General features: G+C 62.2%; 196 protein-coding genes, 3 tRNA genes and 5 pseudogenes (2 of these 204 cut by a window edge). 83 read left to right on the forward strand and 121 right to left on the reverse strand.

Annotated features, from left to right (window positions below; genetic code table 11):
- Positions 1-812: the 5' portion of an L-aspartate oxidase gene (gene nadB / locus Q7P63_10775; GenBank protein ID MDP0500572.1), read on the reverse strand. The gene continues 802 nt to the left of window position 1, outside the view; the window shows 812 of its 1,614 coding nt (coding positions 1-812); its start codon is at positions 810-812; the stop codon falls past the left edge of the window.
- A 142-nt stretch (positions 813-954) separates the two neighbouring features.
- On the opposite strand from nadB, the gene Q7P63_10780 reads away from it, so the two are divergent.
- On the forward strand, positions 955-1,452 hold the full coding sequence (locus Q7P63_10780; GenBank protein ID MDP0500573.1) for a hypothetical protein: 498 nt from the start codon (positions 955-957) through the stop codon (positions 1,450-1,452).
- A gap of 17 nt (positions 1,453-1,469) precedes the next feature.
- Here the strand turns inward: Q7P63_10780 and Q7P63_10785 are convergent, their stop codons facing one another.
- The 7 genes from Q7P63_10785 to Q7P63_10815 all read right to left on the reverse strand — a co-directional run bounded on the left by Q7P63_10785 (position 1,470) and on the right by Q7P63_10815 (position 10,875).
- On the reverse strand, positions 1,470-3,107 hold the full coding sequence (locus Q7P63_10785; GenBank protein MDP0500574.1) for an AarF/UbiB family protein: 1,638 nt from the start codon (positions 3,105-3,107) through the stop codon (positions 1,470-1,472).
- Between the two features lie 66 nt (positions 3,108-3,173).
- Positions 3,174-3,653 (reverse strand): PA2169 family four-helix-bundle protein, encoded by a 480-nt coding sequence (locus tag Q7P63_10790; GenBank protein MDP0500575.1) that lies wholly within the window; start codon positions 3,651-3,653, stop codon positions 3,174-3,176.
- 176 nt (positions 3,654-3,829) lie between these two features.
- The gene (locus Q7P63_10795) at positions 3,830-4,468 is read right to left on the reverse strand and encodes a hypothetical protein (protein ID MDP0500576.1); all 639 of its coding nucleotides are present in this window, start codon (positions 4,466-4,468) and stop codon (positions 3,830-3,832) included.
- A complete protein-coding gene (locus Q7P63_10800) occupies positions 4,465-6,804 on the reverse strand; it encodes an endonuclease/exonuclease/phosphatase family protein (GenBank protein MDP0500577.1) in 2,340 nt (779 codons plus the stop codon). Before Q7P63_10800 ends, Q7P63_10795 begins: the two co-directional genes overlap by 4 nt.
- Positions 6,805-6,921: 117 nt before the next feature.
- Positions 6,922-8,769: an ATP-binding protein gene (locus Q7P63_10805; protein ID MDP0500578.1), complete on the reverse strand. Its 1,848-nt coding sequence runs from the start codon at positions 8,767-8,769 to the stop codon at positions 6,922-6,924.
- On the reverse strand, positions 8,766-10,106 hold the full coding sequence (locus tag Q7P63_10810; GenBank protein MDP0500579.1) for a sigma-54 dependent transcriptional regulator: 1,341 nt from the start codon (positions 10,104-10,106) through the stop codon (positions 8,766-8,768). The genes Q7P63_10805 and Q7P63_10810 overlap by 4 nt, the downstream gene beginning before the upstream one ends.
- Before the next feature lie 226 nt (positions 10,107-10,332).
- Entirely contained in the window at positions 10,333-10,875 is a 543-nt protein-coding gene (locus tag Q7P63_10815) for a ferritin-like domain-containing protein (GenBank protein MDP0500580.1), read from the reverse strand.
- Positions 10,876-11,209: 334 nt separating this feature from the next.
- Here Q7P63_10815 and Q7P63_10820 point away from each other — a divergent pair, with 334 nt between their 5' ends.
- Positions 11,210-11,452: a hypothetical protein gene (locus Q7P63_10820; protein MDP0500581.1), complete on the forward strand. Its 243-nt coding sequence runs from the start codon at positions 11,210-11,212 to the stop codon at positions 11,450-11,452.
- 370 nt (positions 11,453-11,822) lie between these two features.
- Here the strand turns inward: Q7P63_10820 and Q7P63_10825 are convergent, their stop codons facing one another.
- Positions 11,823-12,059 (reverse strand): dodecin family protein, encoded by a 237-nt coding sequence (locus tag Q7P63_10825; GenBank protein MDP0500582.1) that lies wholly within the window; start codon positions 12,057-12,059, stop codon positions 11,823-11,825.
- Positions 12,052-12,411 (reverse strand): hypothetical protein, encoded by a 360-nt coding sequence (locus Q7P63_10830; GenBank protein MDP0500583.1) that lies wholly within the window; start codon positions 12,409-12,411, stop codon positions 12,052-12,054. The genes Q7P63_10825 and Q7P63_10830 overlap by 8 nt, the downstream gene beginning before the upstream one ends.
- 308 nt (positions 12,412-12,719) lie before the next feature.
- Here Q7P63_10830 and Q7P63_10835 point away from each other — a divergent pair, with 308 nt between their 5' ends.
- Positions 12,720-12,977 carry a hypothetical protein gene (locus Q7P63_10835; protein MDP0500584.1) on the forward strand — a complete coding sequence of 86 codons (258 nt, stop codon included), beginning with the start codon at positions 12,720-12,722 and terminating at the stop codon, positions 12,975-12,977.
- A 73-nt stretch (positions 12,978-13,050) separates the two neighbouring features.
- On the opposite strand, the gene Q7P63_10840 is transcribed toward Q7P63_10835, so the two are convergent.
- From Q7P63_10840 to Q7P63_10855, 4 genes are all read right to left on the reverse strand, one after another.
- Positions 13,051-13,686 carry a PRC-barrel domain-containing protein gene (locus tag Q7P63_10840; GenBank protein MDP0500585.1) on the reverse strand — a complete coding sequence of 212 codons (636 nt, stop codon included), beginning with the start codon at positions 13,684-13,686 and terminating at the stop codon, positions 13,051-13,053.
- Positions 13,687-13,690: 4 nt separating this feature from the next.
- Entirely contained in the window at positions 13,691-14,254 is a 564-nt protein-coding gene (locus Q7P63_10845) for a type 1 glutamine amidotransferase domain-containing protein (protein ID MDP0500586.1), read from the reverse strand.
- 224 nt (positions 14,255-14,478) lie between these two features.
- Positions 14,479-17,325, reverse strand: a complete 2,847-nt coding sequence (locus Q7P63_10850) for a hypothetical protein (GenBank protein MDP0500587.1) — start codon at positions 17,323-17,325, stop codon at positions 14,479-14,481.
- 289 nt (positions 17,326-17,614) lie between these two features.
- Positions 17,615-19,915, reverse strand: a complete 2,301-nt coding sequence (locus Q7P63_10855; GenBank protein MDP0500588.1) for an RNB domain-containing ribonuclease — start codon at positions 19,913-19,915, stop codon at positions 17,615-17,617.
- 115 nt (positions 19,916-20,030) lie between these two features.
- Between Q7P63_10855 and Q7P63_10860 the strand changes: the two genes are divergently transcribed.
- Positions 20,031-21,191 (forward strand): glycosyltransferase family 4 protein, encoded by a 1,161-nt coding sequence (locus Q7P63_10860; GenBank protein ID MDP0500589.1) that lies wholly within the window; start codon positions 20,031-20,033, stop codon positions 21,189-21,191.
- Between the two features lie 3 nt (positions 21,192-21,194).
- Here the strand turns inward: Q7P63_10860 and Q7P63_10865 are convergent, their stop codons facing one another.
- Positions 21,195-22,187 (reverse strand): Gfo/Idh/MocA family oxidoreductase, encoded by a 993-nt coding sequence (locus tag Q7P63_10865; GenBank protein ID MDP0500590.1) that lies wholly within the window; start codon positions 22,185-22,187, stop codon positions 21,195-21,197.
- A gap of 46 nt (positions 22,188-22,233) precedes the next feature.
- Positions 22,234-22,590, reverse strand: a complete 357-nt coding sequence (locus Q7P63_10870; GenBank protein MDP0500591.1) for a DMT family protein — start codon at positions 22,588-22,590, stop codon at positions 22,234-22,236.
- 862 nt (positions 22,591-23,452) lie between these two features.
- On the opposite strand from Q7P63_10870, the gene Q7P63_10875 reads away from it, so the two are divergent.
- The 3 genes and pseudogenes from Q7P63_10875 (at position 23,453) to Q7P63_10885 (ending at position 26,343) form a co-directional block, all read left to right on the forward strand.
- Entirely contained in the window at positions 23,453-24,508 is a 1,056-nt protein-coding gene (locus Q7P63_10875) for a LamG-like jellyroll fold domain-containing protein (protein ID MDP0500592.1), read from the forward strand.
- Positions 24,509-24,753: 245 nt separating this feature from the next.
- Positions 24,754-25,383 (forward strand): annotated as a pseudogene (locus Q7P63_10880) (alpha/beta hydrolase).
- Positions 25,384-25,404: 21 nt separating this feature from the next.
- A complete protein-coding gene (locus Q7P63_10885; protein ID MDP0500593.1) occupies positions 25,405-26,343 on the forward strand; it encodes an NAD(P)-dependent oxidoreductase in 939 nt (312 codons plus the stop codon).
- A 335-nt stretch (positions 26,344-26,678) separates the two neighbouring features.
- Here Q7P63_10885 and Q7P63_10890 read toward each other — a convergent pair whose 3' ends face one another.
- Entirely contained in the window at positions 26,679-27,140 is a 462-nt protein-coding gene (locus Q7P63_10890; GenBank protein MDP0500594.1) for a carboxymuconolactone decarboxylase family protein, read from the reverse strand.
- A 66-nt stretch (positions 27,141-27,206) separates the two neighbouring features.
- Between Q7P63_10890 and Q7P63_10895 the strand changes: the two genes are divergently transcribed.
- From Q7P63_10895 to Q7P63_10920, 6 genes are all read left to right on the forward strand, one after another.
- Positions 27,207-28,664, forward strand: coding sequence for a PLP-dependent aminotransferase family protein (locus Q7P63_10895; protein ID MDP0500595.1), 1,458 nt, complete (start codon positions 27,207-27,209; stop codon positions 28,662-28,664).
- Positions 28,665-28,732: 68 nt separating this feature from the next.
- Complete coding sequence (locus Q7P63_10900) at positions 28,733-29,128, forward strand: DUF1428 domain-containing protein (protein ID MDP0500596.1); 396 nt, start codon at positions 28,733-28,735, stop codon at positions 29,126-29,128.
- 133 nt (positions 29,129-29,261) lie between these two features.
- Entirely contained in the window at positions 29,262-29,651 is a 390-nt protein-coding gene (locus Q7P63_10905) for a hypothetical protein (protein MDP0500597.1), read from the forward strand.
- Between the two features lie 83 nt (positions 29,652-29,734).
- Positions 29,735-30,148 carry a YciI family protein gene (locus tag Q7P63_10910; GenBank protein MDP0500598.1) on the forward strand — a complete coding sequence of 138 codons (414 nt, stop codon included), beginning with the start codon at positions 29,735-29,737 and terminating at the stop codon, positions 30,146-30,148.
- Positions 30,149-30,169: 21 nt separating this feature from the next.
- Entirely contained in the window at positions 30,170-30,595 is a 426-nt protein-coding gene (locus Q7P63_10915) for a YciI family protein (GenBank protein ID MDP0500599.1), read from the forward strand.
- Between the two features lie 13 nt (positions 30,596-30,608).
- The gene (locus Q7P63_10920; protein MDP0500600.1) at positions 30,609-31,910 is read left to right on the forward strand and encodes a sigma-70 family RNA polymerase sigma factor; all 1,302 of its coding nucleotides are present in this window, start codon (positions 30,609-30,611) and stop codon (positions 31,908-31,910) included.
- Positions 31,911-32,047: 137 nt separating this feature from the next.
- On the opposite strand, the gene Q7P63_10925 is transcribed toward Q7P63_10920, so the two are convergent.
- On the reverse strand, positions 32,048-32,911 hold the full coding sequence (locus Q7P63_10925) for a LysR family transcriptional regulator (GenBank protein ID MDP0500601.1): 864 nt from the start codon (positions 32,909-32,911) through the stop codon (positions 32,048-32,050).
- A gap of 90 nt (positions 32,912-33,001) precedes the next feature.
- On the opposite strand from Q7P63_10925, the gene Q7P63_10930 reads away from it, so the two are divergent.
- The 7 genes from Q7P63_10930 to Q7P63_10960 all read left to right on the forward strand — a co-directional run bounded on the left by Q7P63_10930 (position 33,002) and on the right by Q7P63_10960 (position 40,191).
- Positions 33,002-34,030, forward strand: a complete 1,029-nt coding sequence (locus Q7P63_10930) for a YeiH family protein (GenBank protein MDP0500602.1) — start codon at positions 33,002-33,004, stop codon at positions 34,028-34,030.
- 409 nt (positions 34,031-34,439) lie between these two features.
- The gene (locus tag Q7P63_10935) at positions 34,440-34,832 is read left to right on the forward strand and encodes a helix-turn-helix domain-containing protein (protein MDP0500603.1); all 393 of its coding nucleotides are present in this window, start codon (positions 34,440-34,442) and stop codon (positions 34,830-34,832) included.
- A gap of 60 nt (positions 34,833-34,892) precedes the next feature.
- Entirely contained in the window at positions 34,893-35,531 is a 639-nt protein-coding gene (locus Q7P63_10940) for an NAD(P)H-dependent oxidoreductase (GenBank protein ID MDP0500604.1), read from the forward strand.
- A gap of 126 nt (positions 35,532-35,657) precedes the next feature.
- Positions 35,658-36,164, forward strand: coding sequence for a hypothetical protein (locus Q7P63_10945; protein MDP0500605.1), 507 nt, complete (start codon positions 35,658-35,660; stop codon positions 36,162-36,164).
- A 19-nt stretch (positions 36,165-36,183) separates the two neighbouring features.
- Positions 36,184-36,924 carry an NRDE family protein gene (locus Q7P63_10950; GenBank protein ID MDP0500606.1) on the forward strand — a complete coding sequence of 247 codons (741 nt, stop codon included), beginning with the start codon at positions 36,184-36,186 and terminating at the stop codon, positions 36,922-36,924.
- Positions 36,924-39,524: an alpha/beta fold hydrolase gene (locus Q7P63_10955; GenBank protein MDP0500607.1), complete on the forward strand. Its 2,601-nt coding sequence runs from the start codon at positions 36,924-36,926 to the stop codon at positions 39,522-39,524. The genes Q7P63_10950 and Q7P63_10955 overlap by 1 nt, the downstream gene beginning before the upstream one ends.
- A 58-nt stretch (positions 39,525-39,582) precedes the next feature.
- Positions 39,583-40,191 (forward strand): thioredoxin family protein, encoded by a 609-nt coding sequence (locus Q7P63_10960; protein MDP0500608.1) that lies wholly within the window; start codon positions 39,583-39,585, stop codon positions 40,189-40,191.
- Positions 40,192-40,223: 32 nt separating this feature from the next.
- On the opposite strand, the gene Q7P63_10965 is transcribed toward Q7P63_10960, so the two are convergent.
- The 12 genes from Q7P63_10965 to Q7P63_11020 all read right to left on the reverse strand — a co-directional run bounded on the left by Q7P63_10965 (position 40,224) and on the right by Q7P63_11020 (position 54,351).
- A complete protein-coding gene (locus Q7P63_10965) occupies positions 40,224-41,495 on the reverse strand; it encodes a response regulator (GenBank protein MDP0500609.1) in 1,272 nt (423 codons plus the stop codon).
- Positions 41,492-42,784 (reverse strand): response regulator, encoded by a 1,293-nt coding sequence (locus Q7P63_10970; GenBank protein MDP0500610.1) that lies wholly within the window; start codon positions 42,782-42,784, stop codon positions 41,492-41,494. The genes Q7P63_10965 and Q7P63_10970 overlap by 4 nt, the downstream gene beginning before the upstream one ends.
- Entirely contained in the window at positions 42,781-43,803 is a 1,023-nt protein-coding gene (gene obgE / locus Q7P63_10975; GenBank protein MDP0500611.1) for a GTPase ObgE, read from the reverse strand. The genes Q7P63_10970 and obgE overlap by 4 nt, the downstream gene beginning before the upstream one ends.
- Positions 43,804-43,913: 110 nt before the next feature.
- The gene (locus tag Q7P63_10980) at positions 43,914-45,065 is read right to left on the reverse strand and encodes a PEP-CTERM sorting domain-containing protein (protein ID MDP0500612.1); all 1,152 of its coding nucleotides are present in this window, start codon (positions 45,063-45,065) and stop codon (positions 43,914-43,916) included.
- Between the two features lie 172 nt (positions 45,066-45,237).
- Positions 45,238-46,881 (reverse strand): PEP-CTERM sorting domain-containing protein, encoded by a 1,644-nt coding sequence (locus Q7P63_10985; GenBank protein ID MDP0500613.1) that lies wholly within the window; start codon positions 46,879-46,881, stop codon positions 45,238-45,240.
- A gap of 185 nt (positions 46,882-47,066) precedes the next feature.
- The gene (locus tag Q7P63_10990) at positions 47,067-47,699 is read right to left on the reverse strand and encodes a pseudouridine synthase (protein MDP0500614.1); all 633 of its coding nucleotides are present in this window, start codon (positions 47,697-47,699) and stop codon (positions 47,067-47,069) included.
- 14 nt (positions 47,700-47,713) lie between these two features.
- Entirely contained in the window at positions 47,714-48,133 is a 420-nt protein-coding gene (locus Q7P63_10995; GenBank protein ID MDP0500615.1) for a hypothetical protein, read from the reverse strand.
- 134 nt (positions 48,134-48,267) lie between these two features.
- Positions 48,268-48,648 carry a hypothetical protein gene (locus Q7P63_11000; protein MDP0500616.1) on the reverse strand — a complete coding sequence of 127 codons (381 nt, stop codon included), beginning with the start codon at positions 48,646-48,648 and terminating at the stop codon, positions 48,268-48,270.
- 94 nt (positions 48,649-48,742) lie between these two features.
- Complete coding sequence (gene ilvD / locus Q7P63_11005) at positions 48,743-50,458, reverse strand: dihydroxy-acid dehydratase (GenBank protein MDP0500617.1); 1,716 nt, start codon at positions 50,456-50,458, stop codon at positions 48,743-48,745.
- 352 nt (positions 50,459-50,810) lie between these two features.
- On the reverse strand, positions 50,811-52,226 hold the full coding sequence (locus Q7P63_11010; GenBank protein MDP0500618.1) for a hypothetical protein: 1,416 nt from the start codon (positions 52,224-52,226) through the stop codon (positions 50,811-50,813).
- A gap of 30 nt (positions 52,227-52,256) precedes the next feature.
- On the reverse strand, positions 52,257-52,841 hold the full coding sequence (locus Q7P63_11015) for a Maf family protein (GenBank protein MDP0500619.1): 585 nt from the start codon (positions 52,839-52,841) through the stop codon (positions 52,257-52,259).
- Positions 52,842-53,058: 217 nt separating this feature from the next.
- Positions 53,059-54,351, reverse strand: coding sequence for a TolC family protein (locus Q7P63_11020; protein MDP0500620.1), 1,293 nt, complete (start codon positions 54,349-54,351; stop codon positions 53,059-53,061).
- A 128-nt stretch (positions 54,352-54,479) separates the two neighbouring features.
- Here Q7P63_11020 and Q7P63_11025 point away from each other — a divergent pair, with 128 nt between their 5' ends.
- Positions 54,480-56,120: an NAD+ synthase gene (locus tag Q7P63_11025; protein MDP0500621.1), complete on the forward strand. Its 1,641-nt coding sequence runs from the start codon at positions 54,480-54,482 to the stop codon at positions 56,118-56,120.
- A 166-nt stretch (positions 56,121-56,286) separates the two neighbouring features.
- On the opposite strand, the gene Q7P63_11030 is transcribed toward Q7P63_11025, so the two are convergent.
- On the reverse strand, positions 56,287-56,922 hold the full coding sequence (locus Q7P63_11030) for a class I SAM-dependent methyltransferase (protein MDP0500622.1): 636 nt from the start codon (positions 56,920-56,922) through the stop codon (positions 56,287-56,289).
- 20 nt (positions 56,923-56,942) lie between these two features.
- Here Q7P63_11030 and Q7P63_11035 point away from each other — a divergent pair, with 20 nt between their 5' ends.
- Positions 56,943-57,380, forward strand: coding sequence for a hypothetical protein (locus tag Q7P63_11035; protein MDP0500623.1), 438 nt, complete (start codon positions 56,943-56,945; stop codon positions 57,378-57,380).
- 102 nt (positions 57,381-57,482) lie between these two features.
- Here Q7P63_11035 and Q7P63_11040 read toward each other — a convergent pair whose 3' ends face one another.
- Both Q7P63_11040 and Q7P63_11045 read right to left on the reverse strand, forming a co-directional pair.
- Positions 57,483-58,985: a GspE/PulE family protein gene (locus tag Q7P63_11040; GenBank protein ID MDP0500624.1), complete on the reverse strand. Its 1,503-nt coding sequence runs from the start codon at positions 58,983-58,985 to the stop codon at positions 57,483-57,485.
- Position 58,986: 1 nt separating this feature from the next.
- Positions 58,987-59,883, reverse strand: coding sequence for a hypothetical protein (locus Q7P63_11045; GenBank protein ID MDP0500625.1), 897 nt, complete (start codon positions 59,881-59,883; stop codon positions 58,987-58,989).
- 109 nt (positions 59,884-59,992) lie between these two features.
- Here Q7P63_11045 and coaE point away from each other — a divergent pair, with 109 nt between their 5' ends.
- The 3 genes and pseudogenes from coaE to rho all read left to right on the forward strand — a co-directional run bounded on the left by coaE (position 59,993) and on the right by rho (position 63,239).
- Positions 59,993-60,595: a dephospho-CoA kinase gene (coaE, locus tag Q7P63_11050; GenBank protein ID MDP0500626.1), complete on the forward strand. Its 603-nt coding sequence runs from the start codon at positions 59,993-59,995 to the stop codon at positions 60,593-60,595.
- A 1,132-nt stretch (positions 60,596-61,727) separates the two neighbouring features.
- Positions 61,728-62,078: pseudogene (locus Q7P63_11055) on the forward strand (transcription termination factor Rho).
- A 219-nt stretch (positions 62,079-62,297) separates the two neighbouring features.
- Positions 62,298-63,239, forward strand: a pseudogene (rho, locus tag Q7P63_11060) (transcription termination factor Rho).
- Positions 63,240-63,807: 568 nt separating this feature from the next.
- Here the strand turns inward: rho and Q7P63_11065 are convergent.
- From Q7P63_11065 to Q7P63_11080, 4 genes are all read right to left on the reverse strand, one after another.
- The gene (locus Q7P63_11065) at positions 63,808-66,615 is read right to left on the reverse strand and encodes a metallophosphoesterase (protein MDP0500627.1); all 2,808 of its coding nucleotides are present in this window, start codon (positions 66,613-66,615) and stop codon (positions 63,808-63,810) included.
- A 143-nt stretch (positions 66,616-66,758) separates the two neighbouring features.
- Positions 66,759-67,679: a PEP-CTERM sorting domain-containing protein gene (locus Q7P63_11070; GenBank protein MDP0500628.1), complete on the reverse strand. Its 921-nt coding sequence runs from the start codon at positions 67,677-67,679 to the stop codon at positions 66,759-66,761.
- A 70-nt stretch (positions 67,680-67,749) separates the two neighbouring features.
- A complete protein-coding gene (locus Q7P63_11075) occupies positions 67,750-68,640 on the reverse strand; it encodes a hypothetical protein (protein MDP0500629.1) in 891 nt (296 codons plus the stop codon).
- A 50-nt stretch (positions 68,641-68,690) separates the two neighbouring features.
- The gene (locus Q7P63_11080; protein ID MDP0500630.1) at positions 68,691-69,617 is read right to left on the reverse strand and encodes a PEP-CTERM sorting domain-containing protein; all 927 of its coding nucleotides are present in this window, start codon (positions 69,615-69,617) and stop codon (positions 68,691-68,693) included.
- Positions 69,618-69,818: 201 nt separating this feature from the next.
- On the opposite strand from Q7P63_11080, the gene Q7P63_11085 reads away from it, so the two are divergent.
- Positions 69,819-71,768 (forward strand): ABC-F family ATP-binding cassette domain-containing protein, encoded by a 1,950-nt coding sequence (locus Q7P63_11085; GenBank protein MDP0500631.1) that lies wholly within the window; start codon positions 69,819-69,821, stop codon positions 71,766-71,768.
- A gap of 131 nt (positions 71,769-71,899) precedes the next feature.
- On the opposite strand, the gene Q7P63_11090 is transcribed toward Q7P63_11085, so the two are convergent.
- The 4 genes from Q7P63_11090 to gyrB all read right to left on the reverse strand — a co-directional run bounded on the left by Q7P63_11090 (position 71,900) and on the right by gyrB (position 78,752).
- A complete protein-coding gene (locus Q7P63_11090) occupies positions 71,900-73,162 on the reverse strand; it encodes a DUF2254 domain-containing protein (GenBank protein MDP0500632.1) in 1,263 nt (420 codons plus the stop codon).
- A gap of 140 nt (positions 73,163-73,302) precedes the next feature.
- A complete protein-coding gene (gene gyrA / locus Q7P63_11095) occupies positions 73,303-75,735 on the reverse strand; it encodes a DNA gyrase subunit A (GenBank protein MDP0500633.1) in 2,433 nt (810 codons plus the stop codon).
- A 51-nt stretch (positions 75,736-75,786) separates the two neighbouring features.
- Complete coding sequence (locus Q7P63_11100; protein ID MDP0500634.1) at positions 75,787-76,194, reverse strand: GxxExxY protein; 408 nt, start codon at positions 76,192-76,194, stop codon at positions 75,787-75,789.
- A gap of 47 nt (positions 76,195-76,241) precedes the next feature.
- Complete coding sequence (gyrB, locus tag Q7P63_11105; GenBank protein MDP0500635.1) at positions 76,242-78,752, reverse strand: DNA topoisomerase (ATP-hydrolyzing) subunit B; 2,511 nt, start codon at positions 78,750-78,752, stop codon at positions 76,242-76,244.
- A gap of 288 nt (positions 78,753-79,040) precedes the next feature.
- Here gyrB and Q7P63_11110 point away from each other — a divergent pair, with 288 nt between their 5' ends.
- Entirely contained in the window at positions 79,041-79,487 is a 447-nt protein-coding gene (locus Q7P63_11110; protein MDP0500636.1) for a hypothetical protein, read from the forward strand.
- Between the two features lie 42 nt (positions 79,488-79,529).
- Here Q7P63_11110 and Q7P63_11115 read toward each other — a convergent pair whose 3' ends face one another.
- The 8 genes from Q7P63_11115 to Q7P63_11150 all read right to left on the reverse strand — a co-directional run bounded on the left by Q7P63_11115 (position 79,530) and on the right by Q7P63_11150 (position 87,153).
- Entirely contained in the window at positions 79,530-80,459 is a 930-nt protein-coding gene (locus Q7P63_11115) for a hypothetical protein (GenBank protein ID MDP0500637.1), read from the reverse strand.
- A gap of 79 nt (positions 80,460-80,538) precedes the next feature.
- Positions 80,539-81,162: a recombination protein O N-terminal domain-containing protein gene (locus tag Q7P63_11120; GenBank protein MDP0500638.1), complete on the reverse strand. Its 624-nt coding sequence runs from the start codon at positions 81,160-81,162 to the stop codon at positions 80,539-80,541.
- A gap of 4 nt (positions 81,163-81,166) precedes the next feature.
- On the reverse strand, positions 81,167-81,862 hold the full coding sequence (locus tag Q7P63_11125) for a DUF502 domain-containing protein (protein ID MDP0500639.1): 696 nt from the start codon (positions 81,860-81,862) through the stop codon (positions 81,167-81,169).
- Positions 81,863-81,959: 97 nt separating this feature from the next.
- Complete coding sequence (gene ybeY / locus Q7P63_11130) at positions 81,960-82,418, reverse strand: rRNA maturation RNase YbeY (GenBank protein MDP0500640.1); 459 nt, start codon at positions 82,416-82,418, stop codon at positions 81,960-81,962.
- A gap of 3 nt (positions 82,419-82,421) precedes the next feature.
- Positions 82,422-84,986: an HDIG domain-containing protein gene (locus tag Q7P63_11135; protein MDP0500641.1), complete on the reverse strand. Its 2,565-nt coding sequence runs from the start codon at positions 84,984-84,986 to the stop codon at positions 82,422-82,424.
- Positions 84,983-86,044, reverse strand: coding sequence for a PhoH family protein (locus tag Q7P63_11140; GenBank protein ID MDP0500642.1), 1,062 nt, complete (start codon positions 86,042-86,044; stop codon positions 84,983-84,985). The genes Q7P63_11135 and Q7P63_11140 overlap by 4 nt, the downstream gene beginning before the upstream one ends.
- Positions 86,044-86,526: an HIT domain-containing protein gene (locus tag Q7P63_11145; GenBank protein MDP0500643.1), complete on the reverse strand. Its 483-nt coding sequence runs from the start codon at positions 86,524-86,526 to the stop codon at positions 86,044-86,046. Before Q7P63_11145 ends, Q7P63_11140 begins: the two co-directional genes overlap by 1 nt.
- Before the next feature lie 237 nt (positions 86,527-86,763).
- Positions 86,764-87,153, reverse strand: a complete 390-nt coding sequence (locus tag Q7P63_11150) for a hypothetical protein (GenBank protein ID MDP0500644.1) — start codon at positions 87,151-87,153, stop codon at positions 86,764-86,766.
- 403 nt (positions 87,154-87,556) lie between these two features.
- On the opposite strand from Q7P63_11150, the gene Q7P63_11155 reads away from it, so the two are divergent.
- Together Q7P63_11155 and Q7P63_11160 are read left to right on the forward strand one after the other, a co-directional pair.
- Positions 87,557-89,803, forward strand: a complete 2,247-nt coding sequence (locus Q7P63_11155; protein MDP0500645.1) for a hypothetical protein — start codon at positions 87,557-87,559, stop codon at positions 89,801-89,803.
- Between the two features lie 8 nt (positions 89,804-89,811).
- Positions 89,812-91,080, forward strand: coding sequence for a glycosyltransferase (locus Q7P63_11160; protein ID MDP0500646.1), 1,269 nt, complete (start codon positions 89,812-89,814; stop codon positions 91,078-91,080).
- A 92-nt stretch (positions 91,081-91,172) separates the two neighbouring features.
- On the opposite strand, the gene Q7P63_11165 is transcribed toward Q7P63_11160, so the two are convergent.
- A complete protein-coding gene (locus tag Q7P63_11165) occupies positions 91,173-92,720 on the reverse strand; it encodes a cryptochrome/photolyase family protein (GenBank protein MDP0500647.1) in 1,548 nt (515 codons plus the stop codon).
- A gap of 273 nt (positions 92,721-92,993) precedes the next feature.
- Between Q7P63_11165 and Q7P63_11170 the strand changes: the two genes are divergently transcribed.
- Genes Q7P63_11170 through mdoH form a run of 3 tightly spaced genes read left to right on the forward strand, consistent with a single transcriptional unit; the run spans position 92,994 to position 97,288 of the window.
- Positions 92,994-94,541 (forward strand): glucan biosynthesis protein G, encoded by a 1,548-nt coding sequence (locus Q7P63_11170; GenBank protein MDP0500648.1) that lies wholly within the window; start codon positions 92,994-92,996, stop codon positions 94,539-94,541.
- Positions 94,517-95,122 (forward strand): hypothetical protein, encoded by a 606-nt coding sequence (locus Q7P63_11175; GenBank protein ID MDP0500649.1) that lies wholly within the window; start codon positions 94,517-94,519, stop codon positions 95,120-95,122. The genes Q7P63_11170 and Q7P63_11175 overlap by 25 nt, the downstream gene beginning before the upstream one ends.
- 6 nt (positions 95,123-95,128) lie before the next feature.
- Entirely contained in the window at positions 95,129-97,288 is a 2,160-nt protein-coding gene (mdoH, locus tag Q7P63_11180; protein ID MDP0500650.1) for a glucans biosynthesis glucosyltransferase MdoH, read from the forward strand.
- Positions 97,289-97,364: 76 nt separating this feature from the next.
- Here mdoH and Q7P63_11185 read toward each other — a convergent pair whose 3' ends face one another.
- Together Q7P63_11185 and Q7P63_11190 are read right to left on the reverse strand one after the other, a co-directional pair.
- Positions 97,365-98,951 (reverse strand): glycosyltransferase family 39 protein, encoded by a 1,587-nt coding sequence (locus Q7P63_11185; GenBank protein ID MDP0500651.1) that lies wholly within the window; start codon positions 98,949-98,951, stop codon positions 97,365-97,367.
- Between the two features lie 170 nt (positions 98,952-99,121).
- Positions 99,122-99,406: an HNH endonuclease gene (locus Q7P63_11190; GenBank protein ID MDP0500652.1), complete on the reverse strand. Its 285-nt coding sequence runs from the start codon at positions 99,404-99,406 to the stop codon at positions 99,122-99,124.
- A 117-nt stretch (positions 99,407-99,523) separates the two neighbouring features.
- Between Q7P63_11190 and Q7P63_11195 the strand changes: the two genes are divergently transcribed.
- From Q7P63_11195 to Q7P63_11205, 3 genes are read left to right on the forward strand one after another with little or no spacing between them, the layout of a single operon-like run.
- On the forward strand, positions 99,524-101,794 hold the full coding sequence (locus Q7P63_11195) for an ATP-binding protein (protein ID MDP0500653.1): 2,271 nt from the start codon (positions 99,524-99,526) through the stop codon (positions 101,792-101,794).
- Entirely contained in the window at positions 101,791-102,240 is a 450-nt protein-coding gene (locus Q7P63_11200) for a response regulator (protein MDP0500654.1), read from the forward strand. The genes Q7P63_11195 and Q7P63_11200 overlap by 4 nt, the downstream gene beginning before the upstream one ends.
- Positions 102,241-102,247: 7 nt before the next feature.
- Positions 102,248-103,822 carry a response regulator gene (locus Q7P63_11205; protein MDP0500655.1) on the forward strand — a complete coding sequence of 525 codons (1,575 nt, stop codon included), beginning with the start codon at positions 102,248-102,250 and terminating at the stop codon, positions 103,820-103,822.
- A gap of 125 nt (positions 103,823-103,947) precedes the next feature.
- On the opposite strand, the gene Q7P63_11210 is transcribed toward Q7P63_11205, so the two are convergent.
- From Q7P63_11210 to pyrH, 10 genes are all read right to left on the reverse strand, one after another.
- Positions 103,948-104,928 carry an NAD(P)-dependent oxidoreductase gene (locus Q7P63_11210; GenBank protein ID MDP0500656.1) on the reverse strand — a complete coding sequence of 327 codons (981 nt, stop codon included), beginning with the start codon at positions 104,926-104,928 and terminating at the stop codon, positions 103,948-103,950.
- A complete protein-coding gene (locus Q7P63_11215) occupies positions 104,925-106,028 on the reverse strand; it encodes a glycosyltransferase (GenBank protein ID MDP0500657.1) in 1,104 nt (367 codons plus the stop codon). Before Q7P63_11215 ends, Q7P63_11210 begins: the two co-directional genes overlap by 4 nt.
- Positions 106,025-106,147 (reverse strand): hypothetical protein, encoded by a 123-nt coding sequence (locus Q7P63_11220; GenBank protein MDP0500658.1) that lies wholly within the window; start codon positions 106,145-106,147, stop codon positions 106,025-106,027. Before Q7P63_11220 ends, Q7P63_11215 begins: the two co-directional genes overlap by 4 nt.
- A 139-nt stretch (positions 106,148-106,286) precedes the next feature.
- Positions 106,287-108,530 carry an ATPase, T2SS/T4P/T4SS family gene (locus Q7P63_11225; GenBank protein ID MDP0500659.1) on the reverse strand — a complete coding sequence of 748 codons (2,244 nt, stop codon included), beginning with the start codon at positions 108,528-108,530 and terminating at the stop codon, positions 106,287-106,289.
- 106 nt (positions 108,531-108,636) lie between these two features.
- Positions 108,637-109,296, reverse strand: coding sequence for a ligase-associated DNA damage response endonuclease PdeM (gene pdeM / locus Q7P63_11230; GenBank protein ID MDP0500660.1), 660 nt, complete (start codon positions 109,294-109,296; stop codon positions 108,637-108,639).
- Between the two features lie 199 nt (positions 109,297-109,495).
- Entirely contained in the window at positions 109,496-111,949 is a 2,454-nt protein-coding gene (locus tag Q7P63_11235; GenBank protein MDP0500661.1) for a ligase-associated DNA damage response DEXH box helicase, read from the reverse strand.
- Between the two features lie 90 nt (positions 111,950-112,039).
- Complete coding sequence (locus tag Q7P63_11240) at positions 112,040-113,383, reverse strand: glycosyltransferase (GenBank protein ID MDP0500662.1); 1,344 nt, start codon at positions 113,381-113,383, stop codon at positions 112,040-112,042.
- Between the two features lie 135 nt (positions 113,384-113,518).
- Positions 113,519-116,110, reverse strand: coding sequence for a hypothetical protein (locus tag Q7P63_11245; protein ID MDP0500663.1), 2,592 nt, complete (start codon positions 116,108-116,110; stop codon positions 113,519-113,521).
- A gap of 326 nt (positions 116,111-116,436) precedes the next feature.
- Positions 116,437-117,003: a ribosome recycling factor gene (gene frr, locus Q7P63_11250; GenBank protein ID MDP0500664.1), complete on the reverse strand. Its 567-nt coding sequence runs from the start codon at positions 117,001-117,003 to the stop codon at positions 116,437-116,439.
- A gap of 75 nt (positions 117,004-117,078) precedes the next feature.
- Positions 117,079-117,819, reverse strand: coding sequence for a UMP kinase (gene pyrH / locus Q7P63_11255; protein ID MDP0500665.1), 741 nt, complete (start codon positions 117,817-117,819; stop codon positions 117,079-117,081).
- A 194-nt stretch (positions 117,820-118,013) separates the two neighbouring features.
- Between pyrH and Q7P63_11260 the strand changes: the two genes are divergently transcribed.
- Positions 118,014-118,088 (forward strand) — tRNA-Gln (locus Q7P63_11260).
- A gap of 322 nt (positions 118,089-118,410) precedes the next feature.
- Here Q7P63_11260 and Q7P63_11265 read toward each other — a convergent pair.
- Genes Q7P63_11265 through Q7P63_11275 form a run of 3 tightly spaced genes read right to left on the reverse strand, consistent with a single transcriptional unit; the run spans position 118,411 to position 120,361 of the window.
- Positions 118,411-119,337 (reverse strand): hypothetical protein, encoded by a 927-nt coding sequence (locus Q7P63_11265; protein ID MDP0500666.1) that lies wholly within the window; start codon positions 119,335-119,337, stop codon positions 118,411-118,413.
- A 5-nt stretch (positions 119,338-119,342) separates the two neighbouring features.
- Positions 119,343-119,558: a zinc ribbon domain-containing protein gene (locus Q7P63_11270; protein MDP0500667.1), complete on the reverse strand. Its 216-nt coding sequence runs from the start codon at positions 119,556-119,558 to the stop codon at positions 119,343-119,345.
- Positions 119,559-119,608: 50 nt separating this feature from the next.
- Complete coding sequence (locus Q7P63_11275; protein MDP0500668.1) at positions 119,609-120,361, reverse strand: SOS response-associated peptidase; 753 nt, start codon at positions 120,359-120,361, stop codon at positions 119,609-119,611.
- 255 nt (positions 120,362-120,616) lie between these two features.
- On the opposite strand from Q7P63_11275, the gene Q7P63_11280 reads away from it, so the two are divergent.
- A complete protein-coding gene (locus Q7P63_11280) occupies positions 120,617-121,105 on the forward strand; it encodes a hypothetical protein (protein ID MDP0500669.1) in 489 nt (162 codons plus the stop codon).
- 57 nt (positions 121,106-121,162) lie between these two features.
- Here Q7P63_11280 and Q7P63_11285 read toward each other — a convergent pair whose 3' ends face one another.
- Complete coding sequence (locus Q7P63_11285; protein MDP0500670.1) at positions 121,163-121,516, reverse strand: hypothetical protein; 354 nt, start codon at positions 121,514-121,516, stop codon at positions 121,163-121,165.
- A gap of 74 nt (positions 121,517-121,590) precedes the next feature.
- Between Q7P63_11285 and rmuC the strand changes: the two genes are divergently transcribed.
- A complete protein-coding gene (gene rmuC / locus Q7P63_11290; protein ID MDP0500671.1) occupies positions 121,591-122,991 on the forward strand; it encodes a DNA recombination protein RmuC in 1,401 nt (466 codons plus the stop codon).
- A 17-nt stretch (positions 122,992-123,008) separates the two neighbouring features.
- Here the strand turns inward: rmuC and Q7P63_11295 are convergent, their stop codons facing one another.
- Positions 123,009-124,232: an NAD(P)/FAD-dependent oxidoreductase gene (locus Q7P63_11295; protein MDP0500672.1), complete on the reverse strand. Its 1,224-nt coding sequence runs from the start codon at positions 124,230-124,232 to the stop codon at positions 123,009-123,011.
- A gap of 386 nt (positions 124,233-124,618) precedes the next feature.
- On the opposite strand from Q7P63_11295, the gene Q7P63_11300 reads away from it, so the two are divergent.
- Complete coding sequence (locus Q7P63_11300) at positions 124,619-124,804, forward strand: hypothetical protein (protein MDP0500673.1); 186 nt, start codon at positions 124,619-124,621, stop codon at positions 124,802-124,804.
- Here the strand turns inward: Q7P63_11300 and Q7P63_11305 are convergent.
- From Q7P63_11305 to xseB, 4 genes are all read right to left on the reverse strand, one after another.
- Entirely contained in the window at positions 124,778-127,195 is a 2,418-nt protein-coding gene (locus tag Q7P63_11305; GenBank protein ID MDP0500674.1) for a cation:proton antiporter, read from the reverse strand. The genes Q7P63_11300 and Q7P63_11305 overlap by 27 nt on opposite strands.
- Positions 127,196-127,407: 212 nt before the next feature.
- Positions 127,408-128,280: a phosphodiesterase YaeI gene (yaeI, locus tag Q7P63_11310; GenBank protein MDP0500675.1), complete on the reverse strand. Its 873-nt coding sequence runs from the start codon at positions 128,278-128,280 to the stop codon at positions 127,408-127,410.
- Positions 128,281-128,289: 9 nt separating this feature from the next.
- Entirely contained in the window at positions 128,290-130,203 is a 1,914-nt protein-coding gene (gene dxs, locus Q7P63_11315) for a 1-deoxy-D-xylulose-5-phosphate synthase (GenBank protein MDP0500676.1), read from the reverse strand.
- A 7-nt stretch (positions 130,204-130,210) separates the two neighbouring features.
- The gene (gene xseB / locus Q7P63_11320) at positions 130,211-130,477 is read right to left on the reverse strand and encodes an exodeoxyribonuclease VII small subunit (protein ID MDP0500677.1); all 267 of its coding nucleotides are present in this window, start codon (positions 130,475-130,477) and stop codon (positions 130,211-130,213) included.
- Positions 130,478-130,661: 184 nt separating this feature from the next.
- On the opposite strand from xseB, the gene Q7P63_11325 reads away from it, so the two are divergent.
- Together Q7P63_11325 and Q7P63_11330 are read left to right on the forward strand one after the other, a co-directional pair.
- Positions 130,662-132,806: a hypothetical protein gene (locus tag Q7P63_11325; protein ID MDP0500678.1), complete on the forward strand. Its 2,145-nt coding sequence runs from the start codon at positions 130,662-130,664 to the stop codon at positions 132,804-132,806.
- 15 nt (positions 132,807-132,821) lie between these two features.
- On the forward strand, positions 132,822-133,145 hold the full coding sequence (locus Q7P63_11330; protein MDP0500679.1) for a hypothetical protein: 324 nt from the start codon (positions 132,822-132,824) through the stop codon (positions 133,143-133,145).
- A gap of 11 nt (positions 133,146-133,156) precedes the next feature.
- Here the strand turns inward: Q7P63_11330 and Q7P63_11335 are convergent, their stop codons facing one another.
- From Q7P63_11335 to Q7P63_11365, 7 genes are all read right to left on the reverse strand, one after another.
- Positions 133,157-133,972, reverse strand: a complete 816-nt coding sequence (locus tag Q7P63_11335; GenBank protein MDP0500680.1) for a hypothetical protein — start codon at positions 133,970-133,972, stop codon at positions 133,157-133,159.
- Positions 133,973-134,000: 28 nt separating this feature from the next.
- Positions 134,001-134,918: a hypothetical protein gene (locus tag Q7P63_11340; GenBank protein ID MDP0500681.1), complete on the reverse strand. Its 918-nt coding sequence runs from the start codon at positions 134,916-134,918 to the stop codon at positions 134,001-134,003.
- A gap of 189 nt (positions 134,919-135,107) precedes the next feature.
- Positions 135,108-136,481 (reverse strand): sugar transferase, encoded by a 1,374-nt coding sequence (locus Q7P63_11345; protein ID MDP0500682.1) that lies wholly within the window; start codon positions 136,479-136,481, stop codon positions 135,108-135,110.
- Positions 136,482-136,692: 211 nt separating this feature from the next.
- Complete coding sequence (locus Q7P63_11350; protein MDP0500683.1) at positions 136,693-137,769, reverse strand: hypothetical protein; 1,077 nt, start codon at positions 137,767-137,769, stop codon at positions 136,693-136,695.
- Positions 137,770-137,772: 3 nt separating this feature from the next.
- Positions 137,773-138,480, reverse strand: coding sequence for a hypothetical protein (locus tag Q7P63_11355; protein ID MDP0500684.1), 708 nt, complete (start codon positions 138,478-138,480; stop codon positions 137,773-137,775).
- Entirely contained in the window at positions 138,449-139,168 is a 720-nt protein-coding gene (locus Q7P63_11360) for a hypothetical protein (protein MDP0500685.1), read from the reverse strand. Before Q7P63_11360 ends, Q7P63_11355 begins: the two co-directional genes overlap by 32 nt.
- Complete coding sequence (locus Q7P63_11365; GenBank protein MDP0500686.1) at positions 139,165-139,974, reverse strand: AAA family ATPase; 810 nt, start codon at positions 139,972-139,974, stop codon at positions 139,165-139,167. The genes Q7P63_11360 and Q7P63_11365 overlap by 4 nt, the downstream gene beginning before the upstream one ends.
- 183 nt (positions 139,975-140,157) lie before the next feature.
- Here Q7P63_11365 and Q7P63_11370 point away from each other — a divergent pair, with 183 nt between their 5' ends.
- Positions 140,158-140,697, forward strand: coding sequence for a DUF1697 domain-containing protein (locus Q7P63_11370; protein ID MDP0500687.1), 540 nt, complete (start codon positions 140,158-140,160; stop codon positions 140,695-140,697).
- Between the two features lie 268 nt (positions 140,698-140,965).
- Here Q7P63_11370 and Q7P63_11375 read toward each other — a convergent pair whose 3' ends face one another.
- The 4 genes from Q7P63_11375 to Q7P63_11390 all read right to left on the reverse strand — a co-directional run bounded on the left by Q7P63_11375 (position 140,966) and on the right by Q7P63_11390 (position 147,315).
- On the reverse strand, positions 140,966-141,655 hold the full coding sequence (locus tag Q7P63_11375; GenBank protein MDP0500688.1) for a 3'-5' exonuclease: 690 nt from the start codon (positions 141,653-141,655) through the stop codon (positions 140,966-140,968).
- Entirely contained in the window at positions 141,652-143,598 is a 1,947-nt protein-coding gene (locus tag Q7P63_11380) for a DUF294 nucleotidyltransferase-like domain-containing protein (protein ID MDP0500689.1), read from the reverse strand. The genes Q7P63_11375 and Q7P63_11380 overlap by 4 nt, the downstream gene beginning before the upstream one ends.
- Positions 143,599-143,687: 89 nt before the next feature.
- Positions 143,688-145,058: a PepSY domain-containing protein gene (locus Q7P63_11385; protein ID MDP0500690.1), complete on the reverse strand. Its 1,371-nt coding sequence runs from the start codon at positions 145,056-145,058 to the stop codon at positions 143,688-143,690.
- A 13-nt stretch (positions 145,059-145,071) separates the two neighbouring features.
- The gene (locus Q7P63_11390; protein ID MDP0500691.1) at positions 145,072-147,315 is read right to left on the reverse strand and encodes a TonB-dependent receptor; all 2,244 of its coding nucleotides are present in this window, start codon (positions 147,313-147,315) and stop codon (positions 145,072-145,074) included.
- 151 nt (positions 147,316-147,466) lie between these two features.
- Between Q7P63_11390 and Q7P63_11395 the strand changes: the two genes are divergently transcribed.
- Positions 147,467-148,357: a DMT family transporter gene (locus Q7P63_11395; GenBank protein MDP0500692.1), complete on the forward strand. Its 891-nt coding sequence runs from the start codon at positions 147,467-147,469 to the stop codon at positions 148,355-148,357.
- 3 nt (positions 148,358-148,360) lie between these two features.
- Positions 148,361-148,816, forward strand: a complete 456-nt coding sequence (gene dtd / locus Q7P63_11400) for a D-aminoacyl-tRNA deacylase (GenBank protein ID MDP0500693.1) — start codon at positions 148,361-148,363, stop codon at positions 148,814-148,816.
- A gap of 14 nt (positions 148,817-148,830) precedes the next feature.
- Here dtd and Q7P63_11405 read toward each other — a convergent pair whose 3' ends face one another.
- On the reverse strand, positions 148,831-149,847 hold the full coding sequence (locus Q7P63_11405) for a sulfotransferase (GenBank protein MDP0500694.1): 1,017 nt from the start codon (positions 149,845-149,847) through the stop codon (positions 148,831-148,833).
- A gap of 114 nt (positions 149,848-149,961) precedes the next feature.
- Here Q7P63_11405 and Q7P63_11410 point away from each other — a divergent pair, with 114 nt between their 5' ends.
- The gene (locus Q7P63_11410) at positions 149,962-150,486 is read left to right on the forward strand and encodes a plastocyanin/azurin family copper-binding protein (GenBank protein ID MDP0500695.1); all 525 of its coding nucleotides are present in this window, start codon (positions 149,962-149,964) and stop codon (positions 150,484-150,486) included.
- Between the two features lie 120 nt (positions 150,487-150,606).
- Here Q7P63_11410 and Q7P63_11415 read toward each other — a convergent pair whose 3' ends face one another.
- Positions 150,607-151,830, reverse strand: a complete 1,224-nt coding sequence (locus Q7P63_11415) for an NnrS family protein (protein ID MDP0500696.1) — start codon at positions 151,828-151,830, stop codon at positions 150,607-150,609.
- Between the two features lie 121 nt (positions 151,831-151,951).
- On the opposite strand from Q7P63_11415, the gene Q7P63_11420 reads away from it, so the two are divergent.
- The gene (locus Q7P63_11420; GenBank protein MDP0500697.1) at positions 151,952-152,656 is read left to right on the forward strand and encodes a DUF1353 domain-containing protein; all 705 of its coding nucleotides are present in this window, start codon (positions 151,952-151,954) and stop codon (positions 152,654-152,656) included.
- An 86-nt stretch (positions 152,657-152,742) separates the two neighbouring features.
- Here Q7P63_11420 and Q7P63_11425 read toward each other — a convergent pair.
- A tRNA-Asp gene (locus tag Q7P63_11425) sits at positions 152,743-152,819 on the reverse strand.
- Positions 152,820-152,964: 145 nt separating this feature from the next.
- Here Q7P63_11425 and Q7P63_11430 point away from each other — a divergent pair.
- Positions 152,965-153,939 (forward strand): hypothetical protein, encoded by a 975-nt coding sequence (locus Q7P63_11430; protein ID MDP0500698.1) that lies wholly within the window; start codon positions 152,965-152,967, stop codon positions 153,937-153,939.
- Here Q7P63_11430 and Q7P63_11435 read toward each other — a convergent pair.
- The 4 genes from Q7P63_11435 to Q7P63_11450 form a co-directional block, all read right to left on the reverse strand.
- Positions 153,845-154,369 carry a hypothetical protein gene (locus tag Q7P63_11435; GenBank protein ID MDP0500699.1) on the reverse strand — a complete coding sequence of 175 codons (525 nt, stop codon included), beginning with the start codon at positions 154,367-154,369 and terminating at the stop codon, positions 153,845-153,847. The genes Q7P63_11430 and Q7P63_11435 overlap by 95 nt on opposite strands.
- 150 nt (positions 154,370-154,519) lie before the next feature.
- Positions 154,520-154,828: a type II toxin-antitoxin system RelE/ParE family toxin gene (locus Q7P63_11440; protein MDP0500700.1), complete on the reverse strand. Its 309-nt coding sequence runs from the start codon at positions 154,826-154,828 to the stop codon at positions 154,520-154,522.
- Positions 154,816-155,073: a type II toxin-antitoxin system prevent-host-death family antitoxin gene (locus tag Q7P63_11445; protein ID MDP0500701.1), complete on the reverse strand. Its 258-nt coding sequence runs from the start codon at positions 155,071-155,073 to the stop codon at positions 154,816-154,818. The genes Q7P63_11440 and Q7P63_11445 overlap by 13 nt, the downstream gene beginning before the upstream one ends.
- Before the next feature lie 10 nt (positions 155,074-155,083).
- Entirely contained in the window at positions 155,084-156,538 is a 1,455-nt protein-coding gene (locus tag Q7P63_11450; protein ID MDP0500702.1) for a radical SAM protein, read from the reverse strand.
- Positions 156,539-156,668: 130 nt separating this feature from the next.
- Between Q7P63_11450 and Q7P63_11455 the strand changes: the two genes are divergently transcribed.
- Positions 156,669-157,373, forward strand: a complete 705-nt coding sequence (locus Q7P63_11455) for a DUF374 domain-containing protein (GenBank protein MDP0500703.1) — start codon at positions 156,669-156,671, stop codon at positions 157,371-157,373.
- Positions 157,374-157,475: 102 nt separating this feature from the next.
- Positions 157,476-159,581 carry an ATP-dependent DNA helicase RecQ gene (locus Q7P63_11460; GenBank protein ID MDP0500704.1) on the forward strand — a complete coding sequence of 702 codons (2,106 nt, stop codon included), beginning with the start codon at positions 157,476-157,478 and terminating at the stop codon, positions 159,579-159,581.
- Positions 159,582-159,815: 234 nt separating this feature from the next.
- Here Q7P63_11460 and lptE read toward each other — a convergent pair whose 3' ends face one another.
- The 6 genes from lptE to Q7P63_11490 all read right to left on the reverse strand — a co-directional run bounded on the left by lptE (position 159,816) and on the right by Q7P63_11490 (position 165,199).
- Positions 159,816-160,343, reverse strand: a complete 528-nt coding sequence (lptE, locus tag Q7P63_11465) for an LPS assembly lipoprotein LptE (protein ID MDP0500705.1) — start codon at positions 160,341-160,343, stop codon at positions 159,816-159,818.
- On the reverse strand, positions 160,340-161,434 hold the full coding sequence (bamD, locus tag Q7P63_11470; protein ID MDP0500706.1) for an outer membrane protein assembly factor BamD: 1,095 nt from the start codon (positions 161,432-161,434) through the stop codon (positions 160,340-160,342). Before bamD ends, lptE begins: the two co-directional genes overlap by 4 nt.
- A gap of 8 nt (positions 161,435-161,442) precedes the next feature.
- Complete coding sequence (locus tag Q7P63_11475; GenBank protein ID MDP0500707.1) at positions 161,443-162,444, reverse strand: beta-ketoacyl-ACP synthase III; 1,002 nt, start codon at positions 162,442-162,444, stop codon at positions 161,443-161,445.
- Positions 162,445-162,538: 94 nt separating this feature from the next.
- A complete protein-coding gene (gene plsX / locus Q7P63_11480; protein ID MDP0500708.1) occupies positions 162,539-163,606 on the reverse strand; it encodes a phosphate acyltransferase PlsX in 1,068 nt (355 codons plus the stop codon).
- 73 nt (positions 163,607-163,679) lie between these two features.
- Complete coding sequence (gene rpmF, locus Q7P63_11485; protein ID MDP0500709.1) at positions 163,680-163,862, reverse strand: 50S ribosomal protein L32; 183 nt, start codon at positions 163,860-163,862, stop codon at positions 163,680-163,682.
- Between the two features lie 278 nt (positions 163,863-164,140).
- Positions 164,141-165,199, reverse strand: coding sequence for an undecaprenyl-diphosphate phosphatase (locus Q7P63_11490; protein MDP0500710.1), 1,059 nt, complete (start codon positions 165,197-165,199; stop codon positions 164,141-164,143).
- 94 nt (positions 165,200-165,293) lie between these two features.
- On the opposite strand from Q7P63_11490, the gene trpD reads away from it, so the two are divergent.
- From trpD to Q7P63_11505, 3 genes are read left to right on the forward strand one after another with little or no spacing between them, the layout of a single operon-like run.
- Positions 165,294-166,346, forward strand: coding sequence for an anthranilate phosphoribosyltransferase (gene trpD, locus Q7P63_11495; protein MDP0500711.1), 1,053 nt, complete (start codon positions 165,294-165,296; stop codon positions 166,344-166,346).
- The gene (gene glmM, locus Q7P63_11500) at positions 166,343-167,683 is read left to right on the forward strand and encodes a phosphoglucosamine mutase (GenBank protein ID MDP0500712.1); all 1,341 of its coding nucleotides are present in this window, start codon (positions 166,343-166,345) and stop codon (positions 167,681-167,683) included. The genes trpD and glmM overlap by 4 nt, the downstream gene beginning before the upstream one ends.
- Positions 167,684-167,686: 3 nt before the next feature.
- Complete coding sequence (locus Q7P63_11505; GenBank protein ID MDP0500713.1) at positions 167,687-167,908, forward strand: DUF2905 domain-containing protein; 222 nt, start codon at positions 167,687-167,689, stop codon at positions 167,906-167,908.
- Between the two features lie 401 nt (positions 167,909-168,309).
- Here Q7P63_11505 and Q7P63_11510 read toward each other — a convergent pair whose 3' ends face one another.
- Positions 168,310-169,101, reverse strand: coding sequence for a PEP-CTERM sorting domain-containing protein (locus Q7P63_11510; protein ID MDP0500714.1), 792 nt, complete (start codon positions 169,099-169,101; stop codon positions 168,310-168,312).
- A gap of 316 nt (positions 169,102-169,417) precedes the next feature.
- Here Q7P63_11510 and Q7P63_11515 point away from each other — a divergent pair, with 316 nt between their 5' ends.
- The 3 genes from Q7P63_11515 (at position 169,418) to Q7P63_11525 (ending at position 170,721) form a co-directional block, all read left to right on the forward strand.
- Positions 169,418-169,654, forward strand: coding sequence for a DNA-directed RNA polymerase subunit omega (locus tag Q7P63_11515; GenBank protein ID MDP0500715.1), 237 nt, complete (start codon positions 169,418-169,420; stop codon positions 169,652-169,654).
- A gap of 95 nt (positions 169,655-169,749) precedes the next feature.
- Positions 169,750-170,232: an SsrA-binding protein SmpB gene (smpB, locus tag Q7P63_11520; protein MDP0500716.1), complete on the forward strand. Its 483-nt coding sequence runs from the start codon at positions 169,750-169,752 to the stop codon at positions 170,230-170,232.
- 6 nt (positions 170,233-170,238) lie between these two features.
- On the forward strand, positions 170,239-170,721 hold the full coding sequence (locus Q7P63_11525) for a tRNA (cytidine(34)-2'-O)-methyltransferase (protein ID MDP0500717.1): 483 nt from the start codon (positions 170,239-170,241) through the stop codon (positions 170,719-170,721).
- A 120-nt stretch (positions 170,722-170,841) separates the two neighbouring features.
- Here the strand turns inward: Q7P63_11525 and Q7P63_11530 are convergent, their stop codons facing one another.
- The 3 genes and pseudogenes from Q7P63_11530 to Q7P63_11540 all read right to left on the reverse strand — a co-directional run bounded on the left by Q7P63_11530 (position 170,842) and on the right by Q7P63_11540 (position 175,494).
- Complete coding sequence (locus Q7P63_11530; GenBank protein MDP0500718.1) at positions 170,842-171,498, reverse strand: biliverdin-producing heme oxygenase; 657 nt, start codon at positions 171,496-171,498, stop codon at positions 170,842-170,844.
- A 47-nt stretch (positions 171,499-171,545) separates the two neighbouring features.
- A pseudogene (gene metH / locus Q7P63_11535) lies at positions 171,546-174,281 on the reverse strand (methionine synthase).
- A gap of 148 nt (positions 174,282-174,429) precedes the next feature.
- Positions 174,430-175,494: pseudogene (locus Q7P63_11540) on the reverse strand (homocysteine S-methyltransferase family protein).
- Positions 175,495-175,780: 286 nt separating this feature from the next.
- On the opposite strand from Q7P63_11540, the gene Q7P63_11545 reads away from it, so the two are divergent.
- Positions 175,781-176,785, forward strand: a complete 1,005-nt coding sequence (locus Q7P63_11545; protein MDP0500719.1) for a PEP-CTERM sorting domain-containing protein — start codon at positions 175,781-175,783, stop codon at positions 176,783-176,785.
- A 75-nt stretch (positions 176,786-176,860) separates the two neighbouring features.
- Here the strand turns inward: Q7P63_11545 and Q7P63_11550 are convergent, their stop codons facing one another.
- The gene (locus Q7P63_11550) at positions 176,861-177,553 is read right to left on the reverse strand and encodes a hypothetical protein (protein ID MDP0500720.1); all 693 of its coding nucleotides are present in this window, start codon (positions 177,551-177,553) and stop codon (positions 176,861-176,863) included.
- 120 nt (positions 177,554-177,673) lie between these two features.
- Here Q7P63_11550 and Q7P63_11555 point away from each other — a divergent pair, with 120 nt between their 5' ends.
- Entirely contained in the window at positions 177,674-177,895 is a 222-nt protein-coding gene (locus Q7P63_11555) for a hypothetical protein (protein MDP0500721.1), read from the forward strand.
- Here the strand turns inward: Q7P63_11555 and Q7P63_11560 are convergent, their stop codons facing one another.
- A complete protein-coding gene (locus Q7P63_11560; GenBank protein MDP0500722.1) occupies positions 177,896-178,807 on the reverse strand; it encodes a hypothetical protein in 912 nt (303 codons plus the stop codon).
- A 13-nt stretch (positions 178,808-178,820) separates the two neighbouring features.
- A complete protein-coding gene (locus tag Q7P63_11565) occupies positions 178,821-179,654 on the reverse strand; it encodes an SCO family protein (GenBank protein ID MDP0500723.1) in 834 nt (277 codons plus the stop codon).
- A 474-nt stretch (positions 179,655-180,128) separates the two neighbouring features.
- On the opposite strand from Q7P63_11565, the gene Q7P63_11570 reads away from it, so the two are divergent.
- From Q7P63_11570 to Q7P63_11600, 7 genes are all read left to right on the forward strand, one after another.
- Positions 180,129-181,166 (forward strand): COX15/CtaA family protein, encoded by a 1,038-nt coding sequence (locus Q7P63_11570; protein MDP0500724.1) that lies wholly within the window; start codon positions 180,129-180,131, stop codon positions 181,164-181,166.
- Between the two features lie 13 nt (positions 181,167-181,179).
- Entirely contained in the window at positions 181,180-182,091 is a 912-nt protein-coding gene (cyoE, locus tag Q7P63_11575) for a heme o synthase (protein ID MDP0500725.1), read from the forward strand.
- A 21-nt stretch (positions 182,092-182,112) separates the two neighbouring features.
- On the forward strand, positions 182,113-183,297 hold the full coding sequence (coxB, locus tag Q7P63_11580; GenBank protein MDP0500726.1) for a cytochrome c oxidase subunit II: 1,185 nt from the start codon (positions 182,113-182,115) through the stop codon (positions 183,295-183,297).
- Between the two features lie 17 nt (positions 183,298-183,314).
- Positions 183,315-185,354: a cytochrome c oxidase subunit I gene (ctaD, locus tag Q7P63_11585; GenBank protein ID MDP0500727.1), complete on the forward strand. Its 2,040-nt coding sequence runs from the start codon at positions 183,315-183,317 to the stop codon at positions 185,352-185,354.
- Positions 185,355-185,385: 31 nt separating this feature from the next.
- A complete protein-coding gene (locus Q7P63_11590) occupies positions 185,386-186,003 on the forward strand; it encodes a heme-copper oxidase subunit III (protein ID MDP0500728.1) in 618 nt (205 codons plus the stop codon).
- A gap of 3 nt (positions 186,004-186,006) precedes the next feature.
- Positions 186,007-186,357, forward strand: a complete 351-nt coding sequence (locus Q7P63_11595; GenBank protein MDP0500729.1) for a cytochrome C oxidase subunit IV family protein — start codon at positions 186,007-186,009, stop codon at positions 186,355-186,357.
- 107 nt (positions 186,358-186,464) lie between these two features.
- Positions 186,465-187,301, forward strand: coding sequence for a cytochrome c oxidase assembly protein (locus tag Q7P63_11600; GenBank protein MDP0500730.1), 837 nt, complete (start codon positions 186,465-186,467; stop codon positions 187,299-187,301).
- Between the two features lie 59 nt (positions 187,302-187,360).
- Here Q7P63_11600 and Q7P63_11605 read toward each other — a convergent pair whose 3' ends face one another.
- Positions 187,361-188,065 carry a tail fiber protein gene (locus Q7P63_11605; protein MDP0500731.1) on the reverse strand — a complete coding sequence of 235 codons (705 nt, stop codon included), beginning with the start codon at positions 188,063-188,065 and terminating at the stop codon, positions 187,361-187,363.
- A 47-nt stretch (positions 188,066-188,112) separates the two neighbouring features.
- A complete protein-coding gene (locus Q7P63_11610) occupies positions 188,113-189,423 on the reverse strand; it encodes a hypothetical protein (GenBank protein MDP0500732.1) in 1,311 nt (436 codons plus the stop codon).
- A 236-nt stretch (positions 189,424-189,659) separates the two neighbouring features.
- Here Q7P63_11610 and Q7P63_11615 point away from each other — a divergent pair, with 236 nt between their 5' ends.
- Entirely contained in the window at positions 189,660-190,373 is a 714-nt protein-coding gene (locus tag Q7P63_11615) for an energy transducer TonB (GenBank protein MDP0500733.1), read from the forward strand.
- 6 nt (positions 190,374-190,379) lie between these two features.
- Here the strand turns inward: Q7P63_11615 and Q7P63_11620 are convergent, their stop codons facing one another.
- Both Q7P63_11620 and Q7P63_11625 read right to left on the reverse strand, forming a co-directional pair.
- The gene (locus tag Q7P63_11620; protein MDP0500734.1) at positions 190,380-191,231 is read right to left on the reverse strand and encodes a DUF115 domain-containing protein; all 852 of its coding nucleotides are present in this window, start codon (positions 191,229-191,231) and stop codon (positions 190,380-190,382) included.
- A 66-nt stretch (positions 191,232-191,297) separates the two neighbouring features.
- On the reverse strand, positions 191,298-192,107 hold the full coding sequence (locus Q7P63_11625; GenBank protein ID MDP0500735.1) for a DUF115 domain-containing protein: 810 nt from the start codon (positions 192,105-192,107) through the stop codon (positions 191,298-191,300).
- Between the two features lie 119 nt (positions 192,108-192,226).
- Between Q7P63_11625 and Q7P63_11630 the strand changes: the two genes are divergently transcribed.
- Positions 192,227-192,316 (forward strand) — tRNA-Ser (locus tag Q7P63_11630).
- A 165-nt stretch (positions 192,317-192,481) separates the two neighbouring features.
- On the opposite strand, the gene Q7P63_11635 is transcribed toward Q7P63_11630, so the two are convergent.
- The 13 genes from Q7P63_11635 to Q7P63_11695 all read right to left on the reverse strand — a co-directional run bounded on the left by Q7P63_11635 (position 192,482) and on the right by Q7P63_11695 (position 208,737).
- Complete coding sequence (locus tag Q7P63_11635) at positions 192,482-194,797, reverse strand: hypothetical protein (protein ID MDP0500736.1); 2,316 nt, start codon at positions 194,795-194,797, stop codon at positions 192,482-192,484.
- A 34-nt stretch (positions 194,798-194,831) separates the two neighbouring features.
- The gene (locus Q7P63_11640) at positions 194,832-197,429 is read right to left on the reverse strand and encodes a DEAD/DEAH box helicase family protein (protein MDP0500737.1); all 2,598 of its coding nucleotides are present in this window, start codon (positions 197,427-197,429) and stop codon (positions 194,832-194,834) included.
- A 5-nt stretch (positions 197,430-197,434) separates the two neighbouring features.
- On the reverse strand, positions 197,435-199,042 hold the full coding sequence (locus Q7P63_11645; protein ID MDP0500738.1) for a site-specific DNA-methyltransferase: 1,608 nt from the start codon (positions 199,040-199,042) through the stop codon (positions 197,435-197,437).
- A 59-nt stretch (positions 199,043-199,101) separates the two neighbouring features.
- A complete protein-coding gene (locus Q7P63_11650) occupies positions 199,102-200,484 on the reverse strand; it encodes a DUF3987 domain-containing protein (GenBank protein MDP0500739.1) in 1,383 nt (460 codons plus the stop codon).
- Positions 200,481-200,774, reverse strand: a complete 294-nt coding sequence (locus Q7P63_11655) for a hypothetical protein (GenBank protein ID MDP0500740.1) — start codon at positions 200,772-200,774, stop codon at positions 200,481-200,483. Before Q7P63_11655 ends, Q7P63_11650 begins: the two co-directional genes overlap by 4 nt.
- A 61-nt stretch (positions 200,775-200,835) precedes the next feature.
- Complete coding sequence (locus Q7P63_11660) at positions 200,836-201,663, reverse strand: hypothetical protein (GenBank protein MDP0500741.1); 828 nt, start codon at positions 201,661-201,663, stop codon at positions 200,836-200,838.
- On the reverse strand, positions 201,660-202,718 hold the full coding sequence (locus Q7P63_11665) for a tyrosine-type recombinase/integrase (GenBank protein MDP0500742.1): 1,059 nt from the start codon (positions 202,716-202,718) through the stop codon (positions 201,660-201,662). Before Q7P63_11665 ends, Q7P63_11660 begins: the two co-directional genes overlap by 4 nt.
- A 232-nt stretch (positions 202,719-202,950) precedes the next feature.
- Positions 202,951-203,640, reverse strand: coding sequence for a DUF4336 domain-containing protein (locus tag Q7P63_11670; protein MDP0500743.1), 690 nt, complete (start codon positions 203,638-203,640; stop codon positions 202,951-202,953).
- 59 nt (positions 203,641-203,699) lie between these two features.
- Positions 203,700-205,103, reverse strand: a complete 1,404-nt coding sequence (gene ccoG, locus Q7P63_11675; GenBank protein ID MDP0500744.1) for a cytochrome c oxidase accessory protein CcoG — start codon at positions 205,101-205,103, stop codon at positions 203,700-203,702.
- A gap of 86 nt (positions 205,104-205,189) precedes the next feature.
- Entirely contained in the window at positions 205,190-205,777 is a 588-nt protein-coding gene (locus tag Q7P63_11680) for a cbb3-type cytochrome c oxidase N-terminal domain-containing protein (GenBank protein MDP0500745.1), read from the reverse strand.
- 24 nt (positions 205,778-205,801) lie between these two features.
- Positions 205,802-205,984 carry a hypothetical protein gene (locus Q7P63_11685; protein MDP0500746.1) on the reverse strand — a complete coding sequence of 61 codons (183 nt, stop codon included), beginning with the start codon at positions 205,982-205,984 and terminating at the stop codon, positions 205,802-205,804.
- A gap of 162 nt (positions 205,985-206,146) precedes the next feature.
- Positions 206,147-208,513: a cytochrome-c oxidase, cbb3-type subunit I gene (gene ccoN, locus Q7P63_11690; protein ID MDP0500747.1), complete on the reverse strand. Its 2,367-nt coding sequence runs from the start codon at positions 208,511-208,513 to the stop codon at positions 206,147-206,149.
- A gap of 53 nt (positions 208,514-208,566) precedes the next feature.
- On the reverse strand, positions 208,567-208,737 hold the full coding sequence (locus Q7P63_11695) for a hypothetical protein (GenBank protein MDP0500748.1): 171 nt from the start codon (positions 208,735-208,737) through the stop codon (positions 208,567-208,569).
- Between the two features lie 510 nt (positions 208,738-209,247).
- Between Q7P63_11695 and Q7P63_11700 the strand changes: the two genes are divergently transcribed.
- The 5 genes from Q7P63_11700 to Q7P63_11720 all read left to right on the forward strand — a co-directional run bounded on the left by Q7P63_11700 (position 209,248) and on the right by Q7P63_11720 (position 212,901).
- Positions 209,248-209,802, forward strand: coding sequence for an NADPH-dependent FMN reductase (locus Q7P63_11700; protein MDP0500749.1), 555 nt, complete (start codon positions 209,248-209,250; stop codon positions 209,800-209,802).
- A gap of 158 nt (positions 209,803-209,960) precedes the next feature.
- Entirely contained in the window at positions 209,961-210,551 is a 591-nt protein-coding gene (locus Q7P63_11705; protein ID MDP0500750.1) for a glycine zipper domain-containing protein, read from the forward strand.
- 66 nt (positions 210,552-210,617) lie between these two features.
- Positions 210,618-211,331: a hypothetical protein gene (locus tag Q7P63_11710; GenBank protein ID MDP0500751.1), complete on the forward strand. Its 714-nt coding sequence runs from the start codon at positions 210,618-210,620 to the stop codon at positions 211,329-211,331.
- Positions 211,332-211,372: 41 nt separating this feature from the next.
- Entirely contained in the window at positions 211,373-211,891 is a 519-nt protein-coding gene (locus tag Q7P63_11715) for an NUDIX domain-containing protein (GenBank protein MDP0500752.1), read from the forward strand.
- Positions 211,888-212,901 carry an exostosin family protein gene (locus tag Q7P63_11720; GenBank protein MDP0500753.1) on the forward strand — a complete coding sequence of 338 codons (1,014 nt, stop codon included), beginning with the start codon at positions 211,888-211,890 and terminating at the stop codon, positions 212,899-212,901. Before Q7P63_11715 ends, Q7P63_11720 begins: the two co-directional genes overlap by 4 nt.
- A gap of 12 nt (positions 212,902-212,913) precedes the next feature.
- Here the strand turns inward: Q7P63_11720 and Q7P63_11725 are convergent, their stop codons facing one another.
- Positions 212,914-215,394 carry an FAD-dependent oxidoreductase gene (locus Q7P63_11725; protein MDP0500754.1) on the reverse strand — a complete coding sequence of 827 codons (2,481 nt, stop codon included), beginning with the start codon at positions 215,392-215,394 and terminating at the stop codon, positions 212,914-212,916.
- A gap of 40 nt (positions 215,395-215,434) precedes the next feature.
- Positions 215,435-215,779 (reverse strand): metalloregulator ArsR/SmtB family transcription factor, encoded by a 345-nt coding sequence (locus tag Q7P63_11730; GenBank protein ID MDP0500755.1) that lies wholly within the window; start codon positions 215,777-215,779, stop codon positions 215,435-215,437.
- A gap of 136 nt (positions 215,780-215,915) precedes the next feature.
- Between Q7P63_11730 and Q7P63_11735 the strand changes: the two genes are divergently transcribed.
- From Q7P63_11735 to kdsA, 12 genes are all read left to right on the forward strand, one after another.
- Complete coding sequence (locus tag Q7P63_11735) at positions 215,916-217,616, forward strand: hypothetical protein (GenBank protein MDP0500756.1); 1,701 nt, start codon at positions 215,916-215,918, stop codon at positions 217,614-217,616.
- 42 nt (positions 217,617-217,658) lie between these two features.
- Entirely contained in the window at positions 217,659-219,422 is a 1,764-nt protein-coding gene (gene polX, locus Q7P63_11740; protein MDP0500757.1) for a DNA polymerase/3'-5' exonuclease PolX, read from the forward strand.
- 160 nt (positions 219,423-219,582) lie between these two features.
- Complete coding sequence (locus Q7P63_11745; GenBank protein ID MDP0500758.1) at positions 219,583-220,989, forward strand: UDP-glucose 6-dehydrogenase; 1,407 nt, start codon at positions 219,583-219,585, stop codon at positions 220,987-220,989.
- Between the two features lie 21 nt (positions 220,990-221,010).
- Entirely contained in the window at positions 221,011-222,684 is a 1,674-nt protein-coding gene (locus tag Q7P63_11750) for a hypothetical protein (GenBank protein MDP0500759.1), read from the forward strand.
- 108 nt (positions 222,685-222,792) lie between these two features.
- On the forward strand, positions 222,793-223,263 hold the full coding sequence (locus tag Q7P63_11755; GenBank protein MDP0500760.1) for a hypothetical protein: 471 nt from the start codon (positions 222,793-222,795) through the stop codon (positions 223,261-223,263).
- Between the two features lie 135 nt (positions 223,264-223,398).
- Positions 223,399-224,001 (forward strand): adenylyl-sulfate kinase, encoded by a 603-nt coding sequence (cysC, locus tag Q7P63_11760; GenBank protein ID MDP0500761.1) that lies wholly within the window; start codon positions 223,399-223,401, stop codon positions 223,999-224,001.
- 40 nt (positions 224,002-224,041) lie between these two features.
- Complete coding sequence (gene cysD / locus Q7P63_11765) at positions 224,042-224,953, forward strand: sulfate adenylyltransferase subunit CysD (GenBank protein ID MDP0500762.1); 912 nt, start codon at positions 224,042-224,044, stop codon at positions 224,951-224,953.
- Between the two features lie 43 nt (positions 224,954-224,996).
- Complete coding sequence (gene cysN / locus Q7P63_11770; GenBank protein ID MDP0500763.1) at positions 224,997-226,262, forward strand: sulfate adenylyltransferase subunit CysN; 1,266 nt, start codon at positions 224,997-224,999, stop codon at positions 226,260-226,262.
- A 53-nt stretch (positions 226,263-226,315) separates the two neighbouring features.
- A complete protein-coding gene (locus tag Q7P63_11775) occupies positions 226,316-227,290 on the forward strand; it encodes a GDP-mannose 4,6-dehydratase (protein MDP0500764.1) in 975 nt (324 codons plus the stop codon).
- Positions 227,291-227,311: 21 nt separating this feature from the next.
- Positions 227,312-228,250 (forward strand): SDR family oxidoreductase, encoded by a 939-nt coding sequence (locus tag Q7P63_11780; protein MDP0500765.1) that lies wholly within the window; start codon positions 227,312-227,314, stop codon positions 228,248-228,250.
- Positions 228,251-228,260: 10 nt separating this feature from the next.
- Positions 228,261-229,157, forward strand: coding sequence for a UDP-N-acetylmuramate dehydrogenase (murB, locus tag Q7P63_11785; GenBank protein MDP0500766.1), 897 nt, complete (start codon positions 228,261-228,263; stop codon positions 229,155-229,157).
- Positions 229,154-229,555, forward strand: partial view of a 3-deoxy-8-phosphooctulonate synthase gene (gene kdsA, locus Q7P63_11790; GenBank protein ID MDP0500767.1) — the start only. It continues 417 nt past the right edge of the window; 402 of the gene's 819 nt are visible here — the first part of the coding sequence; its start codon is at positions 229,154-229,156; its stop codon lies off the right edge, out of view. The genes murB and kdsA overlap by 4 nt, the downstream gene beginning before the upstream one ends.

Here is a 229,555-nt window from a genome sequence, read left to right on the forward strand (position 1 = left end):
TTGCGCAGGATCGCGCCCTCGCCCCGCACGGCTTCGCTGACGAGGAAGCGCTCTTCGGTGTGCGTAAAGAGTGCGGTGGGGTGGAACTGGATAAACTCCATGTTGCGGATCTCCGCCCCGGCCCGGTAAGCCATGGCGATGCCGTCGCCCGTAGCGATGCTCGGGTTGGTGGAGTAGAGGTAGACCTGGCCCACGCCCCCTGTGCTCAACATCACCACCGGCGCTACGTAGGTGTGCACGCGGTGCTCCTTTACGTCGTAGGCGTAGAGGCCGACAATGCGGTTGAGCGTGTCGGGCACGCGGTAGCCGCTAAGGGCCAGCTTGCGACTGGTGATCAGGTCGACCGCCAGCATGTGCTCCAGCATCGTGATGTTGGGCGAATTCTCGATCGCATGCAGCAGGGCCTCTTCGATCGCCTTGCCCGTGATGTCCTGCACGTGGAGGATCCGGCGCTTGGAGTGGCCGCCCTCGCGGTGCAGGCTCACCCGCCCGTCGTCGAGCTGCGAAAACTCCACCCCGGTGCGGATCAGCTCCTGGATGCGCTCGGGTGCGTCGCCCACAATGGTGCGGACCACCGACTCGTCGCACATGCCGTCGCCGGCGTTCAGCGTGTCCTGCACGTGCAGCTCGAAGTCGTCCGTCGACGAGGTGACGGCGGCGATCCCGCCCTGTGCATAGTTGGTGTTGCTCTCCGCCCGGTCCTTTTTCGTGAGGATGCAGACTTTGCGGCCTGCGGCGGCCATCTTGAGGGCGAAGGTGAGGCCGGCAATGCCACTACCGACTACCAGGACGTCATACTGAAATTGTGACATGAATCTGAACGTGCAGTTCGCACCACTAAAGGCGTCAGCCCTTCACAACGCAAGAATCCTACAGGGATTTCTCACCGCAGGCCCGCCCCTAACGGGTATGGCATCGAAACTGCGTCGTAACATCTCCACCCCAAAACGACCTATGAAATACGGAAATGCCTTCTTTGCCGGCGTCGTCGGCGCCCTTGCCTTCACTCTCGTCGTGAGCCTGCTGCGGCTCATCGGCCTGCCCCTCAACCTCGGCCTGACCGTCGGCACGCTCTTCGGCTTCGAGCCAGAGGTCGCCTTCTGGCCGGGCTTCTGCATCCACCTCGTGGCGGGCGGGGTGTTTGGCCTCGTCTACGCCGCGATATTCGAATACGGCTCGCACCGCGCGGGCGTGGGCCCCGGGGCGCTGATCGGCGCCATCCACGGTGTGCTCAGCGGCCTGAGCATGCTCGCGATGCCCCTTATCCACCCGCAGATGCCCGACGTGCTTCCGGCGCCCGGCGCGTTCGCGATCAACTACGGCTTCTGGTCTGCCGTAGTGTATTTTGGGATGCACGTGGCATTCGGCGCAATCGTGGGACACCTATACCGCCCCGTGCTCCACACCCGCCTCTCAGGCCTGCGGCATTTGAACCCGAGCCAGAGCAGCTAAGGGCGGGTAGCCCGGCCCTATAGCTGTCGCTTGGATTTCTTGCGGTCGCGGACGAGGATCTCGACGATGAGCGAGAAGCCCCCGATGGCCGCGCCGAGGAAAAAGATGATCGCAAGGCCGGGGTAGCCGAAGAGGCTGAAGCTCGTCTCCACCCGCATCAGCAGGGCCGCCCCGATGATGACGGCAGCGAGGATGATCCCGATGGTGATGCGGTTGGCGATCTTCTGGAAACCCTCCATGAGGAAGTTTTCGTCGATCGCGTCCACCTTCAGGCCGATCCGGTTGTCGGAGAGGGTGTTGAGCAGGCGGTTGAGCCGGGAGGGCGTCTGCTCCAGCAAGTCTTTCCATTCCAGGCTGTTTTGCAGCACGCGGGGCACGGAGAGCGTTTCCTTGAGTTTGCTGCTTACGGCCTCGGTCGCGTATTTGCGCACCGCCTGGGCGGGCTGGAACTCCGGGTGCAGGCGCAGGGCCGCCAGGTCGAGATTCATCAGCGTCTTGCCCAGCAGGTTGATTTCGGCCGGCAGGCGCACGTAGTGCTCGGCGCAGGCCCGGATGAGCGCAAACACCGTCTCGCCCATCGACTGCATGGCCACGCTGGCCTCCCGCTGCGACAGGACGATGCGGCTGACATCGTGCTCGAAGCTGAAGCGGTCGAACGCCGGGCCGGCCTGCCCGATCTTGAGGGCCATCTGGCAGGTGTCCTTGCCCCGCCCCTCGGAGAGCGCGAGCAGGAACTGCAGCATGTTTTCCTGCAAGTCGGGGCTGAAGCGGGCGCAGAGCCCGAAGTCGAGGATGCAAAGCCGCCCCTGAGTGGTGAGCAACAGGTTGCCGGGGTGGGGGTCGGCATGGAAATAGCCGTGCATCAGCACTTGCCGCAGGTAGGCGTGGAAGAGGTCCTGGATCATCTCCTCGCCGGGCAGGCGCAGGCGGTCGCGCTCGTCGAGCTTGCTGACTTTCACGCCGTTGACGCGCTCCATCACCAGCACGCGCTCGGTGCAAAGCCGGTCGACGGTCCAGGGCACGTAGAGGTTGCGAAACTGGTTGATGCTCTCGCGCAGGTGCTTCTGGGCGCGGGCTTCGACGGAGAAATCCAACTCGACCTGCAAGTGGTGGCGGAACTCGCGGATCAGGTCGGCAAAGTGGTAGCGCTCGCCCCACGAGGTGTGGGCGTCGACTTGCTCCGCCACCAACTCCATGCCCGAGAGGTCGCGCAGGATCTGTTGACGGATGTTGGGCCGCTGGACCTTGACCACCACGTCTTCGCCACTCGGCAGGCGGGCGGCATGCACTTGCGCCAGCGAGCCGCTGCCGAGGGGCTCCTTGCAAAATTCGCTGAAGATGGCGCCGGGTGGCGAGCCCAGCTCGGCCTCGATCACCGATTCGACTTCCTCGATGCTGATCGGCTTCACCTTGTCCTGCAGGCGCGCCAAGGCTTCCCGATAGGCGGGGGCGAGCAGCTCCGGGCGGGTGGAGAGCAGTTGGCCCAGCTTGACGTAGGTCGGCCCAAGGTCTTCCAGATCGCGCGCAAATTTTTCGGGCGATTCAGGAGGCTCGTCAGTCACATGCTCACGCTTGAGCGGAGCACGGCCATGGCGGGCGAGAAGACGGAATAGCTGGAGATACTGCCGGAGGTAGGCCGGACGAAACGAGGTCATGCGAGAGAGGGAAGAGAGGGAGGGCGGGCGTGTTCCAGAGCAGTTCCGTTTTGCAGCGGAAGTGCTCTAAAGGCTCATCGAAGGGTAGAGCTGGCCGCCATCCTGCCGCACATACTTCAGCTCGTGCAGGCACATCTCGAAGTGGGCGCGATGTTCCAGCACCAGTTGCAGGGTGGTGGAGTCCATCACGTCTTGCAGGGCCTCGTCATAGGCGTCGAGGGCCTGCTGCTCACGTTCGATCAGGCTGTCGAGCAGGTGGTCGGGCTTGGGAGTGGCGATGGCGGCCCGCAACTCTTCCCAGCTGTGGCTGACGGATTCCATCAGTGAGCCGCCTTCCTCCACCTCGTGGCCGAGGCTGCGGATGCGTTGCGTCAACTGTTGGGCGCACTGGCGGCGCTGTTCCGTCATCTGGGCGAGGCGGTCGGCCAGCTCAGGATATTTGGATTTGAGGTGGTGAGAGGTAAATTCCAGCTTGTAGGCACTGTCACGGCATTCTTCGCGCAGCTGCCGCAAGCGGTCCACCAACATGTCGGCGAGGTCTTCCATGGTTGCGATAGGGGAGGCAATTTCGTTGATATAGTCCTTTTTAGCATTGCCCATCGCGTACCAATCCGGCGGAAAGAGGGAAGAAGCGGCCTAAAACAAGGCATTTACCGCAGGTGAAAAGGAGGATTTGGGACAATTTCCCATGCGTAACGCAAGTGGAGGGGTGGTTGTGCCGTTCAACTTGCATTTGCCATCGTCTGGTTGGACCACCGTTTCCGTGCCCAGTGCAATCCGAAGGCAAGGGCGACACCCAACGCGATGAAGAGGAAAATGCGGTCGGCCTGCACCTCGAAGGTGGCGCTGCCCAAGCCCACCAGCGGGACGCTGGTGATGACGAAGACGGGCCAGCCGATGCCATAATAGAGGCGCGCAGGGATGTGCGCGGCGGCGAGGCCGTAGATCTTGCCGATGTAGGGCGGCCCCGGGATCAGCGTGGTGAAAAACGTGACCATGGCCTGGCTGCGCAAGCTGGCCTTGCTCAGTGAGTCGATGCGCTGGCCGAGGCATTTTTGTGCCAGCCCACGCAAGGGCCCGCGCCCGAGGGGCAGGGCGGCCAGCAACTGCAGCAGCACGACCACCGCGACCACCAGCATGCCCCAGCCGAAGCCGAAACGCAGGCCGGTGATGAAGAGGGTGATCGAGATCGGGAAGCCGAACATGGGCAGGAAGAGGATCGCAGCGATCACCCAGGCGGGGTGCGCGCCACGTGCCCAGTCCTGCATCTCTTCGGCTTCGAGGCCCTGTTGCATCAGGAAAAAGCCGAGGCCGAAGAGCCCGAGCAGGAGGAGCGCCCAAAAAATGCGTTTGGTCGTCATGAAGGCTTCAGTTCCAGATCGACAATCAGCGGCAAGTGGTCGCTGGCGAGGCGCGTCTGGCGGTCGGTCGGCCGAGCGATGGCGCGGACGTTCCAGTGCGGGGAGAGCCAGATGTGGTCGACGCGCGCAACCGGCTTGACGGAGGGCAGCGTGGCGAGCGGCGTGTGGTGCGGCAGCTCCAGTTGGGCGTCGCGCAGCTTTTCCGCCATCAGGCGGTAGGCCTGCGTCTGGGGCAGGGCATTGAAGTCGCCCATCACCACCAGCGGCGAATCGTCGTCTACCTGGTGCAGCCACTGGCTGTTGAGCAGCTGCCTGGCCTGGCGCGAGCGTTCGCCCGGATGAAGGCCCCAGTGGGTGTTGAAGACATGCACGAGGCGGCCGTCGATCTTCAGCTCGATCCACAGGCTGCCGCGCAGCTCGCGACGGGAATCGACCCGATCTTGCACGTAGTTTTGCGCCTGGCGAATCTCCAGGCTTTCGCGCGTGAGCAGGGCGATGCCGTATTTGCCGCTGCCATGCGGGCGCACGGGAAGAAAGGCGTGGTGGTAGCCCAGCATCTCGGCCAGGTCTTTGGGCTGGTCGGAGCGGCGGGAGCGCTCGACATCCACATCCACCTCCTGCAGCGCCACCACGTCGGGCGCAAAGCGGCGGATGATCCGGGCGATGCGGGGCAGGTCGAGCCGCAGGTCTACGCCTTGGCAATGGTGCACGTTGTAGGTCATCACCCGGAGGCGACGCGTCGGGTAGTTGCGCTCCAGCGAGGGGATGTTGCCGACGTTGACACTGGTGGGGACTTCGTCCGGCGCGCGCAACACCACCCGAGGGGCCTGCCGCGCGGTCGCTTCCTCCTGGTGGCGCAGGTGCTGGGCGAGGTCGTGCAGGTCGCTGGGGCGCAGGTAGGGGCGCTTGATCTTGATCTGCGGGGGCACGAGCACAAAGCCGTGCGTCTCCGAGCGACCGGGCCCGGCGTGGCTACCGTGCTCGTGGGCAAAAGTCATCGGTTGGGCCCAGTGGCGCCACCCGCTCAAGACGAGGTCGCCGGCCTGCTTGGTGCGCACGAGGTAATCCAGGTCGCGGATCACAGCCTCGGGGAAAGGGTGGTGGGGGCCGCACAGGGCCGACTGCACCTCCGCCAGCGGCTGGTCGCCCGTCTTGGCTGAGACGGCGCGGACTTCACCGTCGGGCCCTGCCTGGTAGAGCGCCCACGGCACGCTGTGCTGCTCGGTGAGGGCACGGGCGTAGGCCGCCTTTTGTTGAGGGGAGGGGATTTCGGGCCAGTAGACCTGAGCCAGCGGCCCCATCGAGCAGAGGCGAACGCCTTCCAGCGGGTCGGGCCCTTCGTCGCGGGGCGAGCCGGCAAACATCCGGCGCCCGCGCTCGTGATACATGTTCACGGTATCGGTGCGCTCGGTGGAGTATTTCTCGCCGCTGATTTCCTTGAGCACCTGGCCGAGATCGCGCCCGGTTTCCTTGCGGTAGTAGATGGTGTCTTCCTGCCCGTGGTCGGAGTAGATGAGCACCTCGTAGCGGCGCTTGGTGCTCCGCTCGGCGGCGGCCACCATGTCGCGCACGGTGTTGTCGATCCCGCGCAGGGTCCAGTGGGCAAAGCGGGAGCTGGGCCCGCGGCGGTGGGCCTGCTCGTCGTAGCCGATCAGGTTGCAGTGCACGATGGGCAGGCCGTCCTCCACATCATGCATCACCTGATAGCGGATGATCTCGCGCAGGAGGATGCAGATCGAGACGCGGGCGGGCACGAAAATCGTCTCTTTGGGCAGCTCTCGGAGGTCCATCGAACCGCGGACGGCATCGGAGACCGCAAGGCCGCTCTCCATCAGGCCCAGCCACGCGACCTTGGAGGTGCGCTTGAGGTGGGTGGTGAGCAGGCTGGCCCAGGTCTTGGGGCTGAAGTAGCGCAACGCCGTCTGCGGGCCAAAGACTTGGGCGCAGAAGTGGGGGCGAAGGGCGCCGGCGCAGTAGATGTTGGAGTAGCTGGAGCCGCCCCGCAGGAGAGGCTCGGCCAGGCCGCGCGCGCGGTCCGCCACGGCGGAGGCACATTCGGCCTGATACATGCGGAATTCACGACCTTCATCGCGGTCGTAGTAGCTGAAAGCGGGAACGGCGCTCTTGGCCTTGTAAAAGATCTCTGCCTGGACGGCGGGGGTCGAGGAGGGCAGGCCGGAATAATGATCCATCAACTGGTAGCCCTGATTGTGCAGGAGGCGACGCAGAAAAGGCATCCGGCCCTGGCGAAGTGCGCGTTCCAGCTGAGGGCGAGCCAAGGCGTCGATCTGGATCATCAGGACGCCGGGCGGTCTGGAATCGGTGGGCGAGGACATTGTCGTCTCTCTTAGCAAACCCCTTGCCGCTCCTGCAAATTGCTGTAAAACAGCCCTTTGCGACCCACCCTCACGTAGTGCGTCATGCAATTTGCATGCGCTTGTGAAGGGCAGTATCTACTTTTGCGGCGCGGGGGTCGACATGGCGGCCCGGCGTGCACTGCCATTATCTTCCATGCGGCGCGGCAGCGTCATGAAAAACTCGCTGCCTTTGCCCATTTCACTCTCACACCCCACCTCGCCATTGTGGGCCAAGGCAATCTCGCGGGCGATGCTGAGGCCGAGGCCGGCGCCCTTCTTGTCCTGATGCGGGATGCGGAAAAACTTGTTGAAGACGCGCGAGCGGAACTCCGGCGCAATGCCCGGCCCTTGGTCGATGACGGAGAAGCGAACTTCGTCGGTGCCGGTGGGGCTGGCGCGCAGGACGATGTTGCCGCCGGGGGGCGAAAACTTGATCGCGTTGGAGATGAAGTTGCTCAACACCAGCTGGAGGCGGAAGGGGTCGCCCTCGATGGCGGGCAGTGTCTGGGGGGCCTCGATCTGCAGGTGCAGCTGGGCGTCTTCGACCGCCTGGCGCGATTCCTCGGCCGAGTTTTCCAACAGCTCGCGCGGCTGGAAGGTCTGGCGCTCCAGTCGCGAAGAGCCCGACTCGATCTTGCTGAGGCTCAACAGGCTCTGAATCGTCTTCAGCTGGCGGTCGAGGTCGTCCTTGGCCGTGGCGACAAGCTCGCGCTGCACCTCGTTGAGGTCGCCGAACTGCTCCTCGGAGAGCATGTAGAGCGAGAGGCGGGCACTCGTCAGCGGCGTCTTCAGCTCGTGGCTGACGATGGCGACGAGGTCGTTCTTCAAGTCGCTCGTCAGGCGCAGCTTGGTCACGTCTTGCAACATGAGCACGACGCCGCTCTTGGTGCGGTCGCCCTCGACGAAGAAGACGGTGGGGAGAAAGAAACGCTCCTCGTTGTAGACGTGGAGGATCAGGGCATCGTCGAGCTGGTCGGGCGCGTAGAGCTTGCGGCTCTCCTGCACCTGGCGGCGGAGGATGCCGACATCTTCCGGCGGGCCCTCCTGCCACTCGGGCGCGCGCAGGAGGTCTTGCGCGGCGTCGTTGGTGATGATCAGCTCGCCTTCCTGATCGTAGAAATAGAAGGCGACGGGAAGGTTTTTGACGATGGTCTCGAGCGTCATGCGCGTCTGGGTAATTTCGGCGTTGAGCAGTCGCCGGTAAGCGCGCAGGCGGTCGAGCATGCGGTTAAAGGAAAGGGCGAGGCGCCCCACCTCGTCCTGAGCGTGGTAGGAGACGCGGGTCTCGAAGTCCCCCTGGCCGATCAGCTCGGCCTTTTCGGTAAATTCCTCGATCGGGTGGACGATGCGGTCGCTGATGCGGTAGCTGAGCAGCAGGGCGAGCAGGAGGGCCGCAAAGATGGAGATGATGGTGACCCAGATGAAGGTCTCCGTGCGCATCTCGAATGCGCTGAAGGTGTCGGCGATCGACCGGCTGTTGAGCTCGATGATGCTGGCGCCGATCTCGGCAATGCGCTGTGCGGTCTCCTCCCGGCGCAGGGTGTAGCTGTTCGGGATGTTGTCGGCCGGGCTCAAGGCCATCTCCACCAGCTGGATGTGGCGGTTGACGGCTTCCTTGAGCTCGGCAGTCAATCCTTCGGCGCGCCGGTTGGCGCTGGCCTCCTGCAGGCGGAGCTGCTCCTCTATCGTCGCGCGGTTGCGCTCGATGATCTCGCCGCCTTCTTCACGGTAGCCGTTGAAGATGAGGTTGACGCCCGCGTTGGTGCGGTTGACGGCGGTGATGAGTTCGCTGACCGCGTTGGTGCTGCGGATATCTTCGTATTCGAGACGTTCGACCGTCGAGACGAGGTAGTAGGTGAGTAAAATGGCATACACCCCCACTGCCGCCATCAAGATGATCAATGGCAGGTAGGAGAGGTGAAGCTTGGTCCGCAGCTTGGTCACTTGGACAAAAGGCCCATGCGCTTCCGTTTCCGGTAGAGAGTGGCCGTATCGATACCGAGGATACGGGCCGCTTCTTCCAGGCTGTCCGCCTTGGCGAGGATGCGACGGATGTGCTCCTGCTCAAGCTCGTCCAAAGTTACTTCGTAACCGGGTCGAATGGCGCTTTCTTCGCGTTCATGGAAATCTTCGGGCAGGTCGTCGAGCTGGATCTCGTCGGCGGCGGCGAGGATCACGGAGCGCTCGATCACGTTGCGCAGCTCACGCAGGTTGCCCGGCCATTCGTAGTCGATAAACGCCTTGCGGGTGTCTTCGGCGAAGCGCGTCTGGAGCTTGCCCATGCGGGTGCGGAAAAAGTCGAGGTACTTTTCGGCCAGCGGCAGGATGTCGCCCGGGCGCTGGTTGAGCGGCGGGAGCTCGATCGAGATGACGTTGAGCCGGTAGTAGAGGTCTTCGCGGAAGGTGCCTTCGCGCACGCATTGGGCGAGGTCGCGATTGGTGGCGGCGATGAGGCGGATGTCGGCCGTGCGGGTCTTGGTCTCGCCCACGCGCTCGTATTCGCGGTCTTGCAGGAGGCGGAGGAGCTTGGGCTGGATCTCCATCGGCATTTCGCCGATTTCGTCGAGGAAGAGGGTGCCGCCGTCGGCCGCCGTCACCTTGCCCCAGGTCTCGCCGGTCGCGCCGGTGAAGGCGCCCTTGACGTGGCCGAACAACTCGCTCTCTAGCAGCTCTTTACTGAGGCTGGGGCAGTTGATGGTCACAAAAGGCTGCTCCTTGCGCTGGCTGCGCATGTGGATGTTGCGGGCCAGCACGCTCTTGCCGGTGCCGCTGGGCCCAAGCAACAGGATGGATGCCTCGGAGCTGGCCGCGCGGAAAGCGATGTCGTACGACTTGCGCATCGTTTCCTCATTCGAAGTGAGGTCGATGGCAGGGTTGTCTTCGGCCAGTTGAGACTCGAGGGCCGAGACTTTGTTCTGCAGGCGCCGGTTGTTCTCCAGCTTTTGCAGCATCTGGCGGATCTGCTCCGGGATGAAGGGCTTGGAGATGTAATCGTAGGCGCCCCGGCGCATCGCATCCACGGCGGATTCGATGGTGGAGTAGGCCGTAAATACGATTACGGGCAGGCCCTCGTCTTCCGCCACGATCTGGTCGAGCACGTCGAGGCCGCTCTCGTGGCCGAGGCGCAGGTCGAGGAAGACTGCGTCGAGTTTGTGCCCGCGGACGGCGCGCATGGCCTGGCGGCCATTCTCGGCCACTTCGGTCTTGTGGCCCATACCGTTGAGGGCGAGGGAGGTGGTGCGAAGGATGTTACGCTCGTCGTCAACGATCAAGATATGCATAGCGGGAGAGAGAGGAGGTCTGAAAGTAAAGGGCGGCCTGCCCGAGGGCAGGCCGCAGGAGAGAAGAGAGAGTAGGATCTAAGAGACAAAGGTGTATCGGGATGGAATCCGGGACGTGTCTTGAGTCGAAAAAGTCCACCGGTGAGCGCGACATGCTTCCCAAAGGAAACCGGCTCGCCTTGTGAGACGGCGAGCCGCGAAATGTCGTCCGCGCCGGAGTTGGACCTTATGACTCCTTACGCCCATCTTCCAGAGAGTCGCTGCTGATGTAGTGGTCGAGGTGGTGGGCGCGGTCTTCCATATTGAAGAGCACGCTCTTGAGCAAATGTTCGGTGCCGTAGTCGCTGAGCTTGAGGGCCTCTTCGATCGTCTCGCGGGTGTAGCGGATGAGGGCCTGCTCGTTGCTCAGCTCCAGCTCCAGGCCGTCGCGGATACGGAAGTAGCCTTCGGCCTCCACCTGCGTCACGGCCTTTTCCTGCTGGCCGGCGGGGGAGCTGGTGGGGATGCCGCCCAATACCGTCATGCGCTCGGCCACGGCGTCGAGGTCCTTATGCATCTGCTTGTAGGCCTCCTCCAGATAGAGGTGCAAATCGTGCCATTGGGGGCCTTCGACCAGCCAGTGGTGTTTTTGGGCGACGTGAAACTGGACGAAAAGCGAGCTGACGAGCACGTCCAGACGAGCGGCCAACGCGCCGGCAGCCTTTTTGGGCAGCGCGATAGGGTTTTCTTCCACTTTGTCGGGTGCGTTGAGCAGGATTGGGCTTTGCATGTTGCGCTTCATAAAGAAATTTCTGTACCCGTCGAATGCGGTTTGTGTAAGTCGTTGTTTTACAAGGCAAAGAAAATTGCCTGTTGGATAGACTAAGGCGAATTAGTGCAATTTGCAACCACATGTGGGTTGCAATATGCAAAGCGCAGCGTTTTGCCCGGCCGGTTGATCGTCGTGCCGAGTGCCATGTAGTCGCCAAATCAATCCTGCAAGATAACCGTACGGCGGTGGGCCAAATTGGAATCGCTTTTTGTAAATTGTTTATTCTAAACCAATTATCAAAAATTGGCAAAATTGGCCCGCCTCACGCTTATAGGAGGGCATGAAATCTTCCATGGACAAGCCCAAGCGCCTGGAGCGCATCTCTTTCTGGGGCGCGTGGATTTTTATTGTTCCTTCCATCATATTTGCCTTTTTCGAGCCAGTAGCGGGAATCCCGCTCTATGGCAAAGGCCTCTTGGGGGGTATCGTCTTCCTTATGATCTATGCCTCATTCAAGCGCGAGCGTGAGGGACGCCGCGTGAGAGACATGGGCAAGGACGACGCCACACGCCATCACCCACAGCCCTTTTCGTAAGAAACTTTTCCCGGGAGGCGCTTAATGCGAGACAGAGGGAAGCGCCCTCGGGAGACCTACAGAGAAATACGAGAAGCAGAGAAACGAGAAGAGAGTGTCAGCAATATAGATGAAGCCCACCCCGGGTAACCGGGGTGGGCTTTCGTCATGGCACCGTTGTGATCACTGTCTCCAGTTGGTCCGTATCCTGGCTGCGGCAGGGTGGGGCCGCAGCGGGCTATCTATGGCAAAAATCGGGCGCCAAAAAAGGCGGCCGAATTCAACTTCGCCGCCTTTTTAGAGACAAGTAGGCCCCGCCCTGCTAGGCGGGGCCCCTTGATCTAGTCTATGTCGCTGCTGATTGTCCCGGGCTCGGTCCTGCACCGATTATCTACACCCGGGCTTCCTTATCCTGCGCTGTGTCACTGAGCAAAAATCCGACTTTGATGACGACCTGCCAGTGGTGAACCTTGCCGTCGCGGACGTTGCCGCGGGTGTCGACCACCTGGAACCAGCTGAGGTTGGAGAGCGTCTGGCTGGCGCGTTCGACCGCGCTCTTGACGGCGTCTTCCATCGAGCGGGGCGAGGTGCCCGTCAGCTCGATCGTCTTGTAAACATGGTTATCCATACAAAAATTCGGGGTGTTCTTCGGGTTGGCCGACGTAGTGGGCAAGCACCGCGATCTGCTGGTGCGCCTCTGCGGCGGTCTTTTGCCACAGCTTCCACGCATCGTCGAGCGCCTTGCCTTCCAGCACGTTGAGCAGGGTGAGGCTTTGCCCCATGGCCTTGCGCTGGCGGTTGGCATACGCGGCGAGCGATTCGATCCCGGCCGTGCCGGCGGTCTTCTCGATCATGTCGCGGTAGTGCAACAAGACCGCAGCATGCTCGCACGCAGCCCGGAAGTCCGCCGCAGCATCGCCTTCCTCCCGCGAGGGGGTCGTAAGGCTAGAGGCGGAAGTAGTGGATCGCTTCAGTGGCATTGGTCTCTCCTTTTACCATTTCCGATGCCAACAACCTTGTTTCATCGCACGATTTTTACTTTTCCGGTCGCAAGGCCCGGTAAACGGTGATCGTAAGGCCTAGATTACGGGCTGCTTTCCCTGATGAACCGCCTATTGGCAGCCTTTTGTCACATGCAAAATGCCGTAAAAACGGTATTTTGCAAATGCAGCGTGCAGCTTGAGCAAGATCCGAAGGCGGAAGGCCGCGCCCTGAAGTGTGTTTCTGCCTTCACTGGAGCTGTTTGGGCACGGGATTGGCATTGTAATCACCCAACCTGAATACGCCTATGGCCATCGAAACACCCCTGGAACACCAAATCGAGGCGCGCAAGGAATCCTTCGCGCGCGAAACCCGCCAGATCCGCGATAAAATGGCGCGCCTTGGCGAAGACGCCCGCGCCGAGCTGCGGGTCGAGCTGGAGACCGCTGAATCCTTTTGGCAGCGTGCACAACGCTCTTTGCACGAGACGCCCAGCGTTTCGCGCGAATTATGGGAAGACGCCGAGCAGCGCCTGGCCGACATCAAGCGCCGCATGACGGTGTAACCGGCGACAAAAAAGACCCGGCGTCTATATAACACCGGGTCGTTCTCAAAGATCAGGAGCAGGTGGTCTCCGTTTACGTCAGCACCACTTCGCGACTGTTCCACTCGATTTCGTGGAGCTGGTCGGCGGAAACCTCCTCGGTCGTGCCTTCCTGCTTGATCTGCAGGGCCGTGATCTCCCAAGTCGTCTCATCGGCGAGGGCATCTTCCACTTCCCCGGACGGGCCGCTCGAGGGCCGGGTGCGGTAGTGGAGCAGTTCGGCGAACGAGCGCAGCGGCGAATCCGCCTCCGCTTCGTCCAACTCGGCCCGCACGGCCTGTTCGCGGTCTTCCATCCCCTGCTCGGTATCGGCGGGCATCGCGGTAATGCCTTCACCGCTCATTGCCTGCCAGTACATCGGCCACTGGTAATAGCTGGCCAGCTTCTCCTCTTCGCTGCGGGAGAAAGGCGCGTGAGGGTCCAGCTGCGGGCTCTGCTCCAACTGCTCGCGGTCCAACTCGGTCCGCAGCAGCTTTTGCGAATTGTCCACCCCGGTGATGGCGTGGGGCGAGATGAGGAGCTTGCGGTGGGGCAGCCACTCGCCGCCATCGACGACGAGGTAGCGCACATGGCGGGTCTGCTCGTCGATCAGAAAGTCGGCGATCCGCAGACCCTCCTCACCGTTGCGGCCCACCCGATACTGGAGCAAATGACTCAGTCGGGCGCTCATGGCTCTAGGCGTGTTGGTGTGCGTGCTTGCCCTCGGCCACCTCTTCGATCGCCTTGGCGTTAAAGGCCTTCAAGTCGGCCGGGCTGCGGCTGGTCACGAGGCCTTGGTCGACGACGACTTCCTCGTCCACCCAGTTGGCACCTGCGTTGATCAGGTCTTGCTTGATCGAGCCAAAGCTCGTCAGCTTGCGGCCTTCCACCACGCCGGCTTCGATCAGCATCTGCGGGCCGTGGCAAATTGCGGCGACCGGCTTGTGGGTGCGGAAAAATTGGCGCACAAAGGCGACTGCACGGTGGTTCTGGCGCAACGTGTCTGGGTTGAGCACGCCGCCTGGGAGCAGGAGGGCGTCGTAATCGCTGGGCGCGGCATCGTCGATGGTGACGTCTACCGGCACCGAGCGGCCCCAGTTGTCTTCGTCCCACCCCTTCACTTCTTTGGAGTTGGGGGAGACGATTTCCACCTTGGCGCCCGCGTCTCGCAGGGCCTTTACTGGGCTTTCAAGTTCGCTCTGTTCAAATCCGTCGGCGACCAGGCAGGCCACCTTCTTGCCATTCAAGTTGTATTGCATGGGTCGTATTGGGTTTAGGTTTGCCCAAACGTTGGCGCACGGCCCATGCCAGCAGCCTAAGTCGCTGCAAATCAACGCCACACCCTTCAGATCCTTGCACCCTGCCCGATGCAGGCAGGGTGTCTTCGCTCAATCGACAAGGGCGGGGACAGTTCGGATAGAAACAAAAAAGCGAGGTCGATGAGACCTCGCGCTAAGGGAGCATACTCAAGTGAGCTACAGGCCTATTGCAGCTTTTCGCGCAGGGCTTGGATTTCCTTGTCTTGCTCGATCAGGATCAACGTCAGCTCTTCGATTTTGCGGAGCATGGCCTGCTGTAGCTGGCTGACAGGAATGCCTTCTTTCGTCTCTTCAGCCGAAGGCACATTGGGCAGGTGGCCATGTTCTGCGATATAGGCTTCCCATTCGCGGATGTTGGGTTGTGGGTAGCCCGGTTCGAAAACGAAGTCGGCATACGTAGCCTGATCGGTGACAAGCTCGGTTGCGTAGATCTTGCCACCTACGTAGAGCTTGTAGCCCTGATATTGCACATCGTAGGCCTTGGCGTTGATAGCCACGATGGAGTTGTAGGTATTGAGTGCGCCATTGTTGATGCCTTGGCGCGTCCCGTTCATGCTGCTCCACACGAGCGTGCCGGTGGTGTTGGGGGCGTTGGTGGTTCCACTGGAGGAGGCCACGGGCTGCAAGATGGGTACCGCGCTCCCACCGGTGGCAAACTGGAGATGGGCGTAAGGCGAGGCGTTACCCTGGCGGTAGTAAAGCACATAGTAGTCGTCACCATTAATGGTCTCTTCGTAGACGGCCCAGCGGTGGTTGTCGTTGTTGGCGTAAGTGCCGTTGTAGCTGCCCGCGCCGGATTCGTTGAGCAGGGGGGCCAGCGCCGCGCCGTCACCGCGCGAGCCGAAAGCGAATTCTGCCGTGTAGCCAGAGTTTTGCGACCAATAGCCCTTTGGGCCTGCGACGAGGCGACCTTGGATGGTGGCGCTAGTGTTGGTCGCGCCGTCTTGCTTGGCCAGGCGGGCAATGCGGTACCACTGCGGTGAATCCTTGGGGATCACCCAGCCGTCAGTCTGGCCGGTGTGGCCGAGATTGACGCTGGTGTAGCCGTCGACCGACATCAGATCGAGCACCTCGACTTTCGAGCTCGAGATCGGGTGGGCGAAGTTCTGGAAGCCGTCGCTGTCGACCGGGCCAGAAATGGTGCCCGAAGTCGAGACATCCAGTTTGCCATCAAGGGCGGCATTCTGGTTGGCAATCGTCGAACCCAGGCTCGAGAGGGAGGCGGCGTAGCTGTTGAGGGTCGAGTATACATCTACGGGAGTCTGGCCGGCGCCTTCGAGGGTGAGATTTCCTGCGATGGTGGCAGAGCCTTCCACTTCCAGATCGCCTTCGGTGGCGATGGTGCTCTTGGCGGCAAGGGTATCGACGCGCGTCTGGCCGTAGCTGCTGGTTGCGTCGATCATCTCGTCATAGCCTGTGTGCAGGCGCACGTTGACCCACTTCTTGCGCTGCTCGGCGGTCCCGGCGGTGTCACCCCAGGCGACGGTCTGGAATGGGTTGGTGGAGTGATTCAGCAGGTAGTTAAACTCGCTGTTACCCTTGTTGTAAGCCTGCGCGCCGTTGTTGGCCCAGGCATTGTAGGCGTATACGTCGAGGTCGACGCCCACCGTTTCGTGAAACTTGGCGCCATAGGGTGCGCGGGCACATTTGAGGAAACTGTTGAGGTAAACATCGCGTGCGTGGATGTAGTCGATCTGGCCATCGTCGTTGGAGTCGACTCCGTAACTATGGCCGCCGGCGGAGAAGTTGATGCTGCCAAAGACGCCTTTTGCGCCTTGGAGGTAGAGGATGGAATCCACCCCGCTGCCGTCTGGCACCTGAGAGAAGGTGCCGGTGATAGTGCAGCCGTCGAAGTAGACGCCGAGAGTGCGGATGAGCTCAATGACTGAGCGGCCCGCGCGCATTTCGCCCTCCATCTTGGTATTACGCAAAATGATGTGGTTGGCCGAGGGGTACGCGCCGCCACCCTCGATCCGTAGAGCTGTGCCTTGGAAGCGCTCGAAGACACAGCTGTCGAAGATGATCTGATTGGTGGTTTCGTTTTCACCCTTGCCGAGACGCACCGCCGCCTTGGTGGGCAGGCTCGAATTGGCCTTGTACTGATTGAAGTAGCAGTTGATGAAGCGGGAGTCCCACATCTCGGTGCTATAGAGACATTCGACGAAGTGGGCCGTGTTGATCGTGACCTGATTGAAGATAACCATGCCGTTGGAGTCGTTAATCCGCACCATCTCCTTTGCGTTGTTATGCACGCTGACCGTAGAGGTGTGGGCCGAGTTGTCCATAAACAGCACCCCCTTGATCTCCACGCCTTTGTTGCGCTTGCCGCTGGGAGGGGTTAGGGAGAGGGCAGGGGCGATGCCTTTGCGGTATACGGTCGTCTGGGTCAGGACACCTTGGGCCGATGTATAGCCGCCGTCCCAGACAAACGCTTCGGCAGTATAATGGCCGTTCTGGTTGGTGACGGGCTGGATGCTGTCGTGCACTTGATAGGTGCCATACGTGCGGATCATGCTGGCCACTTTGAAGGCCTTGGCGAAGGCCACTTCATCGCCGATGCCGTTGCTGCCCGCGCTGCCGCTGGCCGCCTTGCCGTTTTGCACGACGCCAAACCAGTCGGGGCGCGTCCATCCGGCCTTCATCCGGCCTTCGAGCTGGCTGATATCCGCATCGATAATCCAGCCGGTGGTGTCCTCAATCAAGCCGTTGAGAGTGAGCTTCGTGCCGGCTCCGGTAACGGTGATGCGACCGCCATTTTCGAAGCGCAGCTTTACCTTGGAGCCGATGGTGACGCTTTGTGCGATGTCAACCGGCTCGTCGATCACGATCGTGCCATGGCCGGCCGTCCCGATGGCGGAAACCAGATCAATGAGCTCGTCGCTCCAGTCGCCGTCGGCCGTAAGAACATTTTGAGAGAGCACGTAAACGCCATCGGTCTCAGCTGTAGCGCCACGTAGCGAGAATGCACCTACGGCGAGCGTGGTGCAGAGTAAGGATATCAGTTTTGTCATAGGGTTGCCCGTAGTTGGGGCGTCTACCCCTAATCAGATATCTTCTATGTGTCACGGCTCTATTGATAGTTAATATACGTCAAATAAATCAGGTATCTTACGGTTGCATCATTGAACGATACTGGCATTATTTACCGAAATATACCGGCTGGCATGCACCCCGCTTCTGGGGTTCCAAGCCGGGCAAGGAGCGTTCTGCCGCCGGGCCGCAGGGTGCAAAACCGCAGACAAAAAAACGCCCTCCCCCGTAAGGGAAGGGCGTTCGTAAAACAAGTTTGGGCAGGGCGGCTTAGTTGGCCGGCATGCCGGCCACGGTGAAGTCGATCTGGCGCTTGAAGCGGTCGACCTGATAGGTGACGACTTCGATGCGCTGGCCGAGCTTGAACTTGCGCTTGCTGCGGCGGCCTACGAGCGCGTCCTGGTCGCGGCTGACGGAGTAGAAGTCGTCCGTAAGCGAGCTGGTGGGGATGAGCCCGAAGGCCATCGAATCGACCAGCTCGATAAACAGGCCGTGGTTGCGCACGTCGGTGATGATGGCGGGGAAGGTCTGGCGCTTGGGCTTCTCCAGTTGACGCTCGAAGAACTCCAGCAGCTTGATCTTGTTGGACTCGCGCTCGGCCTCGGTGCTGTTCTGCTCGGTAATGGAGAGGTGCTGCGCGATGGTGGCGAGCATCTCCGGCGTATAGTGGGGGAGGGTCTTGTCGAGGCGCTTCCGGGCGGCGTCCTCGCCGCTGCGGGCGAGGTGCAGGTCGAAGATGCGGTGCACAATCAAGTCGCTATAGCGGCGGATGGGGGAGGTGAAGTGCGTGTAATCCTTCTTGCCGAGGCCGTAGTGGCCGTCGGGCGTGGCGCGATATTGGGCCTGCTTGAGGCTGCGCAGCAGTTGCACGCGCAGGAGGTAGCTCTGCGGGTGGCTCTTGATCTTTTGCAGCAGCTGGATCACGTGCTTCTTGACCGAGAGGTCGCCCGTGGAGATGCCGACCTGCTCCATGTATTCGCTCAGGTCGTCGAGCTTTTCCGCGTCGGGCTTGTCGTGCACGCGGTGGATCAGCGGGATGTTGCGGTGGTTGAGCACCTTGGCCACACCCTCGTTGGCCGCCAGCATGAATTCCTCGATCAGCTGGTGACTCTCGTCGTGCTCGATCTTCACGATCCGGTCGGCCCAGCCTTCGGGGTCGACGTAGATCTTCGACTCGGGCATGTCGAGGTCGAGGCTGCCGTAGCGCATCCGTTTTTGGCGGAGTTTCTTGGCCACGCCCCAGAGCTGTTGCAGCTTGGCCTTGATCTGGCCCAGCTCGTCGTTGCTCAAGGTGTCGAGCGCGCGGCCGGTGCTGCCCGTCTGGTGTGCGGGCGGCCGGGGCATGGCGCGGACCTTGTCGAGGTCGTCCTCAAACAACAGCGCATAGGCCTGTTCGTAGGTCAGGCGCTTGCGGGAGAAGATGACGGTGTTGGCAAAAGTCGTGTCCAGCAGCTTGCCGCCTTTGGAGTATTTGAGGAAGACGCTCTTGGTCAGGCGATCCTCGCCTTCCACCAGTGAGCAGACGCCGTTGGAGAGGGCGTGGGGCAGCATGGGGATCACGCGGCCTACCAGGTAAGTACTGTTGCCGCGGCGACGGGCTTCCTGATCGAGGGCGGTGCCGGGCTTCACGTAGGCGCTGACGTCGGCGATGTGCACGCCCACGGTCACGTTGCCATCGTCGTCTTCCTCGATGCTGAGGGCATCGTCGAAGTCCTTGGCGTCCTGCGGGTCGATGGTGAAGACGAACTGGTCGCGCAGGTCGAGGCGCTCCTGCAGTTGCTGCGGCGTCACCTTGTCCGGCAATTCGCGGACTTCGCGCATGACGTCGTCCGGGAATTCCGGATCGAGTGAATACTGGTGGAGCAACGCCTTGTACTCGGCACCCGGCGTGTGGGTGCGGCCGAGCACTTCGATGATCTCGCCTTCGGGGGCGAGGTGCGGCTTTTCCCACTCCATCAGCTGCACGACCACCTTGTCGTCGATCTTTGGAGCCGGGTCGAGCCCCGTGCTTTCGGGGGCGTTGACGAGGATGTCGTGCACGATGCGAGGCTCGTCGGGGATGACGAACCAGTAGCGGCGGCTCTGTCGCAGGGTGCCGGTAATGGTGGGGTGTGCGCGCTCCAGGATGCGGATGATGCGCCCGGTTTCTTCTTCCTGCTCGATCACGGAGACGGCACCGCCTTCCTTGGTGCGGTGGACGCGGCGGCGCGGCTTGCGGTGGTTGAGGCGGGCGACCACGCGGTCGCCATGCAGGGCGGTGCTGGTGTCTTCGGCGCGGATCTGGAGCGGGGGCAGTTGTTTGCCCGTGCTGTCAGGGTCGCGCAGCAGGATGGCCGAGCCGCTTTGGCGAAAGCGAACGATACCCGTCACGAGGTCGGCGTCGCGCGGCAGGCAGACGCGGTTCTTCTTCAGTTTGACGAGCGTGCCCTGGCGCAGGTGCTTGTTGACCTCCGCGCGGAACTCCGGGAACTCCTCTTCCGGGACCTGCAGGGCCTCAGCCAGGCGGTCAACCGTTTGCGGGATGTAGTCTTTGCGCTTGAGGTGCTCAAGCAAGCGAGGGAGATAGAACATCCCATTATAATACAGGTACTAGCCGTACTGGCAATGCGCGATACGCTGGTGGACTCGGGGCTTGCGCGGTGGGGGTAGGGGCGGCATGGTCCCAGCCGTCCCTCTCTGCTTTCTCATGAAGATCCTGTTCACCTTTGCCATCAGTGATTTTACCGGCGCTAGCCGGATGGGCCTCAGCTATGTCAAGGCGCTGCGCGACGCGGGCCATGAAGTGATCTGCGTTTCGCAAGAGCCGCCGAAAGAGGGCGAGTCGATTGTCCCGAGGCTACGCGCCGAGGGCTTTGAAGTGCTGCACTTGGGGAATTTTCTGACGGTAGCCAATCCGTTGCTGGTGTGGCGGCTGGCGGTGTTGATGCGCCAGCGCGGAGTACAGCTCGCCAGCAGCATGAATCAGGGGGACGTGAAGACGACGGCTTGGGCGGCGCTGCTCGCGCGGGTGCCTTACGCCCCGCAGGTCCAGAACCTCCGTATGTTTGGCGCGGGGGTGGGAGGCAGAATAAAGGGGGCGCTCTATGGCCTCTCCATGTGGGCGAGTACAGACTTGGCGATCGCTTCTTCGGGGGCGACGGAGGCGGAGACGATTCGCCGCTTCGATGTGCCGGCGGAAAACGTGGTCTGCGTGCACAATGCGATCGACCCGTCGCAACTCTCCACCTTCGAGCCTGGGGCGCGGGAAGCTTTGCGGGCGGAGCTGGGGCTGGAGCCACATCACTTTGCATTTACCTGCGTCGGGCGGCTGGGGGAGCAAAAAGGCCAGCTTGTCTTGCTGGAGGCGTGGGCTCATTTCGTGCGCCGTTTTCCGCACGCGCGCTTGTTGCTGGTGGGCGATGCGGGCTCGGGCATGGCGGCGGAAGAGGCTTACAAGGCCCGCTTGCTCAAGATGGCGGAAGAGCTCGAGCTGCACGATAGCGTGCATTTCCTCGGTTGGCGCAACGACGTGGCCGCCCTCCATCATGCGAGCGACGGGTACGTGCACCCGGCAATGTGGGAGGGCTTTCCGCTGGCCGTGCTGGAAGCTTTCGGCGCAGGCCTGCCGGTTATCATGAGCGACTGCGTCGGCCGCCCACGTGGATTTGTGGACGACGTGCACGGCTACTTGGTGCCCAAGGGAGAACCGGCCCCGCTCGCTGCTGCGATGGCGCGCCTGCTGGAGAAAAACGGGGCGGAGCGAGCGGCCATGGGAGAGGCCTGCCGTGCCTTGTTGTCGCAGGAGTTTGATATTCGGCGCAATGCCCGGCGACTGGCCCGCTGCATGGAGCTGGCCGCTCAAGGGTAATGACTACTCCGCATCCCCCGGGTAGACCAGACCGACTTTGGAGCGCAGGGCGTCGATCTGGGCGAGCACAGCGTGGGTCTGGCGGTGGGGGACGACGGCGCTCTCCTTCAAGCCTTCGGCGAGGCAGTGGTAGACTTCTTCGGCTTCGAAGGAGAGGGGGCTGCCGTCGGTGGGGTAGGCTTCTTCCTGCCATTCCCCGTGGTAGGCGCGCCAGCGGATGCCTTGTGGATCCCAGCGGCGCAGGTGCAGCAGCTCGATCTGCCCGTCTTCGCAAAAGATGCGGATGCTTTCTTCCTGGCTGCCGTAAATCCCGCAGCGCAGGAAAGCGCTGGCGCCGCTGGCGTAGCGGCAGAGCAGGGCGGCTTGTTCGTCGACGCCGGTCGGCCCCATCTGCAGGGCGGAATCGGTTGACTCGGGCGCGCCGAGGAGCAGGTAGGCCAGAGAGAGCGGGTAGACGCCGACGTCCAGCAGGCCGCCTCCGCCCAGGCTGGGTTCGTAAAAGCGGCTGCCCTCCTTGCGCGGTGCATGAAAGCAAAAGCTGGCCTCCAGGTGGCGGATGGGGCCGAGGTCGCCCCTGTCTACCAGCTCCATTGCGCGCTGGATGGCGGGCTGGAAGGGTGTCTTCATCGCTTCCATGAAAAATGCGCCCTGGGCGACGGCGAGGCGTTGCAATTCGTCAAATTGCCGCGCGTTGAGGGTTACGGGCTTTTCGCACAGCACCGCTTTACCTGCCTGCAACGCGTCGCGAGCAGTGGCAAAGTGCGCGGGGTGGGGCGTGGCGATATACACGGCTCGCACCTTCGGGTCGGCCAACACGGCGTCGAAGTCGTCGGTGGCGGTGGCGAAACCGTATTTTTCCGCAAAACGCTGGGCGCGTTCGTGGGTGCGGGAGACGACGGCATAGCGCACGGCCTGCCCCGGAAGCTGTTTCAGGCCCCGGGCGAACTCGCTCGCGATGTCGCCGGTGCCGACAATGGCCCAATGCACGGGTTTCATGCGGCGCACGTTAACGGCGGGCAGCGCGTCTGCCAATCTGCAATGCTCATCCGGCCATCAATTGGCGGCGGAAGATAAAAAAGACGGCGCCGCAGATGCAGAGCCCTGCCCAGAGATAATCCCAGGTGAGCCGCTCGCGCATGATCAGGAGGGAAAACGGGACAAAGATCGTGAGTGAAATCACTTCTTGCAGGATTTTGAGCTGCGCGACGCTCATCACAGTGTGTCCGGTCCGGTTAGCCGGCACCTGCAGTAGATACTCGAAGAGCGCAATGCCCCAGCTGACGAGCGCAGCGATGACCCACGGCTGGTGGGCCTGGTTCTTCAGGTGCCCATACCAGGCGTAGAGCATGAAGAAATTGCTGCAGCAAAGCAGGGCGACGGTGATGAAGTAGGGCTTCATGGCGTAGGAAGCTGCATCTGATACGATACCGGTAGCCCCGCTGCAAGGGTGAGGCGAGCGCAGCGTTACGAAATTCGTCTTTGCGAAATGCATCTGTCTCGTCCGTGTGTAAAAATCCTAAACAATTTTTAACACGTTATGAACAGCAAGAACGGATGTTTTTATTGTTTGGGATGTAACACCTATAAAATAAAAAATAAGGCCTCTTTTAGGATTTCAAAAGACCCCGGTAGGTATGCGTAATAATCCAAGCGCAATCTGCACGGATACAGGCCTGTGGTATTGCATAAAGTGTACTAAAACGCATGGCGCACGATCAGTTACACGTTTTGAGAGGCGATTTGCAATTCACGTTTGTAGGGGGATTGCGCGGTGTGAACTGAAGCTCATATTTCACCTGAGTGATAGACCCTTATTTTAGACGAGCGTTCGGTCTATGGTGATCAAAAACAAGGTTAGGTGCTTTAGCCCTGCTTTTGAGCAGGATTTTTTAAGACCCTCTGGATTAATAATATAGGGGATAGATTTTGCGTGTTTCAGGATTGGGAGCTTTTTCGTCGAGCGCCTGGCTGGTAGGGTGTTATATAGAGGTTATTGGGTGTATTGAGTAGTCGCTTTGCTCTCTGCCTAGCCCTAATCGTGCAGGTTGTTAAAGGTGTGTGCTTTTTGCCATTTCATTTTGAAATGTAGCGTCTATTCCCGATTGTGAAGTAGTGGTAAAAGGGCCGGGTGGCATCGTAAAAACCCTTGATGATGAGAGGCGATCCGCAGGTTGGGGAAAACAATGCAGCGAAGTGGTACGTAAAGTGTTTTTGGAGGCTCAGGGGTGCTCCCCTCTAGTCACACTCAACTCGTTCACAGAATGAAACTGAATCGCTTATTCTTTGCGGTGGGCGCAATGCTCACCCCCTTTGCCATGCAGGCTGCAGCCCCGACCGCGGGTCTGCTCGCACACTGGACCTTCGACGATACCGGTTCTGCTACCGCGATCGACGCTACGGGCAATGGTCATGACGCCATGTTGGTCGGTGGTGCCGAACAGGTCGCCGACGGCATGAAGTACGGTGCGCTGCGCACCTACGATGCCGACGACGGCGCTATCTGGACCTCGACCGACTCTCCCCAGATCACCATCACCGCCTGGGTCAAGCCGGGCAGCGAGACGGTCTTCCCGCAAAACCCCCGCGTGGTGGAAACCAACGGCTACCGTTTCTTCGTCTCCTACGACGAATATAAGGTCGACCTCGTGTTCGAACAGGACTTCAAGACCGGTGGCGGTCAGGCCCGTGCCAAGTGGCGCATCGTGCTGCCCTACAACTACGCCGAGACGTGGATGCACGTCGGCGTGTCGTTTGACCGCACCAACGTTGCCAACGCCCCCACCTTCTACGTGAATGGCGCCCCGGAAACGAAGATCCTCGACCACGTCCCGCCGCCCGCCGCCGGTAACGCCATCGGCTATTCCTTCCGCGCCTCGATCGGCAACAACCCGCAGCTCTACCGTGGCTATCAAGGCTACATCGACGAGATCCGCATCTACAACCGCATCCTCTCCGGCTCGGAAGTGAATGACATCTACGAAGAAGACTATCCCTTCTTCTTCTTCCCGGGCCTCGTCGACATCGGTGGTGGCCTGCATGATCTGCCCTTCTACGGCATCGTCGACATCTCCAGCTTCCCGGACGTGTGGCACCAAGAGCACGGCTGGCTCAACTTCGCCTACCTGACCCTGCGTCCCGATGACGAAGTCTACACCGCCTACGACCAAAAGCTGCGCTGGATCGTCTTCAGCCGCAACAACTACCCCCGCATCTACAGCTACACGCTGGATGATGACCTGGAGTACCACATCGGCACCGACAATCCGCGCGTCTTCACGAACCTCGAAGACATGTCGATTCTCAACATCATGGACTAAGCCGGGGCGGACTGCCTGAGTGTTTTATCCATCTTTGGCTCCCGGCTTTGCTGCCGGGAGCTTTTTTATATTTGAGGGGCTGTATTCTCGGCACCCCCGCCTTGTGAAATACCCATTTTTGTGCTTTCGGTGTAAGCAAGGTGCCTGTTTCCAACACATTCCCGACTCTTACCAATCACTTGGGCGAACGCCTCGACGCCACTTGGCATGCCGCTGAGGGCAAGGCCGAGGGCGCCGCACCGCTGGTGCTGATCGGCCACGGCCTCACGGCCAACAAGGACCGGCCCTGGGCCGTCGCGCTGGCCAAGGCGTTGGCCGCCGCCGGCTTCGACGCCGTGCGCTTTTCCTACGCCGGCAATGGCGGTTCGGAGGGCGACTTCGCCGCCGCCACCATCACCAAGGAAGTAGCAGACCTCCGGGCCGTCATCGCGCAATGCGCCGGTCGCGAGCTCTACTACGTAGGCCACAGCATGGGCGGCGCGGTCGGTACGCTTACCCTAGAGCGCGCCTTCAGCATCAAGGGCTTCGTCTCCCTGGCCGGCATGGTCGAGACCAAGCGCTTTGTGGTGGACGAATTTGGCGACCACACGCCCGGCCAGGACGAGATGTGGGGCGAAGAAGGCTTCCCGCTCAGCCAGTGCTTTGTCGACGACCTCACGCACATCCGCAGCACCCTGCCGCACGCGGGCGACATCCAGTGCCCCACGCTCGTGGTGCACGGTACGGCCGACGATCTCGTGCCGGTGCGCGAAGGCCGCGCGTTTTACGAAGCCCTGCGCTGTCCGAAGGCCTGGCACCCCATCGAAGGGGGCGACCACATGTTCAACGGCGAAGCGCTCGGCGAGATGACGGCCACCGTCGTTTCCTGGCTGCAACAGCAAGTCGGGGCCGCTCCGGTGCAGATTGCCGGGGTTGCGCGCGAAAAGCTGCGCGTCGGCCTCGTCGGGGTGGGGCGCATGGGCGCCAATATCGCCCGCCACCTGCAATTTGACTCCGGCTACCGCGTCTCGGCGGTCTACGACATCCACCGCGAATCGGCCCAGCAACTGGCCGCCGAACTCGATACGCAAGCGGTGGAAAAGCTCGCCGACGTCACCGCGCACGCCGATGTGATCCTCACTGTGGTGACGAACGACGCCGCCATGCGCGCCATCTTCTTTGGCGACGAAGACAACCTGCTGCTCGGCGCGGCGGGCAAGACCTTCATCAATTGCGCCACCATCACCCCCGCCATCCATCAGGAGGTGGAGAAGGCGGCCAAGTCAATCGGCGCCTACAGCCTCGAAGCCCCCATGGCATCGAGCATCCCGCAGGCGCGCAGCGGCACGCTCTTCCTCATGGTCGGCGGTGAGCCCCAGGTCTTCGACCGCCTGCGCCCGCTGCTCGAAGATATGAGCAGCTCCCTGTATTACACCGGGGGTGCCGGCACGGCGGCGCAGGTCAAGGCGCTCGTCAACATGGTGATGAACATCAACACGGCTGGGCTGGCCGAAGGCCTTGGCCTGGCCACGGCCCTCGGGCTCGACCCGGTGATGGTGAAGCAGATCTTCTCCCGCACCGGTGCCAATAGCCGGGTGCTCGAGACCGACGGCGACGACATGATTGCTCGCGAGCACGAGACCTACTTCTCCGGCGCCCATGCGGCCAAGGACAGCGGTATCGCCCTGCAGCTCGCGCAAACCCTCGGCCTCAGCCTGCCGCTCGCCACCGCCACGCGCATGCAGTACGACCAGCTGACCGCCATCGGCCTCGGCCATCTCGATAAGTCCGCCATTGCCGAGCTGACCTTCCCCGACCGCCACGCCAGCCAAAGCTGCAAGATCAAGCGGGATTAGAGCCGCTGTTGAGCGGACAAAGACGGAATGAAGTCTTGGCAATTTGACCGTTTGTTAAATCTTTGGTGGCACCCCTCCGGGGTGCATTCTTGACCTTGATCACCCGGGGTATCGGTCCGCTACTGCGGACCTCAACCCCGCGCTAAGAGCTGGCAAGCCTCTGGCTTGCTGCATGATCCAGCATCCTGAAGGGATGCTAGCGAAATAGCCGGTGGTTGAGGACGCTTGGCGTCCGACACCACCGGATCGTTCTGAACCAAAGGCTGCACCCCGGAGGGGGTGCCACTGCGAAAGGGCATACCTCGGGGTGCTTTTTTGTGTGAGGTTGAAGAGGATTATGCCCGCACCGCTGCCTGCTTGATTTCGGGCAGCTTGCGGAACGAGACGCTGAGGCGGTTCCAGCTGTTGATCGAGGCGATGTTCCAGGTGAGGTCGACCAGCTCGGCATCGTCGAAATGCTCGGCCACTTCTTCGTAGGTGGCGTCGGGCACGCCCGTGTCGGCCAGCAGCGTCACACTCTCGGCCCATTCGAAGGCGGCACGTTCGCGAGCGGTATAGACGGGGCTCTCGCGCCAGACCACCAGCAAGTCGATCTTTTCGGTCGGCACTCCTGCTTCGCGCAGCAGGTTGATGTGCATGTTGACGCAGAACGCGCAGCCGTTGATCTGCGATACCCGGAGCTTCACCAGCTCCAGCAGCTTGTGCCCGAGGCTGCTTTGTTTGAGGTAGCCTTCGATGCTCATCTGGGCCTTCAGGGCCGGTTGTGCAAAAGGAAAGTAATCGAGTCGTGGTTCCATGCTGGGATCTTAACCTGAAATGGTTTATGCAGTAGGTCCATTTCGGGTGTAATTAATTGGACCATTATGCGCCGCGCTCCTCATCAAGATATCGCCCTGCCGCCCCCTCGCCTGGGTGAGACCTGGCAACGCTGGCTCTATCGTGAGTTGCGCGACCGTATTCTGGCGGGGCAACTCCCGCCGGGCAGCCGCCTGCCCTCGACACGCAACCTTGCCCGGCAACACACCATTGCCCGCGGTACGGTGGTGGCGGTGTATGAGCAGTTGGCGCTCGAAGGCTATGTGGAGAGCAAGGTCGGCTCTGGCAGTGTCGTGGCAAGTGCCTTGGCCAAGCCCACCCATCTCCAGCCTCCGCGTATCGAGAGCGAGCCATCGCGCCGGGCCCTACCCAAGACGAAGGCCCAACCCTTCCCGGTACGACCGGAGGGGCACGAGCAGCGGGCATTTCGGGCCAACCAGCCCGCGTTGGATGCCTTCCCGCTCGACCAGTGGGCGCGCCTGCACGGGCGGGTCCTGCGGCGGCTGACGGCGCGCGATCTGGCCGGTGGCGACGCTCGGGGCTGGGAGCCCTTGCGAGTGGCGGTCGCAGGCTATTTGGCGCAGGCGCGGGGCATACAGGCTTCGCCGGAGCAAGTCTTCATTACCTCCGGCACCCAGCAAGCCTTCGATCTCGTGGCGCGGCTGTTGGCAAAGCCCGGCGCACTGGCGGTGATGGAAGAGCCAGGTTACGTTGGCGCTACCCCCGTCCTGCAACAGGCGGGGTGGGGCGTCCAGCCGGTGCCGGTTGACGGCCAGGGCCTGCGGGTCGATGCACTACCAAGAGCGGCCAACCTCTGCTACGTCACCCCGGCGCACCACTTCCCGACGGGCGCTCTGCTGGGGCTGGAGCGTCGCCTGCGGCTGCTGGAGTGGGCGCGGACCACAGGAGCCTGGATCTTTGAGGACGATTACGATGGTGAATACCGCTTCGACGGGCGGCCGGTGGCGAGTCTGCAAAGCCTTGATCGCGACGGCGTGCTCTACGCTTTCACCTTTACCAAGCTGCTCTTCCCGGCGATCAGGCTGGGTTGCATGGTCGTGCCTCCGGCCTTGGTCGAGCCCTTGTTGCAATTCCGCGCCCTGGTCGATCGCTTCCCACCGGTGATCGAGCAGGCGGTGCTGGCGGAGTTTATCGCGCAGGGGCAGTTTGCGCAGCACATGCGGCGGATGCGCGAGCTGTACGCGGGCCGACGCGCCTTGTTGGCCGAGCTGGCGCAGGCGCACTGGGGCGAACGCCTGCGGCTGGAGACGGCGCATGCGGGCCTGCAGGCGGCGGCGTGGCTGCCAGCAGGGGTAGACGACTGTGAACTGGTGCGGGCGCTGCAAGAAGTGGACGTCGAGGCCCTGCCCATTTCGACCGCCTACGCCGATCCGTTTCAGGCTCGCCACGGGCTTCTCCTGGGCTTTGCCGCCGCTTCCGAAGCGGAGTTGCGCCGTGGTGCCGAAGCGGTCGCCCGGGTGCTGGACAAATCACTCACAAAATAGTGAGCGGCAGTGTCCTCGCTGGCGGGGCTGTTTCGTCATAGGGTTGAACACGCCAACCAACCCGACCTATGGAAACACAATCGACCTCTTCTGAAACGACCCAGAACCTGCCTTACGTGGACGGCTTCGTCCTCGTGATCGCGAAAGAAAACGTGGAGCAATACCGCAAGATGGCCGCCGCGGCGGGCAAGATCTGGCGCGAACACGGCGCGCTCGCCTTTATGGAAACGGTGGGCGACGACCTCGAGGCAAAGGACCATGTGCCGTTTCCGAAAATGGCGCAGGCCAAGGAGGGCGAGACCGTGGTTTTCTCGTGGATCGTCTACCAGTCGCGCGAGCAGCGCGACGCCGTGAACGCCAAGGTGATGGCCGACCAACGCATCCATGACCTGATGCAGGGGCCCGACATCTTCGACTGCAAGCGCATCGCTTACGGCGGCTTCCGCACCATCGTCTCGCTGTAGGAATCGCCACTCGGTCGAGGGAGGAGGGCGATCATTAGCAAGCTTGATCCGCTGCATAACTTTGCTTAACCTCCTCCCTTGCCCGGCGCGCAACGCCTGATTCTCTCCGTCCACCTCTGATTATCCGCCCGCTATGAAAATTGCCGTCAATATTGCCGGAGCCCTGCTCGGCCTCGCCTTCGTGGCTTTTGCCTTGATGTATTTCTTTATGGAGATGCCCCAGCCGGAGTTCCCGGCAGACTCGGCGCCCGCGCACTTCAACGCCGCTTTCATGCCTACCGGCTACATGGATTTCGTGAAAGTTATGGAACTGATCGGCGGGCTGCTCGTCGCCATCCCCATCACGCGCAACTTCGGGCTGCTGATCGTCGGGCCCATCATCGTCAACATCATCGCCTTCCACTACTTCGTGATGGCTGGAGAAGGGCTCTTCAGCCCCATCCTCATCGCCATCGTGGTGCTCGCGCTCTTCCTGCTGCTCGCGGGCGGCAAGCGTTTCGCCGGGCTCGCGCGCGCCGACTGAGTTTTTTCGTAAAAATCGCGCCGGTCTGTCCTCGCGCGCTCTGTTCGTTCGTCGAGACAGTGAACCTGAAAGGAAACACGACCATGGAAACTTCTGCCGAAACCAAGACGCCCCCACAATACATGCTGCTCATCCGCAACAACGAGTGGGACCGCAATTATTCGCCGGCCGAGCTGCAAGGCGCGCTCGACCGCATCTTCGGCTGGTTCGACAACCTCTCCGAGTCTGGCGTGATGGTGGACGGCAAGCCCCTCTTCGAGCGCTGCATGCGCGTCTCCCGCCAAGGGGGCCGTACGGTGGTCGACGGGCCGTTTGCCGAATCCAAGGAAGCCGTTGCGGGCTTCGTGATCCTCAACATCTCCACGATGGAGGAATCGGTGGAGATCGCGAGTAGCGCCCCCCATCTCGACTACGGCATGACGATCGAGGTGCGCCCCTTGGCCGAATCCTGCCCCGTCTACATGCGCACGCGCCAGTATGTCGAAGCGCTCGCCTGAACCTTTTACCGATCGTACACTATGGAATCTGACGGCTTGAAAGCACTGCACGACGCCCAACCCGACTACATGATCCTCTTCCGTGGCTCGGAGTGGACTCTGGGTTGCCCGCCCGACGAGATGGAGGCCCTCATGAACAACGTGATGGAGTGGTTTGAAGGGCTCTATCGCCAGAACAAGGTCAAGCTGGGCCACCCGTTGACCGACGAAACTTCCCTGGTATCGCACCGCGAAGGGCAAACGGTGGTCGACGGGCCTTTTGCCGAGACCAAGGAGGCCATCGGCGGCTTCCTGATCCTCAACGTCGAAACCCGCGAAGAGGCGATTGAGATCGCTGCCAGCGGCCCTTGGGTGCCCTACGGTATGAAGGTGGAGGTGCGCCAGATCGCCACCGCCTGCCCGCTGCTGGCTCGGGTAAAGCAACTCGCCGCTGCCGAAACAGCCTGATCGGCCTGATGCCATGACGGCCACGCCCGCCCAACCTGTGCCGGTGCACCGCGATGTGCCGCGCCTCACCGCCCACCTCTTCCGGCAGGAAGCGGGTCGACTCGTCTCGATGCTCACCGGCATCTTCGGGCTCGACCGCCTGCAGCTGGCCGAAGATGTGGTGCAGGATGCGATGGTGCGGGCGCTGCAGGTGTGGCCCTACCACGGCGTGCCCGACGAGCCGGCCGCGTGGCTCTTCCAGACCGCCCGGCGCCTCGCGCTCGACGCGATCCGCCGCGAGCGCACCTTCCGCATCAAGCAGCCGCAGATCGTGACCAACGTCGAGCAGCAGTTGAGCACGCTCGACACGTCCGACCCGATGTTCGAGGCCGAGGTGCGCGATGCCCGACTGCGGCTGATCTTCGCCTGTTGCCACCCGGCCCTGCCGGAAGAAGCGCAGGTGGCCCTCGCGCTCAAGACTCTGGGCGGTTTCAGCACCAGCGAAATTGCCCGCGCCTTCCTCTGTGCCGAGCCTGCCATGGCCAAGCGCCTGACCCGTGCGCGTCAGAAGATCCGCGACGAGGCGATCCCGCTCGAAATCCCGGCTGGCCCGGAGCTGCGCGAGCGGCAGGAGGGCGTGCTCAAGGTGCTCTACCTGCTCTTCAACGAGGGCTACCACGCCACCAGCGGCGAGCGCATGATCAAGGAAGAGATCTGCGCCGAAGCCATCCGCCTCGCGCGCATGGTCGTCGAGCACCCCGCCGCTGTGTCGCCGCCCGCCCACGCGCTGCTGGCCCTCATGCTCTTTACCGAGGCCCGCCGTCAGGCCCGGATCGACGACAACGGCAACCTGATGCGGCTCAGCGAGCAGGACCGCACGCAGTGGAATTACGGCCTCATCGGCGAAGGGCTGATGCAGCTCAACGCGGCCGCCCGGGGCGAGGACTTGACCGAGTATCACCTGCAGGCCGCCATCGCCGCCTGCCACTGCACCGCCCGCGAATACGAACAGACCGACTGGGGCCGCATCCTGCGCCTCTACGACCAACTGGTGCAGCTCAACGAGTCACCCGTTTACGCGCTCAACCGTGCGGTGGCCGTGGGGCAGGTCTTTGGCCCCGCCGCCGGCATGGAGGCCATCGAAAGCCTGATCAATCGCCACCAGCTCGATTCCTACCACCTGCTCTACGCGGTCATGGGCGACTTCGAGGCGCGTTTGGAGCACTTCCAGCAAGCGGCCGACCATTGGGAAGAAGCCCTCCGCCTCACCTCTCTCCCCACCGAGCAAGCCCACCTCCGCCAACGCCTCCGTGAACTAGGCCGCGATGGGGCTTGAAGGGGGGAGTTGGAAAGGAAATTCTCTCACCAAGGACACGAAGACACCAAGGGGGGGATGGGTTGATTCGAACGCGATCCGCCAATTGCCCCATCAGGGTATTTCTTCGTGCCTCTGTGCTCTCCGTGAGAGGCTTCTTATTTTTGAACCGCCTGTCGGCAAAACGCTACAAAGCGCTCGAAGGCGGCGCTGTGGTATTTTTGGCGGTGCCAGAAGAGGGAGAAGGTGCGGCGTAGGGCGAGGCCGGGCCAGGGGACGGGGACGACGTAGCCGAGCTCCAGCTCGCGGACAATGACACGGCGGGAGAGGCAGCCGAGGCCGAGGCCCGCTTCGACGGCTTTCTTGATCGCCTCGGTGTGGCCCAGCTCCAGCCGCAGGTGGATGGGGTGGCCGGCGGCGCGCATGGCTTGCTCAAATACCTCGCGGGTGCCCGAGCCCGGTTCGCGCATGATCCATTGGGCGGCGTCGAGCGAGACGTTCGCTTGCGCGGGTGCGGCGAAGACCACCAGCTCATCGTCGGTCCAAACGCTTTCGACCAAGTCCGAGTGGCTGACGGGGCCTTCGACCAGCGCGAGGTCGAGCCGGTGCTCCAGCAGGTGGCGGATGATCGACTGGGTGTTGTTGACCTCCAGCTGCACCTGGATCGCGGGGCAGGCGTTGGCAAACGCTCCTACGATGCCCGGCAGGAGGTAATTGCCAATGGTGGTGCTGGCCCCGACGCGCAGGTGCCCGGCCGGTTGGCCGTCGGCCATGCCCGCTTCGATTTCCTCCGCCCGGTCGAGCAGCGCCAGCACTTTGGGCAGGAGCAGACGGCCGTGCTCGTTGAGCACGATGCGCCGGGCGATGCGGTCGAAGAGGGGGTAGCCGATCACGTTTTCGAGCTCGCCCAAAGCCATACTGGCGGCAGAAGGCGAGAGGGACAGTTCCTCCGCCGCGCGCCCGATATGCTCGTGCACCGCGACGGCGGCAAAGATCTCCAGTTGGCGCAGGGTAAGGTTCATTCAATAAAACTGAATAACAAGTGAAAGATCATATATTTTACTGATGATGCGGATTCCGGTAGAATGGCAACCTCAACCTGAGAGCCCGCCATGAATCCTGCCCATCCGCAAACCGCCCCCCACGCTCACCTGCTGCCCGGCCTGCTCCTGACCGGGGCCGTGGCCGCTGTCGGCTTTGCGCTGGCGCAGCTGCCGAGCCTGCAGGCATTGCACCTCTCGCCGCTGGTGCTAGCCATCGTGGTCGGCCTGCTGGTGGGCAACCTCAGCGGGCGCTTTTACCCGGCAGCGGCACATCCGGGGGTGGGCTTTTGCCAAAAACGCATCCTGCGGCTGGCCATCGTGCTTTTCGGGTTCCGGGTCACGTTTCAACAGATTGCCGGGGTGGGGCTGGCGGGGCTCGCGGCCGATGTCGTCATGCTGTGTAGCACGCTCGTGCTGGGCCTGTGGCTGGGGCGTCGGGTCTTTGGGCTGGACCGCGATACAGCAATCCTGTGCGCGGCGGGCAGCTCGATCTGCGGGGCGGCGGCCATCCTCGCGACCGAGCCGGTGTTGAAGCCCGCGCCGCACAAGGTGACGGTTGCCGTCGGCACGGTGGTGCTCTTCGGCTCGCTGGCGATGTTTGCCTACCCGGCGCTCTATCACTGGGCAGGGATGGACGCCCACCAGTTTGGCATCTACACGGGCTCGACCGTGCACGAAGTGGCGCAAGTCGTGGCAGTCGGTGGCGCGGTGGGCGGCGGCACGGCGGAGACAGCGGTGATCGTGAAGCTCGCCCGCGTAATGTTGCTCGCGCCCTTCCTGCTCGTGCTGAGTTGTTGTCTGAGCCGGGAGGGTGGGGAAGCTCGCCGCGCTATCACCATCCCGTGGTTTGCGGTGCTGTTTGTGGTCGTGGCGGGCATCAACTCGCTCAACCTGCTGCCGTCCGCGCTGGTGCAGGGCATTGTGTGGCTCGATACGGTGCTGCTGACCCTCTCGATGGCCGCGCTGGGCCTCGATTCGCGCTTCAGCCGGTTTCGGGGCGTCGGAGCGGGGCCGATCTACTGCGGCCTGGCGATGTTTGCCTGGCTTATTGCGGGGGGTTGGGCCGTGAATACCTTGCTCTGCCGGTGGTGGGGGTGATGGGGGAGGGCGGCTGGCACCCAAAGGGTGCAACCCAAAATCGAAGGCTTACCGGAAGTCGCCGGTGGCGACATCGCGGCTAGTCGCTGCAATCCAAAGGCTTGCGTAAGGCGCAGGATGGGCTAGAGGTGTATGTCGGCTGATTTGGAAGCTGCAAATCAAAGGCAAGTCGGAGACAGTAGCATCTGAATTAGGGGAGCGAAGACAAAGCTTGGAGCGCGGCAGGCAAGAGGCTTGTCGGGTGCTCCAGCATCCGCAGGATGCCAGCGGCTAGCCGGATTTCGCCGCAGGCGACTTCCGGTTGTGGTGGGCGAAAGCTAAAGCACCCTTTGGGGTGCCAGCTTCCTGCCTCGAATAATACCCTTTCTGGCTCGTCTCGTGGCTGGTTCTGGCTAGGCTCTTCTTTGCCATGGCCAGCCCTGACTACTCCCAGAAAATCGACCCGCTCCGCGATACCTGCCCGGTGAAGGCCGCGATTGACGTGATCCGGGGGCGGTGGAAGCCGATGATCCTGTGGGAGCTGGCGCAGGGCACCCAGCGCTTTAGCGATCTGCAGGCGGGCTTGCAGGGGATTGCGCCGCAGGTGCTGACGGTGCAGCTGCGTCAACTGGAGGCGGATGGGGTGATCAAGCGCACCGTCTACCCCAAGGTCCCAGCTCGGGTAGAGTATGAATTGACGGAGGAGGGCCGCTCGCTCTCGTGTGTAATGGATGCGCTCGACGAATGGGGCACGCGCTACCTGCAGCGCCAGGGTATCGAGGCCGACGACCGGTGCCGCCGCAGCCTCGACGCTCACTTTTAGGTGAGTGGGTCAACTTTTTAGGACGAAGCACTCGGGTGCGCTTTGTGGCAGACTGGGGGCATGAAAAATCTGCTCATCATCCAGTCCAGCGCCCGCATCACGCGCTCCAATACCCGCCACCTGACCGCTCGCTTTGCCCAACGCTGGCAGGCCCACCTGCCCGATGCCGCCGTCAAGGTGCGCGACGTTGGCCTCAACCCGCCCCCGGCCATCGACGAGACCTGGATTGCCGCCGCCTTCGGCGAGAGCCCGACCTCTGAACGCTCGCTCGCGCTGAGCGAGGAGCTGATTGCCGAGCTGGAGTGGGCCGACGCGGTGGTGCTGGGGGTGCCGATGTATAACTTCGGGCTGCCGGCGGCGCTCAAGGCATGGTTCGACCAAATCGTGCGCGTGGGGCGGACGTTTGCCTTCGATGCGACGGCGGCGGAGCCCTACCAGCCGCTGTTGCAAGACAAGCCGACGGTGGCGCTCGTTTCGGTGGGGGACGGCGCACTCTTGCCGGGCGGTGAGCTCGCCCACCTCAACCACCTCGAGCCGCACCTGCAGACGATGCTCGCGTTCATCGGCCTCTACGATCTCCGCTATGTGCGGGCGGGTTATGACGAATATCAGGATCAGCGTTTCCGGAAGTCGCTCGCCACGGCGGAGGCGCAGGTCGACGCGGCGGTCGCGCAGCTGTTTTCGGCGGCGGTCGCTTAGGGTGCGAGCGGGCTGGGGATTTGACCGGCGGGGGCTTCGCAGCTACTATCATGTTGCGTTTCGCCCCCCGGTGCACTACCTCGTAGGCGAATTCCCGGGCGGTTCCACCCCGTTCGTCTCTCTGTTATGACAGCCTTGACCTCCGATAATATCGCTTGCCTGGAGCAAGGGCGGGTCCTGCTCCGGGCTCTGCCCGCCGGGATGTACGCCCAACCGTGTGCCCAGTGTTTCAACAGCACGATGGGCGGCCACCTCAGGCACAATACCGACCACTACGAGTGCTTCCTTAAGGGTTACCGCACGGGCGAGATCGATTACGATGCTCGCTCGCGCGATACCCTTATCGAGACCGATGCGGAGTATGCGGAAGGCGTGCTGGGCCGCTTGGCCGAAGGGCTGGCGGAGGTCGACGAAGCGATGCTCGACGAGCCGGTGCGGGTGAAGATGGACGGGGGATGCTCGGAGGAGTGGAGCCACTCCTCGATCCGCCGCGAGCTGCAATTCCTGCTCAGCCACACGATCCACCACTACGCGCTGATCGTGGCGATTGGCCAGAGCTTCGGCTTTCGCGACTTTCCGGCAAAGTTCGGGGTCGCGCCGTCGACGCTCAAGCATCGAACGGTCCGCGCCTAGCGGGCGTCTCACCCGGGGTATGTGTACGGTCTCCTGGATCCGGCAACCGGAAGGCTATCGCCTTTGGTTCAACCGCGACGAGCAACACGGGCGCGCAGCCGCCCTGCCGCCCCGTGTCCATACGCCTGCACAGGGCCTGCACTGGCTCGGCGCAACCGATCCGGTAGGTGGCGGCACCTGGCTCGGCGTCAATGCGGCGGGCGTCTCGTTGGGGCTGTTGAATTATTACGAGCGGCAGACCACGGCGGTGGCCCCCGGAGCCCGCAGCCGTGGCCTGTTGATCAGCGATTTGTTGCCACAGGTCGCCGCCATTTCGGAGTTGGATGCCTTGTTGGCGCCGCTCGACCTGAGCCTCTACCGCGCGTTTTACCTGCTGGCCTGGAGCACCGAGGGCGTGCGCTGGTGGGTGTGGGACGAGCAGGCGCTGCGCGAAGTGCCCACGGCGGAGGTACGGCCGCCGATCGCCACGTCTTCGATCCAGCCGCAGGAGGTGGCGGCTGCCCGCCGCGCGGTCTTCGCCGCCCTGCCGCAGCCGTGGACGCCCGAGGCGGTGCGCGCGGCCCACCTCACGCCAGACCCGGAGCGGCCAGCCTTTGGCGTCTGCATGGAGCGCGACGATGCTCGCACGGTGAGCCTCAGCGAAATTTTCGTGAAGCCAATGGAGGTTTTTTATGGTTATAAGACCAAGGAGCGTAGTCCGGGAGGCTGGTCTGCGCTCGTAGAGACGTCGCTTGAGCGCGTGCCCCATTCCCTTTCCTGATGAAACGCTGGTTCCGCCGTCTGGCGCTGGTTTATCTGCTGCTGCTGATCGCTTCGCACGTGGTGCGTTGGCAACAGGAGCCCCATGCTCCCCGGGAAGCGGGAGAGAAGGTCGTCACGGTGGCCAGCGTGCGCGGTATTACCGCTGCGGCGGACGAGCCGGTCGAGATCGCCTATCGCAGCCAGTTGGCGGAAGACCCCGGCGCGCCCAACCTCATCCTCCTGCACGGCAGCCCGGTGGCGTCGGTCTCGATGGAGGGGCTTTTTGCGCAGTTCCCGGGCTACAACGTTTATGCCCCCGACTTGCCGGGCCTCGGTGCCTCCACCCGGGAGGTGCCCGACTACTCGATCAAGGCCCACGCGCTCTACACGCTGGAGTTTATGGACGCCCTGGGGATCGAGCGGGCCCACGTCGTCGGCTACAGCATGGGCGGCGGGCCGGCGCTGATCCTGGCCGAGATGGTGCCCGAGCGGGTGAAGAGCATTGTGATGCTCTCGTCGATTGGCGTGCAGGAGTACGAGCTGTTTGGGCGCTACGATATCAACCACGCGGTGCACGGCTTCCAGCTCGCGTTCTTTTGGCTGCTGCAGGAGGCGGTGCCGCATTTTGGCTGGCTCGACGACTTTCCGCTCAACCTCTCCTACGCGCGCAACTTTTACGATACCGACCAACGGCCCCTGCGGCGCATCCTCAGCCATTACCATGGGCCGATGCTGATCCTGCAGGGCACGGAAGATACGCTCGTGCCACCGGAGGCAGCCGAAGAGCACCACCGCCTCGTGCCGCAAAGCGAGCTGCACCTGCTGCCCGGCGGGCACATCATGCTGATGCAGCAGCCGGAGGTGGTGGGCGAGCTGTGTCGCGAGTTCTTTGCGCGAGTGGAGCAGGGGCAGGTGCCGACCCGTGCCCAGATGCCGGCTGAGCTGCGCGAACGGGCGCAGGCCCCCTTTGAACGAGCCGAGACGTTTGGCTACACCGGCATGGCCCTGGTCGTGATGATGCTGCTGATCGTGGTCGCGACCTTGGTCTCGGAAGACCTTACCTGTATTGTGGCTGGCCTCATCGCAGCGCAGGGTTTGATCAGCGTCCAGGCAGCCATGACCGCCTGCCTGATGGGGATCTTTATCGGGGATGTGGGGCTGTATTTGATGGGTCGCTACATGGGCCGCCGTGCTCTGCGCAAACGTCCCTTCAAGTGGCTCGTCTCGGAGGAGCAGGTCGAGCGGGCTGCCCGGTGGTTCCACGAGCGCGGCTCACTGGTCATCTTCATCACGCGCTTCCTGCCTGGTACACGGGCGCCGGTCTACTTTACCGCTGGCTCGGTGCATGCGCCGTGGCTGTCGTTCATCACCTATTTCGGCGTGGCCGCCTTGATCTGGACGCCGATCATCGTGGGGCTGGCCTACAAGCTGGGCGACGCCTTGCTCGACTACTACCACGCGTTCGAGGCCTTCACGATCCCAGCAATCCTGTTGGTGGGGCTCTTGATGTATTTAATAATTCACTACGGAATCCCACTTTGCACCTGGCGGGGTCGTCGGCTGTTGCTCTCCAGATACCGACGCTCTTCCCGCTGGGAGTTCTGGCCGCTGTGGAAGTTCAACACCCCCCTCATGCTCTACGCATTCTGGCACGGGCTTACCCGCTACCGCAACCCGTTGCTTTTTACCTGCGTCAACCCCGCCATCCCGCACAGCGGCTTTATTGGCGAGAGCAAAAGCCTGATCCTGACCGGCCTTGCGGGGGCAGGGGATGCGATCGCGCGCTGGCGGCTGATCGCACCCAACCCGGATCTGGAGGCGCGTTGGCAGGAGGTCGAGGCATTCCGCACCGCCCACGGCTGGAGCTTCCCGCTGGTCTTGAAGCCAGATGAGGGGCAGCGGGGGCTGGGGGTCGCCATCGTGCGCCGCCCGGAAGACGGTCGCGAATACCTGCGTCGCAACCCCTGCGCGGTGATCGCGCAAGAATACATCCCAGGCCGCGAATACGGCGTCTTTTATGCGCGCAAGCCTAGTGAACCGCAGGGGCGCATCATTTCGCTCACGATCAAGGAGATGACGAGCGTCACCGGCGACGGTGAGCACGACCTGGAGCACCTGATCCTGGCTGATGACCGCGCCGTCTGCCTGGCCCCCGTCTTCCTGCACCGGCACCACCACCAGTTGGCGCGGGTGCCGGCGAAGGGCGAGCGCGTGCCGCTGATCGACATCGGCACTCACGCGCGCGGCGCCTTGTTCCTCGACGGCATGCACCTGATCACGCCCGGGTTGACGGCGGAGATCGACCGGATTGCGAAGAGCTTCGAGGGCTTCCACTTTGGTCGCTTCGACATCCGCGTGCCCCCGAGTGGGGATATTGCGGCGGGGCGAGAGCTGAAGGTGATCGAGCTCAACGGCGTCACCTCCGAGAGCACGCACATCTACGACCCCCGGCACAAGGTCGACTACGCCTACCGCACGATGCGCGCGCAGTGGCGGCTGGCCTACGCCATCGCCGCCGAGCTGCAGCAGCGTGGGGCTCGCCCGTGGACGTGGCGGCAGTTCCTCCGGCACTGGTGGGAAACGCACCGTCGGCAGGGCGTGATCAAACGCTCCGAGTAAAGCTTTTGGCGGTGCGAAGAGCTTGTCTTTAGCGGATGAGAGGATAGGCTGCGTCGCAATGAAGCGTTTGCTGTTATGGTCGTGTCTCTGCCTCGCCACCGCCCTCCATGCCGGGCTTGAAGACCTGCAGGTGGGTGATGCTGCGGCGAAAGTCGAGCGCGAGCTGGGCGCGCCCACCGGCAAGATGGGGCGCGCGGGCAAAATGGAGATCTGGCAGTACCCGGGCGCGACGATCAAGCTGGTGGCGGGCAAGATAGCCTCGATCGAGCGGCGCGGAAGTAATGCGGCTGGCAACCCCGCCGCGCCGTTCAATACCGTGCGGGCGGTGGTGCCCAAGGTGAAGGAGATCCGCGACAACGGGAAGGCCTTTGCCCTCGAAACGGTAACGGTCAAAGGTCAGGTAACAGTGGTCGATTTCTTTGCCGACTGGTGCGGCCCGTGCAAAAAAATCAGCCCCGTGCTGGAGGATATGGCGCAGCATCACGAGGGCGTGGTGCTGCGCAAGGTCGACATCGTGACGTGGGACCGCCCCGTGGTGAAGCAATTCGATATTCGCGCAATCCCCTTCATCCTCGTCTTCGACCGCAACGGCCAGATCGTGGGCGAACCCACCAGCGACCCTCGGGTCGTCTACACACAAGTCCGGGCGGCGCTGGCCCAGCAGTAGGCAGGGGGTGGGGCGCCTTCTTGAGGGTGAGCCTACTCCCCGTGCCAGGGCGTGCGGAGTAGCTCGGGGAACCAGAGGGGCTGATCCTTGAGCGGCAGCTCGCGGGCGATCCGGTCGGCGGGGATGTGGCTTTCCTGGGCGGCGGCCAGCGGGTCGCGTTGGGCGGAGGCGGAGAGGCCTTGCTGGAGCAGGGCCGCCTGTTCGCGTTGCAGATAAGCGCCGAGGCTGGCGTCGTCACCCACTTCGGCTTCGCTCACGCCATTGGCGCGGGCGGCCTGCAGCAGGTCGAGCAAGGTGATCGCGCGGCCTTTTTCGACTTGGGCGGCGGCGCGGCGCATCACGGTGCGCAGCTCGCGTAAGCCGCCGGGCCAGCCGTAGTTGAGCACCCAGCCGGTGGCTGTCGGCTCCATGCGCACGGCTTCGCCCAACAGGTTACGCAGGGTCTCGGCGCAATAGTCGGCAATATCGAGTGGCCGTTGGTTCAGGCTCGGCCAAGTAATCGCAGGGGCGAGGTCGGGGGTGCGGGTCATCTGCTCCCAACGCTCTTCGAGGCCGGGGGCGAGCAGCACGACGGTGTTGCAGGGGCGGGGCTGCATGCGAGCGCCCGCCTCGCGTAAAAAGGCCGCCACTTCGTATGCTTCTTCGCCGGACATCGCGCTGAGCAACAGCACGCCTTCGCCCTCGGCCACGGTGCCGCTGGCATCGGGCTGGCGCACGTCATCGGCACGGCCCACGCGCCATTCGGCGATCTGGCGGGCCAGCATCTCGCCCTCCTGGGCATCGGTAGTCACGACGGTCACGATCTCGCGCTGTGGCGTGGCTTCCCAGAGCGATTGCAGCGCGGTCTGGGCCAGCCAGCTGCGGGCACAGACTTCCTGGGCCGGCTGGGGGTAGCTGGCGCCGACGAGGGAGCCTGCCCGGCTGTCCATCGAACTTACCCGGCCGGGCTTCACGTAGCGACGGATGTAGTCCACCAGGTCGTGGACGTTGAAGGGCTTTTCGAGGACGAGGTTGACGCTGAGGTTGGCTACGCGGATGAGGTCGCGCGGGTTCATCATGCCCGAGACCATCACGACGGGTAACTCCGGGCGGTCTTTGCGGATGGCCTGGAGCAGCTCCGCGCCGTCGAGCCCCGGCATCTTGAAATCGCTGATTACGAGGTCGAAGGACTGCGTGCGCAGCATTTCGAGCGCTTCCGCCGGGTCGTAAGTGAGGGCGGAGGTGTAGCCGTGGGCCAGCAACAGCTCGCCGAGCATTTCGGCGGCGGCGGGTTCGTCTTCAATCACCAGGATCTGCGCGTTCATTGGGCGGGCTCTTCCTCGTTTTCGGCAATGATCTGGCGGACCAGTTCGGGGTGGACCTGCAGGAGCTGGGCCGTAGCTGTGATGTCGCGCCCGCAGAGCAGATGCGCGGCTTGGGTGTATTCGGCGCGGCGCAGGCTCAGGCGGCGCCAGAAGCGGCTGTCGGGCGCACCCACGGCCTGCGCTGCGGCCTGGCGCATGGCTTCGCGCACGGTGGGCAGGCGCAGGATCGGCTCGGCGCTGCAGGTGGCGGCGGTTTGCATCACTTGGCGAAGCTGGCGGAGATTGCCCGGCCAGGATTGCCGGCGCAGAAAGGCGGGGACTTCGGGGTCGAGCCGGCCTTTGGGGCGCAGCTGGCCCCAGAGGCGCTGGGCAAAGAGGGGCACGTCGTCGGCCAGGTCGCGCAAGGTTGGCACCACGATTTCGCGTTCGCCGAGCACTTGCAGCAGCTTGGGCTCAAGCAGTTGCTCGTCGCGCAAGTCCTGAAGCGGCTGGCCGACGATGGCAATGAGCCGCAGGCAGGCCTCGACCGCGCCCAGGCTGCCTTCACCTCGGGCAGCGGCGGCGACGATGTCTTGCTGCCAGTCCTGTAAGGCGTCGGCCTGTTCGATCGCGAGCGTCAGGTAGCCCTCGGGCCCCACATCGTGATCGGCCAGCATTTGGCCGAGCGTTTCTTCGTCGAGCTGGCTGGGGGTGAGGTAGACGAGGCGGTCTTCGTAGGGGTTGACGCGCACAAAGTCCTGGCAGATCTCGCGCACCGGCAGGCCGGCCTCGGCCCGCAGCACGAGGCAGCCCACAAAGTCGGCCAGTTCGCTCAACCGTCGCTGCCAGACGGCGGAGGCGTCACTTTCGCCGGTCAAGGCACGGGCGGTGGTGTCCTCCGGGTTGGTGCCGCCCCCGATCGGGTCTGCCGCGAGTTCGCCACTGTGCTGGACGAGTTCGTTGGCCTTTTGCAGGAGGTTGAAGATGTTGATCGGCTTGGTGAAGACGCCAGCCACGCCTTGGCGGATGAGGTTGCGGATGCCGTCGCTGTCGAGAAAGCCCGAGATCACGATGATGGGCACGGCGCGGCCTTCGCGGCGCAGCCAGTGCACCAGCTCGAGGCCGTTCTTCTCCGGCATGCGCAGGTCGGTAACGATCAGCGAAAAGCGGGCGTTGCCGAGGATGTGGCGCGCTTCATCGACGCTGGCTGCAGTGGAGGTGCGATAACCGGCCTGCGCAAAGACGTCTGCCATGAGCAGGCGGAAGTCGCTGTCGTCGTCGATGACCAGAATCGAGGCGCTCGTGATCATTCTTCCGAGGGCGGAGGAGGGGTTGGCTGGGCTTCCTTGACGAGGGTGTAGAGGCGTTCTTTCAACTCCGGCAGGCCCTCTTCGAGCAAGCAGGAAAGGGGTTGCACCGGCACGTCGACTTCCTGGCGGAAGCGCTGCAGGTTTTCGGCGGAGGCGGGCTCGTCCATCTTGTTGGCGGCCACCATGTGGGGGCGGTCGAGCAGCTCCGGGTCGTAAAGCTCCAGCTCTTCGCGCAGTTCGCGGTAGTCCTGCACCGGGTCGCGCCCGTCGGTTGCCGCCATGTCGACGATCAGCAGCAGCACGCGGCAGCGCTCGATGTGGCGGAGGAAGCGGTGCCCCAGGCCCTTGTTTTCATGCGCGCCCTTGATCAGCCCCGGGATGTCCGCCAGCTTCAGGCGGTCGTAACGCTCGGGGTAGAGGATCACGCCAATGTTGGGGTGCAGCGTGGTAAAGGGGTAGGAGGCCATCTTGGGGCGGGCCGCCGTGATCATGTTGACGAGCGTGCTCTTGCCTGCGTTGGGGAAGCCCACGAGGCCGATGTCGGCAATGCTCTTGAGCACAAAGCGGAACTCGCCGTGCTGGCCGGGATCGCCATCGGTCGACTCGCGCGGCGCGCGGTTGGTCGAGCTTTTGAAAGTGAGGTTGCCGCGCCCGCCACCGCCGCCGGCCAGCAGGATAAAGCGCTGGCCCGGCTCAATCAGCTCCGTCACCGGTTGATCGTTGCGGGTGCTGATGACGACGAGGCCCGGCGGCACCTTGAGCACGCAGTCTTCACCGCCGCGGCCATCCTTGTCGCGGCTCATGCCATTGCCGCCGTGGTCGGCCTCCCAGTGGGGCTTGTAGTAAAACTGGCGGAGGTCGCTCACGTTTTCGTCGCATTCGAGCACGACGTCGCCCCCCTTGCCGCCATTGCCGCCATCGGGGCCACCTTTGGGGATATACTTCTCGCGGCGGAAGCTTACGCAGCCATTCCCGCCGTTACCGGCCCGCAGCTTCACCGTGCACTCATCGATAAACATTCAAGGCACGGTAGCCAGCGTACCCCGCGAAGCAAAGCCAAAAGCATCGATCCGCGCGGAAGGAAGGGGATGCGGGGTTGTAAAGGACGACGCCTAGGCGGCTTTCGCTTCTATGCAGCCTTCTTTCGCCGCTTCCACACGAAGACGCCGATCATACCGAGGCCGAGGCCCATGAGGGCGTAGGTCTCCGGCTCGGGGACGACGAGCGTGTCGAAATCGTCCACGCGGAAGGCGACGGAGGAGTAGTCTTCCAGGGTGCCGACGCCGACCAGCGAGCGGCCATCGAGGCTTAGCTCCAGCTTTTCGATGTAGAGGATGCCTTGGGAGTAGACTTCGGCCGCGAGCAGGTCGTGCAAGTCAAGGGTAAAGCTGAAGTCGCTGAAATGCAGGAGGTAGTCGCTCCCTTGCTCCAGATCGAAGGTGCCGATGCCGTAGGCCTGCAGCAGGGTGCGCTGCCCGTCGAACGACATGGAGACGACTTCGAGGAACTGGGCCAGCCCCGGGAGGTAGATCTGTTCGATCTCGCCCCCGCGATAGAGGTAGATCGAGAACAGCTCTTCGGGGGTGGGGGTGCCGAAGGTGGAGATCGTGCGCAGGGCGAGCGTCTGGCCATCTCCGGAAAGGCCTTCGGCGACGGTCAGGCTGCCGTCGATCGTGATGTTCTGGAACGCCCCGCCGTTGGTGGAAATGACGGCAGCATCCTGGCCGTCGACGTAGCGGTTGCCAAGAATCACGCTGCCATCCCGGCTGATGGCCGTGACGCTGACGTCTGCGGAATTTTCGAGCGCGGTGGTTTGCCCGTCGTGGTCGAGCAGGTAGACGGCCTGTTGGGTGTAGTCGTAGCCGTAGGCGAGGGAGCCGTCGCCGGAGAGACCGCCGAGGTAGGAGTCGCCCGGGAGGTCGAAGCTGCGGAAATAGCCGGGCGTCCAGAAGTGGACCTGCATGCCTTGGCCCGAGTAGGTGTTGAACACCAGCGTCTTGCCAATATCGTCCGCCCCCATCAGGTAGGCGGAGTAGGGCTCGAGGCCGAAGGCGACCGGGTCGATTTCGATGAAGCCGGTGCTCTCCTGATAGATCACGTAGCGGGTCCGCTCGTCGGCCCCATACACCCCGTAGACGGCGCCTTCGCCATTGCGCGCGGCCTGCTCCACATAGTAGCCGAGCTCAAAGCTGGGCAAGGGGAAGGCCGAATAGGTGGCGGCTTCGGCCCCGGAAAGCAGGGCGAGGGTGCAGGCGAGCAAGCTGAAGAGGCGAGACTTCACGGCAGTTCATCCATATGCAGCCCTTCTCGCGCGTCAAGCCCCAGCGGAGGTGGATAGAGAATATGTGAAAAACGTTTGGGTGCGGGCCCGAAAAAACCGGCCTGTTGCCAGGCCGGCCCTTTTTGAACTGAACTATTGAAACGTCTGGTTTCTGAAAAGTCAGCGGTGCGCTTTAGGCGCGGCGGCGGCGCCAGAGCACGAAACCGAGGCCCAGCAGGCCGGCGAGGGCGGCGTAGGTGGAGGGCTCGGGCACGAGGTAGGCCGGGATCTCGTAGACGCCGAAGTTGCCGGAGACTTCGTAGCCAGCGAGCAGGTAGAGCTTGCCGTCTTCACCGAAGAAGAACTCGAGCGATTCCGGCGCGGCCATGCCATCGCCAAAGCTGTTGACGTAGTCGAGCATCAGCGGGTTGCTCGGGTCGGTCAGGTCGAAGAGCAGGATGCCGTTCTGGCGCTCCATGCCGATGGCCATCAGCACGGTGCCGTCGAAAGTCTCGATCACATCGAGGGCTTCCGGCTCGGGGCCCTTGTTGTCGGAGCGGCTGTCGAGGGTCTCCGTCATCGGGTCACCGTCTTCGAAGGCGCCTTCGGCTTCGGCGTTATGGATCGTCGGGTCGATGCTGGCGAGCAGGGCTTCGAGCGAGTTGCTGTCGTAGACGAGTGCGCCGGTGTCGTCGTAGATCGAGAAGCCACGACCACCGAAGCCGGTCAGCACGTCGATGTCGCCGTCGCCGTCGGTATCGCCGTCGACGATGGACACGGTGTAGCGGCCGAGGGCGGCGTCGCTTTTGTAGTTGCCGTAAATCAGGTTCAGGGCGGCTTCGGTGGCCGGGTCGACGGACGGGTTGCCGTCTTTGCCGAGGTCCTTCACGCGGGCTTCGTCCACCGTGCCGAGGTCGGCGCTGGCATCGGTCACGGCGTCGCCCTCGTTGGCGGTCACGATGTAGGTTTTGCCGTTCTTGCGGAAGCTGCCGATGGTGTCGGGCATGGGCAGGCCGTGCACGAGGTCGTCGATGAGCAGGCCGCCATCGCGGTCGGACGCGTCGATCGTCTGTTCGCGGGTGCCCAGGCTCCAAATGTTGGACCAGGTGCCGCTTTGCACGTCGAACTGAGCGAGGCCGTTGTTTTCCTGCAGCGAGACGTAGAGCTTGCCGTCGTTATACGACAGGTATTCGGGCTCGACGTTCAGGTAACTCGGGGCGTTCTTGCTCGCGTAGTCGCGCAGGCCGCTCAAGTCCTGGCCCTGGAAGTCGTAGGTGTTGCTGACCGCATTGGTTACGGCGTTGCCCTTGTTGGTGACGCCACCGAGGTTGATCGCGGTGATGCTGCCGGCTTGTTCGCCGCCGCTGGAGCCGTTTTCACCTTCGTTGGCGACGAAGGCCCACTGGCCGTCCTTGGAAAAGATGACGCTGTCGGGGTGGTAGCCTACGTTGATCGAGCCGAGCACGGCCCCGGTCGTGGTGTCATAAAAGCCGAGTTGGCCCACTTCGCCGCCGTTGCTGTTGGGGATGAGGGTCGCGAGGCCAAAGCCGCGGCCCATCGGGTCGATCGCCGTGCTGGAGATGCCGGAGAGGCCGCTGGAGGTGCCGAACGAGCCCGAGAAATCGGCAAAGGCCCCTTGGGTGATGCTCGCGCCTGCGCCGAAGGAGTAGAGCTGGATGCCGCCCTCGGCGGTCGAGGCAATCGTGCCGTTGTGGTAAGAGAGGATTTCCGCCCCGCCAGCGCCTACCGTCATCTGGTTGACGAGTTGCATCTTGGAGGCGCCGAAGACGGGCAGAACCGCCAACGTGGAGAGAAGAGCCAGAGCAGAGATTTTCATGAAACGCCGAGAAAAAGAGAGAACGCGCATCTTGACCAGAGGGCTGGGTTACGGATGCGCGAAGATTCGGCAAAGTGTTTGCGCGAGGGGCGTTAGAGCCCTCGGGCGTCGCAAAAAATCTTAGGGCAGGGGCGCAAAGCCCAGCTTGGGGGCTGCTTCGTGCCAGGCTTCGGGCACGGGGGAGGTCAGCGCCAGCGGCTCTTGGCGTTGCGGGTGGGGCACGGTGAGCTGCCAGGCGTGCAGCCAGAGGCGCTGGTGCCCGAGAAAGTCGCGGAAAAAGCGGTTGTGGCGGCTGTCGCCGTGCGTGGTGTCCCAATAATCGGGTGGCGCAGGTGCCCGAGGTGGCGGCGCAGCTGGTGGTAACGCCCAGTGTGGGGCTCGGCTTCGAGCAGGGTGTAGCGGGCGGTGTCGTAACGACCTACCGGGTGCGCGACCTCCGTCTGCTGCCGGGGGCGGAAATCCGTCACCGCCGGTTGCGGCTCGCCGGTGCCGTCTTTGGTCAAGGGGTAGTCGAGGTGCACGGGGGCTTCGAGCCAGCCGCGTGCGATGGCCAGGTAGCGCTTCTGCGTCTGCCGTTCGCTGAAGGCAGTCACGAGGGAGCGGGCGCTCTCGGGATCAAGCGCGAAGACGAGCACGCCGGAGGTGGCGCGGTCGAGCCGGTGGACGGGATATACGATCTGCCCGAGGAAGTCGCGCGCCTCCTGCAGCGCAAAGCGGGTTTCGCGGGTGTCGAGTTGCGAACGGTGGACCATCAGGCCGGCCGGCTTGGTGAAGGCGGCCAGGTAATCGTCGCGGTAGAGCAACTGCAATGCGTCCATGCGACAGGGCGTCGCTAGGGGCAGGGCTTGTCAAGCCCGGCATAGGGCTCGCCCAGCGAATCCAGCCCCAGCCAGGCCAGTGCTTCGGCCTCGGTCTGGAAGATCACGAAATCCCACGAGGTGCGCATGCGCAGGGAATAGTCGATGTATTCCTGCGTAAACTCCCGCGTATAGGTGTCGGCAATGAGAAAAACCATGCGGATACGCGGGGCGTGGAGCGAGGCGGCCATGTCTTGTGCCGCCAGCACTTTGGCCTGATCCATCTCGATGCACGAGAGATCGCCCTTTCGCAGGTCCCACAGGCTGAAGCAATGATCGTCGAAGCGAGGGTCGCGCCACAGGGCGGCGTTGGCTTCGTTGATTTCGGCGAGGTCGACTCGCCCTTCAAAACGTAAGGCGGTACCCTTTGGATACCACGACAGCGTAAAGGACATTCGTAGGGACTATAGGCTAAAAAAGCGCCGCTGCAAGGCGGCTGCGGCGGCCAAGGCATATATTTCGCCCCTATCAGACGTTAGGGAAGGCCAAGCCGGTGGGTTGACCTCGGCGGCGAGTGTCATGATCGCCGTTAGGCCGCGTCCGGCGCTTCAATGCCCAGCCAGTCGAGCGCCGCAGCGTAGTCGTCGGCGAGGTGGAAGCGCCAGTTGAAACTCATCCGGCGGCAGTAGTCGATGTAGTGCTCGACGAACGAGACCACGAAGGCATCGGTCGCGACAAAGACCAACCGGATGCGGGGAGCCTGGATGCTGGCGGCCTTGTCATGCGCGGCGAGCACCTTGGCCTGATTCAAGGGGATACGCAGGGCGGTCACCTCCCGGAGGTCCCAGATGCTGAAGATCTGGTCGTCGAAACGCGGGTCACCATAGAGCTCCAGCTCCAGTTGCTGAATCTGGTCGAGGTCCAGCGCACCCTGAAACTGGAGGACGGTGCCTTTGGGGTACCAAGACACGGAGTAGGGCATCTTCCAAACGTAGCACAAAAATGTAAAAAAGGTAGCCCCCGAGGAGAGCTACCTTTGAAAAATGAGGCATTTATGGCGAGGCCTACAGGTCCTTGTCCGTCACCGCGCCTTCGCTGGCGGAGCGGACGAGCTTGGCGTACTTGCCGAGCACCCCGCGCTTTTCGCCCGGGCCCTTGGGCTGGTACTGGGCGAGGCGGGCCTGCAGCTCTTCGTCGGGGATGAGGACGTTGATCGTATTCTTGACCGCGTCGATCTCGATCGTGTCACCCGTCTTGACCACGCCGATGGGGCCGCCGAGGGCCGCTTCGGGCGTGATGTGGCCGACGTCGAAGCCGTGCGAGCCGCCGGAGAAGCGACCGTCGGTGATGAGCGCCACTTCCTTGATCAGGCCGCGACCGGCCACGGCGGAGGTGGGCGAAAGCATTTCGCGCATGCCCGGGCCGCCGGCAGGGCCTTCGTTGCGGATCACGACCACGTCGCCCGCCACGATGTCGCCCCGCAGGATGCCCTTCAGCGCGTCTTCTTCGCCTTCGTAGACCTTGGCCGTGCCCTTGAAGTAGAGGCCTTCCTTGCCCGTGATCTTGCCGACGGCGCCGGTGGGGGCGAGGTTGCCGCGCAGCACGCGCAGGTGGCTCGTCTGCTTGATCGGCTGGTCCCACGGGTGGACGATGTCCTGCTTGTCGGGGAAGCTCGGGTAGGGCTGCACGTTCTTCAGGCTCTCGGCAATGGTCTCGCCGGTGCAGGTGAGGCAGTTGCCATGCAGCAGGCCGCGATCGAGCAGCATCTTCATCAGCGGGCGCACGCCGCCGATGCGGATGAGGTGGCTCATGTTGTAGCGGCCAAAGGGCTTCACGTCGCACAACAGCGGCACCTTTTCGCCGAGGCGCTCAAAGTCGTCGATGCTCAGCTCCACCCCGGCGCTGTGGGCGATGGCCAGCAAGTGCAGGATGATGTTGGTGGAGCCGCCGAGGGCGATGCCCACGGTGATGGCGTTTTCAAAGGCCTGGCGCGTGAGGATGTCGCTGGGCTTGATGCCCTTTTTGAGCTGCTCAAGCACGGCCGCACCGGCGTTTTCGCAGTCCTGGCGCTTGTCTTTGGAGATCGCGAGCTGGCTGCTGCTGCCGGGCAGGGAGAGGCCGAGCACTTCGATGCAGCTGGCCATGCTGTTGGCCGTATACATGCCGCCGCAGGAGCCGGCCCCGGGGATACAGACCTTTTCGACTTCCTTCAGGCCCGCGTCGTCGAGCTCGCCTTTGGCGTGCTTGCCGATGGCTTCGAAAACGGAAACGATGTCGAGCGGCTTTTCCTCCTTGGTGTCGTGCGGCATGAAGCCGGGCAGGATGGTGCCACCATAGACGAACACGGCCGGGCGGTTGAGGCGCGCAATGGCCATCGCGCAGCCGGGCATGTTTTTGTCGCAACCGCCGATGGCGACCACGCCGTCGAAGCCTTCACCTGCCACCACCGTTTCGATGGAATCGGCGATCACCTCGCGCGAAACGAGGCTGTAGCGCATGCCCTTCGTGCCCATCGAGATGCCGTCGGAGACGGTAATGGTGCCGAAGGTTACGGCCTTGCCGCCATGGCTGTCCACCCCGCGAGCGGCGTGTTCGGCCAGCTCGTTGATGTGCATGTTACAGGGGGTCAGGTCGCTCCAGGTGCTGGCAATGCCGATCTGGGGCTTCTTGAAGTCTTCGTCACCAAAACCGGTGGCTCGAAGCATGGCCCGCGCCGCAGCGCGATCCACGCCATCGACCACCGTAGACGAATGGGGACGGGGCAGCTGATTCTCGCTCATGAGGCGGTCTACCATGAGCGAACGCACGCGCAGAGGCCAGCACCTTTTTACGCCTCGTGCAGGGCGGCGGAGGCGGGCCTGGTATCACGGCGGGTGGATCCTGACGCAGTGGCACCCCTCCCGGGTGCAGAATCTGGTTAGGTATCTATCCGGGGGTGTCGGCCGCGGTGCGTCCTCAACCCCCGGCTATCTCGCTGGCATCCCGTTTGGGATGCTGGATCGTCCAGCAAGCCAGAGGCTTGCCAGATCTTAGCGCGGGGTTGAGGTCCGCAAGAGCGGACCGACACCCCGGGTATTTTACCCGCGCTTCATAGCACCTTGGAAGGGTGCCACCATAGAGCTCAATGAGATGCTAGAAGTAGCGGAAGGTGACGGTCATTTCCAGCGTCTCTTCGCCGAGCAGGATCATCTCGGGGGTCCACTTGCGGTAGGGGGCAGGGCTCTGAATCGCGTCTTCTACGAAGATCTTCTGCAGCATGCTGCCGCTACTCTCCTCGTGAATCTTCAGGTCGACGATCTCCCCGTTGCGGTCAATCGAAAAGGTAACGGTTACGCTGGCGCGGTTGGCGAGTTCGCTGGAGCGGCTGTTGCGCAAGAGGTCGATCCAGCGCAGGTAAAAGGCTTCCTCCACCTGGGCCCAATATTCGCCAAACTGCGAATACTTGGTGTTGAAGGCGACGTGGCTGCGGCGCATGACGCCTTCGTCGGACTGGCGGAGCGGGCCCAGCGTGCGATCACGGGTGACAGAGACCCGTGGGCGAGGCTCCGGCGCGGTCGAGGGCGTGGCCTGCTGGGCATTTTGCGCCGGCTGGGGCTCTTGCTGGGCCGTCTGCGGCTGCGCGCGGGGCGAGGGCTGCTGTGCGCGGGGCGAGGGCTGCTGTGCGCTGGGCTGTTGCTGCGGGTTGGTCGCCTGGCTGGGTGGCAGGTTCGGGTTTTCGGGCACTTCGAGGCGGGGCGGGCTCTCTTCGATCCGCACCACGTTGGGGCCTTCGTTGTTAAAGACTTCGTCCGGTTCCCAACCTGGCCGCGGGGGAATCGGCGGTTGCTCGGGCTGAGCTGCCATTTGCGGCACCTCCGGCTGGGCGCGCGAGGGCTGGGGAGCCGCCTGGGGCGTCTCCTGCTCTTGCGGGGCCGGTTGCTCCTGTGCCTGGGCTTGCTCGGTGGCGTCGGCTTCGGAAGGCTCCTGCTGCTGGGGTTGCTCGGAAGGTTGCTGCTCGGCCTGTTCGGCGCTTTCCTGCGCGCCGGGCTGGGCCTCTCGCACCTCCTGGTCGATCTCGTCGGCCTTCAGGTTGCTGGCCTCGGTGGGCTCGTACGGGTTGCCCTGGACGATGCGGTCGGTGTCTTCCTCGCCCTCGTTGGCTGGCGTCTGGTCGAGGCTCAGCGTCTCGGGCTCGGCGGTATTGGCGGCCGTCTGGTTGCGATCCGAGACCAGCTCGGTCGGCTCGGTCGGGATCTCGTCCGGCGCTTCGGGGTTGGAGCGGATGATCTCGAACTCCGGGGGATCTGGCGGCAATTCCTCTTCCGGGATTTCCAGCGTGATCTCGAGCTGGCGCGGCGGGTCTTCCTTGATCACCGGCACGACGATGCTGGTGGGGAAGAGCGCGAAGACGATCAGGTGCAGCAGGATGGCGATGAGCGCGCCATAGATCAGGTTGTCGCGGTCGCGCGGCTGGCGCAGCCAGTTTTGCTCCTGCGGCTTCGGGCGGGGCGAAGGCGGCAGGTCCGGCGGGGGCGGCGACATCTTGGGCTTGGTGTCCAGGCTGCTCATGGGGCGAGGATCCCAGAGGGCATCCCTTTACTAGACGCCCTTGGTGCGTAGATCGTTCAACCAACCCAGCTTGCGCAACTCGGTTTCGAGGCGCTCGGTGGGCAGGCCCATGATGTTGTGCAGCGAACCGGTCCAGCGCTCGATGATCAGCTCGCGACCTTCCTGAATGCCGTAGGCACCGGCTTTGTCCAGCGGGTTAACGCGCTCGAAATACTGCGTAATCACGTCTTCCTCCAACTCGCGGAAGGTGACTTCGCTCGACTCGACAAAATCGTGGCGCACCTCGCGGGCGGCCCAATGCAGGCTTACGCCGGTATAGACGACGTGCGTCTGCCCGCTGAGGAGCAGGAGCATGCTGCGCGCTTCTTCGAGGTCGCCCGGCTTGTTCAGCACCATGTCGCCGAGCGCGACTGTCGTGTCGGCGGCGAGGATGGGCGCATCGGGTGCCAGTTTGGCCACGGCCTCGGCCTTGAGGCGGGCGTTGTCGGCCACCAGGGCTTGCGGCTCCGCCTCCTCGATCTCGTCCACATCGGCCGGCTGCACGCGGAAGCGCAGGCCCATCAAAGTCAGCAATTCACGTCGTCGGGGAGAACCGGAAGCCAGGATCAACTCCATAAAATACAAGGGTGGGGCAGTCGCGCCAGGACTCAAGATTTAACCGCCAAAAGGGAGAGCTGGTAGGGGGAGCAAGAATTCACCAGAAAAGGCAGAAAACTCAGAGAAGACCATGAGACGAGTGTCTGCTGGATGGGACTTCTCTTGGGCCGAAAATCAAAAGCCTTTTTCTGTCTTCTCTGCTTTTTCTAGTAAAAAATTGCGCCTTCTTCTTCTATTACTGTGCGACTTCCTGCACGCGTCCACGGACGCGGGCCAGGTTGACGACGGCGAGGTCGAGGGCGTAGCGCGCTTGCACGAGCTGGTCTTCGGCGGTGGCGAGGTTGGCTTGTGCGTCGGTTAGCTCGCTGTTGTCGGCGATGCCTTCCTGGAAAGAGGTGCGCGCGAGGTCGAGTTCGCTACGGCTGAGGCGCACGCGGCGCTCGGCGATCTCCACCTGACGGCGGGCAGCGCGGAGCTGGTCGAGCGTCAGGCGGTAGTCGACTCCCAGTTGCTGGATCGTCTGCTCCAGCTGCAGCTCGCTCTGGCGGAGCTGCGAACGCGCACGCAGGGCTTCGGCGGTGATGCGACCGCCTTCCCAAATCGGCACCGATACGCCGAGCTGGACGCCCCAGGTTTCATGGGTATCGCCCATGTCCTCCCCGTTGACGCCATAGTTGCCGGTGAGCGCGACATCGGGCAAGCGCTCGCCTCGGGCGCTGCGGAGGGCCACCTGGCTGCGCTGGATGGCGAGCCTGGCTTGCCGGACGGCAGCGCGCTGGTCGAGGATCTCCTGCAGTTGCTGGCCGTTGAAAGCCGCTTCGCCCACGTCTTCCAGTTCCGGATCGACCAACTGCAAGGGCTGGTCGAGCGGCAGGTTGAGCAGCCGCTTGAGCGTCAATTCACTTTCGTAGGCCGCCGTTTCCTGCTCCACGAGCTGGAATTCGCTGCTGGCCAGCTGCACCTCGGCGCGGTTGAGGTCGAGGGCCGAAGCCACGCCAGCGTCCGCACGCTCCTGGGCCTGGTCAAAAAGGGTCCGGTCGCGCTCGATGGCGGCTTCGATCACGTCGATCTGGCGCTCGTTGCGCAAGTGCAGGAGGTAGGACTGGCCGATTTGCTGCCAGATGTCCTGCACGGTCTCCTCAAGCTGGGCCTCGGCCACCTGTACGCCCAGCTTGGCGCCCCGGTAGCTGGTCCAGGCATTGTAGTCGAAGATCGAAAGACGGGCCTGCAGCAGGGCGCTAAAGGAATCGGTCGTGAGGGTGCCACTCAGCTGGTCGCCAAAATTCAGGTATTGCTGGTTGCGGCTCTGCGAGGCCTCGCCGGTGACGCTCGGCAGCAGGGCCGAGCGGGCGGTGCCGACGTTCGTTTGCGCTTCGGTCACCTGCTCCTGGCTCAGTAGCAGTTGCAGGTTGGCGCGGGAAGCCCGTTGTAGCGCATCCTGCAGCGTCAGGACTTGGGCCGGTGCGGTGGTCTGGGCGCGCAGCGGCAGCGTGATCCCCAGCAAGAGCAACAGAGAGAGGCATTTCATGGCAAACAAACGCTTGTTATAATCGACGGCTCCGTCAATCACAGGCAAGCAAATTGCAGAATAGGCTGCAAACTACAAGTGGTTTTGTGCGCACTTGCACCGCGCGACATAAACCCTACTTTGGGCACATGAAGATTGGCCTGGCCCAATTGAACTTTACGGTGGGTGACCTCACCGGCAACCGCGAGCGTATCCTCCGTGCTTATCACCAGTTGGTGCGCGGCGGAGCCGAGCTAGTATTGCTGCCCGAGCTGGCGGTGACGGGCTACCCGCCCCGCGACCTGCTCTTCAAGTCCCGCTTTGTGCCGGACAACCGCGAGAGCCTGGAGCTGATCGCACGCGAAGTGGGCGAGGTGCCGCTCGTGATCGGGTTTATTGCATCCAACGAAAACGAGCGGGGTCGGGCCTTCCGCAACTCCGCCGCGTGGCTGGAGCAGGGCGAGATCCGCCATGTGACGCACAAGTGCCTGCTGCCGAATTACAACGTATTCGACGAGGCCCGCTACTTCGAGCCCGCCGACGCCCCCACGGTGTATGAATGGAAGGGCCGCCGCGTAGGCCTGACGATTTGCGAAGACATTTGGACGGGCGACCAGATCGAGACCGCTCGTTACTATCGTGCCGATCCCTTGGCTCAACTGGCAGCGCAGGGCCCGCTGGACCTCGTGCTCAACCTCTCGGCCAGCCCCTGGCACTATGGCAAGGGCAACGAGCGCCTCGACCTCGTGCGCCGCGCAGCCAAGCTGACGGGCGCCCCGGTCGTCTACGTCAACCTCGTGGGCGGCAATGACGAGCTGATCTTCGACGGCGCGAGCATGGCGGTGAATGCCAGCGGTAAGCTGATGGGCGCCCTCGCCGCGTTCGACGAAGACCAGCAGGTGATCGACCTCGCCAGCGGTGGTACCATTCACCCGAGCTTTGACCGCGAGCACCTGGCCGACATCTACGACGCCCTCGTGCTCGGCACGCGGGACTACGCGCACAAGACCGGATTCAAAAAGACGCTGCTCGGCCTCAGCGGCGGCATCGACAGCGCGCTGACGGCGGTGATTGCGGCAGACGCCTTTGGCAAGGAGAATGTCTTGGGCGTAAGTCTCCCGAGCCGCATCTCCAGTCAGCACAGTCAGGACGACGCGGAAGTGCTCGCCCGCAACCTCGGCATCGAGTTCCGCAAGTTGCCGATTGGCGATGTGGTGGGCGCAGTCGAAGGCACGCTGGCCCCCCTCTTCGAAGGCCTCGCCCCCGACGTGACGGAGGAAAACGTACAGGCCCGCTCGCGTGGCGTGTTGCTCATGGCGCTCTCCAACAAATTCGGTCGCCTCCTGCTCACCACCGGCAATAAAAGCGAAGTATCGGTCGGCTACTGCACGCTGTATGGCGACATGTGCGGCGGCCTGGCGGTAATCAGCGACTTGCCCAAGACGAAGGTCTTTGCGCTTTGCCGCTGGATCAACCGCGAGCGCGAGATCATCCCCGAAAACACCATCGTCAAGCCGCCGTCCGCGGAGTTGCGCCCCGACCAGAAAGACGAGGACAGCCTGCCGCCTTACGACGTGCTCGACGAGATCCTGCGCCTCTACGTGGAGGAAGGCCAGTCGTCGCGCGAAATCATCGCCGCCGGCTTTGCCGAAGAGGTCGTGCGCGACGTCGTGCGCAAGGTCGACCTCAACGAATACAAGCGCAAGCAAATGCCCCCGGGCCTCAAGCTCAGCCCCCTCGCTTTCGGCGTCGGTCGCCGCATCCCCATCGTGCAACGCTATGTGGGGTGATTAGAGGCGCGGCTGGGGTTTAACCAGAGAAAGCAGAAAAGGGCAGAGAAGAGGTTTTAACCACAGAAAGCACAAGGGGCACAAAATATAGAGGGAGAAACCAGACCGTTTTCGACCTTCATTCGCTTTCCTGACCCTTTTCTGTCTTTTCTGGTAAAGAAGATTTTTACTTCTCCAAAACCACCCGTGCCCAGCTTACGCCGACCTTGTGCGCAAAGAGGCTGGGCTGGTTTTCGAGGTGCAAGATGGCCTTGAGACCGCAGGCCGCGCCTTGGCGGATCGTCTCTGCCGCGCTAGTGGGGAAGAGATGGGTCCCCATCCCCGCCGGGCCGTTGCGCAGCGAGATCGCGCAACGTCCACCCGGATGCATCAAGGACGCGATCCGGGCCATTGCCACCGGGCGTTCATCAGGATCGAGGTGGTGCCATACCCCATCCAGCAGGATGAAGTCGAAAGGTGCCACGTCGTGCAGGCTTTCGAGCTGCGGGAGGCTGTCTTGCTGCGAGTGGATTGAAAGGCCGGGGTAGGTCCTCCGTGCCGCTTCGACAAAGTCGCCCAGCGGCTCGACCGCCACGACCTCGTAGCCCAACCGAGCCAATGCTGCCGCATTTTGTCCCACACCTGCGCCCAGATCGAGCACACGCGCCGGCAAAGGCGGCAAATACGGCAGGAAGTCCCGATTCGTCACCGCGAAATTCAGCGTCTGGCTCGCTTGGATGAAGCGCTCGACCCCACTCTCATAGCCGCGCGTTCCGGGAGTTGCGTGCATCCAGCCATGCTCTTGCGCTTGTCGCTCCGGCACAAGCTATCTAAAGGGTAGGGATGGCCTTGCCGAAAAAATTCCACGAACTACGAGATCTGGAGGTTGATGATGTCGACCTGCCAGACTGCGTGTGGATCGTCTACGCGGTGTGTGGTGTAAAAGAGGGTAGCTGCGGGTGGGAAGGCTGGATCATTGACGCCCCACTCAAAAAGGGCGTTCCTGGTCAATTCAAGCGAGACATCCTCTGGATGCGGTCGACCGAAGAAGCCGTTTTACCCTGCGATCCCGACTGCCGTTGCCCCAAATGCGGACAAGCTCTCTACCGCACGGGCGTCAGCCTAAGAATGGAGCCGGCAGCCGATGAGACTCCGCCGATGATTCCAGGGGTTGATTATGAGTTGCTTTCGGAGAAGCGAACCAAAGTCTGTTTAACCACAAAAGGCACAAAACACACAAAAAATAACTTTGGCGACGGATGGTCTGGAAAGCCGAAATGAGTGAGAAGCCCATCGCTTTCCGAACGCTCATCATCTTCCTGACTGCCTTTTTCTGTGTTTTCTGTGCCTTTTGTGGTTAAAATCCCCTCTCATACTCTGACGCTACTCCACGCCCAGTGCGTCCAGCGTCTCGGGGGCGATTTCGCCCTTTGCGATCAACTCGCGGGCGTGGGTAGAGAGGGGGTGGTGGCCGTGGGTTTGGGCCAATACCCGTAGCTGGGCGTCGTGTTGACCGGCGTGGATGGCTTCGGCCAGAGCCGGGCCGAGGCGCAGCCATTCAAAGATCGCGCGGCGGCCCACCTGACCGGTGTGGCGGGTGGCGAGGCGCTGGGCAAGCACCCCCCGCAGGCTGGCTGCGAGGCGGTAGTTTTCGATCCCCAGATCGCGGAGGCGGGTGACGGCTCCCACGCTGTCGTTGGTGTGCAGGCTGGAGAGCACGAGGTGACCGGTGAGGGAAGCTTCGACGGCTACGCGCGCGGTCTCGGCGTCCCGGATCTCACCGATCAGGATCACGTCGGGCGACTGACGGAGCAGGGCGCGCAGGGCATCGGCAAAGCTCAAGCCGTGTTGCGGGCGCACGGCGACCTGGCCCACACCGGGGAGCTGTGCTTCGATCGGGTCTTCGACCGTCACCACCTTGCGGGTGGGGCCGCTGAGTGCGCGGACGAGGGCGTAAAGGGTCGTCGTCTTGCCCGAGCCGGTGGGGCCGGTGACGAGCAGCAGGCCTTCGCCGCAGTGAAGCTCCTGCTCCAGCTCGTACTGGATCGCCGACGGCATCTGGAGCGCATCGAGGCGGGTGGGGGCTTCGGTGTGGTCGAGCAGGCGCATGACGACCGATTCGCCGGTCAGCGCCGGCAAGATCGAGACGCGCCAATGTCGCCCCACCGCGCTGAAACGGCCATCCTGCGGGCGTCGCGTCTCAGTGGAGGCGAGCCCGGCTCGCAGCTTGAGGTGGTTGAGCAGTTCGCGGCAATGCACGGGCGGCACCTGGGGGCCGGGCTGGAGGCGACCGTCGATGCGCCAACGCAGGCGCAAAGCCGTGCCGTGGGGCTCGAGGTGTACATCGCTCGCCCGGCGCTCCAGCCCCTGCAGGAGCAGAGCTTCCAGGCGGCCCGCTTGTCCGTGGTCTGCCGGGTTTCCTGTGACTGGTGTAGATGCGGAGGGCTTCAGGGCGGCTTCGAGGTGCTCGGGGGTGGTCAGGGCCAGTACGACAGGGCGGGCGCAAAGGGCAGCCATGGCGCGGGCGGTGGTTGCCTTCGCCGGGGCGTCGAGTGCAAGGACGAGGTGGCCGTCGCGCTGGGCCCAGGGCACGATGCGGTGGGCGCGGATCCAGTCGCGTGAAAAGGCCTGCGTGGCGGCGGGCTCAAAATCGGTCAGCGTCACCATTGGCCAGCCGAGCAAGGCGGCGAGCGCGGCCACGCGGCGGGTGGAGGAGACGAGTGCGATCTGCTCCCAATACGCCAGCCAGGCTTGCGGGTCTTCGGAGCCGGTAGCGAGGCGGGCAAGGGCGATGTCGGCGGTCGAGACGTCGCGCTGGGTGCGCAGGTGCTCGACCAGCTCGGCCCATTCGCGATGGGGCGCTGGGGGAGGCGCGGCGTCGGCCATCTTAGCCTACGTGGCGCAACTGGCGTTGGCGCAGTCGCTCGATATTGTCTTCCACGGCGAGCAGGTAGGGGTTGCGCCCATTCGGGTAGGGCTCGGCGAGGTAGTGGCACACGCCGCCGCAGTCCAGCTCCAGCTTGGGGATCACAAAATCGGCCCAGAAGAGAGGGGTATTCTGCATTAATGCATCGGCACTGCGGAAGGCGCGCTCGTCGACCGGCACCTGGCGGAAATCGTCGCTCTCTTCAAATTCCTTAAAGAGCACGGGTAGCTTGTCCGGGTAGCCCGGGTCGCTCATTTGCCCGAGGAAGTCGGCTGTGCAGACCATCTGGCCCAGCAGGCGCTCCGTGGGGCTGACAAAGGGGATCGAGTCGATCAGCGAGCGCGGGCCGGTGCAACTGATGAGGTGCTGAACGGAGAAGATGTCGTCAAACGACCAGCCGAGCCCGAGGAGGTAGATCTGGGCCATTTCGCAGCTCCGGCGCTCGTGCACGAAGGTGTATTTGGCGCCCGTGCCCTCTCCGTCGCCCTTGCGCTTGAGGTAGCCGATGTCGTGCAGCAGGATGCCGTAGAGGCCCACGCGCAGGTCGTGTTCCGTCAGCGTCAGCTCGTGCACATTGCGGACGTAGGCGCTGAAGAGGCGGGCCCAGCACAAGGTGGCCTGCAGGGTATGCTCCAAATCATGGTAAACGGTATCCATGGCTTGAAAGTCCCCGAAACGCCCTTCAAAGATGTTTTGCGTACTGGTGACGGCTTCCTCGATAAAGTGGGGGTCGAAACCCGGAAAGATCCGAGTTGCCAGCCGCTGGAGTGCTGCCACCACTTCTGCGGGCCGACGGGCATCGATATCTTTGAGCGAGTAGGGCATGGAGGCAGTATGTTTCAGATCGACCGTCGGCATCAGGGCGTCCTAACCTTCACTCGGTAAACAAGCATTTTACGTCGCGCCCTTCAAGGCATTTTGCCAGCCTTACTGGTATTGAATTCTTTTTTACGCCGCTTATCCGAGCATGAGTCCGTCCAACCCAAACCCTCCGCGCGTGCGCATCGGCCTGACTGGCGGCATCGGCTGCGGCAAAAGCACGGTGCTGGAGATCCTGCAGCGCCATGGTGCCACCACGGCGCAGGCCGACTTGCTGGCGCGTGAGCAATTTGACAACCCGGAGGTGCTGAAACCGTTGCGCGAGACGTTTGGCGAGGGTATTTTCGGGCCCGAAGGAAAGGTTGACAGGGCGGCGCTCGGGCGTATCGTCTTCTCTTCACGAGAGCGGTTGGCCAAGCTTGAGGCGCTGCTGCATCCCGCAGTCCGAGCCGCGTGGCAAAAGATCTGCGACGAGCCGCACCCGCTGGTGGTCATCGAAATCCCACTGCTCTTCGAAAAAAACCTTTTCTCGTCTTTCGATCTCACCTGGTGTGTCGCTGCCGGCTCCCAAACCCGCCATCAAAGGCTGCAAGCCCGGGGATGGAACGACGAACAAATCGCCCAACGTGAAGCCAACCAATGGACGGTGGCGCAAAAAATGCAAAACGCTGATGTCGTGATCTGGAACGAGGGCTCCCTCGCTCACCTGGAGGCGCAAGTCGCTCGCGCCCTCGCCACGCCCCGCGCGTAAAAGAACACCGCCCACCCCCGTAATTTATCACCAGCCCGCAAGACCTCTCTGCGGACTTACGTTAGTGAAGATGGACGAACGATCCGAGACCCTGCCCAACGCGGAACAAAACGAAGCCGCATCCACGCCCGCACCCGCCGCCAAGAAGGCGACCCGTAAGCGCGCTGCGAAGAAGTCTGCCCGCAAGACCGCCGCCTCCGCTGCCACCCAGCTGGAGCTGACGGACGAGGCCGATGCCGTCCACACGCCGGCCGACGAAGCGGCACCCGTCAAGAAGGTGGCCCGCAAGAAGCGCGTCGCCCGCAAGATTTCCCGCGAAGAAGGCAGCAGCGAAGACGCCGCGCCCCGCGAGGCCACTCAGGCCCGCGAAGAGCCCGAAGCACCCAAGGCCCCGGCCGCGCCCGCCGCGCCGACGGCCCCGCGCCTGGCGGTGAAGCCCCCGGTGACGAAGGAGGCGGTGCCGATCAGCTATTCCTCGGATTACGACGATTGGGAAGACCGCCGCGAAGAGCCCGCCGCCAAGGCCGAAGAGCCCCGCGAAAAGCCCGAGCGCAACGACAATCGCGACCGACCCGAGCGTCAGGATCGTAACGACCGTTACGACCGGGATCGTGACCGTGACCGCGACCGTGGCAACAACCGTCCGCAAAACCAGGACCGTGGCGACCGTCAGGACCGCCCGGAACGGCAAGACCGCAACGATCGCCAAGATCGTAACGACCGCAATGACCGCTGGAACGACAAGCCGCAGCGCCCGCAGTATCAGGGTGGCGGCAATCAGGACCAAGGCGGCAACCAGGGCGGCGGTTACAACCGCAACGACAAGGGCGGCAAATACCAGAAGGGCGGCAAAGGCAATTTCAACAACGGCCCGCGCAACCAGAACCAGGGTGGCGGCAACCAGGGCAACCAAGGCCAGGGGGGTGGCGGTAACAACCAAAACAATCAGGGCGGTGGCAAGAAATTCGACAAGCAGGGCAAGTTCGACAAGAAGGCCCAGAAGCAGCAGCGCAAGGCCAAGGTCAAGGAACGCGGCAAGCGCGCTTCGGCCGACTTCTTTGGTGCCGAGCAGACCTTTACCCTCGAAGTCGGCGAACTGACCGACCTGCCCTTGCTCCGCCATCCCGACCGCATGGCCAAGGCCGCGGCGGAAGCCCGCAAGGGCGAGGGCGGCCCCGTCAACTTCAACGTGCTCCTGCAGCAGACCCTGCCGCAGCTCATCGCGACGGCGGCCGACGAGTTCGAGATCAGCCATGACAGCACTCCCGACCGCCAGACTCTGCTCACGCAGATCCTCTGGCGCGCCTGGCAGCACAAGTGGGCCATCGTGGTCGACGGCATCGTCGAGACAACCGAAGACGGTTACGGCGTCGTGGTCTACGAGCACGAGAGCTACCGCATCCGCCCGCTCAACGCCTTTATCTCCCCTGCGCTGATGAAGCTGCACGGGCTGCAGCGCGGCACTATCGTGAAGGCCCAGATCCACCCGCCGCGCATGCCGATGCCCGACGACGCGCTGGAGCAGCTCCGCGATACCGGTCGCGCCATCGAAGAAGTCGAGCAGGAGGAGAGCGACGACCGCGACCCCTACGTGCCCGGCGGCGAGGCCATCCCCGACGGTTGGGAAGACACCCTCGCCGAGCAGGCGATGGAAGCCCTCTTCCCGATTGCCGATTACCTGGCCTCGATCGACGCCGACGAGGAGAGCTGCCCCTACGTGCTCGAGATCACGCACATCATGGGCACACCGGCCAACGAGCCGCGCGAGTCGACCCCCTTTGAGGACCTGATCCCGTATTACCCGACCGAGCGCATCATCCTCGAAAACGAAGAGGCCAAGAAGTGGGACAACTTCTCGCTGCGTATCGTCGACCTCCTGACGCCCGTCGGCCTCGGCCAGCGCGGTCTCATCGTGGCGCCCCCGCGCACGGGTAAGACGATCCTCCAGCAAGGCATCGCTAACTCGATCCTCAAGAACATGCCCAAGGCGCACCTCATCGTGCTCCTGATCGACGAGCGCCCGGAAGAAGTCACCGACTTCCGCCGCCAGATCAAGTCGGGCGAGGTCATCGCGTCCACCTTCGACGAAACGCCCGAGAACCACGTGCACTGCGCCGAGATGGTGATCGAAAAGGCTCGCCGCATGGTGGAGCAGGGGCGCGACGTCATCATCCTGCTCGACTCGATCACCCGCCTCGCCCGCGCCTACAACGCGCTGGCGGCCAACAGCGGCAAGATCCTCTCCGGCGGTGTCGAAGCCACGGCCCTGCAAAAGCCCAAGCGCTTCTTTGGCTCGGCCCGTAACATCGAAGGCGGCGGCTCGCTCACCATCATCGGCACCGCCCTCGTCGAGACTGGCAGCCGCATGGACGAAGTGATCTTCGAAGAGTTCAAGGGCACCGGCAACATGGAGCTGCACCTCGACCGTCAGCTCTCCGACAAGCGTGTCTTCCCGGCCATCGAGATGAACAAGAGCGGCACCCGCAAGGAAGAGCTGCTCTACCACCCCGACGAAATGGCCAAGGTCCACAGCCTCCGTCGTGCGATGAAGGGCGTGCCCGGCACCGACGCGATGGAAATGCTCATCGGCCGCATCAAGAAGACCCAGACGAACATCCAGTTCCTCATGGGCATCAACGGCTAAGAGAGGCGTTTCTCTCCTGCTTTATGGCCGGCCTTCGTTCAGCACGAGGGCCGGCTTTTTTTGCGTCCCACGCGACTGCTTTCTGCGCTTTACAGCGTTCGATTGGTGAGGTAGTTTCGGCCTATGGCGGCACCATTATTACCTAGCTTCAAGTTCGTTGGGTGTATGGCTGCGGTAGCTTGCAGCGCTGCGACTGCCCTTGCCGTCTCCAGCTTGATTCCGGTGAACTACCACGCGACGGATGCCTTACAAGCGCCCCCGGTGCGGGACTGGATCTGGATAAAACCTCCGGTCGATGATGATTGGCCAATACTTGCTTGTTGCGACTGCGAGGAAGGCGAACCAAACGATGCACCCTTTGCGGGGCTGACCCTCTCGGAGATCGAGGATTTAATAAATTACACTCCGTTTTGAGATAGCTTTTGTTCCCCTCCGGGAGAAAAACGATTGTCGTGTCTAGGTGTCTTTTTGCTTCTGGTGAGAGCACCTGCCCAAGTTCCGTGCACGAAAAAGGCGCTGCCTCATAAAAGACAGCGCCCTGCTCATCAACTGACGGGTCGTAGGAAAACTATTCCTCGATCGCGAAGCGGTAGAAGGACGCGCCGGAGGGGGCGGGGACGGTCGCTTCGATTGGCTCGCCCAAGTCGTTCCACTGCTCGAGGTCGGCGCTTTCCTGCAGTTGGAACTGCAGGCGCAGGCCGCCGTTTTCGGGCTCCACCACGAGGCTGCCCGGCTTGAGGTTGTGGATGTCTTCGGCGGTGTAGTAGCCCAGCTGGTTGGCGTGGCCGAAGATGGTGCCGATCAGGTGGGCGTCGCTGGTGGCCGGGTCGAGACCATGCTCCACCTCGAAGGCATCGGAGAGGCCGTCGCCGTCGGAGTCGAGCATCATGGGGTTGGTGCCCAGGTTCACGAACTCCTCGTAGTTGTTCAGGCCGTCCATGTCGCTGTCCAGCTCGGCGTCGAAGTAGTCGGGCACGCCGTTTTCGTTGAGGTCTTCGGGCTCGATGGCGAGGTCGAAGCTGAATTCCTGATCCTGCGCGGTCAGGTAGCTGTCGTAGATCGGCGAGTAGCTCTTTACGTCGACAGAGCTGTCGGGGTTGATCGTGAGCAGGCGGAGGTAGCCTTCGCCCCCGAGGCTGCGCATCTGGTAGTTCACGAGCATTTGCGCCACGTTCTGGCCGGCGTCGTTGGGGTCGATGCGGAAGCCTGCGCCGTCGCCCAGCACGTGCCCGTTGACGGTCAGCACGAAGTTGTGCCGCTTCACGAGCTTTTGCCACAGCTCTTCACCATCGTTCACGCCGCCCTCGGTGTTGTAGACGTGCGGGTTGTAGTCCTGCGGGCGCTCGGTGTCGGTGATGTCGTAGCGGTAGTCGTTGTTGTTCATGTAGGCGTGCGTCACCAGGATGGCCTTGCGGTTGGGGTAGCGCTCCAGGATGGAGTCGGCCCACTCGATCGTGCTGTCGCGTGGCCCCCACTCGAGGGCGATCACGATCCAGTCGATGCCGCCGGCGCGGAAGAGGTGGTAGGTGTTGTCCATCTCGCCCTCATTCATGGCGCCGCCGAAGGTCGGCCACTGCTCGTAAAACTCGGTGTGGAAGTAGTCGTTGAGGAAGGTGGCGCGGGTGCGGGCGTTGCCGCCGGGGCCGTAGTCGTGGTTACCGGGCACGAGGGCGTAGGGCAGCTTGCCGTCGAGGATGCCGAGCGATTCGCGGGCGTTTTGCCACTCGGGGATCGAGTTGACGTTCACGATGTCGCCCAGGTGCAGCACGTAGCGGATATTGTAGCGCTGACGGTTGGCGACGAGCCACGACGTCTGCGCGGAGAACACGCCCGGGTAGTTTTGCGAATAGATCTGCGTGTCGGGCAGGATGGCGATGGTCCAGGCGCCTTCGTCGATCTCGGACTCGCCCGGCTGGGGCGTGATGTCGAGGGCCGGCGTGTTCAGGTCGGTCACCAGCTTGGCGTATTCATAGAGGTTGGCGAAAAACACGTCGTTGAAGGCCGCGAGCGATTCGGGGGCGACTTGCTGGCCGCTGCTGGCGCTGAGCACCTTGTCGTTGCCCATGGCGGCGAGGAAGAAGCGGCCCTGGCCATAGGCACCCTCCATCAGGATGGGGTTGCGTGCGCGCTCGTCGCCCGAGAGCAGCACCTGGAAGCCGAAGAACTGCACAAAGGCTTCCCAGCCGGCGTCGGGGTAGTGCGGGTGCGAGGGGTTGTTGTCCATGATCCACGAGACGGCCTTGCCTTCGTTGACCGTCGGCACGCCGGCGAGCAGCGGGTGCTCGGGCGTGAGGATCAGCGGGGCGTCAAAGTCGGCATCGCTGCGGCTGGCGTCCTGCGTAGAGGGCAGGAAGGGCGGCTCGACTTCGATGGAGTCGTTTTGGGTAAACTGGATCAGCAGGCCGCGGCGGTCGATGTAGTCGTCGAGCATGTCGCCATACTCGGCCATGTAGGCGGCGTAGGCGGGAGATTCGGAGACAAAGGAGCCGAGGGCGATCAGGTCCACATCGGTCTCGCGCTCGCCATCAAACGGCGGAGCATCGAGGGGCAGGGGCTCGACGTGGAAGCCCGCACGGCGCAACAACTCACCCAGGCCCACGCGGCTGGTGTAGCTGTCGACGCTTTCCCACACGTAGGCACGCAGGCCGTGCGGGTTGGCGTCGCTGGGGTCGGCGGACGGGTTGGGGGTGCTGCCGATGGCCGAGGGGTCGGGCATTTGCGGCTCTTCCGGCGCGGGCGTCACGGGGTCGCCGGGGGCGCGGGAGGCGAGGTCGAACACGCCGATCGCGCCAAAGCTGTCGGAGGTGGCGGAGGCGGTCACCGTCACGGTGATTTCGCCGGAGGCGTTGGGCACCATGCCGTCGACACGGGCCACGTTGCTTTCATTACCGACGATCACGAGCGTAGTCGTCTCGGAGGTGGCGCCGGCGACGGCGTAATCGGTATCGAAAACCTGGGGTGCCCGCCGGTTGGTGGAGGCGAAGAACTGCAGGTCGTAGACCGTATTGCCGCTCGGGTCGAGGCCGCCGATGACAAAGGCCCCGCTGGTGTCGGCGGAGCCCTTGGTCACATACCAGAAGTCGCCGGTGGCGGAGGGCGTGTAGACCTTTTCCGTGCCGATCGTATTGGAGCTGGAGGCCGGGAAGGCATCGGTGAAGGTCACCGTCAGGCCCTCGGCCGGGTTGCCCTCCATGTCGACAAAGCCGGTCGCGCTGGTGGCGGTCCGGTCGGAGAAGTTGTTCCAGTAAGTGCCGAAGAGGTCGGGGCGAGCGCTTTCTTCGTTGGCAAGGCCGAAGTCGAAGACGTAGCGCTCCGCGCTCAGTTGGCCGGTGAGGCTGGCCAGGAGCGTGAGAGAGAGGAGGCTGGTTCGCGTCATGCGTTGCCAGAGTCCGAGACTCAATACCAGCCTGTCAAAAGCTCTACGGTTACATGTTCGCGCCGCAGGTGACGGTTTGTGACAATGTAAACCTTCGCCGGAAAATGCGTAACGAAATAGCTGATACGGCCTGCCAAAGCTGTCTATCTACGGCGCCGGCAGGCTCCAAGGGCCAGTGCCGCCAAGCCCGCCAGCAGGGCGATCGCCCGCGGCTCGGGCACTTGAGGGTAGCGCGGCTCGTAACCGAGGTCGGCCAGCCCGGCGAGGTCGAGCGCGGTGACCTCCTTGCGCTGACCGGCGGAGAGGTAGGGCGCGAGCAGGGCGGCTTGCTCCTCGCCCTCCAGCGTGGTGCTGTCGATGCCGGGCCCCCAGTGGCTGCCATCTTCGGAGACGGGCACCGGCTCGCCATTCAGCGCCGAACTGGCGGCACCATGGAAGAGCCCGTCTTCGCCCACCAGCGTAAACCAGCTTTCGGCCGTGCCGAGGCCCAGCAAGTGGATCAGCTCGTGCAGCGCCACCGTGTAGAGGTCGAACTGACCCGGAAAGGCTTCCAAGGTCGAGACGTCGTCATCGAAATACCAGTCGATCTCGGAGTCGAAGCTGATCGCGCCGCCCCACGAGCCGAAATCGGTGGCACCCTCGCTCCAGACGTCGCCTTGACCACGATGCAGCGATTCCAGAAACGCGTTACTGCCGGTCGCGTTTTCGTACCAGCCGGGCCCACCGTAGGCCAGCACGTTGTCGGGCAGGGCCAGGGCACCGGCGAAGACCAGCAAGGTGTCGGCCGCGATGTCGAGCCCCGGTGCGTAAAACTCCAAATCGGTGCCCGGGTGGTAGAAGCCCATGTCATACGCATTGCCCCCTCCCGTCTGGATGGCGGTAAACTCGTCCTGCAGCAGGTTCTCCAGCGCCAAGGCCGCGCCCTCCAATGGCGCGCGACGCCAAGCGTTCTCACCTGAGAAAAAGCCTTCGATATCGTAACGGTAGTCGATCGTAAACGAGAGGGCCGAGAGGGTGCCGGAGAGGGCCAGGCCGAGACCAGTGAGCGCGATGAGCCGTTGCATGGGGTAAAAAGAAAAGAGGCCCCTAGATTTTGCCCGAACGGCCCATAAACACAATGCGAAAAAGCGTTGCTCAACCTCGACGGCGACGGCCTGCCGCCAGCGCGAGCCCGGCCAGCCCCCCGAGGAAGGCCACCGTCTGCGGTTCCGGTACCTGCACGGGATAGCGGATCTCCCAACCCAGGTCTTCCATCCCTGCGAGATCGAGCAGCGTCAGCTCCTTGCGCAGCCCCGGTATGACCCACGGGTCGACGAGGACAAATTGCTCATCGCCCGCAAGGGTGGTGCTGATGAGGTCTTCCTTCCAGTGGGCATCGTCGTCGAGCGGCACCGGACCGCCGAAAAGCTCCATCGCGGCCTCGCCGTAGAAGAAATTCTCGTCCTTTTGCGCATACCAGCTGTCGGCTGTGCCCAGGCCCAGGACGTGACCCAGTTCGTGCAGCGTCGTGCTGTAGAAGTCGAGTTGGTCAGGGAAGGGCTCGATGGTCGACACGTCGTCGTCGAAATACCAGGCCTCGCTGGTGTCGAACGTTATCATACCGCCCCAGACGCCAAACTCGTCGGCGTGGTCGCCCCGTGCATTGGCCTGCCCCCGGTCGAGCGAGGCGAGGAAGTCGGGGTCGGTGGAGTCGGTGCGGTAGAGGCCCCAACCGCCGCGCGCTGCCGCTTGGCCGGGATAGTCGGTTGCGCCCACAAACACCAGGATCTCGTTGGCCCGCAGGTCGAAGCCGGGGATGTAGACGGATTCGAACGTATCGACGTCGTAGACCTCAAACTCGTACTGGTTGCTGCCGCCGGTCTGGATCGCCGAAAAGTCGTCTACCAACAAACCTTCAAAGACATTCGCTGCCCGTTCGATATGGGCACGCCGCCACGCGTTCTCGCCGGAGAAAAATCCAGCTTCGTCGTAACGATAGTCGAAGGTAAACGAAATGGCCGAGACGCTGGCCGCGAGGGCCAGCATGAGGATGGACAGAGACGTTGAACTGCGCATTGAGAGCGTGAAGAGGACGCCTAGAGACGGCGACGGCGGTAGCTGACGATGCCGAGGACAGAGAGACCAGCGAGCAGGGCGTAGGTGCGCGGCTCAGGGACTGCCACAACGTAATCGGGGTGGATTTCCCAGCCTAGATCATCAAGGCCAGCGATGTCGAGGCGCGTGAGATACTTGCGCACGTTGGCCGCGATGTCTGGATCCATGATCACTTCCTGCGTTTCGCCGTCGAGGGTTTCGCTGGTCACCCCATTGGCCCAGTGTCCTCCGGTGCTGTTGACCGGCACGGCGCTGCCATAGAGCGCGATCGAGTTCTCGCCTTGGAAGAGGTTGTTGTCGTCGATCAGGTTTTTCCAACTGGCGGCTGTACCCAGGCCGAAGACGTGGCCAAACTCGTGCACGGCGACCGAATAGAAGTCGAACCGGCCGGCGAAGTCTTCCACCGTGTCCACATCGTCGTCGAAATACCAGGGCGCGGTGGTGTTGAAGGTCATGAACCCGCCCCAGTTGGCAAAGTCGTCGGCTGTTTCGCCCGTGACGGAGCCTTGACCGCGATTCACCGTTTCGAAAAAGCTCTGGGTGCCATAGCCTTCCCAGCCGCCGTAGCCACCACGCCCGAGGGTCGTACCGCCCAAATCAAACCCGCCTGCGTAGATGATGACTTCGTTCGCCGCTACGGGCCGGTCCACGACGGTCGTGGTTGAGCCGTCCCCCGGGTTGTAAATGTATTGGGTGTAGGTGTTGGGCGCTGTGGGTTGGATGGCGCTCAGCTCGTCGACCAGCAAGCGTTCGTAGACTTTGGCGGCCTCTTCCAGATAGATCCGGCGATAGGCGTTATCCCCCGAGAAAAAGCTGTTGGTATCGTAGGTATAGTCCAGGGTGATCTGCAGGCCATGGGCCGCAGTCGTGATCAATCCAATCGTTATTAAAGGGAGAAGTGTGCGCATGGTAAGATCCCGCGAGCAGGATGAAGGGTGAACTCGTTGATTTATATCGGCCGAACAGGATCGGAATCTCAATACTTCCGATGTCGTTTCTGGGTCGCAACTTTGTCAACGTAACGTAAACCAGCGCTCTGGCGGCGTGGGTGCTGCCGTCGCTTTTTGGATTTCCGGCGCGGGGCGGATGTGCTTAGCTGGAGGCTTTTCATGATCGAGATCCAGCAGCTTTCCCTCCGCTACGGTCCCAAGGCGCTCTACGACGGCATCAGCGCCCGCTTGGGCGACCGCGACCGCATCGGCTTGGTGGGCAGCAACGGCTCCGGCAAGTCGACCCTGCTCAAGGTGCTGCTCGGCAAGGTCGATTACGACGGCGGGCGGATCGACCGCAGCCAGGGCACCACCCTCGGCTACCTGCCGCAGGACGGCCTCGAAGCCCACGGCCAGCCCGTGCTCGAAGAAGTGATGCAGGCCGACGTGCGCACCTACGAGCTGCAGGCCGAGATGCACGCCGCCAGCGAACGCCTGCACGAGCTGCCCCATGACAGCGCGCCCTACCACCAGACGCTGGAGCACATCGGCGAGATCGAGCGCGAGCTGGAGGCCCGCGAGGCCCACAAGCTGCAGGCGCGGGCCGAAAAGGTGCTCAGCGGCCTCGGCTTTGCGCCCAAGGACTTTGTGCGCGATTGCGGCGAGTTTTCCGGCGGCTGGCAGATGCGCATTGCGCTGTCGAAGCTCCTGCTCGCCCAGCCCACTTTCCTGTTGCTCGACGAGCCGACGAATCACCTCGATTTGCCCTCCCAACGCTGGCTGGAGCAATACCTGCGCACCTACCCCGGCGGCCTCGTCCTCATCTCGCACGACCGTGCCTTCCTCGACGAGCTGACGACCAAGACTTTCGCCCTCTCGCGCGGCAACCTCTACGTCTACAACGGCAACTACAGCTTTTACGAGGCCGAGCACGCCCAGCGCAAAGCCGTTGCGCTCGCCCAGCGCGAGAGCCAGGAGCGCCAGATGGAGAAGACGCAGGCCTTTATCGATCGCTTCCGCGCCAAGGCCTCCAAGGCCGCCCAAGTGCAGAGCCGGATCAAGGCGATGGACAAGATCGAGCTGGTCGAGATCGAAGACGACGAGGCGAGCGTCAGCTTCAAGTTCCCGCCCGCTCCCCGCTGCGGCGCCACCGTGCTCGAGATCAAGGGCCTGCACAAGGCCTACGGCAGCCTCCGCCTGTTTGAGGGCTTCGACCTCAAGATCGAGAAGGGCGAGCGCCTCGCGGTGGTGGGCGTCAATGGTGCCGGTAAATCGACCCTCGCCCGCATGATGGCAGGCGACGAGCCGATGGACCAGGGCACGCGCGAGCTGGGCCACCAGGTGCAGCTCAGCTACTTCGCCCAGCACCAGACGGAATCGCTCGACCCCAACGACAACGTGGTGCAGGCGGCACTGCGCGGTCTCAATGCCACCGAGCAGCAGGCCCGCGACGTCTTGGGCTCGTTCCTCTTCCGGGGCGACGAGGCCTTCAAGCCCGTGCGCGTGCTCAGCGGCGGCGAAAAGAACCGTCTCGCGCTCGCTCGCATGCTGCTCCAGCCCGCCAACTTCTTCATCCTAGACGAGCCGACGAACCACCTCGACATGCAGAGCAAGCGCACCCTGCAGCAGGCGTTGCGGCTCTACGACGGCGGCTTTTGCATCATCTCGCACGACCGGGACTTCCTCGACCCGATCGTGCAAAAGGTGCTCGAAATCAGCCCCAGCGGCCACCGCATGTTCTGGGGCAACGTCAGCGAATACCTCGCCAAGGTGGAGGCCGATCAGGCGGCTGCCAGTGCCGCCGCCGCGGGCAAAGCCACCAGCGCCGCCGTGCCGGTCGACAATCTCAACGCCAAGGAGCGCCGCCAGCGCGAGGCCGAAAAGCGTCGCGTGCTCCAGCCCCTGCGCCAGAACGTGGAGCGTCTGGAGGCCGAAGTCGAGCGCCTCGACGCTGCCATTGCCACGTGGGAAGAAAAGATGAAAGATGCCGCCTTCTTCTCCCGCAGCGACGGCCTCAAGGAAGACATGCAGGCCTACGAGCAAACCAAGCGCGACCAGCAAAATGCGATGGAAGCCTGGGAATTCGCCCAGGTCGAACTCGAAGAAGCCGAAGAGCGCTGGCAGGGGTAGGGGAGTGGGTTGAAAAGCAAGTAGGTAGTAGGTGTCACGCGAAGTCGCCAAGATGCAAAAGAAAGATTTTTGATCCCCCTTTTGATGAGGGGCTTCTTCGCGGCTCTGCGCCTTGGCGTGAGGCCTCTTGTTTAGAGCGCTCTCCACTGCGCCACTTCCTGCAACCGTTCCTTATCGGCGGCGAAGGTGAGGGCTTGCTCGGCGCGTGCGAGGGCTTGGGCGGCGTGCTCGTGGGAGTAGCGGATGAGTTCGGCGTCTCCCGTGCGGGCGAGGGCGGCGAAGGCCTTTTGGAGGCGGATCTGCACCTCGGGGGAGGTGGCACCGTCGCGTGCGATGGGCGGGAAAAAGTCGTCGAACATGTCGTCGGCCTTGAGTGGTGGCACGTAGACGCGCTGGTAAATGCGTTCCCCTTCGGGGGCGACCAGCTTCTTGCGCTCGGCCCAGCGGGACAGGATACGCACGCCTGTGCCGATGACCTGGATTGCCGTGCCCGGATCGTTGATGGCCGGGGAGAGGGCGCGGATGGCGATCTCATGCAGCACGGCGAGCCCAAAGCGCGGATCCTGGCGGAAGGAGCGCGTGTGGCCCATGATGAAGCCGCGCCGGATCTCCGCCCACACCTCTTCGCCGGCGAGTTCGCCCCGCACGTGTGCCAAAGGGAGGGTGGCGTCGAGGAATTTACCGGGTAAGGCAGCCACGTAGATGTCGACGCCATATTCCTGGGCCGTCGCCGCGAGGTGCGGCATGTCGATGTGCTGGACGTAGGCGACGGTTTCGGCCGCCACCGGCACGGCGTCGGCGGGAATGGCATCATCTTGTAATAACGGCACGCCGCCGAGGTAGGGTGTGCGCAGACGGGTTTCGAGGGCTACGGTCGCCGCCCGCTCCACGCGGTCGATCGTTTCGGTAACACGGCCGAGCCGCGCGAGGTATTCGATCCAGCTCAAGAGGGCTACGACGATCATTACGATCACACCGATCGTGACGACGAAGAGGATCAGCCGCCCCTTTTCTCCATAGACTCCCGTCTGGAGGGTGACGATGCCTACGATGCTGAAGATGAAAGCGCCGAGGAAGGTGGAGAGCGCGCGATGCGAGAGCTTGTCTTCGATCAGCAGCTGGGTGGCGCGCGGGGTGACGTTGCTGGTGGCCGCCCCATACGCTGCCACCATCGTGCTGAGCGAGAAGATCGTGACCGAGAGCATGCTGGTCGCGAGGATGTTGAGGATGGAGCCCACCGAGTCGGCCCCGATCTTCTGCGGCAAGTCGAAGGGGATGAACTGCTTGAGCAGGATGGCCAGTAGCGGCGTGATCACCGCCACTACGCCATAGAGGCTGGCGTTCACCCAAAGGCGCGACGAGAGCTGCGAGATGATCCAGAGAAAGCGCGACATGCGTAAGGCACGTATGCTCAACTGGCTCGGGGTCGCAAGTTGTCGGCGCAAGGAGATGCGGCTGCGCAACCAGCCACGCGCAAAAAAGGCAGGCCCCGTGGTGGGAGCCTGCCTGCCAAAAACCGTCGAATCCGCCGTATTTAGGCTTCTTCTTCCTCGACCTGGACGACGCGGGAGATGCCGATGAGCTTGTCGCCTTGGGCGAGGTTCATCAGGCGCACGCCCATGGTGCTGCGGCCGACGACGCGGATGCCGTTGACGGGGCAGCGGATGGATTGGCCGCTACGGGTCAGGAGCATGATTTCGTCTTCGTCGCGCACGCTGAGGGCGCCGACCACGGCTTCGGTGCGGATGGCGATGATGCCGGAGCCGCCACGGTTCTGCACGCGGTATTCCTCGAACTCGGTGCGCTTGCCTTGGCCGTTGGCGCCGGCGATGAGCAGCTTGGCTTCGGGGTCGATGACTTCGATCGTCACGACGGAGTCGTCGTCGTCCTTGAGCGTGATGCCCTTGACGCCCCGGGTCGCGCGGCCCATTGGGCGCAGTTGCTCTTCGGCGTTGAAGCGGATGCTCATGCCGCGGCGGGTGACCATGACCAGCTCGTCTTGCGGGCGCACGAGCTGCACGCCGATGAGGGCGTCACCTTCGTCGATGTTGATGCCGATGATGCCGCCCTTGCGGAAGTTGCGGTAGTCGACCAGCGCCGTCTTCTTCACGATGCCCTTGCGGGTGGCCATCACGAGGTGCCAGTCGGCCGCTTCGAAATCCTTGATCGGGATCATCGCAGCCACGGTCTCGTCTTTCTGCATCTCAAGGACGTTGGCGAGGCTGCGGCCCTTGGCCACGCGGGTGCCTTCGGGGATGTCGTAGACCTTCTCCACATAGACGCGACCGCTGTTCATGAAGAACATCATGTAGTCGTGCGTGCTGGCGGTGAAGAGGCGCTCGACAAAGTCGTCGTCGTGCGCGCCGGAGCCGATGATGCCCTTGCCGCCGCGCTTCTGGCTGCGGTAGTCGCTCACCTTGGTGCGCTTGATGAAGCCCTTGCGCGAGACGGTGATGATGCAGCCTTCGTTGACGATGAGGTCTTCCATGCGGAATTCGCCGCTGTCGTCGACAAACTGGGTCTTGCGCGGGGTGGCGTACTTGTCGCGCATGATCTTCAGCTCGTCCTTGATCACGGCAAGCAGCTTGGGCTCGTTTTCGAGGATCTCGCGCAGCTCGGCGATGAGGCGCATCAGCTCGTCGTATTCGGCCTGGATCTTGTCGCGCTCCAGCCCGGTGAGCTGGTAGAGGCGCATGTCGAGGATCGCGTTGGCCTGGCGCTCGGTGATGGGGTAGCGCTCCATCAGGCGCTCGCGGGCCTCTTCGCGATTGGCGGAGGCACGAATGATGCGCACGAAGTCGTCGAGGTTGTCGAGCGCGATCAGGTAGCCTTCGAGGATGTGCGCGCGGGCTTCGGCCTTGGCCTTGCGAAACTCGGTGCGGCGGCGGATGACTTCGCGGCGGTGCTCGATGTAGACTTCGAGCAGCTCCTTGATGTTCATCTCCTTCGGGCGGCGGTTGACGAGCGCGAGCAGGATAACGCCAAACGAGCTTTCGAGCGGGGTGTGCTTGAAGAGCTTGTTGACGATCACGCGGGGGATTTCGCCGCGCTTGAGCTCGATCACGATGCGTGTGTTTTCGTCGGACTCGTCACGCAGGTCGCTCACGCCTTCGATCGTCTTTTGCTGGACGAGTTCGGCGATCTTGGAGACGAGGTTGGCGCGGTTGACGTTGTAGGGGATCTCGGTGATGACGAGCTGTTCCTTGCCGCCCTTGATCTCTTCGGTGTGCACGACGCCGCGCATGCGCACGATGCCGCGGCCGGTGCGCATGTAGCTGTCGATGCCGCTGCTGCCGAGGATGCTGCCGCCGGTGGGGAAGTCGGGCCCCTTGATGATCTTCATCAGCTCGTCGAGTTCGAGCTGCGGGTTGTCGATCAAGGTAATGGTGCCGTCGATCAACTCGCCGAGGTTGTGCGGCGGGATGTTGGTCGTCATGCCGACCGCGATACCCGTCGAGCCGTTCATCAACAGCGAGGGCAGGGAGCTGGGTAGCACGCTCGGCTCGGTCACTTCCTCATTGTAGTTGGGGACGAAGTCGACCGTGTTTTCGTCGAGGTCCTGCAAGAGGGCTTCGGCGGCGGAGGTGAGGCGACACTCGGTATAGCGGTAGGCGGCGGGCGGGTCGTTGTCGATACTGCCGAAGTTGCCTTGCGGGTCGATCAACGGAGTGCGCATGACCCAGTTTTGCGCGAGGCGCACGAGGGTGTCGTAGACGGCCTGGTCACCATGCGGGTGGTAGTTACCGATCACATCGCCGACGACCTTGGCGCACTTGTGGAACTGGCGGTTGTGGAGCATCCCTTGCCGGATCATGGCGTAGAGGATGCGTCGCTGCACCGGCTTGAGCCCGTCGCGTGCGTCCGGCAGCGCCCGACTGATGATCACCGACATCGAATAGTCGATATAGGCCCGCTCCATCACCTCGGTGATGTTCGTCGGGGTCAGCTTTTCATTCGCAGAATACATGAGGAGAAAGTGGGAAAAGGAAATTGATTAATGAACAGGAGTTAAAAGGAGTTAAAAAGAGTGCTGCTTTTCGTTCAGGTAGAGACGGTGGATTCCGTTTTTGAGCGAGACTTCGTGAAAATTCAGCAGAAGGCCTACCTCTAGGTTTAATAGCTTCATATAGCTCATGATTTGTGCTTTATGAATTGGTATGATGGCTTCGACAGCTTTTAGTTCTACGATGATTGCATTATTCACAATCAAGTCGCACTTCAGAGTGTGTTCCAAGACCAAGTCCCGATAACGAACTTTTACCAGCTTCTGTCGTTCGCATTTAAAACCTTGAGTGGTCAATTCGTAGGCGAGACATTGCTCGTAAAGAGATTCGAGCAGCCCAGGCCCCAGCGCGGTGTGAACGCTATAAGCTGCTTTCAGAATCGCAGCGCTAAGTTCCTGATGGGATGCTTGTTTCGCAATCACTCTTTTTAACTCCTTTTAACTCCTGTTCCAATTATTCCTATTTATTCTTAAATATCGAGGTTGGTAGCGTTCAGCGCGTTGTCTTCGATGAAGGCGCGGCGGGAGGGGACGTCGTCGCCCATGAGCATGGTAAACGTGAGTTCGGCCTTGGCGGCGTCGTCGATGTTCACCTTCAGGAGGCGGCGGGTTTCCGGGTTCATGGTGGTTTCGTAGAGCTGCTTCGGGTTCATCTCACCGAGACCCTTGTAGCGCTGGATGCTGAGGCCGCGGCGGCCGAGCTCGCGGATGGCGGGCAGCAGGTCGAGGATGCTGAAGAGTTCCAGCTTGGTCTCCTTCTTCTCCATGCCGTAGTTTTCGAAGAGGTGGTAGCGTGCTTCGCTGTCGCGGCTCCACTTTTCGACGGAGAGGCCGAGGCGGGCCATTTCGCGCATCACCTTGGTCATGGCGGTGCCTTCGAAGATTTCGTGGATGCTCAGGCGCTGATTGACCATGCGGTTTTTGCCCGAGCCGTCTTCGGTCGGTACCATGCGCACGATCGTCTCGGCGTAGGCGTCTTCGATGCCCTCGGCGGTGATGAAGCGGGTGCGCTCTTCCTCGTTCTTGAGGAAGACAAACTTTTCTTCATTACCGGTGCGGATGCGCACGAGGTACTTGGGCAAGACGTGGTCGGCGTCGTGCTGATCGAGGAAACGGTCGAGCGTGCAGCCGTAGCGGCTCACACCATTGCCCAGGCGCTCGAGGTAGGCGAGGTTTTCCACGATCTTGTCGACCTTTGCACCGGGGAACTGGTGCTGGTCGCGCAGGCGCAGCAGCGTCACATCTTCCGAGCCCAGCTCGATCAGGATCCGGTTGAGCTGGTCGTCGTTGTCGATGTACTGCTCGCGCTTCTTGCGCTTGATCTTGTAGAGGGGCGGCTGGGCCATGTAGACGTAGCCGTTCTCGATCAGGCCGCGCATCTGGCGGTAGAGGAAGGTGAGGAGCAGCGTGCTGATGTGGGCGCCGTCGACATCGGCGTCCGTCATGATGATGATCTTGTGGTAGCGCGCCTTGGTGGCGTCGAACGAGCCGTCGCCCTCGTGGTCGCCAATACCCGTACCCATCGCCGTAATGATGGCGCGAATTTCGTTGTTGTTGAGCACCTTGTCCAGGCGGGCCTTCTCGACATTGAGCAGCTTGCCCCGGATGGGCAGGATCGCCTGATAACGGCGGTCGCGGCCCTGTTTGGCGGAGCCACCGGCCGAGTCACCCTCCACGATGAACACTTCGCAGATCGACGGGTCCTTCTCGGAGCAGTCGGCCAGCTTGCCGGGCAGGCCACCGCTCGAGAGCGCGCCTTTGCGGACGGTTTCGCGGGCCTTGCGGGCGGCTTCCCGGGCGCGAGCGGCATTGAGCGACTTGCTGATGATCTTCTTTGCGAGGTTGGGATCGGTCTCGAAGATGTACTTGAGCTTTTCGCCCACGATCTTCTGCACGATGCCATCGACTTCGCCGTTGGAGAGCTTCGTCTTCGTCTGACCCTCGAAGCGGGGCTCCGGCACTTTGACGGAGATGACCGCCGTGAGGCCTTCGCGCACGTCGTCGCCGCTCAGGCTCGGGTCCTTCTCCTTCAGGATGCCGTTGGCCTTGCCGTAATTGTTGATCACGCGCGTCAGGGCGGTGCGGAAACCGCTCAAGTGCGTGCCGCCCTCGAAGTTGTGGATCGAGTTGGCGTAGGAGAAAATCTGGTCATTGAACGTGTCGTTGTACTGCAGCGCGATATCGACCATGATCTTGGCACCCTCGATGTTGGCCTCGTTGGCCGGGGCTTCGCCATTGAAGGCGATCGGGTCGTCGTGCAGCACCGTCTTGCCACGATTGAGGTAGCGGACGTATTCGGCCAGGCCGTCGCGGAAGAGGAACTGCTCCTGCTTGCCGCTGCGGTCGTCCTGGATCATGATGGTGATGCCAGGGTTGAGGAAGGCGAGCTCGCGCAGGCGCTTGGCCAGCAGGTCGTATTTGTAATCCAGCGTCGTCTGGAAAATCTCCGGGTCGGGCAGCCAGCTGATCTTGGTGCCATTCTTTTTGGTCGCCCCGATCACGCTCAGCTTCTCGGTGGTCTTGCCGCGGCTGAAGGCCATGTGGTGCACCTTGCCGTCGCGGCTGACTTCCACCTCGAACCATTCGGAAAGGGCATTCACGCACTTCGCGCCCACGCCGTGCAGACCGCCGGACACCTGATAGGCGCCCTTGCCGAACTTGCCGCCCGCGTGGAGGTTGGTCATCACCAGCTCGAGGGCGGGCATGTTGTACTTGGGGTGGATGTCGACCGGGACTCCGCGCCCGTTGTCTTCCACGCTGACGGAGCCTTCTCCATGGAGCGTTACCTTGATCGTGTCGCAATAACCGGCCAAGGCCTCGTCGATCGAGTTGTCCACGATCTCAAAAACGCAGTGGTGCAAGCCCCGTTCATTGGTGTCGCCGATATACATATCGGGCCGCTTGCGCACCCCCTCGAGGCCTTCAAGCTTTTGAATTTGTGAGGCGTCGTAGGAGCCTTTGTTCGCTGTGTCGGTACTCATTGATAATGAACGAAATTAAGCCTGAATGTTAAACGTCCAGATTGCCGGAAACGGGCCCCCGTGGCCAGAGAAAAATGCGGTTCCCAAGGTCATCGCGGCATCTTTCTTCCCGCCGCTGCGCAAGCGGCTTCAGCAGCCATTTCACCGCTCGGCAAATTGCACCAATCTGACTCACTGTATATGGTTATTTCATACTGGGGCGATTTGGGTGACGAAGTGGTGTCTTTCCGCAAACTTTTGCGACTACTCTTGCCGGGGCTGGGATATCCCTCTACGGGGTAGGGCAACATGAAGATCAATTTCACCAACAAGGAATTCCGGACTCTCCTCGAACTCGTCCACGTGGGCGCCATGGTCGCCGAAGCGGCGGAGGCGAGCGAAGAGGGCCACGATGAGCTGTGCGCCAAGCTGCGCGCCCTCGCCCCCGAGTTGGGCTGCGCCGACTGCGTCGAAAAATTCGACGACGAGATCGTGCCCAGCGAGGGCTTCGAGTTCGAGCTGCACGAGAAGATCCTCGACCCTTATGCCGACACCGTGTTCTGGAACGAGCTGGCCCTGCAGCTGGCCACGCGCGATCTCGGCCGCAGCAACCCCGAGCTGGTGGAAGCCGACGACTTCAGCCCGCAGATCATCGAAGCCATGGCCCCGCTGATGCAGCGCTACAGCCTCGAATTTGCCGAAAACGGCCTCGAAAACCTCGAGCTGGTCGGCGGCGGCAAGAACAAGCGCGGGTAACGCTCTGGCACCCAATCGGGTGCCCGAGAGGCCACCTCGGCTCTAATTCGCCCGGCGGAGGTAGACGCCCTGGATGTCTCCGCTCGGCGCTTCCGTTTCGACGGGGGCCGGGCGGTTGGCAGAGCGCAAGAGCGCCTGACGGGGGACGTGGAAGAAGCTGTTGGGGAAGTCTGCGTTTACGCTGACGGAGGAGACGGTGGCGGTCCGGTAGGGCTGGCCGTCGATGCGCGCCTCGATCTCGACCGGCAGGAGCACGCCTTCGTAGCGTTTGTAGCGTTTGTAGAAAAACATCGCCTCCTGCTTTACGCCGGCAAACTCGTCGGCCTGGCGCACGGCCACGGGCAAAAAGCGCTCGCTGTCGATAAAGTAGCGCGGCTGGCTGCCATCGGGTAGCGTCACGTCGAGCAGGTAGACGGGGCGGCCTGCGATCTCGCTCGTGCCCATGTAGCGAAAGACGTAGCCCTTGTCGCGGTAATCGCCAAACGGGCCGCGAAAATCCGCCTTCTGCTGCAGCTTTCTCAGCTCTGGGCCCACCACGTAGTCACCCGGCTTGGCCTCCGGCTTCAGCTCGCGCGCCCAGCCAAACTGGCCATCCGTCACCTGCACCTGCAAGTGCTCCCAGCCGAGGTGGTAGCGGTAGCGCTCTTCGCGATAGCGCCCATCGGCCTGGGCAAAAGTCGTGATCGTGTATTCCTGCGTCGGCTCCACGAAATCCGTCACCACCTTGAGGCTCTTCAGGCTCGCGAAAGCTTCCTGGCCACCGAGGGCCTGCACCACGAGGTCGACAATCTTCGCTGCCGTCTCGTCGGTTTGGGGCGGGGGCGTCTGCGTCCGCTCGATCCTGCCGACCGCGGGAGGGTTGGACGGTTTGGGCGCTGAAGCCGTGCTTCCGGTTTGGGCTGGCAACGCGCAAACGGGCAACAGGATCGGGCACAGCAAGGACAGCAGGCGCAGGCGGGACCTTTTCAGCATGACGGGCTTAGCGTAGGGGAGAAAACAGCGGGGGCAACGGCATTTCCCGCCGCCCAGGCAAGCATAAGCAGCCGTGCGCCTAATCGGCAAGTCGTAGCTCTGCCTCGTAGGTGAGAAACCTCTGCAGGCTCTGAAGAGATGCCTTAGCGTGCGCATCTTCCACCGCTTCCAGCTCGCTCAGCGGATGGGCCAGCCAGTGGTAGGCCTCCGCCCGCTCTTCGTCCGGCAGCCGTGCCAGCCAACCTTCGTTGACAGGGTAGCCCTCGGCACGGGTCCAGCGAAAGAGCGCCTTTAGCAGCACGAGCGTCGGCTTGCGGCTGCGGATCAGCGCACGCCAGGTCTGGAGGGTCAGCTCGAACAACTCCGGCACCGGCTGGCCGTCGGGCACGTTGTCGCGCACCCAACGATTCCACTGCGCCGCGGCTTGAAAGGACGGGTAGTGCTGGGCCAGCTCGGGGTGACGCGCGATGTGGATCGCGTCCTTGAGAAAGCCGGGGCCGCTACCCTTGCGCCGGTCGAGGTGAGCCTCCGCATGGTCGAAGAGGTCGAGCGCGGCCAGCGGCTGGTTTTTGCGTTTGGCCATGCGCTGCAGCAGCATCATGCGCCCATCTTCCCGCTCTAGGCACCAGGTGCGCAAATGGGCCTCGCCACCGGGCTCGCGACCCAGCACCAGCACTTCGAAGGTGCGCTCGGCAGAGGCCATGGGGCTACTTGTGGTGCGATTTGTTGGGCGTGGAGGGCAAAACGGGGGCCGGGGCGGGGATACTCTCGCCCGTCACTGGATCATAACGGGGCACGACCGCGCCGCCCGATATGATGACCTTCATGGCGTCGGCGATCGACATCTCCAGTTCGATCACTTCCTCGCTCGGCACCATGAGCAGAAAGCCGCTGGTGGGGTTGGGCGTGGTGGGCACAAAGATGTTGATCAGCTGCGCCTCGGTCTTGTGCTGCACTTCGCCCCGCCCGTCGCTGGTGAGAAAGCCGAGCACCCACACGCCCTTGCGCGGGTATTCGATCAGCACCGCCTTCTGGAAGACGGCCTTCTGCTGCTGTACAAACGTGTCGCGGATCTGCTTGACCGAGTTGTAGAGGCTGCGCACCACCGGCAGCCTGTCGACGATCCGCTCGAAGGTGTTGACGAGGAAGCGACCGAGCAGCAGTTGCGAGAACCAGCCGAGGATCGCCACCATCAGCACCACGAGGAAGACCGACGCGATGTTGAGGCCTAGCTCGACGAAGGGATTCGCCAGGTAATTCGGCCGGATGAAATCGTCGAACATCTCCCGCACCGGCACGCCCACGCGCTTGATGAGGAGGTTGAAGACAAAAAGGGTGACGCCGACCGGGGCGAGCAAAAGCAGGCCGGAGATGAACCAATTGCGCAGCGGCTTCAAAAGCATGATCGTGAAGCTAGCTTGGCACGGATTGGAGCCTTGGCAAGTACCCCCGGTACGGATGGTCGGGCGTAGCAGGCCTTTTCACACACTGGCGGGCGTCTCAGCTATTCCAGCGCAGCTCGGGCCAGAGCTGTTCCTGGCCGATCACTTCGAGGCAGCGGGCTTCGGCGGCGCGCATGGCCTGGGTGTTTTCGGGCGTGTCGTCGCGCAGGCCAGCGAGATGCAGCCAACCATGCACGAGGTAGAGCGTTACCTCCTGGCGCAGGGTAAAGCCGTGCTGCGGAGCCTCTTCGGCGGCGAAGGGCAGGCAGATCGCGATGTCGCCTGCGTAGTCTTCTTCTTCGCCCGGGAAGGTCATGACATCGGTCACGCTCGGGTCGTCGAAAAAGTCGCCATGCAGTTGGCCGCACTCCTCTTCGTCGATCAGGGCGACACTCAGGTCGCCATCGGGCACGGTCCAGTCGCCCAGCTCGTCCAGGCGGTGGACGATGGCGGCGAAATCTTCTTCGACCAGCTCCAGGCCGTGGACGCGGTTCACTACTTCGACAAGGCGGGGCATAAATTAGCGGTGTTCCTCGCGCGGGGAGGAGGGTGCCGGTTGCTGGCTGGGGGCCGAGGGCAGGCCGCCACCGCTGGAGGGCTTTTGCCGCGCTGCATTGGCGGGCGGGCTGGCCGTCTCCGTGTCGGCCGGGAAGGGCACGCGGGTCTCGCCGGGGAAGGGCGCGCGTGAGCCTCCGGCGCCAAACGGCGGGCGGGTCTTCTTGGCGCGCTTCTTGTCGCTGTCCGAATCCTTCGGGTATTCCACGCGGGCGTGGAGGCTGTTCAGCAGGGTAAAAGCGAAGCTTTCGCGTAGCTTCTTCAAGTCGCGGAAGGTCAGCGGGGTGGCGTCGAGCTGGCCGTCTTCGATCCGCGCGCGCACGATCTTTTCGATCAGCTCCTCGACGCTCTGGGGCGTCACCTTGCGGAGGCTGCGGCTGGCGGCCTCGATGGAGTCGGCCAGCATGATGATCGCGCTTTCGGTAAATTGCGGGGTGGGGCCCTCGTAGCGGTAAGTGTCCTCGTTTACCTTGTCCAGCTCGATACGCGGGGTGCGGCCGGTCGGGTCTTCGACGATGGCCTCGCGCTGCTGCTCGATCGCCTTGTAATAAAAATACTGGATCAGGCTGGTGCCGTGGTGCTGGCGGATCACATCCATGATCACCTTGGGCAGGCGATACTGCTTGGCCAGTTGCACGCCCTCTTTCACGTGGCTCTTGATCACCAGGGCGCTCATCGAGGGGTTGCGCTCCAGGTGCGGATTGTAGCCGTCGCGCTGGTTTTCGGTAAAGTATTCCGGCTTGGCCAGTTTGCCGATGTCGTGGAAAAGCGCGCAGACGCGACAGAGCAGCGGGTTGGCCCCGATGGTGGCGGCGGCGTTTTCGGCCAGGTTGGCCACCATCAGGCTGTGGTGGTAGCTGCCGGGGGCCTCCATCTGCATCTTGCGGAGCAGGGGGTGGTTGAAGTCCGTCAGCTCCAGCAGCGTGATGTCGGTCGTGTAGCGGAAGATCGATTCGCCGAGCGGCAACAGGCCCACCACGATGATGCCGGTGATGAGGCCGGTGAGGATCGCGGAAATGATCTGGTAGACGATCACGACCGGTTCCTGAGCGTCGCGCAGGCCGATGAGCACTGCAAACACGGCCATCGCCAGCCCGGTGGTGAAGCAGGCCCGCACCACGCGCTCGCGCAGTTGGATGCGGCGGCTCGAATAGATGCCGATCAAGGCTGCAAGCAGCGTGGCGATCAGCATCGCCAGCGAGTTGCCTTGCATCATGGCCGTCATCACCGAGATCAGCGCGGCGGCTAGGATGCCCGGGCCGGTGCCGACGAGGATGGCGATCACAATGGGCCCCAGCGCTACCGGGAAGAGGTAGGGCGCGAGCGAGGGCAACAGCGGATTCGTCTCGGCTAGCGGCCCCGTCCCCAGCTCGTACAACAGGCGGATCAGCCCGAGGTTGAGCAGGATGGCGAAGCCGGCGGTGACGATGAACCGGCGGTTGTGCGAGTAGGCTTGATGGAAAGTATGGAGGTAGAGCGCGGCGCCGCCGACGATGATCAGCGTCATGATCATGCGCTCGATCAGCAGCGTTTCGAGGCCCACCTGCGAGACGCGGCTGGCGCGCAGCTCCTTGCGGTAGGCTTCCAACTGCTCCTTCTGTAGGTCCGTAACGGTGGTATTGGGCTCGATGATGATCTCGCCCTCGCGCACTTCGACCGAGACGGGCTCGATGGAGGCGACCGCCTTGGCAATGCGCTCGTTGGTGCGCTGCTCGTCGTAGAGGATGTTGGGCTGCAGGCCGGGGCGCAGCAGGCGAAAGAGTGCGATCGAAGACTCGCGGGGGATGTCGAGGGCCGTCAGGTTGATCCGCAGCGAGCGCAGGGCGTCTTCGAGGCTGAGGATCTCGACTTGCTGGACGCGGCCCTGCCGGTCGTGCACATCGAAGAAGCGCAAACGGCCTTGCGTGGCCTGGAAAGCACCATTTTCGGCGTCGTAAATGCCCGTCTCCAGCAAGTCGCGCATCAGCACGAGGCCTTCCTGCACGGCTTCCTGCCGGCGCTCGGCGGTCAGCTTGTTGATCAGGATGGCCAGATCGCTGGAGTTGAAGCGGTAGGGGTTGCCGCCGTCTTCGCTTTCGAGGAAGCGGTTGACTTCGTCGGGCGTCAACGCGGTCAATTCGCTCTGTGCACCTTCGGGCAGGCCAGCGTAGGCAGCGAGCCGCTCCATCGTGCTGCCCAGGTTTTTCTCAAATTGCTCGAACTCTGCCAGATCGACCCGGAAGACCGGGGGCACCGTGCGGCGGACGGCTTCGACGCGGTCTTCCGTCAACAGCTTGCTCTCGTAGGAGAAGGGCAGCTCGGAAACGACGCGCACCCGGGCCACCTGGCCCACTTGCAGCACCGGACCGGCGGGGGAGAGGCCCACGAAGCAGATGATGACGGCGAGGAGCGCAAAGAGCGCAAAGATCCCCGTGTCCAGCAGACTCCCTTGGTGGCCCTTTTGCTGGGTCGGCTCAAGCCGGGGGCCCTTTAACCGCTTGCGGCGGTTGGCCTCGGCCTGGGCTTTCTTGGACTTGCGGAAAATCGTCATGTGATGTCGGGGACGGCACCGGCCTGGGTCGCCGTCGCTTCAGTGCGGCGGGCGGGGCGGGCGACCGGGAACTGGCTCTCGGCATCGCGCTGGTAGGCGTCGATAATGCGCTGCACGATGGGGTTGCGCACCACGTCCCGGCCCTCGAAGTAATGGAACTTGATACCGGGGGTTCCTTGCAGGATGCGTTCCGCTTCGCGCAGGCCAGAGACCTTGCTGCGGGGCAGGTCGATTTGCGTCTTGTCGCCCGTGATGACCATGCGGCTGTTGTTCCCGAGACGCGTCAGGAACATCATCATTTGCTCGTGCGTGGTATTCTGGGCCTCGTCGAGGATGACGAAGGCGTCGGAAAGGGTGCGGCCCCGCATGTAGGCGAGGGGGGCGATCTCGATCTTGGAGGTACGCTCGCTACCCTCGCGTTTTTCCTGGTCCATCCCGATCAGGCGGCGCCCGTCGGCCTGGCCCAGCATGTCGTAGATCGCATCGTAAAGGGGCAGCAGGTAGGGCAGGATCTTCTCCGTCAAGTCGCCCGGGAGGAAGCCAAGCGCTTCACCGGCTTCGACGGCAGGGCGGGTGAGGATGATGCGCTCCACCCGCTCATTGAAGAGGGCGTCGAGCGCGGCGGCCACCGCGAGGTAGGTTTTGCCGGTGCCGGCGGGCCCGATGCCGAAGACCACCTCCTTGTCGCGAATCTCCTGCAGGTAGCGCTTCTGGTTGATCGTCTTGGGCACGACGCTCTTGCGCTTGAAGGGCAGGACGAGGGGCTCGGCGAACACCCGGCGCAGCTCTTGCGCATGCCCTTCGGCCACTTCCTGGAAGGTATTCTGGTAATCGCTGACGGTGATGCGGATGCCCTGCTCGCGGGCCAGGCGCAGGATGTCGAACAGATCGGTCGCCTTGGCCACGCCCTCGTCGGCCCCGGCAAACTGGATCCAGTCGTCGCGCGTCACCACCTGCACGCCGAAGCCCGTCTCCAGCTGGCGCAGTAGCGCATCGTCCCCACAGTAGAGTTCCGCCAGGGCGCGCGGGTTCTGGAAGTAGAGGGTTTGTTCGGCCATTACAGGTTTGCTTTGAGCCGTTCCCAGGTCTGCTCCAACGCCTGGGGGAGGGTGCGGGTTTTGCCGATCACGGGGAGGAAATTGGTGTCGCCATCCCACCGGGGCACGATGTGGGCGTGCAAATGGTGGGGGATGCCGGCGCCGGCGGACTTCCCGAGGTTGAAGCCCACATTGAAGCCGTCCGGCTTCATGGTGCGGGTCAAAAGCTCTTGCCCGTAGATGATCAGGTCCATCATTTCCGCCCGTTCGGGCTGGTTCAGTTCCTTAAGATCGGCCACCGCACGGTAGGGAATCACCATTAAATGGCCCGGATTGTAAGGAAAGCGGTTGAGAATCAGGTAATGGTATTCTCCACGATGGACGATCAGGGCCTCCCGGTCGTCCTGTTTGGGCAAGTCCTCAAAGAGCCGGTCGTTACGCGACTTCTCCTTGGGAGCCGCCGTAACGTACTCCATGCGCCAATATGATTGCAATATATCCATAGTGCTCTCTCGGGCAATCGATTCGGAGGTGAAGTCGCAAAATAAAAGGGGGTGGCTTGGGAAACGCAACCCCGGATGGTCTGGGAGCACTTGGTGGCGGCAACAAGTACCGCTCCTGTAGTGTGAGATCGTGTCCGCCGGTGTAAAGCAGAATCCTTAAATGACCTGCCAGCGCCAAAAAGCCCGCCAACGGAAAGTCGGCGGGCTGGGAAAGTCGGCTGGGCCGGCTGGCGGGCGCTAGCTGCGCAGGCGCAGGCGGCTGTCGACCTCGTAGGTCGTCACGGCACGAAGGTCGCTGAGGAGGTTGTCACGAGCGCGCTCATTGGCAGCGACTCCAGTGACGATGACGCGTCCTTCCTCGAAACGGAGGGCGATGTTGTCGTAGTCTTGCCGGATCTTGAAGTCGTAGTTCTGAAAGACGTCCATGCGGTTACGCCAGGTCGCCTTGAGGCGAGCGGCGACGGCCTCTTCGATCTCCGTGGGCGAGCCGGTCACGCGGTCTACCTGATTGCCGGAGTAGTCGGGAGCCAACGGGGTCGGTACATCATAGCTTACGCTCTCCTGGGCATAGGCAAAGGCGGGGAGAGTGAGGAGGCCGAGGGCGAGAATGCGGGTAGTCTTCTTCATGATAAGATGAGGGTTGAAGTTTTCGCCTATCATCAAGGCCGGACGCGTGCCATTTCTGAAGGGAATTGCGTTAACTCTTAGTTTTTAGGGGCATAGAGCATGTTTTATTGAATCTGAGTGGAAGGCTGGGCGCTTATTGGTGCTTTCCGCAAGGTAGTTGTGAGGTGTAATGTTGGCATTGTGCAACTAGGGGGTTTCCGCTCGGTAAAACGTTGTCAACGACACTTTGCACGATGCTTATGTGTAACGTTGCAGGCTGCATAAGGTGAAGTTTTACCGTGAGCAGGCAGGTCACCTTTCACCTGGGGCAACGGCGCGGGAGGCCGCTCAGGAAGGCCGTTATCGCGCCGGCGGTGGCGAATTCGGGAAATATTGGCACAATAATGGCAAACCCCCTCGCATCATGCTTTGGAAATGGTTGCCGTGGAACTACCTCATCCGCCGGGCCGCGCGTTCCTATGGGTTCGCAGACCCGGCGACGACGTTGGCGCGGGTGCGTAACTTCGCCCAACCGTCGGAATTTGAAATGCCGCTCGAAATTGTGCGGCACGCCGTGCTCTTCCATTCGCGCGGTTTGATCAACACCCGGGCGATCCAGCACAACCTCGACTGGATCTGGCCCTATTGGATCGAGCGACAATTCAACCCGCGCGATCCCTCTTTCCTGCCCCGGGCCTTTCATTTCAGCCACATCAACCTCACGCACCGTAACTGGACGGCGGTGGGGCTGCCGGATCTCGGGCTCTATAGCCTTGTCGACCCGCGCGGGCTCGTGACCCCGATGCATGATGGCTGGTCGATCGACGCCTGGATTCTGGGCGCCGACGGCCAACGCCTGATCCCCAGTCGGCGCGATCAAGCCAAGCAGCAACTGGCAGTGCAGAACCATTGCCTCAAGACCCGGACCGAAAAGGACGGCATGCGGCTGCAGGGCGAGGCTTTGGGCCGGGCGGAGCAGACCCCGTGGCTGGAGCTGGATTACCACGCCTACTCGCAGTCGGGTGGCTGGCTCGTGATCAGCCTGCGCCCGTACAACCCCGAGGGCATCTCTTTTATCGACAGTGTCGAAACCCGCCCGGACAACCGGAGCTGGCTGGTGAACAACCAGGACGAAGTCCGCTTCAAGACGCGCCCCGAATACTGCCTTGCCTCCAATTACCACGATGGCGACGTCTACCACGAGTTGCCGGTGTCGGAGGCCAGCGAGTCGGTCAAATGCCGCGTCGGCATGGCCACGGCGGCAGCGGTGTTCCCGCTCAAGCCGGGGGAAGAATTTCATGCCTCCATCGAGGTGCCGCTCGCGCGCCCGGCCAAGGAGATCCACCCGCAGTGGAAGCCTACCACCTGGGAGGCCGCCCGTCGCCCTTGCGCGCAGGCTCGCATCCCCGACAAGCGTTTCCAGTTTGTCTACGACGCTTCGGTCAATTCCTTGATCCACCTTTCGGCGGAAAAGATCTATCCCGGCCCCTACACCTACCGCCGCTTCTGGTTCCGCGACGCCGCAATCATGCTTGGTGCCGTCATGGCGCTGGGCTTGAAAGACCGCGCGGCCAAGCACCTCAGCTATTTCCCCACCAAGCAGCGCGCCGACGGCTACTTCGAGTCGCAGGAAGGCGAGTGGGACTCCAATGGCGAAGTCCTCTGGGCCTATGGCCGCTACCACCAGCTCTTTGCCGAAAAGCTGCCCAACGAGTGGCTTAACGCGATGGAGAAAGCGGTCCGCTGGCTGGGCGACAAGCGCATGCCCAAGGACGATTCCGGCCACGCCGGGCTCCTCCCCGCTGGGTTCAGCGCCGAGCACTTTGGCCCCAACGACCATTATTACTGGGACGATTATTGGGCCATCGGCGGCATGCAACTTACGGCCGACGCTTTTGCCGAGGGTGGCAAGGCGGAGACCGCGCGCCTCTGCCGCAGCCTGGCGGAGGACTACAGCGCCTGCGTCGAGCGCTCCATCCAAAACTTTGCGCTGCGCAAGGGCAGGGGAGCCATTCCGGCTTCGCCCTACCGCCGCATGGACTCGGGCGCGATTGGCGTGCTCGTGGCCGACTATCCGCTCCAGCTCTACCCGGCGGGCGACGAACGCATCGCCAAGACGGTCGACTTCTTCCTCAAGAAGTGCTGGGTCGAAGGCGGCTTCTTCCAGGACATGACCCACTCGGGCATGAACATTTACCTGACGCTCGACATCGCCCAGACGCTCTTGCGCCACGGCGACAACCGCTGGCAGGACGTCGTGCGCGCCGTCGTCGATATGGCCTCCGCCACTGGCCAATGGCCCGAGGCGATCCACCCGCACACCAAGGGCGGTTGCATTGGCGACGGCCAGCATGGCTGGGCCTCGGCCGAATTCTTTATGTGGGTGCGCAACGCCTTCGTCCGCGAAGAGGGCGAGCGCCTGGTGATCGGCTCCGGCCTGCTGCCGGAGTGGATCGAGAGCGGCGAGCCGATGAGCTTTGGCCCCGCACCCACCCCGTGGGGCGAAGTCCGCGTCGCCATGCGCCACCTCGAGGACGAGCTGGAGGTGCAGGTGCTGGGCGAATGGCGCGGCCAGCGGCCCGAGATCGAAATTGCACTGCCCGGTTTTTCGCCGGAGCGGTTGCCGGAAGGCGCCGAGCGCGTCACTCTTTCCCTGCAGACGATCTCATGAACATTGCGATGTTTACCAATACATACCTCCCGCTGGTGGGAGGTATCGAAAAGTCGGTCCAGACTTTTTGCGAAGACTTTGGCCAGATGGGGCACTTCACGCGCATCATCACCCCCGAGGCGCGCGACGAGAATGGCGAATCGGCCCGTTCGGGCAAAGGCGTGCTCCGTGTCCCGGCCATTACGGGCATTACCGAGAAGAACTTCTCGATCCAGTTCCCCACGCCCAGCCTGATCGACCACTGGATGGAGGCCATCCAGCCCGACATCGTGCACGCGCACCAGCCCTTCATGCTGGGCGACACGGCGCTGCGCATGGCCCGCAAGTGGCGTGCACCGCTGATTTTCACCCACCACACGCTTTATGAGCGCTATGCCCACTACTTCATGGTGGACAACGAGAACACCCGCCGCTTTGCCGCCACGCTCTCCGTGCAATATGGCAATTTGTGCGACCTCGTGATCGCTCCGACCGAGAGCATCAAACGCCTGCTCGAAGAGCGCGGGATCAAGAAGCCCGTGCGCGTCGTGCCGACCGGCATCCAGGTGAGCGACTTCAGCAATGGCGACCGCGAGGGATTCCGCCAAAAGTGGAACTTGCCGCCCGAGGCCCGCGTGGTGGGTCAGGTGGGCCGCCTGAATCGCGAAAAGAATCTCGATTACGTGGCCGAAGCCGTGCAACAGGCGATGGCGCAAGACCCCAAGCTCTACTTCCTGCTCGTTGGCGAAGGGGAGTTGGTGGAGCCGATCCGCGAATCGCTGCAGTCTGCGGGCCTGGCCGACCGCTTCGTCCACACCGGCGTGCTCAAGGGCCAGGATGTGATTGATGCCTATTCGGGCATGGACCTCTTTGTTTTTGCCTCCAAGACCGACACACAGGGCATCGTGCTGGCGGAATCGTTTGCCGGCGGCACTCCGGTGCTCGCCATCGACGCCCCCGGCGCGCGCGATTGCATCGAAGACGGCTACTCGGGCCGCGTTTTGCCCGATACCACCTCTGCCGAAGGCTTCGCTGCTGCCATTCTCGACATGATGGGCGACGACGATACTCGCCGCCGCTACTCCGAGCAGGCCCGCGCCGCCGCCAACCAGTTTGACCGGGGCGTTTGTGCCGAGCGCATGCTGGAAGTCTACCGCGAGGCCCGGGAAGCCTTCGACGCCACCCACCCGGTGGAAAACAAACCGAAGGATGCATGGAGCGAAATCATGGATCGCCTCGATTCGGAATGGAGCCTGCTAGCTGAAAAGTACGAAGCCGCAAAATCTTTGTTAGCCTGATACAACAGCGAGGAAGTTGGGACACACACGTCAGAATCAATAGATATAGCCTGAAGGGCACGGCGTAGAAGCAGCGCCGTGCCCTTCGCCGTTTAAACGGGCGTCTTCCGGATCTCTGCCGCCCGCTGGCGGATCGTCTTCAGTTCGGCGGGCGACTTGCGGCTGAGGTTCTTGAGCTGGAAGGCCATGCGCTGGTTTTGGGCGAATTTCTCCCGATGGCGGGCGAGGAAGTCGTAATACAGCGTGGTAAACGGGCAGGCCTTTTCGCCGGTCGCCTCCTTGTAATGGTAGCGACACTGCCCGCAGTAGTTCGACATCTTGTGGATGTAGTTGCCGGTGGCGCAGTAGGGCTTGGTGCCGACGATGCCACCGTCGCCGTGCTGGCTCATGCCGAGCGCATTGGGCAGCGAGACCCAGTCGACCGCATCGGCATACATCGCCATGTGCCAGTCGTGAAATTTGCGGGGATCGACGCCGTAGAGCAGGCCGAAGAGCCCGAGCACCATCAGCCGCTGGATGTGGTGGGCGTAGGCATTGTCGAGCACGTTGCGCATGGCATCGCGCACGCAGGCCATGTCGGTCTGGCCGTCCCAGAAAAACGGCGGCACCTCCTCGTGGGCGTCCAGCTCGTTCATCTCGGCATAGTCGGGCATGTGAAGCCAGTAGATGCCCCGCACAAACTCCCGCCAGCCGAGGATCTGCCGCACAAAGCCCTCCACGCTGTTCAACGGCACATCGCCCTTTTCATAAGCCTCGACCGCTTTGGCCACGACTTCGCGCGGGTTGAGCAGCTTTACGTTGAGTGCGGCGGAGAGATACGAGTGGTAGAGGAAGTCTTCGCCCTGCCACATCGCGTCCTGAAAACGCCCGAACTGCTCCAGCCGCTGGTCGATGAATTCGCGCAACACCTGCAGCGCCTGCTCGCGGTTGACGGGCAGATGGAAATGGTCGAGCCGCCCGGGGTGGTCGCCAAAACGCTGCTTCACCAGCTCCAGCACTTCTCGGGTCGTGGCGTCGGGCTGGAAGCGGCGGGGCGGCTTGATGTGCTCCGGGCCCTCGCGGCGGAAGCTTTCGCGGTTGTCGGCGTCGTAGTTCCAGTCGCCGCCCACGGGCTCCTTGCCGTCCATCAGGATGCCTTCGCGGCGCCGCAAGTGCCGGTACCAGGTCTCCAGCACGAGGGCGCTGCGCCCCTGCGCCCAGTCGCGGAACTCCGCCACAGTGGCGTAGAAGTGGGTGTCGCTACGCACCTCCAGCTCCAGATCGAGCTCATCCGCCAGCTTTTCGAGCATCCGGCGCACGCGGTAATCTCCCGGCTCGACGACTACCAGCGCTTCCGGTTTCAGCTCGCGCACATCTCGGCGGAGGATTTCGGCAAAGTCCTTGCCCCGGTCCTTCCGACGGTTGGGCGTCAACGCGTGGTAGTGCACCGTGCGGCCCAGCGCGCGCATGTCGTCGCGGAAGTGCCGCATGGCGCTGAAAAAGAAGACCAGCCGCAGTTGGTGACACCATACGTGCGTCGCTTCCGTTTCGTTCTCGGCCATCCACACAGCGTCCCGCTCCGGGTCGAAGCCCTCAAAGAGCGGGCTGTGGAGGTCGAGCTGGTCTCCCAGCACCAGATGCAAGCGGCGAACGGACGACATGGGCTCAAGGTGCCGCCCTTCCGCGAGCCCTGCGAGGCATCTCTCAGCCTGAGGGCGTCAGAAGCGGGTAAGCGGTTGGCCGCGAAAACGAGCGGCTTCGTTGCGTGTTGCAATGTGACGGGTTATCTTGCCTGCAAGTTGCTGGAGTCCAAGAGGTGTATTCAAACGGTCAATTCGTTGATCCTGCTGTAAATGATGTGTTTATCGCATGGTACTAACCGACTTGGCGCGGCTCTTGTTGATCAGGCGACACACTCAACTCAACTGTCATCCATGACGTCCCGAATCTTCGAATGCTGGGTCAGCCGAGTCAGGTGGCTGACCGCTCCTCTTCTTGCGCTTGTGACGGTCGGCCAGCCTGCCCTGCAGGCCATGCAGCCGGCCAACATCAATCTCGACTACGTGTCGCAGATCGCCGAACAAAAGGCGAAGGAGCCCTTCAAGGAATACCCGAAGGCGCCCGACTACCTGAAAGAACTGGATTACGACGCGTATCGCGACATCCGTTTCAACTCGCGCCGCGCTTTGTGGCGGGAAGAAGGGCTGCCCTTCCGGATCGAGTTTTTCCACCCCGGCCAGTTCTTCCAGGACATCGTCAAGATCAACGAATTTACGGCCTCGCACGTGCAGGAAATCCGCTTCGTGTCGGATCTCTTCGACTACGGCCGCAACGACCGCCTCGCCGACCGCATCCCGCGCCCGCAAGGCTACGCCGGCATCCGCGTGCTTTACCCGATCAACAACCCCGACGTGTATGACGAGGTGGGGGTGTGGCTCGGCGCCAGTTACTTCCGCGTCCTGGGCCGCAACCAGCACTGGGGCCTCTCCGCCCGCGGCCTGGCCCTGAATACGGGCCTCGACATTGGCGAGGAATTCCCCGTCTTCCGCGAGTTCTGGCTGGGCAAGCCGCAGGCGGGCGATACCGCCCTGACGGTTTACGCGCTGCTCGACAGCCCGAGCGTCTCCGGTGCGTATAAATTTGTGCTCACCCCCGGTGAGATGACGACCGTGGACGTGCGCTGCCGCCTCTTCTTCCGCAGCGAAATGCCTGAAGTGGGCATCACGCCTTTCTCCAGCATGTATTACTTTGGCGAAAACAGCTTCGACCCGCCCACCGATTTCCGCCCCGAAGTCCACGACTCCGACGGTATATACATCGAGACGGGCAGCGGCGAGCGCATCTGGCGCCCCTTCGTGAACGAAGCCCGCAACCGCACCAGCATCTTTTCGCTCGAAGGCACGCCCAAGGGCTTTGGGGTGATGCAGCGCGACCGCGACTTCCGCAATTACCAGGACATCGAGGCGCACTACCACCAGCGCCCCAGCGTGTGGGTGGAGCCCAAGTCCGACTGGGGCCCGGGTAGCGTCCGCGTCTGGGAATTCCTGACCGATTCGGAAACGGCCGACAACGTGGCCGCCTTCTGGACGCCCAAGACGCCTCCGGTGCCCAACGAAGCCTTTGAGCTCGCCTACCGCCTCTACTGGATGATGCCGCATCGCAACCAGGACGGCTTTGTGAGCGCCACCCGAGTGGGTGACAGCGCCTTCAAGGAAGGCATCGTCGAATTTGTGGTCGACTTCCAGGGCAAGGCGCTTGAGGAACTGCCGCCCGTCACCGAGATTGAAGGGATCGTGACGGTGGAGAAAGACGCCGAGCTGGTGGAAAAGATCGTGCAGAAGAATCCCTATACCAACGGTTGGCGCCTGATCCTGCACGTCAGGAAAAACAAACCTGAGGCCGGCACTGCGGAAATGCGTGCCTACCTGCGCCAGGGTGAGGAGACCCTTACGGAGACATGGAGCTACCAGTGGATTTGGTAAGCCCCGTCGTTGCGGCGGGAGGAAAGGTCGATGAACAGGCGGATTATACCGCTTGGGACGAGGCCTATCGGCGCGTTGAAGCCTACTTCAGCGCCCTGCGTATCCGAAACAAGCTGCTGTTGAGCACCCTCGTGCACCGCGTGCTCCAGCGCGCCGCCGAGCGCCAGCAGGAGGGTGAGGTAGGCGAGCCCATCGAGCTCGCGATGGACCAGGCTAACCGCGAGGTTACGCAATGGTTCGTCGAGATTCTCGGGCTCGATGAGGCCGACCGCACCGACCCGGCCCTTCGGGGCCGCCTCGCGCTGCTGCTGGCCGACATGCCTCGCCAGTGGCAGCACGAATTCCTGACCGACCCGCCTTGGCCGGAGCCCTTTATGCAGGCCATGCGCCAGAGCTTCCTCCAGGCCGGGCCCGACTTCCACCTCTCGCAAATGGAGGCCCGGCCGCTCGAGCTGGGCCCCATCCCTACCTTTACCGGCCAGGCGCTGCGCGACCTCGATGCGCGCCCCCACCTGCGCAACATCCTGATGCTGCTCGTGGTAATCGGCGCCGCCTTCCTCATCTTTTACCTCACTCGCTGATCTCTCATGGCCACCGCCCAAGACCTCTCTGAGCACGGTCCCGAGGTGCTGCTCGGCTCTCCCGCCATGTCCGCCAAGCGGGCCAGCGTACGCCGCTTCATCTTTCTCGCCACCTTTTCGATCATCTCCGTCGCCGGCATTCTGCTCTTTGCCGACTTTATGTGGCGCACGGCGATGACGGAGATCAAGTGGATCATCCTCGTTCTCTACGCGATCCTGTTCACGCACATCAGCCTCGGCTTTTGCAACGCGCTCTTCGGCTTCATGTCGCTGCGCGGCAACCGCTCGGTGGGCCGCATCAACGCCAGTATCCCGGCCGACAGCGATACGCCGCTCGCGGCCACCGCGATCCTCTTCCCCGTCTACAACGAGGACGTGTCGCGGGTCTTTGCCGGGGTGCGTGCGACCTACGAGGCCCTGCGCAAGACGGGCCAGCACGAGCATTTCGACCTTTTCATCCTCTCCGACTCCACCAACCCCGACCGCTGGGTGGAGGAAGAGGTGGCGTGGCTGCGCCTGTGCAAGGACCTCAACGCGCTCGACCGCATTCACTACCGCCGTCGGATCAAGAACGTCGACAAGAAGAGCGGCAATGTGCGCGACTTCCTCGAAACCTGGGGCGCACGCTACCGCTACATGATCGTGTTCGATGCCGACAGCCTGATGACCGGCCCGACGCTCGTGCGCCTCGTGCAGCTGATGCAGGCCAACCCCGGCGTGGGCCTTATCCAGACGGCGCCGGGCCTGATCGGGGCCGACACTTTTTATGGTCGCCTGCAGCAGTTCGCCAGCCGCTTCTATGGCCGCGTCTTCACCAGCGGGCTCAACTACTGGCAGCAGAGCGAAGGCAACTATTGGGGCCACAACGCCATCATCCGCATCGAGCCCTTTATTGAGCACTGCGAACTGCCGGAGCTGCCCTACAAGGAGCCCATCGGCGGCAAGATCCTCAGTCACGACTTTGTGGAAGCGGCTCTCATGCGCCGCGCCGGCTACGCCGTATGGCTGGTCGACGACCTGGAAGACTCCTACGAAGAAGGCCCGCCCAACCTGATCGACAGCGCCGTGCGCGACCGCCGTTGGTGTCAGGGCAACCTGCAGCACAGTTGGCTGCTCTTCTCCGGCCAGCTCCATGCGGTCAACCGCGTACACTTCTTCAACGGGATCATGGGCTACGCGGGCTCGCTCTTCTGGTTCCTGTTCCTCGTTTTTTCGACCCTCTCCGTGGTGCGCTTCGAGCGCTCGGGCCTCACGCTGTTTGTATCGGAAGGCTTTACGCGCCCCCTCGGGCTCAGCTTGGCCGAGCACGGTACGCTTCTGTTGGCGTTTACGGCGGTGATTCTCTTTACGCCCAAGATCCTCGCCTGGCTCGACGCGGTGTGGGACAAGCAGCGGCGGGTGCGCTTCGGCGGCTTCTTCCGCGTTACCGGCAGCGTGCTGCTGGAGACCGTGACGAGTGCCTTGCTCGCCCCCCTGCTGATGGCCTTCCACAGTCGCTTCCTCGTTGAAGTGCTGCTGGGCCGCAAGTCGGGCTGGAACGCGCAAAACCGCGACGCGGGCGAAGGTACACCGTGGGTCGACGCCCTGCGCGCCCACTGGGGGCAAATGGTGCTCGGCCTCATCTGGAGCGGCATCGCCTGGCACTACAGCACCACGTTTTTCTGGTGGCTCAGCCCGGTCAGCTTCGCGCTCGTCCTCTCCCCTGTGATCAGCAAGATCACCAGCTCGCCGCACATTGGCCGCTCGCTGCGCCGCCACCGCCTCTTGCAGACGCCGGAGGAGCACCAACAGCCCACCATCTGGAGCACCTGCTGCCGTGAAGAAGCCCACCTGCGCGACATGCTCGAAAAGGGCCCGATGCAGGGCGCTGCGCTCGCCTTGGCCGACCCATACATCAACAGCCTGCACTACACGCTGCTGGAGCAAAACCCGGCTGGTGCCCCGATCGAAGCCCCGCCGGCGGAATTGGTCGAGCGCGCCCTGAGCGAAGGCTGGGACGAGTTGAGCAAGGACGAAAAGATCTCCCTGCTGCTCCACCCGCCGACCTTGCGCCGCCTCCACCACGAGCTTTGGCACCGCTCGGCCCGTACCTTGGCCGATTCCTGGCGCGAACGCCTCTATGCCTACCCGGCCACCAATCCGCAGCAATTGCTCGGGTTTGTGTGAGGCCAATCCTGGATCATCGTTTGCCTTCTTCAGCCGCCTAAATCTGCGGCTGGAAAGCAAAATTCTCCCGCCGCCTCTACGGCCTCTTGATCCGGTAAACCGTGGTCAAGGGGCTGTTGGCAACGCTGATCTGGAGGACCATTTCGCCGCGATTCTCCGGGGCGAGGGGGCGGTTCATGGGGCGCTCGAGCTCCATGTAATAATCGGCTGCGCCCAGCATGGGGATCAATTTGTAGCGCTCGCGCACTTCCAAGGGCAGCATCTTGAAGTTGATGATCGCCGTATCGTTGGAAGCGTAGACGCGGATCTTGGGGCTCGAGTCGAGTTCGGCGAGCTTCCGTAGGGCCTCATACGAGCTGGTGCCCCAGTAGTCGCCTTCAAATTGTGCGGCGCGGTAGCCTGGTGCGTCGGAGACGAAGGCGTTGAAATACACGTTTTGGTAGGGGTGGTTACCTATCATGAAGGCGAGGGCTGGTAGGTAAGCGAGCCCAACGGCTCCCGCCGCCAGTGCACACGTCCTGATCCCTCGCTGGGCCAGCCATTGCCAGCCGAGGAACGCAACCGTAAGCCCTGTCAGGAGCAGGTAGGGGAAGCAAAAGTAGACGTGCCTCCAGCCGTCGTAGACGACCGAGTCTTGCACTACGATCAGCACGATGGGGCTCAGCCCGCCAACCCACCACACCGCTCCGTTGCTCAGCTTCTGGTCCCGCCCGATCTGCTTCCAGCGCCGGAGGATCAACAGCGGCATACCCACGATACCACCGATGAGCAGGGCGAGGGTAGGGAGGGGGATCGTCAGCCACATCCACAGCGGCAGGTAATACCAGGGGGCATCCGCCGCCGCGATCTCCCGGCCCATGAAGCGCATCTGCCCTGTCCAGCGGAAATGCGTCATGTTGGCCCAGATCTCGCGCACGCTCTCCAGCGGGTGTTCCCAGAGAAAAGGCCAGGTGCAGTAGTTGAAGGCGACCACGATCAAAGGCAGCGCCAGCAAGGTCGCGCCGAGGTGCCAGCGCTGCTCCGGGACACGCACAAGGCGCAAAAGGATGAAGCCCACCGTGAGGGCAATCGGCACTGCCGCCGCGATGCGAAGCTGGAGCGTCCAGGCCAGCAGGAAAGCCAGCAAGAGCCCGCGCAGGAGGTGCGGCCGCTCGAGCAGGCGTTGCAGCATGTAGAGGCACCAGATATTGGCCACCAGGAAAGGCAGGTCTTTGGAATTGAAGAACGAGTGCGCGTAGAGCCGCGGCATCAGCAGCAGGATCGCGGCCCCGGCCAGCGCAAACCATCGGCTGCCAAACTGGTCGCGCAGCAAGGCGTAAAAAGCGAAGACGCCGCCGAGGTAGAGCAGGTGCCCCATGAGGTGGCGGAAGGGGTAGACGCCTGTTTTCTCCTTGTAGCCCAACCACTCGCCGGCCTGGTAGAGCGCCACTTCGTAGACCGGCCCGTAGTCGCGGTTGTTGAGTTCGTAAATGTCGTATTCACCGATCGCCGCTTTATGGTTGTAGACGCCGATCCAGTGTTGCGCCGGCTCATCCCAGGCAATGCCGTAATCGTCGGCCACATTCACGCCCAGGAAGGTTGCGACGGCAAAAAAGGCCACCGCGCACCACCAGTCTCGGCGCTGGATACGAGCGCTCCACCAGTCGACGAAATGCGTTGTCATGCGGGTGAGGTATACAAACGGCACATGGCACCTGTAAAGGCTGCTTCATGGTCACCTGCCCTTGGGATGGCCTAAATAAGCCTCTGCTGTCACTGGCGAGGAAATGCAGCCTGTGCTAGGATATTGGGAATGTATTCTCTGCCGGTCTCACCCGTCTGCCCGTCTCAATCCTAGCCCCGTCTTTTCTTTTTCGTTTTCATCGCAAATTCAAACCCAGGCTGCCTTCGCACCCAGCGGACCCAGCGCTGCACACCCTCGTGCGCGCGCAGGCGCTCCACGGTGTAGTAATGCGCCGCCAGCTCTTCCAGCGTAAACAGCCGGTGCACCTGATCGCCGCAGTTGCGGCAGACGAGAATTGTCTCGGTGCCACCCTTTGCACGGGGGATCAGGTGGTGCTCCTCCTGATGCCGTTCGGGCGTCAGGCGTCCGCAAATGCTGCAGGGTAAGGCCGGCATTTCCTTTAATTAACGACTCTTTTATCGCGAGCTGCAAGTGGGGTTAAAGACCTACGTTTGAAAATCTTCTGGTAGAAGTACAATCCCTTGCAGCTTCGCCACCTTGGAATACTCTTTATGAAGATGGCCGAAGTGACGCTTGAGAACTGCGACCGCGAACCGATTCATATCCTCGGCCGTGTTCAATCCCATGGGGTGCTGTTTGCCGCCGACCTGCATACCCTGCAAGTCGTCCAGGTAAGTCAGAATATTGAAGATGTGCTGGGGCTGGCCGTTGACGATGTGCTCGAGCACAGCTTGATCGAGCTGTTGCCCGAAGCGACGCGGACCGACTTCGAGAACTTTTTGAAGGAGCCCTTCCCGGAGCAGGTGCCGCTCTGCATCTGCAAATTTCAGCATCCGGTGACGGGGTCTTACTTCAACTGCCTCGCGCACAAGCAGGACTACCTTCTCGTCATCGAACTGGAACCCTGCGAGAAGGATGGCCCCTCCGACGGGCATCTTTCGCTGCTGCGCGCCGCCATCGCCGAGGCCCGGCAGTCGCACGACCTGGGCGAGTTTTGCCAGATCGGGGCCCAGTATTTCCGCCGCTTCACCGGCTTCGACCGGGTGATGATCTACCGCTTCAAGGCCGACCATTCGGGCGAAGTGCTGGGCGAAGCGAAGCGCGACGATCTGGAGAGCTTCCTGGGCCTCAATTACCCGGCCAGCGACATCCCCTCCCAGGCGCGCCGCCTCTACACGCTCAACCCGATCCGCCTGATCGCGGACATCAACGACCAGTCCGTCCCGCTCGCGCCCAACCTCAACCCCGTGACGCATGCGCCGCTCGACTTGAGCTTCAGCTCGCTGCGCGCCGTCTCGCCCATTCACATCGAATACCTGCGCAACATGGGCGTGGCGGCCTCCATGTCGGTCTCGCTGCTAGATGGCGACAAGCTGGTCGGGCTGATCGCGTGCCACCACTATTCGCCGCGCTACCTGCCCTTCAACGTTCGCACCTCCTGCGAGTATTTTGCCCACGCCTTCGCCCTGCAGTTTCGCAACAAGGTCGATCGCGACATCATCGAACGCCAGCGCCGCTCCAAGCGCATCGCCCACGAGATGACGCTCTCGCTACGCAGCGACGAGCCCGTGCAGCGCACCTTGCAGGCGGAGAGCGAGCACCTTCTTGCGATGGTCAACGCCCAGGGCGTGGCGTTCAAGGTCGGCAACCACCTCGTCACGCGGGGAGAGACACCGGCCGCCACCGGCATCAAGCGACTCGTCGCCTGGCTGCGCCAGCAAAAGGTGCGCGGCGTGTGGCACAGCAGCTCGCTCCGCAAGGACTTTCCGCATTACGAAGAGCTCGAAGAACACGCCTGTGGCGCGCTGGTAGTGCCGCTGCAGGACAACTGGCAAAGCTTCATCGTCTGGTTTCGCGGCGAATACGAGCGCACCGTGCGCTGGGCAGGCAAGCCGGACGAAAAGGAAATGCGCGAGCTGGAAAACGGGCAAGTCCGCCTCAGCCCCCGCCGCTCGTTCGCCGTCTGGCGCGAGACGGTGCGCTACCACTCGCTGCCCTGGGAGCCGCACGAGATCGACAACGCCGAGCAGTTTACGCTGACCCAGCTCGCCCTGCGGGTCGAAAACGAGCGCCGGCGCAAGGCCGAAGACCGCTACCGCCGCGCGGTCGACCAGCTCAAGCGCTCCAACCACGATTTGCAGCAATTTGCCTACGTGGCTTCGCACGACTTGCAGGAGCCGCTGCGTGCCGTGGCCGGCTGCCTGCGCCTGCTCGAACGCCGCTTTGGCGAAAAGCTCGACGGCACCGCCGGGGAGCTGCTGCAGCACGCGGTAGAAGGCTCCATCCGCATGCAGCGCCTGATCGAAGGCCTGCTCGCCTACTCGCGGGTGAACAGCCGCGGTCGCCCCTTTGCAGAGGTGGAGATGGAAGGCGTGCTCGAAGAAGTGCAGCACAACCTCACCGTTGCGATCGAAGAAAACAAGGCCCGCATCACGCACGACCGCCTGCCGGCCGTGCGGGGCGACCGCCTGCAGCTCGTCCAGCTCATGCAAAACCTGCTGGGCAACGCGCTCAAGTTCCGCTCCGAGGATACGCCGCGCATCCACATTTCCACCCAGCCCGATGGCGACTACCACCACCTGTTCGTCACCGACAATGGTATTGGGGTGGAGCCTGAGTATGCCGAACGCATCTTCGACATGTTCAAGCGCCTGCACTCGCGGCAGGAATACCAAGGAACGGGCATCGGCCTCGCCATTTGCAAAAAGATCGTCCAGCGCCACGGCGGCGCGATCTCCTGCGAACAGGCAGAGCCGCACGGCGCGCGCTTCCACTTTACGCTCCCGCGTTCCGACCTGAGCCTATCTCCCTCCGCCGAATGAGCCTCGAAGCCCAAATCCGCCCGATCAATATCCTCTTGGTCGACGACAGCGAGACGGACGTCTTGCTGACCCGCGAAGCCTTGGCCGATGCCAAGATCCGCAATCATATGGACGTCGTGCACGACGGCGAGGAGGCCCTCAAGTTTCTCCGCCAGCAAGACCCCTACAAGAACAAGACCCGCCCCGATCTGGTGCTGCTCGACTTGAACATGCCCAAGAAGGACGGACGCGAAGTCCTCAAGGAAATCAAAAGCGACCCCAAGCTCAAGACGCTGCCGGTCGTCATCCTGACCACCTCCAAAGCCGAGGAAGATATCGCCCGCTCTTACGCCTACCACGCAAACTGCTATGTGACCAAACCTGTGGATTATGAGCAGTTCAGCGTAGTAGTTCGGTCGATTGAGAGTTTCTGGTTGAGCGTGGTCACTTTTCCTCCTCACCTTTAAGACATACATGTCGCAACTGATCCACCTCCTCATCATTGAGGACAACCCGACCGACGTCATCCTCCTGCGCGAGCAGTTGAAGGAAGTCCCCGGTATCCGCTTCTCCTTCGATACGGCAGATACCCTCCGTGCGGGGCTGGAGCGGATGGGCAAGCGCAACTACGATGCCGTGCTGCTGGATCTGGGCCTGCCGGATGCAGACGGCCAGGAAGGGATTGCGCGCCTCGTCGAGGCCGATCGCACCATGCCCCTGATCATCCTGACGGGGCTGGCGGACGAGGAGGAAGCCTTGCGAGCCGTTTCGCTGGGCGCACAGGATTACCTGATCAAGGGCGACGCCGAGCCCAGCCTGCTCGTACGCTCCATCCGTTATGCGATCGAGCGCAAGAACATGCAGGTGGAGCAGGAGATGATGGAGCGCCAGATCCAGCAGACGCAAAAGCTGGACGCCATCGGCACCCTCGCCGGTGGTATCGCGCACGACATCAACAACATGCTCACCCCGGTGCTCGCGCTGGCCGAGGTGGGGCGGATGCAGGACCACAAGGATTTCAACATGATCTTCGACGAGATCCGCGACAGCGTGCTCCACGCGTCCGACCTCGTGCAGCAGATCCTCGTTTACAGCCGCCGGGCGCACGACGAAGAGCCCGAGCCTGTGCCGATCCACTATGCCGTAGCCCAGGCGATGAAGCTCGTGCGCAAAACCATCCCCAGCACGGTGCATATCCATCAGGAGATCCCGCTGGAGGCCGGCATCGTGCGGGTCGACCGCACTGCGATCCAGCAAGTGGTGATCAACCTCTGCATCAACGCCGCGCAGGCGATGCAGGAAAACGGCGGCACCCTCACCATCGAAGTCAGCGATTGCCTGCTGGGCGAGCAGGAGGTGCGCTACTTCCGGCCCGACGGCAAGGGCGGGGCCTACTCCCGCATCCGGGTGCAAGACACCGGCACCGGCATCCCGGATAACATCCTCAAACGCATTTTCGACCCCTTCTTCACCACCAAGGAAGTGGGCCAAGGCACCGGCCTCGGGCTCACCGTGTCCCAAGGTGTGGTCAAGCGCCACGGCGGCTTCATCACGGTGGACACCGAAGTGGGCAAGGGCTCGACCTTCTCCGTCTACCTCCCCCTGATGGAAGACGAAGACGCCCTCCCCGGCGAGACCGACTCCACCGCCCCCCATGGCGAAGAGCGCGTCCTTTTGATCGACGACGAGCCCAAGCTGCTCGAAGCCGTGCAACTGCTCCTGACCCGCCTCGGCTATCAGGTGACGAGTTATCAGGATAGCCGGGCCGCCTGCGAGTGGATAGAAGCCCACCCAGACTGCCCCGTGGACCTCGTGATCACCGACCAGACGATGCCCCGTATGACAGGCCTGCAAGTCGCCCGTCGCGTGCGCGAGCGCTGGCCCAGCGTGCCCGTGCTGCTGACCACCGGTTACAGCGACGTCGCCAAGCCCGAAGTGGCCGAAGCCGCTGGAGTCAAAAGCATTATCATGAAGCCCTTCCAGCCCCGTGAACTCGCGCGCGCCCTCCGCCGCATCCTCGACGGGTCGGTCGATTCATTGATGGCGTAAGAGGGGGCTTTTCACAGAAAAAGAAGGCGTCTCTCACCAAGAGCACCAAGGCACAAAGGTTTCTGATGGGCTCAGTTTCTTGGCGGCTCCGCGCCTTGGCGTGAGGCCTCAAGGATTCCACATCCTCAAAAATCGTCCGGCTTCTGTGCCTTCCAGTCCTTCAGGCTGGTGGCGAAGTCGTATTTGAAGACGAAACCGTGGTCGATCAGCCACTGCGGCACGATGTGGGTGGGCATGGCCGCCTTGCGCACGCGCTTGGGGTGGATGCCGGACTTGCCCTTCGTCAGCCACTGGACGACGTGGGCGGCAGGCACGAGAGCCCAGAGGGGCAGGGGCACCGTGGCCGATTTGCGCCCCAGGATTGCCTCGATGTGTTTCACCAGGTCGACCAACGGTTCGGTCGGGTGCTCCACGTAGTTGTAGCGGATGATCTTTTCCTCCCGCTCCAGGGTAAACTCGACGCTGTCGAGCAAACCCTCGATGTAGGCGTAGCTCTTGTAGATCTGCGGGTTGCCGGGGAAGAAGAAGATCCCCTTTTTCACCGCCTGGATCATGCGCAGGATGTTGCCGGGGTCGCCGGGGCCGTAGACTACCCCGGGGCGGCAGGTGACGAGGCGACGCTCGGGCGCGCCCATCGCCCAACGCTCGTGTATCAGCTCCGCCGCCAGCTTGGAGATGCCGTAGCCGGAATTTGGATACTTGGGCGTGCTTTCATCCGTCGCCGTGCGGGTAGGCCCGTAGACGGCGATGGAAGCGGTAAAGAAGATGTTGGGCACGCGGTAGTGCTCGGCAAAAGCCGTCACATGCTCCGCCCCGGGCAAGTTGGTATCGAAATACTCTTCAAACGCGTGGCCCGGTTCGCGGTGTACGGCCGAGTAGTGGTAAATCCACTCGATCTGGCCCACTGCGGTCGGCCCCAGCGCGGCCTCCAGTTGCGGGATCACCGGCTGGCGCACGTCGCAGGTCACAAACGTGACGCCTTCGGGCAACGGCTCGGTTGGCGGCCGCACATCGGCCAGCACAAAGCGGTCGAACCGGGCGCGCAGGCGCTTCCACGTCCACATGCCGATGTAGCCGGCACCTCCAAAGATCACAGCCGTCTTCATGCGGGGCGTTTGGTGGGGAATTGCAGGCCCGTTTCGCGCTCCATCAGGCCGAGCATCTTTTCGAGAAAGGCCTCTTCGGAGAACTGCTCCGCGTGGCGACGGATCACATCGGGGTTCCACGTCTGGCGCTCAAACTCCGGCACGATCGCGGCGAGGCTCTCCGCCGTACCTTGGTGGAAGAACATCCCGGTGACGCCGGGCTTGACCGTCTCCAGGGCACCACCGCCGCCAAAGGCGAGGACGGGCTTGCCGCTGGCCTGGGCCTCGACCGGCGTAATGCCGAAGTCTTCGAGCCCGGGGAACACGAAGGCATAGCAGTTTTGCATGTGCCACGTCACCTCCTCGTCGGAGAGGCGGCCCTTGAACTCGACCGTGGGGCCGGCGAGCGACTGCAGGCGCGCCTTGTCCGGCCCGCTGCCGATCACGATCAGGCGCTTGCCCAGCTTCGAAAGGCCCACCACGGCACGCTCCAGCCCCTTGTAGCCCACGAGGCGCGAGACGATGAGGTAAAAGTCTTCCGACTGCCGCGACACCTGAAAGCGCTCGACATTGACGGGCGGGTGGATCACGACCGAGTCGCGCTGGTAAAATTCCTTGATCCGCTGCTGCACGGTCAGCGAATTGGCGATCAGGTGGGTCATGCGCTGGGCGGCCTTGAAGTCGGCCTTGCGCATACTGGGCAACATGGTTTTGACCACGGCCTGCACCGCCTTGTTGGGCACCTCGTAGGGCAGGTAGCCTTCCGGCTGCCAAAAGAAGCGCGGCGGCGTGTGGCAGTAGCAGAAAACGGGCGTCTCTGGCGTGAACTCGGCCCATTTGGCAAAGCCGCTACTGCTCATCCACACCACCTCATCGCTGATCTTGCCGAGCGATTTGAAGGCAAAGGGGTAGAGCGGGAACAGCTTTTTGAAGTGCTGGTTGATGCCCGGGATGTGCTGCATCCAGCTGTTGCGGATCTTCCGCCCCTGGAATTCGGGAAAGAGCGTCTCGTACTGGGTCGCGCTGGTGAGAATCTCGGCGTCGGGAAAGGCTTCGGCCATCAGGGCGACGACCCGTTCGGCACCGCCCATCTGGATAAAATAATCGTGAACGATTTTCATTTGGTTTCCAGCCGGGCACCCGGGCGGCTACCGCCCCGCAAGGGGGATTCCGGGCAGCGAGCAGAGACGTTGGTCACGGTGCGACACATGTTGAACAGCGAGTTGACGAGAGCTTGCATGAGCGGGAGAGGGCTTTGGCCGGCGAGCATCCACGAGCGGCCATCCGACAATGCAATAGTCGAGTGGGGATACACACTCGGGGAGAGGGCGGCAAGGTCAAAGATGGCCCGGCGAAATGGCGCCTGGGGCGGCCCGGCGTCAGGCGCCGACCAGCTCGTGATCGTGCTCTTCGTTGGCGTGCGTATGGCCCAGCAAGTCGGGCGGCACGTTGGAGAGGGCCTCGATGACGGTCGAGGTGCCTTCCTTGACCTTCAGGATGCTGTCCTGGTGCAAGGTTTTCATGCCGTTGGCCATCGCGATGCGCTTCAGCTCCGCCGTGTCGGCCCCGCGATTGATGGCGCGGGTCAGCTCGTCGTTGTTGCGCATCAGCTCGTGGATGCCCACGCGGCCTTTCATGCCCTTGCCGCCACACACGGGGCAGCCGCCGGGCTTGGCCTTGTAGATCTTGCCGTGCCAGCCGTCGAGCGCTTTGGCGATGATCTCCGCTTCGTTGCCCTCGGGCAGGTATTCGACCCGGCAGCTCTTGCAGGCGCGGCGCATCAGGCGCTGGGCGCAGACGACGAGCATGGAGGCCGAGATCATGAACGGCTCGATCCCCATGTCCGTAAAACGGGCAATGGTGGACGGCGCGTCGTTGGTGTGCAGCGTCGAGAGCAGCAAGTGACCGGTGAGCGCGGCTTCGACCGAAATTTCCGCCGTTTCCTGGTCCCGGATTTCGCCCACGAGGATGATGTCCGGGTCCATCCGCAGGTAACAGCGCAGTGCTCGGGCGAAGGTGAGCCCGATCTGCTTGTGCATCTGCATCTGGTTGATGCCCGGGATGGTATACTCGATCGGGTCTTCTGCGGTCTGGATGTTGATCTCGGGCGAGACGACTTCGCGCAAGGCGGAGAACAGCGTCATGGACTTGCCGGAGCCCGTGGGGCCGCAGTGCAGGATCATGCCGTAGGGCTGGACGATGCACTCGCGGTAGAACTTCAGGTTCTCCTCCGAGAAGCCCAGCATGGTGATCGGCAACGCGCTCTTGGTCTTGTCCAGGATACGCATGACGACTTTTTCGCCGAAGTTCATCGGGCCGCAGGCCACGCGCAAGTCGATGTCGATGTTCTTCTTCGTAAAGCGTTTGAAGACGATACGACCGTCTTGGGGCAGGCGTTTTTCGGCGATGTCGAGGTCGCTCATCACCTTGATGCGGGCGACGAGTGCCCCGGCCACCTTTTTGGGCAGCTTCAGCTTTTCCGCACACACGCCGTCGATGCGGTAGCGCACGACGACGCCGTCTTCCTGGGGCTCGATGTGGATGTCGGACGCGCCGGAAATGTAGGCGTCTTCGATCACGCGGTTGGCCAGCTGGATGATCGGGGCCGAGTCTTCGTCGCCGCCATCGTCGACGATTTCCGTCTGCGCCTCGGCGTATTCCATGCCGATGACGTCGGCGATCTCCGCCATGTCGCTGTCCATCGCCGCCTGGTCGACCTGGCCATCGGCGTCTGCTGCGCCGCCCTGGCCGGTGTATTTACGCAGCAGCTCATCGATCAGCGAGGCGGGAGCGACGGCCACTTCCTCGATAAAGAGGTCGGTGCTGGTGTGGAAGCTCTCGCGACTCGGGTAGTCGAGCGGGTTGGTCATCAGCGCGGCCACGCTGCTGGGCGAGAGCCGCTTGTAGGGCAGGATGTGCGTGCGGCGCACAATGGCCTCCCCCGTCACCTCGATCAGCTTTTCGTCGATCGCGATCTGCGCTTCGCTGGTAATGAGCGGGCTGTCGGTAAAGCGGGCGACGAACTTGGCCGTCTCACGGTCGTCGATCTGGAAATTCGGGTCCAGCATGCGCTGGAGCAGCGGGGTGGAGTATTCCGCCACCTCTTCGACGATATCGAGGTCGTCTTCGGTAAAGATGTCGTCGTCGGCGTCCGGCTCCTTGTTCAGCACCTGGATGGCGCCGACGCAGGTGCCGTCGGAGCCCCGGAGCGGCACGGTGAGCATCGAGTGGATCTCGAAGCCCGTCTGCCGCGCCATCGAGTGGAAGTTGTCTCCATCCAGCTCGCGGGAGAAAATGAAGGGCTGGCCGGAGTCGATCACCTTGCCCACGATGCCGGTGCTGCGCGGCAGGCGCATCTTGAGCAGGGTCTGGCGCTTTTCGGAAAACTCCTCCTGCCGCGAGGGCTCGTCTTCCCACAAGGTGGGGGAGTAGTAGACGTATTTGAACGAGATCGCGTCGCTCTCCAGCAAGTACAGCGTCATCGACTGGGCCTGCAAGGCCTCCACCACACGGCTGGAGGTCAGCTCGATTACCGTCTCGACGTCTTCGCGCGTCGGCTGGGGCTTCGAGATGACTTTTAGCAGCAAGGTGCGTCGGAGGGCGCCGGAAATGTTCTGTCTCATGAGAAGGGGAGCAAGGGCCAGTGGTTGCGCTTGGATCGTTGTTTGCCGGTCAACGTTACCCCTTTAAATAGGAAGTTTGACGGACGAATAAACCAATTTTTCGCGTTTATAGCCTTCTTGGTGAGTTTACCTCAACTACCTCGCGTCCGGCAATCGCGAAACATTGATGGGCGTGCGGCAGGCCCTTTTGGCTGCTGATGCCGTCGGTAAAGGCGCTGAAGGCCGGCAGCACGCCCACCTCCGAGCCGATGGCAAAGCAGGGCAGCCGCAGGCTCTCGCGCCTCCGTCCGACATTTACGGTGGGGTGCACGTGCCCCGCCCAGACGAACGCCCCCGGCACCGGCTCCGGATAGTGCGCCAAGTGAAACGGCCCGCGCACCAATGGCGGCGGCATCCGTTCGATCTGCCAGGCCGGCGGCAGCTGCGGCGCGTGACGGTCGTGGTTGCCCTCGATCAGGGTAATCGGCAGCGTCAGCTCCGTCCGCCAGGCGGCCACGGCCTCGATCACGCTCGGGTGCAACGACGCGCGGGCATGGATCAGGTCGCCCAGGATCAGGATTTCGCGCGCATCATGCGCCTCGACCAGCCGGGACAGCCGTTGCAGCTCCTCGCCCAACAGCCCCTCTGGCAAGGCCACGCCCGCGGCCCGAAAAGCCGCATCTTTCCCCCAATGCAAGTCGGCCACCAGTAGGGCTCGCTCTTCGCGCCAAAACACGGCCCGCTCGGGCAGGAGGTCGAAGGTGTGCTCGTGGATCGTCAGGTGCATGGGATAGTGGTCTTGGCCACGGATGAAACACAGATGTGCACTGATTTATTCGATCAAAGACAGAGTGAAGGATTTGATTGCAGTTAAACCTTCAACATACCTTCTGCCTCCCCTCCAGTCCCAGCGAATTTTCGTGAAAGGGCCGAAAGGGCCGTCATCCGTGCTGATCCGTGTTTCATCCGTGGCTCAAAAAACCTCCCTACTCCCCTTCCTTTGCGGCCTGTTCCTGCTTGCGTCCGGTGAGGCGGGCGAGGCGGGCACCGAGGTCTTCGGTGGAGAGCTCGGCTGTGAGGCGGTCGGCGATGAGAGGGGTGGAGAAGGGCGTCGGGCGCTTCACTTCGCGCCAGAGCAGGGTGCTGCGTTGCAGGCGGCGGAGGGTGGCCTCCAGTCGGGCCTGCTCGAATTGCTCCTCCAGCACCTCGCGCTGGGCCTGTTGCAGCAGGAGGTTGGCCGGGTCGAAGCGGGCGAAGACGTCGTAGATCAGCCCGCTCGAAGCCTGAAGCTGGCGGAGGCTTTTGCGCTGCGTCGGGTAGCCCTCGAAGACCAGCCCGGCCACGCGCGCAATGGTGCGGAACTGCCGCCGCGCCAGCTCTGCGAGGTTGATGCTCTCCAGTGTATCGCGGAGTAGGTGGCGACGCGACAGCAGGCGCAGGAGGCGGTCGGGCGTTTGCAGCCACTCGCCAAAAGGGAAGCCGCTCGGGCAGAGCAGCTCGAAGCCGTAGTCGTTGGCCGCGTAGGTGAAAGTGGCGGGCGTAAGCTGCGAGAGTCGATAGGCCAGCAGCGCGGCGAGCCCCGTGTGCACCCGCCGCCCCTCGAAGGGGAAGATGAAGGCGTGGTCGCCCTCGCGCGTGTGGCAGGTCTCGACCAGGATCTCGTGGGCGCGGGGCAGGCCGCTCATCTCCTGCTGGGTGGCGAAGATCGGGGCCAGCCGCTGGAGTTCCTCGCTCTGCAACTCGCCTCGGGCCGCCGCGTCCAGCTCGCGCCGTAGGGCGGCGGAGAGCTCGTTGCTCAACGGCATGCGGCCACCGGCGTAGTGGGGCACGTAAGTGCGGCGGCGCTTGGCCAGCGTCACCTGCAGCACAAGATCGCGAAAGCGCACGTATTGCAGCAGGCGCCCGGCAAACAGAAACACATCGCCCTTGCGCATCTTGGCCACAAAGCCCTCCTCGACTTGCCCGATGGTGCCGCCGTGGCTGAAGCGCACCGTCACCATGCCGTCGCTCGTGATCGTGCCGATCATCGCCCGGTGCATGCGGGCCAGTTTGGCGGTGGCGATGTAAGTCCCGTCGTCGAGCCGCGTCAGCCGGTGATGCTCCGGGTAGGCCATGAGGGTGCGCCCGCCCGTCGTGAGGTGATCGAGCACCCACTGGAAGGCTTCGGGCGTCAGGCTTCGGTAGGCGGTCGTCGTGCGCAGCTCCGCCAGCAACGCCTCCGGCTCGAACGGCCCCTGCAGGCCCAGCGTCACCAGGTGCTGACACAGCACGTCGAGCGGCTGGTGCAGGCTGGGCGTGTGCTCGAGTTCGCCGCGCTTCAACGCCTCGCGCGCGGCGGAAAATTCGGTGATCTGCAGCACGTGGGTCGGCACGCAATAGAGGTCGCTCTCCGCCACCCCTGGCCGGTGACGCGCCCGCCCGCCGCGTTGCCGTAGGCGTGCCACGCCCTTGGGCGAGCCGAGCTGGAAGATGTGCTCCACCGGCGAGAAATCGACTCCCAAATCGAGCGACGAGGTGCTAACCACCAGCCGGATCTCGCCCGATTTGAGGCCCGATTCCACCCGGTCGCGCTCGTCGCGGTCGAGGGAGCCGTGGTGGATCGCCAGATGCGGCGCCCAGTCCGGGCGTGCCTTGAGGATTGCCTCGTGCCACAGCTCGGCCTGCGAACGGGTATTGGCAAATAGGATCGCCGGTTCCGCCGGGTCGAGGTGCTTCAGCACGTGAGGCAGCATCTGAGTGCCGAAGTGCCCGGCCCACGGCATGCCTTCGATTTCGGTCGGGAAAATCGTGCGGATGTTGAGCCGCCTCTCGGCCTCCGCCTGGATCAGCGTATAGCTTTGGCCGACGCCCACCGCCGCTTGCGCCGCGTCGTGCGGATTGGCGAGCGTGGCGCTGAGGGCCCACGTGCGCAGGGTGGGGTTCCAGGCGCGGAGACGGGCGAGGGCCAGCTCGGTCTGGGTGCCGCGCTTACTGGTCAACAGCTCGTGCCACTCGTCGACGATCACGCAGCGCAGCCGCCCGAAAAACTTCGGCGCGTCGGCATACGACAGCAGCAGCGACAGGCTCTCGGGCGTGGTGAGGAGCACATGTGGCGGTTTCTGGCGCTGGCGGGTGCGCACGCTGCTGGAAGTGTCGCCCGTGCGCGCTTCGACTCGCAGCTCCCAGCCCATTTCCTCCGCCGGGGCCTGCAAGGCCTTCTCCAAGTCGCGCGTCATGGCCCGCAGCGGCGTCAGGTAAAGGATCGCGAGGCCGTCCTGCGGGTCTGCCAGCCATTCGTCGATCGGGCCGCCATAGGCCGCGTAGGTCTTGCCCGATCCCGTCGCAACCTGCACCAAGCCGTTTTGCCCGGCGGCATACGCCTCCCACGCCTCGCGCTGGAACGCCTTCGGCTCCCAGCCCTTGTGCGCAAACCAGGTGTGGAGGGAGGCGGTGGGTTTCATATCAGCCGCAGATGGGCGCAGATTTTCGCAGATGATTGGCCGATTCCATCCGTGCCCGTCCGTGTTTCATCCGTGGCCCAATTCAACGCTTCACCGGGGCGAGGCCTGGCCTTCGCGGGGTTGCACGTCGAGGGGGATTTCGGTTTCGGGTTCAACGCCGGTATCGACATCCATCACCTCGGGCTTGCGGCCTTCGCGGGCGAGTTTTTCGAGGGCTTCGACGGCAGCGGCGGGGCCGTCTTCGTTGGCGAGGATCTCGGCCATTTTTTTGGCGCGGGCATTCATGCGCTTGCTGGCTTCGACCTTGCGCACGCTGCGGGCAAGATTCTCGGGCCACTTCTTGCGCTTCAGCTCCATGCCTACTCCCAGGCGCTCCATCTCGTCGGCAAAGAACCACTGGTCGCCGATGTGCGGGATGATGATGTGGGGCACGCCGGCGTGCAGCACGGTGCCGGTAGTGCCGGCGCCGCCGTGGTGGATCACGCATGAGGCGTGGCGGAAGAGCTGGTCGTGGCTCACCTTGCCGATGAACTTCACGTCGGGGCGCGGGGTCTCGAAAGTGAGGTTGGCCCAGCCAGCCTGCACGATGATCTTCTTGCCGCGCGGCCAGTTCGTCATGAAGCGGTGCATGACGTGGCGGGCCTGCTCGAAGGTCACGCTGCCGAATGTCAGGACAGGCACCTTTTCGCCCTCGCAAAATGCATTGACAGCCGCCTCGATCTCCGGATTGGGCTCGCTTTGCCACCGCAGGTAGCCAGTGAAGACAAAGCGGTCGCTCCACAGCGTCTTGGGCTGGAAGAGGGCTTTCGAGACCATCACGAGGGCCACGTCGGCCGGCTCCAGGAGGAAGCTCTGCGGCAGCGGCACGTCGTTGCGGTCATAGGCCGGGTGAATGGCCTGATGGATGCGCCAGACGATAAACTTGTCGACAATCTTCCAGAGCAGCTTGTTCCACGGGCGCCGCACGATCTTGGGCCACAACAACAGGCGCGGCAGCGGCTCCGGCGGGTATTGGGAAGAGGGGATGACGTGGTGCGCAAAGTTGGCCGTCGCCACCGGCACGTCGCACATGCGGGCGAGCTGCCCCATGGGCCCAAAGACGTAGCTCAGGCAAAACACGTCGGCCCACGGCAGGTTGTCGAGCAGGATCTGGAAGATCTCGTCGGCGTAAGGCAGTGCCTCGTCGTAGATCTTCTGCAGGGTTTCGAGCCCGTTCTTGGCGTGGGTCAGCTCACGCATGGCCTCGGCAAACCCGGCCTGATTCCAGTCGGGCGGCAGGCGCACGAAGGAGATGCCTGCCCGTTCCACCTCTTCGCGGAAGAAGGGGGTCGTGGCAAAGCGGCATTCGTGGCCGGCATCGATCAAAGCCCGGCCCAGGCGAATCATCGGGTAGATGTCGCCGGTGGAACCGTGGGACGTAAGCAGAACGCGCATGCGAGGAGGGTCAGCTGTAAGGTAACTCCCTGCTACTTATGCAAGGAATGGGCCAGCTTGCAATCCGCGAAGTAATTCTGCTGCAGCGAGTAGGGCGGAGAGGGGGAGATGAGCGCCCCCTTTCCGCTCCAGGGGCTAGAAGTAGCGCGTCACGCTGACTTTCCAACTGCGGGGCTCGCCGGGGATAATAAGGGTGCCGGCGGAGAAGACCGGGTCTTGCCCCAGCCAGTAGTGCTCGTCGAACACGTTGTCGACCCGCAGGTTGAGGCGCCAGTCGCCGATCTCGTAAAACACGGAGGCGTCCCACACCCAGGCGGAGGGGATGTGCAGCTGGCGGTTGATGTCGTGATAGTAGCCGCTACGCCAGGTCGGGCCAAACGCCCCGCCCCAGCCGCCCTCGGTCTGGTAGCGCAGATAGAGGTTGGCCGAGAGTTCGGGGAAGCCGCCGTAGACGCCCTGCGGGTTGTTCGTCAGCGGGCGGTTGCTGTCGCCATTGAGGATGCCGCCGTTGAGCGCGAACTCTTCCTCACTCTGCACATAGGCTCCAAAGCCGGCCGTCTCGTCTTTCTGGTAAACGCGCTGGGCGGTGAAGGCCCCGAGCACGACGAAGCGCTCGCTCACGTTGTAGGTAAACTCGAATTCGGCCCCCTTGGCACGCAGCGGGCGTGCCTCGGCGTCGCGGCTGCTGATCACGGCCTGATCCCAGTGGTAGCCGGCGAGGCTCAGATAAAGGCGCTCGTCGAAGAGGCTGGCCTTCACGCCGCCCTCGAACAGCTCCACGTTGGTGAAGCTTTCCTTGCCCGCGATGGTGCCGCCGTCGCCGGGCGAGAACGCCTTGCCGAGCTGGGCCGCACCGTAGAGGTAGATGTCGCGCCAGATGCGGACGGTGGGGTTGATCGAGCCGTTGAGGTAGGCCGTGTCGTCCTTCGCGTATTTGTCGGCGTAATCGGCCTCCGTCGCGAGGTCCATCCCGGCGGGCAGGCCCTTTTCAAACCACACCTGCTCGGCGCGGATCGCGTAGCTGAGGCTGAAGCGGTCGGGCACGATCTGGGTGCGGGCCTGGGCGAAAGCGGCCAACTGGTAGAGGCGGCTGTATTCGCTGGCCCCGCCGAAGGTCGACCACAGGTTGTTGCCGTCCGGGCCGGTCTGGCTGCCGGCCGTTACCACGCTGTTATCGCTGATGGTGTCGCGCGAAAGGTCGCGACGCGAGAAGGGCTCGGCGTCGAAGTCTTGCCGCATGACGGAGTAGGAGCCGCGGAACGCCACGCCCGTGGTCACATCGGTGCGCAGGTCGGGCAGCTCCAGCTCCAGGCTCAGGCGCTGGCCCACCATAAACTGCTTGGTGTTGTGCGCGTAGCCGTAGGACGAGGCCTTTTCGGTCTCGAGGCCCTCGCTCAGCAGCTGGTAGCGCAGCATCGCCTCCGGGCCCACCTCGTGGGTCAGCTCGGTAAAGAAGAGGAAGTCTTCGGAGTCGGCCTTGTCGCGCGGGTCGGACAGCACGCGGCTGCGGTCGAGCTGCTCCGTCAGCACCTCGCCACCCGCCGCAAAATATTCGGGTGTGTAGACGTAGGCGTCTTGCGGAGCCGCATCGACGGTCGCGAGCGTGGCGGCGGCCGTGGCCTGTTCCTGCGCATAGCCTTCACGGAACTGTAGCCAGCTCCACGCCGGGTCGGCCGCGATCTCCGCATCCGTGCGCACGCGGTAGAGGTTGGCTACCTGGGCGGGGTCGTTGAGGTCGATCATCAGGCCGCGCAGCTCGGGCGAAATCCGCTGGCGGGCCGTGTCTCCCGGGATGGCGAGCGCGTGCAGCCCCGGCTGGACGTAGCCCGTATAGGGGAACACGGTTACCGGGCGGGCCACGGTGCCGCCCCAGGCGCTGGAGGTCAGGTTCGGCGCTTCCCCGATCACGTATTCGCCGGAGTCGATCAGCCGCTGGGTAGGGCGGTTGATGCCCGGCACCTCGCTGGAGCGGAAATTGTAGTATTCGCCGCCGAGGAAGAGGCGCGTCTTGTCGCTCAGCTTGACCTTCAGGGCGCCGTAGACGCTCTCGTAGTCGTTCTGGACGTGCTGGTAATAGCGGTCGCTGCGTTGGCCGGAGACGGAGACGCGGTAGGCCGCCGGCATGTCGCCGAGCAGGAAGGGCGCGCCGTAATCGAGCTGGGCGCGGTAAAAGTCCCACTTGCCGACTTCCAGCTCCACGCTGCCGCGCGCCTCGTCGAAATAGGGCGACTTGGGCCGCATGTTGACGAAGCCGCCCACGAGGGTGGGCGAGAGGTAGGCCGGTGCGGGGCCTTTCACCAGGTCGAGGCCCTCCGTCGAGCCGAAAGAGGTCGGCATCTCGTTGCGCTGATAGAGGCGCAGCATGCCGTTGTAATACAGGCCGGCCTTGGTGCCGCGCAGGGCGGGGGCGCCGGGCAGGCCAAAGTAGTCGATACGCTGGGTGCCGGCCCCGTAGCGGGAGAGGTCGCCAAAGTCGTCGAGGTCAAACGCCGCCATCGTCTCGGGCGTGATCTGGGTGACCGCACGCGGCAGCTCGACCAGCCGGCCTTTGAAGCCGAGGCTGTCTTCGACGCCGGCGGCGAGCGGGGAGAGCGACTCGTGGGTTGAGTTGGCAGTCTCTTCGGTGATGAACGCTTCAAGCTCGTACACCGGATCCGAGGTCTGCCCTCCCAGGCTGGTTGCTGCGAACAGCCCGACCACCGCCGTGGCGTAATGGTAAGTCTTCATTTTCTGGTACAGTTTTGGTTGGGAAGGTAATGAACTGAACTGAAGCTTCCCGACCATGCTGCGCGCCTTTCGCAACGCAAGTACAACCCGCATTAGCAATGGTCATAACGCCAACTCGGTCGATTTTATACAGCGTAACGCTGCTTTGCGTTGATTCGATTTCACCAGAAAAGCCAGAGAGAGGCATCAGGAAAGCAACAAGGGGCGGTTCCTCTAAATGCTATATATTCTGTCTTCCTCTGCTTTTTCTGGTGAATCCTGGATAACAAAAACGCCCGCCGGGATCTACCGGAGGGCGTTTTTCAAAAATCGACGAAAGGATCGCCTTACACTTGCAGCAGCTCGGCTTCCTTGTCCTTCAGGGCCTGGTTGATCTGCTCGATGTGCTTGTCGGTCATCTCCTGGATTTCCTTTTCGTGACGCTTGATGTCGTCTTCAGAGACGCCGCCATCGGTCTTGAGCTTCTTGAGGCTGTCCATTGCCTTCTGGCGGGCCTTGCGCACTTGCACGCGGCCATCTTCGGCGTGGCCGGAGCAGACCTTCACCATCTCCCTGCGGCGCTCACCCGAGAGCTCGGGCACGGGGACGATGATCACGCTGCCGCGCACGACCGGGTTGAGGCCGAGGCTGGCTGCGCGGATGCCCTTTTCGATCGGGCTGACCGTGCTCTTGTCCCACGGCTGAATGCTGATGGTGCGGCTGTCGGGCGTGGTGATGGCCGCGATGTCGCGGATCGCCATGCTGGTGCCGTAGGCCGGCACGTCCACCTTCAGGCCGTCGACCATTGCGGGGGAAGCCTTGCCGGTGTGAATGTTGGTGAATTCGCGCCAGGTGTGGTTTACGGCGCCTTCCATCAGTTCGAGGGTCTCGAGTTGGATTTCTTCAAAGTCCATGATAAATCAGCGAAAAAGGGTGGATATACGGCAGAGAATAGGGAAGTGAGCGAGAAACAAAAGCCTCTTTGCGGCTTAATTGGTGACGAGGGTCCCGATCTTTTCGCCCATTACGGCGCGGCGGATCGAGCCAGACTCGTTCAGGTTGAAGACGAGGATGGGCATGTTGTTGTCCTGGCAGAGGGCGAAGGCGGTGGCGTCCATCACCGCGAGGCGCTGCTTGAGGGTATCCTGGAAGCAGATCTCGTCGTATTTGACGGCGTCCTGGTGCTTCATCGGGTCCTTGTCGTAAATACCGTCGACCTTGGTGGCCTTGAAGATTACGTCGGCCTCGATCTCGCTCGCACGGAGGGCGGCGGTCGTATCGGTCGAGAAATACGGGTTGCCCGTGCCGCCGGCAAAGACGACCACGCGACCCTTCTCCATGTGGCGCACGGCGCGGCGCAGGATGTAGGGCTCGGCCACCTTGTTCATCTCGATGGCGCTCATCACGCGCACCGGCACATCCATCTTTTCGAGGCTGTCCATGATCGCGAGGCCATTGATGACCGTGGCGAGCATGCCCATGTAGTCGCCCGTGGTGCGGTCGACGCCCCGGTTGGCGCTGGCTGCCAGGCCGCGGAAGATGTTCCCGCCGCCGACCACGACGCCCACCTGCACGCCCAGTTCGAAGACGTCCTTGATCTCCTTGCACACGCGGTCGAGGATATCGGCGTCGATCGTTTCGCCGGAGGCGGCGGATTTGAGCACTTCACCGCTGATCTTGAGGACGATCCGGTGGAATTTCGGTTTGGGAGAGCCAGCTTCAGGGTTCATCAAAGAAACTATTGATGGACAACCATGAGGAAGCGTCAACCTCTGGCTCAAATGGAACTGTTTTATCCTGAAACCCGATGAGGGATATCAGCCGGTCAGGCGATAGCTACGGCCCGCCTGCAAAATTTTTTCGCTTTGGGTCGCCAACGCTCTTGACGCGCATCGGGTTACCTGTTCTTATGTCTGACTTTCACAGGCCGATGGTGTAATTGGCAACACAGCGGGTTTTGGTCCCGTTATTCAAGGTTCGAGTCCTTGTCGGCCTGCCACTTTCAAAAAAGCCGCGTTTCTCTTTCGCAGAAAACGCGGCTTTTTTGTGCACTGGAAGGTGCCTTTTTTGTTTCATCAGAAAAGGCAGACAAGACGGAAAAGGGAAGTAGCCCGGTGTCTTGAGCGGGTGCGGCTGAAGAGGATTTAACCACAGAAGGCACAGAAGACACAAAATCTTCAGCGAATGTCTGCTGCCTGATTCTCTTCTTTATTCGAATTGAAGCAGAATCGATTTCAGGACCACTGCCGATCCTGCATTTTTGTGTCTTCTGTGCCTTCTGTGGTTAAATCCCTTGCTCCGCCCCTTGAGTGTCCGGCCCGCTATTCCTGCCCCTGTTTCTCCCGGGCTTCGGCATCGTCGATGGCTTCCAGTAGAGCCTTCTTGTTGGCAGCGAGGCCTTCCTGCACGACGAGTTGGAGCACGTCGCGGGCATCCTGGTAGCGGTGCAGCTCACCTAACACGCGGGCGGTGTGGAGCCGGACGGCGTCGGACTGGATCAGCGAGAGGTCGTTGCGGCTCTGCAGCTTGCGCCAGTGCGCGAAGGCTTGCTCCCAGTCAGGCTCCGGCAGGTCGTAAAACGCTTCGCCGTAGCGGAACTGCAGCTCCAGAAGCTCCGGGGCCAGCTCGGCAGCGCGTTGGTAAGAGCGGAACATGTCCTGGTCGAGCTGGTCGGGCTGGAGGATGCCCGCTTCGAGCAGCCCCGGGCGGTAGGTGTAGAGCAGCTCGCCGAGCGCGTAAAAGTAGAGGGCCTCGTTGGGCGCCAGCTCGGTCGCACGCAGGTAATAGGCGAGGGCTTCGCCGAAGTTGCCCTCCTCGGCGTGGAAGGTGCCCATGTACTGGTTGACCACCGCGAGGTTGGGGTTGAGGCGGAGGGCGTAGGCAAACTGGGTCTGCGCGCCCTCGCGGTCGCCGAAGAAATCGAGCAGCTTGCCGTAGAGCACGCGCGCTTCGACCTTGTCGGGGTTGTCGCTGATAATGCTGTCGAACTCGCGGCCCACCTCGTGGAAGCGGCGGGCGACGTTGCCCTGGTCGATCTGGTCGTCCGGGCGTTGGGCGTATTCCAGCAGCGACTGGTAGTTGGCCGCGACGCGCGCCATGCGCTGGTCGTAGAGGCTGTATTCGGGCTCCTGCCGTGTCTGGGCGGCGGGGGCGGCGGAGTCGGCCTGCGCGTTGGACGAGCTGCAGCCGGCAAAGCTGCCGAGGCCAGCCAGCGCGAGGAAAAGAGTCGTGGGGCGGATCAAGCGCATGCCTTCTAGTTGAGCCCGCACATGCCGGGCATGTTGCCGCAGGCGCAGGGCGGCATGGCCGGAGCCGAAGCGCCGCTGCCCATGGAAGGGGCAAAGGTCGACCACTTTTTCGCCAGCTCGGCACTGCCGCAAGACGGGCAGCTTGGCTGACTCTGGGAGCCCTGCACCAGCGCTTCAAACGCGTGGTCGCAGGATTGGCAGGTATATTCGTAGAGGGGCATGGGAAATACGGTGCGCTCTCAGTCTCAGACGCGTTGGGTGGCGTGCAAGTTCAATCCTGGGCGAAGAGCTGGTCCATGAAGTCGAGCGCGCGCTCGCGGATCGGCTCCACCGGCTCGACCAGCCGCGCGTCGTCGGGCCGGAACGAATTGACGCGGGTAGACACGGCGTGGCGCTGCCAGCCCTTGGCCGGGGTGGGGCGGCAGAGGGCGGTGGCTTCGGCGGGCTTGAGCCGTTCCGGGTGGAGCCAGGCGTCGTGGTGCTCGCGGGGCAGGATCACGGGCATCCGGTGGTGCAAGTCGGCCAACAAGTCGCTGGCGCGGGTGGTCAACAGGCTGCAGCTGCGCAGCTCCGAGCCGTCGGGGGCAAGCCAGATCTCCCACAAGCCGGCAAGGGCAAAAGGCTGGCCGTCTTCGCGCGAGAAGTAATAGGGCTGCCGCTGCCCATCGACTTCCGTCCATTCGTAAAAGCCGGTGGCGGGTACCAGGCAGCGCCGATGTCGCATCGCGCCGCGAAAGGCGGGCTTCACGGCGGCCTCCTCGCTGCGGGCGTTGATGTGACGCTGGGCGGGCTGCGTCTCGCGGATCCAGCCCGGCACGAGGCCCCACTGGAAGACGTCGAACACGGGCGGGTTGTCATCTGCCGGGCGCACGCCCATTTCGGCGCAACGCAGCGACACCACCGGCTGAGTCGGGGCGATGTTGTAGCGGGGTTTCTCCAGTAGCCTGGCCTCGAGCGCCGGCCAGTCGGGCATCGCCTCCGCCAGTTGCGCGGGGCTGCATTTGAGGGTGAAACGGCCACACATGTTCCTGATGTTGGGAAGCTCGCCGCAGTGCGTCAAATCGACTTGCGTTTCACCCGTATGGAGGAGTTTTATAAAGTCGTCCGCCCCGGCTGCTTCGGGGGTTGTTTTTGTGCGCTTCCATCTGCTGAATCCATGTTTTCTGCTGTGTCTGTTCGTCGTGCGCTGCCTTTTTGCAGCTTGCTTTCTCTGCTAACGTTTTCAGGGTGCGAAACCACGCCACCTGCGACCGTTCCAGCCGGCCCGGTCTCCACTGCGGTGGCCGCTCCCGCGCCGCCTCCTCCCGCCCCGGTTCCAGCCCCCGAGCCGGTGATCGAGGCAGCGGCCGACCTGCCGTTGCAGACCATGTCGCCCCCGCGCCGGGGCGATGTCGACCTGCCCTTCGACTTCGCCAACGCCAACGCCCGCGTCGGCCTGCTGCGCAACCGCGAAGGCCAGCCCTCGATCTTTCCGCTCAACTCGACCGGCGGTAACGTAGCCTTTTATCAGGACGTGGTCGGCCTGCCCAAGCTGGAGGTGCAGGAGCTGGACGACGGCCGCATCCGCATCTGGGTGCGCGTGCTCAACCGAGCCACGCGCGACATCGCCGTGCGCGTGCAGTGTGTCGCCGCCTTCGACGAGCAACACGAGGAACGCCGCGCCTACGACGAGGTCATCTTCCAGCGCGACGTCTACCGCGACTTCAGCTTCATCCTCGACGGCCCCAAAGACCGCCGCTTCACCATCCTCGTGCGCGAAAACGGGTAAGGCGCGAATGGTTTGGAGCCGCCGCGTTGAGATTCGAGATCGAGCCGCCGAAGCGGGCTATTGCGCGAGTGCTTCATCCGCCAGCCGGGTGCCGGCGGCCTGGACATGGAGCGCACTCGGGAGATCCTCCGTCGGCGGCAGCAGCACCCGCACGCCTTCGATTTCCCAGCTGCGGCGCCAGTCTTCGGGGATCGGGGCGCCTGCGAGCCAAAGCACCGCCTGCCAAGTCCGCAGGCGCCAAAGCGGATCGCTCGGTCCCTCCGGGGCAATCTCCAGTTGCGGCAGGGGGGCATCGCGCGCAAGGGCTTCGTCGGCCAGCCGTTGACGGACGCCAGCGAGCAGGGGCGCAGGCGTGTCGGCATCGTGGACGATGGCGATTTGCGCCCGCAGGAGGGCAGTGCTGGCCAGCAAGAGGATTAATGATCGGATGAGCACCATTTCGCGTTTGCCTCCTCAGAATCTCCGGCGCTAGGCTGTGCGACAAGATGGAATTGCTGATCGCCGCATGTGTCGGGTTGCTCGGGCTGGTTTTGGGCGGGGCGGGTGCCTATCTTTGGGCCACCCAAGGGGCCCGTCAGGAAGTCGCTGCGCTGCAGGAGGAGCTGATCACCCTGCATACGACGGGCGCCCACCTGCGCGAGAGCCTCCAGCAGGCCGAGGCTCGCTACGAGCAGGCGCGCGAGACCTTGGCCGACCGCGACGAAGAGTTGGGCGACGTGCGGACACGGCTGGCGCTGCTCGAAAGCCAGCGGCGCGGCGAAAAGCAGATGCTGGAGGAGAAGGTCGAAGAGCTGAAGCAGCTGCGCGAGAAGTTTGAGACGACCTTTCGCGCCCTTTCCAGCGATGCCCTCAAGGCCAATCGCGAAGAGTTTATGGCGCTGGCCAAGAACGCCTTTTCGCAGCTCATGCAGACCTCGCAGGGCGACCTCGATAAGCGGCAAACGGCGATCCAGACGATGGTCGACCCGATGTCGAAGACGCTCAAGGAGTTCGACGAAAAGGTGCAACACCTCGAACGCGCCCGCTCCCAAGCCTACGTGGAGCTGCAGCAGCAGGTGAAGGCGCTGCAGGAGACCAACCACATGCTCCGCGGAGAGACCCAGAGCCTCGTCCAGGCCCTGCGCACCCCGCAAGTCCGGGGCCAGTGGGGCGAGCTGCACCTCAAGCGTGCGATCGAAGTGGCCGGGCTGGCCGAGAGGGTCGACTTCGACGTGCAAGTCTCGACCCGCACCGACGAAGATCGCGTCTTGCGGCCCGACATGGTCATCCGCCTGCCCAGCGAGCGCGTGATCGTGGTCGACTGCAAGACCCCCGCCGATGCCTACCTTGCCGCCTTGCAGACGGAAGTGCCCGAAGAGCGCACCGCCCAGCTCCGCCGCCACGCCCAGCATGTGCGCAAACACATCGAGCAGCTTAGCGACAAGGCTTACTGGCGCCAGGTGCAGGAGTTGAACCCCGAGTTTGTGGTGCTCTTCCTGCCCAACGAGGCCTTCTTCAGCGCCGCCGTGCAACAGGACCCCGGCCTGATCGAATACGGCGCCTCCCGCAACGTCATGATCGCGACCCCCACCACGCTCATCGCGCTGCTCAAGACGGTGGCCTTTGGGTGGCGGCAAGAGCGACTGGCGCAGGAGGCCAAGGAAACCTCCGACCTCGCGCAGGAGCTATACGAGCGCGTGGTGACTTTCGTCGGCTACTTCGACGACCTGGGCCGCAGCCTCGGCAAATCGGTCGAGCATTACAACAAGGCGGTCAACAGCTTCGAAAAGCGCGTCAGCGTCACCGGTCGCAAGCTCGAACACCTCTCCCAGAAACAGCTCCCCGACATTACCCCCATCGACAAACTCACGTCGTCCCCCTCGCTGCCCGACGGCACGGGCAGTTGAGCGCAGGCGGCTTGAAATTACCCTTTCTGCTCCGCAGTTGCGGCGATGATTTGGGCGTGGGTGAGGGCGAGGAGGGCGTTGCCTCCGCCAAGGATGGCGTCGCAGTCGACCAGTTCGCCCGCGAAGTAGAGGCGCCCGTGTTTGCGGCTGCCCATGGTGCGGAAGTCGATTTCGTCGCGGCTGACCCCTCCGGCGTAGGTGTGCTCGGGCTTGTGCATCGCGTAGCCGTTGGCACTGAAACGGCCTTGGGTCAGCTGGCCGACCAGGGTGGAGAGGTAGCGCTTGTCGACGCTGCCCCAGGTCTCCTGCGGGCCGATCTTGGCTGCTTCGACCAGGCGAGCCCAGAGCTTTGGCGGCAACCCGGCCTGCGGCTCTTCGGCGATCACCCCCTTGGTATGGTGGAGCGCACGCTGGCTCAGCTCGCGAGCAATCTGCCCACCGTATTGCGGCACCCAATTGATCTGAAAGGGGAAGCGGTAACGTGCGCCCGCCAGCTCCGGGGCGGCCCAAGCCGTCAAGTTGGCAATGGCGGGCCCGCCGATGCCGTGGCCCAGGATTTCGACCTGCCCACGCTCCACTCGGTCAGCCGGCAGGCCTGGGCGGTCGGCAAAGCGCACCTCCGCCTCGACGGGCGGCTGACCCTGCAGGTGGCGCAGGCGGGCGTCTTTCAGCTTTAGCGCAAGCAGGCTGGGGGAGAGCGGTTGGACGGTGTGGCCAAACGCTTCGGCCAAGGCCAGGCCCCGGTGTGGTCCAGTGCCGGTGGCCAGCACGAGAGCTTCGACGATCAACGGCTCGCCCTCTTCGAACCACACCTGAAACCCGTCCGGGCGAGTGGCGACTTCCAGTGCGTTATGGCCGGTGCGCACTTCGATACCGCGCCGATCCAACTCGCGGCCCAGCAAATCGACCAGGGCACTGGCCGCTGTTTCTGCCTGTGCCCCCGGGCTTGCGGCGGGGCTTTGGATCGGCAGCCCCAGGCTCCGCAGCCAAGCCAAGGTCTGTTCTGCGGGGAAATGGTGCCACGGGCCCAGCATCTCCTGATGGCCGCGAGGCAGGCGGCTGGCCCACTCGGCTGGCGTTGCGCCGGCAGGGGCCAAGGCAAAAGGTGCCGCCTCTTGACGCCGGAGCCAAGGTAAGGGCTGAGCCTGTCGATCCACCAGCACGACCTCGTGCCCACGGGCGTTCAATAGCATAGCAAGCGCTGTTCCCGCCAGCCCGGCTCCGATGATTCCGTATCGCATCAGACAGTTACGTAAAAGCTCCTTAAATTCTACTTACAATGCGCCAAATCTCGTTTCAAACGAGTTTTTGGGGTTGTCATCTTACGTTCGCAATTTACCATAAAAGTTTTGGAGAGTCATTATCTTTTGTGAAAGCCAGCGCCGTTCACCCATATCGTCTAAAGAAGTTAGACCCTGCAGATAAGCCCACGTTTTCGGAGCGTTATTGTCATTATGTTCAATGCCCTCTGGAGGAATACGAGGACCATTTGCTTAGGAGGGTTCTCCTGAAGCGTACGCGGGTGTTAGCGGCTCTTTTCTTGAGTGGTTCGCCTCACATGCTGCATGCTGAACGAAATGTGGTGAGGCAATCCGGCTACGCTTATCGTTGTGGGGATATTCAGGGCGTGATCGAATTTTATCGTCACAAGTTTGTCGGTGGCGACTGGTATCGCGATACCTTGGGCTTTCGCCTTTCGGGCAAAAAGCTGATGAAGATCGCGCGCGAAGTCTTCGACGCCACCGAGGCGGAAGTCGAAAAACTGGCCGCCTCGCCCGATGCCGACTCAGTCGACCGCACCCAGCAGGGCTGATGAGGATGACTTCGGGTCGTCGCTGCCCGGCTTTTCGCAGCGGTTGACAAAGATCTTGAGGGATTTGGGCGCGCCGACCACGTAAACGATGTCGCCCGCCTTCAACAGCAGATCCGGGCGCGGCGAAGTGATGCGTTCTTCGCCCCGCTGGATACCCACGACGGTCACGCCAAAGCGCTGCCGCACTGAGGCGCCGGCCAGCGTGTTGTCGTCCAGATAAGTGCCGGGGTTGACGAGTACCGAATCAATGGCGAATTCCTGATCGTTCTGCACCGGTTGGGTGCCGTCGACGGGCGTTTGCAGTAAGGTGTTGGCGGCGTCGAGCTGTTCGGTGGTGCCGAGCAGGAAGAGGTGGTCGCCCGGGAAGAGAGGCGTGTCGGCCCCCGGGTCGAGCACCTGACGGCCTTCACGGCCCACCGCCACGATGCTGGCACCGGTTTCGGCGCGCAGGTTGAGATCGCGGATGCGGCGGCCTACGGCGACGACATTGTCGGTCAGCACCACTTCCTTCACCTGTACCGGCCAGGGGTATTTGTCGCGGATGTCGCTGATCAGGGCCTCCCGTTTGGCGCGGGCCGCATCCTGCACCTGCATGGAGAAAGTCTCCATAAACCAGTATTCCATCTGGCTGTTGATGCGGATGAGCTGGCGCCAGCCAAGGATGGCGGCGATGCCGAGGATCACCAGAAACAGCACCAGCACGGAGGTGGCGGGCAGGAAGGGCGCGGCCGTGGCCAGGTAGATCGCGCCGGTGATGAAGAGCACCAGCCCGAGCAGCAGGTTGTTGAAAAAGATGCGCAGGTGCTTGGGGAAGATCGGGCGTGGGCTGTTTTGCGCAAACATCGCATCGGTCAGGATAAAGACGATCGCGTTGAGGTTGCGCACCACGGCGAGCACAAGCGGGGCACTGAGGGCGGCGGCAGCCACCCAGATCGCGGGGGTGGCGTAGGTCGTCCACTCGGCCTCGATCTTTTGCACCATGTTGGAGGCAACGTAGGCGCAGACAATGATGCCGTTCTGGATAAAGAAATAGAGCGTGATCTGGAAGAGCGGGCGCTTGATCAGCCGCAGCACCATGTTGCGCCCCAGCGAGGTGGTGATGTTGTCGAGGAATTCGCGGTAAAAGCGAGCCCAGCCCTGAGCGCGCGGCGGCACGAGGCGCACCATCAGGTCGAAGGCCTTGTTCGAATGCTTGTAGAGCATCGGCGAGGCGAAAATGCTGGCGAAGGCCACCCCAAACGCGAGGTTGGTCAGGCGCTGATCGGTTACGCCCAGCGTCTGGCCGAGCGAGGCGATGATAAAGCTGAACTCCGCGATGGCAAACTTGGCGATCATGCCGCGAAAGGCACTGCGCGGGGGCTGTCCGGCCAGGGCAAGGCCGGCCGTGCCGGCCGCTACCTTGCCCATCAGCATCAGGGCGGTGATGATCAGCACCCAGTGCCAGTCCTGCAGGATCAGCTTGGGCTGCAGCTGCATGCCGATCGTGACGAAAAAGATAGCGGCAAACAGGTCGTGCAGGCTGCGGTTGATGTCTTCGATCCGGCGCGCCACGGAGGTCTGCGAGAGCACGGCCCCGGCAAGGAAGGCCCCAAGGGCGGGCGAGAAGTTGGCCTTGAAGGCCATCACGCTCAGCCCCAGCACGAGACCGACACTGACGACCGTGACCGCTTCGCGCGACTTTTCGTCGGTCCCCAGCTTCACAAACATGCGCGGCGCGATCAGGCGCCCGATCACGAACACCAGCACGACGAACACGCCCATCAGGAAGATCACCACCCCCGCGCTGGCCCAGTCGAAGCTACGGCTGACGGCCACACCGGTCAGGATCACGAGCAAAAGGACGCCGAGCACGTCTTCGAGGATCGTCAGGATCAGGGCCAGCTGCGCGTGGTTGGACTGCAGGTTGCCCCCGTCGCGCAAGACCTTGATCACCACCATCGAGGAGCTCATCGCGAGCAGGCTGCCGAAAAACAGGCTCTCCGTCGTATCCCAGCCCAGCGGGATCGCGATGACCTGCGCCAGGTAGATCATCGCCACCGTCTGCCCGATCAGGCCGAGCACGGCAGGCCCAAGAATGGATCTTACGCGTTTGAGGTCGAAGTCGAGACCGATGAAGAAGAGCAGGAAAATGACGCCCAGATCGCTCAGCTGCGTGATCGTGTCGATACTGGAGATGAACGAGGGCTGGAACACATTGGGCCCGAGCAGAGCGCCGGCGGCCAGATAGCCGAAAATGACCGGGAACTTGAAGCGCTGGCTCAGCAGCACAGCCAGAGCCGCCCCCACCATTACGATCCCGAGATCCGCAACGAGGTTGTTGGTCTGCGAGACGGCGGGAGTCTCGGCGGCGGCTTGGGCCAAGGTCAGCATCCAGTTCAGGCCAAGGTGCATAGTTACCTGCTACCGCGTATCGATTCAGACGCAAGAGTAACCTCGTATTTGGGCGAGACAGTGTTTTTTAGGCCACGGATGAAACACGAATTTGCGCGGACTGCCACGAAAGGGAACTGGAACAGGCAATGCCGATCAGAGAATGCTTCCCACGATTCTTCCATCTGTGAAGATCCGTGTTCATCCGTGGCCCAATAATCTAGAGACTGTTTCTACGCGGGCAGCAGTTCGAGCAGGCTGACTTCGGGGCGGCAGTTGAAGCGCACGCCATGGAGGTTGCCGACGCCGCGGTTGACGTAGAGGTGGCGGCCTTGCCAGCGGTAGTAGCCGGAGTAGGTGCTCTGGTCGTTGACGGGGGTGAACCGGCCCTCGATGAAAGGCAGGCACACCTGGCCGCCGTGGGTGTGGCCGCAGAGGAGCAGATCCCAGTCGTAATCGAGGAGGCGGCTCTTCACATCGGGGTTGTGGGCAAGCACGACGACGGGCTGCGGGCGGGCGCGGCGGGCGTTGAGTGCTTTTTGCGGGCTCAGCACCCCACTCCACAGGTCGTCGAGGCCGGCAATCGTGAGGCTGGGCCCGGCGGTCAGATCGACCTGGGCCGCTTCGTTTTGCAGCAGGCGCGCGCCGCCTTCGCGGATCACGGCAATCATTTCGTCGGCCAGCACGCGGTCGCTGGTGCCCTCTTCGCGCGGGCGCCCATCGTGGTTGCCCAGCACGGCAAAGGTGGGGGCGGCAACGGAGAGGCGCTTGAAGGCCCGTACCATTTCGGCCCTCTCCAGCACGGCATTGGTGATGAAGTCGCCCGTCAGGCAGATGATGTCGGGCTCCTGATCAAGGGCGAGCGTCACCGCCTCGTGGATGAAGCTGGCCGGGACGTCGCTCGACACGTGCCAGTCCGAGAGCTGGACGACGCGCACGACGCGCTGGAGGTGAGGCAGGCGGATGCGCGTACGGGTCACCTCCAGGTGACGTGGCTCATAGGAGGTCGCGTAGTGGAGGCTGCCATACGCGGAGCCGCTCAACCCGATGCAACCGGCGAAGAGCTTCAGGAAGCGGCGACGCGGCAACTGGAGGGCAGGGGCCATGCGGGCGGCTTAAGCCGTGGCAGGCTGGGGAGCGAGGCCCAGCGCATGGAGGCGCTGCAACAGGCGACGTTGCAGCGATTCCGGGTCTAGGCCCACGCTCGCGCGCAGGTCGGCGACGCCGTCGCCGTGGTCCACAAAGGTATCCGGGTAGCCGATGCGTTCGAGCGGCACCGCAAGGCCCGCCTCGGAGAGGGCTTCGAGCACGGCAGTGCCGAACCCGCCGACGACGGTATGCTCTTCGAAGGTCACGATCAGCTTGGCCTGCTCGGCCTGTTGCTGCAGCAGCACGTGGTCGACCGGCTTCGCAAAGCGCGCGTTGACGACGCCTACGCTGAGGTGCTCGCTGTTTTCTTCCAGATAGGCGGCCAGCTTTTCGGCCTCCTGTACCCAGGGGCCGAGCGCCCACAGCTGCACTTCCACACCCGACTTGATGATCTCGGCCTTGCCGATCGGCAGGATCTCGCCCTGTGTTGGCAGGTCCGTACCAGTGCCGTTACCACGCGGGTAGCGGATAAACATGGGGGCGGGCGTGTTGAGGCTCGTCCACAGCATATTGGCGAGTTCGGCCTCGTCCTTGGGCTGCATCACGATGGTGTTGGGCACGCAGCGCAGGTAGGCGATATCGAAGAGGCCGTGGTGGGTCGCGCCGTCGTTGGGCGAGAGGCCCGCGCGGTCCATGCAAAACGTGACGTGCAGGTTTTGCAGGCACACGTCGTGGACGATGCAGTCGTAGCCGCGCTGGAGGAAAGTCGAGTAGATCGCGACTACCGGCTTGTAGCCCTCGCAGGCGAGGCCGGCGGCAAACAGCACCGCGTGCTCTTCGGCGATGCCCACGTCGAAGAACTGCTCGGGCAGCTTTTCGCGCAGGTAGGAGAGGCCCGTGCCTGGGGGCATGGCAGCGGTGATGCCCAGCACCTTCTTGTCGCGCTCGGCATACTTCAGCAGGCTGAGGCCAAAGGCATCTTGATAGGCGAGGCCGGGCGTCTTCTCGCCCTTGATCGAAGCACCCGTCTGCGGGTCGAAGGGCCCGAGACCGTGGAACTTCTCCGGCGAGGCTAGGGCGGGCTCGAAGCCTTTGCCCTTTTTTGTGAGCAGGTGGAGAATGATCGGCGCGTCGCTGTCGCGGGCAAACTCCAGATGCTTGATCACCGCGTCGAGGTCGTGCCCGTCGACCGGGCCGATGTAACGCAGCCCATAGGCTTCGAAGAGGCTCGAATTGACGAAAAAGTCCTTGGTCTCGCGCTTCCAGCGGCGGCCCAGCTCCAGCATCTGCTGCCCGCCCGGCACCTTCCCGAGCATGGACTGGATGTCCTTGTCGAGGCGGTTGTAGACGGGGTTGGTGATGATCTCGTTGAAGTAGCGAGAGAGCGCGCCCACGTTCTTGGCGATCGACCACTCGTTGTCGTTGAGGATCAGGATCAGCCGCTTGGTAGTGCCGTCGATGTTGTTCAGCGCCTCCATCGTGATGCCGCAGGTAAAGGCGGCGTCGCCCAACAGGGCCACCACATGGCTGTCTTCGCCCGAGCGGTCGCGCGCGGCGCACATGCCGAGGGCGGCGCTGAGAGCCGTGCCCGCGTGGCCGGCACCATAGGCATCGTGCTCGCTCTCGCTGCGGTTGAGAAAGCCGCTGAGGCCGCCCTGGCGGCGGATCAGGTCGAAGTCCGGCCCCTTGCGGCCCGTCAAGAGCTTGTGCACGTAGCCTTGGTGGGCCACATCGAAGACAAACTTGTCGCGCGGGGTCGTGAAGACCCGGTGCAGACCGAGGGTGAGCTCGACGACGCCGAGGTTGGGGCCGATGTGGCCGCCATTGCGCGCCGTCACCTCGATGATGCGGGTGCGGATCTCCTGCGCCAGCGTCGTCAACTCAGCGCGGCTGAGCTGCTGGACGTCGGCGGGACCTTCGATCTTTTCAAGAATGGCCATGGTGGACTCACTCGCCGCCCTGCGGGAGTTGCATCGGTTCAAAAGACACGTTGTCGCCGCCTTCCCGCAGCTTTTCAATCTTCAATTCAGCATCCTTGAGCCGCGCTTCGCAAACTTTCACCAGTTTGCTGCCCTCTTCATACTTCGCGACCAGCGTGGCCAGCGGCAACTCGCCCGCCTCCATCGCAGTCACGAGCGCTTCCAGCTGATCCAGCGCCGCCTCAAACGCGAGCGGCTGGTCTTCGGCCTGTGCAGACTCTTTTGCGGACGACATATTATCTTTGTATGACAGATTTTCTGCCGCCGACAAGCTGGAATCCCTCGGACGGTGTGGGGTTCTGCTTGGCCTAGTGCCGCTGGCGCTTGAGAGCGCCTACGCGGTTGTTTGCGATAATTAGGGTTGCTCCTTCAGAAAAGTCGCGTGTTAGATGGGGCATAACCGTCTTCTACACTAGATAATGCCTCCTTTTGCTTCACTTTTTCGCCGCTTCTGCTGGAGCGGCCTGATTTTTGGTGCTTCGCTTACGTGCTCGGCCTACGACGCCCTTATTCTCGGTAGTGAGGCGGTGGGCTTCTGGGCTCCAGACGATCTCAAGGCGCCCTATTACCGCGATTTGGTGCGGACGTTCGGTACCGGGGTGGGCCTGCGTGAAAATAGGGAGCTGGTTTTCTGGGCAGGGAGGAATTACGGCTTCCAATACCACTCTACGGTTCAGAATGTAAGAGATTTTCGTTACCCTTTCGTTCTGAAGGAAGACGGAAGGGTGTTCCGTCTGGTAAGGCGTTCGGGTGCACTGCTCATGGAAGCCGAAGCGGTGGACGTGGGGGGACAAGCTCTCCAGATTCTCACCATCGGTGGGGAAGGCCTTTTGGTGCTGCGCGTGGATGGAACCGTAGCGGCCTATGACAAGACCGGGGCGGTCATACCCCAAAAATTGCGCCCGGGAAAGGCAATCGCTTGCACGGAAGGCGAAGTCGCGGCGGTCTTGCATCTCGACGGGACCGTGACGGCGTTCAACCTGAACAACGGCAACCGTCTGGCGTGGGCTGATGAGTTGCGGAACATCTCCCAGATCAGCGCCGCAGATGACTTGGTCGCCTTGGATGCAGAGGGTAAGATAGCGCGATGGGGCGATAATATCGGGGCGCCGACTGAAGTCGAAGATTTTGTCCAGATCGGGAGTTTTTCTGGCCTCAATGTGGCTGAGAAGGAGATCCGCTGCCACTATGGCCTGAGGTCTGACGGCCAACTCGAAGTGTGGGGTGCTGGAGCCGACGATTCGGCGCTGAAGGGGCTGACGAACGTCGTGCATGTCTGGGACGGGGGTGCCCGCCTCGCCAATGGTGATATAATAGCCGAGTGGCCATCGACTTATTGGAGGGGTACGCAGGCCGTTTTACCTGCTTATTTGCGTGGCGTTCAGGACGTACAAATCAGCAACGGACACGGCATCGCTTTATTGGAGAATGGCACTGTGCGCACGTGGCGCAGCGGTGGGGCTATTGAAGTCGATGTGCCAGCAGACCTGAATAATGTGTTGCAGGTTGCGGTGGGCCGATCTTTTTGGCTCGCGCTGGATGACAGCGGTACCGTTCATGGCTGGGGTTCCAACGAATTTGGACAGCTCGACCTCCCGGTTGATCGTGGACCCGCTTCTTTTATCTCTGCCGGACGTGATAGCAGCCTGATCACCTACGAAGATGGCACCGTAGCACACCTCGGCGCTGGTGCCAGCGCGCTCCCTCAAGGTCTGGCTCTGGTGAAAGAGGCAGTCACTAACGGCGATTACAGCTTTGCACGCCACGGAGATGGTACCCTTACCGGCTGGGCGGTGCACCCCCGCGCGTTGCCGCCAGGCCTTGGAAAAGTGACGAAGATCGGGATTTCCGACTATATGGCTACGGCTATCGATACCGCAGGTGCCGTACACTACTGGTGGGCGGCCTATGACGAAGCATATGGAAACGACGGCTATGATGATGGCAAAGGGGATATTAGCTTTGCTCCTGAGGGTGAGGCTTATGTAGATGCTGCCTATGCCGGGTTCGTGGGCGACGCGACGATCATGGTAAGAGCCGATGGGACTGTGGCAGGATTTCCCGACGAACCGGTTCTAGGGATGGAGCGCCCGACCGATCTGCCGCCAGTCAGCCGGGTTGAAGCCCAGTTTGGCGTGGCCATCTTTCTCTACGAGCCAGATGCCGACAACGATGGTCTGCCCGACGCCTGGGAGCTGAACCACTTTGGTGACCTCTCCGCCACACCGGATGCGGACGATGATCACGACGGCCATTCCAACGATTTCGAGTATCTGCTGGGCCTGGATCCGCGTGACCCGACCAGCCGCATCCGCACCATCGTCCAGAATGGCACGGTGTATTTCGGCCCTCTTTCCGGCCAGGAAGGGCTGACCTACCGCCTCTGGTGGAGCAACGACTGGGGCCAGACCGGTTGGAGCGAGTTCTCCGACGCCGATCTCGCGGTTGACACCGTAGAGGGGCACACCGCGCTTTACGGTAAAATCCCGCTCGACTCGCTCCTGAGCGACGATCAGCCGACAGCCTCGCAGCTCTGGCTGACCGTGACGCCGGCTGAAGAGTAGAGCTTGTTCGGTCCTATGTTTGCCTTTTTTGCCTGGGTATTTCTCGCCGTGCTTTGGGTGCTGGTGACGAGTATCCACGTCTACCGTCTCAAGTGGAGACTGGAGCGGCGCGCTCGGGAGCTTGGGGTCGCGTTGCCCTACCGAGACGGAGCCCAGTTTTCGGTGCAAATCCAATGGCAGGTGGAAGACTTCTTTTTGCCTGGCGCCCCGTCCGAGATCACCGCGCAGAAGGAGCAAATCGTCGGCTGGTATGCGCGCGCATGCCGCTATGGCCTCAGGGCCTCGCTGTTGTATCTGGCCCTTTTGCTGCCGGTGGAGATGGTTTGCTGGCTGGCTTGATTGCCCTGGCGCTACTTCGCCGGAATCGTAAGCGGCTTTAAGAGCGTACTGCGGCGGCCGAGCAGGAAACCGGCAAAGTCGTCGTTGGTCTGCATCGTGCGGTAAGCGCGGAACACTTCCAGTTGGGCCGGCGTGAGCACGTCGCGAGCGGCTTCGACCACTGTGGCGTCAAACTCGCGCAGCGTCTCCAGTTGGGTGTCGATTTCCTTCTGCGTGTGGTTCTCGACTCCGCCCACGAGAGGGTGTGGGCGATGAAACGCATTTTCTCGGTGCAAAACCGTCACTAGGCCCTCGAACTGCTCAGGCGTCAGGGCGTTGGCGGGTGCGAGGCAGGTGCCGTAGTCTTGCAGCTCCTTGCGATAGGTCAGGGAGCGCTCATAGCCGAGCAGTGTCTGAAAGTCCCCTTCGTGGTTAAGGAAAGAGCGGAAAACCTTGTGGCGCTCATCACTGAGGGCCTGCGCCTGGGCCACAATGTCCTGATCATCCGCATCCGACTGGTGGTGCTGACGGATCACCTCCCGGTTGCGGTAGTCGTAGTATTGGAGTGCAGCATAGAAGTATTCTTGCTCTTCCTGGGTGAAGTTGAAGCTTTGCACCAACGGCTGGTAGTCGCGCTGCAGCCTCAGGCGACCGCGGCTGTTGGCGAGCTCTAGAAACGTCTCATCGGCTTGCATCAGTTTGGCGCGCTCGTCGAAGTAGCGTTGCCGAGCTTCGGCCCCGCCGGTAACCTCGGCCGTGGACGGCGCTGCATCGAGGGCAGGGGCGAGCGGCGTGAAACCGGCAGTGAATAAAAGCGCAAGGCAAGAGATGCGTGGGAGATGGACCATATGAGGAAGGGGATGGAAATAGTAAGGATCAGGGTTGATAAAACTCTCTCATGCCGCGCGTGTGCAGCATCTCAGCGAGGTCTCGATGAGTCCGGTGTAGACGATCGCGGCGGAAGACTTCCAGCTGTTCGGGACTCAGGGAGCTACTGACTGCTTCGATAATCTTTTCGTCGTGCGCGCGAAGTTCAGCCGCAAAGCTCTCCAATTCGTCGTCGCTGAAGTTGAAAGACTTCTCCTGATCCATCTCCGGGCGCTTGTGCTGCGTTTCAGCTGCGTAGACGGTATCGATCACTTCATCGAGCGCATCTGGAGTGATGGATACGTCTGGTGGCAGGGCGTCGGTAAAAGACCCGATCAAGTAGCGAGTATGCCGCGTTTTTTCGTAGTGCCGAAACGCCTCATAGTCTTCCTCCCGGTTGAGGAAAGTGCGAATCTGTTCGTTGCGCTCGGCTTCAAACGCTTTGGCTTCCCGGTAGCTCTGCTGGGCTTCGTCCCTTGGAAGATGGGGGGCGATCAGACGCATGTAATCCATTGCCTGGTCACGACTCTGCACCAGATCATAGAAATATTCCTGCTCCTGCGCCGAAAGGCGAAAGCGTTCCACAAGCGGATGGTAGGCATTGTAAAGCCGCAGGCGTTTGCCGCTCGCATCCAGTTCCTGAAAGTGCGGATCGAGCTTGATGTTTCTCATGCGCTCGATCATCGCGTTGCCCGTTACGACAGGTGGGGGCGCAGGGGGCGGAGTGTCTGGGGTCAAGCGCGTTGTTTTCAACTGTTCGTTCAAACGCTCGACTTCGCGGGCAAGCATCAGGGGTTCGGTGGCAGGGGGCGGGACGGTAGCCGCTTGCAGGCTCTGAATTTGACGGTGTTGGTAAAACGCGAACAGCGCAAGGCCGGCGCAGAGCAGGCTGGGGATAACCTGCAGCAGAAGACGGGGACGGGACATGGGAACACGGGTTTGGAGTGGTGCACCATCTTTACCCCGTAATTTACAAAGCGCCAGCCAAAAGTCTCGCTCCTCTCACGTTTGAATGAAGTGCATGAAAAACGCTATTAAGCGTTGATCGGCTGGCACAAAAAAGCGCCCTCTATGATGCGGGATAGAGGGCGCGGCGGTAGCAGAGTGTAAACAACCTCAATACGCGTTTTCCTGCTTCAGGAAGGTCATCACGCAGATATAGATATCGAGGAAAATGTTCCAGTTCTCGATGTAGTAGATGTCGTAGCGGATGCGGTCATCGAGGCTGGTATTGCCGCGCAGGCCGTTGACTTGCGCCCAGCCGGTCAAGCCGGGCTTGACGATATGGCGATGGTTGTAGTGCTGGATGTTGCGCTCGAAATCGACGATCAACTCCGGGCGCTCCGGGCGGGGGCCGACGAGGCTCATGTCGCCCTTGATCACATTCCAGAACTGAGGAAGCTCGTCGATGTTCCACTCGCGCATGAAGGCGCCGACTTTCAAGCGGCGGGGGTCGTTCTCCACCGCCCACTGTGCCTTGCCGTTTTCGGCGTTCTGCCTCATCGAGCGCAGCTTGTAAATGGTGAAGGGCTTGCCGTTGCGACCGGTGCGGGTCTGGCGGTAGAGGATGGGGCCCGGGTCTTCGCGATAGATCATGATTGCGAAGGCAGCCATGATCGGCAGAGAGCCCATGAGGCCCACCAGGCCGCCCCCGATGTCCATCAGGCGCTTGGCCACCTGGTTGAAGGGGTGGTGCACGGCCAGCTCTTCGATACCCAGCAGCGGACGGCCGGAAACGGTTTCGAGCCGCAGGCCGGAGAGGAAGATCTGGAACATGGTGGGCACGATCTTCATTTGCACGTAGTGGATCTCGCAGAGCTTGGCGATCTGGCCCAGCTGCTCCTTGTTCATGTCGAGATCCGCAATCACGAGCATATCGGGCTGCTGCTCCTGCAGGACGGTTTCAAGGTCGTCCAGATTGCCCAGCACCGGGTAAATCGTCTCGGGTAGGTCGTTCTCGGCCTCCGGGCGGGTGCCATGGAGGAGCCCTTTGATGCTGTAGGGGTGCGAGCTGTCCTTGTAGATCGCGTCGGTCAGGATGGCGGATTCCTCGTTCCAGCCCAACACGACGATGCTCTGAACGAGGTGGCTGCGGATCTTCGAGCCCTGGACGATGCGGTAAAAGCTGTACTTCCAGAGAATCATCATCCCCAGCACGCTGAACCAGGAGATGACCATGAAGAAGCGCGAGATCGAGGGCTCGAACTTCAGCACAATCGAAAAACACGCGAAAACGACAAACCAGAACGTGGTGCCCTGGATCGTCAGGGGCAGGAAGCGCCTGGGCCGCAGCAGGATCTTCCAGGAGTAGAGGTTTAGATAGGCGTTGGTGAGGATGACGAAAATGACAGCGAGCGCGAGCAGCGGTTGGTAGTCAGCGAAAGTCAACCGGTCGGCGGCTACACCCAGCTCTTTGAGCGGGGTGTGGAAGCGGAGAAAAAAGCCTAAGCCGAGGCCAAGATAGGAGAACACAATGTCTCCCAGGATCATGAAGATGACCAGGCGCTGTTGAAGGCTATGGGCATGTGCCCGTTCTGTTGTGCGTGAGAAGGTTCCTAGAGCCACTGTAGATTGCATGACCTGCGAAGGTGTAGGAGGGAGACCAGAGCTAGATGAGCGTGCAATAGCATGCTCCGACCTCATTTTTTGACAAGGAGAAAAGGGCTCGGGGCGCTCGCGCTAACCGCTAATGGAGACGGTTTTACGGTTTAATTACGAGGCTCTCTTCCGTCGGGTGTTGCAGCTCAATACTTTGGGTAGTGGTATCCATTTCAACGATTCTCCACCCTCCTGTATCGGCAATGTAGTTTCCTTTACGATACAGAATTCCGTCAATCGAGAGCGTAGGAGGTTGCGTATTCACCCACTGTGCCCGCGCAAAAAGTAGTTCCAGTTGCGCAACTTGCGCATAAGGTGTTTCGGCTACTTCGGCCTCGGTAAATGCTTTATTTTCAGTCGGCGATGCTGCTGCCCCCTGTGTTTCCGCTACGGGTTGGGGGCGGGGCGTTTCTACTCTCGGGGTCGTTGGCTCCGGCGTGCTGGTTGCCAGTTGAGGAGGCTGTCTCATGACCAGCCACCAGTAAGCGCCTGCGCCGATTAAAAGCAGCACTAATAACAATGGCAGCAGGGGGGAAGATTTGGGCTTTGCTCCGGGCGGTGGAGGGCTCTTGGCGGTAGATTTGCCCTTGGGCCTGCTCTTTTTCTGCTTCTTGGGCGTGGGAGAATGAAGGTCGTCGTTCTTCTCGAAGATAGCGGTAACCGGCGCTTCCAGATCCTCGTCGTCGTCTCCGTCGGCGTTGGCGACGTCAAACTTCTGGCCGCGCAGCTGGATCTTGCGCTTGGCTCCGGGGTCGTTGCCCGCCGGGCCGTCGTTGGCAAACAGCGGCGGCTCGGGCGGCAGTTCGGAGAGGCCTTGCTCCTTCAACGGGTTTTCCGCCAGTTGGCGGTCGATGTCTTCGGCCGCAGGCGGCGGCGCCTCCGGCAGCTGCATCCGAAAGAGGTCGACCTCCGATGGGCGGTCGGACGGGGGGAGCGGCGGTGGGCTGGGCGGCTGGTCGCGCAGGAGGTCCTCTTCCTCGGGCGTCAACTCCGGCAGCTTGGCCGGGGGCGGGGGGACGGGAGGCGTCGATTCACGGCGCAGGCGCAAGGGGCGGCGCTGCTCTTCGGCAGCCGGTTCATCGCGAAAAAGCGGTGGCTCTTCCGGTGTTTCGGCCGGGTCGGGCCGGCGCAATACCAGCTTGCGTTTCGGCGTTTGGTTCTCGTCGGCAGAATCGGGCATGGCTCAGCGATTACGGTCGGCGGGGAAATCCGGTTCGTCCAATGCGTCGAGGGCGGAGAGGTTGTCCGTGGCTTCCGCTTCCTCATCCTGCGGCTTTTTCACCCGCAGGCGCAAGGGTGAGCGCGTGTGGCGGGCGGTGCTGCGGTCGTCGTCATCCTCCTCCGGCTGGGAGGCGAATGGGGCGCGGGTGGCGGGGAAGTGGGGCTGGTCGCGGTCCGGTGGGTGGCGGGCGATGAGGGGACCGTGGTCGGGCTCTTCCGGCGATTCGTCGCCGGCGGCGCTGCGGAGCAGCTCTTCCATGCTCATCTCTTCCACCGGGGGCTCTTCCTTCGGGCGCGAGGGGGGCTGCTGTTGTTGAGACAGCTGCTTGAAGGAAGGGAAGTCGGGCTCGTCGGATTTCAGGTCGCCAATCGGTTCGTCGGCGGTGCCGAAGACCTCGTTGAGGAAGGCGTCGGTCTCGTCCGGCGAAGCTTCGGGGGCGGGTGCGACGGGCATGGGCGGGCGCGTGTTGCGTGGCTCCGCCTTGCGCGGGGGCGGCGGGGCGCTCAGGGGGTTGAGCATGGGGGCCGGGGCCTGCGTCTTTTCGCCGAAATGGGCCAGCGGGTCGGCCTGGGCCACCGAGGTCAGCGACTGGTCGCGAAAGACCAGTTTGGGGATCCAACGCCCGGCTGGGCCTTGGCTAGTAGCGCTTGGTGTAGGTGACTCCGCCATGATCGTGGAATTTTACCTGGTTTGCGGCAATCTCGGCAATGGTGATCTGTGGGTTGAGGCTCACCACGTCGCCGACGGCAAAGGCGCGGCTACGCTCGGCCGCCGGGTCGAAAAGCAGGATCTTGCTGCCACCGCTCATGACGCCGCGCACCTCGATGTTGGCAATATAGGCCGCTACCTCGGGTAGCTGGGTGGTGCGGGTTGGCTCCGGGGCAGCGGCGGGAGGCTGCACGGCAACAGGTTGGGCCGGCGCGGGGGCAATGGCCTGTGGTGCGGGCTCGTGCGTCGGCGGCTCCGGCTGTTGAGCGCTTAGCGGGGTGTAGCGGATCGGCTCCAGCAGCGGTGCCGGTTCGGCCTCGGCTACCGGGGCAGGGGGCGGGGTGGTGACGGCTACGGCGGGCTCCCGGGCGGGCGTTTGCACGGTCGCCGGCGCGGCGACAGGGGGAGGCGTCTGGGCGACTTCGGGGGCGGGCTTGGCCGGTTGCCGCAACACCAGCCAGAGGATGCCACCGGTGACGAGGGCGGCGACGAGCGCGCCGACTACGATGCCGATCACGATCCCGCCTCCGCCCGAGCGATTGGGCACGAGCATGCCAGCCGTCTGCTGCGGGCCTTGACCGCCGGGGCCGGTATTCTGGCGGGCCTGATCGGCCTGCGCTTTTTTGAGAGCTTCGTTGATCAGGCTCATTTCAGTTCGCACTCCCGGATGGCGCGGCCCACTTCGTGGTAGCCCACTACGTCCTGATTGCGGACGTAGGCGGCGAGCAACGACTTGTCGCACAGGTTGTTGATAATGCGGGGGATGCCCTGGCTGCGGCGGTGAATGCGCGCAATCGCCCGGGGCGTAAAGACGGGGCGGCCCTGGCAGCCGGCCAAGGTCAGGCGGTGCTGGATGTAGTGTGCCACCTCGTCTCGGGAGAGGCGGCGCAAGTCGTAATGCACCAGCACGCGCTGGCGGAGCTGGCGCAGGCGCTCTTCCTTCAGGCGCTCGCGCAGCTCGGGCTGGCCGATGAGGATGATCTGCAACAGCTTGTGCGAATCCGTCTCCAGGTTGGAGAGCAGGCGCAGCTGTTCGAGCGTTTCAAAACTCAGGTTTTGCGACTCGTCGATCAGTACCACGATGTTGCGCCCCTCGAGGATGAGCGCCAGCAGGTGCCGGTTGAGCTGCTCCAGCAGGTGGTGCTTGGAGCCGTGGACGGGCGTTTGCCCCAGCTCGGTCAGGATCGCCTCCAGCATCTCCGTCTCCGTGAGGCGCGGATTGAGGATGAGGGCGGTTTCGACGTTTTGCCCGGCCAGCTCGTTGAGCAACTGGCGGCAGATGGTCGTCTTGCCGCAGCCGACCTCGCCGGTGAGCACGATGAAGCCCTTCCGCTCGTTGATGCCGTAGCGCAAGTGTGCCAGAGCCTCCTGGTGCGTGGGGGCCAGGTAGAGGAAGCGCGGGTCCGGCGTGATGTGGAAGGGCATCTCCCGCATGCCGTAAAACTGCTGATACATAGAGATGAGCCTTAGCCGCGTTAACGGCGGATCGGAGCTCCATTTAAGGCGGGCCGCGTCGCATTGGGCAATCCTTAAGCGTGCCTCCCGTTGCGAGACCGTTGGGCAAGGCCCCGGCCGTCAACCGCTTCCGCCGGGCGGGCCGGGCTTGCGACCCAGCCCAGGCGCGCGTAAGAAAAAGAGATGGAAACTTACGTCGCCTGGCTCCGGGGCATCAACGTCGGAGGTGCCAACAAGCTGCCGATGAAAGAACTGCAGCAACTCTTGACCGAGTTGGGCCTGCTAGAGGTGAAGACCTACATCCAGAGCGGCAATGCAGCCTTTCGCGCCGCCGAGGCCGATCGCGCGGTGCTGGAGCAGCGCATTACCGAAGCTATCCGCCTGCAATATGAGTTTACCCCGCAAGTGATGGTGCTCACCGCTGGACAACTGGAGGAAGCCGCCCGCCGCAATCCCTTCCCCGAGGCGGAGGCCGATCACAAGACGCTGCACCTCAGCTTTCTCGCCGCCACGCCCACCGAGCCCGAGTTGGACAAGCTGGAGGCCGTGCGAGGAGAGAACGAGCGCTTCCAGCTGATCGACCGTGTCTTTTACCTGCACGCGCCCGGCGGCATTGGCCGTTCCAAGCTCGCCGAGCGTGTCGAGCGCTGCCTCGGCGTCCCGGCGACCAGCCGCAACTGGCGCACCGTCTGCCAGATGCGCGAGATCGTGGCCAAAATGTAACGCCAAGTGTTGCTTCGAGTGGTGGCACCCCTCCAGGGTGCATTCCCGAGTTTGGAAAAACCCGGGGTGTCGATCCGCTATGGCGGATCTCAACCCCGCGCTAAGGGCTGGCAAGCCTCTGGCTTGCTGGATGATGCAGCATCCCGGAGGGATGCCATCCCTAAGCCGGTGGTTGAGGACGCATTGCGTCCGACACCACCGGACTATACCGTACCGGTGACTGCACCCTGAAGGGGTGCCACCTCTGATCAGTCCGCTCAATGAAACATTACAGCCGCGCCGAGCCCAGATCCCGGAGCTGGACCGGGCGACCGAGGCGGTGGCGGATGCGGGCGCAGAGCAGGATGAAGACTTCCGCTGTGGTATAGGCGTCGCCGGAGGCGGTATGGCGGGCGTGGACGGGGAGGTCGAGGTTGGAGCACACTTCGTCGAGCGTGGGCGGCTTTTGGTTGGGGTAGCCGGAGCGGCGGAAGGCCTCCAGTTCCTGCATCGCGAGCAGCGCCGTGTCGATTGCGCGGTGGCGCAGACGCACGTTGAAGTGTTTGTGCGCCGCGCGGTCGAGCATGCCCAGGTCGAACGCGATGTGGTGGCCCACGACGAGGTGGGTGCCGAGCAATGGCAGCAGCTCGCCCAGCACTTCTTTTTCGGGCGTGCCCGCTGCCGTCTCGGAGGGCAGGATGCCGTGCACGCTCACGGCGGCATTGGCGGCGGCCTCGGGCTGGTAGACGATCCACTCCTGCGAGCTGGCGATCAGGATCTCGCGCTCTTTTACCTCCACCGTGGCGACCGACAGGATGCGGTCGCGCGCGAGATCGAACCCGGTCGTCTCGGCATCGAGCACCACGACGGGCAGTTGGGCCAGCGGGGCCTTGCTGTTGAACTTGTAGCGCGACTGGTCGAGGTATTGCCGGGCGACGGGCTCTAGCTTGCCCCGGCGGCGGAACAGCTTGCCGATCATCGGTTGCGGGGTTCGAGGTGGAATTCGACCTGCAGGTTGCGTTGGCCCATGCGCACGACGTCGAACACGCTGGAGAGGTAGGTGCGCTCCATCTTGGTCAGCGCGTTGGGCTCGATGTAGCGCCCGGTGTCGCCACGCTTCAGGCCGGTGAGGATCCGCAGGCGCAGGAGGAAGTCGTAGGAATCGTAGGCGAGGCTGGCCCACTCCTTCAGGCGCGGCACCTCTTCCTGGATCTGCTGGAGGCGGCCCCCGGTGGAGTAGTGGCGGGTGAGGCGATACTTGAGCGCGAGCGCGCGGGTGGTGTCGCGGATCGGCGAGAGCGCGCGGCCCTTGATGTCGAGCTTGCCCGTCTGGCTGCCCTTCTTTTCGACCACAAACTTGCCCCAGAAGTTGAGCGGCGGGGCGACTTCGAGCACCAGCTCGGCAATGCGGCGCTGGAGCGGATCGTTGGCGGCCACGGCGTCGAACACCACCTTGCGGATGCGTTCGCAGATGTCGCGGTTGCCGGCCACGTAGCGCAAATCGTAGAGTACCAGGGCGCGCAGCATCGCCTCGCCATCGTAGGAATTGAAGCCGAGGATCTCTTCGCGCCATTCGGCTTCGCTGCGGCACCAGCGGGGGTTGGAGGCCATCACGCCGCCCTGGCAGCGCGAGAAACCGCACTCCACCATCATCTCGACCACGCGCGAAGTGAGTTGCAGGAAGATCTGACGGTTGCGCTCGTCTTCCGCTGGATCGCCGGTCGAGGCAAAGATGAAGGCGTTGTCCATATCCGTCCGCAGCACCTGCTCGCGGCGGCCGTCGCTGCCCACCGTCATCCACGCCCATTCCAGCTCCGGCAGCACTACATTGGCTGCGGCCAGCTCGTCGGTGGCGAGCGTTACCAATCGCTCGACCAGCTCGTCGAACAGTTCGGCGCAAATCTGGCCGAGGATGATGCCCGAGATACCGGCCTCCACGTAGCTGCGGGCAATTTGCTCCACCTCGTCGCACAGCTCGCGCAGGCGCTGGGTGCTCTTGGCAAAGCGGATTTCGCGCAGCAGCCCGGCCGGGTGGTGACCGCTCTGCGCCAGCAAGTCTTTGTGCGTGCAGACGTCGAGGGCCTTGCTCTTGGGCGTGCCGTCTTCCGTCACGCAAATCTGGCCCACCCGCTGGCGCAACATCAGCAGCATGGCCGAGGTGGCGCTGGTGGTGGGCGAGACGGTGTAGACCGGGCTGGCCATCACTTCCTTGACCGGGGCGTCAATGCTCAGGCCCTGCACCATGCCCCATTTGACGAGGTTGACGCTCGTCACCATGCCCAGCGGGCGACGCTCGTTGTCGACCACGAGAATCGAGGGCACGCGCTTGGCCACCATGAGGGTCGAAGCCTGGCGGATGGTCTCCGTCGGCAGGCAGGTCAGCAGACGCTCGACCGGGCGGATCTGGACCATTTGCGCGCCGTCAAGGTGGGCCTGCAGGATGGTACGCTTGGCCTGGAGCTGGGCCTCGTGCTGGTCGGGTACCTTGCCGCCCACGCGGGTGGCCCAAAAAAGGTGGCGCCGGGCGTAGTGGCGAGCCTCGTCGTGCTCCTGCAACAGCTTGCGCATCACCTCGGCGGAGAGCACATACAGCAGCGCGTCCTCGACCACTACGGCGGTTACGCGAAACGGCTCTTGTTGCATGATGGCGGTCAGCCCCAACAAGTCGCCCATGTCGCGCACGTCGACGAGTTCCTGCCCGTGCCCGTTGTCCCAATGGTATTCCACGCGTCCGCGCGCGAGGAAGTAGAGCTCGTCTTGCGGCAGCTCGCCCTGCTTCCACACGATCTCCTCTGCCACCAGCGCGCGCACGCGGGCCTGCTCGGCCAGCCGCTGCACGACGTCTTCGGGTAGCATGGTGAAGGGTGGGTAGCGCCCCAGGGCGGAGGCAATACGGTCGGGGATAACATTCGCGCGCTGCATACCCCTATCATGCAGTTGCCCACGCCCTTAGCAACGGCGAAGGTGAGGGCGGAGGCAGACTGCACGTCGGCAGTTCTGCACCCAGCTCGCTAGGCTGCCTTGGGTCCGCCGGAGAGCTTGCCTACGCCCCATTTGGCGACGTTGAAGGCGCAGAGGGCCAGCAGGGTGAGGCCGACGGTAGGCATCATGATGCCGAGCAGGATGATCACGGCGACGATGGCTTTGGGTACCTCCTCGTTGCGCGTCTTGCGGGGCGCACCGAACTTGCCCGCCGGGCGGCGACGCCACCACATCCACACCCCTGTGAGGCTCATGCCCACGATCACGAGGCAGGAGAGCAGGGCGATGATCTTGGTCGGCATTCCGAAGATGCGACCGGTGTGGATCGAGTAAAAGAGCAAGGCGGCCTTGGCCCCCGGCTGGAGCGTGCTGAAATGAATCACGTCCAAGGTCGCGCCGGTGGAGGCGTCGAGATAGACGGCCCCTTCCTGCAGGCTGCCGTCCTGGCTGTTGCTGAAGATCGTCCAGCAATCACCCGGCTCGTGAGGCGCGGCGAGGTAAAACTGCTCGAAGGCGTAATGCGTGCGCGCCTCGGCCATGATCTCGTCGACGGTGGCGGGGGTAGCACCGTCGGCCAGTTCGCTCGATTTGGGCGGGCTGACGTAGGCGGCGGGCAGCTGCTTGCCAAAATACAGCCCGGCAAAGAACGCGTTGCCCCAGATCTGCGTATAGAGCAGCCCCGTGCCCATGATCGTGACGATGAAGAGCGCGAGGTAGACGCCCGGGATGGCGTGCAGGTCGCGCAAGGTCGTCTTCAGGCCCTTGTCGAGGCGCGGTTTCCAGACGCCTGCGGCCTTGTTCTTGCCCTTGCCGCGCGGCCACCAGAGCAGCAGCCCGGTGAGCATCGAGACAATGCCCCAGCAGGTCGCGATCTCCACCAGATAGCGCCCGAAGGTGCCACCGAGCAGCGTGCGGTGCAGCTTGAGCACGGTGGCGAAAAAGCCGTCGGTGCTGCCGCGCTGGCCGAGCACTTCCCCGGTGTAGGGGTTGACGAAGACACTGTGGTGCTCGTGATGCCCGTGCGCGTCTTCCTCCCCGCTGAAGACGATTTCGTCCGCCCGGTCGGCCCCCACGTAGCGGGAGATGTCGGTAAAGTGCCAGCCTTCGGGCGCGGCTGTTTGGGCCGCCGCCACCCGTTGGGAGACGGGCAGCATTTCTCCACTTGCGGGCACCTCCACCTGATGCATCCCCGGCTCCACCACCGGGGCGAGCTCGTATTCGAAGACGAAGAGCGCCCCGGCCAGCGAGACGATCACCAGCACGGGGGTGATGAGCAGCCCCATCCAGAAGTGCCAGCGCCAGACGGCCGGGTAGATCGCAGCCAGCCAGGAGCGGGTCTTTTTGACCGCCTCGGGTGTGGGTTGAACGACAGGCTCGGGGGCAGTGGTAGTGGTGCTCATCGCTGGCTAGGGGCTAGTAGTTCGCTTCGAAGCCGACGCCGATTACGCGCGGGCGGCCCACGATGGCACCGTAGGTCGAGCCGGCGTTGGCGGTTTCCGACCAGAGGCGGTTGATGTAGTCATCGTCCAGCAGGTTGGTGCCGAAGACGTAGACCGACCAATGGTCGAGGCTGAAGCCGAGCTTGGCGTCCAGCAGCAGGCGCTCGCCGAGGTAGAGATTCGGCTCGTTCTTTTCGCTCGCCCAGGCGTTGTCGATGTAGGTGAGGCTCGCATTGCCAAACCAGCCGCTGTCGTGCCGGTAATTGGCCCCGGCTCCCAGCGTCCAGTGCGGAGCCTGCGGGAACTCGTTGTCGCTGAGGGAAACTGCGCCGACGTTGAAGTCGCGGAAGTTGGTGTGGGTATAGCCGATGTTCTGGTAAAAGCTCCAGCCGTTGAGGAACCATTCCTTGAGTTCGATTTCGAAGCCGTAGTATTCCGACTCAGCCGCGTTCACGACCTCACTGTCATAGACGTCGCTAGAATACTGATAGCTGATCTGCTGATCCTCCCACAACGCGTAGAAGGTGTTGGCATTGAGCGTCACGCGGTCGTCGAGCCACTGGGAGCGGAACGACAGCTCAAAGTTGTGCGTGAATTCCGGGTCGAAGGGCACGATCCGGCCCTGCGCCATGTTGAAGCTCACCCCGCCGGAGCGGTAGCCTTGGGAATAGCTGATCCCGGCGCTCATCTTCTCCGTGATGTTGTAGGTAAGCCCGATGGCGGGCAGCACGGTGTAAAAGTCTTCGCTGCCGGAGTCCTGGGAAGAGGCCTGAGCGGCCAGCCCGGCGATCAGGATGTCTGCCGGGGTTCCGGCGGGGATGCCGAGAGAGGGCACATCGACCAGCGAAACCGCGTCGGGGAAGCCTTGCAGCAGGGAAACGTTCTGGTTGGTCTGGCGGTCTTTCTTTTCGTAGTCGAGGCGCAGGCCCACGGTCAGCGTCAGCTCGGGAATGATGTCCCAGTCGCCATTGAAGAACAGGGCCGCATTGTCGGTCTCGATGGCGTAATCGGACTGGTTGTCGAGCAACACGCGGGAGGGGTTGGGCAGGCCGAAAAGGGGAGGGTAGGCGGAGGGCAGCGTGTAAAAGAACGGGCCCGACGAATTGCTGGAAATCTCTTCGGTGGCCAGATACAAGCCGCCAGTCACGCGCCAGGTATGGCCTCGGCCCAGGATGCGCAGCTCTTCGCTCAGGTTCTTGTTGTCGTAGCCGTAGCCGTAGAGCAGGTCGTCTTGCCCCGGGCCGCTGGGCGTGCGGTCGCCATCGTAGGAAGAGGAGCTGGTGAAGTCGCTCCAGGACGTGGTGGAGCTGAGCTGCCAGCCCTCCCAGAGCGGCTGCTCCATGATCAGCGAGGCCAGGCGGCTGCGACCGTCGAACTCATTGCGGGTGTTTTCCCACGCCAGGCGGTCGAAGAGACCGTCCCAATCGTTGGCGTAGGCATAGGCGCGATCGTTGAAATCGCTTTCCGACTGCTGATACATCAGGCGGGCAGTGAAGCCGTTCCACGACTTGGGGGCAAAGAGCAGCTTGCCACGCACCGTGAGGCTGTCGGTGCGGTCCCAGTCGTCTTCGTTGCGGGTGGTGTTGGTGATGGCACCATCGCTCAGCTGCTGGTCGACGGAGATGCGGAAGGCGAGCCAGTCGTCTACAATCGGGCCGCCAACGGCCGCTGCCAGCTGGTAGGTCTCCAGCTCGGCGTAGGTGGCGCGCATCTGGCCGGTCCAGTCAAAAGTCGGCTGCTTGGTCGTCACGACCACCGCGCCAGCGAGGGAGTTACGGCCCTGGCTGGTCGATTGCGGGCCGCGCAGGATCTCCACCTGCTCGATGTCCCACAGCGTGAGCCCGTCGAGCGTCAGCATCTGGGAGTCGACGCGGGCACCGTCGAGCAAAACGGTCGCCAGTTCGCTGCCTTCGGAGTTGGTCAGGCCGGTGTTGCGGATCCCGCGGATGCTGAAGTTGCCATCGTAGGCGTAGGTGTTGGCCGACATCTTGAAAACGTCGCCGATAGACGTCACGGGCGTGTTTTGCAGGGTGCTGGCCGAAAAGAACGACACGCTGGTCTGCGTTTCCTGCAGCGTGCGGCCCAGCTTTTCGCCGGTCACGATAAATTCCTCCAGCTCGAACACCTGCCCTTCGGCAGGGGCGGTCGAGCTTTGAGCAAAGAGCGAGACAGTGGTGGACAGCAGTGCCAGCGAGGTCAGCAGCTTGGACGATTTCATAAGCGATGTGGTTCTGAGACTCAGATTCAGGCGTGTCAATGCTATCGAGACGCGGTATCAAAATAGGGTATTTTTAGCCATGCCGGATTTCCTGCAATTGGGTCGACTTTTGAAAATGGAGGCTCTTTAGCTGGAGGGCTTTGGGGGAAGTATGGAGACGTCTGTCTTTTACGCGCTGGCGGTGGTCGCGGCGCTGATCTACACGGTGGCGAGCCTGTTGCAAAAGCAGGCGCTGGAGTTCCACGTGGGCGCGATGCGCGTGCTCTTTGTCAGCCACTGGCTGTTCTGGCTGTGCGTGCTGCCGGCTGGGCTGCTGGCCCCGGGGCAGGTAGACGGGAGCCTGTGGTGGGCGGTGCTCGTCACGGGCCTGCTCTCGTCGGCTGGCGCCACCTTCAGTGTGTTGGCGATCAAGTATGGCGACGTCTCGGTGGCGATGCCGCTGATGGGGATCAAGGTGCTGGCGGTGGCCGTGCTGTCGGCCATCTTTCTGGCGCAGCCGGTGCCGCTGGCCTGGTGGCTGGCGGCGGTGCTCACGGTGGTAGCCGTTTATCTGCTCGGGCGGAGGCGCAGCCACTCCGGCAAATCCGTCTGGCTCACCGTGCTGCTTGCCACGCTGGCCAGCCTCACCTATGCGGGGATGGACGTGATGTTTGGAGCCTTTGCGCAACGCTTCGGGTTCTTCCAGTTTGTGGCGGCCAAGCAGACGGTGGTGGTCGCTTCGTCGTTTGTGCTGTTGCCGTTTTTCTCCGGCCCGCTGCGCTCGATCCCGGTCAAGGCGTTTCGCTGGATCGTCCCGGCCGTCATGCTGATGGCGGTTCAATTTTACATGATGACTTACAGCGTCTCGGCCTCGGGCGACCCAACTGCCATCAACATCCTCTACAGCTCACGCGGCATGTGGTCGGTCTTGCTCGTGGCGCTGGTGGGGCATTGGTTCGACAACCGCGAGAGCCATGTGGGCCGCACGGTGATGATCGAGCGGTTTGTCGGGGCGGGGCTTTTGCTGGTTGCCATCGGCATTGTGATGGTGACAGGCAATTAAGGTATGCGAGCAGTCGTCCAACGCGTTCACTCCGCCTCCGTGGCGGTCGACGGGCAAACGAAGGCCGCCATTGGGCGCGGTCTGCTGGTCTTCCTCGGCGTGTGCGCCGAAGACACCGCCGAAGAAATCCCGTGGCTGGCCCACAAGCTGCCGCACCTGCGCATCTTCGAAGACGAAGAGGGCCGTATGAACCGCAGCCTGCTCGACATCGGCGGCGAGATCCTGCTCATCAGCCAGTTCACGCTCTACGGCAACCTCAAGAAAGGCACGCGCCCGTCCTTCAACCGCGCGGCCCCGGGTGCCCAGGCGCGCGACCTCTACGAACAATTTCACCACGCCCTCGAGGTCGAGCTCGGCCAGCCCATCGGCACCGGCGAATTCGGCGCCGAGATGCGCATCCCCGCCGACAACGACGGCCCCGTCACCCTGATCATCGACACCAAGCAGCGGGATCTTTGAGGGGGAGAGGGGGGCTAGCTATAGCGAGTATAAGACAACTGCTCCATGAGCGGAGCAAGCCGATCCTCCAATAGCTTGGCTTCTTCCAATGGCAGGTAGTCGCTCCAATTCTTGGTTTTGGCCATGATCTCCCCGCCTGTATAGGTATGGTGGTTGCGCTTTTTGCTCGCTTTCTTGGGCATCATGGCCGGATCAAAATCAACCTCTACAAAAGAGCATATTTTTCGAATCGTTGCTTCGGGCTCTCGGGTTAATGTTTCGTAAGGCAGCACCATGAAGTTGGGACGACCTTGGGCCTGAACGCTGAGAGCCGTATTTACATAGTGCTCGTAGCGGGTGGCAAAGTCTTGCCACGATATCCCGAGCCAAGAGCTTTTGGCTTTTTCCCCAATCGTTTGAATTTCCACCTGCAGGCGTTTACGATAAGAGCTGAGCACATCGACCGGATGGCGGTAGATAAACATGCACTTCGCGTCTGGGTATGTCGCCCAGATTTCAGGAAGATATAAAATATGATTGGGTGTTTTTTCGACCGGGCGTTGAATTTTCCGAACTTTGCGGGCTTGATCGAAGAACGTACGAAGAGCGACAGGATTTCCACCAAGACGATAAGTTAGGGCGACCAAGGCCGACTGGGACGCCATGAACTTCTTCACTACACGGTAAGGCAGATTCCCGATCGTCTGATAAGTGCGGAGGCTCTTCGTCTTTTTATGAAGTTCCTCAATCGTGTCCTCGTCCAGCAATAGATATTTTGATGATCCGCCACGTCGGTTATAAATCGATCGCGGATGTCGAAAGCAGCCGGCTTCGGCCATCAGGCGCTCCATGGGCTCATCGACACCTGGCTTAAAGACGGAATGCTCCAGGAGAGTTGTATAGACGAGAGTGGTCCCGCTTCGAGGTACTCCCGTTACGAAGACAGGGGTCGTTGACAGAGCGTTCATTAGCAGAGAGAAAAGTGCTAGCAACGGTAAAATCGCTACCTGGTGTGGCAAGGTTAAAATCTGTGACCAAGCGGCTTGTTTCATGGCAATAGCGAGCTCTAGCGTAGTGGTTCATGCTGTTTTCGCTACAGGATCGTCAGATAGGCTTGATCCACGTCAATGACCCCTTGTTCAATGGGTGGTAAGCTACGACGCATCATGAAAGACACCCTGCGCATCCTACCTTTTACGTTGATCCTGGCCGGTGCGGCTGCCTTGAGCGGCTGCGGCGACAAGCCCCAAACCAGCGATTCTGCGGCGGAGACGCCCGTCTTGCATCTGGCGCAGATCGACAAGGCGCCGGAGGCGAGCTTCACCATCACGGCCAACGACCAGATGAAGTTCAACCTCACGCGGATCGAGGCCAAGCCGGGTCAGGTGCTCTCCATTACGCTCGACAACATCGGCAAGATGCCGAAGGCCTCGATGGGGCACAACCTCGTGGTGCTGCACGACGGCGTCGACCCCAAGGCCTTTGCCTCGGCGGCCGCCCGTGCGTCGCAGCACGAATACCTGCCGCCGAGCGAAGCCGCCTCGATCCTTACCGCGACGCGTATGCTCGGCGGCGGCGAGAGCGACACGATCGTCTTCCAGTTGCCCGACAAGCCGGGGCTGTATCCCTTCGTCTGCTCCTTCCCCGGTCACTTTTCCGCCGGCATGAAGGGCGTGATCGTGGTCCAATAGAAAGCCGATCTTTCTAACAGAAGTAAACGAAGAGAACAAAGGAGGTGAATAGGGCGCCATGACGCTCTCCACCTCCTTTTTTGTTTCCTTTGTTCTCCTCTGTTAACGCGAGTCTTGTTCTCAACCGTCTTCCCGCAGGCGTGGGAGCAGCAGGGCGAGCCAAAGCAGGGTGGCCACGATCCAGGCGGCTGCCGCGTAGATAAGGTGGCTGTCGCGGATGGCGGGCAAGGCTTCGGCTACTACGCGCGTGGCCATGGCGAGGGCCCAACCCCCGGCGCAGATCCAGAGCAGCGGCCAGTTGCGCAATAGCCGTTGCTTGCGGCCTGCGTGGGCGAACGCCACCCAGGTGCCCACGCATACCACGATCCATTGAAAGCCGGTGATCACGAGCACGTGCCGCAAGCCAATCCGCAGCTCCGGCCAGATAGCCTCGGCCAAGGGAGCAAGGACGAGGCAGAGCAGCGAGGCTTGCGCCAGGCGGGCGAGCGTGGACGCACGCGGGTAGCGCCACGGCACCTGGGTCAAAATGAATCCCGCTGTAAAGGCTGCTTTAAGCAACGCGCCGCTACGGAACAACCCCGCCCCTTGCAGGGCGATGCCGCCCACGATCCCCGCGCCCAGCAGCAGGCAGATCCCGGCTTGTTGCCGCCAGCGGACATCGGGTTTGCGAGCATCGAGGGGGCTGTGCTTGGGCTCCAGCCCGCCGAAGCGGCCGAGAAAAAACGGAGCTACCCCGAGGATCGGCAGGAGGATGTAGGCCTCAATTAGGAAGTTGCGCCCCAAAAACCACACCGCGTAGGGCAGGTGGGGTTGCAGCCATGGCATTTGGGTGAGCGCACCCAGCACGGCACCGAGGGACCCGAGCCCGACCAGGACGAAGCCGGGAGGAGGCAGCCCCTCGCGTTGGCCACAACGGCGTGCAAGGCTGAGCCCGAAGAGCATCATCGCTGCGACGAAGCCCAGCTCGGCCCAATTTGCCCAGCCGATGAGCGACGCAACTTGCCCGGTGGCCCAGAGTCCGCCGACGAGGCCCCACTCTCCGAGGCCCAAGGGGCGAGCGTCGAGCATCCGAGGTCCGGCGGTGCCGAGAAACCCGAGGATGAATGCGGTGAAAAAGCCTTCGACCATCAACCGCACGTGGGCCGGCCCGGGATAGGCCTCCACCCAGCCAGCATACCACAGCGGCCAGAGCGCAACCCCCACTACGCCTACGACGATGCCCAGCGGGAAAAACGCTCGGTAGGGCTCGGCCGCACAGGCGGCAGCAAAGTCGCGCCACCGGATGGTGGGCAAGGTGGGAGAATCGGCGGCGGGAATCGCCTGCGAGGGCAGCGGGCTCATCATGCCGGCTATCTTACTCGAGACGGCTCCCGCGCGCCTTGATCTGCGTCAAGCGCAGCCTTCAGGAAGATCAGGATTGCCAGGTAAGGCCTTTCTCGACTAAGCTAAAAACCACTAGCCTGCCATGAGTAATAACGACGAATTGAATTTTGGCCGTTATACCGGTCGCCTGATCCTCGAGCCCCTGTCGGATGGCCGACGCATGAGGGTGGTGGAAGACTTCGGCTTTCACGATGTCGATGATGCGGCATGGCCCGTGCCCATCGGGGCGAAAGTAGATGGTGCGTCGATCCCGCGGGCGCTGTGGTCGGTGATTGGCGGGCCGTTTGCTGGCAAATATCGAGCCGCCTCCGTCGTGCACGACTTTTATTGCGATGTGCGCAGCAAGCCCTGGAAGTCCGTGCACCGGGTGTTTTACAACGCCATGCGCGCCTCGGGCGTTTCCGAGCCACAGGCCAAGCTGATGTATGCCGCCGTGTATTTTGCCGGCCCTCGTTGGCCCGAGACCGTCGTGGACAATGTCGGCCTCCTCCGCCGCAGCAAGCGCCGGGGTGGCCAGAAGGTCTTCCGCCCGCAGGTTTCCGATGCGATGGAAGCCGATGAAATGCTGGGCAGCTTCGACCTGGAAGAGCCCGAGACTGAAATCCTCTCGACCAAGGCGGTTTCGCTGGATCTGGAAGCACTACAGGCCCTTATCCAGCGGAATGCGCCGAGCCTGGCCGACATTGATGAGGCGATCGACAAGGCGACAGACCTGCCGCGCCCTGATGCGGTCCACCTGCAGGAGCGGATCCTCACCGTGAAATCCGGGCGGGCACCCGAGGAGTAGGAGAGGGAAGGGGAAGCCTCTCGCGGCCTTTGTTTGCAACCGGAAAAAGGAGAAGGCCCGGAGGATTTACCTCTCGGGCCTTCAAATGGCGGGATAGACGGGACTTGAACCCGCGGCCTCCTGCGTGACAGGCAGGCGCTCTAACCAACTGAGCTACTACCCCTTTGGGAAAGCTCTCATACAGTCAAAATGGATTGAATCGGTCAAGCATCTTTGTGGAGGAAAGTGAAAAAAGTTTTCCACCCCTCTCAGGTAACGGTGATGCGCTCTTGCGGACACCCCTTCCGATGGCGTAGGTTGTCTCCCGGATGGCTGTGGAGCACAACGCCCAAGGCAATGGAGGCGGAAAACCGCCGTTTTGGCTGATCGGCCTGGTGGCGGGGGCCGCGCTCGCGACCTTCGCCGCCATGCACTACTTCGAGTGGCCTAGCTTCCCCAAAGACGAGCCTGCGCCAGTCGTTGCGGGTGAAGACGCTGCCGACGAGCCGCTCCTGCATCCGCTCGATGTTCAGGCGATCCTGCGCCAGTGGGAAGAAGCCCACCCCCTGCCGAAGTTGCAGGACCCGCTGGAGCAGATGAACCGCCCGCCTGCCGCCGCGCCCCGACCGATGGCGGCGACGGCGCCCGGGGCGGCGGACGCTGCCGCTTACCTGATGCGCTCCTGGTTGTCCCCCACGCTCGACGGCAAGCGCGTGGTGGTGGCGATCGACATGTCTTCGCCGATCAAGCGCAAGCTGGAGGCGCAGGGGGCCGATATGGCGGCTTTGGCAACCGAAGTCGGAGACCTCTTGGGCGGGTTGACCCCGACGACTGAGGTGGCGCTGCTGCAGTTTTCGCGCAGCTATGCCTGGGCGCAACCGCAGATGGTGCCACTGCAGACGGGGTTGCCTGGCCTCAATACCTGGCTGAGCGACGGCCTCGTCAAGAGCGGACGGGCGGGGCGAGACTGGCAGCGTGGGAGCCCCGATGGGATTCAGGGCGTGCTCGACGTAGTCTGGGCGCTGCAGCCCGATGCGGTCGTGGTGATCAGCGACGCCAGCTTTCAATACACCACCGAAAAGGGAGGGGGGCGCAGTGTACCTTGGGAGGCCCTGACGGAAGATGTCGGCCGCTGGCAGGCGCGCAACCCCCAGCCGGTCGCCCTCTACGGCCTGTGCGTGGATGCAAAGGAAGACGATCTAGCGGCCTTTAATGTGCTCGCGCAGCAGCATGGAGGCTGGGCGCGGGCGTGGACCCCGGTTGCCAGCTTGGCGACGACGCCAGAGCCTGCTGCCAGTCGCTGATCTCGCCCGGATAGGCAGAGTCGGCCAGTCGGCGCGTCAGTTCGATGGCGGAAGGCTCTTGCAAATGCGAGTGCGGATCGCCGGGCAGGGAGGGGGCGGCTTGCCGCGCGATATGCCAGGCCGCCCACGACCGCGCGCGCCGCAGCGTCTGCCGCTCTCCCCGGTAACGCTCCGCCTGATGCTGGAAGGAGATGCGCGGGTTGCCGATAAACGAGTCGCCCGGGTGGTGGCGGATGATCCAGCCGATGGCGCCATAGGGCAGGGGGTGGGCGGTCTCGATCACGAGGTCGGCATACAAGGCGCGGGCCAGGGCCAGCAGCGCGCGGGCAGATTCACCCCGCTGCCACAGGTATTGCCCGTAATGCAGCGCGGTCAGAAAAAAGGCCTCGCCACGGTTTTCGCCCAACTGGTTCAGGTCGCGATAACTCATGCGCGCCTCGGGGCTCAACGTCGGGAGCCAAGGGCACGGCGCCCGAAGGGTAGGGTCTGGCGACGATTTCACCTTCTTATTATCACCATAAGGGGCAGCTGCATCAAACCTTAAACCGGATTGGGATGCATGCTGCCGCTGTGTGAGGTGCTAATCTTCGTTTTCTTCGAGTTGATCGAGCGAAAAACGGCTTTCTCCACGTCGGACATAGGTAATGATTACGTCCTCTTTTTCCACACGATAGTAGACAAGGATAGGGCGGATGCTGACACGGCGGTAAATGGTGCCTGTCAATTCTGCTGGTCGTGCGCCGGAGCGGGGAAAGACTGGCAAACGGTTTACTTCGTGCCATACTTCGCGGCCCAGTTTTTTGGCTGCTGTTGGATTATCTTGAGCAATGAAGCCAAGGATATCTTCAAGCTGGGCGAGCGCGTGTTCAGCCCAGATTAATCGAGCCACCGCTTTAAACGTTGAGCTGCTTCTTCATTCGAAACCACCTTGCCTTCGCGGTAGTCCTGTTCTCCTCTTGCCAGCCCTTCAAGTAGTTCGAGGCGATCTTCGATCCGTTGGTATTCTGCGGCGGAAACGAGATAGGCGGCTGTTCGACCGGCTTCTGTAATGGCCACGGTTTCGTTGCTCTCGCTGACCTCCCGGAGTAAGCGGTTTGCTTCCTGGGCTAAGGCTGTGGCCCTTTCAAATTTCATTTCTCAAGCTCTATTTCAAGTCGCTCCTCCTGGCAATCGAGATCGCTTCAGATTTATACACGGGCGAAATTCTTTCCTTCATGGATGTTTCCCCTCCCCCTTGCTGCCGGGTGACTTTCGAGAGCACACCTTCGAGTAGCGGGGTCATCAGGTTGAGACGTTTGGCCTGGATGACGGCGTTCCAGAGCGGTTCGAATTTCTTCCAGCCGCTGGTGTAGAAGAAGTGCTTCAACTGGTGCTTGAGGGTGCCGTGGGAGAGGCTGGCTTCGAGGATGGAGCCCCAGCGGTAGAAATCGCGGTAGGCGAGGTCGTAACCGGTTTTCAGCTCGTGCGGTGTCATGCGGGTGGGCTGGAAAACGACGTGGCGCGTGTCGTAGAGGTCCCAGTTGTCGGACAGGAGGCGACCGGCCTGCTGCATCTTAGTGTAAAACGCGGTGCCGGGGTAAGGCGTGGCGATGTGGAAGGTGGCCGTGGTGATGCCCATTTTGACCGCCCAGTCGACCGTGCGCTGAAAGACGTCGGGGCCGTCCCCGTCGAGGCCGAAGACGAAGCTGCCGTTGATCATGATCCCGAGGTCGTGCAGGCGGTTGATGGCCTGGGCGTAATCGCGACCGAGGTTTTGACGCTTGTTGCTCTGCTGGAGATTGGCGAGGTCGAGGCTCTCGAAGCCGACGAAGATGCTGCGCAGCCCCGCTTCTGCCGCGCGCTCGATCAGATCGCCGGTCAGGATCGAATCGACCGTGGCCGCGCCCTGAAAGAGCCGCCCCATGCCCTGCATCCCGCTGAAAAGCTCGCGGGCGAAGCGCTGGTGCCCCAGCAGGTGGTCGTCGAGGAAGTAAAGGTGCCGCCCCGGGAGGCGCTCGATCTCCGCCAGCGCGTCGTCTACCGGCTGGGTATAGGACGACTTGCCGCCCGTGAAAAACGCATCCTTGTAGCAAAACTCGCAATGGTGTGGGCAGCCGCGGGTGACGACGATCGAGTTGGGCACGAGGTAGAGCCGCCGGTCGATCAGGTCGCGGCGGATCGGCGGCACGCCGTGTAACGAACGCGTGCGGGAGCGGTAGACCTTCTCCGGCTGGCCCGCGCGATAGTCGCGCAGGAAGCGCGGGAACGATTCCTCCGCCGGGCCGAGAAAAATCGCGTCGGCGTGGGCCTTGGCCTCTTCGGGCAACGAGGTGACATGCAGCCCGCCGAGGATTACATACACGCCCTTGCTCCGGTAGTGGTCGGCAATCCGGTAGGCGCGGTAGGCATTGGTGATGTAGACCTGGATGGCGACAATGTCGGGCCGGTCGTTGAGGTCCAGCGGCTGCACGTGCTGGTCGACGATCTGCGCCTCGTCGTCGGGCGAGAGGTAGGCGGCGAGGGTGGCGAGCCCCAGCGGCGGGAAGAGCGAGTATTTGATGGGCCGCCAGAAAGGGCTCTCGGCTTCCGTCAACGCGGGGAGGATGAACTTGATCTTCATGGTGGTGCGCCGTTTTGTTATCTGTATCGCAGATTAATTGCCATTAAAATCTGTGATGCAGATTATTTTTAGGATGCCTCGATCACTCCCAAGGCTTGGCAACTGCGCGGGCATGCGCACAGTGGTGGGTATGACTGACACGCCGCGTCCGCGCCGACGCGACACCACCCACGCCATTCCGCCGAGCAAACGCTGGCTGCTCTACCTGATCGCCTTTGTGGCCGATTGGTGGATGCGCAGCCTGCGGATCAAGATGGATGCGGAATCGCACCGGGTGTTTCGCGAGACTCCGGCGCCGGCCATTTTTGTGCTCTGGCACAACCGTTGCCTCATCAACCAGGAGATCTACCGCCGCTTCCGCAAGCCGCACGGGCACCGCCTCTGCGGGCTCGTCAGCCGCAGCAAAGACGGCGCGTGGCTGGCTGCGCTCTTCGAGCTATGGGGCACGCGCCCTGTGCGCGGCAGCACCAAGCGGGGCGGCACCGAGGCCGTGCGCGAGCTCGTGCGCGTGATCCGCGACGAAAAGCTCGATACGGGCATCACGGTCGACGGCCCCCGTGGTCCGCTCTATCACGTGCACCAGGGTGCGGCGCTCCTGACCGTGCTCACCCGCGCGCCCATCGTGCTGACGGGCATCCGCTACCATCAGTTTTTCCGCCTGCCCAGCTGGGACGCCTTCTTCGTGCCCCTGCCGTTCAGCAAAGTCACGCTGACGATGCGCGCGGTCGACAGCGTGACCGACACCTGGGGGCGCGACCGCGACGCCGTCGCCGCCGGAATGGAAGCCGCGCTCAAGGAAGTCTCTGCAGGGACGGACCCGAAGCGCGGGATCTAGCTGTTTCTGTGCGACCTCACGTTGCTTCCGTTTGCCATGATCGCTTTGGCGCTATTCGATGGTTTACGTCGGGCCGCATCCGGGTTTGTGTGGAAGGTGAGGATGCGAGAACAAGCAAGACAGGCGTTGGCGCGCCACTTCGGCTTTTCGGCCTTCCGCGCGCCGCAGGAGGATATCGTGACGGCTGTGCTGGAAAAGCGCGACGTGCTCGTCATCATGCCCACCGGCGGCGGCAAGAGCCTGTGCTATCAGCTGCCCGCGCTGCTGATGGAGGGGGTGACGGTGGTCGTGTCCCCGCTCATCGCCCTGATGAAAGACCAGGTGGACGCGCTGCAGGCCCGTGGCATCGCCGCTGCCATGATCAACAGCAGCCAGAGCTGGAACGACCAGCTCGCCATCCTCGACGACCTGCGCGAGGGGCGGCTGAAGCTGATCTACGTGGCCCCCGAGCGTTTCCGGGCCGAGAGCTTTCGCCGCGCGCTGCAGGGCATCCCGATCGCACGACTGGCAATTGACGAAGCGCACTGCCTTTCCCAATGGGGGCACGACTTCCGCCCGGATTACCTGCGGCTGGGCGAGGCCCGCAAGGCGATGGGCAACCCGCCTTGCCTCGCGCTGACCGCCACCGCTACGCCCGAGGTGCGTCGAGACATCCTCGACACGCTGGAGCTGAGCGAACCGGCGACCTATGTGGCGGGTTTCAGCCGCAAGAATCTCGCCTTCCGCATCAGCCGGGTGGAGAAGGACGAGCACAAGATGGTGCGGATCAAGAGCCTCGTGGAGGCCCACCGCACGGGCATTATTTATTGCGCCACCCGCAAGAGCACCGAGGCCGTCTCGGAGTGGCTCAACTGCGAGCATATCGACCACGTCGTCTACCACGGCGGCCTGAGCGACGACGCCCGCAGCCAGGCGCAAGAGCGCTTCCTGCGTCGCGAAGTGGGCGTGGCGGTCGCGACCAACGCCTTTGGCATGGGCATCGACCGGGCCGACGTGCGCTTTGTCTGTCACTACGAGCTGCCGGGCAGCATCGAAGCCTATTATCAGGAGGCGGGCCGCGCCGGTCGCGATGGCAAGGAGAGTGTGTGCGAGCTGCTTTTTCGCCCCAGCGACCGCCGGGTGCAGGAGTTTTTCCTCGATGGTGCCAACCCGCCACCCGCGCTCGTCCACCAGGTCTTTACGACCCTCAAGCTCCATGCCGACGACCAGGGCGAAGTGCTGCTCTCCATCGACGACCTCACGGCAAAGGTCGGGCCCGGCACCAACCCGATGGGCGTGGGCACCAGCCTCGGTCTTTTGACCCGGTCGGGCGTGATCGAGCGCTTCGACGTGGCAGGCCAGCGCATCCGGGGCACGCGGTTGAAAAACCCGGGTATGAAGGCACGCGAATTGCCGCTCGATACCCCGGCGATGGATGAAAAGCGCCGCCGCGATTACCAGAAGCTGGAGCGCATGATCGACCTGTGCCACGCGCCGGGCTGTCGCCAGCAGGCGATCCTGCGCTACTTTGGCGAGCAGTCGGGCGAGACCTGCGGCAAGTGCGACCGCTGCGCCCGCCGTTCCGGTTCCGACCTGCGCGAGGGCAACGCCGAGGAGGTGCTGCAGCTACGCAAGGCATTGAGCGGGGTTGCGCGCATGAGCCGTCGCGAGGACACCTACAGCTTTATCCCGCGCTTTGGCCGCACGAAGATCATGGCCTGCCTGCGTGGCAGCGAGCGCGAGGATCTCAAGGAGGCCGGCCTGCACGAGCTTTCGACCTACGGGCTGCTCAAGGACATGCCGCAGGCCCACCTGCGCGCGCTGTTCGACGAGATGGAGGCATCGGGCCTGATCGAGACCAGCGGCGACGAATACCGCCTCGTCGGCCTGACCGAGCTGGGCGCGCGCGTCATGCTCGACGGTGACACCGTGAAGCTGCGTTGGCCCGCCACCGCCGCCAGCCCCTCGGGGGAAGACGAGATCGACTACGACCGCCACCTCTACGACGAGCTGGTACGCCTGCGCAACCAGATGGCCCGCGAGCGCAAGAACGCCCCCGCCTATACCATCTTTCCCAACCGCGTGCTCAAGCACCTCGCGGCCAAAAAGCCGCAAACGGCCGCCGAGGCCCAGGAGCTGCCCGGTATCGGCCCCGCCAAAGCCAAGAGCATTCTCCCGCGCTTCCTCAAAGTGATCCAGGCCCATGCGCGCGGCGGAGCCGTGGCGTAGGAGGGAAGCAATCCCATTCCTGCAGGAAACGGAAGCACCAAGGGTGGATGGGCCCCAACCTGATCTTGATTGGGTGCCAAGACTCCCAAAAAATGGAGTTCAGCTCCATTTTGTTGCCTGCTTTACAATCCAGATCGGCGCAGAGCGCCGCACTCCATCGCGCGGTGGAAGGTAGCTACCTTAAATAACCTCTCAGGATAGAGAGTGTCGGCTCCCGTTTCTTTCTTCAACCCGCTACTCGCCCCAGCCGAGGGGCTCGGTGTCGAGGATCTTGCGGGCGAGCTCGTCGAGTGCGTCGGGAGAGAGCTGGTAAATGGCGTCGGGGAGGTTTTGACGCGAAACGAGCAGGCTGGATGCGTCGACGCGGGCTTCGTGCAGCACTTCTTCGCTCACGGCGTCGCGCCAGACGATGTCGGCCTGCACGGCCAGCTCAAAAGTCAGGTCGCGCCCGGTGTCTTCGGGCAGGCTGGCGCGCGGGGTGGGCACGGCCTGGATCAGTGTCACTTCGAGCACGTAGTCGGCGACATCGAGGTCGCCCGAAAGCTTATGCCCGGGGCGGTTGATCAGGCGCTCTTCGAGGCGCAAAGTCAGGGTGGGTGAGGCCAAGGGCAGGCCGCTCTGGTTGACCACCGGCTCGATATAGACGTGGCTGATCTCCTGACGCTGGCCGGCGGCTGCCGTGCCCCATTGGTAATGCTGGCAGCCGGTAAGCGCGGCGAGGCTCAGGCAGAGTCCCAGGGAGGTGAAGCGCAGGAGGCTCATTCGACGCGGGCGGCATCGCCTTCGGCAGCCGAAGCGGCCGGGCTGTCCGGAAGGTTGTCGACCGGGCCGGCTTCGACCGGCTGGGAAACCGTTTCACCAGCAGGGGTGTCGGGCTCGGGTTCGCCTTCTTCGGCGCGGATTTCGGCGATGCGGGCGAGCAGTTCGCGCGCTTCCTGGGCGGCTTCGGAATCGGGCGCGAGGGTGATGGCCTCGTTCAGGAAGATGGAGGCGGCGGTGTAGTCGTCGCGGTAGCGGAAGAAGTAGCGGCCCAGCACGAGCTTGCTGCGGGCGTTGAGGTCGAGCATCTCTTCGAGGCCCTGCTCGGCCTGGGAGACTTCGTTCTCGTTGGGGAAAAGGATCAGGTAATCGCGGTAGTAGTTGATCGCTTCGCGGGTCGCGCCTTGGTCGTAGAGCGCACCGGAGGTCTCGGCGGCGAAGGTGGTGGCCAGTTCGAGGTAGGCGTCGTCGGTCAGCTGCCCGTTGGGGTAGAGGTTGATCATGCGGTCGAGCGCGTCCACCGCCTGGATCGTCTTGCCATTATACTGGTAGATCCGGGCCATGTTCATCAACGCCAGCGGGGCAAACTCGCTGTAGGGGGCGTTGAGCACGATCATCTCGAAGTGCGCAGCCGAGGTATTGTACTTCTTGTAGGGGAAGACGAAGAGGAAGCTCAGGCCCTTGCCCTCGGCTTCGGCCAGGGCGATCTCGAACTGCAGACGGATGACTTCGTTGAAGTGCGGATATTCCGGGTAGCGCCCGATGATCTGCTGCAGGGCCTCGAAGGCCGGAGTGTATTTGGCGTCTTCGTAGCGGGCGCGGCCACGCAGGAAGAGCGCCTGAGCGGCGTAGGAGGAAAGGGGGTAGCGGCGGGCGAGGCGCTTCGTCAGGTCGGCCGCTTCGTCGAAGTCTCCCTTGTCAAACTCACGCTGAGCGCGTTCGAAGAGTGGGCGAGCGGCAATATCCTGCTCATCCGCGCTCATCTGGGCGGGTTCGATGCCACGATCGAAGGGGTTCCACCAGGCAGCGTGGGTGTTGGGGGTAAGGGTGGCGGCGGCCAGCCCAAGGAGGGAGATCAGACGGAATCGCACCATGACGGATTTTAGAACCACTTTGCGAGCGTTGCGCCCCAGGTCAAGCCCCCGCCAAAGGCCACCATCAGCAGATAGTCGCCTTTTTGCAGGCGGCCAGCGCGGCGGGCTTCGTCGAGTGCGAGCGGGATGGAGGCGGAGGAGGTGTTGCCGTAGCGGTCGAGGTTAATGACGATACGGTCCATCGAGACGTTCATTCTTTCGGCCATCGCCTCGATGATGCGGGTATTGGCTTGGTGGGGCACAAAGAGTTTGAGCTGTTCGGCCGAGACGCCGTGGGCAGCCATCAGGTCTTGCGAGATCTGGCCCATCACGCGCACGGCGTGTTTGAAGACTTCGCGCCCGTTCATGTAGATCGTGTCGGGCGCAAACTCGAGATCGACCGGCCAGGTGGGGGCCTGGGTGGGCATCATGGGCACGCACAGGATGTGGTTTTCATTCCCGTCGGCACCCAAGCGGGTTTCGAGCAGGCCATAGCCCGGCTCGTCTTCGAGGCCGAGCACGACGGCCCCGGCGCCGTCGCCAAAGAGCACGCAGGTGGTCCGGTCTTTCCAGTTGAGGATGCGCGACATGACGTCGGCACCGATCACGAGGGCGCGGCGGTGCCCATGGCGGCGCATCAGCGCGTCGGCCACATCGAGCACGTAAGGGAACCCGGCGCAGGCCGCCTCCAGGTCCATTGCCGGGCAAGGTTTGATGCCCAGTTGCCGCTGCACAATGGTCGCCACGTTGGGGAAGGCCATGTCGGGCGTGCAAGTGCCCACGACAATCAGGTCGATGTCCTGTGCGGCTACCCCGGCATTGGCCAAGGCGTTGCGCGCGGCCTCGGTGGCCAGGACGGAGGTGGTTTCATGCTCAGCGGCGATCCGGCGCTCACGGATACCCGTCCGTGGACGGATCCAGGCATCAGAGGTATCGACAAACTGGGCGAGATCGTCGTTGGTCATCACACGGGCGGGGGCGTAGCTCCCCGTGCCGAGGATGACGACCGACTTGTTCCAGGCACTGCTCATCTCGGAAAAAGGTCAGCAAGATCGCTTTGCCGCCACCTGTCAAGGAGGCAGGCAGGCGGGGGTGGGCAAGAGGCGCGCTCGGGTGAGGCGCGCATTACGCTTCCGACGGGGCGGGAGCGGCTTTCAGGCGCTCATTGGCCCAGAGCACATCGTTGTGCACGTGGGAGATCAGCTTGCGCTCGACCACTTGGGCGGCGATGCGGATGGCGTTGGCGATGGCTTCGCGGCTGCTGCTGCCGTGGGCTTTGAGCACGGTGCCGCGCAGGCCGAGCAGGGGGGCGCCGCCGTAGCGTTCGGGGCTGAGGCGGTGCTTCATGCGGCTGATGGCAGGCTTGAGGAGCAGGCCGCCGATGGCGGTCAAGGGCTGGGCCTTGGCCTCCTGCTTCAGCACGCGGTTGATCATCTTGTAGAGCGCCTCGCTCGATTTGAGGACGACGTTGCCGGTAAAGCCGTCGGTCACGACCACGTCCACCTCGCCATTGAAGAGGTGGAAGCCTTCGATCAGGCCTACGTAGTTGAGGCGGTCGTCCTGTGCGGCGAGGAATTTCAGCAACTCGTGGGTGCGGGAGGTCAGCTCCGTCCCCTTGCCTTCTTCGGTGCCGATGCTGAGCAAGCCGATGCGGGGCTTTTCGATGCTCAGGGCGTCGCGGGCGTAGGCATTGCCCATCAGGGCGTAGTGCACCAGGTGCTCGGGCTTGGCCATGGGGTTGGCACCAGCATCGAGCAAGAGAAAGTGGCCGTTTTCGGAGGGCCAGACGGTGGCCAGCGCAGCGCGGTCGACTCCATCCAGCGTGCGCAGGCGCAGTTGGCCGGCGGCCATCAGGGCTCCGGTGTTGCCGCACGAGATGCCTGCCTGGCAAGTGCCGTCGCGCACCAGCTCGACGGTGCGAACGAGCGAGGCGTCTTTTTTCTGCCGGATGGCCTGCAGCGGCTTGTCCGACATTTCCACCACCTGCGAGGCGTGGAAGATCTGCACCCGCGAGTCGTTGGCAAGGCCGGCACCCTTGAGCGCCTCCTGGATTTGGGCTTCGTCGCCGACGATCACCACGCCGTCGAGCGCTTCACCTTTTTTGATGGCTTCGGCCGCACCTGCGACCATTTCCTGCACGCCGAGGTCGGCGCCCATGGCGTCCAGTGCGATGGTTCGGGCTGAATCCCCCATAATCGGGCAAAAGAAAGCCGGTCTGAGTGAGACCGGCAAGCTTGTAAAAAGTGACTCCTGAAACCGAGATCGACTAGATCTGGTCGACCTCGATGATCTGACGGCCGCGGTACATCCCGTTGACCGGGTTCACGCGGTGCGGGCGGAAGGCGGAGCCGTCGGTCGGGTCCTTGGCCAGTTGGGGCGCGGTGTAGCGGTTGCCGCCGCGGCGGGTGCGGGAGCGCTGCTTGGAGGTCTTGCGTTTCGGCTGGGCCATGGTCTTGGAAAGTCTTTAGAGATTAAAGAAAAGGAAAGAAAAAATGCCTCCCCGCACTCCCTGTCAAGCGGGAAAATAGGTACGGGCGGAGGGAAATCGGGTTGAACAGAAGGAAACGAAGTAAACGAAGGAGTTTTGGAAAAAGGAATTCTGAACAGAAGAACGCGAAGAGCGCAAAGCGTGCTTAAAAAACAAAGCTGCCGCACCGGACCTTCGTGTTCTTTGCGTTCTTCTGTTAAAGAAAACTCTTCGTTTCCTTCTGTGAACCCCCTTCTTTTCTATCCGGCGATGAGGCCGAAGTAGACGACCACGACCAGCGTGAGACCGAGGCGGTACCAGGCGAAGACGCTCAGGCCGTGGCGGCTGAGGTAGGAGACGAGCCACTTCACGGCGAAGGCGGCGAAGAGCATCGCCACGATGCAGCCAAAGAGCACCGGCCCGAGGTCGAGCACGCGCATCATGTCGGCCCCGTCCTGGACGGTCTTGTAGGCGGCGGCGGCGGTCAGGGTGATGAGGCCGAGCAGGAAGCTGAATTCGGCGGCGCGTGCCGGGGAGAGGCCGACCACGTAGCCGCCGACGATGGTCATCATGCTGCGGCTGGTGCCGGGCCACATGGCAACGCACTGGAGGAAGCCGATGGTCAGGCTCTGCAACAGGGCGAGGTCGGGCAGGTCGGGGCCGCTGTCGGGTTTCATCTCGCCATGACGGCGGCGGCGCCATCTTTCGACCCCGAACATCAGCAGCGAGCCCGCGAAGAGGGCAACCGCTACCGGCCAGACGCCGAAGAGGTAGGCCTCGATCACGTCATTGAAAAGCAGGCCGAGCACGGCGGCGGGCAGGAAGGCCACCCCGAGGTTGAGGGCGAGGCGGAAGCCGCGAAAATTCTCCTCCGGGTCGCCGATGCGCACGCCAAAGTGGCCCAGCGCCCAGCAAACGCTGCCCTTGGAGGCGTGCCAGATGCGCCGCCAGTAGATCAGCAGCACGGCGGCGATGGCCCCCCCCTGGATCACGATCGCATAAGCGTCGGCGGCCTGCTTCAAGGTATAGGGCTCGCCCGCGCTGTCGACGATCTGGGCACCCGTGTCGTCATACATCACATCCTGCAAATCGAGGCCCAGCCAGGCATTGGTCAGCAGCAGGTGCCCGGTGGAGGAGACGGGCAGATACTCCGTCAAGCCCTCGACCGCGCCGAGGATCAAGGCATCCATATACGTCAACTGCCGGGAGTCGTCCGCCATCACGTCGGGCGGGGTTTCCTCGGGGGCAGTCTCCGCCTGGGCGGCAAGAGGGCATATGAAGGCAACTAGAGCGAAAACCAGAGCGAAGAGGCGAGCCATGCGCTGCAGGGAAGCGCCTGTTTGGCGATGGCGCAACCTCGTAGTGGGCTTTTCGCTTGTCCCCCAGCGCATAGGGCAGTAATCCATGCGCGAAATGGATATGTTGCTCGAGCTGACCCAACAGGTGCGGCAGGGAGTCGACCTCGAACGCGCGCAAGTGGCGGCTGTCGCCCAGGCCTTGGCCTCGGCCGACGCCGATGCGCGCCAGAAGGAAGACTTCCTCGCTGCCCTGCACGCCAAGGGAGAGACGGTGGCTGAGATCACCGCTTTCGCTGGCGCCTTCCGTGAGATGGCGCTGGACCCTGGGCTGGAGTCGTGGCGAGAGCGCGGCATCGACATCGTGGGCACCGGCGGTAGCGGCATTGGCGGCTACAACATCTCCAGCGTGTCCGCTATCGTGACGGCGGCGGCGGGCGTGCCCGTGCTCAAGCACGGTGGGCGGGCGGTGACCTCCAAGAGCGGTGCGGCGGATTTCTTGACCGTGCTCGGCCTGCCCATCCAGTCCGACCCGGCGAAGCTGCAGGCCTCGGTCGAGCAGCTCAATTTCTGCTTCTTTTTCGCCCCGGCCTTCCATCCGGCGTTCAAGGAAATCGTGCCGGTGCGCAAGGCTTTGGCCGCCAAAGGCCAGCGTACGATCTTCAACATCCTCGGGCCGCTGATCAACCCCGCCCGCCCGCAGCGCCAGTTGCTTGGCGTCAGCCGGGCCGACCTGATCGAGCCTTTGGCCGATGCGCTGACCATTCTGGGCCTTACGCGCGGCTATGCCGTGGGCTCTCGCGTGGTGGGCGACAAGATCATGGATGAATTTTCCACTGCCGGCGACAACCTCGTGGCCGGAATTGGACAGCTGAAGGATCAGCGCGGCACCTGGACCCCGGAGGAGCAAGGTTTTGCCCGCGCGGAACTGGAAGAGCTTTGTGGGGGCACGCCGGAGGAAAATCTCGTGCTCTTCCAGCAAATCCTCGACGGCCAGGGCCGCCCGGGATTGATCGACACGATTTGCCATAACGCCGGGGCTGCATTATTTATCGCCGAGGCAGTTCCCAACTTGCCCGAAGGATACGCCCTAGCCCGAGAGTTGCTGCTGGGAGGGAAGGTCGCCGCGTGGGTGGCCAAGGCACAGGCTTTTTACAGAGAACTCGTATGAAGTATTTTGGTACAGACGGAATCCGCGGAGCAGCCGACAGCGAGCTGCTTGCCCCCGCCTTCGTGCGCCGCTTTGGTCGCGCGCTGGCCCTGCATTTGCGTGACCAGCACCCGCACGGGTTGATCCACGTGGTGGTGGGTCGCGATCCGCGCGCCTCGGGGCATGCAATCTCTCAGGCGCTCATGCAGGGGCTGGCGATGCCGTTCATCCGCATTTGCGATTGCCAGGTGGCGCCGACCCCGGCCGTGGCGCTGGCGGTCAAGCAGCTCAAGGCGGCGGCGGGCGTGGTCGTAACGGCCTCCCACAATCCGGCCAGCGACAACGGCCTCAAGCTGTTCGCCCCCGGCGGGGTGAAGTGGAGCGAAGTCGAGGAAGCCGCCTTCGAGGCTCGCATCGACACCCTCGACGAGGTGTCCGCCGGTCCGCTCCCCCCTGTTTACCTGCACGACGCACGCCGCCACTACCGCCAGTTTGCGGAAGAGACCCTTGGGGCGGAAGCGCTTTACGGCATGGTCATCGCCCTCGATGCGGCCAACGGCGCGACCGCATTGACCACCCGCGAGGTGCTGGAGTCCCTTGGTGCCCGCGTCTACGCGATCGGTGTCGAGCCCGACGGCCAGAACATCAACGACGGCGTGGGCAGCGAACACCCGGAGCGCCTGGCGGAGATCGTGCAGGAGCAGAACGCGCGCCTTGGCATCGCCCACGATGGCGATGGCGACCGTCTGGTGCTGGTCGACGAACACGGCCAGATCGTGGATGGCGACGCGCTGCTCGGCCTGCTCGCGCGCGAGCTGAAGGCACAGGATCGCCTCGCCCACGACACCCTTGTCACCACCAGCGTGAGCAATCTGGGTCTCGACCTCTCCCTCAAGGCCCACGGCATCAAGGTCGTGCGCGTCGGGGTGGGGGACCGTCTCGTGTTCCACGAGATGCAGCGCCACGGCTACACGCTGGGCGGCGAAAACAGCGGCCACCTCATCATCGGCGACCGCATGATGACGGGGGACGGCTTGGGCGCGGCCCTTGAGGTGCTCAAGGTCATGCGCCGCACCGGTCGTCCCTTGAGCGAGCTGGCGCGCGATATCGAGCTGCTGCCTCAGCTCAAGGCCAACCTGCGCGTGCAGGAAAAGGTGCCACTCGACCAGTTGCCCGACTACGAGGCTGGCATCCAGCAGCTCGAAGCTGCGCTGGCTGGCGAAGGCCGCATCCTCGTGCGCTATTCCGGCACCGAGCCCAAGATCCGCCTCCTCGTCGAAGCCAAGGACCCGGCCAAGGCCCAGCAGACCTTCGCCGCGCTCAAAGAGCTGACGGCGAAGCATCTGAAGCTGGTCTAGGCCATGGAGCCGCTCGGCAAAGCCATCGTCTGCCTCGGCCTGCTACTCGTCGTAGTGGGCCTGGTCGTCTGGCTCGCGGGCGGTCGCGGCTGGCTCGACTGGTTTGGCCGTTTGCCGGGCGACGTGCGCTTCGAAAGCGGCAGCACGCGCGTCTACTTTCCGGTCGTCACCTGCATCGTCGTCAGCATCGTGCTGAGTCTGGTGATGTGGCTGTTCCGGCGGTAGGCATGGCCAGTGTCAGGTTGAGGGGACCTTTTCGCAGTGGCACCCCTTCAGGGTGCATTCTTGAGGCTTGAAAACCCGGGGTGTCGATCCGCTAACGCGGACCTCAACCCCGGGCTAAGAGATGGCAAGCCGTTGGCTTGCTGGATGATGCAGCATCCCGGAGGGATGCCACTAGCTTAGCCGGTGGTTGAGGACGCTTGGCGTCCGACACCACCGGATGGTACCGCGCCAGAAAATGCACCCCGGAGGGCGTGCCACTGCGGCGAGGTCCACTCAACGCGACACTAGTTGCTCGGCGAGGAGCCCCACCTTTCAACCCTCCAAAAATAAAACCGGACGACTCCTCGGGGAATCGTCCGGCGACATGGATTTGATGGAACTCTGATGAGTAAAGGGGCGTCTTAGCCGTTGCGCTTGCGGCGGTAGGCGACGAAGCCGAGGGTGGCGAGGCCGGCCAGGATGGCGTAGGTGCGCGGTTCGGGCACGGCGGCCAGTTGGGCAATCGCGATGTTCGACATGTAGTCGATCGTCACGCCGTCGAGCGAGCCGATGGCGAAGGTAAAGTTGTCGAAGGAGATGCCTTGGGCCTCGTAGCCGTCGGTCTGCTCCGGGAAGTAGAATTCGAAGTAGATCGTTTCACCAGCGGCGATCGGGCGGTCGGAGATGTTGAGGCCCAGCGCGGTGGTGTCGAAGGGCATGTCGCCCGCCGCCCCGCCCGGCACATCAGTGGAGGCCGTGTAATCGAGGTTGCTGTAATTGCGGTTTGGCGTGCTGCCGTCCGGGTCGATGTAGTTAAACTTCCAGTTGCTGGCCTTGCCGCCGTTATTGCCATGCCAGTGCTCGGCATCGAAGCCCACGTAGTAGGAGTCGATGGTAAAGCTCAGGTTGTTGGTAAATCCGATGCGGATGGAGGCGGAGTAGCCTTCGTTGGGCAACATACCGAAAGAAAAATCGCCGTTGCTGCCGTAGCTGTAGATGCCGCCCAGCTCGCTGGTGCCGTCGCTGCGGCCCAGATAGCCGGGGCCGCGGCTGTCGCCAGCGCCGATCACGGTCCAGTTCGGCGCAGCGCCGGTGCCGGCGAAATTGTTGAAATTGTCGTAATACGCGAAGTCGGCGCTATTGATGGAGACGGCAGCAGACAGGGAGGCGGCTGCGGAGAGGGCCAAAAGGCTGAGGGACAGTTGCTTGCGCATATTGTTTTCGAGTTTGAGTAAGATGGTCGCATGTGTTCCGCACCTTTGCGGGACTTGAGCTCCTTTATCCACGGGGCGTGCCAGCTTGGGCCTTCCCACTCCCTAACTCACGGGTGGAAAATGGTTTAGCACCCGGGGTATTGCCCATCTTGAGACTGAGGTTCATGCAGAATGCTGCAGGGTGCCAGCCCGTTGGGGTGAGGATCTTGCACGTTGCGCGGGCGAGGGAGGGGATATTGGTTGACAGTTTTACTTGCTCTTCCCCCGCCCTTTGCACATCTTGTCTGGTTTCGGAACTTTCTTCCATCTAACTGCCGTGAGAGACGAATACATCAAAGCCGCCCAGAAAGTGATCCCGGACCCGAACATCCTCGTCAACGTGGTGTCCCGCCGGGTGAAACAGCTCAAGTTCGGCCAGCGCCCGATGGTCGAGTCCCTGGAGCGACTGAGCCCCGAAGACATCGCCCTGCGCGAAGTCATCGAAGGCAAGATCACCTACGAACTCTTCGAAGGCGAAGAAGACGAGGAGACCAACGAGGCTCCGCGCCTGTAGGCGACACCCCAGCTGCTTGAAGCAGGGCGAGCGTGCAGGCAGCACCCTCGCCCTTTTTGCGCTTACCCAGGCGCAACCCCAGAGAGAACGCATTTATGGCCCGCAAAAACAGCAAATCCGGTGAGCGGTATTGCGAGATCCGCAACAGCAAGGCTCAGCGCGACTACTTCGTGGACGAGACCCTTGAGGCTGGCCTGGTGCTGCAGGGCACGGAAGTGAAGAGCATCCGCGCGGGCGGTGCGCAGATCAGCGAATCTTTTGTGCGCATCGACCGAGGCGAGGCGATCCTCTACCACGCCAACATTCAGGAATACGCCTTCGGCAACTTCCAGAACCACAACCCCTACCGCCCCCGCAAGCTGCTGCTCCACCGCAAGGAGATCCTCAAGTGGGAGCAGGCGATCAAGGCAGGTGGGCTGGCGATCATCCCGCTCAAGATGTATTTCAAGAACGGCATGGTCAAAGTCCAGTTGGGGCTCTGCCGCGGCAAGCGCGAGTATGACAAGCGCGAAGACCTGAAGGAAGCCGTCGACCGTCGCGAGATGGACCGCGCGATCAAGGCTCACCTGCACCGCTAAGCCGCGATGGATGCCGAGCCGCGCCTGCACCTGGTGCTCTTTAACCCCGAGATCCCGCAAAATACGGGCAACGTGGGTCGCCTCTGCGCCTTTACCGACTGCCGCCTGCACCTGATCAAGCCGCTCGGCTTTACCATTACCGACCGGCACCTCAAGCGCAGCGGCATGGACTATTGGCACGAGCTGGATCTGCACATCCACGACGACTGGCAGGCTTTTCGTGCCAGTCCGTTGGCTCCACAGCGCCTCTGGCTCTTCACCACGCACGCCACGCAGACGTATTGGCAAGCCCAGTTCCAGCCCGGCGACGGCCTCGTCTTTGGCAACGAAGGCCACGGCGCGCCTGAATGGTTGCACGACGAGATCGGCCCCTCCCAACGCCTGACCTTGCCGCGCTTCAGTCAAAAGCCCCTGCGCTCACTCAACCTCTCCACCGCCGTCGGCATTGCCGCCTACGAAGCGCTCCGCCAGTTCGAGTTTGGGGCGTGAGAGTTTTGTGGTTTAGAGTTTCATCGAATGGACCTTGCCGCAGTGGCCTCTTCAAGAGACCCCCTTTTGCAGAGATCTCTGAAGGGGTGCTACTGCCGATAAGTTCACTCGGCTTCGCCTCTATTCCACGCCCAGACGCTCGGCTTCGTCGAAGATCGCGTTGCTGAGGTCGAAGCCGCGTACGGCTTCTTCGAGCACGAGGGAGCGTTCGTTTTCGGTCAAGGGCGTCTCGTCGATCCAGTTGCGGAACTGCTCCTTGTAGGCATCGAGATCGGGTATGTCGGCAAAGTTGTAGAAGTTGAGACCCACCTCGTCCGGCAGTTCGAATTGGCGCTGAATGGCTTGACCAATCATCTGACCGCCCGACATGTCGCCGAGGTAGCGCACGTAGAGGTGTGCCAACAGTGCGGCAGGAGTCTCGGCGGCGATTTCCTCCAGGTGGCGGGCGTAGTGCTGGCCTGCGTAGGGTAGGCTTTCTACCGGTTGCTCGCCGTCCGAAACGTCGGTGAGTTGTTCGATGTCCTCCGCCAGGGCCACTGCGCGGAAAAGCTCCGGGCGGACGAACTGCGTAAGGGCAGGGTGGGCCGAGTGTGTCCGTAAAGCGGATTCCAGGGCTTGGTAGGCTACCTGCAGTTCGCGCAGGTAGAAGATGTATGCGGGCAAAGACAGGGGGCCACGGATCAACCGTCTCACAAAGGGAGACCGTTCGGCGGCGCGGTGGGATTCCGCTGTCAAGGTGCGCAAGGCGGCAGAAAGCTTGACCGACGAAGAGGGCATCAACCTTACGGTAGATGCCCCTCAACAAGTGTCCAGCCTATATGACCTTACGGCTGCAGATTTGGAGCGAGCCACTTCTCCATTTCAGCGTAAGGCTTGTCCTTTCTCTCGGCATATTGCTTGAGCTGATCTTCGCCAATCAGGCCGACGTTGAAGTATTTTACGTCGGGGTGGGCGAAGTAGAGCCCGGAGACGGAGCCGCCGGGATACATGGCGAAGTTTTCCGTCAGCTTGATGCCTGTGCGGGCTTCGACGTCGAGCAGGTCCCAGAGGATCGCCTTTTCGGTGTGGTCGGGCGTGGCCGGGTAGCCGGCGGCAGGGCGGATGCCGCGATACTTTTCGTCGATCATCCACTGCAGGTGCGGATTTACCTCGTTGTGAGCCGAAGTCAGGTCGCTCGCGGTGGTAAAGCCTTCGCTCTCGCCGTAGCCCCAGAGGTCGCGCACGTCCTTGTGCAGCATCTCGGCAAAGGCCTCGGCCAGGCGGTCGCCGATTGCCTTGACGAGGATCGAGTTGTAGTCGTCGTGCTTGTCTTCGAAGGTCTTGGCGTATGCTTCGACCTGCGGGCCGCTGGTGACGGCAAAGCCGCCGCAGTAGTCGATCCGGCCGCTGTCCTTGGGGGCGACAAAGTCCGAGCAGGCGTAGTAGGGCATGGTGCCGTCGTCGTTGACCTTCTTCTTCTGCTGACGCAGGAAGTGGAACTTGGTCAACAGCTCGCGGCGCTGGGCGTCGCGGTATAGCTCCACATCGTTGCCTACGCTGTTGGCCGGCCAGAGGCCCCAGACGCCACGCGGCTGGAAGCGCTGGTTGCGCACGATGTCGTCGAGCATCTTGCGTGCGTCGGTGTAGAGGCGGCTGGCTTCCTCGCCATACTTCTGGTGGCTGAGGATCTTGGGGAAGACGCCCTTCAGCTCCCAGGTCCAGAAGAAGGGAGACCAGTCGATAAAGGTTGCGAGGCGTTCGAGTGTGACGTCCTTCACCTCCTGCAGGCCGGTGAGACGCGGGGTGGGGATGTCGACGCTGCCCCACTCGATCTGCGGGCGGCGGGCCTCGGCCTCTTCGTAGGTCATCAAGGTGTCGCCCTTGTTGGCCTGACGGCGCTCGTGCGAAGCGCGGTGACGGGCATTTTCTTCGCGGAACTTCGCAAAGGCCGCTTCGCGCTTGGCCGGATCTTTCTGGAGCAGGTCGTTGACGACGCCCACCACGAGGGAGGCGTCGGCCACGTGGACCACCGGGGCCTTGTCGTACTCCGGCTCGATCTTGACCGAGGTGTGCGCCTTGGAGGTGGTGGCGCCGCCGATCAGCAGGGGCACGTCGAAGCCGCCGCGCTGCATCTCCTTGGCGTTGTGGACCATCTCGTCGAGCGAGGGCGTGATCAGGCCGCTGAGGCCAATCGCGTCGGCATCGACTTCACGGGCCTTTTCGGCGATCTTGTCCCACGACATCATGACGCCGATGTCGTGCACCGTGTAGTTGTTGCACGAGAGCACGACGCCGACGATGTTCTTGCCGATGTCGTGCACGTCGCCCTTCACCGTCGCGAGCACAATGTCGCCGTTGTTCTGCTTGAGCTTTTCGACCGGCACGCCTTCGCGCTTGGCCTTGGCTTCCGCTTCGGCCATCGCCTTTTCCTTCTCCGCCTCCATGTAGGGCGTCAGGTAGGCAACGGCCTTTTTCATCACGCGGGCGCTCTTGACCACCTGGGGGAGGAACATCTTGCCGTCGCCAAAGAGCTGGCCGACGATCTTCATGCCGTCCATCAAGGGGCCCTCGATCACCTCCAGTGGGCGGTCGTATTGCTGTCGCGCCTCCTCGGTGTCGGCGTCGACAAAGTCCGTGACGCCGTGGCGGATGGCGTGGGCAAGGCGTTCGCCGACCGGAGCCTCGCGCCAGGCGAGCTTGTCGGTCGCCTTTTCCTCAGTCTTCTGCCCCTTGAACTGCTCGGCGTAGTCGATCAGGCGGTCGGTTGCATCGGGGCGGCGATTGAGCAGCACGTCTTCGATGTAGCCAAGCAGCTCCTTGTCCACGTCGTCATACACCGCGAGCATGCCGGCGTTGACGATACCCATGTCGAGCCCGGCGTGGATGGCGTGGTAGAGGAAGGCCGCGTGCATGGCCTCGCGCACCACGTTGTTACCGCGGAAGGAGAACGAAATGTTGCTCACGCCGCCGCTGACCTTGGCGTAGGGGCACACCTGCTTGATCTCGCGGGTGGCTTCGATGAAGTTGACCGCGTAGTTGTTGTGCTCCTCGATCCCGGTGGCGACGGTGAGGATATTGGGGTCGAAAATGATGTCGGCCGGGTTGAAGTCCAGCTTCTCGCGCAACAGGTCGTAAGCGCGCTTGCAGATCTTCACCTTGTCGTCCTTCTCGGCCGCCTGCCCCTGCTCGTCGAAGGCCATGATCACGGCGGCAGCGCCGTAGCGCTGGATCTTGCGGGCGTGCTCGAGGAATTTCTCCTCGCCCTCCTTGAGGCTGATGGAGTTGACGATCGCCTTGCCTTGGACGCACTGCAGGCCTGCTTCGATCACCGACCACTTGGAGCTGTCGATCATGATCGGCACGCGCGCGATGTCGGGCTCGCTGGCGATCAGGTTGAGGAAGCGCACCATGCACTCCTCGCTCTCCAGCATCCCTTCGTCGAAATTGACGTCGATGATGTTGGCGCCGTTTTCCACCTGCTGGCGGGCGATCTCGAGAGCCGCTTCGAAATTGTCTTCCTTGATGAGCTTCTTGAAGCGGGGCGAACCGGTGACATTGGTCCGTTCCCCCACCATGATGAAGTTGGCGAATAAATTCTGAGACATGAAAAAATGGGAATTATTTGGAACAGGAGTTTGCTGAGTAAAGGGAGCGGAAACCTTTAGATGTTTGGACTCCTTTTACTCCCTGAACTCCTGCTCGAATTTTGATTTACTGGATGACGCTGGCTTCGAGACCGCTCAGGCGCATGACAGGTTCGAAGCTCGGGATCTGGCGGACGGGGCTTTGCTTGAGGCGCTCGGCAATGGCTTTGATGTGGTTCGGGCGGGTGCCGCAGCAGCCGCCGACGACGTTCAGCCAGCCTTGGTCGGCGAATTCGCCCAGCACGCCCGCCATGTTGGCCGGAGTGTCGTCGTATTCGCCGAAGGCATTGGGCAGGCCCGCGTTGGGGTAGCAGCTGGTGTAGCAGTCGGCCAGGCGGTGGAAGTCCTCTACGTGCGGGCGCATGTCAGCTGCCCCGAGCGCGCAGTTGAGGCCTACGCTCAGGGGCTTGGCGTGCGCGATGGAGGCCCAGAACGCCTCGACCGTCTGCCCGCTCAGCGTGCGGCCCGAGCGGTCGGTAATCGTCACGGAGATCTGGATCGGCAGGCTGTAACCGAGATCGTCGAAGAGATCGTAGCAGGCAAAGATGGCGGCCTTGGCGTTGAGCGTGTCGAAGATCGTCTCGATCAGGAGCGTGTCGACGCCTCCTTCGACGAGGCCCTTGGCCTGCTCGTAATAAGCGGTCTTCAGTTGCTCGAAATTGATCGCGCGGAAGCCAGGGTTGTTCACGTCGGGCGAGAGCGAGGCCGTGCGGTTGGTCGGCCCGAGGCCCCCGGCCACGAACACCTGGCGGTCCGGGTGCTCGGCCATAAAGTCGTCGGCCACCTTGCGGCACAGCTGGGCGGCCGTCACGTTCAGCTCCGGCACCAGGTGCTCCAGATGGTAGTCTGCCTGCGAAATGCTGGTGGAGTTGAAGGTGTTGGTCTCGATGATGTCGCTGCCGGCTTCGAGGAAGCTGCGGTGGATGTTGGCGATCACATCGGGGCGGGTGATGACGAGCAGGTCGTTGTTGCCCTTGAGGTCGCCCTCATGGTCCTGGAAGCGCTCGCCGCGAAAGTCGTTCTCTTCCAGCTTGTAGCGCTGGATCTCGGTACCCATCCCCCCGTCGAGGAAGACGATGCGCTGGCTTAAAAGCTTGCGCAGGGCTGCTTCGCGTGCCTTCACGCGCTGGGCATTGGATTGGTCAGTCATAAATCATATCATCAAAATCTGATGATATGTTGTCAAGCGGGGCAGGTGGCAACCAACTGTCAATAGTGTCGCGATTTAGACGTTTGGTCAAGTTTTTACATTTTCGACGCAAAAGAAGTGTTGGACACGGGCTGGTACCCTCCCATACTTGGGGTTAGTTCATCGGATTCGGGGGCAAGGCTTCATGAACGACAGAAAATTTCTTGCACCGTTCCATGAACTCGGTACATAATCGTTACATCTTCCTTCTCAGGTAGATCAACTCTAACTACTCAATAGTTTATCCATGAAACTACCCCAATGTCTCGGTCTGTTTCGTTGGTCCAGTGTCGCTGCGGCTGTCGCCCTGCTTGGCTCTGCCTCCACTGCCAACGCCGAACTTTTCGCCTACGAAGGCTTCGATAACCCTACGCTCAATGCGCTGCCCACCTTTAACGCGCCTGATGCTACGGATCTGAGTGCGGTTGCTTCCAGTGGTTATGGCTTCAGTGGCGGCTGGACGCTTAACAACAAAACTCAGGTCGAAAATTCCAAGTATTACTCCGCCGGTCTGCAGTACCCGAGCAATTATCCGGGTTCGTTCACGGCTGTAGGTGGCCACGGGGTCAACGCAGCGGGCGGTGCCAATTCAGCTTTCCGCCTTAATTTCAGCACGGACACCGCTACTGCAGTCAACTCTGCCAGTAAGGTTTATATTTCTTTTCTGGGCCAGCGCCAAGGTCAGATCACTCCGGAAACGGGCCTCAACGGATTGGCCGCCCCCGGTACTTATATGAACCCTTACCCCCGCCCGGCTGGGTTCCGTATCCCGCATCAACCGACCAATAATGATAACGGCGCGTTGGGCTTGTTCGGCACCAACGGGAATAATGCTGAAAATAACGGCTGGGGCGCCTGGGGCTTCAAGGACGCCAACGGTGTTATGAGCGGGGCTGATGTTGATTCGGTGGACTTCATTGTCGCTGAACTCGATATGGTCACCTCCACCATCAGCTTCTGGGTAAACCCGCAGGTTGACGGTACGTCTGACGGCTACGTTAGCTTCGTTTATGCCGATGGCGGCGTTGTCCAGCCCATCAGCATGTATGCCTTTGGTGTGGAAGCTGGCAGCGGTAATGCTGAGCGCGCACCGGGCGAGTGGGCTTTCGACGAGATTCGTATTGGTGATTCCTGGCAAGATGTCGCTGGCTTCACGGTTAGCGGCCCAGTCGTGCCGGAACCCTCCACCTACGCCGCGTTTGCGGGCGTACTGGCGCTGGGCCTCGTGGTCTACCGCCGTCGCCGCAGCTAAAATCGGCTTCAGGTAAACAGGATTTTCAGCCGCTCTGTTCATCAGGGCGGCTTTTTTGTGCCCCAAATCAAAGGTCTATCGGGCCGAGCCTGGGCGCAACCCTTGGGGCATTTCGGCCGCAGGGCGCAGATAGAGCTGCCCTTGAGCGGTAAAAAGCACCACGTAGAGCGTCTCCGGGCGGGGCTCGATACTCACGCTGCTGCCGTAGATTGCGACGATGCCTTCCGTATCTTTGGCGGTGGCATCGTGGGCGTGTTCCCAGATCTGCGACCAGAATTGCTGGTTCACCCGCTCGGGCACGGCTGAAAACGCTTCCCGATAGCGTGAAGGAATGCTGGAAGTTTCATGAAATAAGTCCGCTCCTTCGGCTGGTTTTTCATCATCCCCAAATACGCGCCGCCACAGCAGCAGGGCCCGCTCTTCACCGTCCGATACCAACTGGTTATCGAATTTCACCACCACACCCTCCAGGTAGACTTGCCGCCCGAAGATGGTATGGGTCTCGGGCTCAGGCATCGCCTCCCTGCTCGCAGGCTCTTGCAGCACTACGCGCAGATGCGGTTCGGTAATCGTCGGTTCAACCTCCAGTGGTAGCACACGCAGGTAGGCGACCACCTCTTCCTGCTGCAGATTGCTCAAGGCGCGCTGCAAGGCCTGGTTTTCGTGCACCAGCGTTTCCAGCGTATGGGTGCCGGCCCACCAGAAATAGCCGCCCACTGCGGTGATCGTCGCCGCTCCGATCAAGGTCGCCCGTGTCATCCACTTCATGACCCTCAAGATGCCCTTCCTCGCTCCCGGGGGCAAATTCTGACGCGCGGTTTCCGCAGTGAAAGCTTGAGGCCGTCAGGCTTTGCCTGCAGAGTCGGTCCTGCCTTCGCTGCTGCTACTATGGACTCCGCCGAACACCTCGAATACCACAAAGACGGCTCGCTCTGGGCTCGTGGTCAACGCCTTGGTGGGACGCCCGTCGGCTACTGGGAGTGGTTCCGCAAAGACGGCACCAAGCTACGCTCCGGCCACTTCGACTCCGCCGGCAATCAAATCGGCGAATGGACCACCTACGACCAGAAGGGCGAAGTGTATAAAGTCACGCGAAAGAAGGCAAAGTGATCACCGCACCGTCATCCGATACGCGCTGTAGATCTCCTGATCGTTGAGCTTCGTTTGGGCCCAGACGATGTAGTTGCCGGGGCGGTCGGGGCGGAAATTGAAGCGTAGGTCGGGGTGCTCGGTGGTTTCGTCTTGCTGCACGTAGGCGAGGTCGGCGGAGACGGGGTGCAGGTGGGCAAATCCGCGCTTGTCGGCATCGAAGGCCACGACGTGGGCAAAGCTGTCCATGATCTTCTGGAAGCGCAGGGGCGCGTCGCCCTCAGGCGTCACCTGCAGTGTAAACTCGTAGGTCTCGTTGGGGCGAAATTCGCCGTCGTGGTTGGCGGAGAGGCGCAGGTCGTAGTCGCCATGGTCGCTCGATTGGCCAAGGTCGACCGCCGGATGCGCGAGGGGATGCTCGTTACCCGTCACCTCCACCTGCTCGGCCAGCAGGATGCGCCGGCCGGTCTCCAGCATCACAAAGTCGAGAAACACGTGGTAGGTGCCAGGTAGCCGCGGCTGGAACTCCAGCAGATACTCGCCCCCTGCGCCAAGGCCTTGCGGGTGCACGTGCTGGTAATCCCGGCCGCTTTGGTCGACCACCATGCAGTGGAGTCGCTTGGTGTGGCTGATCGCGAGATCTTCGTAGCTTACCGGCTTGCCGCTGACGGTCTGGAGCTGCAGGCGCACCTGGGCGGGTTCGTCGACGCGTAGCTCGTTCAGCGGCTGGACGGAGGTCGTCAGCGGAAAACGCAGCGCGCCGAGGTCGAAAAAGTCCACCTCTTCAAAGCCGCAGCCCTCGATCGCCCCCTGTTCGTTGAGGTAGTCGCCGTAGTGCAGGATCTGGCATTTTTCGACCGGAAGCGTGCGGACGACGGCAAACGCGCCGGCGCAGCCGACGGTGATCAGGGCGATGGAGAGGAAGGGGCGCATGGGGCAGGCGGGGTTATTTGCGGTCTTGCTGAATCTTTTTCACGAAGACCTCGGGCGACCACATGGTGCCGGGGAGGCGGTAAATGATGGTACCGGTTGGGTCGACCAACGTAGTGGTCATCGTGTGCTTGATGATGTTCTGCTCGTCTTCCTCGGCCAGCACGCCGAGCTGCTTGGTGAGGTTGCGGGTGACCGAGCTGGGCCCGCTGAGGAAAATGTGGCGCGACAGGTCGACGCCTTTGTTTTCGGCATACGCGGTCCAGATGCCGGGCGTATCGTAATCGGCATCGAGCGTGATCGAGACCAGCTTCACATCGTCGAGCCCCGCGTCGTCGAGCAGCGTGTCCAAGGCCTTCATTCGCTCGGTCGCGGCCGGGCACATGTTGGGGTCGGGGCAGCGGCTGAAGATGAAATTGATGACGGCATACTGGCCCTTGAGGCTCTCGCCGAGGAAGAGGTTGCCGTTATTATCCCAGAGGGCAAAGCGCGGCATCTTTTCGCCCGTGTTGCGGAAGGCCTTGCGTCCGCGCTGGAGGGTATCGCGCTGCAGCTGGTCGGCCATCAACGTAATTTGCCCCTGGGCGTTGGGCGTGGCGGGCCAGACGGCCTGCAGTCGCGTGATCGAGCCGATTTTCGCCAGCTCGGCCTCGATCTGGTCGCCTGCTTCGTAGATCGCCGCATCGCCCGCGCCGAGGCGGACGGCCACCGTCTCGCCATCTTCGAGTTCGAGCACGGCCCGGCCTTGTTCGCGGTCCACCGATTGGAAAGTGCCGGAGACCTGCTCCGCAGCATGAACGAGGGGAGCGGACACCAGGAGCAGCGCAGCCAGCTGCAGAAGGGGTTTCATGCCGACACCTTTACCACCAAACCGCCCCGCGTGCAAAGGAAACCGGATTGGCACGGGAAGCGAACATTTTTGCTATACGTTTGTTCCGTGTTTCTGGTAAAGAAAAAGTGTCACCAATGACGGTGACACTGTTCTTAGAAAGGAGGTGGTAAGTATGGATCCATCGTTGTTATTCGCGATGGTCATTCTGCTTCTGCTGATCGTGGCAACCAAAGCCTAACTTGGTCGTCACTCCCCGGTTTCCAGCCGGGGTCCTTTCTAAGACTTTAATTTAGTCAATCTGCCTCTTATTTCAAGCAAATCCGGCTACGGTGGGGCAGGGTGCATTTCGCTCAGCCTCGTTAATGGCGTTTTTACATTTCATTAGCGACGCTGTTAATACAAGTTCGTGCTGGTCATGACGGCAGAAGTAGCTTATCTGATGCGGAACGAAAGCGCTGCTACCGGCGATCACCCCCTTTCGTCTGATTTGCTTTGCGGTCTTCCTCTCACAGAACGGTCGAGTTCCAGCCCTGGCTGAGCGGTTATGCTTTCCTGTGCTTTGCCGTGACGTTGATTCTGCTCTATGCGGGCGGCTTCACCACGACGATCGGCGCCGGTATGGTGTTCCCCGACTGGCCTTTGAGCAACGGCTCGCTCAACCCGCCCGGGTGGACGACCGACCAGGCCATGATGGCCGAACACGGGCACCGCCTCCTGGGCGCGACGGTCGGCAGCCTCTGCATTGGGCTCGTCGTGTGGACACAGTTGCGGGAGGGCCGGAAGTGGGTGCGTCGTCTCGCCATTTTGGCGTTGGCCTTTGTGATCTTCCAAGGCCTGTTGGGCGGCGCGCGTGTGCTGCTGGTCAATACAGATTTGGCGATGGTGCATGGCATCACGGCGCAGATTTTCCTCTGTATCCTGGCCTCGGTGGCGGTCTCCTGCTCGCGCTGGTGGCGGCAGATCGAGGTGACGCCCGAGCAGAGTCGCGCATGGTTTGGCCAGCGCTGCCTCGGTGCCGTGCTCATCCTCCTGACTCTGGCCCAGCTCACCGTGGGCTCCGTCCTCCGCCATGATGGGGTGGGGATGGCGATCCCGTATTTCCCCGCTGCCACGGCCGACGGCAGCCTTTTGCCTGCCTCCTGGAGTTGGGCGACGGGCATTAATATGACCCACCGCACCCTCGCGCTGTGCATCTTTTTGCTGGCGCACGTCTGGGCTTGGCGCGTCTGGCGCACCCCAGGCACCACGATGGCGATGAAGGGCTTTGCGCTGGCCTCGCTGGTGCTGGTTTACGTTCAGGTGCTGCTCGGTGCGAGCGTCATCTGGAGCATTCGCGCGCCGATCCAGACGACCCTGCACGTCCTGAATGGCGCGCTATTCCTTAGTGTAACGTGGGTTTCGGTTTTTGCCTTCGCCAAACCCTTGCTTTCGCGACGGGAATCTGCTCATGATCTTATAGCTTCTGCTAGTCCTGCTAATAGTGAGTCTTCCGATACATGGCCAACCCCAGCCATCTCCTCGCGCTCCTGAGTTACCCATTTTTATGTCTTCTACCGGTCAAACTTTGGCGCCGGCCACTTCGGTGGCGGGCGAGTCTCGTCTAGGCGATTACCTCGAGCTGACCAAGCCGCGGTTGAGCCTGATGTCGGTCCTGACTGCCGTGCTTGGCTACTTCGCGGCGGGTCCGCAGGTCGACCAAGGCGTCTTCTGGTGCCTGCTGATCGGCACGAGCCTGGCGGCGGGTGGCGCGGGTGCGCTCAATCAGTGGGCCGAGCGCGATGCCGACGCCCGGATGCGCCGCACGGCCAATCGTCCGGTGGCTTCGGGCCGCGTTTCGCCCATGGCCGCCTTTACCTATGGTGCGGGCCTGAGCCTTGGCGGAGTCGCCTGCCTCGCCTTGGGCGTTAACCTCACGGCCAGCCTGCTCGCGGCGGCCACGGTGTTGCTTTATGTGCTGGCCTACACGCCGCTGAAGAAGGTAACGCCCTGGTCGACCGAAGTGGGCGCGATCCCCGGCGCACTCCCCCCGCTGATCGGCTGGGTGGCGGCGGGCGCGGGCTTCAGCGCGATGGGCTGGGTGCTGTTCGCAGTGCTCTTTACCTGGCAGATCCCGCACTTCATGGCCATCTGCTGGAATTGCCGCGAAGACTACAAGGCGGGCGGCTTCAAGATGCTGACGCTGGTCGACGCCGACGGCAGTCGCACCGCGCGCAAGGCCTTTATCTGGAGCGTGCTGCTGGTGGGCGTAAGCTTCCTGCCACTGATGGAGGGCGAGTTTGGCTGGTTCCTCGGCGTGAGCGCGGCTCTGCTGGGGGCCTACCTGCTGCGCCCTGCCTGGCAGTTCTGGCGTCAGGCATCGGAGCGCACGGCGACGGCGCGCCCGTTGTTTTTCGCGACGATCGTCTACCTGCCGCTCTATCTCTCGGCCCTCGTGGTCGACCGCTTCTTTCTCTAACCGCTTTCCTGTCTTCTCCCTATGAGCAAATGGTTGCCCCGTATCTGGATCGCGGCGCTGCTGGTGGTCTTCGCCTTTGCCGTCCCGCAATGTCTTTACACCGAGCACGGCCTCTTTAACCTCGAAGCGCAGCAATCGGCCCTCGACCCCAAGGGCATGGTAGCGCAAGACCAGGCCGACACGTTTTACCTGATCCTTTGGGTCACGCTGGGCCTCTTTGTAGTGGTGGGCGGCGCGCTGGCCTGGGTGCTGGTGAAGTTCCGCCGCCGCCCCAACGACGACCCCAATTTCATCCCGCCGCAAAGCCACGGCAATCCGCTGGTGGAGGTGGGCCTTGTCATCGTCTCCGCCGCCGTGCTGGTGGTGATCGCTTTCCCGACCTTCGCCGGCATCGTGCTGAAGGAGCGCTTGCCGGCCAAGGCCTTCGACGAAGAGCCACTCGTGATCAACGTCACCGGCTACCAATGGTGGTGGAGCTTCGAGTATCCGGAGGAAGGCGGCTTCTATACGGCCAACGAGATGGTCTTCCCGGTTGGCCGCCCGGTGCAGATCAACCTGCACGCCAATGACGTGATCCACAGCTTCTGGCTGCCCAAGCTGGCAGGCAAGAAGGACCTCATGCCCGGCCAGACCAATCACCTCTGGTTTGTGGCCGACGAAGAGGGCGAATACTGGGGGCAATGCGCCGAATATTGCGGCGACAGCCATGCCTACATGCTCTTCCGCGCACACGCCGTCTCCCCGGAGAAATACACCGAATGGCGCCGCCACCAGGCGAAGGCCACTACGGCGTCCGGCCAGGGCGGTCCGCTGCCCGCGCTGGCTCGGGAGCAATGGGTGGACCCGCAGCGAGTGGAGCAGGGGGCCCAGCTCTTTGCCGCCAACTGCGCCACCTGCCACAGCCTAGACCCGATGGTGCAGAGCCAAGGCCCCAACCTCGCCCACTTTGCCGCTCGCAGCACCATTGCCGCCGGCTGGTTTGAGAACGACTGGGAGGTCCGCGACGGCCAGGTGCACAACGAAGACCTGCACCGCTGGATCAAGGAGCCCAATGCCGTCAAGCCCGGCAACTTTATGTGGCACGGCTTCTACAGCTACGATCGCTCCACGCACGAGAACTCGCTCGTGATGGAGGGCCTGATCGAGAAAAAACTGACCGACGAGCAGGTCGATGCCCTCGTCGCCTACCTTTACAATTTGAAGTAACACCTGCCGCCTGCGCCATGGCCTCTACCCACAGCCCCGACACCCTTTCGCACCCGCAGCCCGGCTCCACGCACGACGAGCCGAAGCACACCGGCATCTGGAAACGCCCGCTGAAGCCCGACGGCCTCGTCGGCTGGCTCACCACCGTCGACCACAAGAAGATCGGCATCGCCTACGCGGTGGCCGCGCTCTTTTTCTTCCTCGTGGGCGGCGTGGAAGCGTTGCTGATCCGTCTCCAGCTCTTCCGCCCCGAGCAAGAGCTGATTACGGCGGAGACGTACAACACGCTCTTCACCATGCACGGGACGACGATGATCTTCCTGGCGGTGATGCCCCTCAGCACGGCGTTCTTCAACTACATCATGCCGTTGCAGATCGGCGCGCGCGACGTGGCCTTCCCGCGGCTCAACGCGCTCGGGCTCTGGACGTTTATCCTCGGCGGCATCCTGCTCAACCTCTCGTGGTTCTTCGGCGGGGCGCCCGATATGGGCTGGTTTGGCTACGCGCCGCTCACGGGCCGCCAGTTCAGCCCCGACATGGCGACCGACTTCTGGGTGCTCAGCCTGCAGGTGCTCGGTATCGCCTCCCTCGTCGGCTCCTTCAACTTTATCACCACCATCCTGAACATGCGCGCGCCGGGCCTCAGCATGATGCGCCTGCCACTGTTCACCTGGATGACGCTGATCACGAGCTTCCTTATCATCCTGGCCTTCCCCGCGATTACGATTGCGCTGGTCGAGCTGATGTTCGACCGCCACTTCGGCACGATGTTCTTCGACGTGCTGGGCGGGGGTAAGCCGATCCTCTGGCAACACCTTTTCTGGGTGTTCGGTCACCCGGAGGTCTACATCCTGATCCTGCCCGCGATGGGCATCATCTCGGAGGTGCTGCCGGTGTTTTCGCGCAAGCCGCTCTTCGGCTACCCGCTGGTGGTCTTCTCCGGCGCGGTCATCGGCTTCCTCGGCTTTGCGGTGTGGAGCCACCACATGTTCACGACCGGCCTCGGGGTGGTCGCCACGAGCGCCTTCGCCTTCCTCACCATGCTGATCTCGATCCCCACCGGGGTGAAGATCTTTAACTGGATCGGCACGATGTGGGGCGGTCGCATCACCTTTACCACGCCGATGCTCTTTGCGGTCGGCTTTATCTGGATGTTCATGCTCGGCGGCTTTACCGGCATCATGCACAGCTCGCCGCCCGTGGACGCCCAGCAGCAAGACACCTACTTCGTGGTGGCGCACTTCCACTACGTGCTGATCGGCGGCTCCATCTTCGCGCTCTTCTCGGGCATGTATTACTGGTTCCCGAAAGTCACCGGGCGCATGATGAGCGAGACCTGGGGCAAGCTGGTGTTCTACACTATGTTCGCGGGCTTCAACCTCGCCTTCTTCCCCATGCACATTCTCGGGATGACGGGTATGCCGCGCCGCACCCACACCTACCAGACCGAACTGGGCCTCAACGGGCCCAACCTCTGGAGCACCATCGGGGCGTTCATGCTCGGCTTTGGCGTGCTGATGTTTGTGGCACAGGTGATCTACAGCCTCAAGAAGGGCCAGAAGTCGGGCCGCGACCCTTGGGACGCGCGCACGCTGGAGTGGGTGACGGACAACCCGCCCAAGTTCTACAACTTTGCCTACACGCCCATCGTGCACGCCCGCGACCAGTTCTTCGAGAGCAAGCACGGCAAGCCCGAGCGCCGCATGGAAAAGCTGGCCCCCGACGACCACGGCATCCACATGCCCGACCAGAGCTGGTGGCCGCTGATCCTCTCGATCGGGCTCTTCATCGCCGCTTTCGGCATGGTGGTGCTCGGCCAGCCCCGCGAGGCCTTCCCGCTGATCGGCGGCATGCTGCCCGAGGGCGACTTCTCGATCTGGGAGTTTACCGTGCCGGGCCTGGCGCTGACGCTCTTTGCCGCTTTTGGCTGGGCTTATGAGGGCCCGGGCGGCTTCCACGTGCACCCGCCCGCCAGTGAAATCCAGGACGACGAAATGGGCACCGTCTTGCGCACCGCTCCGACGCGCCCCGAGCCCAACGGCCACTCCGGTCACTAAACCTCACGCAACCCTTTCTCCCGCATCTTTCATGGCACACCCCGCCTCCGCCGACCCGCTCACCGAGCTGAAGCAGACCAACACCGGCATCGAGAACAAGAAGCTCGCCATGTGGGCCTTCCTCGCGTCGGACTGCATGTTCTTCGGCACCCTCATCTCGACGCACCTCATCTACCGCCGGGTATATCCCGACGTGGTGAACCCGCCCGAGATCTTCGACATCGAGCTCACCGGCATCAGCTCGTTCGTGCTGCTCGCCTCGTCATTCTCGATGGCGCTGGCCGTCTCTTCGGCCCACAAAGGCAACCTCAAGATGGTCCGCATCGCGCTGGCGGCGACGATCTTCGGCGGGTTGGTCTTCCTTGCCGGTCAGGTCTACGAGTTCAGTCACTTCGTGCACCACAAGCACCTGACGCTCGACAGCAACATCTTCGGGTCGACCTTCTACCTGCTCACGGGCACTCACGGCACGCACGTGGCCATCGGGGTGCTCTGGCTCACGGCTCACCTGGTCCATACCTTCACCCCGTGGCATGGGAGGCAAAATGCGCTCGATATCGAGAGTACGGGCCTCTACTGGCACTTTGTGGACATCGTCTGGATCGTGATTTTCACCGCCGTCTACCTTGTTGAATACCTCAACTTCTAAGCTATGAGCCACTCTGCCCAGCCCACGATGACGCACAAGGTGGACGATCACCACCTGATCGAGGAAAACCAGAAGTACTTTACCTTCAACGCGGTTGCGATGGCGCTCGCCTTCATCACGATGATCGAGCTGGTCATCGTGTACCTGCCGATTGCCGGTTGGATCGTTTTCACCATCCTGACTGTGCTCTCGGTAGTGAAGTTTGCGGCGGTCTGCTGGTGGTTCATGCACCTGCGGTGGGATAAGATCCTGCTGACGCTGCTCTTTTGCCTGGGCCTGCTCCTGGCTGGCGGCACCGTCATCGCGCTGTTCTTCCTCTTCCAGCAAGACCCGAACGGCGCCCCGACGTTCTAGAGACGGTGAATACCTCGCCAGAACACGAAGGCGTACCGCGATAGATTCCTTTCTCCTTTGTGCCTTTGTGACCTTGGTGAGAGAACCAATCCCAGTTACATTTCTCCATGCTTCGGTGGACCCACTGGCATAACGAGCCTCTCCTGATCGGCGGCATCCTGCTGGTCGTGTGGCTCTATGCCGTGCTGGTGGGGCCGTTGCGCCGCTGGATCGACCCGGAGGTCAAGTTCCCCAAGCGAGAAGCGTGGTGGTTTGGAGCGGCGATCCTCAGCTTTTACCTCGCGGTGGGGTCCCCCCTCGATGCGGCGGGCGAGAACTTCCTGTTCAGCGCCCACATGCTGCAGCACAACATCCTGATGTACCTCACGCCGCTCTTCACCATCTGGGCACTGCCGGAGTGGCTGGTCGACGGGATTCTGGATCGTTCGCGCACGCTGCGGGTGCTGGCGCGGTTTTTTGTGCACCCCGTGGTGGCCGGGTTCCTTTTCACGGCAGTCTTCAACGGCTGGCACGCCCCCGCGCTCTACGAGCTGGCCCTGCGCCACAAGGACGTGCACACGCTCGAGCACCTGACGATGTTCGTCACTTCAGTGCTCATGTGCTGGCCGATCATTGGGCGCAGCGTGCTACTCCCCCGGCTGCATCCCGGGTTGCAGATGCTGTATCTATTCCTGCTCATGGTGGTGCAGATCCCGCTCTTCGCCATCCTCACCTTCGCGCCCGACGTCTTTTACACCACCTACGAGTATGCGCCGCGCCTCTTTGCCGCGCTCGACCCCTTGGAAGACCAGCGCCTGGGCGGCCTCATCATGAAGGTGGCCAACATGGTCTTCTCGCTCAGCTTCATCGCCTACGCCTTCATCCTCTGGCAGCGCGAGAGCGAAGACAACCTCACGCCCACGCGCGTGCGCATCGCTACGACCACGCGCCACCATATTGCCTAAGGTGGCGGGGTCGAAAAAGGGGGAGAGAGCTGCGTAACCCTCTCCCTCAACCTGCCGGTTCAGGTCCGAGGTGGATACAAGCCCTCGATGCAGATCACGAAGTTGAGACCGAGACAGGGGGGCATGATTGGGAATGGCTCTGTTTGGCCTGTTTCGTTTCCGCCTGTGTAGCCGTTTGCCACTTCAATCTCCCCGATAACGTTCGCATCGGTCGAAATTATCCCCGTCGCCGTTACGTTGACGGAGTCCGCGTGCAGGTTCACGTTCGGCGTATTTTGATTGTACGTCTCGTAGGCGTTAAAGCTGCGACCATTGTCTCCGACGGTGGCAAGGCTTGCCCCGGGGGTGGCGGCGGTCTGAGTCGCGTTTTGATCGCTGGCATTCAGCGTGGAGCTGGTGGTGATATTGACGGTGATGCCGCCGGTTTTGGCCTTCATTTCGCCAGTAGCGGCGACGGCTTGGTGAGTGTGGCGAGGCATTTGGGTCGGATCGAGCTGGGTCTCCTCCTGCCCGATCATCTGCCCCAGGAAGCGCTCCGTGAGTGCGATTCCCCTCCCGGTGCATAAGGGTAGGCGGCCACGCAGATCAGGAAGTGCGAACGTGGTGCGTCCGTCTCCTCCGTAGTTGGTGCTGAGCAGGGAATACAGGGCCTCGTTGCCAGCGATAGGAAGGATCTGGCCATAACAAAACGCCCAGCCGCGCGGGGGGTAGGTGTTGGCGCAAATCGAAATTGCGCCGAGGTAGAAACAGTCGCTAGGTCCCATAGTGTCCGTGGATTTGAGGTGGGTTTTGAAACGTTGTCTGGAGGTTTCTAAAGCAGGTGGTGCAGGATGTAGTCGACGATGGCTTCGATCTCCGATTCCGGGCTCATATAAGTGACGCCCGGCAACAGCTTATAGCCCGGCTGGTTTTCGATCGGCCCCGGGAGGATGAGTTTCACTTCCTCGTTCCCATTGAGGTAGGCATGGCTGTAGGCGCCCACGTGTTGCCAGCCCAGCTCCTGCAGAAAGGCCGGGAGGCCGTTGAGCGGCATATCCAGCTCCTTCCCGTTGGGGTCGTAAGGGGGGATCTGCCCGACCACGGTCGAGTTAGTAAAAGGCTGGTTGGGCAACATGGTGTAGGTGATGCCCGAGCTGTTCGCCCGGCCTTCAGCCTTGCCCACGATCACCTCGAGTTGGGGGGCAAGCAAAGAGCCGGGTGCCCCGTAGAGGCTTTCGATTTGCGTCATGTTGGCGGGGCTGGATGGCGCCGTCGCCCACGCATGGGGCACCACATCGAGGTGGTTCCAGTGCATCACGTTCCAGCTTGCGTAGGCAGCGTCGAGATCGGTCGAAACCGGCTTGAAGTTGTCCGCAAAATAGCCCGCAAACTGGCCATTGCCCGGGGTGGCGCCTGCCGTCGGGAAGACCAGCACCTGCCCGAACTTGCCGAGCAGACCCTTGCGCTGCAGATAAGCGGCCAGGGTGGGGGAGAGTGCGCCCGCGAGGCTGTGGCCGGTGAAAATGAGCGTGGCGGTGCCGGCATCGTCTGCCGGGATCGAGCTGAGGAAGTCGACCAGCGTCTCGCTGACCCCCAGTGCGCCCTTGTGCGGATACAGCGTGGCGATGTCTTTGACCCCAAGTGCGGTACCCTTGGAGATGTAGGGCGTAGTCGCGTCGTTGGGCCGGTCGGCGTCCTGAATGTCCTGAGGCTCGAAGGTCGTGAAATCGACCACCTTGTCGACCAACCCATCCTCAACGATCCAGTCGATCATCGAGTATGGGTTGGTGGCGGCGATGGCGACCACGTAGACTTTTTGGCCCATGATGCCCTGCCCGGCGGGTGCGGCATCCGTCGAGGAGGCGACAAAGACGGCGTTTTGTGGGATGCCGCTGTCGGTTTCCGGGCCCTTGACTAGTGGGCCCCATTCCAGCTTCCAGTTGCCGATGGTGGAGATGGAGTCGGAGCTCGGCTGGAGCACGTATGAGGCGGGCCCGGAGCCCTGCATGTCCATGATCTGAGAAAGGGCGACTTGTAACTGCTCCGTCAGCAGCTCGGCCGTGCTGCGATACGGGATCAGTTTGTTGGCGTACATCGAAAGGGTGAAGACCCGTTGGAAATAGTCCCAGGAAGGTGTAGACATCGGTTTGCTTAGTGAGAGACGAGGTGGAAGGGCCTGCGGCGAACGCTTGGTAGCTGCGGGACGCCGGGCCGGCAGATTTGAAATCCAACGCCTAATATAGTCAAGGTTATCCCTCTATTTATTGAGGCGCTTGTTTTGGCCGACTGCGCAGTGAGGTCCATAACGATCAAGCGACGGTGGCTTTCACTTGAGCTGGGGGGAGAAATGCGTATTATGAGCATACGCCCCTAACCCCCATGAAGACTCTACGCTCCCTCCTTTTTGCCGCCGCATGCCTGCTGGGCACTCTTCACGCGGCCACCCCCGAAGGCTTTACGCCGCCCAAGCTGCAAAACGCCGACGCCATCCGCTACCCCGATCAGTTGACGCGCTACGGCATCTTTGAAGGCTCGGTGGTGTTGCAGCTCGAAATCGACTCCAATGGCAGCTTGACCGATTGGCTGGCGCTGGCGGCAACACACGAGGGCTTTGTCGACCACCTGCGGCACCGCATCGGCGATTGGCGCTTCAAGGCGGCGCGCGAAGACGGCGAGCCGGTCGTAAGCGGGCTGCTCGTGCGGGTCGATTTCCGTTACAACGACGTCATCAGCCTCAGCGTGGGCGAGATGGCGGGCGCCTTCATCAACAGCCTGGGGCCCACCGCGCAGACCAAATCGCGCGTGGCCAAGCTCACCCAACTCGACCAGCCGCTGGAGCCGCTCCACGTCGTCGAGCCGCAAGCCATCGCGCCTCAAGGCAGCCGTCTCGACGGCCACGCCACCGTCAGCTTTTACGTCGACGAGCAAGGCCACGTGCGCCTACCCGTCGTCACCGATTGGGAAGGCGACCTCACCCTCATCTCCACCGCCTATACGGCACTGCTCGACTGGCGCTTCGAGCCCCCCACCATCAACGGCCGCCCCACCATCGTCCAAGCACGCCAGCGGTTTAACTTTTCGCCGGTAGAGTAGGCCTTCCTACCTCCCTGCCACCGCGTCAAAATCCACGCGTTCGAAGACCTCGAGCTTGCCGCCGCGGGTGGCGTTGGCGATGCGGATGCCGTGGAGCTCGCAATAGGTGCGCGCGTGGCGGTAGGCGATCTCCTGCTCTTCCAGGCGCGGGCCTTTGAAGATGTCGCCCGGCTGGTAATAGTCTTTGCTGAAGTGGCTCTGCTGCCCGGCGGCGACATGGATCTCGTAGTTGCCGAAGCGCTTGGTGTCGTCCGTCTTGGGCGGGGGCGGGTAGTTGAAGTCGATCCCTAGCAGGTAGATCTCCTTTACGCCCATCCAGACGGCAAACTGGATCATGTGGTAGGTGACGGTCTGCCCCTCCCATGAACCGGCGAGCAGGTTGTGCGAAAACGGCGTATCGTCGCGCGGCTCCCGGGGCTGCAGGCGGTGGAAAAACGTCGCACCATGATAACGCGGGATGTGGTGCAGCAAGTCGTAGGGGTAGAAGCGCGGCTCCTGCAGGTGGGGCAGCTCACGGATGCAGTTGAGCGCCGAAAGCTCGTCGGCCACGAAGTAGTAACTGGGCCGCCAAGGCGTCTCCTTGTAAGCCACGAAGATCTTGTTGGCGGCGAAGCACACCTCGCCCTGCAGGCGGTCGAGATCGGTCGTGCGGAGGCTCGGCCCGTTGCCGATTATGAAGGCGCGCTGCCCCGCGTGCTTGCCCTTCAGGTCGAGCAGACGAAAGTCGTTATCCGAAAAAGGCACGCCCGCGAGCTGCATCCGGTGGTGCAGGCCATTGCCCGCCCCGGCTACCCGACGCGCTCCCGCTCGGGCCACCCGACACCCCAATCGCCATGGAGACAGCAATAGACCACTCATGGCGCGCATCATAGCCCTTGCCTGAGCCGAGGCAAGGCGGCAAGGAAGCGGGCGGCGGGCAAAACTCTATTTCGGCACCACCGCGTCGAAGTCCACGCGCGGGAAAACATCCAGTTTGCCCCCGCGGCTGGCGTTGGCGATCTTCCAGTCGCGCTGATCCATCTCGCGTCGGGCAGCCCGGTAAGCTGCATACTGCTTGCTCACCAGCGGCTCCAGGTAACGCTGGTTGGGCTCGAAATAGTTGGGGAGAAAGTGGTTGCGCGAATCCTGTTGCTCGCGGATCGTGTATTCGCCCGACTGCCGGGCCACCGCGTCGTTGGCATACTGGTAATCCCAGTCGACCCCCAGCAGGTAGATCTCCTTGATACCCATGAAGACCGCCCACTGCAGGCAGTCGTAGGTGACGGTGCAGCCCGTGCTTACGCGCGCCTGCGGCTGATAGGAAAAGGGTGGGGGCTCCTCGTCGGCCGGAGGCGGGCTCTTGCGGAAAAACAGCGCCTTCGGGTCTTCGCGGTAGTGCTCGAACAGGTCAAACGCGAACAGTTTCTGCGGCCCTTGGGCGGCCATCACCAGCGGGCGGAAATTTTCCGCGTTGAGGTGGTCGACCATCACATAATAAGTCGGCCGCCAATCCGTCTGATCAAAGGCCTTGACGATGCCGTTGGTCGCGAAGGTGATCTCGCCCCGCAGCCGCTCCAGGTCGGCGATGCGCAGGCTCGGCCCGTTGCCGATCACAAACGCCCGCTGCCCCCGGTGCTTGCCCTTGAGCGCGGCCAGCTGCTGCCAGTTGCGGCGCTGCTGCAGCTCCAGCTCCCGCCCCATCTCCTGACGGCGCAGGTGCCACTGGTGTTTGATCTGGCGTAAAAACTGGATCATAGCGCGACCTCGCGGGCAAACCTATCACGTTGCCACGACTTTTTCTTGCCAACCCGCCAGAAAAAGTCGATCCTTTACGTTTTGGTGCACACTACGTCCTCGCACCAAAACCCTGTCACGGAGAGATGCCGGAGTGGACGAACGGGTCTGACTCGAAATCAGAAGTGCCCGCAAGGGTACCGGGGGTTCGAATCCCTCTCTCTCCGCCAGGTTTCTAAATCATTAGCCCGCAAGTAATTGCGGGTTTTGTTGTTTCTGGGAAGTGCCTATCTAAGAATGAAACTAAGAATATGGCGTCGAGAGGCGAGGGACGGCGTGAATCACGATTTGCCTATCCAAAGCCAATTCGTGTCGTGCAGGAGCTAATTCTGCGACTATGCTTGAGCTCCGGCCTCCCTTACTTTCGTGCTGCTGACGGACGCAACATATTCTTCCCTTTGCTTGTGCAGCTCGCCAAACGTCGGTGGGGGCTCAGATGGGAGATAGTATTTGTCGGCGTAGTTTTTGAAACGAATTAAATCGGCTCTGCCAAATGTGGTATAGAGTAGAAACTCTGGTAAAAATGCGCCGCTTTGGAGTAGCGGTTTTATTTTTTTTATAAATCCAGGCTTTGCGCTCTTGAGAATGTATTCAAACGTATCTTTGTATGTAATTTCTCGGCGATGAGGAAACATCAATTTTGTTGACCACTCAGTATGGTTTCTCAAGTAAATTTCAGGTATAAGAAAGTTCCCATTCTTTTTGGCGCAAGCTTGCACTAAGTTTGATAAATATGACGTTCTGTTTACATGGCTAATGAATTCGTTCCATGTTGAATGGGTTGCCTTTTTAGATAGGTAGGTAAGGTTGTTTAAGACCCTGCAATATAACATAGTTCCCAGCGCGATGTCCACGGGCAATAGAGAGCATGTCAATGCGTATGTACCGGTTTCGAAAAACGCGTGGGCTATTGTGTTGGTGCAGCCATAGAGGGGTGCGCCCCAGCATGAGCTAAGGATTACTAGAGGGATCTGTGGGAACTGATCGGCGACTATATCTCCCGTTAATCTATCACTGCCAATCTGCAATTCGGTTCCGGTTTCGTTCGAAGTATATCTTCCGTGTGTATCGAGGATTAGAAGTTGAGGTCTGAATGCATTTATCTCTGTTATTAAGGAATCCAAAGTGTCGCAGTAGCAAAGGCGCCATGGCCCTTTGAGTGATTTGGTCGCCTTTGCGAATACTTGTCCAATCGGATCGTCTGGCGATGTGCCACAAACGACAAGAGTTTTAGATGGTAGATCCTCTCCGATTTCAAAGTAGCTATGTAGGTTTCTGTTAAAATGGTTAAGGATGTTTGTAGGACCGGTTTCGGGAATGCGACATACGTCTTTAAGGAAGGATAAAGGAACGCCGTTGAGTCTAGTCCATTCAATGGGTAAGTCCGAAATAGCGACTATAGATGTTGTATTTTTCTGTATTTCAATTGCTGTCTCCGTTGCAATCGCATTGGCTAGCAAACTTCCAGTTCTGGCTATCCTGCGGTGAACAGATTTGGGGGTCGGATTGGATGGGTATTTGTCTGGATGAAAATAGCTTAGGGCATCGTTTAAGGAAGAACCTTTTAGTGGTAGGCGTAGGTAGGGAGAGCATTCAAAGCTGCTGTGCAAATAGCCAACAAAATCTATATAGTTAGCGTAGTCTGCTTTGGCTTCCATTGCATATATGGCTATTTCAGGTAAAGGTTCTTCAGTGCCTATTCGCTCAGTAGTACATAAGTAAGTAGCGTGGTCTTGTTCCAGCAGTCTTAGGTGCTTGAATATTCTGAACTGTTCCTTTAGTTCGGGCGGAAACTCTCTATGCAAAGATCTTATCCATTCGACGAAGTTGCGGTTGATGGAAGGGGATGCAATGATTGAAGAACAGACCCGTTGTTGAAGTTTTTCATTCTCTCTTGGGCGAATAATCTGAAAGAGCGCATCTTTGGTTAAGTGATGGGTTTGTGCTAGGTGATATGTTCTGCTGCTTATATCGTTGTTGGGTATATTCCATCGAAAGCTGAAAGCTCCGAAGAGTTGCATAATTTGGTGAAGGTTGTTTGAGCAAGCGCGAAAGTCTAAGGTTGAATTGTACTGGTGGAAGTCTAGGAAGGCCGAGAGTTCTTTGTTGTTTGTTGCGTTTGATTCGTCCCAATTAGAGTCTTCTATCGTTGCTGCTTGAGCGCTAATGAATTGTAATATTTCTTGGAGGTTTGATGCGCTAGGTATGTTGTGTCGGCGGCAGTGCTCGGTAAGCTGATTGTTCAGGTCCTTTTTCGCGCTTGGTACTATTATAACGGGTGCTCGTGCGGATTTTATTGTATCTATATGAGCGAATACGTCGCATGCGCAAAGTATTACGTAAGATCCTATTGGATAGGATAGTGTTTGATGGAGTGCTATGTCTAGATCTTCCTTGAAAATACAGCCGAAGTTAACGGGATCTGGCCAGCCGTATGATGCGAGCATTCTTTGGTAGCTAATTGGCTGGTTTATTTGAAGAAGATTCTTGGGCAGTCTAGGTATGTAGCTCAGATGATGATGTCTGAGATCGTCAGGTACTTCTATGGTTATTGTGGGTTTTTCACAGATTAGGTAGTAATGAATAGAGGTGTTGTTAACGCGACTTATATGAGTGTCGGGGTGTAGCTTCTGCAGATTTAGTTCTGGCATTGGATTTGGCCTCTCGCCGAGTAGTGGAAAGATATTAGATCGTCGGCAAGAAGCCCCGAGTCGGCATCGCAAACAAGCACTTTCCGCTGCTGCGTTCAGCCCAGAGCTCGCCGACCTTGGCCTTCTCTTGCTGGTCAATGTTAGAAGCCAAATGCGCGCCTTTGTATTCGACGACCATGATTCGCCCGTCGTGGAGTTGGACGAGGAAGTCGGGGTAAAACTTGTTGCGGGAGGTTGGCAGCCAGAAGGCGCCGGCTTTGCGCTCTACGTTTCGGATCCACCATTTTACCTTTGGGTGGTTGTCGATCCACTGGGCGCATTCAAATTCCTCTCCGCTGCTTTTGAGGTTCCCGATTTGACGGAAGAAGTGCTTCTGGAATTTGAAGTAGCCGCTATAGGCGTAATCAAAGGCGTAGCGTCCTTGGCGGAAGGCGAAGGCGGGATCGTCGTTTTGTTCGACGGTGATCATGCCGGGTAGGGCCGCCCATTCTTCGAAGACCTGCTGGCGAACCTTCTCCAAGCCTGCCTTCAGCTTCTCTTCGATGGCTTTTCTTAGGCGGAATTTACGAAAAGCGAGCTCTTCAATGCTTAGGCCACGATGTTCGGTCAACTCTTGAAGCACCCTGAGCAGCCAAGCTCTCTTTTGGTCTTGGGTAACGTAGGAGAATGTAGTATTGCGGTCAATCCAAGAAGTGAGCGCCAAGATATCCCAGCCTTTTTCGGTCAGGAGAGCGCTTAGCTGAGCTTCCATCCGTTCATATTCAGAGGCCGTGACAGTCTCCTCTTGCGTGATACTCAAGCGTGCCCGTTGTAGGTCCTCCGTCTTGGTCGGAAACTCTGCTTCAGTCAGGATGGGGTCAAAGGTGGAGATTTCCCAGTCGCCCTGAAGAAGTGAATCCGGCTCAAGCTTACCTGAAAAATCTCCTTGGTGATATATGAGCGTTGGGAGGCTCCAAGCTTCTCCCGCATCGCTCGGAGTCTTCTTAAATGCTGGGAGAGCAAGAGGGGCTAGAGTGTCGATCTGGTTGGCAAGATTGTCCTGAGATTGCTTAGATGGCATCGCTGCGATCAGCTTCTTGCGGAACTGAGCAGTAATAGGCCCGCGCACTACCATCCGTCCTGTTTCGGGCGTTAGCTCGACTCGTTTTTGCTCGGTGCTGCTAAGGGCGGTGAGATTGGGTAAAATCATGCGCCCGTTTTCCTGCGACAGCTCGAAGGGCGTTTCCTCCGGTTCCTTTGGCGAGCCAAGCTCGATCTGATACGCCGGGCGAATCAGGTCTTTGGCTTCCATCCGCTCAAAGCCGTTTTGGACGAGGCCGTCTCTCAGGCTTCCCAGGACGGCACTAAATTGGTTGGAGCAAGCGTAGGCGTAGGCGCGATTCAAGCGCTCCGTTTGCTTCCGCTTGACGTGTGGCATGCGCAGGATTCGGCCCACAAGCTGTTCGATGGCCGTAGAGCTGGCACTGTCGCGGAATGTCATCAGCACATAGGCGGTCGGGCAGTCCCAACCTTCCCGGAGCTTGTCGACTGTGATGATGATACGAGGAAAGTCGAAATCGCCGATCCGCCTCTTTCCGAGCTCATCGGTTTTGCCGGTCACAATCGCGATCTCAGCTTCCGAGACGCCGAAGTTGCTCACCAGCTCTTGCTTGACTCGTTCGGGAGTCATGGTCTCGCGATTTGAATAAGATTTGTCCGCCTGAATGAGCAGGGTAGGGCGGATATCCTCGCCCGTAAGCTTGGCCTCGCTCTGGGCATCATGCTCCAGGGCGTTGCGCTGCGCAAGGGCTTCACGCAATACGACTTGCCAGTCTTCTTGAACTGCAACCTCTAAGGGCAGCTTCAGCATGTCTTCAGCTTGAAGGACGCTTGCCGAGATACTTTGCAGCACATTGCTAGGATTGGTCGCTCTGTCAGGCGTCGCTGTCAGCTCCAATACCGCACAAGGGCGGAAATGGCTGATCGTATCCAGCGCCAAAGGAGTTCCTTGATTGTGCGCTTCATCTACGACGACAAATGGCCGTCTGAGGCGAAGCATATCCACAAAAGAATGCTGGCCTTTGGCGGCCGCATCCGGAATGCCGGAGAAGTGCGCCATTAGATCCCCGTTCTCCTTATAGACATTCAAGCTGCCGGTATCGTCTCGCTTAAAGGCGGCCATCGTGCTCACGACGATCACGTGGCTGCTGTCCAACGTGGCGGGTTGAATACGGACCGCTTCGGAGACTTCCATCACCGTAAATTCTCCTAGCGAATCGCGGATGCTCCGTCGTATAGGGGAGGCGGGATCTTTGAGGACGGCAAGTGTTTGTTCGCGGATGGGCTCGGTTGGGACAAGCCATAGCGTCAGGCTATAGTCGCTGGGCAAGTAGTGGCGGCAAACTCGTTCGATGGCGTGCCCCGCGATAAAGGTCTTCCCGCCACCTGTGGGGACGCGCAAGCAAACAAAAGGCGTTTCGGATGCTGCGGAATTGCTTTCCCGGTTGGGTAAGGGACGATAAGGGATGCCTACTCCGAAATGTTTCCGTGTTTCGGCCTCAAAGGCTGCTCCGGGATCTCCAAGGGTGCGGCATGCGTCCAAATAGTTCGCAAAGTCTTCGAGCAGGTTCGATTGGTAGTGCTTTAGTTGCATGTCCGCTAGCGGTGGAGGTCGTAAGGAGTTTGCTTGAAGATGATGCCAGCTTCTTGCAGGCGGGCGGCTGGGACGCGATTGCCAGCGGCGTAGATCACGCGGGGGCCGTCATGAGGCGGGAGGGATGCAAGAATCGCTGAAGTCAGGATATTGCCGCCGCTCGGCTTGCGATCTTTGAGAATGCCGTTGAAGAGCAGGTAGATACCTCGCTTGTCGTGAACTCCCAGTAGAGGGGAGGTGGCTTTTGTGCCCGTATAGCCTACGCCGGTTTCAATAAACCAAACATATTCGGCAAGCTGAGCAAAGGTGACGTCGTCTCGTATCGCACCGCTTGGCTGGAACAGTGGTTCATTGCTCAAGCGGCAGTATTGGAAGCCGCTGCCAAGCCCTTCTACTCGGTTGCCTTTGCTGTCGGTGTAGCCCTCTACGACGCGCCGCACGCGCTCAGCCGTAACATCGCGTGCGATATTGGGCTCCATCTCCACCAGGATGAATTTTCGGTCCCCTTGGTCTTCTGCATTCTGCTTCAAGACGGCGTGCGCAGTCGTTCCACTTCCGGCAAAGCTGTCGAGGATGAGGGAAGGGCCGTCGCTCGCAATTTGTAGAATTCGCTGAATGAGGCGAGTGGGTTTTGGGGTAATAAATACATCATTCGAGCTTTCAAAAGAAACAAGTTGGAGAAGCTCTTTTTTTGCTTCTTGTGTGTTCCCTACATCCTGATGAAACCACAGTGTTTGGGGTACTACTCCTTGCTTTACCTCTGAAAGAAACCGTTTCAGTCGAGGCATATTGTTACCTGTGGGTCCCCACCAAATGCGTTGTTCAGCATCTAGTTGAGCGAATTTCTGCTTGGAAAATCGCCAATACATGCCTTTGCCCGGTCCTTCTATAACGCGACCTGATGGGCAGGTGATTGAATATGTGCCCTCTGAGTAGTAGTTCCGGGCTTGTATGTCTCCCGAAGTCCACGGTCCTCTGTGATCGTTGTCAGGGTTTTTATATCTAGATATTGCTGATTCAGCTCGTTGAATAAGATTCGGTCGCCATTTTTCAGCATTCAGTGAATATAGTACTATATAATCGTGGTCTTCTGAAAGATACTTTGCGCTGTTTTTGGGTGAAAAGATCTTTTGCCACAGAATAGTCGCGATGAAATTGTCTCGCCCAAAGATTTCATCCATCAAGATGCGAAGTGTGGCGACTTCGTTATCGTCGATGGATATAAAGATGGCTCCGTCTTCACTCAGAAATTTTCTGAGCAATTGAAGGCGCGGATACATCATGCAGAGCCACTTATCATGGCGGCTCAAGTCCTCTGCTTCCTTGCCTACCGTTCTACCAAGCCAGCGCTTAATCTCTGGCGCATTGACATTGTCGTTGTAGACCCAGCTTTCATTGCCGGTGTTGTAAGGTGGGTCGATGTAGATGCACTTCACTTTGCCTGCGTAGCGGGGAAGTAATGCCTGAAGGGCTAAGAGGTTGTCGCCTTCGACAATCAAGTTGCCGTCTTCATCTCCGCAACTGAGCTCTTTGGCTGGCTCCAAAAGGTGGGTTGGGACCTCCTTCAGGTGGTTGCGGACTGCTGACTTACCTATCCAGTTTAACTCCGGCATTCTCCGGTTATCACCGCTTCTGGGTGCGATGTGAAGCCCGGAGTAAAACGATTTGTGGGTTAATCTTCATCCCGCCGAAACGCATACCGCCAGGCGCGTCCTTCTCGGAAGCATTTGGCTTTGCCGTGCTGGATCAAGTGGGGGATGAGGGTGCCGTAAAGGTAGGAGGGGCGGATGCCGCCGACGCGGCCCGGGTTCTTGGCGAAGGCGTTGGTTAATGCTGTCTTGCTGAGAACAACTGCGTCTTTGCCGGTCGCATCAGGAAAGCGGCAGAGGATGTTGGCGTGCATGGTGTCTGCTTCTTCCGCGATACGGGCTTGTTGGGAGGCCGTATCGAGAAAACGGGAGGCCTCGACGCAGAGGCGCACATGGTCAATCGCGCATTGCAGGCTTTCCAGGCTGATTTCGTTCCAGAGGAGCACGCGCTTCTTTGCAAACCGGCATAGGTGGAAGATCATGGCCACCTTGACCACATGGGAGGGCATTTCGCTGAGGGCGGCGGCAAGCGCGAGGTCCTTCTCCGCAAAGCCGAGATTGTCCGCTTCCTGGGCGGCCTTTGCGCGAAACTCTTCCCATAGCGGCAGCGCCTTTTCGCTCAATGTCATCGGCCCCTCCAGCTTGCGCAGATCCTCGAATTGCAGCGCCAACCGCGTAAGCGCGCCTTCATCGGGTTGGGGAACGTGAATGATCGTGCGCCCAATACGCTGGGATAGGTAATACAGGAAGCGCCGGCTCATCCCGTCGCGCTGGTCCAATTTATTGAACCGGCACACATTGAAGGTCGCGCCAAAGAGGATGCTGGTGGAGGTAACGGGAATGATGCGCGTAGTCTTTGCACCATCCCCGTTTTTGCGGAACGATTCGCGCAATTCACTGCAATCGTAGAGCTCCAGGTATTTCTTGGCGACCATCTTGCCGTAACTGCTCTCCGCCCAATTGGCCAAGACGGAATTGGCGTCATCCGCGATCAGGATCTTATCGGGATGGCCGCCACATTCCGGCTCATACTGGTCGAAGAGCGCTTCCAGGCTGACAATCGCGGAACTGAATTGCGCGGGCTTGAGCAAGCGCTTCCCCAGGCCTTCAACCATCTTGATCGCAGTTGTTTTCCGGTCGCCCGGCTTGCCTGCGAGCAGCGCGTAGAGGTTGGGATACTTCGGGCGGTCCAGATTGAACCATACCCGCCGACCGAGAAAGGTGCCGATCACGGGCAGCACGCATCCAATCAGGTAGCAATCTGCGCTTTCGGCATACTTGCGCGCATACTCCATCCAGTCATGAAGAACCGAATCTTCTGGGTAGATCGCGCGGCTGAGCGAGTGGAGGCCTGTGGGATTTGTGGGAAACTCGTCGCTGGCTTCATGGGCGATGCTTTCGAAGTAGCTGTTTCCCACATTTCCCACGGGAGCCCCTGCCTCTGGCGATGGGTGGTGGCCGCTCATCCTGCCACCTCCTCGTCGCCGGGCAGCTCGTTCAGGTAAGAGATCAAGCTGTCGAAGTTGATCAGGCGGATGCCGCGCGTCGCACCGCGCTTGCGCAGCACCTTGCTGTCAACCGGCGGGTTGTAATCGTTGGTGTCGCTGGCGATGGTCAGCTCGTTGAGGGTGGATCGCGAAAGCCCCGTGTAGGGGCAGCGCTTTCCAGGTAAAGGAAGGCGGATAAACTCCGGCTTCGAATGCGTTGCGCTCTGAGTGAGGGCAGCGGCTTTCAGGTTGGTAGCTTTATCAAACATGACGCCATTAAGTCGATTCGACGCCATGTCAGATAGTGACACATTTAGATATCTAAATATGTCACCCCTGCGGAGACTCCAGCCAGCGGAAGCTCTTTTCGGCGGTGGCTGCCTGGCGTTTGAGCTTCCGAAGTAGGTCACTTTCCGGGAAATTGTCTTTCGCTGCCTCCGGCTGGTAGAGGTCGATGTAATCGCTCCAAGAGTTGACCGCCTGCTTTCGCCGCCAGACGCCCAAGCATTCCAACGCTGTTTCCGCCTTGATTGGCAGCTTCTCGCTTTCCATGGCGCGCGTCGTCACATTGCGCAGGCCTTTAAACTCTTCCGGGCGGTTGCGCTTCAGGAACTTCTCAAACTCCGCCTTCAGCTCCTTGTCGGTCGCGCCCCAGTTGAGACCGAGGAACACGAGCGTTTGCAGTCCGTGACGATCTGTATTCAGGAAAGGCGCAGTGTAGCAATCGGGGGTTGCGGGCTTGAGTGCGCGCATGGCCAGTCCACGCGAAACGTCCTCTTCACGATAGGCCACTAGCGGTTCGCCCACCGCGAGAGGACCGAAGACTGCCAGATGGATGTGCCCTTCTTGCGTGTACGCGAATGGCTTTTCCGGGAACTCCATCCAGTTGCATATTAGCTCCAAGTAAGATGCGCAGCGCATGGGCTTTGCGGGTTCCGTCTCCAATGCGGGAGCGGATTGCGGAAAGGGTTCCATCCGAGGCGCGGCGTCCGCCATCGCCGCCCGCATCCGCGCAACGGCAGCTTTGATCCGCTCCGAAGATCGGCAATATTCGTAGTAGAAGACCTGGATCAGCTGGTCGGGGTGCCGGTAAGCGCTGAAATCCCATTCCACTTCGGGCAGCGGCTCCGGTTCGTGACGGCGTCTCTTTTGGCTCATGAGAAGTGAGGCAGGCTATCGAGAGCGCGCTTCTTGGCGTCAAACTCAATGTGCGTGTAGGTTCGGCTGATCGCCTTCGAATCGTGCCCAATAATGTCCATTGCCACCGCCTCCGAAACGCCCGCGTTCTTGAGCAAGCTGGTAGCCGTGTGCCGCAAGCAGTGGAAGGAAAGCTCGTTGGTGCGGCGACCTTCGGTTGCCTCCGCATCCTTGCGCTTGCTGTGGCTGCGGGGTGGGGCAAGGTTCGCTGCAACCATGATCTCGTAAAACTGGTTGGAAAGCTGCCCGGTCTTACCGGTCTTCTCCACGATTGCGGAAGCCGACGGAAAAACGGGGGCGTCCGGCCTGTCTGGGGCAGAAAGCTGAAGCAGGTAGTCGTGCAGCGGCTGTGCAAGGGGGACGTTTACCGGCCGATCGGTCTTGCTGGTGACGAAGAAGATTTGCTGCTGGGCCAAGTCGATATTGGTCCAGGTAAGGCGCGCGATATCGCCGAGGCGCTGGCCCGTGTAGAGGCCGCAGAGGATCATGCCCTTCCAGTCGTCGGTTGAGGCTGCGAGCAGGCGTTTCAGCTCGTTGAGGTTAAAGGCACGGCGTTCTTTGCCTGCGCCAGCCACTCGTTTTGCAGTCGGGACCTTTGCCTCTGGATTCTCCAGCATCAGATTGTCCCGCCAAGCGTCGTTGAACGCCACACGAAGCACCTTCAGGTAGAGGTTTGCCGAAGCTGGCGACAGACGCTCAATAGTGGCTTCGCGAAAGCCGATAAAGTTGCGTGGGGTCAGGAAATTCAGGTCGTTGTGCTGGGTATCTCCGAGGTAGGCGAGGAAGTTTTTGATCACCACTTGATACTTCTGCCATGCGCTCGGGCTGATCTCGTTCTTCTTGCGCGCAATCCAGCCGTTCAGAAAATCCTCAATGGTTGTCGAAGCAAGATCGTCGTTGTGGATCTCCTGATAGGCGTCGGTAAAAAGCTTGCGGATCTGGGTTTCAGAGAGCCGCTTTCGATAGGCATCCTCCAATGCGTGGGCCAGCTTCTCGGCCTGCTTGCGGTTGGTCATCTTGGTGCTGCGCTTACGCTGCTTGCCGTGACTGTCGGTAAAGCAGGCGACCCAATACTTGCTTTGCGGATGCTTCCAAAGTGAGGCCATTTCTAAGAATGAAACTAAGAATGACGCAGACTGTCAATCATGTCATGGAAGCGCAAGATGCTGTATTTTAGCGGCCTGTGAAGGTGTGGTCTGGCCTTCTGTGTCACCGGGGGTTCGAATCCCTCTCTCTCCGCCATTTTCCCTACACCTTGAATTCGCGCTTGAAGCGCTCTTTGGCGCCGGTTTCGACCATGGAGCCGTGGGTGGGGATGAGGCGGTCGAAGTCGAGCTGGAGCAGCTCGTCGATGCTAGCAAGGAAGGCGGCGCGGTCGGTAATCGTCTGGCGGAAGATGCGGGTGGGGCGCAGCTGGCCGTTGACGCCGTTGAGACGGAAGAAGAGCCGCGTGAACAGAGGGGCCTCGCGACCAAAGTTCATCACCAGATCGCTGACGAGCAGGGAGCGGGTGGGGGCGTGGTAAAAGGCTGTCTCCTGCGTGGTGGTGCCGCGCAGCTGGATGGGGCGCAGAACGGGCAGCCAGCTCTCGGGCCATTCAGCAAAGGTGCGCCGCGCATTGGTGAGGTCTGGACTCACCTTCAAGTCGGGCGAAGCGTAGAGCTTGCACTCGCTGAAGAGGCGCAGCACGTCCTCCAGGTAAGTGTCGTGAAACAGGGTGGGGGTGACGATGGAGCCGATGCGGCCGCGTGGCTGGAGATCGCTCAGTAGCTCGGGTGAGATCGGGTTGGGGTTGTGGAGCTGGATCGAGCCATTGGGCAGGCGGACGACCACCATGCGCCGCCTCAGCTGCACTCCGAAGAGTGAAAAAGGTATTTCATGGACCCAGAGTGACGGCGCGATGCGAAGTAACCCGGGAGTGACATGAGGTGAAAGCACTCCCAAATCTGCTTCAGGAATCTTGGCTGGACAAGTGAAACTTTACGTTTGCTTAACTTTTAACGCGGTTCGAGCAAGGCCGGATCTGGACCTACGAATTCGATTTCACGACTTACAGTTGCCCCCTCATCCGTATACAGTTCGAGGCGGAAGCGGAAATTGCCGGAGTAGGTGTCGCGGGGCACCAGAACGACGGCGGTTGCGGTGGCTTCCTGCATGGGCTGCAGGCGGATGCGCTCGGTAAGGCCGCGCAGCTCCAGCGCTTGATCGCCTGCACTGGCCACGGCCCATACTTCCATCGGGCGCTCGCTCTTGTTGACGAGGCGCACCTGGTATTGGTTGCGCACGCCTGCGCCGTCGACGTAAAAGGGCGAGCCTCTCATGCGGACGACGTTGGCGCTGAGCGGCTCATAGCTGTTGAAGGAGAAGGCGGCTACGCAGAGGCCGATAAGGCCAAACACCATGTAGAGCAGAGTGCGTGCGCGGACCAGCTTGCTCTTGCGGCCCTCCAGCTGCTCGTCGGTGGCGTAGCGGATGAGGCCGCGCGGGCGGTTGAGCTTGTCCATCACCGTGTCGCAGGCGTCGATGCAGCCCGCGCAGCCGATGCACTCGAGCTGCAGCCCTTGGCGGATGTCGATGCCGGTGGGGCAGACCTGGACGCAGCGGCGGCAGTCGATGCAGTCGCCCGCGTTGGGGTCGCGCGGTTTGCCCGGCGGATTGCCGCGGTTGTAGTCGTAGGCGACGTTGTAGGTGTGGTTGTCGATCAGCGCGCTCTGGAAGCGGCCGTAGGGGCAGATAATGATGCAGAGCTGCTCGCGGAACCACGCAAAGTTGCCGTAAATGAGCGCGGTGGAGGCGGCGACGAAGAGGAAGGCCGACCAGTGCTGCAGCGGGCTGTCGATCAGCATGCCCCAGAGGCCGGGGATCGAGACGAAGTAGCTGAGGAAGATGTGGGCGATGACGGCCGCGAGCAGGACGAAGATCGTGTGCTTGGCGACGCGCTTGATGGCCTTGTCGGGCGTCCAGCTGGCGCGGTCGAGCTTCTTGCGCGTGGCGGCGTCGCCTTCGATCCAGCGCTCGATGCGGCGGAAGACGTGTTCGAGGAAGACCGTTTGCGGGCAAGCCCAGCCGCACCAGACGCGCCCGAAGAGCGCCGTGACGAAAAAGAGCAGGAAGGCGAGCCCGGTGATGCCGAAGAAGAGCATCCACATGTCCTGCGCGGCAAACGTGAGCCCGAAGAGGTGGAAGCGCTGGCGCGCCACGTCGAGAAAGACCGCCGGGTGTCCATTGATCGGGATCCACGGCAGGGCGATGTAGACGACGATGAGCAGCACGGCCACGATGCGCCGCCATGCGGTAAACCGGCCTTTGACATCCGAGGGGTGGATGATGAAGCGCGAACCGTCACGGTTGATCGTGGTGACGGTGTTGAGGTTCGGTGCCTTGGGGGATGTGCTGCTCATGGTGTGGACAGACCGTTCGGTTCAGCTGATGAAGGCCAACACCGCAAGCGCCGGGCGAACCGGGCGTTTGCGGCGATTGAAAGGCTTTACTGGGCAACGGGAGGATTCAGCGTCGCGGCGCTGGCCATCTCCTCCGGCGTGTGGTGGCTGAGCACAAAGGCGACCACTTGGCTGATGCCTTGCGGGCCCAGCTGATTCTTCCAGCTTTGCATGCCCGGGTTGGGCACCTGCGGGGAGCCTTCGCTCACGACCTGGAAGACGCTCATCGGGGTGTTGCCCCACTTCCACTCGTGGTCGACGAGGTTGAGGCCGATGTCGCCCGTAAGGTCGGCCTTGTGGCAGCTGGCGCAGTTTTGCATGAAGATCTCTTCGCCCTTGGCCACAAAACCAGTGTTCTGGCTCATCTGCCAGAGCGTCTCGCTGTTGATCTCGCTCATGGCGGCGAGTTGGGCCTCCTGGATCTTGGCGATCTCGGCGTCGATCCGCGCGGCGTCGGTCGCTCCGGTGCGGGTGTTGTACCAGGTGAACCAGTAGAGCGTGGCGAAGATGATCGCCAGGTAGAAGGTCCACAACCACCAGTTGGGCAGGCGGTTGTCGTACTCCTCGATGCCGTCGTAGACGTGCGGGCGCTTCGGCGGCTCGTTGGGATCTTGGATGGGTTGGGCGGAACTCATGGGTGGGCGAAGCAGGTAGTCAGCTCAGGAACGGTCGACCCTTTCGCCGTCCTGGTCCTCTAGGGGCAGGTTCGCGGTGTGGTCGAGGTCGCGCTTCTTCATCAGCAAAGCGCGCACGGTAAAAAAGATAAACGTGGCAAACGTCAGGACAAACGCGATCAGAGTGATGATCGTCTGCCAGTCTTCGAAGGTGACGCGTTTGAACATGGAAGAGGGATGGGCAGAGATTTGAACAGGAGTTAAAAGGAGTTAAAAAGAGCAGGAAGATGGGCTTTCTGCATCCTGGGCTGATAATTCAGGTCTGGTTGGGAACTCCTTTTCACTCTTTTTAACTCCTGTTCATTTCCTCAGGTTAAAATTGCTTTTTTATTACTCCTGGGCCGTCCCGGCGGCGTCGATGCGGGCCTGGGCGGCGTGGATGTCTTCGTAGGTGCCGAGCTTTTGCAGGTAGGCGATCAGCGCGACGATCTTCTTGTCCTTGTCCGTCGAGCGGTATTCGGCTTGCAGGCCTTCGACGATGCCTTGGGCTTGTTCGTCAATTGCGGCCTGGACGGCTTCGTCGCTCATTTCCGGGTAAGGGACGCCGAGCACGCGCAGGGCACGCAGCTTGGCGGGGATGGCAGCGTAGTCGGCGTTTTGCTCCAGCAGCCACGGGTAGGGCGGCATGATCGAGCCGGCGCTGATGTCTTCGGGGTTGCGCATGTGGTCGTAGTGCCACACGTCGCCACGCACGCCGCCTTCGCGGGCGAGATCCGGGCCGGTGCGCTTCGAGCCCCATTGGAAGGGGTGGTCGTAGATCGACTCGCCCAGGCGGCTGTAGTCGCCATAGCGGCGGACGTCCGGCACGATGGTGCGGATCATCTGGCTGTGGCAGTTGTAGCAGCCTTCGGAGACGTAAATGTCGCGGCCGGCCAACTCAAGCGGCGTGTAGGGCACCTGCACGCGGTCTTCGAGGTTCTTCACGCGCTGGACGGCCAGCGTCGGGATAATCTGGATGGCGCCGCCGATGAACACGGCGAGGAACGTCAGCACGGTGAAGGGGATCCAGTTGCCGATCAGCTTCTCGTACCATTCGCCCCAGCGGCGGCCGGTGGCCTGGAAGTGTACGATACAGGTCAGCGAAGTGGCGGCGAGAATGCCGATGCCGAGCATCTGGATGATGTCGCCCGCGTCGCCGAGGCCTTGACCCACGATCCAGGACATCAGGCCCAGGATGAAGAACACGCTGTAGATAAAGGGCCAGTTGAAGATGGTGCCCAGCCAGCCCATGCTGCCTTCGAGCTTGCGCGTCTCTTCGACGTCGTGGGCGGGCACATCGACCGTGCCGTTGACCGGCTCCGCGCCGCGGATGGTCATGAAGATGTTGACCATCAGCAGCACCCAGCCGAGCAGGTAGAAGGTGCCCCCAATGGCGCGGAAGAGCATCAGCGGGCGGATCGTCTGTACGGTTTCGAGGAACTGATACTTCAGCGAAAGACCGTCGTCGGAAACCGCGTTGAGGTGCAGGCCCTGGGTGATCCCGCTGGTCCACATCGCGCCGACGTAGAGCAGGATGCCGATGAAGGCCAACCAGAAGTGGGTGTTGGCGAGGCTGGGGCTCCAGAGCTTGGCCTTCCAGAGGCGCGGGGCCAGGAAGTAGAACATGCCGGCTGCCATCAGGCCGTTCCAGCCCAAGGTGCCGCCGTGCACGTGGCCGATCGTCCAGTCGGTATAGTGGCTGAGGTAGTTGACCGCGCGGACGGACATCAGCGGGCCCTCAAAGGTGGCCATACCGTAGAAAGTGACGCCTGCGGCGAAGAACTTCAGCACCGGGTCGCGGCGCAGCTGGTTCCACGCACCGCGCAGGGTGAGGAGGCCGTTGAGCATGCCGCCCCAGGAGGGCGCCCACAGCATGAGGGAAAAGATCATGCCCAGCGCCTGCAGCCAGTGGGGCAGGGCGGTGTTGAGCAAGTGGTGGGGGCCCGCCCAGATGTAGATAAATACGAGCGCCCAGAAGTGCACGATCGACAGCCGGTAGCTGTAGACGGGGCGATTCGCGGCCTTGGGCAGGTAGTAATACATGATGCCCAGGATCGGCGTCGTCAGGAAGAAGGCCACGGCGTTGTGGCCATACCACCACTGCACCAGGGCGTCTTTTACGCCCCCGTAGATCGTGTAGCTATGGGTGAGGCTGGTCGGCAGCTGCAGGTTGTTCACCACGTAGAGCAGCGCCACGGTGATGATCGTCGCGATGTAGAACCAGATCGCCACGTAGAGCGTCGGCTCGTTGCGCTTGGCCAGCGTCCAGAAAAAATTGATGGCGAAGGCCACCCAGGTGAGCGTCACCAGGATGTCGATGGGCCAGATCAGCTCCGCGTATTCCTTGCCCTGCGTAAAGCCGGCCAGCAGCGTCACGGCTGCCGCGAGGATCACCGCCTGCCAGCCCCAGAAGTGGAACCAGGTGAGCGCGCGACTCGCGAGGCGTGCCTTACAGAGGCGCTGGGTGCTGTGGTAAATGCCGGCAAACATCATGTTGCCCACAAAAGCGAAAATCGCGCCGTTGGTATGCAGCGGGCGCAGGCGGCCGAAGCTGATCCACGACAGCCCGAAGTTGAGCTGTGGGAAGTTGAGCTGGAAGGCCGCAAAGAGGCCCGCGCTCATGCCGACAAGACCCCAGATAACGCCCGCCAGCATGAAATAGCGGACCGCGCGGTCGTTGTATTCGATCGTCGTTGTAGGTGAGTTGCCGTGATTCATGGCGCTCGAAGCAGTCAGGTAGTCAGGTTGGGAACTAAAAACGGAAAAAAGACCTAGGAGCGGGGCTGCCGCGCAGAACGCTGGCCGCTATCCTCCTCCAGCGGGCGCAACGACTCGCGCTCGGCACTGCCGAAACCGCGATGCTTGCGCTCATGCCAGAACAGGAACCCGAAGAGGACGGCCAGCAGCACACTGCAAAGGACTGTCAGGGATATGACCTCCATCTTGATCGTCATAAGAATCGTTAATGTTTAGCCGGTCAAATTAAAAAACTGCGGTAAAATGACTTATGAACCGGATTAGCGCATGTGTAGGGCTAACTGTGAACCGCGAAAACCTTTTCGCATATTAGATAAATTAATAGGCTTAAAAGGCGGGGGAATATGGCCATGCCCTCTTCGTAACCTTAATGTGTTGGTCCTGAATCTCTGCGTGCCATCCGCGTCACCCCGTTCGGGGCACGATCTTCGCGCGTTTGCCCTTCTTCTGATTCGTCACCCTTGGCATCCTCCAAAGTAAAAACCGCAATTTTTACATTTCATACCCTCCAAACGTCTTCAGAAAATATGCGGGCGGCTTACGCCGCGGGCACTTCCGCCGCACCGGCACTCATCCTACAAGTGCGGGGCTGCTGCCCCGATCTGGATGATGGGTAGCGGTTGGACGGGCGATTGCTGGACGGTTCACTGCCCCGGTGCTTGCCATGGGGCGCGGAGGTTCGCATCGTGGAGGGCATGATTTCGATTGTTGCAGGCACCAACCGGGCCGGGAGCACTACCTTGAAGCTGGCGACGTTTCTCGCCGGGCTCTACCGTGCGTTGGGGCAGGAAGTCGTGCTGCTCGACCTGGCCGAACTGCCGCTGGAGCTGCTTTCGCCCGACTCCTACCGCCAGAAGCCGGCCAGCTTTGTCGAACGGTTCAGCGAGCCGTTGCTGGAGTCGAAGGGGACGCACTGGGTCGTGCCGGAATACAACGGCAGCTTTCCGGGCGCGCTGAAGCTGCTGATCGACCACTTGCCTTATCCCGACTTTTACGAAAATCGCCCGGCGGCCTTTGTGGGGCTCTCCGCCGGCGCCTCGGGTGCCACCCGGCCCATCGAGCACCTGCAGCAGGTAATGGCCTACCGTAACGGTTATGCCTACAACCGCCGCGTCTTCATCCCGGCCGCTTATCAGGCTCTGGAAGACGGGGTGCCGGTAGAGGAAGACCTGCGCGCGCGCCTGCAACGGCAGGTGGAGGGCTTCATCGGCTTCGCCCAGCGCGTGCACGCCGTGACGGACGCCTCTTAAAAGCCTGCCCTGAAGGCCGTTTATCCCTCCTGAAACCCTTTGCCCAGTGCGGGGTTGAATTGGAGGTGTAGGTTGCGTTCATTGAGGGAGGACATTAGCTTATTTACCAATCAACCGTCCTCCTTCGCTCGCACCACCCCTTGATCGGAGAACAGACCATGAAGATCACTCTTTGCACTCGCAGGATCCTGCCGCTCGCCTTGATCGCCCTCCTCCTCGGAGGCTGCTCCAGCGCCAACAACAACCCCAACACCACACGCGGGGCGGGGATTGGTGCGGCCAGCGGTGCTCTGATCGGCGGCATCATCGGCAACAACTCCGGCTCGGGCAACAGTGCCTCCGGGGCGGCCATCGGTGCCGGTATCGGTGCCCTGTTCGGTGGCGCCGTCGGCCAGTCGCAAGACGCCAAGAACAAGGCGCAGGCCGAAGAAATGGCCCGCCAGCGCGAATTTAACATCGAGATGGCTCGCCTGCAGAAGGAAAAGGAAGCCCAACAGCGCGAATACGAGCGCCAGATGACCATCGTCCAAGGCCAGAAGGTGACCGATCGTGAGGTGTTCGAGGCCGAGCAGGCTGCCCGCGAGGCCGAAGCCCGCGTGAAGCAGCTCGAAGCCGAGCGCGCCGCCGCCATCGCGCGCCAGCGCAGCCTGGAAGAAGCCCGCAAACGCCAGGAGGAAGCCCAGCGCAAGGCGGCCGAAATCGAAGCCGAGCTCAATGGCCGGTCGACCACGTCGACCACCGGTAGTTGAGCCGTTTTCCAACTTCACCACTTTTAACCAGCAGGGGGCCACACGGTCCCCTTACTTTTCTACCCTATGAGCTTGTTTACCCGCATCGGAGTCATCCTGGTCGGCCTGCTCGGTTTGGCCCTCACCGGTTGCACGACCGCTTATTACGTTTCCGTCGACTCCATGTCTCGCCCCGATGCGCTGCAGCCAAGCGCCGAGGCGGGCAATCTCCAGTATTACACCCTCGAAAGCAGTGACCCGAAGGTCCAGCCCGGCGATCTCCGCTTTACCGAGACGGCGCAATACCTTGAGGCCGCGCTGGCCGGAGCCGGCTACATCTACACCACCAGCCCCTCCGAAGCCGACGTTATCGTCACCTTCGATACGGAGCTGAAGGGGCCGATCCGCTCGTCCGAAACCTCCTACGAGCCCGTTTACTACAGCCGCCCCAGCTACACCCGCGTCGCCATCGTCAACAAGAAGGGCAACGTAGTGGGCTACAGCTGGGCACCCGGCCCGTATTACACCGATGTGGTCCACCAGCGTTACGACCGCACCGTCAGCCTCTACCAGAAGTCCCTCACCCTCAGTGCCCGTGCGCGCAACGCCGATGGCAAGCCGGGCGAAGAACTCTGGAACGTGACGGCGCGCTCAACCGACCAGAGCGGAGACCTGCGGGCCTATACGCCCGTGCTCGCCGCTGCGGCGATGAACTACATCGGCCAGGAGACCAACGGCGAGCAGCGCCTCGTGCTGAAGGAAGACAGCGAAATGCTCCGCTACGTGCGCCAGGGCCTTTAACAGCCTTGCTGCCCGGTCGCCCGCCGCTCAAGTTGGCAGGCATGGCCGAGGAGATCTTCGACGTTGTCGACGAACAGGACGAAGTGATTTATCAGGCCCCGCGCAAGGACGTCCATGCGCGGGGTCTTTTGCATCGCGCGGTGCACGTGCTCGTGTTCAACGCACAAGGGCAGATCTTTCTCCAGCAGCGCGCGCGCACCAAAGATACCTTCCCCTCTCGCTGGGACAGCTCGGCGGCCGGCCACGTCGCCTCTGGGGACGGTTACGACCTCACGGCCCAACGCGAGCTGGAGGAAGAGCTGGGCGTAACGGCCCCGCCGGAGGCCTTCGAGCCCCTCTTCTACATTCGGGCCTGCCGGGAGACCGGCAACGAATTCGTGTGGGTCTACCGTACCCGGCACGAAGGGCCCTTCCACCTGCAGGCGAGCGAGATCGAAGGCGGCGGCTGGTTTGCCCCGGAGCATGTAGACGGGTGGATCGCCGAGCGCCCAGACGACCACGCCCCGTCGTTCGTCCTCATCTGGCAGCAATGGCGACAGGCCGCGACTCCGGGCGTATGAACGTCGCCCTTCGTCCGCTGCTGACGGCGCATCTGGCGGAGGCGCAGCGTCTGGAGCCCTTGCTGCGGCGGGGGCAAGGCGGGCTGTACCGCTATGTCGACCGCCTGGAGGAGGCGGACCTCATCATCTGGACCGACTGGCCGGACTATGCGCAGCCGCTCGACGCCTTGCAGCGGGAGGACTTTCGCGCGCATCTGGATCGTTCCTTTGCCTTTTCGCAGCAAGACCGTCCGCTTGCGTTTCTGCCCGGCCTTTACACCGGCCTCAGTGGACGGGCCGACGACACGCGACGCGGTGGTTGGTATCTGGAGGCCAGCGCACCGGATGATGCCCTCGATGCCGTGGCGGTCGATCCCCGCGAGCGCGACTTGTGGTTTACCTTCGCGGGCGGCTCGACTTCGTGGATCCGCAAGCGCCTCTTGCGGCACAATTTCCGCCGGTCCGACGTGCGGATCGTCAACACCTCCGCCTTTCACTTTTGGGACCCCGCGCAAAGCGGCCATGGCGACCGCCGGGCGTGGTATCTCGACCAGTTGGCCCGTTCCCGCTTCGTGCTCTGCCCGCGTGGAGCCTGCCCCAGCTCGATCCGCCTTTTTGAAACCATGCGAGCCGGGCGCGTGCCGGTGATCCTGAGTGATGCCTGGGTGCCGCCGCCCTTCGTTGAATGGAGGCGCTTCGCCGTCCGTGTGCCCGAGCGCCACTTCGCGCACCTGCCGGAGATATTGGCCGACTACGACCCGCAGGCACCCGAGATGGGCCGCATCGCCCGCACGCAGTGGGAACGCTGGCTTTCACTGGACCGTGCGGGCGAGACTCTCGTTGCCGCCTTGCTCGAGATCGGCCTCGATGCCGCTCGGCAGACCCCTCTTACGGCTTGGACCTGGCCAGCGCGACACCGCCTGCAGGCCCTGCGCTGGCAGGCGCGCGCTCAAGCTCGAGACGTCGCCCTGAAGGCTTGGCGCCGGAGCGGTCTGCCGATGCCTTATGCCCTCAACCGTCCGAACGACTGAGGGCACCTTTTCCTAGACAAAGAGCGTGGCGCTGCTGTCTTCAGTTGCCGCGAGGAAGTCCGCCACGCCGCCGATTTCGACTCCGTCGATCAGCTCCTCCTCGCGGATGCCCATGGCTTCCATCGACATGGAGCAAGCGACGAGGCGCGCACCGGCCAGCTTGGCCGAGCCGAGCAGCCCCGGCAGGTTGGGCAGGTTTTTCGCCGCCATACGGTGCTTCATCAGCGCGGTGCCGAGGCCGCCCATATGCATATTGGAGAGCGGTAGGCGGTTGACCCCGCGCGGCATCATCCAGCCAAACATCTTGTCCATGAAGCTCTTGCCTGTGATGGCCGGCATCTGCTCCTTGCGCAGCACGTTGAGCCCCCAGAAGGTGAAGAACAGCGTCACCTCCTTGCCCATCGCGAGCGCGCCGTTGGCGATCACGAGCGAGGCCAGCGCCTTGTCGAGGTCTTGCGAAAAGACGACCAGCGTCGTGCCATTGCGCTTGGCTGGGCTCCCGGCAACTGGAGCCGATGGCCCCGCCTTGCGCAAGCGGCCTACCACCTGGCGGTCACGCTTTTCCACAAAAAGCAGCTCATGCCCTTGGCTGCGGCAGAACGCCGGGAAGTCCTGCAGGAAGCCGTTGTCCGTCACCGTCACCTCCAGCACCTGGCCGGGTTGCAGGCCGTCGACCGCCTCCTTCACCCGCATGATCGGGCCCGGGCAGGCCAGACCGCTGGCGTCGAGGCGCTGGGTCGGCTCGTCGTCGCGGCTGGCAGCGTGAGCCGCCGGATTCGCTTTGACGGGCGTGGCTGGTTGGGGCTTGGCGGCATCCTTGGGCAGGTGGACTTTGGCCCCGCCGACCACACTGTAGGCATCGAAGCCATTTTCGGCCAGGATGCGGGAGGCAAAATAGCTCGTCTTGCCCAGGTTGCAGATCGTGGCCACCGGGTGGCTGCGGTCCAATTCACCCAGCCGCGAGCGGAGCTGCCCGATGGGGATGTTGACCGCATTGGGGATGGGGCTCAGCTCGGCCAAGGTTGCCGGGCGCACGTCGACCAGTTGTGCGCCATCGAGGTGCTGGAGGTCGATGGGCTTGCTCAGGCCGTCGCGGAGGTTGGTGGCGGCAAAGCCCGCAATGTTGAGCACGTCCTTGGCCGAGCCGAAGGGCGGCGCGTAGGACAGCTCGAGGTGGCAAAGGTCGTCTATGGTGAGGCGTGCGCGGATGGCGGTGGCGAGCACGTCGAGACGCTTGTCCACCCCCTCCGCGCCGACGGCCTGCCCGCCGAGCAGCCGTCCACTCTTCGGCTCCCAAACGATCTTAAGCGTCAGGTGTTGCGCGCCGGGGTAATAGCTGGCGTGGGCGTAGTCCGTGACCGTCACCGTGCGGTAGTCGACCTTCTGCTGCTTCAGGCGTGCTTCCGTATAGCCAGTGACACCCGCGGCGAGGTCGAACACGCGCACGATGGCCGTGCCGATCGAGCCGGGGTAGGGCTGTGCCTGCGCCGGGCGCAAGATATGGTCGGCTGCCGTGCGGCCCTGCCGATTAGCCGGACCGCCGAGCGGAATGGCCGTGCGCTGGCCGAGGATCGGTTCCAGCGTCTCGACCACATCGCCCACCGCGTAGATGTCGGGGTCGGAGGTCTGTTGAAATTCATTCACCACGATGTGACCGCGCGGCCCCAGCTCCAGCCCCGCCGCCTTGGCCAACTGGCTCTCCGGGCGCACCCCGATGGAGAGCAGGACGAGGTCGCTCTCGATTTCGCGGCCCGAGTTGAGCTGCGCCTTCACGCGGTCGCCCGCCTCGGCAAAGCCCTTGATCCCGTCGCCCAGTACCAGCTCGACGCCGTTTTGGGTCAGCTCGCTTTCCAGCGGGCGCACCATCTCGCGGTCTATCTGGGCGAGCACCTGCGGCTGCAGTTCCACAATGTAGACTTTCTTGCCGAGGTGCACGAGCTGCTCGGCCACTTCCAGCCCGATGAAGCCCGCGCCGATCACCGTCACCGCCTCTGCCCGCTCGGCCGCCGTCTTGATCCGGTCCATGTCGACGAGGTTGCGCAGTGTATAGATCCGCGGATGGTCGATGCCCGGCAGCGGCGGTCGGATCGGGCTCGCGCCGGGGGAGAGCAGCAGCTTGTCGTAGGGCAGCTCGCGCTCAGTGCCGCTTTCGAGGCTGCGCACCCGCACCGTTTTCGCGCTGCGGTCGATCGACACCGCCTCCGTGCGCGTCTGCACGTCCACGTTCAGCAACTCGTTCAGCGATTGCGGGGTCTGGACGGCCAGACGGCTGCGGTCCTGAATCTCGCCGCCGATGTAGTAGGGCAGGCCGCAGTTGGCAAACGAGACATCCGGCCCCCGCTCAATCAGGGTGATCTCCGCCCGTTCCGACAAGCGGCGGGCGCGCGCGGCGGCACTGGCCCCGCCCGCCACCGCTCCAATGATGATAATGCAGGTAGAACGGTCTGTCTTAGTGTTTCCAAGGTTAGCGTGATGTTGGGTTAGGTCGCTCATGGTCGGTAGTCGCTCAGGTGTTGGATAGGATACAGAAAGATTAAACGTGGCAGGCCAGCATGGCCTCCGTCGGGACGCCTGCCGTGCCCAGCGCCTGTTGAAAGGCGTGGCAAAAGTGTCGGATGCGCGCCCCTTGCAGGCGATAGGTGACGCGCGGCCCCTCTTCGGTCGCTGTGACCAGCTCTGCCTCGCGCAAGGCCTTGAGGTGCTGCGACACGGTAGCCTGGGCCAACGGCAGCGCCTCCACGAGCTGCCCCGCCGTCTGCGGGCCCAGCTCCATCAAGCGCCGGAGAATGGCAATCCGCGCCGGGTGACTCATCGCCCGCGCAAAATCCGCCATCGCCGTCGTCTCGGCATCGAACAGGTTGGCCTTGGTTCGCGTCATCTATCGTGCATCGTAGATATACGATTTAGTATGTCAAGACCTAGTTGTCTGGTCGGGTGATTTCTGAAAGGCGTAACGGCTAAGGGCTTGACCATTCCCGCTCCACCTGCGCGTTATTCCGTAAAGTAACACCCTCATGCGTAGACCTGCCCTGATTCGCCTACTTTCCTGCCTCTTCACGCTCCTGCTGGTGCCCGCCTCGCTGCGCGCCCAGGAAGTCACCTTCGCCGACCCCGATCTGGCCGCGCTTGTGCGCGAGCGCCTTGGGCTGGCGGCGGGGGAGGCGATTACGCAGGAGCAGATGGAGGAATTTATCGGGATCACCATCAGCGACCCGGCGATTGAGAGCCTGGAAGGGCTGCAGGCAGCGGTGAATATGGAGTCCGTCACGCTGAATGGGTGTCAAGTGACGGATTTGTCCCCGCTAGCTGCCTTGCCTAAACTGTACGCAATAGGGCTCCAGAATGTTCCAGTAACAGATATTTCCCCGCTGCGCGGTCTATCATCCCTGCGCAAATTGCGGTTTAATGGAATGACGCTTCCGGATTTTGGTCCACTTGAAGGCCATACTTTGATCGAAATACTCGATCTTCAGTATGTGCGGGGCTTGAATCTTGGCTCATTGGCTTCGATAGACACGCTCACGACACTGAACATTTTTGCGGCCTCGATCGGAGATATTTCTGCGCTGAAGTCACTGCCTATGTTGGAATCCCTCTCGCTCGACTTATCGAATCCTGCAAATCTTTCGCCGCTGAAGGATATCTCTACCCTTCGCTATGTCGGACTTTTTGGGCGTGCAACTAGCGACCTGAGCGTGCTCGCATCATTCTCTCAAGTTACTGGATTGTTGCTTGACCTCGATTATTTCCAAGATCTGGGATTTCTCGCTCAAATGCCGCAGCTTGAAGTTTTGAAGATTCAGCTTCAGACTCTGTCTAGTCTTGAGTTTGTTAAGGACCTCCCTCGTTTGGTTGAATTGCGTGTGGCGGTCGGCTCCGCTGTCGATTTGACCCCTTTAGGCGAGTTGGAATATTTGGAAAGATTGTTTATCCGGGGGCCCGGTGGTCTCTCGACCTCTCTCGATCCTTTACCCCTTCGAAACTTGGGATCTTTGAAAATGCTGCGCTTGGCCAATGCCGGGGTATCTGAAATCTCATTTCTCTCCAGCCTCTCGCAACTGGAGTCTCTGGATTTGTCCGACAATCGGGTTTCAGATCTCAAGCCGTTGGATTCGCTTCCCCTGTTTGAGCAACTCAGGTTGAACAGAAACCGTATCGACAGCATCTTGCCGCTCGCGAACTTGCTGCAGCTCAAGTCGGTAAATCTGCGCGAGAATCGCCTGCTTTTGTATGAGGGAAGTAGCGCCGATAGTGCTGTCAAGGCGCTTGAAGAACGGGGTGTCGAGACCTATATAGAAGATCAGAAGCCGCTCTACAGCCGCCTGGATATCGATCAGGATGGCATCGCCGACGATTGGGAGCTGGTCAATTGGAATAGCCTTGATGTTGCAGATGCCGCCTCGGATTTCGACGGCGATGGGCAGAGCGATCTCTACGAGTTTTTGGCCTTGCGTGATCCCAAAGATCCCGACTCCAGGCTCATCATTGAACTTGTGAGCCCGAATTATGATGCATCAATAAGGCTGGAAAACCTCGCCGTCGGGCGGACTTACAGCTTGTGGAAGTGGAGCAGCTCCGCAGGCTGGTTCCTTTTGAGTGAAGTCACGACGACGGAAACGGACGATCTATCCACGGTCTTGTGGGATGCCGCTATTAGTGATTGGCCACGAGACGACGCTCACTTCTTCACCGTCCAGATCCGGCTGGCGGAGTAAAGCGCGCTTTCCTTCGGGGGCGAAGCGTGTAAAGTGCGGGGCATGGATGCACGTGGGATCGCCGAAGTGCTGGAGGAGATCGGCCAGCTGCTGGAGTTGAAGGGGGAGAACCCGTTCAAGGTCCGCGCTTACCAAAACGGGGCGCGGGCGCTCGAAAGCCTGGAGCAAGACCTCTGTAAGCTGATCGACGAGGGCAAGCTGGGGGAGGTCAAGGGTATCGGCAAGGCGTTGGTCGACAAGATCACCGCGCTCTACCGCACGGGGCAGCTTGATCTCTACGACCGCTTGCGCGCGGAGACGCCCAACGGCCTGCTTCTGATGCTGGAGATCCCCGGATTTGGGCCCAAGAAGGCACGCAAGGTCCACGAGGTGCTCGGCATCGCCAGCATCGAAGAGCTGACCGTGGCCTGCGAAGACGGGCGGCTGGCGGCCTTGCCCGGCATGGGCGACAAGACTGCGCAAAAGCTGCTCAAGGCCATCGAGATGCGCGAAAAATACAACCAGCGTCACCTCTGGGAGGCGGCAGCGGCGATTGCGCTGCCCTTGTTGGAGCAACTGCGCGCGCGGCCGGAGGTGGAGCGTGCGGAGGTGGCGGGCAGCTTCCGTCGGCGCATGGAAACGGTGGGCGACCTCGACTTCATCGCGGCGAGCGACACGCCGGGGCCGATCATGCAATGGCTGGCAGGGCACCCTGATGTGGCGGAGGTGACCGCGCAGGGCGAGACCAAGACCAGCGTGCGCTTCGCGACCGGCCTGCAGGCCGACTTGCGCGTGGTGCCCCCGCATCAGTTCCCCTTTGCGCTGCACCACTTTACCGGCTCCAAAGACCACAACGTGGCCATGCGCCAGCGCGCGCTTGCTCGTGGGCTGACTTTGGGCGAATGGGGCTTGTTCCCGGTCGACGAGGTCGAGCAGGCGCAGCAACTGGCCCCGCGCGACCGCAAATCGGGCGTCAAAGCCACGACGGAGGCGGAGTTGTTTGCCGCGCTCGACCTGGCCTTCATCCCGCCGGAGCTGCGCGAGGGCAGGGGAGAGATCGAGGCGGCCGAGCGGGGTGACCTGCCCCGGCTGATCGAGCCGCAAGACCTCAAAGGCGCGTTTCACAACCACACCACCGCCTCCGATGGTCGCGCGACGCTGGAGGAAATGACGGCGGCGGCGGAAGAGCTGGGGTGGGATTTCCTCGGCATTGCCGATCACTCCAAAAGCAGCTGGCAGGCGCGCGGGCTGGAGGCCGACCGCCTGCTCGCACAGGTCGAGGCCATCCGCGAGCTGAACGCCTCCGGGCGCTTTCGCACCCGCGTGCTGGCCGGGTCGGAGGTCGATATCCTGACCGATGGCTCGCTCGACTTCCCGGATGAGGTGCTCAACCAGCTCGACTACATCGTCATGTCGGTCCACCAGTCGATGAATCAGGAGGAGTCGATCTACACCGCGCGCGTGCTCAAGGCTATTCGCCACCCGCTGAAGGTTCGCAAGATCCTCGGCCACATGACGGGCCGCTTGTTGCTGCGCCGCGAACCCTCGCAGGTCGATCACCTGAAGATCATCGAAGCAGCGGCGGCCGAAGGCGTCGCGATCGAGCTGAACGCTAACCCCTGGCGGCTGGATATGGACTGGCGCTGGTGGCGGCTGGCTCAGGAAAAGGGCGTGCGCTGCACGATCAACCCCGATGCCCACAGCACCGATGGCCTCGCTCACGTGGTGGACGGTGTGCGTGTGGGCCGCAAGGGCTGGTTGCGCCCTGAAACGGTGGTCAACACCTGGGAGCTGCCCGAAATCCTTGCCTGGCTGGAGCGAAAATAGCGGCTGGCTGAGCGATTTCTCACTTGGGTTGGAAATTTGTCGTAAAAGTGCGTTAATAGCTGCTTCGGCTGCCGGGGGCGCGGGCAGTTTTGCCTTGCCAGCGCCTCGCTGTTGGCCGACGTCTTTGCATACTCTCTCTTAAAAATTCTCGTTATACCAAATGGCTGTTAAGAAAATTTGTTGCATCGGGGCCGGCTATGTCGGCGGCCCGACCATGGCTAAGATCGCGCAAAAGCGTCCTGACATCGAAGTGACCGTCGTGGACCTCAATGCCGCCCGCATTGCGGCTTGGCAGACGGACGACCTGCCGGTTTTCGAGCCGGGCCTGCTCGAAGTGGTGAAGGAAGCGCGGGGCCGCAATCTGTTTTTCTCCACCGAGGTGGATGAGAAGATTGCCGCGGCCGACATGATTTTCATCTCCGTCAACACTCCGACGAAGACCTACGGGATCGGCGCCGGACGTGCCGCCGATCTGCGCTACATTGAAGGTTGCGCCCGTCAGATTGCCCGCGTCTCCAAGTCCGACAAGATCATCGTCGAGAAGTCGACCATCCCGGTGCGCACGGCCGAATCGATCAAGAAGATCCTTTCCAACGCCGATACGGAAGCAAAGTTCCAGGTGCTTTCCAACCCCGAGTTTTTGGCCGAAGGCACCGCCATGGCCGATCTGGAAAACCCGGACCGCGTGCTGGTGGGCGGCGAGCGCACCGAAGGCGGCGAAGCGGCGATCCAGGAGCTGGTGAGCATCTACGCCTCATGGGTGCCTCGCGACCGGGTCCTCACGACCAACCTCTGGAGTTCCGAGCTTTCCAAGCTGACCGCCAACGCCTTCCTGGCCCAGCGCATCAGCTCGATCAATTCCATTTCCGCGCTTTGCGAAGCCACCGGCGCCGACGTCGACGAAGTGGCGTATGCCATCGGGCGCGACAGCCGGATCGGCCCGAAGTTCCTCAAGGCCTCCGTCGGCTTTGGCGGTTCGTGCTTCCAGAAAGACATCCTCAACCTTGTTTACCTCTGTGAGTTCTTTGGCCTGCCCGAGGTGGCCAGCTATTGGCAGCAAGTTGTGGCGATGAACGACTGGCAGCGCCGCCGGTTCAGCTCGCGCATTGTGCAGACGCTCTTCAACACGGTCTCCGGCAAGAAGATCGCGATCCTTGGCTTTGCCTTCAAGAAGGACACCAACGATACCCGCGAATCCTCCTCGATCAGCATTTGCCAGCAGCTGCTGGAAGAGCGGGCTTCGCTTGCCATCTATGACCCCAAGGTCGGCCCAGACCAAGTGTTCTACGACTTGGGCCAAGAGCCGACGGAGAAGGGTGGCCGCAGCAATTCCAGCATCGAGGTTTATGAAGATGTGTATGCTGCCTGCAAGGGGGCTCACGCCATTGCCATTATGACAGAGTGGGATGCCTTCAAGGCGGATCAGCTTGATTACGAGCGTATCTACCGCGATATGGAAAAGCCTGCCTTCCTGTTCGATGGTCGTAACATCGTCGACCCGAAGCTCCTGCGCGAGATCGGTTTCGAAGCCTACTCGATTGGCAAGCCCTTGCCAACGAGCCTCTGAGGCGGGTAGGTTGGCCCTCGCATGAAAAGCAGGGGAGATGCAGCACTGGCGGCGTTCCGTCGTCAGGAAAAAGTCGAGGTGCGGGGCTCCAGTTGGTCCCGCGAACCTTACACCCTTCGTGAGAAGGTGGTGACGGCGGCTGCGCTGTTTGCCTGCTTCTTCATGCTGTGGATGGCCAGCGGCCTGACGTGGAAGTGGCAGTCGATCGGCACACTCGTCGCTCTGTTCAGCTTCACCTCGCTTTTTTGGCCCCTGCCTGGGGAGAGCAGCCGCGATGTGGGTTCGCCACGCTACAATGCGCGTGCCCTGCTCAAGCTGCCCGTGTTCTGGCTCGGGGCGGTGTTGCTCGCATACGTCATCATCTCCAACTACAATATCCACACGACGCTGAAGACGCTGCCGACGGGGCGCATCCGGCTCGTCCGGCACGAGACGATTGCCTGGCTGCCGTCGGCGATGGCCTTGCCCATCGAGAAAGACAACCCCTTCATCTACTTCCTGCTCTACGCCCAGCCGTGGCTGCTTGTCTGCACCCTTGGGGTGGGGCTGCGCAACCGCCGGGCGTGGCGCATGTGCCTGCTTTGGCTCGGGGTTGGCCTGCTCGCTTGGCTCGGGGTCGCTTTTTACATGGACTTCATGGAGTTCGAGCGGATCCTTGGAGTCTGGAAGAGCACACGTTTTCAGTATCCGTTATTTTTCGGTACCATTGTGGCAAAGGCGCACGTCGGCTACTTCCTCGGCATGGGCGTGGTGGTCTGCCTGTCGCTCTTCTTTCTGTATTGGCGGCAGGCGCGCCAGCGCAAGCGTCTGGTTGGGCCGCATTGGATCTTCCTGTTGTGCTCCTTTCTCTTTACGGCGGCCGAGCTGCGCATCTTCGACCGGGGGCCCTTGGGGTATTTGGTTGGGCTATGGGCATTTGCGATCCTGCTCTTCATCATTACGGCGATTCGTGAACGCTATTGGATCAGCCTGATTGCGGTGACCTTTTTGATGTGTGGAGGGCTGTTCGGCTCGTACGCCTACGTCAAGCAGACGGCTTATGGCGCGCAGTACGAAGTATTCAATCGTGAAATAAGGCAGACGCGAGAAGCGTTGGCCGACTGGCGGATGATCGATCGGGTGCGCTCCTCCCAGCTTGCGCTCGAGATGTGGGAAGAGCGTCAACTCTTTGGCTGGGGAGCCGGCTCCTTTCGCTACTACTACCTCACTCGGACCAAGGATTACCCGGACTTGGTCGGCTTCCGCTACAAGGGTACTTTTGACCGCAAGACAGGCAAATGGAAGACGCTGGAGTTTGAGAGGGATCCCAAAACAGGTCGGAGAATAGGTAAAAAGTTCACCGTCGGCCTCAACGCGGTCCACAACGATTGGGCGCAGGCACTGATGGAATTGGGAATCGTGGGCTTTGGCCTGCTCTTCTGTTCGATCGGCTACTGGTTTGCGAAGGCCTTGTGGCATATCCGCCATTGGGATGCGACGGCGTGGATGCTCTTTGTGGGGATGATCGGCTTGTGTCTGACCGCGCTGGTGGATTTTCACATGACGACCCCGTCGATTATGGGAATCGCGGCAGTGATGACCGTCGCCATGTCGCGCTGGAGCGAAGCGCGGGCCGAGAAAACGGGTGAGCGGCGCTTGCGCCGCGTGCGCACGAGCCCGGTTGCAGCCTCGGTAACTCCTGACACGCAGGCCTAGGCATTGGGTTGTCAATAAAAGGTCAATTTGTTCAAAAAGGATTGAACAAATTGAGGTGGGCGATTGGATGGCTTCCCATTCATGTCGAGCACGCCTGCAGAATCTGAGATGTCGCTGAGTGCCGCCCAGCAGGAGATGGTGGAGTTGTTCATGCATCTGGGGCACAACCTGGGCCTGCCCAAATCGGTAGGGGCCATCTACGGGCTGCTTTTTGCCTCCAAAGATCCGCTTTCGCTCGATGCGATTGTCTCGATTTTGCAGATCAGCAAAGGATCTGCCAGCCAGGGACTGCGCTTTTTGCAAAACCTCAACGCGGTGCAGGTCGTCTACCTCGCCGGGCAGCGTCGCGACCATTTTGTGGCGGAGCGCCGTCTGCGCCGCCTCGCCAACGGCTTCCTGCGCGAGCGGGTGGAGCCGCACCTCGAATTTGGCGCCGAGCGCATCGATCGGATCGCGGAGGCGATCAAGGCTGAAGACGAACTCGATCAGGAGCACCTGGAGCGCAGTCTTGAGCGCCTGCGCAGCTGGTACCGCAAGACGCGGCAGATCCTGCCGCTGGTGCGCAATGTAATTGGTTGATCGCCCGATGCGGGCATCCCCGTGGCCGCCTATGGCAGCCGCTATCCACAGTCCATTTCGAGCCCCGATTGGTTTTTTCCATAATTTTGGGAATGCGACCAAGGGCGGCAGCGTGTAAGAGTGAGACCTTTTCCGATGGCTGAGCACATCTATCCCGAATTCGAGCGCATGTTGCGCCGTGAAGATAAAGAGCGCCTGCTGGGGCAGCGCGGCGTCGTGGTATGGCTCTACGGCCTCAGCGGCTCCGGCAAGAGCACGGTGGCGAATGCCTTCGAGCGTGCGCTGCACAGCCGTGGCAAGCTCACCCAGATCCTCGATGGTGACAATATCCGCAGCGGGCTGAACCAGAACCTCGGCTTTTCCGACGAAGACCGGCAGGAGAACATCCGCCGTATCGCCGAGGTCTCGAAGCTCTACCTCAATACCGGCATCGTCACGCTCTGCTCGTTCATCACCCCCCGTCGCGAGCTGCGCCAGCTGGCCAAGGAAACGGTGGGGCAGGGCGACTTCGTGGAAGTCTACGTGCGCGCCAGCTTCGAGACCTGCGCCGAGCGCGACCCGAAGGGCCTCTACGCCAAAGTCTTGCGGGGAGAAGTCGCCCACTTTACCGGTAAGGATTCGCTCTTTGAGGAACCTGCCGAGGGCGATGCCGACCTCGTGCTCGATACCGAAGCCCACTCACTTGAAGCCTGTGTCACGCAACTTGATACCTTTTTGCAGGCGCGCGGCCTAATCTAAGGTTGACAACCTTATAAACCCTACTTTAACCCTCTGTCTTATGTCGCTCCCTAATTACCGTGTTAACCACCTGGACCATCTGGAGTCCGAGGCTATCTTCGTATTGCGCGAGGTCGCGGCGCAGTTCCAGAAGCCGACGCTGCTCTTCAGCGGTGGCAAAGACTCGATCTGCGTGGCGCATCTCGCCCGCAAGGCTTTCTGGCCGGCCAAGATCCCGTTCACGTTTATGCACGTGGACACCGGGCACAACTTCCCGGAGACAATCGAGTATCGCGACTTTTTCTGCAAGGAGCTGGGCGCCACCCTGCTGGTGGCCAGCGTGGAGGAATCCATCGCCAAGGGCCGCGTGCAGGAAGAAAAGGGCCCCAATGCCAGCCGGAATGCGCTGCAGACGGTGACCCTCCTCGATGCGATCGAAGAAAACCGCTTCGACTGCGCCATCGGCGGCGCCCGCCGCGACGAGGAAAAGGCGCGCGCCAAGGAGCGCTTCTTCAGCCACCGCGACGATTTTGGCCAGTGGGATCCGAAGAACCAGCGCCCCGAGCTCTGGAACCTCTTCAACGGTAAGTATAACCCCGGCGAGCACTTCCGCGTCTTCCCCCTCTCTAACTGGACGGAGATGGACGTGTGGCAATACATCAAGCGCGAGAAAATCCCGCTGCCCCACCTCTACTTCTCCCACGAGCGCGAAGTCGTGATCCGCAACGGCGTGATCCTCGCCGTCTCCGAGTTTGTGCAGCCGCGCGAAGACGAGAAGGTCGAAAAGCGCGTCGTGCGCTTCCGCACCATGGGTGATGCCACCATCACCGGTGCCGTGTTGAGCGAGGCCCACGACCTCGACGAAGTCATCGCCGAAGTGGCCGCCGCCCGTGTGACCGAGCGGGGCAACCGCGCCGACGACAAGCGCTCCGAAACCTCGATGGAAGACCGCAAGCGTCAAGGCTACTTCTAAGCCGTCCCTCGTCCGCTACCGCACACCCAAACATTTTCCGCACATGAGCGATAATTATTTCGATATGGAGCTGCTCCGCTTTACCACGGCGGGCAGTGTGGACGACGGCAAAAGCACGCTGATCGGCCGACTGATGTTCGACACCAAGACGATCTTCGAAGACCAGCTCGAAGCCGTCGAACGCACCTCCAAGCAACGCGGCACCGAGTATACGGATCTCGCCCTCTTGACCGACGGCCTCCGCGCCGAACGCGAGCAGGGCATCACGATCGACGTCGCCTACCGCTATTTCGCGACCCCGCGCCGCAAGTTCATCATCGCGGACACCCCGGGGCACATCCAGTACACCCGTAACATGGTGACGGGGGCCTCGACCGCCAACCTCGCGATCATCCTCATCGATGCGCGCAAGGGCGTCGTCGAGCAGACCTGCCGCCACGCCTTCATCGCCAGCCTGCTGCGCATCCAGCACGTCGTGCTCTGCGTCAACAAGATGGACTTGGTGGACTGGAAGCAGGAAGCCTTCGACAAGATCGTCAAGGATTTCAAGGACTTTGCCTCGCGCCTCGACATCCCCGAAATCTCCTTCATCCCGATCAGCGCGCTGATGGGTGACAACGTGGTGGAGAAAAGCGCCAAGATGCCCTGGTATCAAGGCTCCACGCTGCTCTACCACCTGGAGACGGTCTACGTCGGCACCGATGCCAACCACGTCGACCCGCGTTTCCCTGTGCAGTATGTCATCCGCCCGTTTTCCAACGAGTGGCACGACTTCCGCGGCTACGCCGGCCGCGTCGCCGGTGGTGTCTTCCGCAAGGGCGACGATGTGGTGGTGCTCCCCAGTGGTTTCAAGTCCAAGATCAAGGGCATCCACACCTACGACGGCGAGCTGGAAGAGACGTTTAACCCGCACTCCGTCGCGATCACCCTCGAAGACGAGATCGACATCTCCCGCGGCGACATGCTGGTAAAGGAGAACAACCAGCCCACCGTATCGCAAGACATCGACGTGATGCTCTGCTGGTTCTCCGAAAAGCAAAAGCTGAGCCCGCGCGGCAAGTATCTCCTCCGCCACACCGGCAAGGAAGTGAAGGCCGTCGTGCAGGAGATCAAGTACAAGGTGGATGTGAACACCCTGCACAAGATCGAACAAGACACCGACCTCTCGCTCAACGAGATCGGCCGCGTCTCCCTGCGCACCTCCGCCCCGCTCTTCTTCGACAGCTACCGTCGTAACCGCTTGACCGGCAGCATCATCCTCGTCGACCCGTTCACCAACGAAACGGTCGCCGCAGGCATGATCCGCTAGCCTTGTTTTTACCGCCTTGCCTTGGGCTGAACGCCGGGGCAAGGTGACTCTTTATGAGTCGATACCTCGTTACGGGCTGTGCAGGCTTCATCGGTTGGAAAACCGCCGAGCTGCTGCTGGCCGATGGTCATGAAGTTGTGGGCGTCGATGACTTCAACGCCTACTACGACCAGCGCCTCAAGACCTGGCGGCTGCAGCAGTTGCAGCGCTTTCCCGGGTTTACTTGCCACGAGGGCGACATTTGCGACGAGGGCCTGATCGCCAAAGCCTTTGCGCAAGGGCCGTTCGAGGCCGTCTTCCACCTCGCGGCGCGGGCGGGCGTGCGCTACAGCATGGAAGCGCCCAAGCTCTACTTCGAAGTCAACACGCTCGGCCTGCTGACGGTGCTCGATGCGATGCGCCAGAGCTCGGGCCCGCGCAAGATCGTGATTGCCTCGACTTCTTCGCTCTATGCCGGGCTGCCCATGCCCTTCACCGAAGACCTGCCCGTCAACACCCCCATCTCGCCCTACGCGGCGTCGAAGAAAGCCGCCGAAGCCCTCGCTTACAGCTACCACCACCTTTACGGCTTCGACATCAGCGTCACCCGCTTCTTCACGGTTTATGGCCCGGCTGGTCGGCCCGACATGAGCCCTCTGCGCTTCTGCCACTGGATTTACCACGGCACCCCGCTCACCATTTACGGTGACGGGCTGCAGACGCGCGATTTCACCTATGTGGACGATATCGCGCGAGGTACTGTCGCGGCCTCTCGCCCCTTGGGCTACGAAGTGATCAACCTCGGCGGCGGTAACGAACCCGTCTCGCTGATGGACATGATCCGCGTCTTCGAAGACGTGCTCGGCCGCAAGGCCACGCTCAAGCATGAGCCTGTGAACGCCTCCGACATGCGTCACACCCATGCGGATATTTCGAAAGCCCGCCGCCTGCTCGATTGGGAACCGGTCGTGGCGCCGGAAGAAGGCTTCCGCCTTACCGCCCAATGGTATCTGGACAACCTGACCTGGCTTTCCGATCTCAAACTCTAGCTTATCTCATCTAATCATTCCATGAGTCTCCGTATTCTCGTTACCGGCGGTGCCGGCTTCCTGGGTAGCCACCTTTGCGATCGCCTCTTGCGCGAAGGCAACGAAGTCATCTGCCTCGACAACTTCTTTACGGGCCGCAAGGTCAACGTGCAGCAGCACCTGGGCAATCCGAAGTTCGAGCTGATCCGCCACGACGTGGTGGACCCCTTCAAGTTTGAGGTCGATCAGATCTACAACCTGGCCTGCCCGGCCTCGCCCGTGCACTATCAGTACAATCCGGTCAAGACGATCAAGACCTCGATCCTCGGCGCCCACAACTGCCTGGGCCTCGCCAAGCGCGTGAAGGCCCGCGTCTTCCAAGCCTCCACCTCCGAAGTCTACGGCGACCCGACGATCCACCCGCAGCCCGAGAGTTACCGCGGCAACGTCAACCCCATCGGTATCCGCGCCTGCTACGACGAAGGCAAGCGCGCGGCGGAGACGATGTTCTTCGACTACCACCGCCAAAGCGGTGTCGACATCCGCGTGGTGCGCATTTTCAACACCTACGGCCCCCGCATGCTGGCCGACGACGGTCGCGTGGTCTCCAACTTCATCGTGCAGGCCCTGCGCGGCGAAGACATCACCGTCTACGGCGAAGGTAGCCAGACCCGCTCGTTCTGCTATGTCGACGACCTGATCGACGGCTTCGTGCGCCTGATGAACTGCGAGAATTTCACCGGCCCCGTCAACGTCGGCAACCCCGGCGAATTCACGATCCTGCAGCTCGCCGAAAACGTGATCCGCCTCACCGGCAGCAAGAGCAAGATCGTCTACCGCCCCCTGCCGCAAGACGACCCGCTCCAGCGCCAGCCCGACATCACCCTCGCCCGGGAAAAGCTCGGCTGGGAGCCCACCATCCCGCTCGAAGAAGGCCTCAAGCACACCATCGCCTACTTCAAGCAAAACCTCGGCCTGTAAAGCCCAGCCTGTGCGCCCCGCGCCCTGCCAGCTCCGCGAAAACGTGCCCCTTGCGCCTCTCACCACGTGGCGTATCGGGGGGCCTGCGCGCTGGCTGGCTGAGCCCAGCGCAGCCGAAGTGCCCGCCCTGCTCGAATGGGCGCGCGCGGAAAAGCTGCGCGTGTGGTGGCTCGGGCGCGGCTCAAACGTGCTGGTCGACGACGCGGGGCTCGACGGCCTCGTCGTCCTCACCCGCGAGGCTATGAAGCAGATCGGGCGCAAAGGCGACTGCATCGAGGCCGAAGCGGGCGTGAGCCTGCCACGCCTGGCCAAGTTTGCCGCGCAGGAAGGTTACGCAGGCTACGAGTTTCTGATCGGGATCCCCGGCACGGTCGGGGCGGCCGTGGCGATCAACGCCGGCTTCAAGCAAGGCGACCCCCGCCACATGCTGGCCCTCGTCCACGAGGCCGACCTCATCGCGCTCGACGGCAGCACCCGCACCGTCACCATGCAGGAAGTCAACGCGCGCTACCGCTATACCGACATTCTGGAGACGGAAGAGCTGGTGCTGCGCGCGCGCCTGAAGCTCGAACGCCCCGGCGACCCGGAGGAAATTCGCGCCGAGACGCGCGAGCACCTGCTGCAGCGCAAACGCACCCAACCCCTCACGCGCCCCACCGCCGGCAGCGTCTTCAAGGCGATCCACGACGGCACGCCCGCTGCCGTCTTTATCGACCGGGCGGGCCTCAAGGGCCTGCAGGAGGGTGGGGCGATCGTCAGCCCCAAGCACGCCAACTGGATCGAAAACGCCGGAGGGGCCAGTGCGCGCGATGTGCTGCGCCTCGTCGAGCAGGTCCAGCGCCGGGTGGGCACAGAATTTGGTCTCGATCTCGAACCTGAGATCCGCTACCTCCATTCCAACGCATGAGCCTGTTCGACCCCCAACGCCTGCTGCTGATTGCCGGCCCTTGCTCGCTCGAGAGCTTCGACACCAGCCTTCAGGTTGCCCGCGAACTCAAGCGCCTCGCCGCCGCCCACCAAGACCTCAACATCGTCTTCAAGGGCTCGTTCGACAAGGCCAACCGCACCTCGCTGGACAGCCCGCGCGGCCCCGGCATGAAGGAAGGGCTCGAAATCCTCCAGGCCGTGAAGGATGAGACGGGCTTCCCCGTGCTCACCGACATCCATTACCCCGACCAGGCGGCCACCGTCGGCCAAGTCTGCGACGTGCTCCAGATCCCGGCCTTCCTCTGCCGCCAGACGGATCTGCTCATCGCCGCCGCCCAGACCTCCCGCGTGGTCAACGTCAAGAAAGGCCAGTTCCTC

This window comes from Verrucomicrobiota bacterium JB022 (assembly GCA_030673845.1).
GTDB lineage: Bacteria > Verrucomicrobiota > Verrucomicrobiia > Opitutales > Oceanipulchritudinaceae > WOUP01.

Bases quoted from the DNA above. Each gene is read 5' to 3' on its own strand.
- Q7P63_11120 (MDP0500638.1), bottom strand. From the start codon at position 81,162: ATGGCCTCTGCCGAGCGCACCTTCGAAGTGCTGGTGCTGGGTCGCGAG.
- Q7P63_11270 (MDP0500667.1), bottom strand. From the start codon at position 119,558: ATGCCCCTCTACGAATATACCTGCCAATCCTGCGACCACGCGTTTGAA.
- Q7P63_10835 (MDP0500584.1), top strand. From the start codon at position 12,720: ATGGCCATCGAAACACCCCTGGAACACCAAATCGAGGCGCGCAAGGAA.
- pyrH (MDP0500665.1), bottom strand. From the start codon at position 117,819: ATGAACCCTGAAGCTGGCTCTCCCAAACCGAAATTCCACCGGATCGTC.
- Q7P63_10780 (MDP0500573.1), top strand. From the start codon at position 955: ATGAAATACGGAAATGCCTTCTTTGCCGGCGTCGTCGGCGCCCTTGCC.
- Q7P63_11235 (MDP0500661.1), bottom strand. From the start codon at position 111,949: ATGAAACCCACCGCCTCCCTCCACACCTGGTTTGCGCACAAGGGCTGG.
- Q7P63_10915 (MDP0500599.1), top strand. From the start codon at position 30,170: ATGGAATCTGACGGCTTGAAAGCACTGCACGACGCCCAACCCGACTAC.
- Q7P63_11695 (MDP0500748.1), bottom strand. From the start codon at position 208,737: ATGGAGGTCATATCCCTGACAGTCCTTTGCAGTGTGCTGCTGGCCGTC.
- pdeM (MDP0500660.1), bottom strand. From the start codon at position 109,296: ATGCACCTGACGATCCACGAGCACACCTTCGACCTCCTGCCCGAGCGG.
- trpD (MDP0500711.1), top strand. From the start codon at position 165,294: ATGGATATGTTGCTCGAGCTGACCCAACAGGTGCGGCAGGGAGTCGAC.
- Q7P63_11715 (MDP0500752.1), top strand. From the start codon at position 211,373: ATGGCCGAGGAGATCTTCGACGTTGTCGACGAACAGGACGAAGTGATT.
- Q7P63_10965 (MDP0500609.1), bottom strand. From the start codon at position 41,495: ATGAACGCGCAGATCCTGGTGATTGAAGACGAACCCGCCGCCGCCGAA.
- Q7P63_10785 (MDP0500574.1), bottom strand. From the start codon at position 3,107: ATGACCTCGTTTCGTCCGGCCTACCTCCGGCAGTATCTCCAGCTATTC.
- Q7P63_11530 (MDP0500718.1), bottom strand. From the start codon at position 171,498: ATGCCCTCTTCGTCGGTCAAGCTTTCTGCCGCCTTGCGCACCTTGACA.
- Q7P63_11185 (MDP0500651.1), bottom strand. From the start codon at position 98,951: ATGACAACGCATTTCGTCGACTGGTGGAGCGCTCGTATCCAGCGCCGA.
- Q7P63_11375 (MDP0500688.1), bottom strand. From the start codon at position 141,655: ATGATCGGCAAGCTGTTCCGCCGCCGGGGCAAGCTAGAGCCCGTCGCC.
- frr (MDP0500664.1), bottom strand. From the start codon at position 117,003: ATGGACTTTGAAGAAATCCAACTCGAGACCCTCGAACTGATGGAAGGC.
- Q7P63_11640 (MDP0500737.1), bottom strand. From the start codon at position 197,429: ATGCAACTAAAGCACTACCAATCGAACCTGCTCGAAGACTTTGCGAAC.
- gyrB (MDP0500635.1), bottom strand. From the start codon at position 78,752: ATGAGTACCGACACAGCGAACAAAGGCTCCTACGACGCCTCACAAATT.
- Q7P63_11490 (MDP0500710.1), bottom strand. From the start codon at position 165,199: ATGGCTCGCCTCTTCGCTCTGGTTTTCGCTCTAGTTGCCTTCATATGC.
- Q7P63_11355 (MDP0500684.1), bottom strand. From the start codon at position 138,480: ATGGCGGAGTCACCTACACCAAGCGCTACTAGCCAAGGCCCAGCCGGG.
- Q7P63_10920 (MDP0500600.1), top strand. From the start codon at position 30,609: ATGACGGCCACGCCCGCCCAACCTGTGCCGGTGCACCGCGATGTGCCG.
- Q7P63_11645 (MDP0500738.1), bottom strand. From the start codon at position 199,042: ATGCCGGAGTTAAACTGGATAGGTAAGTCAGCAGTCCGCAACCACCTG.
- Q7P63_11080 (MDP0500630.1), bottom strand. From the start codon at position 69,617: ATGCGCACACTTCTCCCTTTAATAACGATTGGATTGATCACGACTGCG.
- Q7P63_11070 (MDP0500628.1), bottom strand. From the start codon at position 67,679: ATGCAACGGCTCATCGCGCTCACTGGTCTCGGCCTGGCCCTCTCCGGC.
- Q7P63_11445 (MDP0500701.1), bottom strand. From the start codon at position 155,073: ATGAAATTTGAAAGGGCCACAGCCTTAGCCCAGGAAGCAAACCGCTTA.
- Q7P63_11560 (MDP0500722.1), bottom strand. From the start codon at position 178,807: ATGCGCCCCTTCCTCTCCATCGCCCTGATCACCGTCGGCTGCGCCGGC.
- plsX (MDP0500708.1), bottom strand. From the start codon at position 163,606: ATGGGGGATTCAGCCCGAACCATCGCACTGGACGCCATGGGCGCCGAC.
- bamD (MDP0500706.1), bottom strand. From the start codon at position 161,434: ATGGTGCGATTCCGTCTGATCTCCCTCCTTGGGCTGGCCGCCGCCACC.
- Q7P63_11350 (MDP0500683.1), bottom strand. From the start codon at position 137,769: ATGCCCGATTCTGCCGACGAGAACCAAACGCCGAAACGCAAGCTGGTA.
- Q7P63_11040 (MDP0500624.1), bottom strand. From the start codon at position 58,985: ATGGCCGACGCCGCGCCTCCCCCAGCGCCCCATCGCGAATGGGCCGAG.
- Q7P63_11665 (MDP0500742.1), bottom strand. From the start codon at position 202,718: ATGACCAACCGCAAGCAGGCCGAGAAGCTGGCCCACGCATTGGAGGAT.
- Q7P63_10960 (MDP0500608.1), top strand. From the start codon at position 39,583: ATGAAGCGTTTGCTGTTATGGTCGTGTCTCTGCCTCGCCACCGCCCTC.
- Q7P63_11025 (MDP0500621.1), top strand. From the start codon at position 54,480: ATGAAGATTGGCCTGGCCCAATTGAACTTTACGGTGGGTGACCTCACC.
- Q7P63_11010 (MDP0500618.1), bottom strand. From the start codon at position 52,226: ATGAGCAGCCTGGACACCAAGCCCAAGATGTCGCCGCCCCCGCCGGAC.
- Q7P63_11455 (MDP0500703.1), top strand. From the start codon at position 156,669: ATGACTGACACGCCGCGTCCGCGCCGACGCGACACCACCCACGCCATT.
- cyoE (MDP0500725.1), top strand. From the start codon at position 181,180: ATGTCTTCTACCGGTCAAACTTTGGCGCCGGCCACTTCGGTGGCGGGC.
- Q7P63_11015 (MDP0500619.1), bottom strand. From the start codon at position 52,841: ATGGAGTTGATCCTGGCTTCCGGTTCTCCCCGACGACGTGAATTGCTG.
- cysC (MDP0500761.1), top strand. From the start codon at position 223,399: ATGGCTGAGCACATCTATCCCGAATTCGAGCGCATGTTGCGCCGTGAA.
- Q7P63_10845 (MDP0500586.1), bottom strand. From the start codon at position 14,254: ATGCAATACAACTTGAATGGCAAGAAGGTGGCCTGCCTGGTCGCCGAC.
- Q7P63_11110 (MDP0500636.1), top strand. From the start codon at position 79,041: ATGAAGATCAATTTCACCAACAAGGAATTCCGGACTCTCCTCGAACTC.
- Q7P63_10795 (MDP0500576.1), bottom strand. From the start codon at position 4,468: ATGACGACCAAACGCATTTTTTGGGCGCTCCTCCTGCTCGGGCTCTTC.
- Q7P63_10970 (MDP0500610.1), bottom strand. From the start codon at position 42,784: ATGATCACGAGCGCCTCGATTCTGGTCATCGACGACGACAGCGACTTC.
- Q7P63_10945 (MDP0500605.1), top strand. From the start codon at position 35,658: ATGACAGCCTTGACCTCCGATAATATCGCTTGCCTGGAGCAAGGGCGG.
- Q7P63_11725 (MDP0500754.1), bottom strand. From the start codon at position 215,394: ATGAGCGACCTAACCCAACATCACGCTAACCTTGGAAACACTAAGACA.
- Q7P63_10825 (MDP0500582.1), bottom strand. From the start codon at position 12,059: ATGGATAACCATGTTTACAAGACGATCGAGCTGACGGGCACCTCGCCC.
- Q7P63_11565 (MDP0500723.1), bottom strand. From the start codon at position 179,654: ATGAAACCCCTTCTGCAGCTGGCTGCGCTGCTCCTGGTGTCCGCTCCC.
- Q7P63_11745 (MDP0500758.1), top strand. From the start codon at position 219,583: ATGGCTGTTAAGAAAATTTGTTGCATCGGGGCCGGCTATGTCGGCGGC.
- Q7P63_11780 (MDP0500765.1), top strand. From the start codon at position 227,312: ATGAGTCTCCGTATTCTCGTTACCGGCGGTGCCGGCTTCCTGGGTAGC.
- Q7P63_11625 (MDP0500735.1), bottom strand. From the start codon at position 192,107: ATGATCCAGTTTTTACGCCAGATCAAACACCAGTGGCACCTGCGCCGT.
- Q7P63_11460 (MDP0500704.1), top strand. From the start codon at position 157,476: ATGCGAGAACAAGCAAGACAGGCGTTGGCGCGCCACTTCGGCTTTTCG.
- Q7P63_10895 (MDP0500595.1), top strand. From the start codon at position 27,207: ATGCGCCGCGCTCCTCATCAAGATATCGCCCTGCCGCCCCCTCGCCTG.
- Q7P63_10985 (MDP0500613.1), bottom strand. From the start codon at position 46,881: ATGAAAATCTCTGCTCTGGCTCTTCTCTCCACGTTGGCGGTTCTGCCC.
- Q7P63_11240 (MDP0500662.1), bottom strand. From the start codon at position 113,383: ATGCGCGTTCTGCTTACGTCCCACGGTTCCACCGGCGACATCTACCCG.
- Q7P63_11410 (MDP0500695.1), top strand. From the start codon at position 149,962: ATGAAAGACACCCTGCGCATCCTACCTTTTACGTTGATCCTGGCCGGT.
- Q7P63_11420 (MDP0500697.1), top strand. From the start codon at position 151,952: ATGAGTAATAACGACGAATTGAATTTTGGCCGTTATACCGGTCGCCTG.
- Q7P63_11505 (MDP0500713.1), top strand. From the start codon at position 167,687: ATGGAGCCGCTCGGCAAAGCCATCGTCTGCCTCGGCCTGCTACTCGTC.
- Q7P63_11430 (MDP0500698.1), top strand. From the start codon at position 152,965: ATGGCTGTGGAGCACAACGCCCAAGGCAATGGAGGCGGAAAACCGCCG.
- Q7P63_10820 (MDP0500581.1), top strand. From the start codon at position 11,210: ATGGACAAGCCCAAGCGCCTGGAGCGCATCTCTTTCTGGGGCGCGTGG.
- Q7P63_11685 (MDP0500746.1), bottom strand. From the start codon at position 205,984: ATGTTCAAACGCGTCACCTTCGAAGACTGGCAGACGATCATCACTCTG.
- coaE (MDP0500626.1), top strand. From the start codon at position 59,993: ATGAGTCCGTCCAACCCAAACCCTCCGCGCGTGCGCATCGGCCTGACT.
- Q7P63_11510 (MDP0500714.1), bottom strand. From the start codon at position 169,101: ATGCGCAAGCAACTGTCCCTCAGCCTTTTGGCCCTCTCCGCAGCCGCC.
- Q7P63_11085 (MDP0500631.1), top strand. From the start codon at position 69,819: ATGATCGAGATCCAGCAGCTTTCCCTCCGCTACGGTCCCAAGGCGCTC.
- Q7P63_10990 (MDP0500614.1), bottom strand. From the start codon at position 47,699: ATGGACGCATTGCAGTTGCTCTACCGCGACGATTACCTGGCCGCCTTC.
- Q7P63_10910 (MDP0500598.1), top strand. From the start codon at position 29,735: ATGGAAACTTCTGCCGAAACCAAGACGCCCCCACAATACATGCTGCTC.
- coxB (MDP0500726.1), top strand. From the start codon at position 182,113: ATGAGCAAATGGTTGCCCCGTATCTGGATCGCGGCGCTGCTGGTGGTC.
- Q7P63_11155 (MDP0500645.1), top strand. From the start codon at position 87,557: ATGCTTTGGAAATGGTTGCCGTGGAACTACCTCATCCGCCGGGCCGCG.
- Q7P63_11380 (MDP0500689.1), bottom strand. From the start codon at position 143,598: ATGCAGCGCGCGAATGTTATCCCCGACCGTATTGCCTCCGCCCTGGGG.
- Q7P63_11525 (MDP0500717.1), top strand. From the start codon at position 170,239: ATGGATGCCGAGCCGCGCCTGCACCTGGTGCTCTTTAACCCCGAGATC.
- Q7P63_11135 (MDP0500641.1), bottom strand. From the start codon at position 84,986: ATGACGATTTTCCGCAAGTCCAAGAAAGCCCAGGCCGAGGCCAACCGC.
- Q7P63_11550 (MDP0500720.1), bottom strand. From the start codon at position 177,553: ATGAAGTGGATGACACGGGCGACCTTGATCGGAGCGGCGACGATCACC.
- Q7P63_10940 (MDP0500604.1), top strand. From the start codon at position 34,893: ATGAAAAATCTGCTCATCATCCAGTCCAGCGCCCGCATCACGCGCTCC.
- Q7P63_10905 (MDP0500597.1), top strand. From the start codon at position 29,262: ATGAAAATTGCCGTCAATATTGCCGGAGCCCTGCTCGGCCTCGCCTTC.
- Q7P63_11395 (MDP0500692.1), top strand. From the start codon at position 147,467: ATGGAGACGTCTGTCTTTTACGCGCTGGCGGTGGTCGCGGCGCTGATC.
- Q7P63_10900 (MDP0500596.1), top strand. From the start codon at position 28,733: ATGGAAACACAATCGACCTCTTCTGAAACGACCCAGAACCTGCCTTAC.
- ybeY (MDP0500640.1), bottom strand. From the start codon at position 82,418: ATGCCCCGCCTTGTCGAAGTAGTGAACCGCGTCCACGGCCTGGAGCTG.
- cysD (MDP0500762.1), top strand. From the start codon at position 224,042: ATGTCGCTCCCTAATTACCGTGTTAACCACCTGGACCATCTGGAGTCC.
- Q7P63_11065 (MDP0500627.1), bottom strand. From the start codon at position 66,615: ATGACGCGAACCAGCCTCCTCTCTCTCACGCTCCTGGCCAGCCTCACC.
- Q7P63_11590 (MDP0500728.1), top strand. From the start codon at position 185,386: ATGGCACACCCCGCCTCCGCCGACCCGCTCACCGAGCTGAAGCAGACC.
- Q7P63_11620 (MDP0500734.1), bottom strand. From the start codon at position 191,231: ATGAGTGGTCTATTGCTGTCTCCATGGCGATTGGGGTGTCGGGTGGCC.
- Q7P63_10810 (MDP0500579.1), bottom strand. From the start codon at position 10,106: ATGCATATCTTGATCGTTGACGACGAGCGTAACATCCTTCGCACCACC.
- ilvD (MDP0500617.1), bottom strand. From the start codon at position 50,458: ATGAGCGAGAATCAGCTGCCCCGTCCCCATTCGTCTACGGTGGTCGAT.
- Q7P63_10930 (MDP0500602.1), top strand. From the start codon at position 33,002: ATGAATCCTGCCCATCCGCAAACCGCCCCCCACGCTCACCTGCTGCCC.
- Q7P63_11735 (MDP0500756.1), top strand. From the start codon at position 215,916: ATGCGTAGACCTGCCCTGATTCGCCTACTTTCCTGCCTCTTCACGCTC.
- Q7P63_11475 (MDP0500707.1), bottom strand. From the start codon at position 162,444: ATGAGCAGTGCCTGGAACAAGTCGGTCGTCATCCTCGGCACGGGGAGC.
- lptE (MDP0500705.1), bottom strand. From the start codon at position 160,343: ATGAGCCTCCTGCGCTTCACCTCCCTGGGACTCTGCCTGAGCCTCGCC.
- Q7P63_11710 (MDP0500751.1), top strand. From the start codon at position 210,618: ATGAGCTTGTTTACCCGCATCGGAGTCATCCTGGTCGGCCTGCTCGGT.
- Q7P63_10955 (MDP0500607.1), top strand. From the start codon at position 36,924: ATGAAACGCTGGTTCCGCCGTCTGGCGCTGGTTTATCTGCTGCTGCTG.
- Q7P63_10870 (MDP0500591.1), bottom strand. From the start codon at position 22,590: ATGAAGCCCTACTTCATCACCGTCGCCCTGCTTTGCTGCAGCAATTTC.
- Q7P63_11635 (MDP0500736.1), bottom strand. From the start codon at position 194,797: ATGCCAGAACTAAATCTGCAGAAGCTACACCCCGACACTCATATAAGT.
- Q7P63_11345 (MDP0500682.1), bottom strand. From the start codon at position 136,481: ATGATCCTGGGAGACATTGTGTTCTCCTATCTTGGCCTCGGCTTAGGC.
- Q7P63_10950 (MDP0500606.1), top strand. From the start codon at position 36,184: ATGTGTACGGTCTCCTGGATCCGGCAACCGGAAGGCTATCGCCTTTGG.
- yaeI (MDP0500675.1), bottom strand. From the start codon at position 128,280: ATGGCCCCTGCCCTCCAGTTGCCGCGTCGCCGCTTCCTGAAGCTCTTC.
- xseB (MDP0500677.1), bottom strand. From the start codon at position 130,477: ATGTCGTCCGCAAAAGAGTCTGCACAGGCCGAAGACCAGCCGCTCGCG.
- mdoH (MDP0500650.1), top strand. From the start codon at position 95,129: ATGGCCACCGCCCAAGACCTCTCTGAGCACGGTCCCGAGGTGCTGCTC.
- Q7P63_11325 (MDP0500678.1), top strand. From the start codon at position 130,662: ATGCCTCCTTTTGCTTCACTTTTTCGCCGCTTCTGCTGGAGCGGCCTG.
- Q7P63_11160 (MDP0500646.1), top strand. From the start codon at position 89,812: ATGTTTACCAATACATACCTCCCGCTGGTGGGAGGTATCGAAAAGTCG.
- Q7P63_11730 (MDP0500755.1), bottom strand. From the start codon at position 215,779: ATGACGCGAACCAAGGCCAACCTGTTCGATGCCGAGACGACGGCGATG.
- Q7P63_11655 (MDP0500740.1), bottom strand. From the start codon at position 200,774: ATGTTTGATAAAGCTACCAACCTGAAAGCCGCTGCCCTCACTCAGAGC.
- Q7P63_11370 (MDP0500687.1), top strand. From the start codon at position 140,158: ATGGAAACTTACGTCGCCTGGCTCCGGGGCATCAACGTCGGAGGTGCC.
- Q7P63_11165 (MDP0500647.1), bottom strand. From the start codon at position 92,720: ATGTCGTCCGTTCGCCGCTTGCATCTGGTGCTGGGAGACCAGCTCGAC.
- Q7P63_11190 (MDP0500652.1), bottom strand. From the start codon at position 99,406: ATGCCGGCCTTACCCTGCAGCATTTGCGGACGCCTGACGCCCGAACGG.
- Q7P63_11140 (MDP0500642.1), bottom strand. From the start codon at position 86,044: ATGGCCGAACAAACCCTCTACTTCCAGAACCCGCGCGCCCTGGCGGAA.
- Q7P63_10875 (MDP0500592.1), top strand. From the start codon at position 23,453: ATGAAACTGAATCGCTTATTCTTTGCGGTGGGCGCAATGCTCACCCCC.
- ccoN (MDP0500747.1), bottom strand. From the start codon at position 208,513: ATGAATCACGGCAACTCACCTACAACGACGATCGAATACAACGACCGC.
- Q7P63_11210 (MDP0500656.1), bottom strand. From the start codon at position 104,928: ATGAAGACGGCTGTGATCTTTGGAGGTGCCGGCTACATCGGCATGTGG.
- Q7P63_11390 (MDP0500691.1), bottom strand. From the start codon at position 147,315: ATGAAATCGTCCAAGCTGCTGACCTCGCTGGCACTGCTGTCCACCACT.
- Q7P63_11175 (MDP0500649.1), top strand. From the start codon at position 94,517: ATGGAGCTACCAGTGGATTTGGTAAGCCCCGTCGTTGCGGCGGGAGGA.
- glmM (MDP0500712.1), top strand. From the start codon at position 166,343: ATGAAGTATTTTGGTACAGACGGAATCCGCGGAGCAGCCGACAGCGAG.
- Q7P63_11360 (MDP0500685.1), bottom strand. From the start codon at position 139,168: ATGAGCCTGATCAACGAAGCTCTCAAAAAAGCGCAGGCCGATCAGGCC.
- Q7P63_11365 (MDP0500686.1), bottom strand. From the start codon at position 139,974: ATGTATCAGCAGTTTTACGGCATGCGGGAGATGCCCTTCCACATCACG.
- Q7P63_11145 (MDP0500643.1), bottom strand. From the start codon at position 86,526: ATGGATATATTGCAATCATATTGGCGCATGGAGTACGTTACGGCGGCT.
- Q7P63_10995 (MDP0500615.1), bottom strand. From the start codon at position 48,133: ATGTCCTTTACGCTGTCGTGGTATCCAAAGGGTACCGCCTTACGTTTT.
- Q7P63_11340 (MDP0500681.1), bottom strand. From the start codon at position 134,918: ATGTCCCGTCCCCGTCTTCTGCTGCAGGTTATCCCCAGCCTGCTCTGC.
- obgE (MDP0500611.1), bottom strand. From the start codon at position 43,803: ATGTTTATCGATGAGTGCACGGTGAAGCTGCGGGCCGGTAACGGCGGG.
- Q7P63_10860 (MDP0500589.1), top strand. From the start codon at position 20,031: ATGAAGATCCTGTTCACCTTTGCCATCAGTGATTTTACCGGCGCTAGC.
- Q7P63_11720 (MDP0500753.1), top strand. From the start codon at position 211,888: ATGAACGTCGCCCTTCGTCCGCTGCTGACGGCGCATCTGGCGGAGGCG.
- Q7P63_10830 (MDP0500583.1), bottom strand. From the start codon at position 12,411: ATGCCACTGAAGCGATCCACTACTTCCGCCTCTAGCCTTACGACCCCC.
- Q7P63_11200 (MDP0500654.1), top strand. From the start codon at position 101,791: ATGAGCCTCGAAGCCCAAATCCGCCCGATCAATATCCTCTTGGTCGAC.
- Q7P63_11075 (MDP0500629.1), bottom strand. From the start codon at position 68,640: ATGCTGGCCCTCGCGGCCAGCGTCTCGGCCATTTCGTTTACCTTCGAC.
- Q7P63_11610 (MDP0500732.1), bottom strand. From the start codon at position 189,423: ATGTCTACACCTTCCTGGGACTATTTCCAACGGGTCTTCACCCTTTCG.
- Q7P63_11705 (MDP0500750.1), top strand. From the start codon at position 209,961: ATGAAGATCACTCTTTGCACTCGCAGGATCCTGCCGCTCGCCTTGATC.
- Q7P63_11335 (MDP0500680.1), bottom strand. From the start codon at position 133,972: ATGGTCCATCTCCCACGCATCTCTTGCCTTGCGCTTTTATTCACTGCC.
- Q7P63_11755 (MDP0500760.1), top strand. From the start codon at position 222,793: ATGTCGCTGAGTGCCGCCCAGCAGGAGATGGTGGAGTTGTTCATGCAT.
- Q7P63_10815 (MDP0500580.1), bottom strand. From the start codon at position 10,875: ATGCAAAGCCCAATCCTGCTCAACGCACCCGACAAAGTGGAAGAAAAC.
- Q7P63_11295 (MDP0500672.1), bottom strand. From the start codon at position 124,232: ATGCGATACGGAATCATCGGAGCCGGGCTGGCGGGAACAGCGCTTGCT.
- Q7P63_10925 (MDP0500601.1), bottom strand. From the start codon at position 32,911: ATGAACCTTACCCTGCGCCAACTGGAGATCTTTGCCGCCGTCGCGGTG.
- Q7P63_10840 (MDP0500585.1), bottom strand. From the start codon at position 13,686: ATGAGCGCCCGACTGAGTCATTTGCTCCAGTATCGGGTGGGCCGCAAC.
- Q7P63_11385 (MDP0500690.1), bottom strand. From the start codon at position 145,058: ATGAGCACCACTACCACTGCCCCCGAGCCTGTCGTTCAACCCACACCC.
- Q7P63_11195 (MDP0500653.1), top strand. From the start codon at position 99,524: ATGAAGATGGCCGAAGTGACGCTTGAGAACTGCGACCGCGAACCGATT.
- Q7P63_11545 (MDP0500719.1), top strand. From the start codon at position 175,781: ATGAAACTACCCCAATGTCTCGGTCTGTTTCGTTGGTCCAGTGTCGCT.
- Q7P63_11450 (MDP0500702.1), bottom strand. From the start codon at position 156,538: ATGAAGATCAAGTTCATCCTCCCCGCGTTGACGGAAGCCGAGAGCCCT.
- Q7P63_11205 (MDP0500655.1), top strand. From the start codon at position 102,248: ATGTCGCAACTGATCCACCTCCTCATCATTGAGGACAACCCGACCGAC.
- Q7P63_11225 (MDP0500659.1), bottom strand. From the start codon at position 108,530: ATGAGACAGAACATTTCCGGCGCCCTCCGACGCACCTTGCTGCTAAAA.
- Q7P63_11605 (MDP0500731.1), bottom strand. From the start codon at position 188,065: ATGGGACCTAGCGACTGTTTCTACCTCGGCGCAATTTCGATTTGCGCC.
- Q7P63_11035 (MDP0500623.1), top strand. From the start codon at position 56,943: ATGGCCTTGCCGAAAAAATTCCACGAACTACGAGATCTGGAGGTTGAT.
- Q7P63_11600 (MDP0500730.1), top strand. From the start codon at position 186,465: ATGCTTCGGTGGACCCACTGGCATAACGAGCCTCTCCTGATCGGCGGC.
- Q7P63_11660 (MDP0500741.1), bottom strand. From the start codon at position 201,663: ATGAGCCAAAAGAGACGCCGTCACGAACCGGAGCCGCTGCCCGAAGTG.
- Q7P63_11090 (MDP0500632.1), bottom strand. From the start codon at position 73,162: ATGTCGCGCTTTCTCTGGATCATCTCGCAGCTCTCGTCGCGCCTTTGG.
- Q7P63_11555 (MDP0500721.1), top strand. From the start codon at position 177,674: ATGGACTCCGCCGAACACCTCGAATACCACAAAGACGGCTCGCTCTGG.
- Q7P63_11220 (MDP0500658.1), bottom strand. From the start codon at position 106,147: ATGCAAGCTCTCGTCAACTCGCTGTTCAACATGTGTCGCACCGTGACC.
- Q7P63_11680 (MDP0500745.1), bottom strand. From the start codon at position 205,777: ATGAGTTCCGCCCAACCCATCCAAGATCCCAACGAGCCGCCGAAGCGC.
- Q7P63_10850 (MDP0500587.1), bottom strand. From the start codon at position 17,325: ATGACAAAACTGATATCCTTACTCTGCACCACGCTCGCCGTAGGTGCA.
- Q7P63_11405 (MDP0500694.1), bottom strand. From the start codon at position 149,847: ATGAAACAAGCCGCTTGGTCACAGATTTTAACCTTGCCACACCAGGTA.
- Q7P63_11275 (MDP0500668.1), bottom strand. From the start codon at position 120,361: ATGTGTGGCCGTTTCACCCTCAAATGCAGCCCCGCGCAACTGGCGGAG.
- Q7P63_10800 (MDP0500577.1), bottom strand. From the start codon at position 6,804: ATGTCCTCGCCCACCGATTCCAGACCGCCCGGCGTCCTGATGATCCAG.
- Q7P63_11700 (MDP0500749.1), top strand. From the start codon at position 209,248: ATGATTTCGATTGTTGCAGGCACCAACCGGGCCGGGAGCACTACCTTG.
- Q7P63_11150 (MDP0500644.1), bottom strand. From the start codon at position 87,153: ATGAAGAAGACTACCCGCATTCTCGCCCTCGGCCTCCTCACTCTCCCC.
- Q7P63_10865 (MDP0500590.1), bottom strand. From the start codon at position 22,187: ATGAAACCCGTGCATTGGGCCATTGTCGGCACCGGCGACATCGCGAGC.
- Q7P63_11265 (MDP0500666.1), bottom strand. From the start codon at position 119,337: ATGCGCTTGATCCGCCCCACGACTCTTTTCCTCGCGCTGGCTGGCCTC.
- Q7P63_11045 (MDP0500625.1), bottom strand. From the start codon at position 59,883: ATGCCGACGGTCGATCTGAAACATACTGCCTCCATGCCCTACTCGCTC.
- Q7P63_11650 (MDP0500739.1), bottom strand. From the start codon at position 200,484: ATGAGCGGCCACCACCCATCGCCAGAGGCAGGGGCTCCCGTGGGAAAT.
- Q7P63_10935 (MDP0500603.1), top strand. From the start codon at position 34,440: ATGGCCAGCCCTGACTACTCCCAGAAAATCGACCCGCTCCGCGATACC.
- Q7P63_11020 (MDP0500620.1), bottom strand. From the start codon at position 54,351: ATGAAATGCCTCTCTCTGTTGCTCTTGCTGGGGATCACGCTGCCGCTG.
- rmuC (MDP0500671.1), top strand. From the start codon at position 121,591: ATGGAATTGCTGATCGCCGCATGTGTCGGGTTGCTCGGGCTGGTTTTG.
- ccoG (MDP0500744.1), bottom strand. From the start codon at position 205,103: ATGAGCAGCACATCCCCCAAGGCACCGAACCTCAACACCGTCACCACG.
- rpmF (MDP0500709.1), bottom strand. From the start codon at position 163,862: ATGGCCCAGCCGAAACGCAAGACCTCCAAGCAGCGCTCCCGCACCCGC.
- polX (MDP0500757.1), top strand. From the start codon at position 217,659: ATGGATGCACGTGGGATCGCCGAAGTGCTGGAGGAGATCGGCCAGCTG.
- Q7P63_11170 (MDP0500648.1), top strand. From the start codon at position 92,994: ATGACGTCCCGAATCTTCGAATGCTGGGTCAGCCGAGTCAGGTGGCTG.
- Q7P63_11435 (MDP0500699.1), bottom strand. From the start codon at position 154,369: ATGAGTTATCGCGACCTGAACCAGTTGGGCGAAAACCGTGGCGAGGCC.
- Q7P63_10855 (MDP0500588.1), bottom strand. From the start codon at position 19,915: ATGTTCTATCTCCCTCGCTTGCTTGAGCACCTCAAGCGCAAAGACTAC.
- Q7P63_11415 (MDP0500696.1), bottom strand. From the start codon at position 151,830: ATGATGAGCCCGCTGCCCTCGCAGGCGATTCCCGCCGCCGATTCTCCC.
- Q7P63_11125 (MDP0500639.1), bottom strand. From the start codon at position 81,862: ATGCTTTTGAAGCCGCTGCGCAATTGGTTCATCTCCGGCCTGCTTTTG.
- smpB (MDP0500716.1), top strand. From the start codon at position 169,750: ATGGCCCGCAAAAACAGCAAATCCGGTGAGCGGTATTGCGAGATCCGC.
- Q7P63_11215 (MDP0500657.1), bottom strand. From the start codon at position 106,028: ATGAAAATCGTTCACGATTATTTTATCCAGATGGGCGGTGCCGAACGG.
- dxs (MDP0500676.1), bottom strand. From the start codon at position 130,203: ATGGCCATTCTTGAAAAGATCGAAGGTCCCGCCGACGTCCAGCAGCTC.
- Q7P63_11615 (MDP0500733.1), top strand. From the start codon at position 189,660: ATGAAGACTCTACGCTCCCTCCTTTTTGCCGCCGCATGCCTGCTGGGC.
- Q7P63_11775 (MDP0500764.1), top strand. From the start codon at position 226,316: ATGAGTCGATACCTCGTTACGGGCTGTGCAGGCTTCATCGGTTGGAAA.
- Q7P63_11750 (MDP0500759.1), top strand. From the start codon at position 221,011: ATGAAAAGCAGGGGAGATGCAGCACTGGCGGCGTTCCGTCGTCAGGAA.
- ctaD (MDP0500727.1), top strand. From the start codon at position 183,315: ATGGCCTCTACCCACAGCCCCGACACCCTTTCGCACCCGCAGCCCGGC.
- Q7P63_10790 (MDP0500575.1), bottom strand. From the start codon at position 3,653: ATGGAAGACCTCGCCGACATGTTGGTGGACCGCTTGCGGCAGCTGCGC.
- dtd (MDP0500693.1), top strand. From the start codon at position 148,361: ATGCGAGCAGTCGTCCAACGCGTTCACTCCGCCTCCGTGGCGGTCGAC.
- Q7P63_11595 (MDP0500729.1), top strand. From the start codon at position 186,007: ATGAGCCACTCTGCCCAGCCCACGATGACGCACAAGGTGGACGATCAC.
- Q7P63_11115 (MDP0500637.1), bottom strand. From the start codon at position 80,459: ATGCTGAAAAGGTCCCGCCTGCGCCTGCTGTCCTTGCTGTGCCCGATC.
- gyrA (MDP0500633.1), bottom strand. From the start codon at position 75,735: ATGTATTCTGCGAATGAAAAGCTGACCCCGACGAACATCACCGAGGTG.
- Q7P63_11305 (MDP0500674.1), bottom strand. From the start codon at position 127,195: ATGCACCTTGGCCTGAACTGGATGCTGACCTTGGCCCAAGCCGCCGCC.
- Q7P63_11330 (MDP0500679.1), top strand. From the start codon at position 132,822: ATGTTTGCCTTTTTTGCCTGGGTATTTCTCGCCGTGCTTTGGGTGCTG.
- Q7P63_11245 (MDP0500663.1), bottom strand. From the start codon at position 116,110: ATGAAGACTTACCATTACGCCACGGCGGTGGTCGGGCTGTTCGCAGCA.
- Q7P63_10890 (MDP0500594.1), bottom strand. From the start codon at position 27,140: ATGGAACCACGACTCGATTACTTTCCTTTTGCACAACCGGCCCTGAAG.
- cysN (MDP0500763.1), top strand. From the start codon at position 224,997: ATGAGCGATAATTATTTCGATATGGAGCTGCTCCGCTTTACCACGGCG.